Genomic DNA, 215,111 nt, shown 5'->3' on the forward strand with positions numbered 1-215,111 from the left:
ACGCGGTAATGTCGCCGCGTGGGCGGGCGCGCCGGGTCAGGCGCGCTTGAAGCCGAGGAAGAAGCCGGCGGCGAAGCCCGCACCGATCCCGGCAGTCGAGACGAAGGTGTTCACGAGCGACTGCGCCTGGCCCGGGGCGTCGTTTGCCAGTCCCTCGAAGGCGCCGCCCAGCTTCCCCCAGTTGATGACGAGAAAGCCCTGGGTCTCGAGGAACTTGAAGAGGATGAGCTCCAGCCCGACGATGATCGCGATGATCTTCGCGACCTTCTTGGCGGCGTACCCGATGACGGCGCCGATGATGGCGCTCCCGCCCATCTGCACGCCGAGGGCCGTCGCGTTGAAGTTCTCCAGTACCATATCGGGTCTCTGACAGCCCCCGGTTAAGGCTCTTGTGCCCGACTCACGGCGTAAATTCTCCCTGGCTGAAACGATCGGCGGGGTCGTCCGACTCCGAGGGGAGGATCGGTGGCCCGGACCGGAATTTAAATATCCGGGCGACGTACCGGCTGGTAAGTGACGGAGCGAGACACGCGAACCGAGCGGGCCGTGATCGCAAAGCGAGTCGACAGCGGGGACGCGGACACCGCCGAGATCCGCGACCTCGCCGCCGCCGCGGGCTACCGTGTCGTCGACGAACTGACCCAGACCCGGACCGAGGACGCCGCCTACCACTTCGGGGAGGGGAAAGTCGAAGCGATTGCCAGGGCCGTCGTCGAGGGCGATGCGACGGTTCTCGTGGTGGACAACGAGCTCGGTCCCTACCAGACGTTCAACATCGGCAACAAACTCCCAGACGGAGTCAGAGTGGTCGACCGGTTCCGGCTGATCCTGGAGATCTTCGGCCAGCGGGCTCAGACCCGGAAGGCCCAGCTGCAGGTCGAACTCGCCGAGTTGCGGTACGAACTCCCGCGGGCGGAGGCCAAGGCGAGCCTGGCAAAGCGGGACGAGCGGCCCGGCTTCATGGGACTCGGCGAGTACGACGAGAGCCGCGAACGGGACATCAAGGCGCGCATCTCCCGGATCCGCGACGAACTCGAGAACATCGAGCAGACCGACCAGCACCGCCGCGAGCAGCGCCGCGAGTCCGGATTCGACCTGGTGGCGCTGGCCGGCTACACCAACGCCGGCAAGTCGACGCTGTTGCGCCGGCTCGCCGCAGACCTGGACGTCGACGAGAACGAACAACTCCACCCGGACCTGGACGCGACCGCCGAGTCCGAGAACCGGCTATTCACGACGCTGGGGACGACAACCCGCCGGGCCGACATGGACCGCCGGGACGTGCTCGTGACGGACACGGTCGGGTTCATCTCCGACCTGCCCCACTGGCTGGTCGAGTCGTTCAAGTCCACGCTCGATGCCGTCTACCGCGCGGACCTGGTCCTGCTGGTCGTGGACGTCACCGAGCCGGTCGAGGAGATGCGCGAGAAGCTCGTCACGAGCCACGACACCCTCTACGAGCGCAACGAGGCGCCGATCGTCACCGTGCTGAACAAGGTCGACCGGGTCGAGGAGGCGACCGTCGAGCGAAAGCGGGAGGCGCTGTCGGCGCTCGCCCCCAACCCCGTGACCGTGAGCGCCAGGACCGGCGAGAACCTCGACGCCCTCCGCGAACGGATCCACGAGGAGCTCCCGGCCCTCGAACGCGAGCGGCTCGTTCTCCCGATGAACGACGACACCATGAGCGTCGTCTCCTGGATCCACGACCACGCCAACGTCCGCGACGTGGACTACGGCGACCAGGTCGTCATCGAGTTCGAGGCCCGCCCGGCGGTCGTCGAGCAGTCCCGCGCGAAAGCCGGTGACCTCGTCGCCTCGGCCTGACTGTCGGCCCGGCGCGCCCTGGGTCGCCCCGGCAGTCGGTCACTCCTCCCGACGCATCGCCGCAGGGACGGCCTCGACCATGTCGCTCGCCAGCAGGCCGTTCCCCCGCTCCCCGACCACGATGTCCCCCGCGCGGCCGTTGGCGTAGGCCGCGATGGCTGCGGCGTGGACCGGCTCCTGCGTGGCCGCCAGCGCGCCCGTCACGCCCGCGAGCACGTCGCCGGTCCCGCCGACGGTCATCCCGGGATTCCCGGTCCGGTTGACACGCGTGCGCTCGCCGTCGGAGACCACGTCGTAGTGCCCCTTCACGAGCAGGGTGTGACCGAGGTCGGCGGCGAACTCGGCCACGAGGTCGCGGCGCTCGCGCCAGTCGTCGCTGCGGGGCCCGCCCATCCCCACGAGTTCGCCCTGGTGGGGCGTACAGACCAGGTCCGCCTCCGTGGTCAGGTCGGGCACCACCTGGAGGGCGTCGGCGTCGACGACCGCAGTCCCCGAGTACCCCTCGAGCAGCGCGCGGGCGGCCTCGAGGCTGTCGGGGTCGTTTCCGAGCCCGGGGCCGACGACGATTGCGTCCTGTTCCTCCGCGAACTCCAGCACCCGGCCGACGTGGCCGGGCTCGAACTGTCGGCCCTCGACCGGCCGGACGATCAGGTCCTCCCGGTAGCCCTGGACCTCGTGGGCGACGCTCGTCGGGCAGGCCACCCGCACGAGGTCGGCCCCGGCCCGGAGCGCGGCTTGCGCGGTCAGGGCGGGTGCTCCGGCGTAGGGCCCGCCGCCCACCACCAGGACCTCGCCGTGGTCGCCCTTGTGGCTCTGCGGGTCCCGGCTCAGCCGCAGCAGGTCCCCCGGTCCCGTGAACGCCTCCGCCGCGTCCGGGATGCCGATGTCGGCGACGGTTACGTCGGCGTCGAGGTCCGCCAGCCCGGGCTTGGTGGCGTGGAACGTGACGACGTGGTCTGCCTCGACGGCGTTCCCGGCCAGCTCGCCGGTGTCGCCGTCCAGCCCCGAGGGGACGTCCACCGAGAGGACGGGCGCGTCGCTGTCGTTCATCGCGGCGGCGGCCGTCGCCGCGGGTTCGCGGAGCTGGCCGCTGACCCCCGTGCCGAGCATCGCGTCGACGACCAGGTCCGGCTCCCCCAGCGCGACATCCGTGGAGTCCCGGACCTCGCGGGCCGGAATGTCGCTGTCCAGCAACGCCTCCCAGTTCTCCCGGGCGATGTCGGTGGTGACCGTCTCGGCCCGGCCGAGTAGCAGGACTTCGACGTCGTACTCGCTCAGAAAGCGGGCAGTCACGAAGGCGTCGCCGCCGTTGTTCCCGCGGCCACAGACGACCGTCACCGACGCCCCGGGGTCGACCAGCTCTCTCGCCCGGCGGGCGACGGCGTTCCCGCTCGACTCCATCAGTTGCTTCTGCGGGACGCCGAGTCCGGCCGCGTTCGCGTCGACGACTGCCATCTCGGAGCCAGTGATCATGGCCCCGGCTTCGGCGCGGTGGCTCAAAACGGTATCGCGGCGCAGGAGGGGACGACCGCCCTGGCGGCTACCACTGCACCCGGAACCGCCCCTCTCCCTCGGGCTCCCCGTAACTCACATCGACGTCCTCGACCCGGGCGGCCTCGCTGCCCTCCTGGCAGAACTCGACCATCGCCTCGACGTCCTCTTCTGGCCCCTCGAAGACCGCCTCGACGCGGCCGTCGTCGAGGTTGCGTACCCACCCGTCGACGCCGCGCTCGCGGGCCTCGTCGCGGGTCGTCGCCCGGAAGTAGACTCCCTGCACCGTTCCCGTGACGTAGACGTGTGCGCGCGTCCGTGACATGCGCGTAGTGGTCGGCCCGCGCGAGACAAAAATCCCGGCGGCCCGGCCGGCCGTGGCCCCCCGAAGGGACCGCTCAGGCCTCGGGGGCCTCGTCGGCGTGACGGAGGTAGTGGAAGATGTAGGTCTGGGTGTACCCCGCGAACTCCCCGCCGAGGCGCTCCCGGATCGCCCGGGAGGTGTCGGCGTAGGTACCGCGGTCGCAGTCGGGGTAGTACTCCTCGATGGTCGTCCGGATCCAGGTGTCGAGCGGCACCGCTTGGAGGTAGCCAAGCGAGAACAGCAGGACGCAGTCGGCGACCTTCTCGCCCACGCCGACGAACCGCGTGAGGTACTCGCGGGCGTTCTCGTAGTCCCGCCCGGCCGCTTCCCGGGGGTCGGCCTCGGCGTCGGCGACCATCTCCGCGGTCCGCTTGACGTATGGCGCCCGGTAGCCCAGCTTGAGCTCGCGGAGCCGGTCCTCGCTGGCCGCCGCGAGCTGTTCGGGCGTGGGAAAGGCGTGGTAGGTCCTGCCGTCGAACTCGACCGGCGTTCCGAAGGCCTCCCGGAGGGACTGTTGCATCCCGTGGATCCGCGAGACGCGCATCTGGGCCGAGCAGATGAAGGAGACCAGGGAGGGAAAGGCCGGGTCGCGGACGATCCGCATCCCCCAGTACTCGTCGTAGGCCCGCCGGACGAGCCGGTCGTCGGGGGAAGTCCCGCGGATGGTCGGGAGGTCGTCGTCGAGGCCGAGCCGGCGATACAGTAGCGGCCCGGCGTCGACGGTCGACTCCCACTCCAGGCGCCCGTCGCGCTGGCGGGCGCGGACGGCGACCGGCGTCCCGTCGACGCGGGCGGTGGTGAGATACCAGCCGTCGTCGCCGGCGGTGCCGGCCTCGAAGTCGGCACCGTCCTCGCGCCACCAGAGGTAGGACTGCCCGCTCTCGAGTGTGGCCTGGAGGTCCAGGCCGCCGGACAGCGACGCCACGTCGATGGTCCCGCGCTCCATACCCACGGGAGGGAGCGGCCGCCCTTCGGCGTTTCGAGTCGGACCTTCCGCTGGAAGTGAACCTTCGGGCTAACCTTCATATTGGTCCCCGAGCAAACACTGAATATGGACTGTCGAGTTGTCGTCGAGGCCGCCGTACCGGTGTACGACGTGGAGACAACGGACGAGGCGGTCCGGATCGCGATCTCGAAGACCGGCGAGATGCTGAATCCGGACCTCAACTACGTCGAGATCAACATGGGCGAGCGGGCCTGTCCCAACTGCGGGGAGACCCACGACCCCGCCTTCATCGCCGCCGACGAGAGCCTCGTCGCGCTGGAGCTCGAGATGACGGTCTTTAATGTCGAGCGGGACGAACACGCCGCCCGGATCGCCCGCAAGGAGATCGGCCAGCGTCTGGAGAACATCCCGCTCGAGGTCATCGAGATCGAAGAGCTCGAAGAGGAAGGTGGGGACGGGGACGACGAAGACGTGTCGGACGAAGTGGACAGTACCGCCGAGGACGACCACGCTGGCAGCCCCGACGACCCGGACGACACCGGGTCACCGGGCTCCGGCGACCGCCCGGAGTCCGGGGACGACGAGGTTCTCCCGGAGTTCGAGGAACTCATCGACGAGTAGCCACTCGCGGGGAGCGGAAGTAGCAGAACGGCGGTCGTTCGTCAGTCCGCGGCTGCGGAGACGGGCTCGGCCTCTTCGACCTCCATCTCGGAGGTGATCCCTCGCGCCAGCGCGAACACGGCCGCTTTGTGGTCGGTTTTGGACCGGTGGATCGATGTCGGCTGGACGCCGAGTGTCACGTACTCGTCGTGGTCGACAGTGTCGCCGGTCTCCTGCTCGTAGTGATTCTGTACCTGTGCAAGAAGACCGTGCAGATGAATGAGCTCTTGCTTCTTCATGGACACCTGCCCCTATTAACTGGAGGGTTATAGTAGTATCCTGAGTACCGTTAACATACATCGGCGTAATTCGGGAATAGCAACCGTGAGAGAGGGGTCTGGGAATGACACGCATATTCATGCAGACCGGACCGTCGGCTGTCGGACCCGACCCGTGTGTCAGTAGTGTCGTACCTCGTCTGGCACGGGCCGGAGAAGGCATCTTGAAGGGGGTCCGACCATACGGGTCGGGTATGTCCGCCATCGATACCGTCGTGTACGCCGCCCACCTGTTGTTCGCCGGGCTGTGGTCGGGGAGTGTGCTGTTCGTCGCCTACGCAGTGTTGCCGGCGGCGCGGGACGGCGAGGTGAGCGCCGACCTCCTCGGAAGCCTCAGCGGGAAGCTGACGACCGTTTCGCGGACGAGCGCGCTGCTTCTCCTGTTGACCGGCGGGCACATGGCCGGGACACAGTACACCGCCGAGAGCCTGTTCGGCACGTTTCCGGGGTACAACGTCCTCGCCATGGTCGTCCTCTGGTTCCTGCTCGCGGGGTTCGTCGAGGTCGGGACCAGCAGGCTCTCGGACGGTACCGGCCGTGACAAGGTCCGCGAGCCCGCCGCTGCCGCCCGGCCGTTCGTGCTGGCTGCCAGCGCGACGGCCGTGCTGTTGCTGGTCAACGCCGGGATCCTGTTCGCGTACTGGCGGGGCGTCGTCCCGGTCTAGAGGTCCGCTTTCAGGTGGTCGGCGGCCTTCAGCGCCAGCGCCGCGATGGTCAGCGTCGGGTTCATCGAGCCCGCAGTCGGGAAGACGCTGCTCGAAGCGACAGTCAGGTTCGGGAGGTCGTGAGTCCGTAGCCGCGGGTTCACCACGCTCTCGGCGGGGTCGACACCCATCCGCGTCGTCCCCATGTGGTGGTAGGCGGGACCGGTGTCCGCCGGTCCGACCGTCCACGCGAGGTCGGCCCCGAGTTCCGAGAGGACCGCACGCTGGATTGCGTTTGCCCGCCGGAGCGTGCGCTCGAGCCGCGGGCCCCACGACCACCGGATGTCGGGGACCGGGTTGCCGTGGTCGTCGGTCGTCGAGGTGTCGAGCGTCACGCGGTTCTCCTTTCGGGGGGGCTGGCCGACCAGCCCGCCCATGGCGATGCTGTGGCCGTACCCCTCGCGCAGGTCCGCCAGAAGGTCGTCCCCCCAGGTCTCGCTCCCGAGCGCCATCTCGACGGGTGAGGGGCCGGCGTAGTTCAGGAACTCGAGTTTGATCGGCTGGAGGGCCCCGCTGTCGACACCCGGAACCACGGGTTCCCCGTCGCGCTCGACTGCCTGTCCGGGGTGGTCGTAGAACTGGTGGCTCCCGCTCGTGAGAAAGCCGACGTGGTTCTGGCGGGTCCGGCGGTCGAGGGTTCCGCCCGCGCCCGCGAACAGGTGGTCCATGAAGTAGTGACCCACCAGCCCGCTGGAGTTGGCGAGCCCGTCGGGGTGGTCGCGGGACCGCGAGAGCAACAGGAGCCGAGGGGTCTCGATCCCGCCGGCGGCGAGCACGAACTGGCGGGCGCGCTGCTCGTACGCTCCCTCCGGCGTCGCGTAGCGGGCGGCCGTCACGCGCTCACCGTCGGTCTCCAGGTGCTGGACGGGCGCCCTGTCGACCACGCGGGCACCTGCCTCCTCGGCCTTCCGGACGTGGTGGTCCGCGCTGTACTTCGCCCCGGAGGGACAGACCGGCTGGCAGGTCCCGTAGCCGACGCAGGCGCTGCGACCGTCGTATCCCTCGGAGTTGCGGGCGTTGGGCACCGAGTGGGTCGTGACCCCCAGCCGCTCGCAGGCCTCGGCGAACAGCGAGTCGCTGTAGCTCGGCCGGAAGGCGGGCATCGGGAACGGCTCCTCGCGCGGGGGGGCGAAGGGATTGTCGTCGGCCCCGGCCACTCCCAGCTTCCGTTCGGCCTCGGCGTAGTAGGGCCGCAGGTCCTCGTAGTCGATGGGCCAGGCCGGCCCGGGCCCGTTCTCGCCGGCGAAATCCGACTCGTGGAGGCGCATCACCATCCCCTGCCAGTGCAGCGTCGACCCGCCGACGCCCTTCACACGGGCGACGTTCAGCGGGTAGTAGCGGTCGCCGCCCGCCGCGAAGGCGTCGCGCTCGCCGCCCATCTCCCAGACGTCGCCGGTGTCGAACGCGGGACGGATCGCCCGCTCCATCCGCCCGTCGCGCTCCTCGAACCGGAACCGTGGACCGGCCTCCAGCACGACGACTTCGTGGCCCGCCTCGGCGAGTCCGTGGGCGAGAAGCGCCCCCGCCGGTCCCGCGCCGACCACACAGACGTCGGCGCGGCCCTCGGGTGCCCTGCTCATCGATGACGGATTAGGCCGGCCTAAACTTGTGCGTTCCGGCTCCCGGCGACGGTACTTTTTATGACGGTATGGTACGACGTACCGATCGGGATGAGCGAGACAGACGACACCGAACTCGAGGCGCGACTGGCCGAACAGGACGAGTTCGAACCGCCCGAGTCGTTCGTCGAGGGGGCCAACGTCACCGACCCCGGGGTCTACGACGAGTTCGAGGAGTCCTGGCCGGACTGCTGGGAGCAAGCCGCCGACCTGCTTGACTGGGACGAGGAGTACGACCAGGTGCTCGAGGACTCGAACCCCCCCTTCTACGAGTGGTTCACGGGCGGCTCGCTGAACGCCTCCCACCAGTGCATCGACCGCCACCTCCCCGAACGGGCCGACGAGGCGGCCATCGAGTGGGTCGGCGAGCCCACCGACGAGCCCGACCGGACGATCACCTACGGGGAGCTATACGAGGAGGTCAACGAGTTCGCCGCCGCGCTCCGTGACCTGGGGGTCGGCGAGGACGACGTCGTCACGATGTACATGCCGATGGTGCCCGAACTCGCGCTGGCGCTGCTGGCGTGTTCGCGGATCGGCGCCCCCCACTCGGTGGTCTTCGCGGGCTTCTCGGCGAGCGCGCTGGCCGAGCGGATGAACGACGCCGACTCCGAGTACCTGCTGACGGCCAACGGCTACTACCGCCGCGGGGACCCGCTCGACCACCTCGCGAAGACCAACGAGGGGCTCGCCGAAGTCGAGCACGACGTGGAGACGGTGGTCGTCGACCGGCTGGGCGAGGACGGCTTCGGGCACGACCTGACCGACGACCAGCACGACTACGACGACCTGCTGGCCGACCACCGCGGCGCGGAGGTCGAGCCGGTCGAGCGCGACGCCGAGGACATGCTCTTTCTGATGTACACCTCGGGGACAACGGGCAAACCCAAGGGGGTCAAACACACCACCGGCGGCTACCTCTCGTGGGTGACCTGGACCTCGCAGGCGGTGCTCGACATCAAGCCCGAGGACACCTACTTCTGTACCGCCGACATCGGCTGGATCACCGGCCACTCCTACATCGTCTACGGCCCCCTTTCGCTGGGAACGACGACCGTCATGTACGAGGGGACGCCCGACTACCCCGACAACGACCGGCTCTGGGAGATCGTCGAGGACCTGGAGGCGAACCAGTTCTACACCGCCCCCACGGCGATCCGCTCTTTCATGAAGTGGGGCGAGGAGTACCCGAACCGCCACGACCTCTCCTCGCTGCGCCTGCTCGGGACGGTCGGCGAGCCGATCAACCCGAAGGCCTGGAAGTGGTACTACAAGCACGTCGGCGACGAGGACTGCCCCATCGTGGACACCTGGTGGCAGACCGAGACCGGCGGGATGATGGTCACAACCCTGCCCGGGGTCAAGAACATGAAGCCGGGCTCCGCGGGCCCGCCGCTGCCCGGCGTCGACGTCCGGGTCGTCGACGCCGAGGGCGGGGAAGTACCCGCCGGCGGCGCGGGCTACCTCACCGTCCACAAGCCCTGGCCGGGCATGCTCCGGACGCTGTATCGAAACGACGAGCGGTTCATCGACGAGTACTGGGCGGTCTACTCCGACACCGACTCCGACGACCCGGAGGACTGGGTCTACTTCCCCGAGGACGGCGCGAAGGTCGACGACGACGGCTACATCACGGTCGTGGGCCGGGTCGACGACGTGGTCAACGTCTCCGGCCACCGGCTGGGGACCATGGAGATCGAGTCCGCCGTCGTCGCCGCGGAGGGCGTCGCCGAGGCCGCCGTGGTCGGTGCCGACCACGACGTCAAGGGCGAGGCGGTCCACGCCTACGTCATCCTCGAGGACGGCCACGAGGCCGGCGAGGAGATGCGCGCGCGCATCGAGGAATCCGTCGAGGACGCCATCGGGCCCATCGCCCGGCCCGAGCGAGTCGTCTTCACGCCCGAACTCCCCAAGACCCGCTCGGGGAAGATCATGCGTCGGCTGCTCGAGGAGATCTCCGACGGCGAGGAGCTGGGCGACACCTCCACGCTCCGGAACCCGGACGTCGTCGAGGACATCCGCCAGGACGTGCAGGGCGACTGAGGGGCCGTCGTAGCCCGCCAATCTCGCCGGCTGTCGCTACCTCAGCTGGCCGCGCTGTTTCCGCCGGTAGAGCACGAAGGAGTAGACGGTCGCCAACAGCGCCGCGGCGGCGACCGGGGCGATGACGATCACCTCGAAGTACCCGGGGAACGCAAGCGCGGCAAGCGACGCCAGTCCGGCGAGTTTGAACAGCACACCGGCCCGCTCGTGAGTCCTGTCCCAGACCTCCTCGTCCGAGAGCGTCCAGGGCGTCCGGATGCCGACGAACCAGTTCTGTTTGGCGTTCTCGATGACGTAGCCCGCAACGACGAACGTGGCCGCGAGCAGCGGGACGACGACCGCGGCCAGGTCGAACCGGTAGCCGATGTTGTACGCGAGCACGAGCCCGTGGACGTACGCAAGGATGCCGACGGTGAACACCACGAAGAAGTCGTAGTACCGCTGGAACCGCTCGACGTTCCTGCCCAGCGGGTCGATGGCCGGAACGGCCTTGAACAACAGGAGGACGGCGACAGCCACTCCGGGCAGCAGCGCTACTGCGAGCGGCCGGGCGAGGTAACCGTCGGGCTCGCCGGCCGCGCTGAAGTGGACTGCCATCCGCTCGGGGAGCCGCGGGTACAGCAGTGCCGCGGCGAGGACCATCAGGAGGACGATGCCACCGCCCGCAAGGTCGCGTCGGTCGAGGTTCATATCCGACCGTTCGCGGTCCTGTCGTTTAAACTGGGCCGCGGAGTTACAGGGGCGTCAGTTCGTCGATAAAAATAAGTGGGAAAACACCTCGACCCGGACTCAGGGCCGCGGCCTTCCCGTCACTCGGAGACGGTGTGGGTCAGCCGGCCGACGCCCTCGACCTCGATGGTGACCTCGTCGCCGTCGGCGAGCGGGCCGACGCCCTCCGGGGTTCCGGTCGCGATCACGTCGCCCGGCTCCAGCGTGAGGTAGGTCGTGATCTCCGCGATGAGCTCCGGAATAGAGAAGATCAGGTGGGTCCGGTCGGAGTCCTGCTTGACCTCGCCGTTGTGCAGCAGCCGGATGCCCGCGTCGTCGGGGACGTGCTCGGGGTCGGCGACGACCGGACCGACCGGGGCGGCGTTGTCGAAGGCCTTGCCCCGGACCCAGTTCTGTTCCTGGCGCTGGTCGTCCCGGTTCGAGACGTCGTCGACGCAGGTGTAGCCCGCGACGACGTCCATCGCCTCCTCCTCGGGGACGTTGCGACACTGCTCGCCGATGACGACCCCGAGTTCGGCCTCGTAGTCGACCCGTTCCTTGCCCGCCGGGAGGGGGACCTCACCGCCGTGACTGGCCAGGGCGTTCGGCCCCTTCAGAAAGAGCAGCGGCCGGTCGGGGAGGTCCGAATCCTGCTCGTCGGCGTGGTCGGCGTAGTTCAGGCCGATGCAGACGATCTTCGAGGGCTCGACCGGCGGGAGCACGTCGACATCTTCGGGGTCGTAGGTCCGCCCCGCAGCGCGGATCTCGCCGCCGGAGCCGCAGGTCGCGGTGTTTGCGGGAGCGCCGGTCTCGTCGACCCACTCGCCGGTGCGCACGGTGCCCGCGGCGTCGCGGAACCTGACGCGTTTCATACACCCTCTTTCCGGTGGGGGGGATTAGGCGTTTGCGGCTCCGAACCACCGGCTCCCCGTCTCATCCCACTGGTTCCGGCACAGAACAGTCAGATCTCCTGGAAGGCGGTCTCGTAGTCGTGCTCCAGAAGGTCGTCGAGACTCTCGTCGACCTCCTCGCGGAGCGTCCGGAGCTCCTCGGTCAGCTCCTGGTACTCCGTACTAGAATGGTGGTCGATATCCGGCGACGCCTCGAGCGCGGCTCGCTTGGAGGCCAGCGAGAACAGCTCCCGGCTGCGCTCGTCGTACTCGGCGCGCTGGAGGAGCACGTCGATGACGGACTCGAGTTCGGCCTGTGAGACCGGCTTCGTCAGGTAGTCGTCGAAGGGCAGGTCGACGATGTCCGCCGCCGGGTCGACGGCGGTGAGCATCGCCACCTGGGGGTCGTGGCCCCGGGCACGGAACTCCCGCAGCAGTTCGTCGCCGGCCATCCCCGGCATCCGCCGGTCGAGGAAGACGACGTCGACCGCCTCGTCTATCACTCCCAGCGCCTCCTCGCCGCCGCTCGCAGTCCGCACCTCGCAGGTGTCGGCCAGCCAGAGCTCGTACACCTCCAGCAGGTCCGGCTCGTCGTCCACGAGCAGCACGGTCGGGTCGTCAGCGTCGCTCATGTGACCCCATTTACCAACTGTTATTGGCGGCCACACTCAAAGCTATCGGGGCGAGTATCGACGGTGAAAATCGCGGGTGCGTGGCTTCCGGGAGCGCCCCCCGGATTCTTGACCCCTCGCCTGCGAGTCGTTTCCATGCCATTCGACCCGGAAGCCGTTTCGACGGTTACCTTCGACTCCTACAGCACGGTCGTCGATGTGGACGCGGCCGAGCGGGCTCTCGCGGACCGTGTGGACGGTGATCCCCGGCCGGTCTCGCGACTCTGGCGCTCCCGGTCGCTGATGTACACGATGATCGCGAACTTCGTCGACGCCTACCAGCCCTTCTACGAGATGAACCGCGACGCGCTGACCTACGCGCTGGCGGCCTACGGCGTCGACGCCACCGAGGAGGAGCGCGACGAGATCCTCGCAGTCTACCACGAACTCGATGTCTTCGAGGACGTGCGGGACGGGATGGAGCGGCTCCGCGACGCCGGCTACCCGCTGTATGTCGTTTCCAACGGCAACCCCGAGATGCTCGACTCGATGGTCGAACACGCCGGGGTCGGCGACCTGCTCGAGGACACTGTCAGTGCCGACGAGGTCGAGACGTTCAAGCCACACCCCGAGATCTACCGCCACGCCGCCGCCCGGACGGGGACGCCGGTCGACGGGATCGTCCACGTCAGCGCCGGCCAGTTCGACATCGCCGGCGCGGTCCACGCCGGGATGCAGGGTGCCTGGCTCAACCGCGGGGACCGCCCACAGGAGGTGTTCGGTCCCCAGCCCGACACCGTCGCTGGCTCCATCCACGACGTCGCCGACGCGCTGGAGTGATCAGAGCAACCGGAGCAGCCACCGCCCGGAGTGGGCCACCAGCAAGGCGGAGCCGACCAGTAGCAGCGCGCCGATGGCCGCCTGCTCGCGGACCGACCGGCGCAACCCGGTCGCCTCGGCGCCGAGGTCACCGTCCAACTCGGGGTCCAGGTCCCGGTTCGAGAGCCCCCCCGGGGCGCCCGCGGTCGGCTCCGCGCCCTGCCACCGGCGGTAGGCCTGGAGACACCAGAGCCCGCCGGTCCGGAGCCCGAGTAGCCCGGCGACGAAGGGCAGACCGAAAAAGAGGAACGTCGCCCAGAGGTCGGGTGAGGGAGTCGTCATCGGCAGAGGTTGGGGCGGGGGCCTCGAATGGCTTGCGACCCGCAGCCTGCGGGACGGTTTTGTCGCTGGAAGCCCAACCGCGGGTATGGGAGAGATCGACCCAGACACGCTGCTGCCCAGCCCGCGGATGCGCGACCAGGCCCGCGAGGGCGAGGTGACACAGGTCCACCGCGGCGACCGTTACGCCGAGGAAGGTGACACCTTCAACATCGACGGCGAGACCTTCGAGGTCGTGGACGTTCGCGAGCGGAAGCTGGGTGACATGACCGACGAGGACGCCCGCCGGGAGGGTGCCCGGGACCTGGAGCACTACCGGGAGATCCTCGACCGGGCCCACGAGAACTTCGAGTGGGACGACGACAGCGACGTCGTCCTGCACAGGTTCGAAGCGCAGTAGCCAGTGCAGGGAGCGAAGCGACCGAACCGGACCTGCCTTCGAATCCCGGGAGTCGCAGCGGTCCGGGGCAACCGACCGTCTCCCTCCGGTTCGAAGCGCAGTAGCCAGTGCAGGGAGCGAAGCGACTGAACCGAGTCCGCCTGGCTCGGGAACCGCCACGGCCGGCGGCGTGAAGCAGCCAGACGTGTGAGACACGGCGCGCGGACCGAATATGTCGGCTGCCCTACGAGGTGGCGCAGCCGTTCATCACCATAACCTCGTCGGGCTCGATCGTGACGTTGAGTTCCGGTGAGTCACAGGAGGCCGGAACGGAGTACGTCCGGGTGACGCTCCGGCCATCCTGTATCGAGACCCGGACCTCCGTCGGAGTCCCGACGAACGACTCCGACTCGTCGCCCTCGCCCGGAGCCAGCGCATACGACCCGCTGAACAACTCCGTCGACCCCCGGCTGGCGGTGACTGTGACCCGGACCGACTCGTCGAGGGCGTTGGTCACGAACACCTCCAGTTGCGGCTTGTGTTCCGTGGACCCGCTCCCCCCCAGGAGCGAGGATCAACCCGCGAGTACCCCTGCACCTCCCGAAGCCCCACCCAGGAGGAACTGTCGTCGGTTCATACGAGAGGGTCCCGCCAACTCGCGGAAAACCTACTGGAGGCTCAAACCGTGGTTTGTCCCTCGGCTCACCTTCGACACGTGCCGTGGTAAGTACCGGCGGCGACCCGGACCGCGCTCGGCGCTTCTCCCTCGGCGGCGGACAGGTCGACCGGTCGAACCGGCACGGACGTCCGGCCGACCGAACGGTTTTTTCCCGGCCGCGGGCAACCGGCGTGCGATGAACGGACTCGTGGTCGGGGCCGGCGAGATGGGACGGTGGCTCGTCGACGTGCTCGGGGATGCTGGTTTCGAGGTCGGCGTCGGCGACGCCGACCCCGACGTGGCGAGCGCGCTCGCGGACGCCGTGGCCGGCGTCCGGGCTGTCCCGCTCGAGGGTGCCGACCGCCCGACCGAGGGGGAGTTCGACCTCGTTTGCGTCGCGGTCCCGATCCCGGCTGCTGAAGGCGCCATCGCCGACGCCGCCCCGCTCGCCGACCTGGCCCTGCTGGACGTCACGGGGACGATGACCGACCCCGTGGCTGCGATGCGCGAGCACGCCCCCGGCCGCGAGCGCGTGAGCCTCCATCCCCTCTTCGCTGCCGACGCCGAACCCGGCAACGTGGCCGTGGTTGCTGACGCTGCCGGCCCCGTCACGGACGCCGTCCGGGAGACGCTCGCCGAGCGGGACAACCACCTCTTCGAGACGACCCCCGCCGAACACGACCGGGCGATGGAGACCGTCCAGGCGCGCGTCCACGCGGCCGTGCTCGCCTACGGGCTCGCCGCCGAGGAGGTGCCCGAGGAGTTTCACACCCCGGTCTCGGCCGGCCTCACGGAACTCGTCGAGCGGGTGACCGGCGGCGATGGCCGCGTCTACGCCGACATCCAGGCGGCCTTCGGCGGCGCGGATGACGTCGCCGACGCCGCGCGCCGGGTGGCCGAGGCCGACCGCGAGACCTTCCGGCAGCTCTACGAGGACCTATGAACGAGAGTCAGCGCCAGGGCGTCCTCGACAACGCCCGGTACCTCCGGCGGGTCCGTCCGCTCGACCCCGAGGAGATCGCCGAGTACGTCGAGGGTCGACCGCACCCCGCGGCCGTCAGGCAGGTGCTCCGGGAACACGCCGTCGAGTTGAGCCTGTTCGAGCGCGAGGACGGCACCTTCGTCCCCGTCGAAGGCGGGCCAGCCGGCGAGGCGGTGGACGCCGGCGGGGACGGCGAGGACTGGCGGGCCGACCTGGCCTTCGACGGCGTCGACGCGCTCCCGGAGCGGTACGCCCGCCGCCTCGAGGACCTGCTCGTCGCTGAGTTCGGTGCCGGCTGGCCCGACGGCGACTCCGGCGACCGCCTGCGCGAGCGAGTCCGGGCGTTCAAGGCCAGCTACCTCCGCGACGAGTCCGTCGAGTACGACCGGCTGACCGCGCTCGGTTACGCCGTCTACCACCTGCCCGCCTACTACGCGGCGGTCCAGTACGTCCTCGCCGAACTGGCCGCGGACGGTCTACTCTCCGCGGAGCTGCGCGTGCTCGACGTCGGGGCGGGCGTGGGCGGACCCGCCCTCGGGCTCCACGACCTCCTGCCCGAGTGGACACTGGTCGACTACCACGCGGTCGAGCCCAGCGCGGCCGCCGACGTGCTGACGGAACTCCTCGAGGAGACCGGGCGGAACTTCCACACGACCGTTCACCGCGAGCGCGCCGAGGCCTTCGACCCCGACCGCGAGGGACCGGTCGACGTCCTCCTCTTCGCGAACGTCCTCTCGGAACTCGAGGACGCCGCCGGAACCCTCGGCCGCTACCTCGACGCGCTGGCCGACGGGGGAACGGCGGTGGCGCTGGCCCCGGCGGACCGCGAGACGGCCATCGGGCTCCGGGAGGTCGAACGCGCGGTCGAGCGGGACGCCGGCGCGACCGTCTACGCGCCGACGCTGCGCCTGTGGCCCGGCGAGCACCCCGCCGGGGAGTGCTGGTCGTTCGACCGCAAGCCAGACATCGGGGTCCCGGCGATCCAGCGCCGCCTCGACGAGGGCGAGCGTGGCCGGAGGGCTGACGGTCCGGACGGGCGCTCGCCGGGTGACGGCGAGTTCGTCAACGTCGACGTCCAGTACGCCTACAGCCTCCTCCGGACGGACGGCCGCGAGCAGGTTTCCTTCACTCCTGACCCCGACCGCGTGGCGAAGATGGCCGACAGCGAGCGCCACGTCACCGACCGGGTCGACTGCGTCGGCGTGAAGCTCAGTCACGACCTCGGGTCCGGGAACCCGCTCTTTCTGGTGGGGGACGGCAGCGAGCGGGTGGACCACTTCGCCGTGCTGACCGAGTCGACGACGCTGAACCGCACCCTCGAGGAAGCCGACTACGGTGCAGTCCTGTGGTTCGAGAACGTCCTGGTGCTCTGGAACGACGACGAGGGGGCGTACAACCTGGTCGTCGACGGGGAGACGGTCGTCGACCCCGTCGCGCGGTAGGGTCGCCGCGGACCGGGGCCTGCTTGCGGCGACCCCGGAGAGGTACCCTTTTGCGGCTTCCGGCCACAGCGGGCCCATGGACGACCCCACGATCCTGCTGACCAACGACGACGGGATCGACGCCGCCGGGATCCGGGCGCTGTACGACGCGCTCGGCGAGGTCGGCGACGTGACGGCCGTCGCCCCCGCGGACGACCAGAGCGCGGTCGGCCGGGCGCTCTCCTACTCCGTGACGGTCCACGAGCACGAGACCGGCTACGCCATCGAGGGGACGCCGGGGGACTGCGTGGTCGCGGGGTTGGAGGCGCTGGTCCCCGACGCCGACCTTGTGGTCGCCGGCTGTAACGAAGGGGCGAATCTCGGCGCGCACACGCTGGGACGGTCGGGAACGGTCAGCGCGGCCGTCGAGGCCACCTTCTTCGACGTGCCCGCCATCGCCGTCTCGATGTACTACCCCGTCGAGAAGGATATCTCGCTCGCGGAGGTCGACCCCGACCCCCAACTGTTCGCGGAGGCCGAACGGGTCGCGACCTACCTCGCGGACCACGCGCCCGGTGCCGGCGTCTTCGAGCAGGCCGACTACCTGAACGTGAACGTCCCCATCCCCGAGCGCGCGACCGGGGAGATGCGCGTCACGCGCCCGTCCGAGGTGCACATGCTCGAAGCCAAGAAAGACGGCGAGGACATCGAACTGACAGACCCGATCTGGGAGCTGATGTCCGGAGGGGAGGTCCCCGACCCGCGTGGAACCGACCGTCGGGAAGTGCTGGAGGGCCACACCAGCGTCTCGCCGCTGACCGCTCCTCACACCACCGAACACCACGAGGCACTCGACGCGCTGGCCGAGACCTACAGCTGAGCGGCTGTCGCGTGGCGGCCGCTGTCGACTCCCTATTCCTGTCCGCTCACTCCTCGAACCCCTGGCCGTAGCTGTCGACCACTTCGGCGACGGTCACCTCGTAGGCCTCGTACCACTCCTCCCACCGCCGCTTTGCCTCCAGGTGGTCGTCGTGCCCTGCGAAGGCCGCGAGCGCGTCTGTCGACTCCCACCGGTAGGTGACGAGCACCTCCTCCCCGTCCGGAGACTCCCAGGTGCGCCGCCCGCGGTAGCCCGACGTCGACTCCGCGGCGGCCTCGACGGTCGCGTTGAGCTCCCGGAACTCCTCGTCGAACTCGTTGGGCCTGAGTCGGAAGGTGACCAGGTACACATCCCTTCTGTGGCGGGGTAACCCAAAACGGTTCGTGTCCTGCCCTCAGCGCGACTCCCGCTGTTCGACCTTGTTCAGGTCTCAAACTGACGTAACAAATTTCGTCTAAATGGCCGCTTTCTCCCCGGATCTTCCCAGATGACATCAGTGTGACTCGTCACCAGATTCGACGGAGTGCTCGAAAGCCCTTAGTGTAGTACGTGCGTACTACAAAGCATGGCTCAGCCCGATACCGCCGCCGACGGAAACGACGAAAAGGTCAATCTTCGACTTCCGAAGGACTTTCTCGCCGACTTGGACGAGCGGTGGCAGGAACAGGGATACAATTCGCGCTCGGAGTTCATGCGCGAGGCTCTGCGCGACGCGGTGTACGGAACTCGCCTTTCCAAGCGGGCGCTCGAAGACTTACTGGAGAGTGAACGGCAGTTCGACGAAGGTGAGACGGTGAGCGCCGAGGCGGCCCGCGAGCGGTTCGGTACGGATGAGTGACGACGAGTGGACGTGGGAACTCTCCGAACGAGCGGCTGACGGGCTCGAAGCACTCGACGCCGAGACACAACAGCGAATCCTCGATAAGCTTGACGACGTAGTGTCGGACGAGTTCCGTGACCCGCCGGACTTCGCCAAACCGTCGACTGGCGCGAAGCCGTGGCAGTCGTTACGAATCGGTGACTATCGGGCAATCGTGCGATTCGACCGAGGGGAGCAGGTGATGCAGGTCGGCGCCGTCGGTCATCGGTCGTCCATCTATGACGAGTTCCCCTAATAGTGCGTCAGGGTCACTCGGCTTTGGAACTGTAACATCGTTCATCGATCCAGGAGCAGCTATCGGAAGGTGATTCGGCAGCCACACCGATAATAAACGGTTTAATACGCCTGTTTGAAGCTACCTAGACTCACGTTGCTCAACTTTGTTCAGCTCGATGAGGAGCCGGAAGATCGCCTTGACGAGGTTGGCGTCGACGTCGAACCGCTCGGCGTTCTCGCCGGCGCGGTCCATCACCTGCTGTTCCTGCTGTTCGTCGGTGGTCGGCAGCCCCTGCTCGGCTTTCACCTGGGCGATGGTGTCGGCGACGTAGGTGCGCCGCGCGATGAGTTCGACGATCTCGCGGTCGATCCCGCGTATCTCGGTGCGCAGTTCATCCAGGGTCATCTCCTCGGGCTCTGGGTCGCTCATTGTCCTCGTGGTCTCGGATTCGGGTCGCTCATAGCACTCGCGCCCCCTCGGTCTGTGTGGTCGTCAGCCAGGTCGTGCCGTCGTACTCCGCCCACTGCCCGGCAAGCGTCTCGAGCGCCTCCCGCGTCCCGACCGCGGTGTAGCTCGGGCCGGTCCCGGACAGCGAGACGCCGGTCGCGCGGTCCATCGCGTCGACCATCGGATTCGCCGGAAAGTCCAGGGCGGCACAGAACGCCAGCCCGTTGACGGTCATCGCGGTCCCGAACCTCCCATCGAGCGCCAGCTCCGCGACCAGGTCCGCGACCGGCGTGACCTGCCGACAGCGGGTCACGTCCGCGTCGGAACTGTAGGCCCGCTCCGGGGGCGTGTAGACCAGCACGTCCCACTCGCGTTCCTCCCGCGCGAGCAGCTCGTCGGTCGTGTTGTCCGTGACCGTCACGCCACCCAGCATCGAGGCGCTGGCGTCGTCGAACGCGCCCGTCACCGTGACCCCCGCATCGCGGGCGGCCTCGACGCCGACCCGGGCGGCCTCCTCCCGCGTGACCTCGTCGGTGGCGTCCAGCGCGTCGAGCGTCGCCAGCACGGTCGCGTTCGCCGCGGCACTCGAGGATTTCAGCCCCGAGGCCATCGGAACGTCGCTCTCGGTCCGGACGGTCCCGCCCTGGCCGTCGCCGAAGCGCCCGGTCACCCGAGCGAGGCAGGTCTCGACCAGCTCGGTGTCGGCGTCGGGCTCGCCCGCGACCGTCCCCTCGACGTCCGCGCCGGCGGCGAGTTCGACCGTCGCAGTCGTGTACTCGTCGATGGCGAAGGCGGAGCCGCGGCCGTTCGCGAGCGCGTTCAGGACTGTGCCCGCCGCGGGCGCCGCCGCCTGGCCGTCCATCGTGGGTGTGACTCCCGCGGCACGGTATTTCACCGTTGCGGAACGGGTAGCCCGCGGGCCGTTGCCGGACGGGTAGCCGGCCGGTCGGGGGAGAACCGGCCCGCCCTCGGGGCGGTGCGGAACGCACATATCTTCGCCCGCCGAAGCCGGTGACGTGCCGGACGACGCGGGCGGAGATGGGAGCGCAGACGCCGCCTCCGGACCTAGTGGCGACACGGACACCAGCGACGGACCAGCCGGGGAGTCGGTGGAAACCGAAGCCTTGCGCCGTCAGCAGCTGTTCGTGGGAAGCGGTGTCGCCGCCCTGACCGGAATGGCCGTCGTCGTCGCCGGCCTCCAGCAGTTCCCCGGACTGACGCCGGTGGTCCCGTTCGGGGCGGGCATGGTCACGACCGCGGCGACCTTCGCGGTCGTCTACGCCAGCATCTTCGGCAGGTGAGGTCCGGGGCTTCCCCGCCGAACCCGACCGCGGGTGCCCGCGACATGGACGCCGTTTTAGGCGTCGACCGCGAACGTCGGCGTATGGAGGGACGCTCCGAGGTCGCGCCGGATACGCTACCCGTCGAACTCCAGGAGGACGGCGTGCTCGTCGAGTACACCGACGGCCGGGAAGTGTTCTACCGCGGCGTCCCCGAGAAGGTCGTGGGGACGCTCGCCACCCCGCCCGGCAAGGACGTCCACGTGCTCGTCACCGACGGCTCCGACACCCAGGGAGTGCTCGTCTACGTCAACGAGCGAAAGACCGAGGACGGGATCCTCGAGGATACCGGCGTCGGCCGGGTGCTGCTCGACCGGGAGGAACGGACCACGGTGTTTCCCGGCGTCGCCGTCGAGGACGTGGGCAACGGCCTGCGCGTCGAGGTCGAGGTCGAGGACCCCGGGGTCGTCGACGGCCGCGTCTTCGTCTTCGCCGAGGACGGGATGAGCGAACACTCCTACGAAGTCGTGCCGGCGGAAGACGAGGAGTGAGCGGGAGGGCCGCGCCGAGTGGGCTGTTACTGGATGTAGGAGGGGTCCTCGTCGTCGCAGTTCGCCTCGTGTTGCCTGGCGTCCTCCTCGTCGTCGAACATGAGGCCACACTGGTCGCACTCGTACCACGTCATGTCGTCACGCGTGGTGGTCGAGACCATATGTGAATGTCCGCTGGCGGCGAGTAAATAGATTTCTCCGGCGACTGCCCGGACGCTCCGGTTCGGTGTCCGGGCCGGACTTATGCCCGTCCCGCGCTTACGGGTGGCCATGAGCGAGGCTGGCACGAGCGGGGAGGTCCGCGCCCGCGTCGAGGGGGCGCGCAAGCGCGACGCCGGGCGGGGGATCGCCCGGCTGCCCGAGAGCCTCCAGTCCGAGCTGGGGCTTCTGAGCGGCGACCCCGTGGTGATCGAGGGCGACCGCGAGACCGTCGCGAAGGTCTGGCCCGGTAGCGACGATGGCGTGGTCCGGATCGACGCCGACACCCGGAAAAGCGCCGGCGCGACCGTCGGCGACACCGTCCGGCTTCGCGGGGCCTCCGTCGAGGAGGCCGCCGCGGTCACGCTCCAGCCGACTGACGAGGGAGGAGCCGGCGACGGCAGCGGTCCCGGCGCTGACGGCCGCCGCGACCTCCCCTCCGACGGCACGGCTGGACGGCGCCTCCGCGACCGGATCGTCGCGCCGGGCAAGCGTCTGCGCGTCGACGGCGAGTCGTTCGTCGTAGGCGAGACCGCACCCTCCGGGACCGTTCGGGTGACCGACGCGACCGCCGTCACCGTCGACCCCGAGCCGGCGACCGTCGACGGGACCGACGAGACCATCGACGAGGAGCCGACCGGCACGACCTACGAGGACATCGGCGGCCTCGACGAGGAACTGGACCTGGTGCGGGAGACGGTCGAACTCCCGCTCTCCGAGCCCGAGACATTCGCGGACCTCGGGGTCGACCCGCCGAAGGGCGTCCTGCTGTACGGGCCGCCAGGGACGGGCAAGACGCTGATCGCCCGCGCGGTCGCCAACGAGGTCGACGCCTACTTCGACACCATCTCCGGCCCGGAGGTCGTCTCCAAGTACAAGGGCGAGTCCGAACAGCGCCTCCGGCGGGCCTTCGAGGCGGCGGCCGAGAACGCCCCCGCGGTCCTGTTCATCGACGAGATCGACTCCATCGCCGGCGCCCGCGACGAGGACGCCGACATGGAGAACCGCGTGGTCGCGCAGCTGCTGACGCTGATGGACGGCCTCGACACCGACGAGGGGGTGGTTGTGGTCGGCGCGACCAACCGCGTCGACGACGTCGACCCCGCGCTCCGGCGGGGCGGCCGGTTCGACCGCGAGATCGAGGTCGGCGTCCCCGACGAGGCCGGCCGGCGGGAGATCCTCACGGTCCACACCCGCGAGATGCCACTCGCCGCGGACGTCGACCTCGACGAGGTCGCCGCCCGGACCCACGGCTTCGTCGGCGCGGACCTGGCCTCGCTGGCCCGCGAGGCCGCGATGAGCGCCCTCCGCCGGGGCGGGGACGGCGAGGGTGAGCGCGAGGGAGCGCCCGAGGTGACGGCGGCCGATTTCGAGCGCGCGCTCGCGGCCGTCGACCCCTCGGCGATGCGGGAGTACGTCGCCGAGTCCCCCGACGAGACCTTCGCCGACGTGGGCGGGCTCGGGGACACCAAAGACCGGCTCCGGGAGGCCGTCGAGTGGCCCCTCTCCTATGGCCCGCTGTTCGAGGCCGCCGGCGCCGACCCGCCCTCCGGCGTCCTGCTGTACGGGCCGCCCGGCACCGGCAAGACGCTGCTCGCACGGGCGGTCGCGGGTGAGAGCGGGGTCAACTTCCTGCGGGTTGCCGGCCCGGAGCTGCTGGACCGGTACGTCGGCGAGAGCGAGGAGGCCGTCCGGGAGGTCTTCGAGCGGGCCAGACAGACCGCCCCCGCGGTCGTCTTCCTCGACGAGGTCGACGCCGTCGCCGGCCGGCGCGGCGAGACCGGCGAGGTGACCGACCGGGTCGTCTCACAACTCCTGACCGAACTCGACCGGGCGGCCGACCACCCCTCGCTTCTGGTGCTCGCGGCCACCAACCGCAAGGACAGCCTCGACCCCGCCCTCCTCCGGCCCGGACGCCTGGAACGCCACATCGAGGTCCCCCTTCCCGACGAGGCCGCGCGCCGCGAGATCCTCGCAGTCCACGCCCGGGAGACGCCACTCGCCGCGGACGTCGACCTCGATGCCGTGGCCGCGGAGACGGCGGGATTCTCGGGGGCTCAGCTCGAGGCGCTGGTCCGGGACGCCTCCCTCCGGGCGGTCCGTGAGGTCGTCGAGACTGTCGAGCCAGAGGAAGCGGGCGAGCACACCGACCGCGTGACCGTCACCCGCGAGCACGTCGACGCCGCCCTGGCTGCCCTCCGGGCGTCAGCGAACCCCGAGTGACGCCGGTCCGTCTCCGCATCTGTCCCGTGGTATCGCCCACCACACGGCTTATTCGAACGCGGTGACAACACAGCGTCATGAGCGGGGAGTCAACCACACAGCGGGAATCCGAGGTACACGGCCACTACGTCGACGGCGAGTTCAGGGGCGGCGACGGCGACACGTTCGAGAGCCTCAACCCGGCGACCGGGGACACTATCGGAACGTTTCGGCGCGGGACCGAAAGCGACGTCCGCGCGGCGACGGAAGCCGCCGAGCGGGCCTTCGAGGAGTGGCGCGGCCTCTCCTACATCGACCGCGCGGAGTTCCTCTGGGAGGTGTTTCACGAGCTGCGCGACCGCCACGAGGAGCTCGGCGAGGTCGTCACCCGGGAGTGTGGCAAGGAGATCGGGGAAGGGAAAGCCGACGTCACCGAGGCCTGGCACATGGTCGAGTGGGCGGCGGGCAACGCCCGCCACCCTCACGGCGACGTCGTCCCCTCGGAGGTCGCGGGGAAGGACGCCTACATGCGCCGGAAGCCCCGCGGCGTGGTGGGCTGTATCACGCCCTGGAACTTCCCGGTCGCGATCCCCTTCTGGCACATGGCGACCTCGCTGGTGGAGGGCAACACCGTCGTCTGGAAGCCCGCCGAGCAGACCCCCTACTGCGGCCAGGTCATCGCCGAGATCTTCGACGACGCAGGCGTTCCACCCGGAGTCTTCAATCTCGTCCAGGGCCACGGCGACGCCGGTGCGGCCATCGTCGAGGACGACCGCGTCGACACCGTCCTCTTCACAGGGTCGGCGGAGGTCGGCCACGGCGTCGCCGAGCGGGTCGCCGCCCAGCCGGGGAAGAACGCCTCCTGTGAGATGGGCGGGAAGAACGCGCTCGTGGTCACCGCCGAGGCCGACATGGACATCGCGGTCCGCGCCGCCGTCATGTCCAGCTTCAAGACGACCGGCCAGCGCTGTGTCTCGACGGAGCGACTCATCGTCCACGAGGACGTCTACGAGGAGTTCAAGCGGGAGTTCGTCGACCTCGCCGAGCGGGTGGCGGTCGGCGACCCGCTCGACGAGGGCACCTTCATGGGGCCGCTGGTCGACGCCGAGCAGGTCGAGAAGTTCCACGAGTACAACGAGATCGCCCGCGAGGAGGGGGTCGACGTGCTGGTCGACCGTGCCGAGCTGGACCCGGATGGGGTTCCGGATGGGCACGGAGACGGGTTCTGGGCAGGGCCGTTCGTCTACGAAACCGAGTGGGACACCGACAAGCGGTGTCTCACCGAGGAGGTGTTTGGTCCCCACGTCGCGCTGGTCGAGTATTCGGGCGACGTCGACCGGGGTATCGAGATCCACAACGACGTGGCCTACGGACTGACGGGGGCGGTCATCAGCGAGGACTACCGGGAGGTAAACCGCTACCGGGACCGCGCGGAGGTCGGGCTCGCGTACGCCAATCTCCCCTGCATCGGCGCCGAGGTCCAGCTCCCCTTCGGCGGGGTCAAGCGGTCGGGCGTCGGCGCGCCCCACGCCCGGGAGGCCATCGAGGCCGTCACCGAACGGACGGCGTGGACCGTCAACAACGAGGAGGACATCGAGATGGCACAGGGACTCTCGGCGGACATCACCACGGAGTGAGCGCCTCGGCAGGGCGATACTGTATCGAAAGGCGAGGGGCGTCGAGGAGGCGACGGGAGTGGGCTGTCCGGACAGCCCGACGATGCCGGGTGGTCGGGAGCCCGCGAGGCCGAGCAGTGTGCCGGCGTCGACGTGAAAAGCGCCTCGCCGGCACCGGAACGGTCGGCCGCCGGAACTATAAATTCCCCGCAACCGTCCGCACGCTGGCCCGCCCGTCGGTCCGCACCGCTCCGATGGAGCGCCTCAGTACCGCAGGCCCAGGTCCTCGTGGAGCGCGCGCTCGAGGTTGTCGAACTCGGCTTCGAGGTTGCGCTTGAAGAAGCGTTCGACTCCGGGGAGTTTGCCGTCGACGACGAAGCGGTTGGTCAGCCGGGTGTCGCCGTCCCGTTCCTCGAGGGTGTGCTCGCCGACGACGCGCATCACCTTCGAGTTTCCGACGAACTCGACGTACCGCGGGGGGTCCCGCTCGCGGTCCTCGGTCTCGACACGGACCGTCCGGTTTATGACGGGGATGGGAAGCCTGACGTGCCAGACGGCCTTTCCGTCGCCGAGGTCCTCGTAGTCGGTCACGACGCTGATCGACCGGGCGCGCTTCTCGGGGTCGGCGATGAATCCCCACACGTCTGCCGGGGGTGCTGGCACGTCGACGACACGCTCGACCCGGACAGTCATGGACGAGGGTTGCTCCCCCGGGGTGAAAAACCCGTCAATCCCCCGGTCAGCTCCGCGTGACCCGCCAGGTGGTCGAGCGGGCCCGTCCCCACTTCTCTATGTCGACGTCGACCTCCTCCTCCTCTTCGGCGAGTTTGGGTAGGCGCGCACCAACCTGCTTCGACGAGAGCCCGAGCTGGCTGGCGATGTTTTTCGCCCGGACGTACGCCTCCCCGCCCGAGACTTTCTCGCGGAGAACCTCCAGGATCTTCCGGTCCTCCTCGCTGAGCTCTGCCATTGACGGATGTAGGGGCCGTACGCTCTTAACGGTTATTGGAGCGGGCGCGGACAACTGGCGTCTGCGCTCGCCCGTGGGCGTCGTCCAGGGTCACTCGTAGACGTGAAGGGCGGCGATGGCCAGCCCGCCGGCGAGCATCGCGACGGCCATCCCCAGTCCCGCGACCAGCTGCATGTCGCTGCCCCCGACGGCGTCCATGTAGGAGGAGACAGTCGTCACCAGGGCCGCGAGCACGGCGATCGTCCCGAAGACGAACGCGAGCCCGGTTCCCATATCCGACCGCCCCGCGAGTTCTGCCATACCTGGAGCCTTTCCCGACGGCCACTTAGTTCGCTCGGTTCACCCGGTCAGCCGGGAGAGCCGCCCGGCTGGTCGCGGTGTTCGCTCAGCTGATCGTGGTGTGGGCGTCCTCCTCGTTCTGTGCGAGGTTGGTCGCGATCTCTGCATTGCGGACCGCGTACTGGGCGGTCTGCTGGAGGCTCACGAGCACCTCGCGGGTCTCCAGCAGGTGGCGGTTGTCCATCTCCGGCAGGTCGGCGAGGATCTCCTCCTCGCGGTCCTCGATGTCGGCGAAGCGCTCGCGCACCTCGATGGTCGTGTCGAAGTTCCGGTCCACGGCGGCCTCGACCGCCAGCTCGGTGATCTCGTTGACCTCGTCCGTGAAATCCCGGATCCGGCGCATCGTGTCGTTGTCGACGTTGAGCGCGTTGTCCTCCGCGGCCAGCGCGATGTCCGCGATGTCCTCGGCGTTGTCCGCGGTGAGTTCGAGGTTCTTGGCGATCGAGCGGTAGCCGATCAGCGGAAACCCGTCCTCGAGCCCCACCGCCCGGGCCAGCGTTGGGTTCTGGTAGGCCGTGAAGATCAAGCGCAGGAGCAACACGAAGATCTTGTTGGCCTGGCGCTCCCGGTTGAGCGCGCGCTGGGCGAGGTCGGGGTTGTTGTGGGCCAGTGCCTTCACCGCCTCGTTGCGCATCGTCGACCCCGTCGACTCCAGCCGTTCCAGCAGGTTGTCGAGCGTGAAATCCTCCGGGTCAACCGAACACCGGATCGCGATGCTGTCCGGCGTCTCCTCGATCACGCCCAGCCCCATCAGCTGGGTCTCGGCGTTGTAGACGGCGTTGATGTGCGTACTCTCCAGCGTCTCCCCCTCGGGTGCCTCGACGTGGATGATCCGCCGCCCCAGCACGTACTGGGCGACGATGGCCCGCTCGACGGCGTCGGCGTCCAGCCCCTCGGCGCTGATCACCGCCTCCGTGTCCTCGGTCTGGACGGACTCGGGCATCACGGTGAGCGCCCCTTTCCCCCCGACCCGCAGCGACACCTCGTCGCCCTTCTCGACGTCGTGTGCGCCGGCCCACTCCGCGGGCAGCGTCATCGCGAGCGTCGACGGCCCCAGCCGCTGGACTTTGCGCGTCTCCATACCGACCCCTGGAGCCGGAGTGCCTTAACCTTATCATTACAGCCTAATATGCAGGGAAGACCGTGACCGATCTTGGGGTACCACTTAGGTCAGACGACCTCCACGAGCCGGGTCTCGAACCGGCCGACCCGGACCCGCCGCCAGCCCCGCAACTCCTCGTCCAGGTCGGGGTCGCCGGTGTCGACTCTGAGGACGCCGACCTCGGCCAGTTTCGCCCGGGAGGCCACGACCGAAAGTTCGGAACGCCGGAGCACAGCCGGCGATAGCTGCTGGTTTCCTCTCCCGAGCACGAACCCCTGGCCGCCGACCGGCGAGACGACCACGACGTTGTCCTCCCCCAGCGCCGCCAGGATATCCGACTCGGCGGCGTCGCGGGCGAGTACCTCGCCGTCCCGGTAGACGTCCACCCCCAGGGCGGTGCCGTCGATCCCCAGTCGCTCCTTGACCTCGCCGAGCGTGCCTCCCGGTCCCAGGACGTACGTCACCCCCGGATCCATGTCCTCGACGAAGCCCGCGGCGAGCCCCTCGACACTCCCGCCGGAGAGCTGTTTGCTCGCCTGGCGCTCCTCCGCGACCGGGACTCTCGCGACCGCCCGCAACTCCGTCCGGACCTCGCCGGCCCTGTAGTCGTCCTCGTCGATGTCGTTGACCTCGGCGCGTTCGGTCTCGTCGAACGTCGCCGCCACCCGGCCGGCGGCCTCCGGGGAGACGCCGAACACCGAGGAGTACACCTTCACGCCCGCCGGCACGCCGAAGATGGGCGTCTCGTCGTCCATCCCGGCGAGCGTCTCCGCGACGTCGGCTGCCGTCCCGTCCCCGCCGACGAACAGGATGATGTCGACCCCTTCCTCGACGAACTGCCGGACGGCGTCGTGGGTGTCTGTAGCCGTCGTCTCGCCGACCGTCGCGTCGGCTCCGGCCTCGGGTTCGCCCACGACGACCGGGTCCAGGCCGGCCTCCCGGGCCGCCTCCGCGCCCATGACGCCGGCGTAGGCCAGCACCCGGAGCGGCTCGCCGGTGGCTGCCATCGCCTCGAGGGCCTGACGGGCGCGGTCGGGTGCGCGCGGCTCGGCGCCCCGCTTGCGTGCCTCGTCGACCTTCCCGTCGGTGCCCTTCAGCCCGACCCGGCCACCCATCCCGGCGACCGGGTTGACGACGACCCCGACGGTGCGCATACCCGGGATTGGCCGACCGCGGGCAAAAGCGAACCGGAACGGTTTACACCCAGGGCTGGCAACCGCCGACCATGACGCTGCTGACCGCGGCCGGCGAGGTTACCGTGCAGACCGGCGTTATCGACGTCGTTGGCTGGGCGCTGACGCTGGGCGGGGTCTTAGTCACCGCGCTGTGGCTCCGCCACCTCTCCCGGTAGCCCCCCGGACTCCCGACAGTCCCGCCCGCCTACCCGGCGGGTTCGACCCGCTCGCGCAACCACGCCGCCGCGCTCGCGACAGCCCTCTCGTCGCTCCCTCTCACTTTCAGCCGCACCGTCTCCCCCGGGTAGCTCCCCACGTCGACGTCGAACTCCTCGCGGACCCGCGCCACCCGGTCGACGAGCCTGCTCTCGGGCTCGTCGGCCACGACGGTCTCGGTGTATATCGGTTCGCCCTCGAACCGGTCGGCGACGAGTTCGAACATCGCCTTCATCTCCGCCGGCACTCCCGGGAGGACGTAGACGGTCCCGATGACACAGCCGGGGGCGACCCCCTCGGGGTTCTCGAGCATCTCCGCGCCCCTGGGGATGTGTGCCGTCCCCTCGGAGAGGTCCTCGCGGGCGTAGCCGTCCTCGGCAAGCCACTCGTAGACCGCCTCGCTCTCGGCGGTCTCGGTCCCGAACGCGGCCGCCACCGCGTCCATCGTCAGGTCGTCGTGGGTGGGGCCCAGCCCGCCCGTGACCAGCACCGCGTCGTACTCCGCGCGGTACTCGTTGACGACCCTGGCGATGTCTCCCTCCCGGTCGGGGACGACGGTCACCCGCTCAACGTCGACGCCGCGGTCGGCCAGCTTCCGACCCAGCCACGCGGCGTTCGTGTTGACGGTGTCGCCGGCCAGCAGTTCGTCGCCGACGGTCACCAGCGCGACGCGCATACCCTCGGTAGGGCCGAGGCGGTGAAAGGTTCACCGGCTCCCGGCCGGGGCGGCCTGAAAAGGGGCGAGGCGGCAGACGCTACCGCATCCCGGGAGGCGGCCCGTCGTCGGTCGGGTCGTCCTCGTAGTCCACGTCCAGCCCCAGCTCCTCGCGCTTTTTCTCGAGCTGGCGGATCTGTCTGAGGTAGTAGACAAGCCCGCCGACCCCGAGGGTCACGGATATCACCGCGATCCCCCCGAAGATCCAGAGGTCGCGCTGGAGGTAGTAGCGGACGCTGATGGCCCCCTCCGAGAGGTCGTTCCACCGCAGCGTCATCCGGTCGTCGGCGACGCTGGTCTCGTAGCCCCCGGGGTCGGCGTGTGAGAGGATGGGGACGCCGACCCGGGTGCTCGGAGGCAGACGGACGCTGTAGGAGCCCTCGGCGAAGACGGGCAGAGTGAACTGGTTACCGACACGCTCGGCGGTGTAGCCGACCTTCCCGGCCTCCGCAGGGAGGTTGATCTGCGTGCGCTCGGCCTCCAGCGTCGCCGAGAGGTTCCCCTCGCTGGCGTTCACCACGGTGCCGTTGGGGTACCGGAACTGCAGCGCCGAGATCCGCACCGCGCCGTCGCCGCCGAGGGCGCTGCGCTGGTAGATCTCCAGCGTCGACGTGTTCGTGAGATTGACCACAGTCTGGTAGGAGGCGTCGCTCACGTCCACGGCCACCGTCGCGTTCGTCTCCCAGTCGTACTCGGCGTCCGCGCTCAGGTCCTCTTCCGGGACCTGCGTCGAGCCGGCACAGCCGCTCAACACGAGAAGCGCGAGCAGCCCTCCGAGCGCGAGCGTCCTCCGGTTCATGAGTTATGGCACGACGGCGAGCAGTTCCGAGCGGAGATACCCCCCGATACTCGCCAGCAGCCCCGGCGGGTCAGTCCCCTCGGCACAGACGATGCTCCCCTCGAGCAGGCCCAGCCGCTCGACGGTCAGGATGTCGTCGGCGTGGCCGGCGCGGTTGACCGTCGCCCGGATCTCGGCGCGGGTGGCGCTGTTGACGTTGACCCGTCCGGTCCCGCGGGTCCACTCGTAGAGGCGGTCGCGTTCCTCCTCTGCCAGCCGCGGCGGGTCGCCGTAGACGAAACGCAGCGGCAGGTGCTGGACGAGGCCGAAGCGCTGGCGGACCTGCGCGGGCGTCCCCTGGCCGAGCCCGAGTTCGTCGGCGGGGACCTGAACCTCCCGGCCGGCGTCGAGCACGAAGCCGTCGCCGTCCCAGGACTCGAGGGTCCCGACGTAGGTCTCGCCTTCCTCCAGATGGGGGGTGATCTCTCCCCACCGCTCCCGGAGGACGTTCCGGGCGGCGACGGCGTCCGGTCCCTCGACGGTCACCGCCGGGAAGCCGTCATCCCGGACGCCGACCTCGTACTCGACGTCCAGGTCCCCGACGTCGTCCGCGACCATCGAAGCCAGCCCGTCCAGCGCCCGCTCGCGGGCCTCGCCGTCGACGTAACACTTCGTTGCGAGTACGACCATCAGACCTCGGCGTCTGCGGGGTCGGTGTTGAGTTCGTCGCTGAGCGCTTCGATCCGGTCGTCCATCGCCTCCACGAGACGGGTGTTCTCCAGGGCCTCGAGGTCGCTGCCACACTGGGGACACTCGAAGCCGAAGTCCATCGCCTCGCCGAACTCGAATCGGAGGCCGTCGGTCTCACAGAGGTAGAACTCGTGGTCGAGCTCGTACTGCCGGCGCTCGTGAAGCCCGGCGAGCAGTCGCTCCATCTCCTCTTCGAGCTGTTCGGGGATGTCCTCGTACTGGAAGGTCCAGAGGTAGGTCAGCCACCCCGAGTCCTCGTCGCGCAGCCGCCGGTAGCTCGCCAGGTCGTTCTCGTAGAGGATGAACAGCGCCCGGCGGACGTCGTTGAGCTCCAGGCCCAGCTCCTCCGCGAGCTCCTCGTCGGTCACCTCGCCGTCCGGCGGGGCTGCCGCGACCGGCATCCCCTTGGGACCGACCAGCTCGTGGAGGTACTTCTGTATCACGGGGTCCTCGAGGAGTTCCTCAAAAGCCATTACCGAATCTGGAGGGTGTCACGCGGTTAAAACCATCGGGTCGTCGACTCCACCCACCGGAGCCGAGCGCCGCGGGCTCCCGCCGCTGCCCCGTCACTCGCGGTCACTCTCTCCCGCGCTCTTCGACCCGCTTGCCCTCCGCCTGCGGGACCACCTTGCGGTCGGCGTCCTCCCACTCCCGGTCGAGTTCGGCGCCCTCGAACAGCCGGTCCAGAAAGACCGCCAGCGAGGCGACTTCGGAGTGGGGCTGGTTCGTGACTGCGAGGTTCCAGTCGGCGGCCTCGTAGACGTCCCAGGGCACCTTTTCGGCCCCGACGACCACGAGCAGCGGCCCCGAGCGGTGGGCCTCGCGCACGTCGGCTATCTCCTCCTGGACTGGCAGCCCGTACATCGTGAGGTGGACGACTACGCCCTCCCACTCCTCGATGACCGCGACCGGGGAGTCCGTCGTATCGACGCCGAACGGGCCACCGAAGCGGTCGGTGATATCCTCCACGGTGTCGGCGCGGCTGGTGCCCTCGCCGGCGAGGATGACCCGGTCGGCACCCAGCGCCCGCGCGGTCAGGCCGACGTGGGTTGTCATCCGCTCGTCCCTGCCCGGGCGGTGGCCGAGCCGCAGGACCGCGACCTCGGGCGAGCCCCGCATCAGAGCCGCTCCTCGATGGCCGACCGGACCGTCTCGACCGTCGAGTCGCCGAAGCCGCTGGTGACCACCTCGCCGTTCACGACGAAGCCCGGCGTCCCCTCGACGCCCGCGTCGATCCCGCGCTGGCGGTCGCCCATCACGGTGTCAGTGTACGCCCGGTCCACGGCGTCCGTCCGGACCGGCTCGCCCTCGTAGTCGAGTTCGACGGCCACCTCGGCGTACAGCCCGGGGGTCTCCGAACCCAGCGCGTCCTGGTTCGCGAAGAGCGCGTCGGCGTACGTCCAGAACGCCTCCCGGCCGTGGCGAGTCTGGACTGCGCGGGCGGCGTTCGCGGCCTCGAAGGACTCGGGGTCGAGAACGGGGATCGGGAGGTCGCGGTGCTCGTAGCGGATCTGACCCGTGTCCACGAACGCCTCGGCGAGCGCGGGGTACCCGTTCTCGCTGTAGTCCCGGCAGTGCGGGCAGGCGAAGTCCTCGTAGACGGCCAGCGTCACGTCGGCCTCCGGGTCGCCCCTGACCGGTGGCGATAGCTGGCCGGCGGGGGTCTCCTCGCTACCGTTCCCGTCGCCGCCCCCGTCGCTGTTTCCGTCTCCGTTTCCGCCGCCTCCCTGGCCGTCGGTGGTCGGCGTCGACCCGCCACCGGTGCAGCCGGCGAGGCCGACGATTCCCGTGACTCCGGCCGCAGCGAGGACCTGCCGCCGGGTGGGCGTCTCGCGCATGGCGGGTCTCGGCGCCCGCCGAGGATATATCCTCCGACAGCGGGCGGTGGCGGTGTCCCCGAAATAGCCGGTCCCGGGGGAGAGCTTTTTCCTGCTGGCGCCGCGAGAGTCCGGTGATGAACCTAGAGGAGCATGCCGAGGAGCTCGCCTCCGACCTCGGCGTCGACAAAGAGGAGGTCAAACGCGACCTGGAGAACCTGGTGGAGTACAGCGTCCCTGTCGACGAGGCGAAGGGGAACCTCCGCCGGAAGTACGGCGACGGCGGTGGCGGCGACGCCACCCCCGCGAGCAAGGACGTCGCCGACGTCGAGACGGGCGACTCGAACGTCTCGGTCACCGCGGTCGTGCTCACGGTCGGAAAGCGGTCGATCCGCTACCAGGGCGAAGACCAGGTGATCTACGAGGGACAGCTTGCCGACGGGACCGGCCGGATCGACTTCACCTCGTGGGTCGAGTTCGAGTACGAACCCGGCGACACGCTCCGGCTCGGCAACGCCGGCGTCCGCGAGTGGGAGGGCGACCCCGAACTCAATATCGGTCAGGAAACCAGCGTCGAGACTGTCGACGAGTCCCTCGACATCGGCGCGGACGAGGTCGGCGGCGACAGGGGTCTGGCGAAGCTGGCACCGGGGGACCGCGGCGTCAACGTCGAAGTCACGCCCATAGAGGTCGAGTCGAAGGTCATCGACGGCCGTGACGGCGAGACGGAGATCCTCAGCGGCGTCCTCGCCGACGAGACCGCCCGGCTGCCCTTCACCGACTGGGACCCGCATCCCGAGGTCGAGGAAGGCGCGTCCGTGCGGGTCGAGAACGCCTACGTCCGGGAGTTCCGTGGCGCTCCATCGGTCAACATCTCCGAGTTCTCGACAGTCCGCGCGCTCGAGCGGACCGTTGAGGCGACGGAGTCCGCCCCCAGCCTCGACATCGGCGAGGCCGTCGACTCCGGCGGCCTCTTCGACGTGGAGGTGACCGGCAACGTCGTCGGCGTCCGCGACGGCTCCGGGCTGGTCGAGCGCTGCCCGGAGTGTGGCCGGGTCACGCAGGGAGGCCAGTGCCGCCAGCACGGCGCGGTCGACGTCGAGGACGACCTCCGGACGAAGCTCATCTTCGACGACGGGACCGGGACGCTGACAGTCGTCCTCGACGACGAACTGACCGCCGAGGTCTACGGCGGGGGCCTCGACGAGGCCCGCGAACACGCCCGCGACGCGATGGACCGCGAGGTCGTGGCCGACGCGATCCGCGAGACGCTCGTCGGTCGTGAGTTCCGGACACGGGGCTCGCTCAGCGTCGACGACTTCGGGGCGACACTCGACGCCTCGGAGTTCGCCGAAACCGACGGCGACCCCGCGGCCCGCGCCGAGGCGCTACTCGCGGAGGTGGGCGAATGAGCGACTCCGACGGGCCCGGTCGTCGGGAGGTGGCCCACCGGCTGTTCGCCGCCGAGTTCGAGGACGCCGACCTCTCCTACTCGGAGAGCGACGAGGAGCGCGCGCCAAACTACGTCGTCACGCCCTCCGGTGCCCGCGTGAACCGGCTGTTCGCCGTCGGCGTGCTGACCGAGGTCGAACAGGTCTCCGAGGACGTGCTCCGGGGTCGGGTGGTCGACCCGACAGGTGCGTTCGTGCTCTACGCCGGCCAGTACCAGCCCGACGAGCAGGCCTTCCTGGACCGCGCCGAGCCCCCGATGTTCGTCGCCGTGACGGGAAAAGCGCGCACGTTCCAGCCCGACGACGCCGACACGGTCTACACCTCGGTCCGCCCCGAGACGATAAGCGAGGTCGACGCCGATACACGGGACCGCTGGACGGTCGACGCCGCCGAGCGGACCCTCGACCGGGTCGCCACGTTCGCCGCCGCAGCCCGGATGGACGAACGCGGGGACGCCCTCGCGAGCGCGCTGGGCGAGCAGGGTATCGACGAGAGCCTCGCCGAGGGAATCGCCCTCGCGCTGGAGCACTACGGGACGACCGGCACCTACCTCGCCGCCCTCCGCGAGCTGGCGCTCGACGCCGCCAGGGTCGTCGCCGGGCAACGCGAGGAGGTCGAACCGCTCACCGTCGACCCCGGGGCGGGCGACGACGGGGCGCTCGCCGACCTCGCGGCGGACCTGGAGGGAGGCGAGGACCCGACGGAGCCGGCCGCGACGCCGGAAGCGGGGACTGACGTCGAGGACGAGACCGCCGCCACACCGACGGGGGAGGACGGTGTCGAAACCGCGGAGACGACGGCGTCAGCAGGGACAGACTCGGACGAGTCGACAGAGGCTGCGGAACCGTCGGCGGCGACGACGTCGGGAACCGCCGCGGCGACCGACGCGAGCGAGGCGGCCGAAGCGACCGGAGCCACCGAGGTAGCCGAGACCACGGAAACAGCCGGAGCGACAGCCGAGTCGACCGCGGGGTCGGACGCGACGGCGGAGGACGCGGGCGAAGCGACGGGGACCGAAGCCGTCGGCGACGCCGACAGCTCCGGGGACATCGGCGACTTCGAGGGCGGTGCCCTCGGGAGCGGCGAAGCCGAGGAGGCCGTCGACGACTTCGAGCCAGAGGAGTTCGAGCTCGACGAGGAGGAACGCGAGGAGATCGAGGAGGAGTACGGCACGGACTTCCAGAGCGGGGCCGAGGTCGACGAGCCCGGCGAGGCCGGCATCGAGACGCCGGACACCGAGTCGGAGATGACAGGAACCCAGAGTGAGGAGCCGGCTGCCAGCGGGGAGCCGGAGCCGGAGCCCGAGCCGGAGGCGGTACCCGAACCCGACACCACACCTGAGTCGGGTGCGGGGGCCGACACCGAAACCGGGACCGACGCCGGAGGTGGAGCCGACGACGGCGGCGGCGAGGACACGGCAGACACCGAGGCGCTCGAGGGTGAGGAGCTCGAGGACGCCGTCGTCGACCTGATGGGCGACCTGGACGAGGGCGACGGCGTGGCCCGCGAGGAACTCGTCGGGGCCGCAACCGAGCAGTACGGCGCCGACGCCGGCGCCGTCGAGGACGCCATCCAGGACGCGCTGATGGGCGGCCGGTGTTACGAGCCGGACGACGGCACGCTCAAGCCGATCTGATGGCGGCCGTCGAGCCGGTCCCCGGCGCGCCCGCAGCGGTCGTCACGACCGCGGGCGAGCGCCTGCTCGTCGTCGCGGACTACCACGCCGGCATCGAGGCGGTGTTGCGAAGCGAGGGTGTCGAACTCGACAGCGGCGCGCCCCGGCGCCGCGAGCGCCTGCTCGGGCTCGTCGCCGAGACCGGCGCCGACCGGCTGGTCGTGCTCGGCGACCTGACCCACGCCGTCGGCGACCCGTGGGGCGCCGAGCGGGAGGAACTCGCGGCGCTCTTCGACGCTCTGGGGGCCCCCACGCTGCTCGTCAAAGGCAACCACGACGGCGAGATAGAGCCGGTCATCGAAGACCTCGCGGTGGACGTGACCGTCGCGCCGGCGGCCGGCACGCGCGTGGGAGCTGTCGGCTTCGCTCACGGTCACACCTGGCCCAGCCCCGAGGTGCTGGCCGCCGAGACGGTCTGTACGGCCCACGAGCATCCGGTGGTGCGCCTGGAGGACGAGGTCGGCGGCGGCCGCAGGGAGCGGGTCTGGCTGCGGGGCCGACTCGCCCCCGCGCCGTTCCGCGAGCACCACGGCGAGGGAACCGAGGTGGGCGAGGAACTCGTGGTCTTCCCGGCGTTCAACGACACCTCCGGCGGCACGTGGGTCAACGTCGCCGGCCAGGACTTCCTGTCGCCGTTTCTTCCCGAGGGGCTGGCTGACGGGCAGGCCTACCTCCTCGACGGGACGCGGCTGGGTCGGTACGACCGGGTGTAAACCCGGGTAAACTCGAAACCTGACCGCTGCTATCAAAGGGAAGACAGCCAGAGCGGTTCTGTCTCCGCGGGGTCGAACTCCATCGCCTCGATGCGCGCGACGGCGGTCCGAACCGCTCCACCGGTCATCCCCTGCGGAGCGACGAAAACCGGAGCCGTCGCGTCCACCTCGGCGAAGTCTTTCACGTCGGTCGAGAGGATGGCAAAATCCTCTGTCTCCGCGAATTCGACGAGAGTGTCGTCGGGTGCCTCGGGTCCGATCGCAGCCACATCGCGGCTGTATCTGACCTCGTGTCCGTCGCCACGGAGCGCGGCGACGTATTCAGCAGGAACGTTCGCGTCTGCCAGGATCCGCATCCTCAATCGGCCCGCTCGCTCCGTTCGACTTCCCTGCGCTCGCTATCGAGAAGCTCTTTCGTCGCCTGTTCGCCCTCCCGGCGGGCGGCCGCAGCCTCTCGCTCCCGGGATTCGAACTCGTCGCGGTGGTCGTAGTAGTAGGCAAGGGCGCGGAACAGGTCGGCCATCGCGACATCGTACTCGCCCGCGACGACGTGAGGGTCCTCGCCGCCGTCGATGACGCGGCGCTTGACGTCGAGCACTGCGACCCGGGTCCCCTCGATCCGGGGCTCGCCGGAGCGAACGTCGTCGTCACGTACGATACTGGCCATATCGACCTCTAGCTCGTGGCCGGGTTTAATAGCTCGGACGGGGTAGCGTCGGATTCCTGCCCACCGAGGTGCGACGGGCTTTTTCGCTCGAGACACCTACGAACTGACGATGAGCGACGGGGAGATGCGCGAGAGCCGCGGGGAGGACGGCGCTTTCGGCAGGCTCGGTGCGGAGGTGCGTTCGGCCCTCTCCGAGCGGGGCTTCGAGACGCCAACGGAGCCCCAGCGCCGCGCCATCCCCCCGCTGGTCGAGGGCCGGGACACCCTGGTGGTTGCGCCCACCGGAACCGGGAAGACCGAGACCGCGATGCTCCCCGTCTTCGATTCGCTCGCTTGCGAAGAGCGGTTCGGTATCGGCGCGCTGTACATCACGCCGCTGCGCGCACTCAACCGCGACATGCGCGACCGGCTGGAGTGGTGGGGCGAGACCCTGGGTCTGGAGGTCGACGTCCGCCACGGCGACACCACCGACTACCGGCGCCAGCAGCAGGCGAACGACCCGCCCGACGTGCTGGTCACGACCCCCGAGACCCTCCAGGCGATGCTCACCGGCGAGAAGCTCCGGGTCGCCCTGGAGGACGTCGAGCACGTCGTCGTCGACGAGGTGCACGAACTGGCGGTCTCCAAGCGCGGCGCCCAGCTGACGGTCGGGCTGGAGCGGCTGCGGGAACTCGCGGGCCCCTTCCAGCGCGTCGGCCTGTCGGCGACCGTCGGCGACCCCGCAGAGGTCGGCCGCTTCCTGACCGGCGACCGCGGCTGTGAAATCGCCGAGGTCGACGTCGGCAGCCGCCTGGAGGTCGACGTCCTGGCGCCGGAGGTGACGGAGACTGACGAGGCACTGGCGAGTGAGTTGATGACCGACGCCGAGGTGGCGAGTCACGTCCGGGCGATCGACGACCTGGTGACCGACCACGAAGCAACCCTGATATTCGTCAACACTCGACAGACCGCGGAGGCACTGGGCTCCCGGCTCAAGGAGTACGGCACGGACGTGGGTATCCACCACGGCTCGCTGGCCCGCGAGACCCGCGTCGACGTGGAGTCGCGGTTCAAGGACGGCGAACTGTCGGCGCTGTTGTGTACCTCCTCGATGGAGCTGGGGATCGACGTGGGCCACGTCGACCACGTGGTCCAGTACAACAGCCCCCGGCAGGTGACCCGTCTGCTCCAGCGTGTCGGGCGGGCGGGCCACCGCCGGGATCTCGTCTCCTCGGGGACGGTCGTGACCAGCCACCCCGACGACGTGCTCGAGTCGGTGGCCATCGCCCGCCAGGCTCGCAGCGGTGAGGTCGAGCCCGCGGCCATCCACGACGGCTCGCTGGATACCGTCGCCAACCAGGTCGTGGGCCTGGTGATGGACTTCGGCGAGGTGTCGGCGATGCGGGCCTACGAGGTGATCACCCGCGCGTACCCGTTCCGTGACCTCGACACTGCGGAGTTCCGGGAGGTCGTCCGCGAGCTCGCGGGCAACCGCGTCGTCTGGCTCGAAGAGGAGGAAGACAGCATCCAGAAGCGGAGCGGTACCTGGCAGTACTTCTATCAGAACCTCTCGATGATCCCCGACGAGACCACCTACGACGTCGAGGACGTGGCCAGCGGCTCGCGGGTCGGGACGCTGGACGAGCGCTTCGTCGTCAACTTCGCGGCCCCGGGCGAGGTGTTCATCCAGCGCGGGGAGATGTGGCGGATCACCGAGATCGACGAGGAGGAGGAGACGGTGACGGTCTCGCCCATCGAGGACCCCGCCGGCGAGGTCCCCTCCTGGACCGGCCAGGAGATCCCAGTCCCACAGTCGGTGGCCCGGGAGGTCGGGGAGATCCGTCGCGTGGCGGGCGCGCAGCTGGAGGGTGCAGGGGTCGGAGCCGGCGTGGATGCTGTCGCACGTGACCTCACGCGCCGCTACGCGGTCGACGAGGACACCGTCGCGACCGGCCTCTCACAGCTCGCCGAGCACGCACCCGCTCACCCGGTCCCGACGGACAGCCGGGTCGTCGTCGAGCACACCGGGCGGGCAATCGTGGTCAACGCCTGTTTCGGTCACACGGTCAACGAGACGCTGGGTCGGGTGCTCTCGGCGCTGCTGGGCCAGCGGACCGGCACCAGCGTCGCCATGGAGGTCGACCCCTACCGCGTGGAACTGGAGGTGCCAAGCGGCGTCTCGGCGACTGACGTGGTCGAGTTGCTGGAGACGACCGACCCCGACCACGTCCACGGGGTCGTCGACCTGGCGCTGAAACACGCCGACTCGCTGAAGTTCAAGCTCGCCCAGGTGGCCGCGAAGTTCGGCGCCCTGAAGCGGTGGCGCTCCTACGGGCGCCCCTTCGGCAAGGACCGTCTGCTGGAGGCCCTGGAGGACACGCCGGTCTACGACGAGGCCGTCCGCGAGATCCGCCACGAGGAACTGGACGTCGCGGGCGCGGCCGACGTCCTCCGGCGGGTCCAGTCGGGCGCGCTGGCCGTCGAGGTGGTCGGCGAGCACACCCCCATCGGCACCGGCGGGCGCTCCTCCGGCCGCGAACTGCTGACTCCCGAGAACGCCGATGCGAGCGTTATCGACACGGTCAGGGAGCGCATCCAGAACGACCGCGTGATCCTCTTCTGTCTGCACTGCCAGGGGTGGGAGCACACCCGGAAGGTCGGCCGGGTCCGCGACCAGCCGGAGTGCCCGGAGTGTGGCTCGACGCAGGTCGCCGCGCTCAACCCCTGGGACGAGGAGACCGTCGCGGCAGTCAGGGCCGACGACAAGGACGACGAGCAGGAGAAAGCCACCGAGCGCGCCTACCGGGCGGCGAGTCTTGTCCAGAGCCACGGCAAGCAAGCCGTGGTCGCGCTGGCAGCACGGGGCGTCGGTCCGCACAACGCCGCCCGGATCATCAATCGCCTCCGCGAGGACGAGGAGCAGTTCTACCGCGACATCCTCGAGCGCGAACGGGAGTACGCCCGCACGCGGTCGTTCTGGTAATCACCGCGGGGGAGACCGGACCCCGCGCGGCCCGGTCGCGACCCGCACCCGGTACAGCACCGCCAGGGTGGCCGACGGGTTTATCCGTACATCTGTGGTGTTTCGTCCACGATGGCAACCGGAACACAGCCGACGGGCGGACGCAACGACCTGCCGCTGTGGCGGGGCGCGGCCGGCGGCGCGCTGGCCTTCCTTCTCGGGTATCTGGCGACCTTCCTGGTCCAGTCCAGCGACCTCCCCGAGGGCCTCGGGTCGCTCGCCGACGCGCTGGCCACGGTCGGCGTCTCCCCGCCCGCGGGCTGGCAGGTCGTCGGCTGGTACTTCCTCGGGGCCCACAACGTCGGCATCGACGTCTCGACGTCGGTAGCCGGCCAGTCCGGCTCCGGAACCGTCCTGGGCGACCTGGGGGTCCTCCAGATGGTGGTCCCGGTCCTCTTGCTCGTACTCGCGGGTTTTCTCGTCGCCCGGACCGCCGCTCCCCGGGACGCGACCGAGGGCGCCAAGGCCGGGCTGACCGTGGTGCCGGGTTACCTGGTTCTCGCAGTCGTCCTCGCGCTGGCCTCGTCGTGGTCGTTCAGCGAGAGCGCCGCAGGGGTGTCGGCGAGCGCGAGCATCGCGCCGGAGCTCCTGCCGGCCGTCCTGCTCGCGGGGGTGCTCTACCCGGCCGTCTTCGGTGCGCTCGGCGGGGCCGCCGCCGGCGGGACCGGCGGCTGACCCGCTGCGGCCGAGGTCCGAGCCGTCGCTGCTGTCTCGCCCCGCTCCCGAGAGGGGATATACCTAAGACGGTCGCGCCGGTGGCACGAGGCAATGCGACTGGAGGATTACTGGGGCGTCGGGCCCAAGACCCGCGAGTTGCTCGCGGAGAGTCTGGGGGTGGAGGCGGCCATCGACGCCATCGAGCGCGGCGACGTACGGGCGCTGACCGACGCCGGACTCCCGCGCGGGCGGGCGACGCGGGTCCTCCGGCACGCCCACGGCGGTGCGGCGATGGACCTGCTCGCCACGCCGGACGCCCGGGACGTCTACAAGTCGATCCTCGACATCGCGGGCGGGTACGCCGTCACCGCCGACGCCCGCGACCGGATCCGGGTTCTCACCCCGCTGTCCGACCGCGAGGCCATGGAGGCCCGGCTGGACGACGTCCTCACCGCCCGGGATACCTGGGCCGACCTGCCGGAGGTCGACCGCGAGGCGGTGCTCGCGGCCTTCGAGGACTACGACAGCGGCGGCGGCCGGCGCGCGGCCGTCGAGGCGGCACTCGCGCTCAAGGAGACGGGCGTCGACTCCGGCGTGTTCGCCCCGCTGGCCGACCTGGACGCGGGAACGCTCGAGGACGCGGCCGCGGCCCTCGCCGGGCTCGGCGAGTCGGGCGTCGGCGAGGGGGCCGACGACCGCCTCGACGGACTCCGCAAACAGTTGGGAGCCGTCGAGGACATGGCAGCCACGCCCGGGCAGGTGGTCGAGCGCGTCGGCGAGGGGGTCCGGGGGACCGAGGAACTCCGGGACGCCTTCGCCCGCGAGGTGACCGACGAGACCGGCGTCGACGCCGCCCGGGTCCGCGAGGCGATGGCGACCGACGCCGCCGACGCCCGCGCGTTCGTCGGCGAGACGCTCCGGAGCCTCTCCGACGACCTCCGGACCGCCGTCGACGAGCGCGAGCGCGAGGTGCGCGAGGAACTGGAGGGGACACTCGAAGAGGCCGAGGAGTCCGTCGAGCAGGCCGTCTCGGCGGTCGACGGGGTCGCCTTCGACGTCTCGCTGGCCCGCTTCGCGCTGGCCTTCGAGCTGACCCGGCCGACGCTGGTCGACCGCGACGTTACGGCCGTCGCCGACGCCCGGAACCTCTTTCTGGTCGACGCCGGCGAGAAGACACAGCCGGTCACCTACGCCGTCGGCGACCACGACCTGGCGGTCCCGCGGGCGACCGTCCCGCCGCGCCACCGCGTGGCCGTGCTCACCGGCGCGAACAGCGGGGGGAAGACGACGCTGCTGGAGACGCTGTGTCAGGTCCAGCTGCTCGCACAGATGGGACTTCCCGTCCCCGCCAGCGCGGCGGAGGTCGGCCCCGTCGACGCCGTCGTCTTCCACCGCCGGCATGCGAGCTTCAACGCCGGGGTGCTGGAGTCGACGCTGCGGTCGGTGGTGCCACCGCTCAGCGAGGGCGGGCGGACGCTGATGCTCGTCGACGAGTTCGAGGCGATCACCGAGCCGGGCAGCGCCGCGGACCTGTTGCACGGGCTGGTGACGCTGACCGTCGACAGCGACGCTCTGGGGGTGTTCGTCACCCACCTCGCGGACGATCTCGAGCCCCTGCCCGAGGAAGCGCGGGTCGACGGCATCTTCGCCGAGGGGCTGACTCCGGCGCTGGAACTCGACGTCGACTACCAGCCCCGCTTCGGGACGGTCGGCCGGTCGACCCCGGAGTTCATCGTCTCCCGGCTGGTGGCGGACGCGACCGACCGTGCCGAGCGGGCCTCCTACGAGACGCTGGCGGAGGCGGTCGGCGAGAGCGCGGTCCAGCGGACGCTGGCCGACGCCCGCTGGCAGTCCTGAGCGGCCGGCGGCCGCCGGGGCGTTGCGGACGCCGCGCGGCGTTTTCAGCCGCCGGGAGCTCCCGGTGGATTCAGGTGGGCGGGGGCCGAACGGTCAGTCATGCTTCCCGCACCACTCCGCAAGGCCGGCTACGCGTTCGTCGCCGCCTACGGGCTGTTCGCCGCGCTCGCACCGCGCCTCGCGAGTTCGCTCGGCGTCCGGATGGGGCTGCTCGGGTTCGATAACACCGCCGAACTCGAGGCCGAGGACTGGTACGTCCGGGCGGTCCGGGCGGCCGGCGTCGGTATGCTCGCCGCCGGAGGTGTCGGCCTCCTGCTCGAGGACCGCGCCGGCGGTGGCGACGACGAGCCGGAGTTCGACGCGGCCACCGACGACGAGGAGACGGCAGAGCCGGACGACGACAGCGCGGTCGACGTCGACATCGACGTCTGACGGCTCACTCCTTACGACTCGACGAGTTCACCGAGCAGCTTGCCCTGGGCCGCCGTCAGGTGCTCGGTGAACGTCGAGGGCCGAATGTCGAGCGCCGCCGCCACCTCGGTCGCGTTCGACTCGCGCGGGTACTCGAAGTAGCCCATCTCGTAGGCCGTCTCGACGACCTCGCGCTGTCGGTCGGTGAGCCGTCGGACGTCCACTGGGACGACCTCCGCCTCCTCCTCGTCCTCCCGTCCCTGGACGAGATATTCGATGTGGACCGCGCCGAACCGCTCGCGGAACTCCTCGAGCCGCTCGCGGAGGTCACTCAGGTCCTGGAGGTGAAGCGTGAGGTGCAGTGACCCGTCCTCGACGTGGACGTCCGACACCGGCCCGACCTCCTCCTGAACGACCTCGCAGATACAGCCGTCGGACTCGCGCTCGAACTCGTAGACCCGGCGGCTCCCGTAATCGAAGACCGGGTCGAACGCCCCCGCCTCGTCGATGTCGTCGCTGGCAGTCACCTGTTCGGTGACGGTGCCGCTCTCGTCTCTGTCCCAGGTGATGTCCGTGACCGGTCCGGGGACCGCGTCCGTCGCCTCGGCCACCGGGCACCCCTCGGCGTCGTCGAAGACCAGCTCGGTTCGGATACCAGGCATGGGTGCAAGTAAGGCGATATTCCCTCAATAGTTCGGGCCCTGTTCTCAGGCGCTGGGAACGCTTTCGGCCACTTTAACCGTCTCGCTCCCCTACCGATCGGTGTCGATGAATGACCAGACCTCAGGTCGCTCGGTAGAGAGACGGACAGTGCTCGGTGGGCTCGGAAGTCTCGCAGCCGCGGGCCTTCTCGCCGGCTGTACCACCGAGACAGACGGCGGTGACGAGTCGCCCGAGGACGCCGGTGGCGACGGCGGCAGCGGCGACGGTGGCGGCAGCCAGGATACGCCGACAGCGGACGGGAGTTCGGAGCCGGAGTTCGACCAGGCGACCGTCGACGAGTACCTCTCGGACGTCGGAAACTACGACGGGACGGTCGTCGACGAGCGAGGCTCCTCGTCGGTGACGGTCGCAGTCGGCACGGAGGGCAACGGCGGGAACTACGCCTTCTCCCCGCCGGCGGTCGTCGTCGATGCCGGCACGACCGTCCAGTTCGAGTGGACCGGGCAGGGCCAGCAACACAACGTCGTCCACGAGGGCGGCGACTACGAGAGCGAACTCTACGCCGAAGCCGGCACCCACTTCGAGCGGACCTTCGACTCGACGGGAGTCTCGCGCTACTTCTGCCGGCCGCACAAGGGCCTCGGTATGAAAGGCGTCGTCGTGGTCGTCTAGCGACCGCCGTCGACCGCTCCGTCGGCGTCGGACGCTGACTCGCCGTCGGTCTCGCTGTCGCGTTCGGTCACTCGCACTCCCTTCTCCGAGAGGTGACGCATCCGCTGGCGGGCGAACTCCTCCTCGCGAGTGCCCCGCGTGGCGAGCACGTACATGCGCGCGCTCCCAGTCGGGCGCATCGTCCGGCCCGCCCGCTGTGCGCCCTGCCGCCGGGAGCCGCCCAGCCCCGAGGCCACGACCGCCACCTGTGCGCTCGGGAGGTCGATCCCCTCGTCGCCGACCCGGGAGACCACGAGCGTCGGCTCCGACCCCTCCCGGAACTGCTCGAACAGCTTCCCCCGGCGGTGGTGTGGCGTCTCGCCGCTGACGAACGGGGCGTCCAGCGCGGCCGCGAGCGCCCGGCCCTGCTCCAGGTACTCGACGAACACCAGCGCCTTCGCCTCGGGATGTCTGCCCAGCAGGTGCTCGACCTCCGCTGTTTTCGCGGGGTTCGTGGCGGCGACCTGCCGTCGTTCGTGGCCCTCCGCGGCGGCGTAGGCGTCGCCGGCCTCGTCGGCGAAGGGGACGTAGCGGATCTCGACCTCTGGCTCGGCGACGAACCCCTCCTCGAACAGCGCGTCCCAGTCGGTCCCGATCGGCGGGCCGACGAGCGTGTAGATCTCCTCCTCGCGGTCGTCCTCCCGGACCGGCGTCGACGAGAGTCCCAGACGGGCTCGGGACTGGAGGTCCGCGCTCCGCCGGTGGACCGGGCTCGGGATGTGATGAACCTCGTCGTAGACCACCAGCCCCCACTCCCGGCTGTCGAACAGGTGGCGGTGCTGGTCCATCCCCGCGCTCCGGTAGGTGGCGACGGTCACCGGGCGGATATCCTTCGAGCCGCCGTGGTACTCCCCTATCTGTTCGGGCTCCAGAGTGGTGTGGGCCAGGAGTTCGTCGCGCCACTGCCCCGCGAGCTCGCGCCCGGGAACAAGGATCAGCGTCTCGCCCTCCAGTTCGGCGAGGATACCCATCGCCGCCACGGTCTTGCCGCTGCCCGGCGGCCCGACCAGCACGCCCGACTTCGTCTCGAGGAACTGCGAGACCCACTCCCGCTGGTAGGCCCGGAGGTCCAGGTGCAGGTCGACGGGGAGGGGTTCGCCGGTCTCGAGGTCGCGCTGGTCGCGGACGGGATACCCCGCCTCGTAGAGGAGCCGCTTGACCTCCGCCACCCGATCCTCGGCGACCCAGCTCGTCTCCTCGTCGATGGGCGCCCGGAGCTGGCCGCCGTCGAGTTCCTCGCGGGCGACGTTGCCCATCAGCTCGGGCGTCTCGGCCTCCAGGACGGTGTAGCCGTCCTCGTGGGTCCGGAGGAGGAACTGGTTCGCCCGTTTCCACTGGTCGGCGATGAACTCCGCTAGCGCGGGCTCGCGCTCGGGCAGCACGTCCCTGACTGTCTCCATGAGTTCCTCCAGCGAGTCGTACGGCGCCTGCCAGACGTCCTCGCGCCGTATCTCGTAGAGGTAGGAGCCCGAGCCGGTGGTGTCGACGAGGTGGGCGAACTGGGAGAGCTGTGCGCGGGTGAACTGCGTGGGCTGGTCGACGACCAGCTGGCGCCGTTCGGGGAAGACGATCACCCGCTCGCGGCTCGCCAGGTCACGCCACTCGCTCGGGTACCAGACTACCGGGTCGCTGGAGACGTCCAGGCGCTCGACGTCCCCCTCGGCCGCCAGGGCTGCGAGCCGCTCGCTCGCTTCCTCCTGGCTGGTCTCGCGCTGCTGGGCGTAGCGCGTCGCGGTGACGAGCGGACGGCCGACGGCCTCCAGCGCGTCGAAGAAGGCGTCGCGCTCGTCCCGGCCCTCCCTGCTCCGGCGCTCGCTGTCGGATCCGGTCACTACGCCCGGTAGGGCAGCGGCGGTCAAACGGCTTGCGTTCGTCGCTCCGAGGAAGTAGCTTTTTCCCGGGAACCGGCATAGAGGCCGACGATGGACGAGTACGACGATGTCTGCGTGCTGGTGCCGACCTACGAGGAGGCGAGCACCATCGGCGACGTCGTCAGGCGGTTCCGCGAGCAGGGGTTCGAGCGAGTGCTGGTGGTCGACGGCGGGTCGACCGACGGGACGCGGGAGCTCGCCCGGGAGGCCGGCGCCCGGGTCATCGAACAGTCGGGAAGCGGCAAGGGCCAGGCGGTCCGGGAGGCGCTGGGCTACGTCGAGGCGCCCTACGTCCTGATGGTCGACGGCGACGCCACCTACCGCCCCGAGGACGCCGACCGGATGGTCGCGCCGCTGCTCGCCGGCGAGGCCGAGCACGTCATCGGGAACCGCTTTGCGGACATGCAGCCCGGGGCGATGAGCCGGTTCAACAAGGTCGGCAACGGGGTCATCAACCGCGCGTTCCGGTGGATCCACGGCGAGGACTTCCGGGACATCCTCAGCGGCTACCGTGCCTTTACCCGCCGCTCCGTGGAGGGCTTCCTGCTGACTGCCGAGGGGTTCGGTATCGAGACCGAACTCGCCGTCGAGTGTGTCAAACACGGCGTCGAGACGACAGTCGTCCCGGTCACCTACGAACCCCGGCCGGACGACTCGGAAACCAACCTCAGCCCCGTCCGCGACGGGGCGACGATCATCCTCACACTGTACCAGATGGCAAAGACGAACAACCCCCTGTTCTACTTCGGGAGTGTCGGCGTGGCGAGTACCCTGGTCGGGCTCGTGCTCGCGGCCTACGTGGGCGTCGAGTGGGTCACCCGCGGTATCTCTCACGAGGTGATCGCGGTCGTGGCCGGCGTGGCCGTGCTCTTCGGGGTCCAGGTGGCCCTGTTCGGCGTGCTCGCGGACCTCATCGTGGACGTCAACCGCGAGCAGACCCGTCAGTTCGAGCGGGTCGCCAGACAGGTGACCCGCGAGCGGGGCGGTGGGGAAGGCGACCCGGTCGCCGACGGGAGTGTCGCGGACCCGCCAGCGGGCGACGAGGAGGAGTGAGCTAGAAGGGGACGAGCGCGCGCAGTTGTGCGATGATGCTCCGCGAGGTGGACTCGCGTTTCTCCTCGAAGACGGGGTGGAGTGCGTTCAGCAGGTCCTGTTCGGAGGAGAACTGGTGGCGGCCGGAGGTCCGGACCGCCTCGGCGACGCTGATTTCGGTCCCGGCGGCGTCGACCGGGACCGCGATGTCGCCGTACCGGTCGACGAGCGTCTCGGCCTCGACCGGGTACTCGATCTCGAGGTCTTCGACCCGGGCCGCGAGGGCGGCAATGCCGAACTCCACGACGTCGGGGTCCTCCTCGACATCGTTCGAGGGTGGCTGGACTCCCATTGCCCGGGCGTACGCCCCCGGGCCCGAAAGCTCTGTGGATCAAGAGAAAACTACATACGCCAGCGCCGGCCAAAATCAGAGAAGATGGAGGAGCCAGACGGGCCGGGAGCGACGGAGGAGTCAGCCGCGCCCCGGGCAGCGAAGGCAGACGGTGGGAGCGCACCGGAGGCCGACGTCGCCGGGAGCAGCGACGCGCCGCTCGTCCCATCGCGGTTCGTCGGGACCGCGCTCTTCGTGCTGTTCCTGCAGTTCGTCCTCATCGTCTACCTGCTGAGCCCGCTGCCGGTCCCCTCGGTGCAGGTCCTCGCGTTCTCGGCGCTGGGCCTCTCGTTCGTCGCGGCGCTTCTGGTCGGCGCCGACGCGTACCGGACGGACCGGGACGACACGGTCGACTGGTCGCCGAACCCCTTCCTGTGGGCTATCCCGATGTTCTTCCCGCTTTTGGGGTTCGGGCTGGGCGTCGGACAGGCACTCGGGATCCCGCTCGGGGTGGGGATCGCGTACGCTGTCCGGCGCTTCCAGACACAGCGCCGCGGTCTCGAGAACATCTGGCAGTGGCCGGCTGTGGGTGCTGGGGTGTTCTCGGGAGCGGGTTTCGGTATCGTCTCGGTGGCCGTGTCGGAGTCGGGGGGCTTGACGCCGAGTCTCGTGGGCGTGTTACTCGTCGCGAGTGTCCTCTTCGGGTTCACCACGCCGGCGACGTACTACGACACCCGACACGTCAGGAGACGGCTGGCGGCCAACGGCGACGACTGGCTGTTCCAGGGGTACCACTGGGTCGTCGCGATGTCGCTGCCCCTGCCCCTTCGCTCGCTCGTCGCGCTCGCCTACGCCCTGCGGCGGTGGATGCTCCTGAACCCCGGCGGCTTCTTCTGGAGCAGGGCGGACCCGACCGAGGGCGACGACGACAAATCATAATTCCCCGCCGTCACACTGTCCGGTATGGCGTTCGACGGACCGCTGGTCGGGTGGGGCAGCCTCGTCGCGCTGCTCGTCGGGGTCGGGGTCTCGCTGGTCGCACTGGTCCGCCTGAGTGACTGGCAGCCCCTCGCGACCGCACGTCGTCGGCTCCTGCTCGGGGTCCCGGTCGGGACGGTCGTGACCTTCCTGTTTCTCAACCTCGTCTTCTGGGTCGTCCAGGGTGCAGCCGACGGGCAGCCGGTGGTCGTCGGCTTCCGCTCGTGGTCACTGTTCTACCCGGTCGGGATGGTCGCCGCCCCCTTCGCCCACAACGGGCTGGGCCACCTCACCGGGAACGTCCTCGCGACGCTCGTCTTCGCACCCGTCGCGGAGTACGCCTGGAGTCACTACCCCACCGAACGCGGGAGCGTCTCCTTCAGCTCGCTCGGGACGAACCCCTTCGCCAGGGTCGGGGCCTTCCTCCTCGCCGTCTTCGCAGTCGGGCTCGCGACCAGCCTGTTCACCCCCGGCGCGCTGATCGGCTTCTCGGGCGTGGTCTTCGCCTTCGCGGGCTTCGCGCTGGTGACCCGGCCGCTGCTCGCTGTCGCGGCCATCGTCGGCCAGCAGGCGGTCGGTCTCGTCTACTTCGGGCTCCAGAACCCCGTCCTGACGGCCACCACACAGACCCGGGTGGTCGCCCCCTCCTGGGCCAACGTCGCGATCCAGGGCCACGCGCTCGGGCTGGTGCTGGGGGTCGTGCTCGGCCTGCTGGTCGTCCGCCGCCGCGACCGGACACCCGACGTTCGCCACGTCTGGTTCGCGGCGCTGGTGTTCGCGGTCTCGCAGGCGCTGTACGCCTTCTACGTGCCGCTGAGTACGGAGCGGTTCGTCCTCTTCCGCGGGCTGGGGACCGCGGCGGTGTTCCTGCTCGCGGCGGTCGTCGCCACCGCGGTCGCGGAGACGGACCGGACCGTCCTCGCCCGGATCGACCTCTCCCGGCGGGAGGTTGCCACGGGGCTCCTGCTGGCGGTGCTGTTCGCGCTCGCGCTCGCGGCGGTCCCCTACAATCTCGCCGACGTCTCCGGAGACGTGAATCCCGAGGACCCCAACACCGCCGGGAGCGTGGAGGTTCGGGACTACACCGTCGCCTACGTCGAGGGCGTCCCCAACCAGTACGTCGAGGCGGTCCGGATCCCCTTCATCGACCGCGGGCTGTCAGTCAACGAGAGCGGCGTCGTCGTCACCAGCGACCGCCGCAACGCCTGGGAGGTGGTCGTCTCCCGGAGTCGGCTCGCCTTCCGCGGGCGGGCGTCGGTCGCCGTCGGCGGGCTCGGCTGGCGCGAGCGGGTCGTCGTCAACCGGACGCAGTGGTCGGCCACCGGCGGCGGCACCGCCTACAAAGTGTACCTCAGGCGGCCCGGCCAGCCCCGCCGGCTCGCTTACGGCTCCGACCCCGCGACCGCCGAGCCGGTCGTCAACGGGACGACCATCCGGGTCGCGCCGGTCCCTCAGCCCGGCGGTTACCGGGTGGAACTCCTCGAGAACGACACCATCGCCGCCACCACGCCGGTCCCCCTCGAAGGGGCCAACCGGACGCTACGCGGGCTGACGTTCAACCGGACCGGCTCGAAGCTCCGGGTCGTCGAGGGGGACACCGTCCTGACGATCGCGACCTACCGGAGCGGTCGCCGGTAGGGCCACCCTCGCATCAGTCCCCGTCCTCACCCCAGTCGACCCGGAACACCTCGACGTCGAGCTCGCGGCGGTCGTCCTCGTGAAAGTCGAAGGTCCGCGGGAGTTCGAACTCCGCGGCGAAGGCGTGGGTCACCTCGCCCCCGTTATCGGCGGCGAAGGCCTCCACGAAGTCGGCGCTGTCGGCGTTGTGGACCGAGTAGGAGACGTCGGCAATGCCCGCGGCCGTCGCCAGGAAGTCCCGGTCGGCGTGTCTGTTGGCGTCCTGGGCCCCGAAGGGCGGGTTCATCACGACCGTCGTCGGCCCGTCCGGGCACAGCGGGACCCGCGTTGCGTCGGCGTGAACCCACGAGACGCCGCTGGTCGACCCCACCCGCCGGGCGTTGGCGCGGGCGGTCTCCAGCGGGTCCCTGTCGATGTCGACCCCGACCACTTGCCGGGGGCCACGGAGGGTGGCCGCGAGCGCGAGCATCCCCGTCCCACAGCCCAGGTCGACGACCGTCTTCCCCTCGATATCGCCCTCGAGGTCCGCCCGGTGGACCAGGTGGGCCGCCAGGTCCGGCGGCGTGCGGTACTGCTCGAGGTCGACACGCGGGTCGTCGAAGCCCGCGACCACCCCCAGCTGCTGGGTGAGCTGGCTCTTCGTGCTCACGGGGACCACCCGACTGTCATACGCCTGGATACACGGGACGCATACAAAAATCTGTCCTGATGCACGGCGCTAATTCACCCGGCGGACGATGCCGGTCCGCGGCTACCAGGTGCCGTGGAACGTGTCGAAGGAGAGCGAGTCGAGTGGCTTCTCGCCGACGGCGATCCGGTACTCCCCCGGGGTGAGCATCGGGCTGTGGAACTGCGGCCCGTCGTCGGTGGTGATCCGCGGACAGCCGGTGTTGACGTAGGCGTCCAGGCCGAAATTCCGCAGCCGGTCGGGGGTGACCTCGTCCATCGTGATCAGGTAGGCGTCGTCGTTGTCGTCGACGATCTCCTGGGCCTGGTCCCACCGCCCTTGTCCGATCTTGGTACAGAAGATGACGCCCCACTCCTCGGCGTCCATGGCCTTGTGGACGGTGGCGTACCGCTGCTTGAGGAACTGGTCGGGGTCGGCGACCGAGAGGCTGTTGTTGACGGGGTCGGCGATGACGACGTGTTTCTCGGGGTGTTCCATCGCCAGCCCGAGCGGGTGGAACTTCCCGCCGCCGACGTAGAGCACCTGGTCGGCGTCGACGTCCGCGGAGGCGTAGTTACAGCCCAGCACCTGCCCCTCGTGGGTCAGCCGCTCGTCGCCCCGGCGGGTGTGGACCGTGTAGCCCTCGCGCTCGAGGTGAGCGCGCATCTCCTCGAACTTGTTCATGTGCTGGGCGGTCGTCACCAGCCCCACGTCCGGGTCCGCCTCGGGGGCGGCGAGTTCCTCGTCGATGGCCCGCTCGACGATCGGCTCGACCTCGACGTTCGAGAACAGCGGGACGTAGATGATGTTCTCGGACTCCTTCATGGGGGAGTGGCCGAAGTGGACGAAGACGTCGGTCCGGCGCATGAGGTAGGTGTCGAGGTCACAGGCGCCGTAGCAGGGCTGGCCCGACAGCATCACCGAGACATCCTCGGGCAGCAGTTGTCGGAGGTCGTCCGCGACGGCGGGGCCGCGGCGCTTGAGCCCCTCGGGGAACTGCAGACCGACGGTGTCGGCCTCGCGCTCGGCGACGGCCTCGGTGATCCGGTCGAGTTCGTAGTCCCACTCCCGGTCGTGGCGCAGCGACATCCCGGTGTTCCGGAGGTCACCCTCCGTCCGGTCCGCCGAGTTCTGACTCATTGACCCCGTTACTCCCCGAACGCCCATAACGCCGACGCTTCCGGGAAGCAGTGCGACCGCCCGTCCCTCCGGGCCACGCGTCGCCGGCTTCCCAGCGTCCCCGACGCTCGGTCGGCACATTCAAGCGTCTCTTGTCCGTAGGGCCGCTGATGAGTCTCGAACCCGAAGCGGAGCCGGTCGAGTCCGAGCGCGACGGCGACGACGTCGAAACCCTCGCCAGGGAACTCGGCGAGGCGATCGCCGAGACGCCGGCTTACCAGGAGTTCCGCGAGAAGAAGGAGGCCGTCGAGGCCGACGAACAGGCCCAGGAGCAGATCCAGGAGTTCGAGCAGATCCGCGAGGAGTACATGATGGCCAGAGAGACCGGGCAGGCCACCAAGGAGGACCTGCGAACGCTCCAGAACGCCCAGGAGGAGCTGCACTCGATCCCCGTCATGCGGGAGTTCCTCCAGGCCCAGAACGACCTCGAACTCCGGTTGCAGGCGCTCAACGAGCACATCAGCGAGCCCCTGGCCGTCGACTTCGGCGAGAAGGCAGGCGGCTGCTGTCAGGACTGACGACCACCGGCCGTCGCGTTCTGTCTTCTCACCCCGTCTTGCTGACCCGAAACCCTTAGCCGCGCCCGCGCGCAGGGCGGCGTATGGTTCACTCCGACTGGGGCGACTGGCTCCCGCGGGCGGTCGAGGCGGCCGACCCCGACGGGCTGGCGCTGTGGTATCTCGGCTGCAACGGCTTCGTCCTGAAGAGTTCCAGCGGGACCACCCTCTTCATCGACCCCTACCTGGGAACCGGCGACCCGCCCCGGACCGTCCGGATGATCCCGATCCCCTTCGACCCCGCCGACGTGGCGGAGGCCGACGCCGTGCTCGCGACCCACGAGCACTCCGACCACGTCCACGGCCCCAGCCAGGCCCCGATCCTCGCGGGGACGGGCGCGGACTTCTACGCGCCCGCGGCGAGCATCGAGACCGCCCGCGAGAGCGGCTGGCTCGAGGAGTACGACCTCTCGCCCGGCCAGTTCGAGCGGGTCGACGAGGGCGACGCGGTCCGGATCGGCGACCTCACGATACGGGTCACCCCAGCCGACGACCCGGACGCCGAGGAGCCGGTCTCCTATCTGGTCCGACACCAGTCGGGCACCTTCTTCCACGCCGGCGACGCGAGGCCCGGCGGCTTCGGCGGCGTCGGCCGCCACTACGACATCGACCTCGGTGCGGTCGCCTTCGGCTCTGTCGGCATGATCCCGGACAAGGAGACCCGCGAGCCCGAGCGGACGCGGTGGTACAACGACGAGAACGGCGTCGTCGAGGTGGCGAACGAACTCCGGCTGGACCGGCTGGTCCCGACCCACTGGGACATGTGGAAGGGGATGAGCGGGGACCCGACGGCGCTGCACCACCACGCCCGGAGCTTCGAGTATCCCGACCGGCTGGACGTGGTCGAGGTCGGGGACCGGCTGGACCTGTGAGGGAGCGCCGGGCCCGGCCGCTCCCGCTGCTACCGGAGGCCGAGCGCCGCTCCCACCACAGCCGAAGAACGTCGAGACGGCGCCCGCAAAGCAGTAATTAAGTTTAAGAGTATCGGTGTCCCGACTGTGGGACATGGGTAACTCTCAGCCGTCCGAGGGGGTGACGGTGTCCGCCGACGGGATCACCGTCATCAAGCGGTTCGAGGAAGACGAGTTCCCGGTGCCGGCGATCGCCTTCGAGTTCCGCTCGGAGCGAGCGGAGCCGGTGACGGTTCGGCTGCACGACGCGGTACCGGAGGGTGTGGCCGTCGAGGACCTGGGGTTCCATCCCGAGTACGGCAGCGAGTACTGGACCGTCGAGGATGGCGGGATCTCCTTCGAGCGCGAGTTCGACCCCGACACCGAGTACACGACCGTCTACGGGATCCGCGCGACCGGGACCGAGGATATCGAGCAGTTCCTCACGGAGCCGACCATCGCCGAGGTCGACCCGCCCCTGTCCGACGGCGCCGGCGCCGCGAACGAGGACGACGTCGCGGAGGTCGACGTCGTGCCGGGGGACGACGAGGCTCTCAAGGACGCCATCGCGGGAGACGGAACGGTTCCGGGACTCGGAGACGAGGACGCGGAGGAGGAAGCGGCCGACACCCTCGACCTCGACGACCCGACAGGTAACGAAGGAGTCGACGCCACCGAGGGGACCGACCCGTCCGAGACCGCCGAGGCCGACGGGGCGGAAGAGCCGGAAGAGACCGAGGCGGAGGAGGCGGAGGGCACCGAGTCGGAAGAGCCGGAAGACACCGGAGCAGACGAGCCGGATGAAACGGAGACGGCAGCCGACGCCGACGAACCGCCCGTGGACGCGGAGACGGTCGTCGAGACCGAAGCGGAGACCGAGGAGTCGGCAGCCGACGACCGGCTCGAGGACGGCGCGGAGCCTGACGAGGACGAGCAGCAGGCCGACGGGACGGTATCCGCCGCCTCCGCCGTCGACGGGAGCCTGCTCGCGGCGCTCGCCCGGGAGGTCCGCGAGAACGACCTCCCGGAGGAGGACGTGGCGGCCCTCCGGCAGGCACTCGGAGTTTCCGACGAACCGGACGGGAGCGTCGAGGCGCGGGTCCAGCGCATCCAGCGCGACGTCGCCGACCTCCGGGCGTACACCGACGCGCTCGAGGAGTTCCTCGACGAGAACGGAACCGGACGGCAGATACTCGAGGAGGCCCGCGAGGGGATCGACCAGTTCGAGGACCGGCTCGACGAGTTCGAACGGACGGTCGAGCGCGTCGAGGCGAACGTCGACGAGACCGACGCGGCCACCCGGGAGCTCCGGAGCGACGTCGGGGAGGTCCGCGACGAGGTCGAGGAGACTGCCGCGTCGGTGGAGGACCTCGAAGCGGAGGTAGCCACCGTCGGAGAGGACCTCGACGAGGTGAGAGAGCAGGTACCCGACGGGGACCTGACGGAGCGCGTCGAGGAGATGGAGTCCGACCTCCAGGAGCTGCGGGAGTGGCAGACCCAGATCAAGGAGACCTTCGGCGGCTGAGCGGTCGGGCCCTCCCGCCCGGGCCCGTACAACGCTGGCAGTGGTCGGGACCACAGACAGGCGGGAGTCGATGAGAACGCTTTTGCGGACCGGTATCCTCGCCTCCCACGATGACGCCGATACGGGTGGCCGTCCCGCGCAAGGGGCGCCCGCTCGAAGCCGTACTGGAGCGGCTCGCGGACGAGAGCTGGCAGCCGACCGCCGACCGGATCATCTCGACGCTGCGCTACGAGAAGGCGGTCACCAAGGGCGACCAGGAGCCCGACAGCGACATCTACGACCGGCTGGCCGAGTACAGCGACCTCGACGACCCGACGGAGCCGGAGTACACCCTGCTGCGCGACGAGCGCGGCGGGATGCCCCGGCGGGTAGTCTTCGACAGCGTCACCGTCCCCGGTGATGTCGACATCCAGCTCGTGGGCCGGGAGGAACCGTTTAGAGCGCTCCGGAAACACGAGTTCGCGCTGGGGTTCGATAGCGCCGACCTCGTCCTCGAAGAGGTCGTCGAACTCCGGGAGGAGCCGCTGACCGGGCTCGCGGAGGTCAACGACCGGATCGACCCGCTCGACACCGACGTCCGGTTGCGGGCCGGGCTGGAGGACACCGTTCACCACACGCTGCTCGCCACGCCCGATGTCGCGGAGGGCGACCTCGACCGCGGGTTCGTCCGGACCTACGAGGGTAAACTCTGCATCTCGCCGCGCTACGAGCGGCTCGTCGAGGCAGTCCTGGGCTCGGCTGCCCTCGAAGGGGTCGACTTCGTCTACCCCGAGCCGGGTATCGAGGAGGAGGCCTCTATCGCTGAGACGGGGCTGGGCGTCTACCTGACGGTCACCGGCTCGACGGCCCGCGAGCACGGGCTCGTCCTCGGCGAGCAGCTGTTCCCCAGCGAGACCGTGCTGCTGGAGAATCGGGCCGAGATGAGCGAGCGTGCCGAGCGGGCAGCCGGGCTGTTCGAGGCGCGCGCGACTGCGGCGCCGACAGCGCCCGAGTAACCTCCCGCTGTCTGTGGAGTGCGGCTGGACGGCGGCGTGTACTTAAGTCGTGTGCGCGAGCAGGGCCGCGCATGGCGGCGCCGCGCTGGTCGTCACGGGCCGGCTTCCTGCTCGCGACTGTCGGGGCGGCCGTCGGCCTCGGCAACATCTGGCGGTTCTCTGCCGTGGTCGGCCAGAACGGTGGCGGCGCGTACCTGGTTCCCTACCTGGTCGCGGCCGCGGTCTGTGCGGTGCCGATGCTCGTTCTGGAACTCGCGGTCGGCCGTCGACTCCGGACGGACGTGGTCTCGGCGTTCCGGGCTGTCAGCCCCGCGTACACGGCGCTCGGCTGGCTCGTTCTCGGCGGCGTGTTGCTGATCCTGAGCTACTACCTCGTGCTCACCGGGTGGGTGCTCGGGTTCTTCCTGTCGTGGCTCGCCGGCTCGGGACCGACCTTCGCGGCGTTCACTGCCGGCTGGCAGCCAGTGGGGTACTTCGTGGCCGCGACGGCCGTGACCGCGGGGGTTGTCTCGCTGGGCGTGCGCGGCGGCATCGAGCGGATGGCGAAAGTGGTGATGCCGACCGTGTTCGTCCTGCTGGTCGCGCTGGCACTGTACGCGACAACTCTATCCGGCTGGGACCGGGCCGCAGCGTTCCTGTTCACGCCCGAGTTCAGTGTGCTCGGGGACCCCGGTGTCTGGAGTGCCGCCTTCGGACAGGTCTTCTTCTCGATGAGCGTCGGCCAGGGGATCATGCTTACCTACGGCAGCTACGTCGACGAGGGGGCGGACCTGGTCGGCTCGGCACTGCTCGTTACGGTCGCAGACATCGGGGCTGCGGTCGTCGCCGGGCTCGTGATCTTTCCTGTCGTGTTCAGCTTCGGCCTCCAGCCTACGCTCGGGACGGAGCTGGCCTTTACCACCCTGCCGGCGGCCTTCAGGGCGATGCCGCTCGGCGGCGTCGTCGCCGTCGCGTTCTTCGGGTTGCTCTTTTTCGCCGCGCTCTCCTCCTCCGTGGCGCTGCTGGAGGTCGGCGTCGCCGCCGCGGAACACACGACCCGCCTCTCCCGGCCCCGGGGGACCCTGCTCCTGGCTGCGGGGGTGTTCGCCGCCGGCGTCCCCTCCGCGCTGAGTTACAGCCCGGTCGGGCTCGCGGTCGCGGGCCGGCCGGTGCTCGACCTGGTCGACGAGTCCGTCGGGACGTTCGCCCTGCCCGTCTCGGCGCTGCTCCTGGTCTGGGTGTTCGTCTGGCGGGCCGACCTGGGGCGCCCGGACCTCCGCGGGCTGTACCCGCTCGTCCGGTATCTCGTCCCGGCCGTGCTCACTGTCGTCACGGCCGCGCGGGTCGCCGGGGTCGCCCGGCCCGCCTGGCGGCTCGTCGTCGACCACGCACGCGGCGGGCTCCTGGGGCCGACAGTCGCCGCCGTCGCGCTGCTCGCCGCCGCGGCCCTCGGCTGGCGGTTCCGCGACCGGCTGCCCGCTTCCCGCCGCCGGTAGTGCCCGTCCCTCCTCCCTTCGTGGTGCCGCTCACGGACTCGATTCGATATAGCGACATAGGGTTTACGCGCGAACTTCAGAACGTCGTTTCCAGGCAGAAAAGACAGATAACTCACAACAGCGAGTAGATGTTCGCCTCGTAGACGGTGCGAACCCGGTCGCCCCAGTCGTGGGTGTAGGTGTCGATGACGTCCTGTGCGACGTCACCCCGGAGATACTTGACGACGCCGCGGTCACCGGTCCGGTCGCGGAGATGTGTCGTGAAGAAGTGCCGGAAGTAGTGGGGGGTGACGTTCTCCTCGGGGCCGCCACCCTCCCGGTACCAGCCGGCCTCGCGGGCGTACTCCGCGACGGTGTGGTGGACCATGTCCGGCGTGAGTCGCCGTCCCCACTCGCTGGTGCTGACGAACAGCGGGCCGGCCTCGCTCACGGGGTCCGGCCTGACCGCCAGCCAGCGCCGGAGCACCCGGGCGAGCTCGTCGTCGACGGGGATCGTCGTCGCTCGCTTGCGCTTGTTGGCGGCGTCGCGGCGCTCGCCGTTGTAGACGGCTCCCCGGGCGGGCGCGCTGTCGACGTACAGCGACCGGGGTCGTCCTTGTAGTCGGGCTCGCGGCGTCGTCTCGACCGGTGACTCCGGCAGGTGCAGGTCCCGGGTGTCCAGATTGCACAGCTCCCCGGCCCGCATCCCCGTCTTGAGAAGCGTGAGGATCACCGCGCACGCGAGCGGGTGCGCGACCCCGTCGACGAATCCGCGCATCTCCGGGACCGAGATGTCCCTGCGTGCGGGGTCGGTGTTGATCGACTCGTCGATCTCCTCGAGCACCAGCGCCATGGGGTTGTCCTCGAACCGGCCGGCCCGGGTCATGTAGTCGTAGAAGCGGTGCAGGTAGGAGGCGTAGGTGGCGACGGTGCTCTCGGCGACGTTCCCCCGGAGGTCGTGGACGTAGGCCATGCAGTCCCGGTGGTTCGCGGCTGCGGGGTCGAGCCCGCGGCCCTCGAGGTACTCCTCGAAGTCCCTGAGGACGCGCTCGTAGGCGTCCCTGGTCCGGTCGGTCTTGCCCTGGTAGGTGATGTCCTCCAGGAAATAGGCGACCGGGTCCCCGTCGCCGTCGGTGTCGGCCGCGCTGTCGCTGCTCATTCGAGCACGTACCCCCCGTCACGGCCGCTGTAGCGGACCTCTCCAGCCTCCTGGAGGCTCTGAAGGGTCTCGTCCAGGTCATCCTCTATCTCCGCAGTCAGCTCTGCGAGCAACTCCTCCCAGTCCCGGGGCCCCTCCGAGAGCATCTCGAGCACCTCCGCCTCGAGGTTTTCACTGGTGCCCGAGTCCGATCCGTCCTCCCGGTCCGGGTCGGATTCCGTCTCCGTCTCGGTCGCTGTCTCTTCGGCCCCGAAGCCGCGCCGGCCGGCCTGGACCATCGTCTTGACGAACTCGCTGCGGCTCATGTCGAGTTCGTCGGCGTGGTCGTCCCACTCCTGGCGCTGATAGGCCGGGACGTAGGTCTTCACCACTGTCCGCTCGGTGTCGGCCTCGCTCATACTCCCCCGTCTCACCCCGTCCACATCAATTTATCCCCATATTGGCGGCTAAAGACCCTTATTTGTGTAGATGGCACTCTATTTCGGAACCAATCGAGGCCGGTACGGGGCCATGATTGTTTATAGCACCAGTATTACACATAATAAAATCGCTCGCTCACCCACTGTCCCGGAAATCCGTCTCGACCTGCCGGCCCCGTCGAGTCCCGGTTCTGGTGTGCGACCCCCTGATCCAGTGTTCGCAAACCGGCCTCGACGGTGGTTTTATAAGTGGCTCCGAGCGCCGGGGTGCCCGGCATTCCGGCAGTCGCTCTCGCCGCACAGGTGGGGGTGGCGCCGGGAGTGGACAGTTCACCACCTCGCAAACCAGAGTTCGGGTTCACACGCCGCTCGGACTGCCGGACCCCCTCCCGCCCGTCTGACGCGCAGCTGGCGTGTCGCGAGCCCCGGAGTTACCTCGACCGCCAGCGACACCCGTTTTGACTCTGGGCGGCCGTCGGCGCGGGGCACAGTCACCCGGCGTACCCGTTTCGCACGAACCGTCCACCCGGTTCGTCCCGAGACGCCACCGTAGCGGCCGCGACCGGTTGGCTCCACTCCCGGACAGACAAAGTTCTATCTCGCTGATATGATGGGCTCGCGACTGGAACTCCCCTCTCCGCCGTCGACTGGCCGCATGGCCCGACAGCTTGTCATCCCGTGACCCGGAGCGTGGGGTCGCCGGTGCGAAGGCCACCTCCCGGTGACCCGCACAGATGCCGAGGTGCCCGGGCGAAATTCCGACGGGCTTTGAGCTGTCGGCCGGAGGCCGCGGCGGACAGACGGAACTGCTGACTCCGGCACTGCGGCGGCCACTCGTCGCCCTCAATATAAAAAATTAATATATTCAATCTGTCTGTTTGGGGCAGGCGCTCCGCTAATAAATCATATGCTGCTATATCGATCCGGCAAGCTGGCGGTCGCATTCCGCACGGAGTCAGTCGGCCCGTTCGAGCAGACGCCGGACCTGTGGGAGCGTCGCAGCCGGCGGGTCGGCGGGTCGGACCCAGCGGACGTCGAGTAGACCTTCGTGTCGGTTCGCCGTTATTCCGTCAAGGAGCCGGCAGCCGTAGACGACGTACCGCGACAGCGCGACGTCCGGCCGGGTGTGGGCGTACCAGAACTCATCGACGGGTTCGTCGACGGCGACGCGACAGCGAAGCTCCTCAACGATCTCCCGCCTGAGTCCGGCGGCCGGTGACTCCCCCGGCTCGAGGCCCCCGCCGGGCAAGGTCCAGAACGGGCGCCCATCCGCGTGCCGTTCTTTCACAAGCAAGCACCGCCCGTTGACAGAGACCAGTGCCTTCGCGCCGTCGCGGACCCCCGGGGCGCGGTCACCACTTCCCGCGCGCATGAGGTCTCCAGCCATGGCGACTCCAGCCCGCGGACGGTCATTAGTAAACGCCAGGTACGGGCAATCTGTCGGCTACTACTGCGGTGGGTGGCCGATCGGGTGGACGACAGCTTCACAGGACGGGCACGCGGCGAACATCCGGGATCTTCCTTCGGTGGTCTCGTAGGAGATAAGCAGTCGCTGCCCCGGGATCGGCGTCTCGCACTCGGGGCAGGAGCCAAGCGACCGACCGGGCTCGCCGGGGTCGGCACCGGACATGGCCGACGATTGTTCCGACCCCGTCTTGGTTATGAACCCTCTACCGGGCTCTCGGGGACTCTTCAGGCGTCTGTCGCCACCGCGGAGCCAGGAACTTGTCGCTCCCAAAACCCCACGAAGGGTAAGCGGAGAGTACAACGACATGGCCCGGACCCAGTCCCCGCGATCCGGTGGCGCACGGTTCCCGGCACGACCGACTTACCGAGCGTCCCCGTGCTGAACGGTCGGGCGCTATTTAGTATGGATCCGACCTGAACTAGGAGGATCCAGAATGGCTGAGAAGTCCGACGGACGCGGTGAGCGGGGTAGTGAGGGGACGGACGTGGGGATGACGGGCCCGGTCGACAGTCCCTCCGTCGACGTCTACCTGCGGTCTCTCTCGCCGCCGGCTGGCACGCACGACCGGCAGGCCGAGATCATCGACCGCCTCTCGGAACTCTCCTCCAGCGACCGCCTCGATAGCCTCAGCGTTTCGGTCTGGGGCGAACGGGTCTGCCTCTGTGAGGTGTGTGCCGGCACCGGGAGCGGCCGGGCTGCACTCGACCGGCTGGGGGAGTTCCGGAACTGGGTCGAGACAGTCGAGGGGGGCGAGCTCCCGTTCGAGCGCAGGACCATCCGGTCGGAGTACACCCACACGGAACAGGGGGTCATCGTACCGCCGTGCGTGACGATGGCCGTCTACAGCGGGGACACGCTCGTCGGGGTGTTCCCACACTCCGTATCCGACGAGACCCGGACCGTCACCGACGCGCTCGAAGCACTCGAAGCGGCACTCGAGTCGGGCCGCTCGTTACCCGCGAACCGCTGAGCGTGTCCGGCCAGCCGTGTTGGTCGGGCGAGGAGTACCGGAGTATGCGGGGCATAATTAGGGTCGCCGGCGGCGTGGTGGAACCCGAATGCTCGACCGCCTCATGCAGGGGTTTGACCGTGCGGTCAACTACTACCGCACGGAGGACCCGGCGACTGCGACGCGACGCCTGTCCTACGATGTCCACGCCGAGACAGTCAGGCTCCTCTTCGAGCGGTTCGGAGAGGACTTCGGAACGCCGGTCTACGAACGGGACTGGGAGGTGCTGGTCATCCTCGACGCCTGTCGGGCCGACCTGATGAACGAGGTGGCGGAGGAGTACCCCTTTCTGGAGCCGTACCGGATCCACAACTCGGCCGGTAGCAACTCCGGGCAGTGGATGGACCGGAACTTCACCGAGGAGTACGCCGAGGAGATGGCGAAGACGGCCGTCGTCACCGGGAACCCCCACTCGAAGACCTATCTCGACGAGGACGATTTCCTGCTGCTCGACGAGGTCTGGCGCTACGCCTGGGAGGACGAGGACGACCTGTTCCGGCCGAACTTCATCACCGACCGTGCGGTCTCCGTGAAGCGGTCCCGGGACCCGGAACGGATGATCGTCCACTACATGCAACCACACCACCCGTTCATCCCACATTTCGACGGGTTCGAAACCGACCTCCACGAGAAGTGGCTCAACCAGTGGCGGGACGTGCGGGTCGGACACATCTCGAAGGAAGAGAAGTGGTCCCAGTACCGCGACAACCTCCACTACGTACTCGAGTACGTCGAGTTACTGCTGCGAAGCATCGACGCCGACCCTGTCGTGATCAGCTCCGACCACGGTGAGGCGGTCGGGGAGTGGGGCATCTACGGTCACTACGGCATCCCGCTCCCGGTGTTGCGAGAGGTCCCCTGGATCGAGACGGTCGCTCGCGACACCGGGGAGTACGACCCGGAGTTCGTCCCCGAGGGCCACGACGCGTCCGGGTCTAGGCGGGACGTACAAGACCAGCTACAGAAGCTCGGATACGTGTAGCTCCCCTGTCGGTGCCGGGACTACCTCTCCGAGGGGGTGACCTCTACCCAGAGGTGTGTCGCCCGGTACGCGCTCTCAAGGGTCGGGTTCTGTGGGGCTTCGCCCCGGTAGAGAAGGACCGCCAGCCGCACGTCCTCGCCCGTCATCGTCGGGGTGACCCCGTAGGTCGTGGTCCAGGTTCCTCCGTCCTCGACCGTCGGGACGAACCGCCTGAGCTCCCGCTCCTCGACGACCGTCGCCGAGTCCCCGGCAGTCTGCATCCGCTGGAGTTTGACGACCACCGTGTACGGGACCGACTCCCCCTCGTGGTTGTCGACCCCGAGAGTGAGCGGCTCTGTCCGGCCCTGTTCGAGCACCCCGGGGTACGACCCCGCCTCGAGCTCGCCCGACTCGTTTTGCGTGAGGAGATAGAGCTCCGTGTCGCCTTCTGCGGACCCGAAGGCCACCACGTACCCCGCGCTCGCGGCGGCGACGACGAGGCTGACGGCGACGAAGACGTTGAGTACCGTATCCAGCGCCGCGTCGTCGGTGAAACCCGCGCCCGGGAGCAGGGAAGCAACGTCGACACTGTACCGTCGATTCGCCGGGAGTTTAGCCCGCCGGACAGCGGCTGCCCCGACCGCCAGAAGCGACACGACGCTCACGGCTACGACCACGGGCGCCAGCGTGGGACCGACCCCCACGATGTCCAGTCCGATGGCGGTGAGCGGGACGATGGCGATGCTCAGGCCGACAGAGAGCACCGCCCGCTCGACGCCGTCGATGCCAGCCGTCCGCGTCGAACCGAGCGCAGAGCTTCCGCCGCTGCCCACAGCTGAATGCCGCGTACCGCGGCCGTCGGGTCCTCCTCGCTCGGGAAAGAGCGCCGCCGTACAGGCGTACCCCGGAACGAATACGACGAACAGCACGCCGACCACCCACAGTACGGAGGTCTGGACCAGCGACGTCACGACGAGTACGTCGGTCAGTACGACGACTCCGACGACGGCCCAGAGGTCGGGCGGGAGGCTCGGGAAGGAACTCGAGGATGACCGTCTGGAGCCTGTCACGTCATCGATATCGAGGCACGCAGTTGGTTGTTATGCAGTTCCTACGCTCGTCGAGCGACGGGCCAGCGGTACCGCGTTCCCGGACGCGCCGGGCTCAGCCCGTCGGCTCGGTCCGGTTGTACCAGACGTCGACGTGGGAGCCAGCGTACCCCTTCCCGACGATGTCGGGGAGCCCGTCTCCGGTCAGGTCGACCGCTTTCGCCTCGTGTGTCGGCGTTCCGCGGTCGACCACGACGTCCTCGAAACTCAGCGACCCGTCCCCGGGATTGTGGAAGATCCGGTGTGTCGGGTCGTCGTAGCCGTCAAGTCCCATCTCGGCGACGTAGATGTCCACGTGCCCGTCGCCGTCGAAATCCGCAAGCTGGAGGGTGTGCGGGTTGTAGAGGTCGTCGCGGAGGACCTTCACCTCCCAGTCCGGCGGGTCGAACACCGCCAGTCGGGCAGGCCGGTCGGCCTTGTACGGGATGTCCCCCTCGGTCACGACCAGCTCCTGCAGCCCGTCGCCGTCGAGGTCTGCGGCGGCGATCCTGGTCCACCCCCACCCCTCGGCGAGAGTCTCCCGTTCCCAGCCGCCACCCTCCGACCGGCGAAACAGTTCCGTGCCGGCGACCAGTTCGTTTCTCCCGTCACCGTCGAGGTCGGTCACGAGGAGCCCTTCGACGGAGATGTTCTCGGCGACGAGCTGTCGCAGGTCTCGGGGCCAGGGTTCCTGGCGCGGGTTCTCGGGGATCTCGTAATACCCGAGAACGGCACTCTCCTGGGAGAGAAAGACGACCTCGCGGTCCCCGTCGCTGTCAACGTCCGCCACAGCCACGTCGTGGTACTTTTCGAAGTCCTCGGTGATGAGTCGGCGGCTCCAGGTATCCCGGGGGTCCTCGGGCTGTTCGTACCAGTAGAGGCCGGGGACCAGGTTCTGTCCGGCGACGAGGTCGGCACGCCCGTCCCCCGTCAGATCGCCGAGGGCACCGCCGACCGCCAGATGCGGTGTCACTGCTATCTCGTGTCTCTCCCAGCCCGGGTTCTCGTACCAGAAGACGTTGGTTTCGAGAGCAGCGAGCGCCGACTGGATGCCGGGGACCTGCCGCAGGTCGACGGATGCCTGTACGACCGGAACCTCTATCCACCGGTTCGCCCCGTTCGCACCGATGAGAACGTCCGGACGCCCGTTTCCGGTGAGGTCTTCGACGAGACAGAAGCTCATCCGCTCTGCGGGCGGATCCGCGTCGATCCGCTCGTGGTCGAACTCCATAAGTGGCGAGCCCCCTGTCCGGAGAAAAGTATGGAGTTCATAATCCCGCTCGGGGAGACCACGAGACGCTGATGTCGCGGTCGAGGCCAGTGACTCCCCGACTGCTGGGCCAGTTCGGGCCCACCAGTTCCGGGTGGCAACCGCGCGGGAAAACGGTTACGGGAAGTAGACGGTGTCCTGTTACGGGAAGTAGACGGTGTCCTGCCAAGCGATGCCACCCGGTCGGGTCCGGTGCAGGGGCGCCCTCCTGTCCGTCACTCTACCGGCTTTAGGAGGGTCCTGTGGCGGTATGTGCTGGCTGTTCCGCGTGACAGGACGGCCGAAGCGTCTCGGTACTGTTGACGCCGGGACGGGTAACTGACGTCCTTCAGAGCCGGTAATACGTTCATACTATTGTCCGATACGTCCCCTCGAAAACCTGATGACCGACTTGCAGAAAGATACCGTGCTAGTGACGGGTGGTGGGGGGTTCATCGGCTCCCACCTGACCGAGCATCTGGTCGACCGGGGCGCCGACGTGGTCGTGGCCGACGACTTCTCGCGCGGCCGCCTGGCCAACCTCGACCACCTGCTGGAAGAGGTCGCGCTTGAACCGGTCGACCTGACCACGAGGGAGGGCTGTGTCCGGGCAGTGGAAGGCGTCGACCACGTGTTCCACCTGGCGGCGAGCGTCGGCGGGATCCACTACATCACCTCGGAGAACGTGGGCGGGCTCACCCCGAGCGTGCTGATGAACCACCACCTCCTGGAGGCGGCGCGTCGAGAGGGGGTCGACACGTTCCTGTTCGCCTCGAGCGCCTGCATCTACCGACAGCAACACGACGGGCTCAACGAGTTCTCGGAGGACCAGGCGGTTCCGGCCGACCCTCACTCGACGTACGGGTGGGCGAAGATACTGGGCGAGGTTGCCTGCGAGGCCTACCACACCGACTGCGATATCGAGACCGGCAGCGTCCGCATCTTCAACGCGTACGGGCCACGGGAGAGCCTCGACCCGGAGAGCAGCCACGTCATCCCGTCGCTGTGCCGGAAGGCGGTTGAGACGCCCGACGGCGGTTCCATCGAGCTGTTCGGGGACGGGACGCAGGAACGTGGTTTCATCTACGTCACCGACCTCGTCGAAGGACTGGTCCAGGCGACGGAGGTGGGGCTCGGCGGCGAGGCCATCAACCTCGGCAATGCCCAGGAAGTGGTGACGATCAACGAGCTGGCCTCGCGGATCATCGACCTCAGCGGGAAAAACATCGCGATAGAGCACGACCGGTCGAAACCCACGGGGACGGACAGGTACTGCGCGGACACCGAGCGGATGCGGGACAGGCTCAACTGGAAGCCGCGGGTCCCGCTTGAGGAGGGGCTGCGTCGCACCTACCAGTGGGTCGAACGGGAGCTCACGGCAGCGGGTGAGGTCGCGGCCGGCCGCGAGGAGTGGGTGACCCATGACTGAGTGGGGCGGCGAGCGCGTGCTCGTGACTGGGGGGGCGTCGTTCATCGGGTCACACCTGGTCGAGGACCTGGTCTCGGCGGGAGCGCGGGTCCGCGTCGCGGACGACCTCTCGAGCGGCGAGCGGGAGAACCTCGCCACCGTCGAGGACGATATCGAACTCCGGGTGGGGAACCTCAAGCGGATGGGGTTTGCCGAAGACGCCACCGCTGGCGTCGACACCGTGTTCCACCTCGCGGCCGACCACGGCGGCCGGGGATACATCGCGAACTACCCGGCGAACTGTGCCACGAACATGGCGCTGGACAACGTCGTCTACGAGGCCGCCGTGGCCAACGACGTCGACCGGATCTGCTTCGCCTCCAGCGCCTGTACCTACCCCACTGACATCCAGCAGGAGCGCCAGCGGTTGCGCGAGGAGATGGTCAGTTTCGACGAGCGCGGGGGCGCGTACGCCGACGAGGTGTACGGGTGGGCGAAGCTCATGGGCGAACGCTCCCTGCAGGCCTACGAGGAGCAGTACGACATCGACGCCTCGATCGTCCGGATATTCACGGCCTACGGCCCCCGGGAGAACGAGACCCACGCCATCATCGCTCTGATCGCCAAGGCCTACGCCGGTCAGGACCCCTACCGGGTCTGGGGGGACGGCGAACAGACCCGCAACTTCACTTACGTCGAGGACATCACGAGAGCGCTGCGCCTCGCCGCCGAGAACGTCACCGACGCTACTCCCGTCAACGCCGGGATCAGCGACTACATCAGTATCAACCAGGTCGCGGGGGCGGTCTTCGACCGGCTCGGCTGGGAACCCGACGAGGTGGAGTACCTGACGGACAAGCCGGTCGGGGTCCGACACCGGGCGGCCGACACGACCCGCGCCGAAGAGCTGCTCGGCTGGGAACCACGGCACACGCTCCAGGACGGGATCGACCGGACTGTCGACTGGTATCTGGAGCACCGCGACGAGGACCACGTCAGGGACAACCTCGAGACGCTGTTGCACGAGCGGTGAGCCAGACCCATGAGCGACGCCCCAAAGGAGTACGTGCTCGTAACGGAGTACTTCCACCCCGACACCGCCTCGACGGGACAGCTGATGACCGACCTCGCGGTCGGCCTCGTCGAGCGCGGGCTCGACCTGTCGGTGTACACCGGGCAACCGAACTACCACGCGAGCGATACGGGTCGCCAGCCACACCAGGAGACTCACGAAGGTGTTCCGGTCACGCGGATCCGTGCCCCGCAGGTCAGCCAGTCCTCGCTCCCGAGACGGCTGTTCAACTGGGGCGTGTTCACCGTCTGGATGGTGCTCGTGCTCGCCCGCGACCGGACGGCGGACCGCGAGCTCGTCTTCGTCTCGAACCCGCCGGTTCTCCCGCCGGCCATGTGGCTGCTGTGCAAGCTCAAGGGCTGGGAGTACACCTACATCGTCTACGACCTGTACCCGGACGTCGTGGCCGCCTCGGGGCACATCCGTGAGGGGGGCGTCGTCTACCGGGCCTGGGCAGCCGTCAACGAACACGTCTTCGCGGACGCCAGCAACGTCGTCGCCCTGGGGCCGGTGATGCGCGACCACATCGTCGAGGCTGCGGGCGAGGACTTCGACCCGGAGACCGTCGAGGTCATCCACAACTGGGCGGACGGGGAGTCGATCCGGCCGATGGAGAAATCGGAGAACTGGTTCAGCGAGGAACACGACCTCGTCGAGCCGTTCACGCTGGTTTACTCCGGCAACATCGGCGCGAACCACGACCTGGAGACGGTCGTCGAGGCCGCCCGCTCCTTCCAGGACGACCCGGTCCGGGTGCTGGTCATCGGCGAGGGTGACAGGAAAGACGAGGTCGTCGCGCTGGCCGAGCGGTATGGCCTCCGGGGAGACACCGTGCGCTTCCTCCCGTACCAGGACCTCGGGGTCCTCCCGTACACACTGACCAGCGGGGACGTCTCGGTCGTCTCCGTCGACGCCGGGATGAAGGGGCTGTGTGTCTCGTGTAAGCTCTACACCTCACTGGCCGCCGGCCAGCCGGTCCTGGCCATCTCACACCCCGACGACGACGAGGCGCGGCTGGTGGAACGCCACGACGCGGGACAGGTCGTGAGACAGCACGACGTCGAGGGGGTCGTCGAGGCGGTCCAGCGGTGGCGGGGAGACCCCGACCTCGTCGAGCGGCAGGGGCGAAACGCCCGCGAGGCGTTCGAGTCGAACTACACGAAAGAACAGTCGGTCGACGAGTACTACCGGCTGCTCTCGGACGCACCCCGGGTCCGGGTGGAGCCGCCACAGGGAGGAAGCCGGTAGATGGAGGTGATCCTCGTCGGGCTGGACGGATTAGAGCCGACCCTGGTCGAGGAGTGGGAGCAGGACCTCCCCACGCTCCGGTCGCTGCGCGAGCGCGGCTCTTCTGGGGGGGTCCGGTCCTCCGACCCGCCGCTGTCGGCGCCTGCGTGGCCGTGGATCTTCACCGGGAAACAGGGTGGCAAGCACGGCTGCTTCGGGTTCACGAAGCGCGAGTCGGGCGGGTACGGCCGGACGCCCGTCAACTACGGCGACATCCACGCCGAGTCGCTGTGGGAGGCGCTCGACGCCGCCGGAGTGTCCTGTGGGGTCGCCAACGTCCCGCTGAGCTACCCGCCGAGCGACCTCGACCACGGGTACGTCGTCGCGGGCTGGCCGGTCCCGAACCGGGTCACGGTGAGCGAGCCGCCGGGAGTCGTCGAGACCGTGGAACGACACCTCGACGAGCGGTACCGGGTCCACCCGTTCAGCATGGGGCCGGAGCTCCAGCGGGCGAGCGACGAGGAGGTGCTCGCGGACCTCACCGACGGGCTCTGGCACCACCAGCGGGCCTTCGAGACACTCGTCCGCGAGACGGACGTGGACGTGTTCTTCTGTGTGTTCATGGCTTCCGACGTCGGCGGCCACTACCTCGGACGCAACCGCGAGCTGCTCCACGACCTCTACGTGGAGGTCGACAGTGCACTCGGGGAGCTGCTCGAGGCGTGTCCGTCGGGCGTTGACGTGGTCGTGATGAGCGACCACGGCCACGCGGCACTCAGCGACTGGAACTTCTACATCAACGAGTGGCTCCGGCAGGAGGGGTACCTCGCCGTCGACGACGCGACGGGGACGGATTTCCGGTCGCTGTTGCGCCGGGCCGGGCTGACCCGGGACCGGCTGGTCGGTGTGAAATCCGCGCTCGGACTGGATGACGTCCGGAGCCGTCTCCCGCAGCCGGTGTTCGATGCGCTCCGGCGCGTGGTCCCGCCGGCCGACCCCGGTAGCGAGGGGTTCGATCCCGACCGCGTCGAGTGGGAGCGGACGGAAGCGTACAGCCCCGACCAGAACGTGGTGTACCTCAACGCGGAGGAGACACACCCACAGGGGACAGTCGCGGCCGCGGACGCGGAGCGGACGGCCGACGAGATCGAGGCAAAGCTCCGGGAGCTTGACCACCCGGAACCCGGACGCGACGACCGACTGGTCACCAGCGTCGGCCGCAAGGAAGCGGTCTTCCGGGGCCCCTTTACCCCGGACGCGCCCGCCCTCGTCCCGATAGCCGACGACATGCGGGTGACGGTCCAGACGGGGTTCAACGACGGCGAGGTCTTCGCCCGCGACGAGTGGAGCGAGCACCGCCAGGTCGGAACGCTCGTCACCGCGGGACCGTCGTTCGGCCAGACGGCGGACGTCGACGAACGGAGCATCCTCGACGTCTACCCGCTCGTGCTGGAGCTGGTCGACACGGCCGTTCCCGAGAACGCCGACGGCGAGGTCCCGGGAGACCGGCTCAGTTACGACCCGGACCCGGCGACCCGCGAGAGCAACGACGGCCACTCCGAGGCCCGCGAGTACACGGACGACGAGCGCGAGGAGGTCAGAGACCAGCTGAACAGCCTCGGGTACCTCGAGTGACCATGAACGGGGATTCCACACAGCGTCGACGGACGGGTACCGGGCCGGACACCACGGGCGACTCCGCCACGCGGCCCGACGTGGTGCTGGTCACCATCGACGCGTGGCGGGCGGACGCCGTCGAACGGATGCCCGCCCTCCGACGGCTCGCTGCGGAGAACGGGTACGACAGGTCCCGGGCGGTCAGCGGCTCGGCGGCCACTCACGGGGCCTTCCCCCCGATCCTGGCGAGCGACCACATCGTGCGGACCTACGACACGGAGGGGGGGCTCAGACCCGGCACCAGCCCGTTGCCCGAGGTCCTCGCCGACCACGGGTACCGGACGGGCGCGGTCGTCGGCTCGAACCCCTTCCTCGCGCGGTGGAGCCGGTGTTTCGACTACTTCTGGAACGACGGCATGCGGGACGACGTCGAGTTCGGCGGGCCGAACTACTCGACGGTCGACAGAGTACAGCGGTTCCTCCGGTTGCAAAAGCGCGTGACGGCCACCGAGGTCGCCGAACGGGCGAGCGAGTGGTACCGGGAGCAGGACCCACCGCGGTTCCTCTGGATGCACCTGATGGACGCTCATGGGCCGTATTTCCCCGGGTTGCGCGGCGCACGGCGGACCGGAGTCTACAGGACCTACCGGACGCTGTTCGACTACCACGTTCGCGACCGACAGTCACCGGAGACGCTGGCCCGCCTCCGGGAGCTGTACCACAGGTGTCTCGAACGCCTCGACGACCGGCTTGCAGCCGTTCTCGATTTCGTCGACTCGGACGCTGTGGTGGTCCTGACCGGCGACCACGGCGAGGAGTTCGACCACGGCTTCCACGGCCACGCACAGCTGTACGACGAGTGTGTCACGACGCCGCTCCTGACCGCGAACCTGTCGCACCCGACGGCGGAGTGTGACGTCCGCCACCTCGACGTCGGGCCGACGATTCTGGACGAGGTCGGACTCCCGTCCCCCGCGACCTGGGCCGGTACGCCGGTCGACGGGACGACCCGGCACGCGCTGCTGTTCAACCACTCCCCCGACCACGAGCGGACCTACGTCGGCGTCAGGACCGGCCGGTACAAGTTCATCAAGAGCTTCGACCACGAGCGGTGGACCGTCGAGGGACGGACCCTCTACGACCTAGCGGCCGACCCCGAGGAGCGGACGCCCGTCGAAAACCCCGACGTGGCCCGGGAGCTCGAGCGGACGGTCGATTCGTTCCTGGCGCGGGAGGACGTCGAACTGGAGACGATCAGACAGACGACGACCGGCATCGACGCCGATGTCGAACGGCGCCTCGAGGAGTTGGGATACGTATGACGGGAGCGGCCGCGTGGCTTCTCGCGACGGCTGGCGGCTCCGGCGTCCCGGGTCCGAACGCCGCGGCGGCAGCCCTGTTGGCCGTCCCCGGTTTCGTCGGGGAGGTCCCGCTCGTGCCCGGAGCCTCGCTGCTCGGTGGCTCACTCGTGGGGTATCTCGTCTACCGAGTGGTGTCGGGCTCGGGCGACGGGGCCGGTGGAGACTCGGCCCCGCTGACGGGGGTGCGCTCGAGTTCGACCAGGCAGGCAGCCGGACGGGCGGGCGCGACCGGGTCCGGGTCCCGGGCCGGCCGGCTGCTACTGCTCGGCGTGCTCGTCGCGTTGCACGCCGCGGTCCTCGTCGGCCTGGTGCTGGCCGTCGACAGCGGCCGCTCGCGGTTCTTCGGGATGACGGTCATCGGTCTCGCCTCGGCGCTCCTGCTCGATTTCCTGCTGTTTGCCCCCTACGACCGGGTCGCGACGGCGGTCTTCGAGCGGACCCGGCCGGTCTGGGTTGTCTACCAGGACCCGCGGTTCGCCACCGGGACGCTCGCGCTCGCGGCGAGCGCGCTTCTCGTCGTCGGCCGCGGGGTCGTCTTCTTTCTGATGGTCGCCCTGCTGTTCGGTTCGCTGGTGCTCCGTGCCGTGCTGGCAGACGACGAGTCCGTCGCCACCCCGGGCACACTCGCGCTGCTCGGGGGTGGGGCAGGGCTGTTGCTCGCCGCACAGGCGCTGACCGTCCCCTACTACGTCCGGACCCTCGATACCGTCTACCACGCGACGCTGGCCGAACGGATCACCTCCGCGGGGAGCCTCGCGGCGGTCGCGGGGACGAGGTACGCCGACCTCCCGCTGTTTCACACGCTGTCGAGCGTGCTGGCCCAGATGACCGGGATGGACGCCAGGACGCTGATGGGCGTGTTGTTCGTCGTGCTGTTCCCGGTCGTCGTGGTCGCCGGGTTCGCGCTCGTCCGGAACCTCACCGGGTCCCGCAGGCTCGGTGTCCTGGCGGGGGCGCTGGCGGCGTTCAGCCCGGAGTTCGTCGCGTGGGGGACCCAGGCACACGTCCAGTCACTGAGCTTCGTGTTCCTCGCGGTGTTCGGCCTCCTGTTCACCAAGTGGCGGACGGACCACCGGTTCACCGCGGCCGCGGCCGTCGTGACCCTCGCCTGGATACTGACCCACCACCTCAGCGTCTTCATGGCTGTCGTCCTCCTCGGCGTCTGGGCGGTCTGGCTGCTCTGGGCGGCAGTCGGCCGTTCGGATATCGGCCCGGTCCGGCGACCGCTTTACCAGTACGTCGTCCTGACTATCTCCGTCGCCGTCTACTGGGTGGTCTCGGGCGTCGTCTGGGTGCCGATCAACTGGGTCACCGAGTTCAGCCCCGCGGCCAGCTCGGGCGCGCCGACGACGCAGTTCCTGATCGAGTTCTACTCCGGGCCGCTCGAGCTGTTCGGCGCAGCCGCGCCCTTCCTGTTCACCCAGCTCCACTACGTTCCGTTCCTCGCTCTCGCCGGCTACGGGCTCTGGACCGTCCTCCGGTCGGGTGGGGAGGTGCCGAGCCGCGTCTACCCCATGGTACTCCTGGGGTTTTTCGCGGCCATCCTGGTCTTCGTTCCGAACCCGGCCTGGCTCGTCGCCCGGGGGATCGGCGCGCTGAACCGGTGGGGCATCATGGCGCTTCTGTTCGTCGTCCCCGTCGCCGCACTGGGGCTCGAGCGCCTCACCGCCGATTCGAGCCGCGGCGGCGCCGTCCCCATCGTCGCGCTGTTGGTCGTGACGATGGCCGTCCTCTCGGTCGGTGCGGGGTTCACCGACCCGTCGATAGCAGACGAGGCGGGATACGACAAGGGCGCCCGGAAGCACCTCTCGACGGGGGACATCGACGCGGCCGCGCACGTCCTCCAGTACTCCGACGACGGTCCCGTCGGAAGCTCGCACGTGATGAGCGGCTACATGGCACACGCTGTCTGGGCCGACCTGGCCCCGGAGCGCCCGTCGCGGTTCACCACCCTGTCCGTCAGGGAAGGACAGCTCCTCACGGAGCCGGGGCTGACGCTCATCGAGGAACAGTCCCTCCGCACGGACGGCGTGAAGATGACGCTCCAGCCCCCCGAGTCCGAGGTGTACGACGGGAGCGTGAGCGTTCTCGCGCCGGTGTCGCTGGACGCCGAGGCGCTGGCACTCGACCGGCGGAGCGTCGTCTACGACAACAGCGACACGGTAGTCACCTTCCAGACCGACGACGCAGACGGGGGCTGACCGGGTCGGTGTCGTCGGCCGGTCAGGCACGGCCCTGACCGGACGCGATCCAACCGGGCGCGACGCGACCGGACACGACCCGACCGAATGCGGCCGGTCTCCACCGGATGCTAGTCGTGCCGCCGGAGAGCGGCGTTGGAGCCGGCCTACCGGGTGCTATGCCGTCGTTTACTAAGTGTGCTGCGGGGCCTTCGAACAGGTCGTGAGGGACATCATTCAGGTGACGGCAGACAGCCTCCGCGCGGACCACTGTGGCTGGCAGTCCGGGGCCGCCACGACGCCGAACTTGGACCGGCTGGCCCGGGACTCTCTGGTGTTCGAGACGGCGGTCGCACCGGGGCCGCGGACGCTCTCGTCCGTCCCGGTTTCCCAGACCGGAACCCCGTTCGCGCCCAACAGGCACGGAACCGACAGCTACGAGGACCGGGCCTCGCGCATCCGGAGCCACCTCGAGCGGTTCCGGACCGTCAGTCAGCGGCTTCGCGAGGAGGGATACACCACGGTCGCGTTCACCGCCAACCCCTGGACGTCGACCAACACCGACTTCGACGCCGGGTTCGACCGGTTCCACGAGGTGGGGCGGACCGGCGGCCGGCTGATCTCGCTGTTCGACGGCACGCCGGTCGAGAAACCGGCCATCCTGGCCGACCGCTGGCTGTCCAACGACACCTGGTTCTCGCAGTGGCGGACCTTCTACGACGACATCCGGGCGACACTCGAGGAGGTCGACGGGCCGGTGTACGTCTGGGTCTTCCTCATGGACACGCACAACCCCTACATCGTCCCGAGGCAGGACCGCCAGGAGTCCTCGGCGTTCGGAATGTGGGCGGCCTCGCTGAGAGCGAACCGGGTCCTCGGCACGAAGGGCGACCGGACCGCCTACGGGTCGAACATCGACGACACCACCCTCCGGCGGCTCGGGCAGGCCTACCGCGACGGAGTCCGCTCGGTCGACGCGTTCGTCGACCGGCTGATGGGCGACCTCGCGGAGGACGCCGTTCTCCTCTTTCACTCGGACCACGGCGAGGGGTTCGGGGAACACGGGACGTACGGCCACACCCCGGTGCTCTACGAGGAGAACCTCCACGTCCCGCTTCTGGTCCACGGCACCGACACCGACGGGACCGTGGAGGCGCCGGTCTCGACGGCTCGCATCCCGGAGATACTGCTCTCGTGTGCACGCGAGGAGCCACTCGAGGCCGGGGACCTGACCTCCGGGCACGCCGTCGCGCGAACCGAATCCGACGACGCCATCGCCCTCCGGGGCGAGCGCTGGAAGTACGTCCGCCGCGAGGACGAGGAACGGCTGTACGACCTGCAGGCTGACTCGGGCGAGACGTCCGACGTCGGCGGCGAGAACCCCGCGGTCCGCTCGGAGATGCGCGGAGCCTGCGACGAGTATCTCGACGCGCTGCCCGAGCCCTCGGTGTCGGCGACGGTCGAGGAGGACGAGGACGTCAAGCGTCACCTCCGTTCGCTCGGGTACCTCTGAGGGTGCCGGTCCCCGGCGTGTCGTGTCCCGAACCGCTCACTCCGGGCAGACTCTGCGGTAGATGTCGACGTAGGACTCAGCAGTATTTCGTATGCTGAAGTGCTCGCGCACCCGCTGGTGACCGTTCCGACCCATCCGTTCCCGACGGTCCGCCGGGGCCACCCGCACCATCGCATCCGCCAGCGCCTCCGGCGAGTCCGGCGGAACCACGACCCCGGTGGACCCGTCGTCGACGGCCTCGGCGGTCCCCGGGACGTCGGTCCCGACGACTGGGAGGCCGGCCGCCATCGCCTCGAGGAGGACGACGCTCAACCCCTCGGTCAGGGAGGGCAGCACGAACACGTCGGCCAGCGAGTAGTACTCCTGGACCGACTCCACCCGCCCCGTGACGGTCACGCTCTCCTCGATGCCGTGACGGACGGTCGCCTCCCTGAGGTCGGCCTCGAGGGGTCCCCACCCGACGAGAAACAGATGTGACGAGGGGAGCGCCTCGACGACGTCGGCCATCGCCGCCACGAGGCTCAGCTGGTTTTTCTCCTCGACGTACCGTCCCACACTGAGGAAGACAACTCCCTCGCCGTCATCCGGGCGCTCATGGCGGTTCTCGGGGGTCGCGCTGTCGACCTGACTGGCGAACTCGTCGACGTCGATCCCGTTGTGGATCGTGTAGGTCTCCCGACCGAAACTACCGCCGGCGCCGGGGTTGTACAAGTCGGCCGACCCGGCGTAGGAGCGCTCGACGTCCTTCGAGACGGCGATGTCCACGGCGCTGAGTGGCCGGGTCGCGCGCTCGAGTACCCGCGTCCCCGGGTGGTAGGTCTCCCTGGTGTTGTGGTAGGTCCCGACCACCGGCGTCCCCGACAGCCGTCCACAGACCCGGCCGACCACCGGGACGTACAGCGAGACGTGGGTGTGGAGCACGTCGAACGACCCCTCTCGGAGAAACTGCCACAGGCGCAGCAGGCTCCGGGGGTCGAACTGGTCCGCCGCCGTCGGCCCGGTCGTCTCGAGCCGCCGCACGTCGGCCCCCGCCCGCTCCATCTCCTCGAGCAGACTGTCGTCGTCCCCGAAGTAGCAGACGGTGTGGGAGACCGGATACCCCTCCATCGCCTCCACGAGCCGGAGAAGCTGGTTCTCGACCCCGCCCAGCGCCAGGTGGTGGAGCAGGTGACACACCCGTATCCCGCTCGGTGCGCCCGCGTCTCCGCTCCGGCGGTCGGGTCCGGACATCGCTCAGAGATACCCGAGGTCCTCGAGCCTCGACTCGACGTCGCCCTCGACTGCCTCGTTCCATTCCCCGGCGTCGAGGTCGAGCCGGTCGAACCGGTCGGCGACCGCTCGCCTGACCGGGCTGCTCTCCGTCGCGTGGTCGGTGACGGCGACCCGCTGTTCGCCCCCGCCGCGCAGGTCGTACAGGCGCGCCTCGTCTCTGATCTCGTCGCGCTCGTACAGCCAGTCATCCGACCGGGCGCCGACGACAACCTCGCCCTCGACCTCGTGTTCCGCGAGCACGTGCTCCCGCGGGTCGTCGATCCCGGGCCGTCGGCCCCGATAGGTCGCCGGGACGTCGAGCCCTGCGGCCTCGTGGACGAGCGGCGGGACGTCGAGGAGGCTGACGAGGTCCCCGGTCGCGTCGTCCAGGTGCCCCGGGCCGTTGAGGACGACGAGGGGGACCCTGATGAGCTCGTCGTACATCCGCTCGGGCTTCCCGTAGCTCCCCCGCTCCCCGAACAGTTCGCCGTGGTCGGAAGTCAACACAACCAGCGTGTCCTCGAGCCGCCCGCTCTCCGCGAGGTGACGGAGCACCCGACCGACCTGGTCCTCGGTGTACCGTATCGACGCCCTGTAGAGCCGGTAGAGCGCGTCCGCCTGCTCTTCGGTGAGCGCGTCCGGGTCGCCCAGCGACATCGAGTACCACTCGCCCACTTCCGACTGCGTGACCTCCGCCACGCCGAACTCCGAGCGGTACTCCGCCGGGGGAAAGCAGGGGTGGTGGACGTCCATGAAGTGCGTCCAGCAAAAAAACGGGTCGCCCGCCGTCTCCAGCCAGTCGACCGTGTCGTCGACGATCACATCCGCACTCACGTACGGGCGTGGCTTGCCCCGCAGCAACTGGTAGGCCTTCCGTACGGCGTCGGTCAGGTGGAGATACCGGTCGATCCGCCGGAGCCTGGGGTTGTTGATCTCGATCCCGCGGGGGAAGACCCGCGTCGCCAGCCCCATCAGCGGGTTCTGGTAGTCTTCGAACGTGTTGAACCCGACGTGGTACTCGAAGTGCTCGGAGAGAAACGGGTTACACTGGAAGCCGGCGGTGTCGTACCCCTCCTCGCGCAGGTGCGTCGCGACCCGCGGTCTGTCGGGGGACAGCGGGCCGAGGCCGCCGTAGGACAGCGGCATCGTCCCGGTGAGCAGGGCCGGAAACGAGGGGGAGGTCCCCGGCCCGGTCGCAAAGGCCCTCTCGAACCGGGTCTGTCGGACGTGCTCGCCGGCGGTCGACCGGAAAAAATCCGGACCGAACCCGTCGCGCGGGACGGCGTCCCAGCGGAGCGAGTCGACGGTCAGCAGCAGGACGTTCGGCCGGTCGGACGTCTCACGGGTCCTCTCTCGACGGTCCGCCGTAGGTGGCGTGTCAGGCACGGGTCTGCCCTCCGATGGCCGCATCGTAGCTCGCGAGCGTGGCTCCCCAGCTGAACTCAGAGACGGCGAGGTCGCGGCCGTTCTCGCTCAGCCGTTCCCGCAGGTCCGCTTCCCGCAGGGTCCGGACGGTCTCCGCCGCGGCATCGCCCGGCGGCGAAACCAGCGCCGTCTCCCCGTCGACGAGCGGCAGTCCCTCCGCGCCGACCGGGGTCGTCACGACCGGCACCCCGCTGGCGAGGTACTCCAGGATCTTGAGGTTCGTGCCCGACCCCGAGAGCATCGGGGCGACGGCGACGTCCGCGGCGGCGACGTGACCCGGCAGGTCGTCGATGATCCCCGTGCAGACCACGCCGGGCGGCGTCGAGTCGGGCGCTCCCGCCCCGACGAGCATGAGCGTCGCGGACTCGAACTCGCGTCTGACCGCCGGGAAGACCTCCTCGACCAGAAGCTCCACCACCTCCGCGTTCTGCGCGCTCCCGAGGTTACCGTGGAAGACGAGCACCGGCTCGGTGAGGTCGTGCCGGTCCCGGACCGCGTCGGCCCGGGAGGCGTTCGACGGCGCGAACCGGTCGACGTCGACACCGTTCGGCGCGACCGCGAGGCTGACGTCGTCGTCGAGGTGTGGGGCCAGCGTGTCCCGGTCGGTCTCCGAAACCGTGAGAACGGCGTCTGCGCGGTTACAGGCGGCGAACTCGTAGCGCCGGAGCAGGCGCCAGAGCGGAATGTCGAGACGCTGAGCGAACTTGTACTCGATGTTGTGCTCGCTGAGAACGAGCCGGCAGTCCAGCCCGCGGGAGGCCGCAACTGCCAGCGGGACGAGATACGGGAGTTCGACGACGACCACGTCCGGGTCGTACTCCCGGAAGTGCGACCGGAGCTGTGGGTAGAGCCAGGGGTGCAGGTGGTACACCCCTTTCAGCGGCGAGTAGCTCGGCACCAGCCGTTCGAGGGTATCGACGACGCGGGACTGGAGTCCCACCCTGTCGAACGGCTGCGCGTCGGGCACTCGACCGGACTCGGCCTTCTGTTGCTGTCGTTTCTCGTGTGGGTAGTAGACCGTTACGCGGTGACGCTCGCCGAGATACCGACAGGTCTGGTACGTCCGCTCGAGGAGGCCAGTGTAGACCGGGACCGGGCTACGGAGCGAGACCACTGCGATACGCATCGGTCGACGTTGCCGTGTTGCCGGCATTAGTGTACGGTGCATACCGGCCCGGTAGGCTCTGACTTCGGTCGCTCGGTAGCCACTCTTTTCGGCAGTCGTCGCCGGCGGCTCTGCGGGGCCGAACGACGGCACACGTTCGGGGGTCCGCCGTCGTGGCACGTGCCCGGAAACCGGACGCGGGCCGGTTTCGGGCGGCTTACCCGCGCCCGGCCGTTCCGTGACGGCGCCTCGAGCGAGCGACCGACCGCGTAGGGAGCGTAAACTCAAGACGGTCTCCCCCCAATGGGAGGCCGTGTCAGAGCCCAACGAGTCCTCCAACACCCGGCGGAGCCGCCGGGCTCTGCTGAAATCCGCCGGAGTCGCGGCGGTCCTCCTCGCGGGATGTGGTGAGCGTTCTCCTCCGGACCCTGAACAGCCGACACCACAGCCCACGACGGACCCCGCCGACCGGCCCACCGGGAGCCCGGACGACGGCACTCGGACCACCACGGAGCCGGGGACGGAGCGGACGACGGACGACGACGGGGCGGGAGCGATGGGTGCCGAGTACGTCTACGCCGGGTCCGACCAGCTCGAGTCGGTCTCCCGGAGGGTCAGGGACGGGGAAGACCCGTGGGATTCGGCGTACTCCCGGCTGATGACGGACGCGGAACGGGCGCTGAACATGGCGCCGCGGAGCGTGGTCGACGACGGCGCCCCGGGGTGGGAGAACCCCAACCGGTTCGGGGCCGACGAGGACAGACACGACTTCCAGGTCGCCATGGACATGACGACCGTCGTCAGGGACGCGGCACTCGCCTACCGGTTCACGGGCGAGGACAGGTACGCGGAGGCGGCCATCGACCACCTCGACCACTGGTGTCTCGACCCGGAGACGCGGATGGTCCCGAACGCGAACATCGCAGACAACGGCACGTCCATCGAGCTGCTGGTCACGGTCCCGAAGCTGTGGTACGGGGCGTCACTCGTGGGGGGACACCCCTACTGGACCGATGGGGGCGACCGGGACCGCGAAGCGGCCTTCCGCGAGTGGGTCCGGACGTTCGTCGCTTCGCTGCCCGACCCGGGGTACTACCAGTCGAACAACCAGTGGGCGTGGCGGATCGCGACCATCGCCAGCGCCGGGAGCTACCTCGGGGACGGAGCGATGCTCGACCGCGCGTTCTGTATGTGGCGCGGGGAGTGTGAAACGGCGGCACACGGGAAGGACAAGCCGCGCCCGTGGGTCCAGTACCGCAAGCGTGGGGAGGGACGTGGCTGTCTGAAGCAGGAGCTGAAACGCGAGGACGGCCTCTCCTATCACACGTACGGCGTCAAAGCGCTGACGATGACAGCAGAGATCGCCCGCCATCACGGTGTCGACCTCTACGGGTACAACGCCCCGACAGACCCGGGAGACGGGTCGACCCTCAAGAAGCTGTTCGACTTCATGGCCCCGTACCTGCAGTCGCCGTCGGAGTGGGAGTGGGGAACCGGCTCGAACGGGATAGACAGCACCCAGAAGGAGAACTACGCCTCCCTCTTCGAGCTGGCCTACTCCCGCTGGGAGGAAGAGGCCTACCGGGAGGTGGTCGGGACGGTCGGCCGCCCCGCCTACGACCTCTGGATTCTGGGGTGGACGACACTCACGCACGGCAACCTCTTCGAGCTGTGAGAGCGGGCTCGTGGACCTCCCGGCCGTCCCCTCGCGGCCGGGTCACCGCCCTGTCGACGGGAGCTGTCGGTTCACCCAGTTGGCCGCTTTCCATCCGGGCTTTCCGAAACAGGCCGCGAGCACCTTGCTGGACGACCGAAGCTTCCCGTCGGGAGTGTGGTAGAGGTGTCGCAGCAGGGCCCGGATCGCGGCGACCGACCACCCCTCTTTCCGCAGGAGGAGCGCACCCTCGGTCTCGTAGGTGTGGGCGAGTGCCGATGCCCGGACCCGGTCCGGGTGGGCGTCGTAGAGGTGGTCGTACTCCGCGATGATCTCCTTCCGACACGCCACGGCCGCCGAGGAGGAACCGAGCCCGTCGGTGTCGATACGCTTGTAGAGCAGCGGCGCGTCGACGAACTCGAAGGCCGTCTCGCGGGCGAGCTGTATCATGACCTCGAGGTCGTTCGCCGCCGCCCGGTCGGGGAGCGGGAGGATGGTCTCGAGCACGTCCCGCCGGAGGAGCATCGTCGACGTCATACACGGCCACATCTCGAACGCCAGCGCGGTCTCGAGGACTTCTCCTCGGACCTCCGGGGAGGGACAGTCCACGCGGTCCCCTTTCTTCTCCAGACCGGTGTAGACGACACCGACCCCCTCGGTACGCTCCATCACCTCGACCTGGCGTTCGACCTTCGGTTCGTACATCAGGTCGTCGTCGTCGAGGAAGTGGACGAACTCGCCGCGCGCGGCCTCCGCGCCGACGGTCCTGGCCCGGTTCGCCCCGCGGTTGGCGTCGAGTTCGATGTACCGGACGTCCTCGAAGGAATCGACGACGGGCGCGGCGTGTCCCTCGCCCGAGTCGTCGACGACGACCGTCTCGACGGGGTCGTACGACTGTCCGCGCACGCTCTCGAGGGTATCGGCCAGCAGGTCGTTGCGGTAGTAGGTCGGGACGACCACCGAGACCATGGGGGAGCCGGTCGTCGCGGTCATCGGGTCACACTCCCCGTCGGCGCGTCGCTGGTCGGTGTACGGGCCGGTCCGGCGCCCGGCGCTCGGTGTCGGTCATGGCGAGGGGGACTCGGCTGGCTCTGGGTGCAAGTCGCCGGACTCGACCATTGCCTCGAGCGGATTGTCGTCGACCTCGAGGGGGAACTCGACGCGGCCGCGCCGGCGTGCGGACTCCCAGGTCGCGAAGATGAGTTCGGCGGCGTCCAGCGCCTTCTCCGCGGCCAGTTCCGGCGTGGTCCCCTCGCGGAGTGACGTGACGACGTCCTCGACCGCGCGTTCAGTGTACGCCGGCGTGTGGAGGCGGTCGGCGAGCCGGTCGGATACCTTCCTCGTCAGCGCCTCGGTCACCCGCTTCGGGGTGCTCGGGTCCGGGAAATACCGTCCGTCCGGACCGGTCTCGACTTTCTCCCACCCCCGGCCGTCCCTCCGATAACGGAGTGTCCCGTCGTCCCCGACCTCGAGTGTCCCGTCCGTTCCCTCCACTCGCAGGTAGGCGTCGACGAAGGATTCGCCGCGGCCGGTCGACGCGATCCCGTAGACGCCGTTCTCGTAGCGCCACTGGGCGAGACCCTGGTTCTCGTTGTGCGTCCCGAACAGGACGTTCTCCGTGGAGTAGTCGATCTGCCCCAGCGCCCACTCGACCGGCGTCTGGTCCACGTAGAAGTTCGCGAGGTCGAAGGCGTGTGTCCCGGAGTCGTAGAGGTTCTGCTCGTGGAACTCGATCCGGACCGGGTCGCCGACTGCACCCGAATCGAGCAGCCGCTTCGTCTCCCTGTACGGCCTCCCGAACCGGAGCTGGTGGTTGACCGTCAGCTGGACCCCCGCTCTCTCACAGACCTCGGCCATCCGTCTGGCTCCCGCCCAGGTCAGCGCCATCGGCTTCTCGCAGTGGACCGCATCCGTGACCCCGCTCCGGGCGATGTCGACGACAACGTCGGCGTGGACCGGAGGCGGAACGGCGACACTCACGATGTCGGGTTCGGCAGACTTCACCATCGTCTCGTGGTCCCCGTAGACGTGGGTCTCCGGGATCCCGTGCTCCGCCGCGAATCGCCGTGCGTTGTCGGCGTCGAGGTCGGCGCAGGCGACGACCTCGCACCCGTCGAGTCGCTGGTAGCCCGCCGCGTGCCGGTACGCCATGGCGAACCCGTCCCCGTCGGGGTTCCCCGTACCGACGAACCCGATTCTGTACGTCACTGTCGAAGCTGACCGGTCGGGGCTATTCAGTATGGGTCGCCTACCTCCCGACCGGTGACGGACGCCGCCGCTCTCCGACGGCGGTGTCGTCCGTCGGTCGGCCCGGCGGCTCCGGAAGCGGGCATCCCGGTTCCGTCGGGGCACTGCGTCCAGCCGGCCGGGTCACTCGGTCGCCCTGTTGCCAAGCGGCAGGCGCATGAACACACCCCGTTTCAGCATTATCAGTCGACAGCCGAGCCGGCTCAGGCCCCGGAAGGCCATGGCCAGAAGCCTGTCCCGGTAGCTCTCGACGGCCAGGTCCGCCTCCGGGTCGTCGTACGACCGTGCGAACTCCGCGAGCCCGGGACGACGGTCGAGGAGCCGCTGTCTGTGGTACCGTCTCGTCGTCCGCTTTTTCAGGTACGACACCGGGTCCGAGTCCATGTCGTGGTAGACGACCGGGTCCGGGTGGTACATGAACTGGTCGCGGTCGTAGCCGCCGGAGTCGACGAGCCGGTAGGTGAGGTCGGTCCCCTCGTGGCCCGCCCGGCTCGCGAGTCCCTCGTCGAAGCCGCCGACCGAGAGAAAGGCCTCGCGGTCGTACGACGAGTTCCCCTCTGTGTTGAGGTGGTACGGTTTGGGTTCGTCCCCGAGGTCGTACCACCACTGGTACCGGTTGTAGAAGGTGTCCTCGGTCGTCGCCACTCGCCCCCGAACGCCGACGATGTCCCCGTCCTGGAGCCTGAGGTGTGCGTCGACGAAATCGCGGCCGGGTACCGCGTCGTCGTCCAGAAACACCACGACGTCGGACGCAGCTATCCGGGCGCCGATGTTGCGCGCTACCGTGACGCCGCAATTCCGGCGCAGCTTGACGTACGCCGAGAGGCTGTCGAGGTCACGAACGAGCCGGTCGACGGGCCAGCCGTTCCCGTTGTCGACGACGATCGTCTCGAACTCGTCGGTGGACTGTCCCGCGAGCCCGTCGACGAGGGCCTCGAGTTCCTCCCGGGCGGTCCGGTAGGTGACTATCACTACCGAGGCCGCGACCGGGCGGGCCGGGGGGTCGTCGAAGGACGAGTCGACCTCGCGACGGTGGCGGTCTGACAGCCCGGAGACTCTCCTGTCCCATCCACTGTCTTCGGTCACTAGTGGCGGATTGCCGGCTATCCGATATCGTTATACTGTCCATAGAGCCCCGACACCCGTCCGGTAGGAGCGTCAATCGGTCCCGGCGAGACCACCCACGGCGACGGCCGCTCCGATGAGACTGCCCCCTGCGAGAACGAGAGCCGTGGCGACCACTCCGGGGATCAGCCCGGTCACGGGGGTGTTCAGCCCCAGGATGCCGCCGAGCGCCACCCCGACGAGCAGACAGAGCGTTCCCGTGACGCCGAGGGACCGCCCCGGCCGGTCGAGGACGATCCGCGAGACGGCGTTCCGGACGAGAACGGCGCCGTGGAGGATCGGGTTGTGGGTGTTTGCCTCCTCCACGTCGTATGTCACCTCGACTGGCACCTCGGCAAACTCGAAGGATTCATCGGCAGCCTGAAACAGGATGTCGATGCTGGCGTCCATGCCGTCGCTCAGCTCCCGTTCGGCGAGTGTCCGGACCGCCGTCGCGTCGTAGGCCCGGAACCCGCTCTGTGTGTCCCGGATCCGCGAGACGGAGTAGCCGAACTTGAGCCCGGCACCCACGATGGAGTTGATGACCACGAGGCCGAACCGGCGGTACAGCGGGGCGTCCGTCTCCGAATCGCCGAGAAAGCGGCTGCCGATGACGACCTCCGCGCCCGACGCCCGCTGTGTTTCGACCAGGTCCGGGATGTCCGCGGGGTCGTGCTGCCCGTCGGCGTCGACCACGACGAGGTGGTCCGCGTCGAGTTCCGCGGCAGTGCGGAACAGCGTCCCCAGTGCCGCGCCGTATCCCCTGTTCTCCTCGTGTCTGACGACCTCGGCGCCGGCTGCTGCCGCCCGCGACACCGTCCGGTCGCTGCTCCCGTCGTCAGCCACCACGACTATCGAGGCGTGCTCCCGCGCTTGCCGGACGACGTCTCCGACCGCTCCCTCCTCGTTGTATGCAGGGATACCGACCACGACGGTCGCGTCTGTCGAGTCGGCCATCCGAACCGGCTCCGGGTCTGTACGGTGGAAACTCATGGCGGGTCCGCGGCCGCCGTCCGGGACCGCGTACGCCTGACTCTCGATGAAACGAGGATAGTTATTCGCGTACTAGGCGTGTGGCAGCCACTACCTGGAGACGAAACCCGCAAGAAGTCGCGGTTTCGGGGGTCCATCGCGCTCCCCGGCCATCGGTCGCGGATGACGGCGACCCGCCCTCCAGCCACCCGGGGCTGGTGTTCTGACGACCCCCCGTTCGCCACGTCGGCTGCGACACGTGAGCGGTCCGCGGCCGCCGGATGTCGCCGGTGCTGGCCCCGGCAGCGGTTAAGTGGTTGTTTACAATGCGGGCCGTCACTCTACCGGCGAGCGGACCTGTGGAAGAGACGTTCAGCGGGGTGGCCACCGGACGCCGGACCAGCGCGTCGTGCGCACGCGGTCGTGGTACGCGCCGGGAGTGGCGTGACTCGGCGGAAAGACGCCGGGGTACGGACGTGTCCCTGCCGACAGACGGCACGGCCCTCGGCCCGTGGCTGTGCGTGGCGAAGCGGCCGAGAGGCGCCTCCGGAGACTGGCTGACATGAGAGAAAAGATCAAAGCGCTGTTGAGCCGGGTGATACCGACCGGGAGCGTCATCCAGCAGTCCGTCAAGAGCGGGGCGTGGCTGGGAGCGACCAACGTCCTCTCGCGCGGGCTGCAGATCGCCATGATCGTGGTCCTCGCGAACCTGCTCGACCCTGCAGATTTCGGGTTGATGGGGATCGGCCTCCTCGTCCTGAGTGGGCTGCAGAAATTCTCGGAGCTCGGCCTGGATGCGGCAGTGATCCAGAGAAAGGAGCAAAACGCCGACGAGTACCTGAACACAATGTGGTCGCTGCAGCTGGCACGCGGAGCTGTCCTGGCCGGCATTATCCTGCTGCTCGCGCCGGTGGTGGGGTCGGTCTTCGGCGAGCCCAGAGCCACCGACGTCGTTCGGGTGTTCGCGCTATCGCCGGTGCTGATCGCCCTCCGGAACCCGGCGATCGTCTACTTCGAAAAGAACCTGGACTTTCACCTGGAGTTTCTCTACCAGGTGAGCGGGGCGGTCACGCGCTTTGTCGTCTCAGTCGGGTGGGCACTCGTCTCCCCGACGGTGTGGGCACTGGTCGTCGGCTTGGTCGCGTCGGAGTTCGTGATGTTCGTCTTCTCCTACGTCGCCTCCGACTACCGCCCGTGGCCGGAGTTCGAGTGGGAGCGTGCCCGGGAACTGGTCAACTACGGGAAGTGGATCACGGCCAACTCGGTGCTGTACTTCCTGTACGGCGAGGGTGACGACATCGTCGTCGGCTGGCTCCTCTCCTCGACGGCGCTCGGCTTCTACCAGACGGCGTACCGCCTCTCCAACGCACCGGCGACCGAGGTCTCGCAGGTGGTCTCGAGAGTCATGTTTCCGACGTTCTCGACGATCCAGGACGATACCAGTGCGCTCCGGAAGGCGTACTACCGGGTCCTCCAGGTCACCATGTTCGTCGCCTGTCCGCTCGCGTTCGGCATCGCCGCCGTCGCGGACGTCTTCGTCGCAACGTTCATGGGCAGCGAGTGGCTGCCGATGGTGACGGTCATGCAGGTACTCGCCGTCTACGGGCTGCTCCGGGCGTTCGGGAAGACGTACGGCCCCCTCTGGAAGGCGACCGGGCGTCCCGACTTCATCACGAAATTCTCCGCCCTGCGGGTCGGGCTCATCGCCGTGCTGATCGTTCCCGGAACGCTCGCGTTCGGCATCGAAGGGGCCGCACTGGTGATCGTGGGCGTCGGGGTCGTCATACTGCCACTCAGCATTTACGTACTTGTCGGCTCCATCGACGGGTCCTACCGGCGGATGCTCGAGGAGATCGGCTACCCGGTGCTCGCGAGTAGCCTCATGTACGCGGCAGTCGTCCTCCTCCAGCAGCAGTTGGCAATCGAATCCGGGATGCTCGGCTTCCTGTTCCTGGCCGCTGTGGGCGCCGCCGTCTACGCCGCGCTGATCGGCGTCTTCGCGTTCGGGCTCGGGTGGGGTATCGACAAGAACCTGCGCTCGCTGCTGAACGCTGCGACGTGACGGACCGGTCGTGCCGAGACCCGCCCCTACCGTCAGAGGTTCCGGACTGTCAGGGTCAGCCGGGGCGTGCCGCCCCGAGCGACCTCAGTCCAGGTCCCTGGCGGCAGCTCAGTCCTGGCCGTGGGTCAGGGTGACGTGCCCGAGCAGCTGCGAATCGTAATGGGGCCGGCTCCCGGTCTTGTCCGGGTTGTTGATCGCGCCGGCGAAGTCGCCCCAGTGGGCGTAGGCGTGCTCGAACGTAGACGTCGCCTCCTCGACGGACCTGGCATTGAGGTTCCCGCTGTTCCACTTCCACGCCGAGGTGTCCTGGACGTAGTCCTCGAACCAGTTGTAGGCCTTCCACAGGCTCGAGCCGTCTTTGTTGTCCGTCGGCGCGTTGAACCCGTACAGCGAGGTGCTGTCGTACCGCTCGAAGACGAGCAGCGGCATCGTCAGCGCCTTCAGGTTGAACGCGGTGTAGATGAAGGCGGTCGAGCGGCTCAACTCCTGTTTGAACAGCGCGTTCTCGTTCGGGTCGGACGACCCGCTGTACGAGCGGCTGTTCTTGTAGTTGTTGACGAAGTCAGACCACGGGCGGGGCTTCCCGTCGTCACAGGTCAGACACTCCGCGCGCCACATACACTTCGCGCGTTCCATCTTTTCGTCGTCCTGCAGGTACGCCGCCGAGGCGGCCCTGTCCGTGATCCGCCAGGCCCACTTGTTGTTGAACTCGCAGTAACTGGGCTGGGAGGGGACGAACGTGTCGTGACGGTCCCGGACCCACTGCGCGAAGGCAGCCTCGGCGTCGCCGGCGTCGGCCCCCTTCCAGGGGCAGGTCCCGTCGTAGTCGTCCCAGGCGGAGTGTCCGCGGACCAGCGCCGCGGCGTAGATGAACCCGGGGATAGTGATGTGTTGCTCGATCGTGACCGCGTTCTTCTCGATGTCGACGGTCGGTGTCATGTAGGTGCCGTCGTTCAGACACCAGTGGTGGATGACTTCGACGGCGCGCTCGGCGAACCGCTCCTCGCCCGTGAACCGGTAGGCGAGCGCACAGTCCCGCGCACGCTCGGACATCTCGATGGCCGCTCTGTAGTCGTGGCGGCCGTTCTCCGAGGCGAGACTGTGGTCCCCGTCGTCGTCGGTGACGGAACTCAGTGAGCCACCGAGTGCACTCTCCGCGTCGGAGATGAGGTTGTCGTAGGCGCTCGCCCAGGGTTCCCTGCCGGCCTCGGCGCGCTCTTTCTGTGTCTCAAGTTCGCTGTCGGTGACGAACACGTAGTTCGTCGATGTCACCGGCTCGCTGTCGTCGTCCTCGGGGGGAGACACCGACTGTCCCCCGAACGTTGCCCTGTACTCGGTCGTCGCCGCCGCGAAGTCGAACTCGTTGTCCCCGAACAGCTCGTGGTTCACACCCGAGGTGTCGTGTTCGAAGTAGGCGTGGAACGGGACGTCGTGCTCGGTCATCCACTCGTACATGTTCCTGACGAACGTCGGGTTCACGTCCCCTCCCCACTCGTAGCCGTCGTGAGACAGGCCCCACTCCGGAACGACGACCGGGCGGTCAACCTCGGCGGCGAGACTGGCGACGTCCGACAGGCCGACGCCGTCGGCTCCCCACTTGTTGCCCTTGAGATGGGTTTCCTCCCAGACGTACTCCTGGACGGTCGCGCGGTCCGCCGGGCCGGCGGAGTCGTAGTCGATCCCGTCGGGAGCCTGGCCGACCCTCCCGTAGGCCGGTGCGCTGTCGTAAATATCAGCGCCCACCATCGCGTAGTCCGCCCCGGGGTAGTGTGCCAGCGCCTGCTCCGTGGACAGCTGTGTGGAGTGGATCAGCGGAGCCCAGACGGTACGGAGGTCCTCTCCGAGCACGTCACGACAGGTATCGACTATCTGTCGGTACCCCTCGGCCCAGGTCTCCGGTGTGACGCCCGTCCCGACCGGCGAGTACGGCTGTGCCTTGATGTTGAACTCGTTGCCGATGCGGAGCACGAGTGTTTCGGGCGTGAAGCCGTCCGATTTGAACCCCTCGGCCATCGACCGGAACTTGTCGTTGTACTCGCCGGCAGCGAGGTTGCGGAGAGCGGTCGCCCGTCCGACGGCGTCGTTTTCCTCCCGGGGGAGCATCGGGATGTGTGGCAGGAACAGGCGGCCGTCGCCGCCGTCGATCCACTCCGGGAAGTCCCGGGTGTCGAAGGTGACGAAGTTCGCCCACCTGTTTTTGCCGTGGCCGGTCGCGGCGACCGTGACTTCGTCCCCGAACTCGGATTCGTAGCCGTCTATTCTGTCGGCGTACCACTGCCAGGCGCCGTTGGACAGCGTGTCGGTCCCGGTCTCCTCGTCAGTCCCATCGTCGGCCTCCTCGTCGGTCCCGTCGCCGGTCTCGTCACCGGCCCCGCCGCCGGCGCCACACTCCGGCCCCTGCGGGTCGACCGTATCACTGGCCGTCCCGGAGGGTGGGGACTGAGCCAGCCAGCCCACGAAGTACCAGTTCCCGTCGGCGCCGCCGGCGTAGAAGCCCCGGCCGTGTTCGTGTGAGGCGTCCTCGATGAAGGCGAGGTGGTAGTCGGTCGGGTCGTGTTTCCGGAGGCGGTTCGGCGTCCGCACTTGGATCATGCGGTTGCCCGGCTCCGAGGCAGTTTGTTTCGTCTCGACCTTTCCGCCGGCGGCCGACGACGGTTCGCTCTGGGCCAGCCAGCCCACGAAGTACCACTTGCCTTTGGCGCTGCCGGTGTAGAAGCCCCGACTGTGTTCGTGTGAGGCGTCCTCGATGAACGCGAACTGCTGGTCGGTCGGCTTGTACGATTTCAGTTCTGCCGGGCGCCTGACCTGCAGAAGCCGTCGCGACGGTTCGGACGCGTCCGAATCCGGCGTCACTGACCCGCGCGCGACGGTCGTCGGTTCCGTCTGCTGGAGCCATCCGGTGAACGCCCACGTCGAGCCACTCGTCCCGGTGTAGAAGCCACGGCCACGGAGGGCGGACAGGTCCTCGATCAGTGCGAGGTGGTGGTCGCCCGGACGAGTGCCACAGAGGTCCTCCGGTCGCGGGACCTGCAGGTGCTGTGGGCCCGCGCTCGCCGAGGCGACCTGCGTTCCGACGGCAGCAGCACCGACCGAGGCCCCGAGCAACCGGAGTACGCTCCGCCGGGACGTGGACAGACCGTCCGGTGACTGCTCCCCTCCGGTCCCCGGACTACCATCGCTGCCCCCGTCGCTGAAAAGCCGTGTTATTCTACGCTTACCGTCGCCGACGGCATCGGTAATAGACTCCTTACTGCTGTTTCCCATGCGCCTCGAAACATCAGAAGCTCCTTAACTAGCGTTTCGACCACATTGCAATCGGGTAGTAGAAGCTTACTGCTGATTGCTCCCTGCTTTATTTTATTCCGACAAACGCGACACAATATTAAGTACAGATTTCGGAAAATAATATAACCCTAACTAATCACCGGCTGTTCGGGCCCGGGGCGTTTTCCGCCCGAGATGCCTATCCGAGGGTACCCCTCCGAATGTGGGGTACGCGTTCGAACAGGTCCGGTCTCGTGGCGGTAAGGGGTTCTTTATGGCCTCGAAAGGGCGTCCGCTCGGGCCGCTATCACGGGAGTCGGTCGGAGGGCGGCCAGAAGGCACTGGAGAGCAGGTGTCGAACGAAGTCGATCCGTGGTACTCGGCCGGCAGACGGGCCGGCCGCCGCCCTTACAGCCGGTCAGCGTCCCAGGCGTGGAGGGTACCGTCTTCGTCTTTGAACAGGAGTGCGACAGTCCCGTCCCCTCCTCTCCCGGTGTCGACGGCGAGTTCGCCAGCCGAAACCTCCGCCGCGGAAGCGTTACTGTACTGCGGGACCGAAGCGGCGGACATCCTCCGGTCGGTCCCGCCCTGCCCGGTCAGCTGGCCCGAACCGCCGAACGCCTGCAAATCGGCAGAAACGTTCGAGGCGGAGACGACGTCCGACGGCGGGCCGAAGTAGTATGAGGGGCGGGAGGAGTCCCGGCGGACCTCGATTTTCCCCACCTGGAGGGTTCCGTTGTCGCGGAGGGGACCGATGATCTTGTTGCCGTTGTCGGAGTTCAGCTGTACCATCGAGCGGGCCTCGGTGTTCGTGTTCTGGACGTAATCGATCCTCGCAGGCGCGCGCCCCTGGAGGGAGACGATGGGTCTGTCGGTCGTGATAACCGGCTCGAAGTTGATCCCGCCGATGTGGACGTAGCCGTTCTTCGAGGACTTGATCCGCGCCGCCTGCCCGGCCGTTCCCCCGATGTTGATGAACCCGACGTCGAGTTTCGCCCCCGCGAAATTCGTGTACAACACCGGGTCCCGGGTGGCGTTCCCGGCGCCGATGTACCCGATCTGCGTCCCGAGGAGGGACTGTTCGCGCTCGAGGACGATCTCGCGGCCGTCGTTGGCGTCGTAGCCGAAGTCGAGGTGGTGCCACGTGGAGTCGAACGGGGACCCTTTCTCGCAGTGGACGACCGGGTCGATCCAGTCGCGGAAGGCGAGGTCGCCGATATTGAACTGCTTCGGTGACCGGCCGCTGTCGTTGACGAAGTGGATCGCCGAGCCGTCGGTCCGCTCTTCGCTGTTAGCCCCGCTAATCGTGAAGCCGTCGAGGGCGACGAACTTCCCTTCCTCGGGACGGGTTACCCTGAACCCGTCCCGTTCGAGGTCCGTGAACTCGATACCGCTCGTGTTCACGCCGTAGCCGATGAACTGGACGTAGTGGCTGGGGACGACCGGCTCGGCCTCGGTGATCGTCGTCGGGGGGAGGATAACGGCACCGAACCCCTCGTTTTCGCCGCTCTCGTCGATCCGTGCCACCGCGTCCCCGACGGGCGTCGACGTCTCCGCCGGGTCGATCGTCGCGACCGAGTCCATCCCCGTGGCGACCGGGACGACTGCCCCGTCGAGTAACGGTCCGAGAACCGCGGTCGGATCCGGGAGCGACCCGTCCGGTCGCTGTCCGGGCGGGTCGCCCCCGTTCTGTTCCGTGCCGGGTTCGCCGTCAGTACCGGTCTGCCCTCGCTCGCCACATCCGGCTAACCCGGCCAGCAGCCCGGTCATCCCGCCGATGAACGACCGGCGACCGACTCGTGGAGGCCTCATTATCTCCCCTCGGGATGACGCGCATAAAATTATGTGACGGCTACTGCCGACCGGATGGCCCGGGTCTCGTTCCGGGTTGAGAAGCACGTAACCCGGGGGAGGACGGTCGGTCACAGTCGCTCCCTGAGGTCGCAAACTGCGTCCTCCTCCGCGATGATGAAGGCGTCCTCCGCCAGGGCCTCCTGCTCTTCGGGGAGGAGAATGAGGTTGTCGGAGTGGTCCGGACTGGTGATGACGTCCCAGTCTACGAGCTCGTACCCGAGTGACCGGCTGAGGTCGGGGTCACACGGGAGTGACTCCCAGGCCTCGCGCGAACTCCAGTCCTCCTCCGGGTCCACCGGCGGACTCCGCGTTTCTGTGTCGGAATCGTTGTTGTCTCCCATGTGTGCCCTTTAGGTCGACCCTTCCACGGTCGATACGGGAGTAGTAATACCTTACTCGGAAAACGCTTTTTGCCGCGTCTTCGCTGGGTTGTGGCAAGATGATAATGTTTACTGACCGGTTGAAAGCGGGATGAATGCGTCTCTGATACAGCCCAGTCTATCACCCGCTCCGACACGGCCGGCACAGAAAAGTCACGGTCACGTGACGTCTCGGGCCGATAAGCAACTCTTACTACCGGGCGAGGGCGGCCCCGGGGACGGTCCTCCGCCTCCTGTGGCGACGGATACGGCTGTCGTTCCGGAGAGGGTAGTACACAGGTCGTTCGCGGGCGAGCGGGGGGCGTAATCACACTCGTAACAATGTGTGGAGACTTTCCCGTATCGGTATGGTCAGTAACCGAACCGTATTCGCGGTCGCGGTCGCGGCTGCCGCGGTCGTCGGGGTCCTGCTCGCGGGTGGGCTCGCTCCGATAGCGGGCGGACCGGGGGCCGGAGACGAGGCAGGGAACCAGACGGCGGGGAGCACCGGGAACGCGAGCCAGGACCCGCTCAGGGAGACGACAGTCGTCGAGGCCGAGGGGCCGGACGCAGTTCCGGAGGACGAATCGCTGCGGCTGTCGGTCGAGCTCGGGGCACGAGCGACCGAGCCGGTCACGCGTCAGGTCGAACTCGTCGTCGACACGGACGACAACGGGGAGCTAGATACGGTCGTCGCGGAAACCGAACGGTGGTTCTCCGACGACGGGACCACTCGCGTGTCGTTCACCGTCCCGGGCGGGACTCTCGCGCCCGGCGAGCGTCGCTACGGCATCACGGTTGGCGGGGAGACGGTGATGACCGGGTCGACGACCGTCAGGCAGACACCGACCTTCCTCCCCCGGGTGCGGTCGGCGAGTGGGGTGGCCGGCTCCACGGCGACGGTGAATCTAACGGTGACAAACGAGGGTGACCTCGCCGGCGAGCGGGCCGTCACTGTGACGCTGGACCGGACCGGGAACGGCTCCTTCGAGCGCGCCGCGAACGCGTCCCTCTCGCTCGAGGGTGGGGAGTCCCGGGCGCTCTCGCTTGGCTTCCCCGCCGGCGCGCTCGACGCGGGTAACTACACGTACCGCGTTCGAACCGAGTCGGGGACCGAGACGGGGACGCTGAGAGTCCTCGAACCGCCCCGGTTCACTGTCGCTGGTGTCGGCGGGCAGACGAACGTCTCCACCGGGACGCCAGCGAACGTGTCGGTGGCTGTGAACAATACCGGCGACGTCGCGGGCTCCGGGTCGGTCGTGCTCTCTGCCCCGGATAACCGGACCTACAACCGAACGGTGGGGCTCGACAGCGGGGCCAACACCACCGTCTCGTTCGGGGTCCCGACGACCAACCTCTCGCGGGGTTCGTACACCTACACCGCTTCGACGGCTGACGACAGGCGCGAGGTGTCGGTGCGCGTCCGCGACGGCGTGTTCGCCGTGGACGACCTCGGCGGGAACGAGACCGTGCGGGTCGGCGACCCGATGGTCTTCGACGCCGAGGTGACCAACGTCGGGGACGCGACCGACCGGGCGACCGTCGAGTTCAGGATCGACCTCGACGACGACGACCGGCCCGAATCCTACGGGGTCACGGAGAACGTCACGCTGTCGCCGGGGGAGAGCGAGCGGGTCCGCATCCGGGTTCCGTACATGGAGGACCCGGACCCGCTCCACCCCGTCGAACACCTGCCCCACGGGCCGTACATCTACGGCATCTACACGGCCAGCGACAACGAGACGGCCGTCTTCGACGCCCGCGGACAGCCGACGTCGACGGTGAGTCTCGGCGGCGGCAGTGGTTCGGACGACGATAGCGACTCGAACGACGACCCCGTCTCCCGGGCGTCCCTCGACGAGATCAGCCAGGAGAAGTACGGGTACTACTTCGAGGAGCTGAGCGGGGAGACCAAAACCCAGGTCGAGGAACTCCGCGAGCGCCAGCCCTTCGCTGACGGTCGGGGGATCACCGACGTGTTGACCCGCGAAGAGATCGCACGCCAGAAGTACGGGCTCGACGTCCGGCGGGGAGACAGGTTCGAGTTCCAGCGCATCGACGTCGAACTCCAGCAACAGATCGAGGCGGACTTCGACGAGCAGTTCACAAGCCAGGTCGGGGACAGAATAGAGTCCTGGGAAGAGCTGGCTCAGCAGCGGTACGACACGTCGTTCGAGGAACTCTCCGACGACCGCAAGCAGGAGATCAGAGCGGCTTACCGGACTCAGTTCGAGTGACGGGACTCCCGACTCCCGCCCTCCGGTGACCCCGCCTATCCGTCGGTGACTGGCTCGGGGGCAGCCTGTCGGGTGACGAGTCGCTCCAGTCCGGAGCGCAGCTGCACCCTCGGCTCGTACCCGAGCTGCTCCCGGGCGCGGGAGATGTCCGCACAGCTGTGTTCGATGTCGCCGTCCCGGGCTCCAGTGTGGACGACCTCGACGTCCCCGACGACGGCCCTGACGGTACCGGCCAGGTCGTTGATGCTGTGGGCGGTTCCGGTGCCGACGTTGAAGGCCGTTCCGGCCCTGTCCGTCACCCCCGCCCGGAGGTTGGCGCGAACGACGTCGCTCACGTGGACGAAGTCCCGCGTCTGTGTACCGTCCCCGTGGACGGTCAGCGGCCCGCCCGCACGGGCCTGCCGGAGAAACGAGTCGACGACCCCGGCGGTGTCGCCCCCGCGAGTGGGGCCGTACACGTTGAAGTACCGGAGCACGACCGTCGGGAGCCCGTAGAGGTCGTTGTACGTCCGGGCGTGGTGGTCCGCCGAGAGCTTCGAGACGCCGTAGGGGGAACGGGGACGTTTCGGTGCCGACTCCGGGACGGGGACCTCCCCGGGCCGACCGTAGATGGCCGCACTCGAAGCCAGTACGACACGGGCGTCCTCGCGCCGCGCGCCCTCGAGTACCTGCAGCGTGCCCGTGGCGTTCGCGGTGTGAGCCTCGCGGGGGTTCTCGACGGACTCGGACACGCTGACCAGCCCCGCCTGGTGGAAGACGACGTCGACGCCGTCGACCGCGTCGAGTATCGCCTCCTCGTCGCGGACGTCGCCCCGGCAGAGCCGTGCGTCCGACGGAACGGCACCCGCCGTTCCCGTCGAGAGGTCGTCGAGGACCCGAACGGAGCACTCGTCGACCAGGCGCTCGGCGAGGTGGCTGCCGATGAACCCCGCACCGCCCGTCACGAGCACCGTCTTCCCGGCCAGACCGTCCGGGATGTCGGTCGCCGGCGTGTCCCCCTCACCTGAGGCCCCGTGCTTCGGGGAGTCCGTGCTTGAGGTCATCTTTCGGTCGCCTCCAAGGTGCCGGGCTGGCCCGCGGCGTCCTGCGGTCTGACCCTCGGTCGGCTTCCGCCGGCCGGTCCGGAGACGGACGCGAATCGCTTCCGGGCCTCTCCAGTCTCGGTCGTCACATGTCTGGCCATCTTGATCCCTCGGCTCCCAGGCTCGGTCCGGCGGAGTTTGTTATCGTTCCCCTGCCGGAGTGTAACGGCAGGCTACGAGCGGCCCGGCCGCTGTTGGTGAAATAACGTCCTGGCGGGCGAAGCAGCTCACTTCGCGGGGAGTTCCTTGACGGCGAGCCGGAGATACAGTTCGGCGACACCAGTCCGTTCGGACGGGCGGACGGTGTAGGTCCGCTCGTCGTAGGTGAGAAAACCAAGTGACTCTAGATGCGCGAGCGAGCGAGTGACTTCCGACCGGACTGCTCCCCGCAGCTCCCCTTCTGTCTCCCCCTCATCGGGCTCGACGACGGTGACCACGTACTCGACAAGCTCGTCGAGAGACACCTCCCGGTCGCGCTGGATCAGGTAGTGGAGCACGTACCGGTTACACGACCGCGCGAGGGCCTCGAAGAGTTCGTCGGCGGTCGGCTTCTCCGGGGAGTCCGGAGTTTCCGAGCCACTTCGCGTGTCGGCGCCGGCAGTCCGACCCGTGTTTTTCTCGGCGTCTTCCGGTGTGGCATCCGCCGGACGGTTCTCGTCCATGGGGGAGCCCGGTCACTGCGGCCTATAAGTATAGTCCGGATACCGAGGCTGTGTTGGTCCGGCCCTGGCAAAGGCCGGCCAGCAGGGAGATTCAGAAACCACCAGACAATGGGCGGATCGTCGCGATATGGCCAGCTCACGCGGCGAAACAGCATGAACAGACACAACCCGTTCCCCGGTGGCAGGTCACAACGACGTTCGTTCGGCGTGTTCGCCTCCGTCGCATTCCGGTCCATCCCCGTCGCCTCGCGCTGACTCTCACCGTTCGGTACGTGTTCGCCCCGGCCGCCGAGTCAGCTCTCGAATCGGTTCGCGTTCGGTGACGCGGGTCACGGTCCCTGCAGGTCCGTGTGCGCGTCCGAGCGGTAGGCGAGCCCCCTGTTCTGCTGGATGTCGAGTGCGACACCGAGCAGGAGCAAAAGCGGCGCAGCGACCAGGACGATGAGTGTCGGGAGCGATGCCACGAGCGCCACACCGCCAGTCAAAAACCCGGAGACTCCGTTGAGGACACCCACTCCGAACGCGACGATGCCGGCGGCGTAGCAGACGACGGTCGCGTGGACACCCTCCGAGACGTACTGCCGGTTCATGCGGCGGAGGAAGTTCGCCAGCAACAGCCCGGAGAGTCGGGGGACGAAGCTTGTGTACTCGATGCCGCTCTCCTCCTCGTCGTAGACCGCCGGGTGCGGGACCTCCGCGATCCGGAAGCCGTGCATGTTCAGCGCCGCGAGAATGTCGTTCAGGAATCCGTATCCGTCGTAGAGCTCCTCGACGGGGATGGTTCCGAGCGCCCCCCGGGAGATCACTGTGTACCCGTTCTGGGAATCGGCCATCCCCCAGTAACCACTCGAGAGGTTGGTGAGAAAGGACAGCAACAGGTTCCCGAACAGCCGCCACCGGGACATCCCGGCGGCGTGGGCGCGGTGTTGTAGCCGGGTTCCCTTCGCGTAGTCGGCCTTCCCGCTGACGACGGGGTCGAGGATGCTGTCGAGGATGCCCGGGTCCATCTGTCCGTCACCGTCCATGACGACGACGACATCGAACCCGGCCTCGTAGGCCATCTGGTACCCGTCCTTGACACACCGCCCGCGGCCGGCGTTGGTTTGGTGGCGGACTGGGACGGCGAACCGACCGGCGGCGCCGTTCCCTGGAGTGCCGTCCTGTGGCCGCTCGTCCCGGCGGCCACGGCTGGCCCGCCGGCCGGGCTGTTGACGGAGACTGCCTACTACCTCTCGGAGTACCTGGGGTATCTCTCGGACCCGCGCGCAGTCCCTTACCTGCTCTTCGAGGCAGCGTTGCTCTCGACCGCCGCGGGGCTGTGGGTCGCGGACGGCTATCCCGGGCTACGTGCCCCGTAGGTGTGATACCTGCAGGGCAGGATACGTCCCTCGAACCCCGTCCCGGACTCGGTCTGGGGGAGTACCGGAGAACCCTCCAGGCGAGGAGCTCTGATTCGTGGCCGAGCGCGAGCGCCGGCCCGGGTAATAGCTTGCTACCGGGAGCGAGGAAACCGGAGGGGCGGAAGACCGCGAGTCAGGTTCCGGGGCGAACGCGTACGGTACGCTTACCGGCGTGAACTCTCCTGAACCGACGAAACCCGTTTACCCGGCCCGGAAGTCAAGAGTAGGATAGGAGCAAACGGAGCAATCCATGACGAGAACGGAACACACGGCACCACAACTGGAAACAAGCCGGCAAACACGGGGTAGGCGGACCGACCGGTCGGGGGAACGATGAGCCCCGACTGGGACGACGTCAGCTTCGTCATCAGCTCGCGGTACCGGACGGCGGTGCTCAAGCGGCTCGCGGTCGGTCCGGCGACGCCCTCGCAGATCGCGACCGACGCCGACGTGGGGATCTCCCACGTCTCGCGGGCGCTCCAGCGCCTGCGCGACCGCGAACTGGTCGAGCTGCTCGTCTCCGACGACCGAAAGAAAGGGCGCGTCTACGGGCTGACGGAGTACGGCAACAGCGTCTGGGAGAAGATCGAGGCCGAGAACATGGTCTGACCGGCGACGGACCGCCCTCGGGGGCGCGGCTGCGAACCGCGCGCTCCCAACTGCTGGCACGACAGTCCGGTCCGAGAGCTGTCGCGGGCTGAGTCGCCCCGACACGACGCGGCGAGACCGCGACGGTCTTGTACGCGACACCTACCACCGCGGCTCACGCAGTATGTGAGTAATAACAATGCCTGCCCAGTTCTCCTGGTGGGTTGATGCCGGAGTTCATTTCCGAGCAAGAGAGGGAGCGGATGGCAGAGTTCGCACGGACGCCGGGGTACAAACGCGACCCCGAACAACTGATCCCGGAGGAGGAGCGCGAGGAGTAAGTCCGGGATATCGGGGTACGGTCACGTTATCACCGGATCTCGGGCGGGGAGTCGCTGTACCTCGTCTCGGTAACGTACTGGATCCCGGCCAGAGCGAGAAAGGCCAGGATGGTGGCGCCAGCGACCAGCACGTCCGGGAGAGCGGCGAAGGCGGCGACGTCCAGCACAGTCAGCAGGAGGAGTCCGCCCGCGACCAGGCTCACCCCGAGATAGTATCTGTGCCAGGGATAGGTCTCCTCGGGTTCGGTGAGGAACTCGTCGACCGCGTCGACCCCGTCGGCGAGTGCGACGGTTCCCTCGTCGGCGTCGTAGGCGACGATGCCGACCTCCTCCATCTTTGGGACGTGGGTCTGGTACAGCGAGACGTAGACCCGCTTGCGCTGCTGTTTGGTGAGGTCGTCGACGGAGGTCTCCATCTCGAGTGCAGCGATCTCCTCGGCCAGCTCCGTCAGCTGCATCGGTTCGTCGCGGCGGTTGAGGATGGAGATAGCGTAGCGTCTCCGCGCGCTGCTGAGGATATCGAAGACGACATCTTGGTCGAGTTGTGTGTCCGAGGCGAGCATCCGAGGTCTCCAGTGTGGTCGGTGGTAGTCCGGCTCTCTGAATTATATCACATTCTACACTTTGTTACGACACGGTTACCTGCCGGCGGGCGACACAGCGGCGTGACAGGGAGTTCCTGCGGGGACAAACCGCGCTGGACGGGCGAGCGGCAGTCCCGAAGCGAACTGGACCGCCAGTGTCTGAGAGGCCTGAAGGAGGGCCTTAGCGGCCACAAGAAGCGAGTAACTCCCGGACGTCCACCAGGGACGGTTGACAGGTCCCGACACCCGGACTCTCGGTACCACCCACGACGCCCGGCCGCACCCGCTGACACCCGGCGGGACGGCAGGTACCCCACTTCCGGGCGGCGTACGACGGCAACTACTACCCCCAGTCGCGCAGGTAGCAGGTCCCCCCTCGAATCGCGAAGATTGCGAACAACGCAATCGTTTAGTCCGAAGGACCATCCTAAGAGCTCCTTACCTGATGTAGCACTGTCCTACCCGGCGTTCATGTCAGTAAATATTGACAATAATTAAGTAATAGTCTGACAGTACAATTCAGGGCGGCGATCCGTTCCAGCCGTGCCCGACGAGGGACGAAGGAAGGGGGGAAATACCGTGATACAAGCAACGATAACCCGACGCGGGACTGTCTGTAAGCAGTCTCCAACGGCGAACCGAGTGGTGAACGAGGCGCGTCCGGAAGGGGCGAGTCAGACACGCGACAGACCCGGTGGTCCGGCATGAAGGTCGACGACAGGGTGTCTACGGGAGGGCCGTCGGCGACCCCGGCCGGAGCGACCGGCGAGGTGTCGGACACTGACGGGGAGGCAAGCGAACAGCCGGGGGAAGCTTCGGACCGTGAGGAAGAGGAACCGCCGGCGCTCCCGCTGGACCAGGTGTTCGAGATCGCGAAGAACGAACGTCGCCGTCACGCCCTCCAGTTCCTCCGGGACCGCGAGGGTCCCGTCGAGCTGGGGACGCTGGCCGAACACATCGCGGCCGTCGAGAACGACACGACGGTCGAGGCGATCTCCTCACAGGAGCGCAAGCGGGTCTACGTCGGCCTCTACCAGTGTCACCTCCCGAAGATGGACGACATGAACATCGTCGAGTTCAACCAGAACAGGGGCCTGATCGAACTCGGCCCGAACGCCGACCAGATCTACCCCTACATCGAAGCCGAGGACCAGCCGGCGGTCGAGTGGCCACACGTCTACCTCGGACTGTCTACCGCCGGGGCCGTTCTCCTGCTGGTCAGCCTCACGGTCGGGGCGGGCGTGGGTCTGAGTCCCGGCCTCGTGTCGGCGCTCTGCATCGCGGCGGTCGGGACGGTGTCCGTGTTACACGCGCGGTCCTGACCCCGGAGACCAGCGGCGGTCCACGCCGCGACGGCCCGGTTTTCGGCCCGGAGGGGCCCCGGGTCAGCATCGTATCCCGCCCGGAGCTCGGGGTCGACGACCCGGTCCAGAGGTTCTAAATACCACCCCACCAACACCCAGGGTGTGAGGGAGAGCACTCGAAACCAGTCGGTCACGTTCGAGTGGGACGAGGTGGATTCGGTGACCCGCGAGGTGGTCGAGGCTGTCGCGATGGTCACCGAGACGGACCCGACGGAGTTCGACCCCGTCGCGACGGCGATCGACCCCGACGCGCTCGACGCCCTGTTCGCGCCCCGCGACGGCGGGGAGCGACGCGACAGGGGCTACGTCCAGTTCCCGGTTGCCGGACACGACGTCACCGTCTACGCTCACGGCGAGGTCGTCGTTCACCAGTGACGGCAAGGCCGGTCGAGCTCTCCCGGCCCCGGAGCGGCGTCTCCAGGACGCTGGCGCCGCCAGCTCCGCTCTGTCGGCGACGTCCTCCCGCCCCTCCGGTAGCTCCTTTCCGGCCTCACTGGCGGGCACGCTGGACGAACAGCCCGACCACGAGGTACGCGTAGACGGCCGAGCCCGCGACGCCGAGCCCGCGCCCTCCGAGAACTGCAGCCGGGCTCGCGGCGAGTACTCCAGTGACTTCCACGAGTAGCCCCACGAGGAGGGCACCGAGCGCGGCGGCCCCGAGCCGGTCCCCGGCCAGCGGGAACCGGGCCACTGAGGGCGGGTAGAACTGGTAGGTGACCCCGACGATACTCAGCCCCAGGAAGCCGAGCAGACCCAGTCGGTAGTGTGCGACCACCAGGTCCGGCTGCAGCCCGGCGAACGCGAAGTACAGCCCCGCGGCGACGGCGAACACACCGCACCCGACGCCGGCGAGGACGCCGTAGAAGCCGAGCCGGTCGCGGTCGGAGCGGACGAACAGCAGCCCGTAGGCCACGGCGAAGCCGAGGACGGCCAGCGCTTCGAGCGCGGCCCCGGCCTGCAAGAGCCGGCCGGAGGGGAGCCCGACCGCGAGCAGGGCCGGGCCGGCGGCCCCGGCGACCAGGACTGAGGCCGCGAGCCGGCCGGGGACCGCGGAGACGAGAAACCGGGGGAGCAACCGGAAGCCGACGGCAAACAGCAGCAGAACCGCTGCCCCGAGCGCCAGCAGGTGGGAGACCCGCGGCGGGTAGCCGTCGAGCGGGGTCGGCAGCCCGGCCACTCCCGCGACGGTGAGGTACGCCCCGGCAGCGAGATAGGCGAAGACCACCGGGACGGCGGCGTTGGCCATCCGGTCGAGCGGCAGGCGGTGGGCGTTGTGCTCGCCCGTCCCGGTCTCCCGGCCGGCGAGGTTCCCGCGGAGCGTCAGGAGCATCGCCCCGAGGAAGACGGCCACCCCCGCGGCCCAGGCGACGGCGCCGGCCTGTCGGACGGCCCGGGAGGCGCCCGGAACCCACCCCGCGGCCAGTCCCGCAGTCCCGAACACCGACAGCGGGAGCTGGACAGTGGGGGCGCGGGCGGGCCGGAGGTCGCGGTCGAAGTAGGAGGGCACGAGCGAGTAGGCCTTGCCGAAGACGACGTGGAAGACGAAGCCGTACAGCGCGAGAGGAACCGCGACCCGCCGGGGGGCTCCGAGGAGGACCGCGACCTGCCAGCAGACTAGCCAGCCGACGCCTGCGGCCACGAACCCGCGCGCCCACCGGGAGACTGTCGCGTTTGCCGTCGACACGGGTTCTCACTCGCGGCCCGGCTCGAAGTGGTCGTCCCCGAATACGTTCGCCCGCCCGGGACGGACGGCCGGCCGTCCGGCTGTCGCTTGTTTCATGCCCTGTGACAGCACACTCCTCGGGCAGAAGTACGCGTCGGTCGTCGGGGTCCGGTGTGACCCCGGGAGCCATCTATTTACCGGGGGCGGTCGAAGCGGGCCGCCATGCCATACTTGCGGCCCGAAACGGTGCTGGAGGAGTTCTCCGGATTCACCCTCTCGACGGTCCGGCCGGCCATCGCCGAGGACGAGGAGTTCGTCCGCGGACAGACCGGGTCGATGGCGAGCACGCTCCGGTTTCTCGCCGACGAACTCGAGGCCCGGGAGGCGATGGTCGACGAGCAGGAGCGGGCGCTGCGCGAGGCGCTCGACGTCGTGACGGAGCGGACAGCCGACACGCCCGCCGCGGAGGCTGTCGAGGCGGCGGTCGCCGACGTCGACGACGCACCGGGCGGCGTTCGCGAGCGCGAGGAGGTGCTGCTCGAGGCGGCCGACGACGTCCTCGCGGCGGTCGACACCCACCTCGAAGGGGATGCCGCCCGGCGGGCACGGCGGCCGGTGTACGACTTCCTCGACACCCGGACCGAGGGCCAGCTCCGGATGCTCGGCCGCGAGCCGGAGAGTGAGGAGGGGGAGTGAACAGTGAGCGACGTCACCGGCGACGCGCTGTCGTCCTTTCTCGGCGAGCAACTCGGCGCGGACGTGACTGTGGCCGACCTCGAGGAACACGTCGAGGGGTGGTCCCGCGACACCGTCTCCTTCACCGCTCGCTGGCAGGGCGACGAGGGGGAGCACGAGCAGCGTTTCGTCGTCCGTGCGGAGAGCGACGCCCAGGTCGAGAGCGGACGGCGCAGCGAGGGCAACGACATCGAGACGGAGTACCGGACGATGGACGCCGCACAGGACGCCCCCGTTCCGGTCCCGACGACGCGGTGGTTCGAGGGCGACCGGTCGGTGATGGGCGGGAAGTTCTTCGTCGTCGACCACCGCCCCGGCGACGCGCCGGTGGTCTGGGACCGCGACCAGCGGGCACACCTCCAGGAGGCCTGGGACGGCGACAGCGACCTCCCCGACCAGTTCGTCGACGCCGCCGTCGGCGTCCACGAGGTCGCTCCCGAAGACGTGCCGGCCCTGGAGAACGTCCCGGCCGAGGCGGTCGTCGACCGGGAGATAGACCGGTGGGTGGAGGTGTACCGGGAATCGACGGTCAGGCCGGAGCCGGCCGTCGAGGAGTGCATCCGGTGGTTCCGGGCCAACAAGCCCGAGGTGCCGGAGACGACGCTGGTCCACGGCGACTTCCGGATCGGCAACATGCTCGTCGACGGCGACGACCTGACTGCGGTACTCGACTGGGAGCTGGCCCGGGTCGGTGACCCGCTGTACGACCTGGGCTACGCGAGCCTGCAGTACTTCGCCGGCAAGCTCATCGAGCCCACCGAACGCCCAGAACTCGCCTGCTCGCTGCTCGAGCGGGAGTACCTCTACGACGAGTACGAGCGCCGGTCCGGCCGGACCGTCAACCGCGAGCGGGTCCGCTACTGGCGCGCTTTCTCCGCGTTCGTGATGATGACCATCGGGCTCTCGGGCGTCCACCAGTTCCGGCAGGGGGACACCGACGACGTCCGCAGCGCGTGGTTCCAGTACATCGTCCCCGGGCTGGTCGAGGATATGCTCGCCATCGTCCGCGAGGACCGGACCTGAGCCGTGCGCGGGAAGCAGGGGCGACCGGGCCGGGAGAAGCCGGGTGACCGGCGGTGACCGGCAGACTCGTCGGCGGGGTCGACCTCGGGGCGACGAACCTCCGGGCGGTCGTCGCCGACGGCGGGGGTGAGGTCCGCGGCCGCGCGCGGACGGAGACACCCGCCGGCGACGGCGACGTGGTCGGGCGCGCCGTCGTCCGCACGCTCGAAGACGCCTGCGGCGCCGCGGGCGTCGCGCCCGACGACCTCGCGGCGGTCGGCGTCGGCTCCATCGGCCCACTAGACCGGGCGGCCGGCGCGGCCGACGACCCACCGAACGTCGCGGCCGAACGGATCCCGCTCGTCGCGCCCCTGGAGGACCGCTGTGGCTGCGAGGTCCTGCTCGTCAACGACTGCGTGGCGGGAGCGGTCGGCGAGCGCTACTTGGCCGACGGCGGGCCGGATCTCACCTACGTCACCCTCTCGACGGGCGTGGGCGCCGGCGCCATCGTCGACGGCCGGCCGCTCCGGGGCCACCGGGGCAACGCTGCCGAGATGGGCCACGTCGTCGTCGAGCCCGGCGGCCGCGAGTGTGGCTGTGGCGGTCCCGGCCACTGGGAGGCCTACGCGGGCGGGCAGTCTGTCCCGGGCTTCGCGCGCGAGGTCGCACGGGCCGAGGGCGTCGAGACGGGTCTCGACCTGGCGGACCTGGACGCCAGAACGGTCTTCGAGGCCGACGACCCGCTGGCCGCGCGCGTTCGCGACCGGCTCGGAGCCTACAACGCGCTCGGCGTCGCGGCCACGGTCCACGCCTTCGACCCGGCGGTGGTCGTGTTCGGCGGCGCCATCGCAGTCAACAACCCCGACGCGGTGCTGGGCCCGGTCCGCGAGCGGTTGCCCGACCTGCTGGCTGTCGACGCGCCGACGGTCCGGCTTGCCAGCCTGGGCGAGGACGCGGTCCTGAAGGGGGCGGTCGCCGCCGCGCTGACCGGCGGGACCGGCGACCCCGACGGCGGACCGTAACCCTCCGACGCGTCACGTACCCGGCGGCCGTCACGCGATCCCGATGGCCTTCGTACTGCCGTCGGCGAACTCGAGAACGACGATGACGTCAGCCTCGGGGTCGGTCGGGTCGACGAACTCGCTCACGCCGAGGTCGGCGCTCGCGTCGATGTCGCGGAGCGCGACGACCGTCTCACCCTCGACGGTCACCGGCAGTCCGCCGCCGTCGAAGGTCGTCCCGCGGTCCTTGAAGGGCCGCCCCTCCAAGTCGTCCCGCGTCGTCACCGAGAAGCCGGTGACCGTCACCGGCTCCGCGGCCGTGATACTGAACGAGGCCTCCCGGCCCCGGTTCCGACCGCCGATGTTCCGGCTGTCGACCGAACCCGCGACGCCGGTCACGGCCGAGGCGCTGGTGCGCTCGCCGTCAGTTCCACCGCCCCCGTCGGACCCATTCCCTCCGTCCCCTGTCCCGCTCCCAGCGAGGTCGACGACCCGGAGGTCGAAGCTCACGGCCCGCTGCTGTCCATCGCTGAACCGCGCGGTGACGGTGACCTCACCGGAGCTGTCGACGTCGGCGGGCGCCTCGTAGACGAACGCGGCCCGGCCGTCGGTGCCGGTAGCCGCTCCGGCCGGCCGCACGCTGCCCGGCCCGTTTTCGACAACAGCGGAGACCGACACGCCGCTGACGGGGTTGTCGAACCGGTCCCGGGCCTCGACGACGAGCCGCTGTCGGCCGCCCTCGGCGACGGACCCGCCGGTACCCCCGACGTCGGTGAGGTAGGCTGGCCCCTCGCGGCTGGCGTCGGGGCCGACGGCGACCTCCCCGAGCGCGAGTTCGTAGCTCCCGGGCTCGAAGGTCAGCGTGAGTTCGCCACAGGGTGCAGGTGGTGCCTGCTGGCAGTCGACAGCCCGCACGTAGGCATCGGGGTCCGTGCCCGCGGGGTCGAACTCGTCGTCCAGCAGGTCGACCCACTCGTCCCGGCGGAGCTCGGTCGGCACCGTCACCCGCATCGGACCGGTGTCGTTGCGGACGGTCACCGTTTTTACGGGCGCGCTGTTCGGGGCCAGTTCCACGCTCTCGGTGCCCGTCCCCGAGGCCGAGAGGTCGCCGTTGAGCGCGACCAGCGAGACCCGGCGGCCGTCGACGAGGTCCGTCGGCGTCAGCGCCAGCGTCTGCCCGCGGTCCCGGTTGTAGACCGCCCAGGGCTCGTAGACGGTCACCGGGGCGTCCTCGTACTCGTTGTAGGACGGGGTATAGACGAGCGTCGTGGTTTCGAACGTCCGGTTTCCGCCGGTCCAGTAGTCGCCGGTCTCGCCGGACGTGGTGGCGTTTGTGACCGTCACCTCCCCGGGGTCTGTCGTCCGGAGGGTCCCGGTGACCGGCGGCGGATTGATGAACAGCAGGCGTGGCGGGTAGCGGTAGCCGACAGCCACTGTCCCCGTCTCGCCCGTCCCGACGGCGGCGACCCGGTCGACAGTCGATTCGAGTTCGACGAGGTCGGTCTGTGCCTCCTGGTTGTGCCGGAACTCCTCCTGTGCGTTCAGGGCAGGGATGGCCGTGGACTGGAGGACCGCGAGCAGGACGAGCGCGAGCGCGAGCATCAGCACCGCCCCGATGACGGGCGAGACGGCACGGGTCCCCGGGCGCCGACGCCGGAGGGGAGTGTTCTCGCTCATCTCAGACCACCGTGAACGCGATGACGGCCACCACGACCAGCCCGATGCCGTACTTGATCCCGCTGTAGATGCTGTTCTCCGCGAGCTTTCCGGCGAGCAGGCCGCTGCCAAAGCCCTGGATCAGCGCCGAGTGAAAGAGGACCACCCGGAGTTTCTCGACTGGGATGGCCGCGAGGCTGACCGGCCCGCTCGCGGCGGCGCCGGCAGTCGCCACGCTGGCGCTGGCCGCCTCGACGGGTTCGAGGAAGTTCGCAGCCAGCAGGAGAACGACGAGCAGGTAGACCAGGAAGCCGACCACCACGATCACGAGATACGTCTGGAGGGTCCGCCGGCGCTCGCGGCGCAGCCGGACCCGCTCGGCGATGTCGGTGGCTGCCACGTCCAACACCAGATAGAGGTCGCTGGTCGCGCGGCTGCCCTCCGCGAGCAGCTTGACCGTCCGCGTCAGGGTCGGCGAGACGAGCCGGTCGCCGAAGGCCTCGAAGGCCCCCGGCAGGTCGGCGTTCCACTTGATGTCGTTGCGGAGCCGCTGGAGTTCCGTCGCCAGCCGACCGGAGGCGGAGTCGGCGACGATGTCAAGCCCACGGGCCAGCGAGAGGCCACGGCGGTTGCCCGTCGCCAGCATCTCGAGCAGCGCCGGAAACCGCTCCTGAAGCGCCCGCTCCTGGCGGCGGCGGTACTCGTGCACTACTGCGACCGGAGTGACGGCGACCAGGACCGGGACCACCGCGAGCGCGGTCGTGACACCCACCGGGTCGGCGACCAGCGCCGGCAGCGTCGGCGCGGCCACGCCGGCCAGGACGGCAACGACTGGGAGCAGCGCCGCCACGGGCACCGAGAACAGGAACACCCGCCAGGGTTCGTCGCCGACTCCGGCGACCGTCTCGCGGACCCGATCGCGGAAGCTGGTGTGTTCCCGGGCGCGCTCGTAGGCCGCCCGCCACTCCGGGTCGTCCTCGCCCGCCGGCGGCGGTGAGCCGGACTGCCGTCCCGGCGTGAACGAGACGGCGCGCTCCTTGAACGGCCCGCTCACGGCGTCGACGAGGACGTAGAACCCGACGAGCCCGAGCGGGACGACGACGTAAACGACCGCGGCCATCGCGGTCAGTGTTCCGGCACCGAGGAAGGCGACCACCAGCAGGACGACCAGCACGAACAGCGGGGCGGCGACGAAGCCGACGACGAACACCTCGCTCAGCAGCTCCAGCTGTTCGATGAACGACTCCTGCTCGGCGACCGCGTTCTCCAGCTGGTCGTCGATCTCGTCGTGAAGATACTCCGCGAGGTCGCCGCCGGTCTCCAGGACCACGGTGATGTCGTCCGCGACACGGCGCAGTTCGTCGCTGGGGGTGACCGTCCGGAGGTTCTCCAGCCCGGTATAGATGTCGTTGCCGAACATCTCGACATCACGGACCACGCGGTCGAACTCCTCGGCGGCAGCCCCGTAGGTCTCCGTCGAGTCCGCCAGCCGGGTCACCACCCGGTCGAAACCCACGCCTGCCCGTGACAGCGCGAACATGAACGTGACCGCGTACGGGAGGTTGTAGGCGATGTCCCGCCGTCGCCCCGCGACCCTGAGCCGGAGCTTGAGCACCCGGTGCCAGACCCAGTAGAGTCCGGCGCCGAGCAGACCGGCACCGACACACAGCGCCAGCGTGACGCCGGCGAGCGCCGGTCCGGACAGCGCCTGCGTTGCGAGCGGGCCCGGGAGCGAGCCGGGCCCGAGCACCAGGACGGACAGCCCCGCGATGACGCCGACCACCGCGCTGGCCGCGACGATGTACGCCATCCGCCTGACGAGCCTGGCGAGATACTGGTCGAAGGTCTCGCCCACCCGGGCCTGCTGGAGGCGGCGTTGAAAGCCGGTGTAAACCCCTTCGCGTTGCTTGAACAGCGTCCGGAACGGGCCGTAGTGCTCCCGCAGGTCCGCGCGGCTGAGGTCCCGCAGACCCGCGGCAGGCTCCTGGCCCTGGAGGGCTCGCTCCGTCTGCTGGTTCCCGCCGTACCCGGCCTGGAACTCCGCCGCCGGCTCCGCTTCCTGCTCGGGATGCTCGCCGTATCTCGCCCAGTACTCGTCCTCGTCGCGGGCAGGGTCGGTCCCGTCGGTGCCCTCCGCGTCCGCTCCGTGCCCGCCGGCGGAAGCTGTGCCCTCGCCCGCGTCGGGGGGTTGGTCGTCGTCACCCATCGCTCAGCCGTCCCGGGGGGTGAGTTCCGCGGGTTCGAGTGTGCCGTCCCGGAGCTGTTCGACCACCGACTCCGGGCTGCGCTGGAAGGTGTGGATCACCCGGCCCACGTCATCGTGGTGGCTGATCCCCTCCCGGCGCATATACCGCAACACCTCCTGGCGCAGGGACAGTTCCCGTCGGAGCCGGTCGTCGTCCCAGCCCCGCTCGTACTGCACCTCCTCGAGCAGGGTCGAGGGCGCGAGCTGCTCGAAGCTGTCCGTCGCCGGGTCCCGGCCGAACACCTCGCGGGTCCGGACGCCGGAGCCGTCTTGCTTCGGTGTGACCTCGACCAGGCGGTGGTTGCGCCGGAGCCGGCCGTCCTCGGTCTGGACCTGCCGCTGGACCGAGATGACGTCGAGGCTGCCGACCATCTGCGCGGGGATGTTCAGCGGCTCGTTCTCGAGCCGGCGCATCACGCTCTCCGCGGAGTCAGCGTGGAACGTCGTGTAGGCGGTGTGTCCCGTCGAGATCGCCTGGAAGAAGGTGAACGCGACCTGTGGGTTCGCCCGGATCTCCCCGACCAGCAGGAACTCGGGGCGCTGGCGCAGCGCCGATTCGAGGAGGTCGAACATCGTGACCGCTCCCTGGCCCTCGGCGACCGAGGAGGGACGTGTCACGTTCCGGACCCAGTTCTGGTGGGGGAGCCGGACCTCCGGGGTGTCCTCGATGGAGACGATCTTGTTTCCCGGCGGGATGAAATAGGAGATGGCGTTCAGCGAAGTGGTCTTGCCCGAGCCGGTGCCGCCGGCGAACATCACCGACTTCCCGTTCTCGACGAGCAGCCACAGATACGCCATCTGGTCGAGCCCGAAGGTTCCGAAGTCGACCAGGTCGGTCGGGGTGAGCGGGTCCTCGGAGAACCGCCTGATGGTGAACGTCGACCCCCGGAGGCTGACGTCGTTCCCGAGCGTGAACTGCGCCCGCGAGCCGTCCGGGAGACTGACGTCCAGCAGCGGGTCAGCGGCCGTTAGCGACTTGCCCGCCCGCTGGGCCAGCCGGGTCACGAACGCGTCCAGGCGCTCCTGCGGGAACGAGAGGTTGGTCTCGAGGTCCCGGTAGATGCCGTGGTAGACGAACAGCGGCACGTCCGCGCCGTCACAGGAGATATCCTCGATCTCGGGGTCGTGCATCAGCGGGTCGACCCGCCCGTAGCGCACGAAGTCCCGCTGGAGATAGTAGACCACCCGAAGCAACGTCGATGGGGGGACGGCGGCGGCGTGTTCGTCGAGGATGCGGCCGATCTCCGCGCCGAACACGTCACCCCGTTTCTCGTCGGGCCCGATGTCGTGGTGCATCAGGTCCTGCCGGAGCGACCGGGTCAGGTCCTCCCGGACGTACTGTTCGAACTCGGTCAACGAGGGGGTAGCCACGTGGTAGCGGTGCTCGTTTGCCGCCGGGTCGTAGAGGATCGCCGTGTAGGAGTAAGGGCGCACCGACCAGCGCCAGGAGACGACCTCGAACTCTTCGAGATACTCGAAGTCGAACCACTGCCCGCGCACCGCCCCAGGGTCCGGGGCGGCCACGCCCAGTTCGGCCGGGTCGTACTCCGTCTCGAAGTGCGAGAGGACGTCATCGAGAACCGCCTCCTCGACCTCCTCGCCGGGCACCGTCCGGACCTCCCGGCGGCCCTCGAGCACCCCGTCCATCGCCCGGTCGGCCACCCCGGCGTCGATCTCATCGAGAACGAACCCGCCCCCGCCGTCGCGGTGGTCAGGCGGCTGACTCTCCTCACTCATGCTCTGCCGATGGCTCCACTACTGTGCTGGGGTGATATAAAAACCCGACCCGCCGCGCCGTCCGGCCACACCCGGGCCGTCGCTGCGGAGGGAAAGGGGCTAAGTGTGCCGCCCACTCCCTTTCGGGCGAATGGGCTACACGCCACACGTCGCCGTGGTCGGCGGGGGCACGACCGGCGTCGGGGTCGCGCGCGACCTCGCCATGCGGGGCCTGGAGGTAACGCTCGTCGAGCGGGGGGCGCTGACCAGCGGGGCGACCGGCGGGATGCACGGCCTGCTACACAGCGGGGCTCGCTACGCTCTCTCTGACCCCGACAGCGCCGCCGACTGTCTCGCCGAGAACCGCGTCCTCCGGGAGGTGGCGGGCCACTTCATCGAGGACACCGGCGGGCTGTTCGTCGAGCGCCCGGAGGACCCCGACGGCCACTTCGAGGCCCGGCTGGACGCCTGCGACGAGGTGGGGATCCCGGCCGAGGAGCTGACCGGCCCGGAGGCCCGCGACCGCGAGCCGGGGCTCTCCGGGGAAATCGAGCGCGCCTTCGCCGTCCCCGATGCGGGGGTCGACCCGTTCCGGCTGACGGAGGCGCTGGCGAGCGACGCCGGGAGCTACGGCGCGACCGTCCTGACCCACGCGGAAGTGGTCGACGTGGACGTCGAGGACGGCGCCGTTCGTGGGGTCCGGGTCCGCGAGCACGACCCGACCACGCCCGGCGAGCCGATGCCCGGTGACGTCGTCGACATCGACGCCGACTACGTCGTCAACGCGACCGGCGCCTGGGCCGGGAAGGTGGCGGCGATGGCCGGCGTGGAGGTGCCGGTCCGGGCCTCGAAGGGCGCGATGGTCGTCGCCGCCGACCGCCACGTCGACACGGTCGTCAACCGCTGCCGGCCCCGCGGGCAGGGCGACATCCTCGTCCCTCACGGCGACGTCTCGATCCTCGGGACGACCGACGTGGCGGTCGAAGACCCCGACGGCTACGCCCGCGAGAACCGGGAGGTCGACCTGCTGTTCGATGAACTCTCGCCCGTGGTTCCGGCCCTCGCGGACGCCCGCTCGTTGCGGGCGTACTGGGGCGTCCGGCCGCTGTACGACCCGGCCGGCGGCGAGGGTGCGGGTCAGAGCGAGGAGGGAGTGGACGACGGCGGTCCCGGCGACCTGACGCGGGACTTCGTCCTGCTGGACCACGAGGACCGGGACGGGCTCTGGGGGATGAGTACCGTCGTCGGGGGGAAGCTGACGACCCACCGGCTGATGGCCGAGCGGGTCGCGGACCACGTCTGCGGGAAGTTCGGTATCGACCGCCCCTGCCGAACCGACGAGATCCCGCTTCCCGGGGGGGAGGAGGCCGACCCGGAGCAGCTGGCGACCTTCGACGTCGACGCGGCGACCCTGGAGCGGGTCCACGACCGCTGGGGCGAGCGCGCGCCGGAGGTGCTCGAGCCGCTCGGTCCCAACCCCGCCGTCTGCCCCTGCAAGCGGGTGACTCGCGGCGAGGTCGAGGCCGCGATGGACGCCGAGGCCGTCTTCGAGACCGACCTCGACGCGGTCCGGCGACGCACCGGCGTCGGGACCGGCGACTGCCAGGGGGCCCGGTGTGCCCACCGCGTCGCCGGGCTGTTGCGGCCCGAACACGACCTCGACCAGGTCGACCGGTCGCTGTCGGCGTTCTACGGGGAGCGGTGGGCGGGCCAGCGACACGTTCTCTGGGGCGAGCAGCTCTCGCGGGCGATGGGGAGCTACGCGCTGCACGCGACGACGATGAACCGCGACCATCCGGTCGAGACGCCGAACCTGGACGCCTTCGACCCGGGACCCGGGAGCCGCGGGGAGGGGGAGGCGGAGGCCGACGAACGTGGAGGGTCGGAGGCGTGACGGTAACTGTCGTCGGCGGGGGGCTCGCCGGCGCCGTCGCCGCCCTCGCGGCCGCCCGTCACCGCGACGTCACCGTCCGCCTGCTGACCGCCGGAGAGACCAGCCTCCGGGCCGCGAGCGGGCTCGTGGACGTGCTCGGCTACACGCCGGGCGGCGAGGGACCGGTCGCCGACCCCTTCGTCGCTATTCCACGACTCCCCGACGAGCACCCCTATCGAACTGTGGGCGTCGACGCGGTCCGCGAGGCGCTGGCGCTGTTCGACGACGTGGCCGACGGGGCCTACGCGGGCGCCGGCACCGACCGCAACGCGCTGGTCCCCACACACCTGGGAAACCTCAAACCGACGGCCCGCTACCCCGCGACGGTCGCGCCGGGGGTCGCCAGCCGTGAGCAGCGGACCACCCTCGTGGGCTTCGAGGAGCTCACCGACTTCGACGCGGCGCTCGCGGCCGACCGGCTCCACGGGACGCTTCCCTACGAGGTGTGGGGGACCTCGGTCGGCCTCCCGGTCGACCTCGAGGGGATCCCGGAGACGACCGACCTCGCAGCCGCCCTCGACGACGTCCACGAGCGCGACGGCGCGCGGGAGGCCTTCGAGCGGTTCCACGACGAGCTCTCCCGGGACATCCTGATGCACGACGACACCGACCGCCGGGTGGGCGTCCCGGCAGTGCTCGGGCTCGACGCCACCGAGGCACTCCGGGCCGAACTCGCGGCCACCGTCGAGAGCCCCGTCTTCGAGGTCCCGACCGGCCCGCCGAGCGTCCCCGGCCGGCGCCTCGAGGGGCTGCTCCGCGGGGCGCTCGAGGACGCAGGCGTGACGGTCTCCACCGGGCACCGCGTCACGGGTGCGGAGCCGGCCGACGGCGACATCGAGGCGCTGACCGTCGAGACGCCCGACGGTGCAACGCGAGTGGAGACGGCGGCGACCGTCCTGGCGACGGGCGGGCTCGTCGGCGGCGGGGTCGAGGGCGGGCGCGAGGCGGTCCGGGAGCCGGTCTTCGGCTGTCACGTCCCCGCTCCCGACGACCGCTCGGCGTGGGCCGCGGAGGCGGCGCTGGGCGAGCACGCGTTCGCCCGGTTCGGTGTCGAGACCGACACCGGGCTCCGGCCGCTGGACGCGCGGGAGGAGCCGGAGTTCGGGAACCTCCGGGCGGCGGGGAGCGTTCTCGGGGGCTACGATTTCGCGGCCGAGAAATCCGGCAGCGGCGTCTCGATTTCGACCGGCTACGTCGCCGGCCGGCTGGCCGCCGAGGACGCGGCCTGAACGTTCAAGTTCGCGGCCGCCGCGGTAGAGGTATGGAGTACGCCGACAGCGACGGCGTCCGGGTCGCCTACGAGCGCGCCGGTACGCCCGAGGGCGAGACGGTCGTGCTTGTCGAGGGACTGGGGTACGGGCGCTGGATGTGGAACTGGCAACGGGAGGGGCTCGGGGAGTACGACCTCCTGTTGCCCGACAACCGCGGGACCGGCGACTCGGACGTGCCCGAGGGACCCTACACGGTCTCGGAGATGGCTGCCGATATCGAGGCGGTGCTCGCGGACGCCGGCGTCGTCCGGGCCCACCTCGTCGGCGCGAGCATGGGCGGGATGATAGCCCAGCAGTACGCCCTGGAGTACGACCGTGCGGCGTCGCTTTCCCTGCTCTGTACCTCACCGGGCGGCCCCGAGGAGGTGCCGATCCCCGAGGCGACTCTGGAACGGATGTTCGGCGTCCCGGAGGAGTACGACGAGCGCGAGGCGGTCCGGTACAAGATGGAGCCCGCGATGACCGAGGAGTTCTGGGCGGCCGAGGAGGAACTCATCGACGAGGTCGTCGACTGGCGGCTGGCGTCGGACGCCCCCGACCGCGCCAGGGAGTGGCAGGCTGCGGGGGTGGAGGCCTTCGACGCCAGCGACCGGCTCGAACAGGTCGGAGTGCCGGCGCTGGTCCTCCACGGGGAGCGGGACCGCGTCGTCCCCGTCGAGAACGGGCGGCTGCTCGCCGACGGGCTGCCCGATGTGACCCTGGAGACCTTCGACGAGGGGGGCTCGCACCTGTTTTTCGTCGAGCGGGCCGACGACGTCAACGCGCGGCTCCGGGCGTTTCTGCCCTGACCCGTCAGCGAGGGGCCGTCCTAGCAATATCCCCCGGGTTTTTTGTGAGCGTCACTGGTATGAACGGTGACTATGGACCCAGAGACAGCCACGCGCAGGCGCGTGCTCGAGACGCTCGGTGCAGCAGGGGTCGTCGGCCTCGCCGGATGTAGCGGCGGCGGCGACGGGACTGATACCGAGACCGAGGGCGACGGTGGCGACGGCGGTGGCGGCGGAGGGGGAGGCGGTGGCGGAGACGGTGACGGGGGCGGAGGCGGCGGTGGGTCGACAGAGCAGAGCGTCTCGGGGACGGTCACCATCGGGATGCTCCAGCCAACCACGGGTGCGCTCCAGCCCTACGGCAACCAGGCGCTGGCTGGCTTCTACAGCGCGCTGGGCTACAAGGGCGACCCCGCGAACATCCCGGGGACCGACGGCCTCGCGGACGACCCGACCATCGAGGTCGGCGGCGTGACCTACGACATCCTGGTCCGGGACTCCCAGAACGACCCCGGGGAGGCGCAGTCGCTCGCCGGGGACCTGGTGCGCAACGAGGGCGTCGACATGCTCGCTGGCGTGACCAACTCCGCGGGTGCACAGACCGTCGCCGGCGATATCGCGGGCCCCTCACAGACGCCGTACATGGCGGGGCCGGCTGCGACGGTCAACCTGACCGCCGACAGCCAGTTCTGCAACCCACAGACGTTCCGCGCGAGCGAGAACGTCGCCATGGACGCCTTCAGCGGCGGCCAGTACATCGCCAACGAGACCGACATCAGTTCGGTGTACATCTACTACGCCAACTACAGCTTCGGGCAGTCGGTCAACCAGTACTACACGTCCGTGCTCGAGGACAACGGCGTCTCGGTTGAGGGGCGGACCGCCCTGCCGCCGGGCTACGCCGAGGACTGGCCCGGCCAGTTCCAGAAGGCCGTCGACGCGGGTGTCGACGCCATCATCGGCGGGTTCACCGTCTCGACGCTGCCGGACATGGTCGGGACCTTCGTCCGGAACAACGACCAGTACGACTTCGCCTTCGCTGGCGGCTACACGACCCGTGTCGGGGCTGCCCTGGTCGGCGCGACCATCGCTCAAACTCTCGATGGACAACTGACCCAGGAGGCACTCGACGGCCTGAACTTCGGGCCCTTCACGACCCGGTACCACTGGAACCAGTACGACAACGAGGTCAACGACGGGCTCATCGACATTCACACCGACAAGTACGGCTACTACCCCGACCTCTTTACCAGCGGGATGTTCACCGGCGCCTCGGCCATCCACGAGGCGGCACAGGCCGCGGGCTCGACGAACCCCCAGGACATCCGTGACGAACTCAGCGGGCTGACGGTCACGGACACCCCGAAAGGCGAGGGCGCCTACACCTTCCAGGGGTACAACAACCAGGCCCGCTCGCCGATGACCGTCTCGGACCCGATGCCGACCACCGAGGAGGCCGGCGAGTTCTGGCAGTTCCAGGGCAACCCCGTGCCGTTCATGCCCTCGGCGCCAACCCAGACCTTCGGGAAGGACCAGACCACGCTCAAGGCCGACGCCGAGACGATGAACTGCTCGCTGTAGCATGCTCTCGACCGAGGGGCTCACGAAGCGCTTCGGCGGCATCACGGCCGTCGACGGAGTGGACTTCGAACTCCGTGAGGGGGAACTCTGCTCGCTGATCGGCCCGAACGGGGCCGGCAAGACCACCTTCTTCAACCTCCTCACCGGGGCACTCGAACCCACGGCCGGGCGGATCCGGTTTCGGGACCGCGACATCACCGACACCTCGCCCGAGCGGACCGCCTCGATGGGGATCCACCGGTCGTTCCAGATCACGAACATCTTCCCCACGACCACAGTACTCGAGAACGTCCGGATCGCCGCACAGGCCCACAGCAACGCCTCCGTCGCCCTGTGGCGCAACTACAAGGCCTACGAGGAGTTCCTCGAGGAGGCCCACGACGTGCTGGAGCGGGTCGGGCTGGCCGACCGGGCCGAGGAGCGCGCTCAGAATCTCAGCCACGGGGAAAAGCGGAAACTCGAGGTCGGGATCGCGCTGGCCGGCGACCCGGACGTCCTCCTGCTCGACGAGCCAAACGCCGGGGTCTCCTCCGAGAGCGTCGGCGAGATCATCGACCTCATCAGGGAAGTCAGCGAGGACCACGCGGTCCTGCTGGTCGAACACAACATGGACATCGTGATGACGGTCAGCGACCGGATCGTCGTCCTCAACCAGGGGGCGGTCATCGCGGACGGCGCCCCCGAGGAGGTCCGCGGCGACCCCCGGGTCCAGGAGGCGTACCTCGGCGGCTACGAGGCCGGCGACGCCGCTGCGGGCGACGACAGAGCGGACGCCGTCGACGGGGAGGGGGTCGCGTGAGCCTCCTCGAAGTCAGGGACGTCCACACCTACTACGGGGAGAGCCACATCCTCGAGGGGGTCTCGCTCGACGTGAACGACGACGAGGTAGTCGCCCTGCTCGGACGCAACGGCGTCGGCAAGACTACGACCATGCGCACGATCCTGCAGTTGACACCGCCGCGGGAAGGGAGCGTCCGGTTCGACGGCGAGGAGATGGTGGGCAAGCGCACGAGCGACGTCGCCAAGCGCGGGATGGGCTGGATCCCCGAGGACCGCCGGATGTTCGGTGCGCTCACCGTCGAGGAGAACATCCGGGCGGCGGTGCCGCCGGGCGCGGACATGGCGGCGGCCTTCGAGACGGCCTTCGAGACGTTCCCGATCCTCGAGGAGCGGCGCCAGCAGGACGCGGGGACGCTCTCGGGTGGCCAACAGCAGATGCTGGCCATCGCCCGCGGGCTCGTCGGCGACAACGAGCTGCTGCTGGTCGACGAACCGAGCGAGGGGCTGGCCCCGCAGATCGTCGCCGACGTCGGCGAGGCGCTCGCCCGCGTCGGTGAGGAGGTCGCGGTGTTGCTCGTCGAACAGAACCTCCGGCTCGCGCTCGACCTGGCCGACCGCTTTTACGTGCTGGACCACGGCCAGGTCGTCGACGAGGGTGACGCCGCCGAGGTCGACCCCGAATCGGAGCGGCTCACCAGGCATCTCTCAGCATGACCGGGCTCGTGCTCCAGTTCGGCCCGGCCGCCCTGCTCGAGACGTTCATCGAGGGGCTCGGTCAGGCCGGCCTCTACGTCATCCTCGCCAGCGGGCTGACGCTCATCTTCGGGCTGATGGGCGTGCTCAACTTCGCCCACGGCGCGTTCATCACCATCGGTACCTACCTGGGGGCGATGGGGCTGTTTCTCCTCTCTACTCCGGAGGCCTCGGGAGTTTCGGCCTTTCTCCCGCTTCTGGGCGCGTTCGTGCTCGTGTTCGTCGGGCTGATGGCGCTCGGCTCGCTCGTGGAGTTCGGGCTGGTTCGCCGGCTCTACGACCGGCCCCCGATCGACCAGATACTGCTCACCTTCGGGGTGGCGACGGTCCTCCAGCAGCTCACCGAGGTCTTCGTCAACCTCTTCACCGCGGGGACGAGCAACCAGGCCCAGACTCCCTGGCCCGAGCCCGCGACCTACGGCCCGGAGATCTTCGGAGGCACCGTCGACGTCGCCGGCCTCGGCATCGACGGGGTCGTCCTGATGGAGATCCTCGTCGGGGCGGTCGTCGTCGCCGGGGTCTACCTCTTTCTCACCCGGACCCGGTACGGCCTGTACATCCGCGCGGGCAGCGAGGACGACGAGATGGCAGAGGCGCTGGGGATCGACATCCGGCGGGTGTTCACGGTCGTGTTCGGCATCGGGTCGGGGCTGGCCGGCGTCGCCGGGACCTTCCTCATCTGGCAGAGCACCTACAACGTGACCGTCGCCATCGGCGCCCAGGCGCTACTCCCGGCGTTCATCGTCGTGGTCGTCGGCGGCCTCGGCACCTTCACCGGAACCGTCGTGGCCGCGGCCGTCGCCGGCTTCTTCTTCGAGTTCGGCGTGCTCCTCTCGACGAACGTCTTCGACTTCGTCTCGCTGCCCCAGATGCTCCTGTTCATTCTGCTGGTCGTGACGCTGGTCGTCCGTCCGACCGGGATCCTCGGCGAGGAGGAGGTGGGGGGCCATTAGCTCCGAGGACCCGGGCGACCCGGGCGACCCGGAGTCGGACGACCGCGAGGGAGGCGGAACTGACGGGCCGCCGGCCGGCGACGCGGGACCGGACGAAGCGGTGCCGGCCGAGGGAGGACGGCTGTCCGGAGCCACGGACCGGCTGGGCTATCTCGCCGCCGGGACGGCGGCCGTCCTCAGGAGCCCGACGGAGGGCGCGGTGTCGCGGCGGGGGTTCTCCTGGCTCCGTGACCCCTCCTGGGTCGGCCCGATGCTCCGGAACCACCTGCTGCACATCCTCGTGATCCTCCTCGTGTTCATCTATCCCGGGGTCTACAGCATCGTCCAGCCCAGCGGCGGGGAGGGAACCGTGGGCGTATTGCGGCTGCTGCTCCCCCAGGAGTCGCTGATGTTCGAGGTGCTCATCCTCGCGCTGTTTGCGATCTCCTTCGATTTCATCAGCGGGTACACGGGGTATCTCTCCTTCGGGCACTCGCTGTTTTTCGGCACCGGGGTGATGATGGTGCTGGGCGCCCGCGCCGACGCGTTCGCGAGTGCAAACATCCCGGTACTCTCGTTTTTCGGCCCGCAAACGCCGCTGATGCAGGTGATGCTCGGCGCGATGGTGCTGGCGATGCTTCTGGCGGTGCTCATCGGCGGGGTCTCCTTCCGGCTGACCGGCGTCTACTTCGCGATGATCACCCTCGGCGTCGCCGAACTCGCCCGCTTCATCGTCGTCGGCTACATCGGCGAGACGGGGCTGCAGGTTACCGGGGGCGACCTCGACTGGATCATCGGCCTGCCCTTCGTCGGCGGGGTGAACCTCATCCCCTTCCGGGGGTCGCAGGTGATACTGAACGACGTGCCGATACTGGGGACGCTCATCGGCGTCGTCAGCAGCCTGCCCGTCGTCGGTCCCTACGTCCCGGCGGAGATCCAGCTCATCCCGCTGACCTCCTCGTACCTCGCGGTCGGGGTCGTGGTCGTCGTCTCCTACTTCATCATGCAGCGGATCCTCAACTCCCCGTTCGGGCGGGTGATGCTCGCGATCAGGGAAAACGAGGAACGGGCGAGCGCCATCGGCATCAACACCTACTACTACAAGAACGCCGCCTTCGCGATCAGCGCGGCGTTCGGTGCACTCGCGGGCGTGTTGCAGGCCGGCTGGGCCCACCAGGCAAACGCCGCGACCGCCTTCGGCGTGCTCGAGCGCGCCGGGCCGGCGCTGATCGCGACCATCATCGGCGGGATCGGGACCCTGGCCGGCCCGTTCTACGGGACGCTGTTCGACGAGAACCTCGTCGAGGTCTTCGACCGCGACATCAAACCGTTCCTCGGCGACCTCCTGGGGGCGGAGACGCTCCAGTCCACGGAGGTGTTCGGGACGAACCTGAACGGCGTCATCGACATCTGGCTGACCGGCCAGGCCCAGATGTACACGGGCACGGTCTTCATCCTCTTCATCCTCTTCGTCCCCGGCGGGCTGCTCGGGACGCTCCGGATCTACGCCGGGGGGAAACTGAGCCACCGCTTCGGCGACCTGCTGGCCGGAGCCGTCGGCCGCGGACGCCGGCGCCTCGGCCGCTGAAGCCGCTCGTCCGGCCTGTTTTTGGTGAACCTAAAAACTCAAGAGGGTCGGGGTGTGACCGGGAGGTAATGGAGTACGGATTCGAGGACCTCAGCGTCGTGATGGGGACCTACAACGAGGAGGAGGCCATCGAGACGGTGCTGACTGATATCGCGGAGGTGACCGACGGGAAGGCGGAGGTGGTCTGCGTCGACAGCTCCGAGGACCGCACGCCGGAGATCGCCCGCGAGCACGGCGCCCGGGTCATCGAGCAGGAGCCACAGGGATACGGCGTCGCGGTCCGCGCCGCGCTGCTGGCGGCCGAGCGCCCGGTCGTCGTCACGACCGACTGCGACGACACCTACCCGATGGAGCGGCTGCCCGACCTGCTGGAGGGGATCAACGACGGCGCAGACGTCGTCAGCGGCGACCGACTCTACTACGGGGCGGAGACGATGCCGGACCTGAACCGGCTCGGGAATCGAGCGTTCGCACTCCTCGCGAGCGTGTTGATGGGCCGGCGCGTCCACGACACGACGACCGGCATGCGAGCCTACCGGCGCGAGCTCGTACGGAAGGTCGAGTGGACCGAGAACACCGGCCTGTCGGCGGAGCTGCTGATCCGGCCGCTGATGCGCGGGTACGACGTTCGCGAGCTCCCGATCGAGTACCGCGAGCGGAAGGGGGAGACGAAGCTCGACCCGCTGCAGGGCGGGGCGGCGATCGCGAAATCGATCCTGAAGGTCTGTCTGGAAGAACGGTTCCGGTAAGCGCGACCGGGCTCACTCCATGGGGTACCAGGCGAGGGAGTGGTCGGCGACGATATCGACCGAGACGGGGAGGCCGTCCTCGAGGGATTCGACGTGGTTGTGGAGACACCGGAGGGTCGCGCCGTCGTCGATCTCGACTGCGTAGATGAAGTTCGGACCGAGGTACTGGCGCCCGACGATCCGGCCGTCGGCGGTCGACTCGTTGGCGGGGACGGCCCGGAGGTCGTCGGGCCGAACGAGCACCTCGATGGACGCACCGTCGTAGGCGTCGGCGGGGCCGTTCAGACGGTCGGTCCCGACCGAGCCCAGCGGGGTCTCGACGGCGTCGTCCTCGACCCGGCCGGGGAGGAAGGAGGCCCGGCCCAGGAAGTTCGCCACGAACCGCGACCGGGGGTCCTCGAAGACGGACCTGGGCTCGCCCACCTGTTCGACCTGGCCGTCGGTCATCACCGCCACCCGGTCCGAGATCGACAGCGCTTCCTCCTGGTCGTGCGTGACCGACACGGCGGTGACGCCCGCCTCCTTGAGAATCCGCCGGACCTCCTGGCGCATCTCCTCGCGCAGGCTGATGTCGAGGTTCGAGAACGGTTCGTCCAGCAGGAGGACGGCGGGCTCGGGGGCGAGCGAGCGCGCGAGGGCGATCCGCTGCTGTTGCCCGCCCGAGAGCTGGCCCGGCCGGTGGTCGCGGTACTGGTCGAGCCCCACGAGGTCGAGTAGCTCCGCGACGCGGGTCTCGCGCTCGCTCTCGTCTTCGTCTGTGAGCCCGAACGCGACGTTCTCGGCCGCGGTCAGGTGGGGAAAGAGCGCGTAGTCCTGAAAGACGAGTCCGACGTCGCGCTGTTCCGGGTCGACGAAGGTCCCCGGGCCGGCGACGCGCTCGCCGGTCAGCGTGACCGTTCCCGACGTAGGCGTCTCGAGGCCCGCCAGGATGCGCAGTGTCGTCGTCTTCCCGCATCCCGACGGGCCGAGCAGAGTCAGGAGTTCACCCTCGTAGACCGACAGTGAGAGGTCCGCAACGGCCGTCTCGGTGCCGAACTCCTTGGTGACTCCGTCGAGTTCGAGGATCGGTTGGCCCGTCGGCGTCTCCCGCGTCGTCTGGCCTCCGCGGTCAGCTTTTGACCGTCGTGCGATCTGCTCGTTGCTCATGTCGGTGGCCCTCGCTGGTAGCTGTCGGTCCCGCCCGGGTATCCCTGCGGATTCTCGATACCGACCAGCTCTCCGCCCGTCGGGGACGCGTACAGCGCGTAGAGGAGTTCGTTCAGAAGGTAGTACCGGATCCGCTCGGCCGGCGATCCGTCCGGGTCCGGCTCGGCGGTATCTGCCCCGGTCTCGCGCAGCAACTGCTCTCGCCTCTCGCCGTCGAGGTCGACGAACCGTGCGCCGTGCCACGCCTCGCCCATTCGGTCGAGGCGTTCGATGGCCTCCGTCGCACCCGCCGCGTACCCGGAACGGGACGCCCGGCCGTCGAGGTACGTGGTCACGAACTCGTCGATACCGCTCACTGCCGACGGGTAGACGACGCGGGCGACCCCGAGTAGTGTCTCACGTTCGTGATCTCCGAGCTCCGGTCTCCTGTCGGGTGTGGCCCCCTCGCCGTCGTCGGCCGGCGTGTCCTCCGCCGTCGGCGGGTCCATCCCGCCACCTCCGTTCCCCAGCGTCGCCACGCTGACAGCTGCTCCCCCGGCCGCGAGCACCGCCAGCGCATCCCGACGGGTGAGCTCCATGTCGCTTTCTTTAGGCCACCCTAAGTTTATGCGTTTCCATCGCGGAGTGTGGTGTTCGTCCCGATCCCCGAGGGCCGCGTATCGGGTCTGTCGGGGATGTAGGTCCCCTCGAGGCCACACTCGGTGACGAGCGTACAGACCGACGATTCGGGCGGCCACACCGCCTCGACGCCGTCCGCGGTCGGGCGGACGAGGACCTCCTCGCGGTACGTGAGCGTCCCGCCGCTCGGTTCGGTGAGCGTGACCGTCAGCGCCACCACTTTCGGGTGCCCGACCGGGACCGCCTCGCCGGCCCCGGTAGCGACCGAGAGGTTTCGTCCGTCCACGGTGACGTTCTCGGGGGCGAGCGTCCAGTCGATGGTCAGTTCCCGGGGCGGGTCGCCCTCGTAGCGGTAGCGTCTGACGGTGTCGCCGTCCGTGACCGCGACGGAGACACTCGTAATCCGGTCGGGAATCGTCACCCTCGTCCGTCCCGTCAGGGTCGGCCCCTCGTGGAGGCGCACCCGTTCGAGGACCGGAACGACGTGGATCTCGGGTACCGGCGTCCACTCGCCCTGGTAACGGTAGCGGTAGTAGTTCCTGTCGGGGTACGCGTCGAGGACGGCGAAGTCGTCGGCAGGGTTGCGCGCCAGCGCGTAGACGGCCGGCCCCCCGAAGTCCGGGTCGTTGCGGAGGTACTGGAAGGGATGGTTGCGCCACTCGCCGTACTCCGGCGGGAGAAAGACCAGCGCGTTCTCGAAGTCGGCCTCCTCGACTGGTGCGTATGCGTCCTCGAACTTCTCCGTGTAGGCTGCGTGTTTCTCCGCCGGCGGGCCGAGGGCGGCGGCCTGGGCCGCGCCCACGACCGGCAGGGTGACTGCCAGGCACAGCACCGCGCCGGCCATCAGCGTCCGGGAGGAGACGCGCTCCCGCGCCAACCCCCGGAGCCACCTTGCGACCGACACGACGCCGTAGGCTGCAAAGGCTGACACCGGGAGCAACAGGTCGAAGTGGTAGATCGGCCCGAACAGCGAGATGATGCCGTCGGTTGGGTCCTCGATGGCCCCGAGGATGTTGAAGTTCCCCCAGAAGTAGACGTTGCCGACGGCCACCGCGGGGACGACCGCGAGCAACACCAGCCGGAGACGGCGGTCGCCCAGCGGGGCCTCCGGGTCGAGCCCCTCGTGGCGAATGCCGACAGCGAGGGCGCCGACGCCCGCGAGGGCCGCCGCGGTGCCGAGCGGGCCGGCGGCTACCCAGTCCGTCGCCAGTGTCAGGAGGACGGTGGCGTTGGCCCGGAGCGCCAGTTCCGGGGTGTACTGGATCTCATGGCCGAGGATCTGGCGGTGGCCGAACCCCGGTCCGTCGAGTGGAGCGAACGCCTCGAACGGAAAGAGCAGCGGCGACCCCGTCGTCGCGGCGTTGTACGCGAGGGCCACGCCGACGAACGCCAGGCCGACGCCCGCCACGGTCAGTTGCCGGCCCGCGGCACCGCGGTCCGCCGGCACTGCCCGCCAGAGGTGCCAGAGGGCGTGTGCTACGAAGGGCGCAGCGAAGAGGACCGCCGTGTACGGGCGCGCGAAAAACGCCAGCCCGATGGCCGCGCCCGCCAGGACGGCGTAGCGGACGTCGGCTCGCCGGACCGACCGCACGTACGCGAGCGCGAACAGTAGGTTGAGTGCCGTCGTGGGAGCGTACGGCAGGAAGGCCGCCGAGGTCAACAAAAAAAGCGGCGTGGCGGCTATCGTCGCCGCAGCGAGAACACCCGTGGGGCGGTCGAACGCCTCGGTGACGACGGCATAACAGAGCCCGACGTTCGCGGCCGCGACCGCTCCGAGCGCCAGGCGATACCCCCCCGCGAGCTTCCCGAGCGCGAAGACCGCCGCCGGTACGGGTGAGTACTTCGGGTACAGTCCGCGCTCACTCTCGACGAAAAACCACGGATGAAACGCCTCCCGGAGGGGTTCGGACCCGGGCGTCAGGAAGAGCTTTCCGTCCAGCAGCATGGCGGCCTGCTGGAGGTAGACCCCCTCGTCGTGGTTCGAGGAGTGGTAGGGGAGCAGCTCGTTGCCGAGAGTGAACACCGCCAGGCCCGCGGCGAGTGCGACTGCGCCCGCCAGGAGCCGGTAGCGGTTCTCCCGAAGGATGGTGCGGAGACGGCCTCCGTCGACGGCCAGCCTGGTCGGGAACACGGTCAGGGTCCGGACTCCCCGGACTGTGGCGGGGTGTCGGCGGTGTCTCCGGTCTGCTGGCTGTCACTCCGGGCCCCCGTTTCGCCCGCGCCCGGCGAGACGGCATCGCCCCCCTCCTGGGAGAGGAGGACGACCATCGAGAGCGCCGAGACGAGGACGAGGATGAGCGCCGGCACCGCCGCGGCGCCGACATAGCCCGCGCTCTCGGCGCGCCAGACACGGATGACCAGCGTCTCGAAGCCCGTCGGGCGCAACATCAGCGTCGCCGGCAGTTCCTTCATCGTCGTCAGGAAGACGAGGGCGGCGCCGGCGAGGATACCGGGCGCAACGAGCGGTAGCGTCACCGAACGGAACGCACCCGTGGCCGACCGGCCGAGCACGCGGGCAGCGGCCTGGAGGTCGGGGTCGACCCCGAGCAGCGAGGCCCGCGTCGACCCGACCGCGATCGGCAGAAACCGGACGACGTACGCGAACACGAGCAGTGGCAGCGTCTGGTAGACCGCCGGCGTGTAGCGGGCGCCGAAAAAGACCAGCGCCAGCCCGATGACCACGCCCGGGACGGCGTAGCCGACGTAGGTCGCGCGCTCGAAGACGGCGGCGACCCGTCCCCGGTGGCGGACCGCGAGGTAGGCGACCGGGATCGAGGCGAGCGCGGCGACGAGGGCAGCCGCCGCCGACACGCCGACCGAGTTGAGGACGTACACGATGGAGAACCTGCCGCTGTCCCCGGTCGGCCCGGCCCGGACGAGCCACAGCCCCAGAATCCCGATGGGTACCACGAGCGCGAGCGTGACCAGGGCCCCGCAGGCCGCGGTCGCGAGCCACTTCACCCACCCCAGCGAGTGGCGGACTTCGCGGCGTCCACCGCCCCCGGACTGGACTTCTCGTCCGCGCACGCGGGACTCGATGGCCAGGATGAAAAGCGTCGCCGCGACCAGCTGCAACGAGAGGAGCGCGGCGAAGTCCAACTCGAAGCGGTTGACGAAGATGACGCGCGTGAACACGTCGTAGCGCATGATCGCGGGCGTCCCGAAATCGGAGAGGGCATACAGCGCGACGAGCAGCGACCCGGCGGTCACGGCCGGGGTGACCTGTGGAAGCACGACCCGCCGGAAGGCCTCCCGCGGGGAGTGATTGAGGGTGCGGGCGGCGTCGATCAGCCGCTCGTCCATCGTCTTCAGCGACGCCCGCGCCGAGAGGTACACGTACGGATAGGTGTACAGCGTGATGACGAGGACGGTCCCCTCGAGCCCGTAGACAGAGGGGAGCGACTCGACGCCGACCGGCGCGAGCAGCGACTGGAGTTCGCCGTTCGGGCCGAACGCGGAGACGAACGCGAACGCGCCGATGTAGCTCGGGATCACGAGCGGCATCGACACCGCGACGGTCCAAAAGCGCGGGAAGGGCAGGTCGGTCCGGGTGGTGAGATAGGCGAGCGGGACGGCGATGACAACGGAGATGACGGTGACCAGCGTCACCATCACGACGCTGTTGACCACGATCTGGAGGGTCCGTGGACGGAGGAGTGTCGCGAGCGCCGATTCGGGGTCGATCCCCGCGGCCGTCACCACGAGCCACGCCAGCGGCAGGACTACGAGAGCGGCGACTGCGCCCGCGAGCAGCGTCAGCCCCAGCGGAAGCTTCTCGTCCCCGGAGCCGTCGCCAGCGTCGGGTTCCGCGTGCGTGCCTGCCTCGATTGCCATCTACAGTACGCCTTCTTCTTCCATCAGGGTGATAGTCTCGTTGATATCAGCGCGGGCGAATTCGGCGAAGTCTAGGTCCGGCGGGTTCAGCTCGTCGAAGCCCGGCAGGCGGTCGATGGGATCGACCTCGGGGATCATCGGGTACTCGAAGGTCGCCGACCGCGCGAAGTAGTCCTGTGCCTCCGCCGACAGCAGGTGGCGAATGAAGTTGGCTGCCATGTCGGGTGAGTCAGACGAGTCGACCACGCCCGCGCCGGCGACGTTGAAAAACGACCCCGCGTCGTTCTCGGTGAACGTCATGTCGAGGGGAGCGTCGGGCCGGCCGTCCAGGACGCGGACGACGTAGTAGTGGTTGGTGAGTCCGGCGAGGATCTCGCCGTCCGCGACGGCCTGTGCGACGCGGAACTCGTCGGAGTACTCCTGGACACCCAGGTCGAGCATCCCCCGCAGCCACTCCCGGGTCGCTTCTTCACCCTCGATGAGGCGCATCACGGTCACGAACCCCTGGTTGGAACCGTAGGTGGGAGCCCAGCCGATGTTGTTCTGGAGTGCGTCCTGCTCGGGGAGGGCCATGATGTCGTCCGGGAGGTCCCCCTCCGAGAGTTCGTCGGTGTTGTACGGGATCGTCCGTACCCGGCCGGACGTGCCGATCCAGGTCCCGTCGGGGTCCTGGTAGCCCTCGCGGCCGAGCCCGAGCACGTCGTCGGGCATCGACTGGAGGCGGTCGTCGTTCGCCAGCAACCCGAGGATGCCGGCGTTCACGGTGAAGAAGACGTCAGCCGGGCTGGCCTGGCCCTCGGTGCGGATCTGGTTGGCGAGGTCTGCCGCCCCACCGTAGCGGATCTGGAGGTCGAAGTCGGGGTACTCCTCGCGGAAGAAGTCCATCAGCGTGCCGATGAGAAACTCGCCGCGCCCCGAGTAGACCGTCAGTTGTCCGGAGAGTTCCGGCATCTCCGACACCGGCGTCCCGCCGGGGAGTCCGCGTCCCTCGCGGGCGTACCCGACGACATCCGGATCGGCCTCGTCGTCGTCGCCGTCGTCTCCCTCTTGATTGTCGTCCCCGCCGCCGAAAAGGCCTCCGCAGCCGGCGAGGGCAGTCGCACCGGCGAGCCCGGTAGTCGCGAGTACTCTCCGCCGCGAGAGGCGGCTCGTTGTGGTGTCGGTACGCCGGTCCGTCGGTGGTGTGGTGTCCTCGGTCATGTATCAGTCGTCCCCCACAGGCTGCGCGACAGCGGTCGGCTGCGTGTCGGTCAGTGCCTCGAGACAGTCGAGCCAGTCCAGCGTGTACTCCCCGCAGTGGTTCAAGAAGGCGCCGTTCTCGTAGTCGGAGAAGTCGCCGTCGGCCAGCTGGCGGGCGATGTCGCGGGCGACGCCGGCGTAGCTGTCGGCGTCGGCCCCGGCCTCGTCGACCACCTCCCAGATGTGCTCGTTGAGCTCCAGCCCGTGGACCTCGTTCGTGAGGTCCGAGAACGTCGACCGCGGGGCCTTGTTGTGCTCACAGAGCGGGCGGCCACTGTACACCTGCTTGCCCAGGACGTCGCAGGCCCGCTTGAGAAAGAGGCCGCTCCAGATGTCGTCGAACCGGCCCACGTCCCACTCGTTGTCGTCCATCGGCATCTGGTAAAAGGCGGGGACGACTTCCCGCCGGAAGGCCAGATTCATCGAGCACACGGTCAGATAGTTCCCCGGCGCGACCACGAAGTCCTCACCGAAGTCCCCGGCACTGGTTCGGGTCTGTGCCTGACCCTGGAGGTCACCGTCCATCAGGATCCGGACGGCGTCCAGGTCGGGGACGTTCGTCCACAGCCCCTGGGAGGCGACGACGTCGTCGACCGTCGCCGTCGTGCGCTCGACCGTCTCGCCCATCGCGCTGTAGGGGTATCCCCGGGGGTAGAGGTCGTGCTCGTCGACGTTCTGGTAGAGCACGTTTACCCACTGCTCGTCGGAGGCCACCTGCTCGATCTCGCCCTCGAATCCGAGGTTGCGCAGGTGGGTCCCGAAGAAGTCCTGGTCGTCGTGAGGGAGGGTGTCGTCGTCGATGAAGACGCCGTAGGGGAAGTCGTGTGCCCAGAGGTACAGCAGGCCGAAGGAGGTCTGTGCGTGGCTGGCCGCGGGGATCAGGTGTGAAAAGTCCCCCACGCCGTTCCGGTCGAGCCACTGCTCGCGCCGGGTGCCGTCGAAGACGGCGCCCGACACCTCCAGGTCCTCGAGCATCGCTGCCATCTCGGCGGTGTCACAGAAGTCCTCGGTGACGAGGACGACGTGGAGCCGGTCGGTGTCGAACCCGTGTCGGCGGGCGTTGGCGACGTAGGCCCGCACGCACTCGGGCTCGCGCACCGTCGGGACGACGACGCAGACGTCGCCGGAGCCCGTCGTTTTAGGCTGACCTAACATCTCTACACGCATCTCTTTAGGGGAACCTAAAATACCTGTCGCTCCGTCCCGACAGCAAGGGCAAAGACCGGGGGGGTCGATGGTGGGTGTATGGACGTCGCAATCATCGGCGCGTCGATGACACAGTTCGGCCAGCGCGACGCCTGGGTCCGCGAGCTGCTCGCGGAGGCAGGGGAAGCGTGTCTCGCCGACGCCGGGGTGCCCCGCGAGGACGTCGAGCACCTCTACGTCGCCAACATGGCGAGCGGCGAGTTCGAGGGACAGACCGGTCTGATGAACGCCCTGGCACACGACATGGGGATGCTTGGCGCGTACGCCGAGCGGGTCGACAACACCTCCGCGACCGGCGGCGCGGGGGTTTACGAGGCCTGGCAGTCCGTCGCCTCGGGCGCCAGCGACTGCAGCCTCCTGGTGGGCGCGGAGAAGATGACCCACAAGACGACCGCGGAGTCGACGGACGTCATCGCCTCGCTGACCCACCCCGTGGAGTACAAACACGGCGTCACCCTCCCCTCGTTCGCGGGGTTGACCGCCCGCCACTACCTCGAGCGCTTCGACGCGCCCCGGGAGAGCCTGGCGGAGGTCGCGGTCAAGAACCACGCCAACGGGGCACTCAACCCCAACGCGCAGTTCCAGACGGAGATCGACGTCGAGACCGCTCTCGACAGTCCCATCATCGCGGACCCGCTGCGGCTGTACGACTTCTGCCCGGTGACCGACGGCAGCGCCGCGCTGTTGTTCTGTCCGGCCGACCGCGCCGAGGAGTACACCGACGAGTTCGTCCGGGTGGCCGGCGTCGCGGGCGCGACCGACACCCACGTCGTCCACGAGCGCGAGGACCCCACAGTCATGAACGGCGTCGTCGAGAGCGGCGAGCAGGCGTTCGGGATGGCCGGCTGGGACCGCGACGACGTCGACGTCGCCGAGCTACACGACATGTTCACGATTCTCGAGTTCCTCCAGCTGGAGGGGCTCGGTTTCGCCGACCAGGGAACCGCCTGGAAGATGGCCCGGGAGGGGACGACGGCCCGGGACGGCGACCTGCCGGTGAACACCTCCGGCGGGCTCAAGTCGAAGGGTCACCCGCTGGGGGCGAGCGGCGTGGCCCAGGTGGTCGAACTGTACGAGCAGATCCAGGGCGAGGCGGGCGACCGGCAGGTCGAGGCCGACCGCGGGCTGGCCTGTAACGTCGGCGGGTTCGGGAACTGCGTCGTGACGACGCTGGTCGAGGGGGTGAGCGCATGAGCCTCGACGCCCACCGGTGTCCGAACGGCCACCTCACCTATCCGGGCCACGGAGTCTGTCCGGAGTGCGGGCAACAGCAGACCGAAACTGTGGACCTCGCCGACCGGACGGCCGAGGTGGTCACCTGGACGACCAGCACCGCTACGCCGCCCGGAGTGCGGGAACCGAACACGCTCGCCATCGTCGAGTTCGACGTCGAGGGGACCTCGGTGCGGGTGCTGGCCGGAACGACGACCGACGAGGTCGAGACGGGCGACCCGGTCCGGCCGGTCCACGTTGACGAACTCCGGGAACCTGGAGCCGGGATCCGGGAGCCCGCGAGCCAGGCGTGGGACGGCTACCGGTTCGAGCCGGTGGAGTAGCCCGCGAGCTATCCCCGTCCGGCGCCGTCCCCTCCGCTCTCCTCCCCGCCGTCGCCTTCGTCGCCGCCTCCACCCTCGTCGCCGGCTGCGCCTTCGTCGCCGAGTTCGTCCTTGATCGACCGGAGTTCGGCGTCGACGTCGATGTCGACGCCCGCCGGTTCGTCGACCCCGGAAGGTGACCGGGAACTCGACGAAGGGCCGGGGAGACCCGACCGGCGGGACAGTTCGGACTCGACCTCGGCCTGGAGGTCCCGGGCCTCCGCCAGCAGGTCGCGGGCGCGTCCGTCCCGCGGGGTTCCCGACAGCGCGTCGCCGAGGTCCTCGAGCGCGCTGTCGAGTTCGGACAGCGCCGACCGGCCGGCCGCCTCCGCCCGGTCTCTGAGCTGACTCTCGCGTCCGCTTCCCTCCGGGTCGCCGAAGGCCAGCGCCCGCTGGAGCAGCTTCAGCGCCTCGATGTTCGTCCGGAGCACGAGGATCACGCCCGGGATCGTCACCTCCCGGGTGAACCGGACGAGGTCCCGCAGCCGCGGGCGGCGGCGCCCCTCGCGGAGTTCACCCTCCAGGTCCGCGAGCGTCTCAGCGAGCTCCGTCACCTGTTCGCGGAGCTCGTCGTCGCCGACCCGCTCGGCCGACCCACGTTCGCCCCGCTGGTCGTCGCGGTGTCTCTCGTCGCCACCGCGCCGCTGACCGTCGCTCATACCCGCCAGTGAGGGCTCGGCGCACAAGCCACTCACGGACTAGGCCGACCAAAACCCTTTTAGATTTAGGGTAGCCTAATTCCCGTCAATGACCGCGCCCCGCAGGGAACGGCTGGTCGATGACCACGAGCAGGCGGTGACTGCACACAACAGCTCTCCGGACCGCACCGTCTTCGTCGAACAGGGCAACAAGGACGGCTGGATCGCGACCGACCTCACCGTCTCGCTGGACCCGTAGCTGTACAGCGGGCCGTGCTCCGGTCGGTACTGGACTCCGACGCCCTCCGGTCGGACGACAGGTCTGTCTGTCACGACGGCGTGTGGTGCTGTTACTGCTGGGTTTTTCACCAGAGAAAGAGAGAGGCTGCAGACAGCCGTCGGGCGGCGTCAGTTGACGCTCTCTTCGAGCACCAGCGAGTCGTCCTCGAGGTAGTGCTCGATGTGGTGGGCGTCCTCCTCGACCTCCACCAGGATCTCACGGATGATGTGGGCTGTCGCGTGGTCGCCGAGGTTCTGCGCGAGCTCGACGTGGTCGCGCATGGTCTCGATCATGTCGCCGTAGATCTCCATGTCGGCTTCCAGGGAGTCGCGGATCCCGTAGACGTCCTCGTCCTCGGGCTCGACGGTGGCGTGTTCCTGCATGGCCTCCATGCCCGCGACGGGAGTCCCGCCCAGCGCCTGCGCGCGCTCGGCGAGTTCGTCGGCGGCCTCCTCGGCGTTCTCGGCAGCGTCACCCAGGAACAGGTGGAGGTCGCGGAACTCCGCGCCCTCGACGTTCCAGTGGTGTTTCTTGAGCTGGTGGTACAGCGTGTAGGTGTCCGCGAGTTCCGTGTTCAGCGCGTCGACGATCTGTTCTGCCTTCTCCTCGTCGAGGCGAAGAGCCTCGCTCTCCTCGACGGTTCCGAACTCCTGCTGGACGCGTTTCTGGGTACTCATTGCGTCTCTAAGTGTGGCCGCCAGCCACATAAAGACTGCTATCACGAATTATTCTTTTTGGATAGACAACGATATTTTGGCAAGCCGAAAAACGACGAACTCAATGGCGGGGCGGTAAGCCGGGGGTATCGTGGGCTGGCGGGCGTCGAGCCCACGTGTTCGTCCCGGGCGTTGCTCCGTCCGACGAGGTGGTAGCTACCCCTCCAGCCCCGGGCGACACCCTCACGGCCGGGTCAGGACCATCGCGCCGTCCGCACCGGGCGCCTCGGTCGCGGGCGGCGGTTCGGGCGCACCGTCGGCCGCTGCGAGGAGCCGCCGAGTCCGCCGGCGGTGGAGCTCTCGGAGCGCGAGAGCCTCGCTCTCGGCGAGTTCCATCTCCCCAAGGAACTCCGTCCAGACGCGCCCGGGCAGGGCGAGGACGTAGAGCGCCGCCGAGCGGTACAACAGCGGTTCTCCCGGGAGAGTTCGCCGCCACTCGTAGACGATCTCGTCGACGCCGGGAAGCGCGCGGACGCCGGCCTGGTGTTCGCGGGCGAGCGTCGCCAGCCCCTCGGAGTCGGTCCCGCCGACCTCCGCCAGCAGGTCCTCGTCGAAGGCGGCCAGCTCGTCACGGGGCATGGGTGGCGTATGCGGCAGGCCGCCTTAGGTGCGCCGGCCGGGGAAGCCGACAGCTTTGTGCCCGGCGGCGCGAAGGTGCCTTCGTGGACGCGTTCGCACGCGGCGCGTGGCGGTACGGGCTCCCCGTCGCGGCGGCCGGGGTGGTCGCCGCGGTCGTCTGGCTACCGCTGGGTGTGGCGCTCTGGGCGGCGACCGGCGCGGTGTTCTGGTTTCACCGCGACCCCGAGCGGGCCGTCCCCCCCGATGGGGTCGTCGCACCGGCCGACGGGACCGTCTCCGTGCTGCGCGAGGAGGACGACCGGCTCCGGCTGGGCATCTTCATGAACCTCCACCACGTCCACGTGAACCGGGCGCCGTACGGCGGAACCGTCGAGGCCGTCGAGCACTCCCCGGGCGGGCACTGGCCGGCCTTCACGAAGTCCTCGGACCGCAACGAGAAGCTCCGGGTCGACTTCGGCGACCACGAGGTCGTCCTGATAGCCGGCGCGGTCGCCCGGCGGATCCACCCCTACGTCACCGAGGGGGTCACCGTCGACCGCGGCGAGCGGATCGGACACATCTCCTTCAGCAGCCGCGTCGACCTCCTGTTGCCGCCGGAGGTCGACCGGTCGGACCTCGCCGTCTCGAAGGGCGACCGGGTCAGAGCCGGCGAGACCCGTCTCACGCTCCGCTGAAGGGCGCGAGCGTCCGGTCCGCGCACGCCACGAACAGGCTTTTGTCGCCGCGGGCACTACCGTCTCGTGGAGCCGTTTGGCTCCGTAGTGTCACACGCGGGGGGGCTCCCCGGCCCTCTCGTTCCCCTTTGTGCTCCGATGCCCAGCCGCGGGTCAGGCCGCTCGCCGCGTCCGCCAGCCGCGGTTTCATACGGATTGCTGTGACTGTTTCCCCCGACGACCGCCCGATATCGGGGGGCCGATACGGGGCTGACCGACAGCAGCCCGTATCAGTCGTCGGTCGCGTTGCTCGTCGCCGTCCCCGCCGCGGTGTCGGGGCCCTCGTCGGCCGCCGTCCGGGCCTTCACCGCCTCGGGGTCGAACTCGTTTGCCTCCCGGTTCGGCTCCATCCCGGCCCGCTCGATGATCTGGATGTCGTCGCCCGGCGACTGGCCCGACGTGGTGAGATAGTCCCCGGTCAGGATACCGTCGGCGCCGGCCTCGAAGGGGAGGTGCTGCTCGTCGACCGCGAGATTGGCCTCCCGCCCCCCGGTCAGCCGGACCCGCGCCTCCGGGTGCAGCAGCCGGTAGACCGCGATGGTCTGCAGGACCTCCTCGGTCGTGATATCCGCCGAGTCACCGAACTCCTCGCCGAGCGGCGTCCCCGCCACGGGGTTGAGGATGTTCACCGGCAGCGAGGAGACGCCCACGTCCTGGAGAGCAACCGCGGCGTCGACCCGGTCGGTCGGGGACTCGCCCATCCCGAGGATCACGCCCGCACACAGGTCCATCCCGGCCTCCTTCGCGACCTCCAGGGTGTGGACGCGGTCCTCAAAGGAGTGTGTTTCGACGATCTCGGGGAAAAAGCGCGGTGAGGTCTCGATGTTGTGATTGTAGTGGTTGATCCCCTCCTCGGCGAGAACGCGAGCCTCCTCCCGGGTCAGGATGCCCAGCGAGGCGTCCACCTCGACGTCGGTCTCGTCGCGCACCAGCCGGATGGCCCGCAGAACCTCCTCCCACTCATCGGGCCGTTCCCGCTTCGAGACGCCCTTCTCGGCGACCACGACGCCGAAGCGCTGCGCGCCGTCGCGTTCGGCGCGCTTCGCGGCCTCGAGGACCCGCTCGGGGTCGAGGAAGTCGTAGGTGTCGATACCGGTGTCGAAGTGGACCGACTGCGCACAGAACCCGCAGTCCTCCGCGCAGTTGCCCGCCTTCGCGTTCACGATCGAGCAGGCGTCGACGGTGTCGTCGCCCAGTTCGGCCCGGACGTAGTCGGCGGCGGGCGCCAGGTCCTCGACCGGCTGTGCGACCAGCGCCAGGCCGTCCCGGCGGTCCAGTCGCTCGCCCGCGAGCACCCGCTCGACGGCGTCGTCGACGGTCCGGTTTCCCGTCTCGTAAACCATGAGAGCATAGTCAGTTGACGCCATGATAAAAGTGTGGGACGTGCTCGCGTAGCCGGGGCTGGAACGGGAGTGGGACCGCGGCTGGCAGACCTACGCCGGCAGGGCCGCGCAGACGAAGTAGGCCGAGCTCCCGAGCGGGTCGTCGACGTGGCGGTCCCAGGCGAGTTCGAAGCCTGCCTCGCGCAGCTGCGCGAGCGTGCGCTCGCGGCCCGGCGTCGAGAAGAACATCCGGCCGCCCATCCAGCCCGACCGGACCTGTTCGTAGGCCGAGGTCCCGACCGTCATCAGGACGCGCCCGCCGGGCCGGAGGACGCGGGCGAATTCCCGGTAGACGTCGGTGTGGCGGTCCCGGTCGACGTGGAAGACGGCGTGGTAGGCCGTTATGCCGTCGACGGTCCCGTCCGCGAGCGGGAGGTCGACCATGTCGCCCTGGACGAGCGCCGCCCCGGGGACGTTTCTGCGGGCGAGTTCGAGCCCGCGCCGCGAGAAGTCGAGCCCGACCGCACGGGCGTCCCCGAGGCGGGCGAGCGTTCGCTTTCCGTCGCCACAGCCGGCGTCCAGGACAGTCGGCTCCGGCGGCAGGTCCTCGAGCAGCTCTGCCACGAGCGCGGCGTCCTCGCCGTCGGGGTCACGGTTGCGCGAGTAGGTGTCGGCGACGTCGTCCCAGGCCTGCCGGACGCGCTTGCGGTCCATACACCGGAGAGGGGCTCGAGATACCTGAATCAGGGGGTAAAGGAGAACGGGATGGGGGTGAAACAGAGCAGCCCGAGCACGAGCGTCAGGGCCGCCACGGCCTGCCGGGAGCGGCCGACGGATGACTCGTCGAGCGGTCTCGCGTTTCCGGCCCGGCTGAAGATGAGCGTCAGGAAGCCCCAGAGCACCCAGATCGATGCGCTCCGCCCCCCCTCGAAGGCGACGAGGTAGCCCGCGAGCCCGAACAGGAGAAGCGGGACGACCTGCTGGACGCGACCCATCCGGTCGCCGACGAGCGCCCGGACGACGTGAGCGCCGTCGAGCTGGCCGACCGGAATGAGGTTCAGGAACGTGACGAAGGCGCCGACCCAGGCGCCGACGACGACGGGGTTGACCATCTGCCCCGGCCCGTAGGAGAGCGGTTCGCCCAGAAGCGCCGCGATCCCCTGGATGAGCAGCGGGTAGCCGAGTTCGATCTGTGCCACCAGCGACCCCTCCGGGGCCTGGATCGGCGGGAGCGCGACGCCGACAGCCGCGACGACGACCGTGGCGGCGATCCCTGCAAGCGGCCCGGCGACGCCGATATCGAACAGCGACCGCCGGCTGGGGATGTTGTCCTTCATGCGGATCACGGCCCCGAGCGTGCCGATGGCGTTGAACGGCAGCGGGATGAAGTAGGGCAGGGTCGCCTGCACGTCGTGATACCGGCTGAAGACGTAGTGGCCGAACTCGTGGACGGCGAGCACGCCCATCACCGAGAGCGCAAACGGCCACGCGCCCAGCGCGGCGGCGGGGTCCGAGGCGACGTCGATCCCGTACCACCGGCTGCCCGCCAGCAGGGTCGCGGTCACCGTCGCCAGAAACAGGATGACGTTGGTCCACGGCACCCCGTCGATCGACGTGGAGCGTTCGGTCGCCTCCAGGACGTACTCGCCGGTCTCGTAGCTGAGCTGTACGCGGTAGCCGCGTTCCCGGAACAGCGGGCCGAGCTGCTGGACCACGCTGTCCTTCTCTGCCATGGGCTCGCCGTAGTACCGGACCCCGTCGTCGGTCTCCTCGACGTCGTAGACGTAGAAGGCGTCGGCGAGGGACTCGGGGCTGGGGACGTCCGCCGACGCGGGGACGGAGGCCTGTTCCATCATGCGAATAAAGGGTGTGGACACCCTTAGGCCTGTTTCTCCTCGCCGGTTCGGCCACACGACCGCGGGGCCGTCGCGGGAAATGCCGGCACATAAGACGCTCCCACCCCTCCACAGCGTATGTCACTGAGTGTTTTCCGGATGAAGGCTTACGGCTTTGGGGCGCTGGCGGGCGCCTTCGGCGCGCTGACTGTCGTGGCAGCCCGGCGCGGACGCTACGGCAGAGCACTTCTCGCCTTCCTGGTCGCACTGGTTTGCGGGACGCTGTCGGTCGCAAACGAGGCGGCCGCGGGGAAGCTGGACGCCTCCGGAGAGTGACCGGTCTGTCCGGGCACGCCCGAGCGCGGCCGGCTCGATGCTCACTCGGCCCAGTAAAACCGCGGGGCGAGCAGGAGATACGCCGTCGCAGCGAGCAGTAACGCCCGGGGGAAGGCCCGGGAGATGACCGCCGGGAACAGGACCGCCCCCATCTGGACGACCCCCATCGCCAGGGCGTCGCGGTCGAGCAGCTTGGGGTAGGGAAGCGGCGCCAGCATCAGCACGGCCAGCACGGCCCCGGCAGCCAGCGCGGCTGTCGCCGTGGTGCCGGGGTCGAGCATCGCCCCGACGGCGAGGTAGCCGACGGCGAGCATCGAGGCGGCGAGCGTGTTCTGGACGCCCGGTCTGGTGGTCTCCTCGCCGTAGTAGACGGTGTACAGTGCGGCCCGCAGGAGAGCGAGCACGGCAAACAGCGTCGGCACGATCACGGCCGCGGCGTACAGCGCCGGCGCGGACGAAAGCGGCTCCCACGCCCGGTGGGCGATGGCGAACAGCAGCACGGCCGGCGCGGTCCCGAAGGAGACGATATCGGCCATCGAATCCAGGGTCAGGCCGACCTCGCTCGAGCCCAGATGTCGGGCGACCAGCCCGTCGAGGCCGTCCGCGACGGCCGCAAGCAGGATGAGCCGGGCGGCCAGCGCCGGCCCTTCGGTGACCGCGGCTACCATCGCCACCACGCCGAGCCCGGCGTTCAACAGCGTGACGACGTCGGCGACGGCCAGCCGGTCCCGGACCCGGAACGCCATACCCGGCCGTTGACGGGTAGGTATTTCAAGGGCCCGAAATCCGTGCCGGGCGGCGCCGGGACCGCCTGCCGTGTTGTGTCTGTCCCGCACCACCGGGTCATTCGAGGTCGCCGCCCAGCCGGGATCTCGCGAGGACTGTCACGGCACCGGCGAGGACGACCAGCAGCTGCCATCCCGAGCGGACGACCGGGAACACCCGCTCGACGGGGCCGGATTCGATGCCGGGGTCGGGGTCGGGGTCGACGCCCGTTGTGTAGGTGACGTTCTCGGTCGTGCCGACGCTCTCCGGGGCCGGCACCCCGTTCCCGGCCACAGCGCCGGTCTCGGCAGGGACCTCGACGAACGTCTGGACCAGTCCCTCGGTCGTCGAGAGCTCGAGTTTGCCATCGAGGACGTAGAACTGGTCGACCACCGGGTACAGCGCGTTGACGCCGTTGGTGACGAAGTCGAGTCCGATGCCCGCAACTGCGAACGCGAGAACCGCCACCCACGCCACCCGGACACCCCGGGGCCCGAACCGGTCGCGCAGGCCCGACTGCTCTCGCAGGCGCGTGTCCACAATCACTACGCCGGCGGCGACGAGGGGGATCAGGAAGGTGTGCAGCAGCGCCCGGTGAGCGCCAGAGAACAGGAAGACACCGAACGCGTCGAGGTCCGGCAGGGCTGTTACCGCGAGGACGACGACGAGCGCCCGCAGGTCGTAGGCCGCTCCCAGGAGTGCCGCGGCCAGCAGGCCCGCGAGGGCCACGTGGACCAGCGTCGACGGCATACGCTACCGAGCGACGCGGCCGCGATGAGTCTTGCGGTGAGCTACGGTGCGGGAGCGGCCGGCCGTCGTCTCCCCCGCCAACCCGTCTGACACACCATTTAAGGGGCCACCGCGCGAGTGTGGCCACATGGACCGCGACTCCGCGCCACAGGAGATCACGAGCCTCGTCGGCCGCGAGGTCTACTCGAACAACGGCGTCTTCCTCGGCGAGGTGGAAGACATCAGACTGGACCTGGATACCGAGGAGGTGACGGGCCTGGCGCTCCACGAACTCAACCGGGAACTGTTCGACAGCGAGGCCCTGACCGCCCGCGGCGTCATCATCCCCTACCGGTGGGTCCAGTCGGTGGGTGACATCATCATCGTCAACGACCTCGTCGAGCGGATCCAGGACGCCAAAAGCGGCAGCGACGAAGAGGCCCCGGCCTGAAGCCAGCACACTGGACCGCGCTCCCCCGCCGGCCTGTCGGCCCGGGCCGGCCGCTCCGACCTCACCCGCCGTTGTTGCTCTCCCCGCCCTCCACGCCCATCGCCTGGAAGAGTTTCTTGGTGACGGCCTCCTCCGTCAACTCGAGTAGCGTCTCGCGGTTGTCCTCGCTGACCTCGATCCCGGTGAAGATGCCGAGCGGGATCTCCGCGGTCGCGTCCGTCGAGTGACCCGCCGGCTCGCCGATGTCGCCGAAGGCGTCCTCGAGGATCTTCCCGATGTCCATCCGGATGTCCTTCGAGCGGGCCGCGAGATAGATCGTGTCGTCGGCGATGGCGAAGACCGCCGTGGTGGTGATCCCCTCGAGGTTCAGGAGATGCTGAGCGGCCTGTGAGAGGGCGTCGCGGTCGCGGATGAACCCGGCGTTCGAGACGAGATGGGAGCCCTGGACCTGCCGCTTGCGGATCGCCTCGGCCAGGACGTCGAGTGTCTCCGGCGACATCGAAGGCGACTCGACCTGTTCGAGAGTGTCGTGGTCCGCGAAGGGGTAGAGGTAGGCCGCCGCCGTCAGGTCTGCGGGGGTGGTGTCCCGTTTGAAGTCCAGTGTCTCGGCGCGGATCCCGTACAGCAGGGCGGTCGCGACGTTCTCCTCCAGCGTCTGGTCGAGTTCCTGAATGTACTTGGTGAGGATGGTCGAGGTGGCGGAGACGTTCGGCCGGATGTCGGCGAAGGCCACGTCGTGCTCGTGTTCGTGCTCGTAGTGGTCGATGATGATGTCGGCGTCGACCTCCGATTCGGCCTCGCCGGATTTGGCGTGGTCGACGAGCGCGACCGTCCCGTACTCCGCGGGGTCGACCTCCCCGCCCGCGACGAGTTCTATCCCCAGCAGGTTCACGAACGCGCGGTTCTCCTGGTGGCCGATCTCGCCGTCGTAGATGATCGTCGCCTCGACGTCGAGGCTCTCGGCGATCGTCTGGAGGGCGGCGGCGCTGGCGATCGAGTCGGGGTCCGGGCTGCGGTGGATCCGGATGGCGAGTTTCCCGTCGGTCTCGGCGATCACGTCGGTCAGCTGTCGGGCCTTGTACTCGAGTTCGCCCGACTCCAGCGCCCGGAGCGCGGAGTCGGCGATGACGGCCGAGGGGTTGATCACCACGTCGGCGCCCAGTTCGGTGAGGTCGTCCGCCGAGACGGGGTCGGAGGCCCGGGCGACGATATACTGGTCGTCCCCGCGCCCGCGGATGTTCTCGACGGCGGCGGCGTTCGCCTCCACGTCCGAGGAGAGGATGAGGATGACGTCCCGGTCGGCGACCGCCTCGGCGACGGCTTCGTCGCGGATGTCGGCCTGTCTGGCGTCCAAGTCCTGGTCGCGCAGCGCTTCGACCCGGCCCTCGTCGGCGTCGATGATGTGAACGTCCTTCCCCTCCGCGACGAGTTCCTCCGCGACCGCGTGCCCCACACTCCCACACCCCAGGATCGCGTAGGTGGACATCGAGGCCATCGTGATGCCCGTCCCGGCCGTACTCATGATACCAGACGGTTGGTGCGGGAAGCCTTATAACGGACAGGTTCTCCCAGCCGGGCTGGCTGACGGGCGGTTCCGGGGCCGCCCCCACGTACGTCCCAGTATAGTACCACTACTTGTCTAGACCGCAGTTTTTAGTGACTGCTACGTACAGTGATAGACGATGTCTGGTGACCAGAGCGACTCCGAGGAGGACAGTGCGGACGGGCAGCCGCCGGAGGGAGAGGCCGGCGAGCCGCCACAGCAGGAGGGGGGGGCCGGTCAGAGCCAGCCCCAGGGACAGCCCCCTGGAGCCGGCGGACAGCCACAGGGCGGAGCCGGCGGACAGCCACAGGGCCAGCCCGCCGCCCAGCAGCCACAGGGAGGATACCAGCAGGGAGGGGCCCGTCAGCCGGTCCAGACCGGGCCGAGCGTCGGCGACATCTTCAGCCGGCTCGACACCAAAAACGAGATGAAAGTCGGCATCGCGGCGTTCACCCTCATCGGCGTCGGTGCTGGACTGGTCACCATCCTGTCGGGGCTGACCTCGCAGGGCGGGCTCGGGTTCGGCTTCGGCGTGTTGATCGCGGTCGGCTCGCTGGCCGTGACGCCAGCGCTCGGTGGGCTGTTCGGACTGCGTCAGAGCGACAACCTCGACGACACGCCGGACACCCTCGCCTACGCCACGGCGGCCGTCACGGGTGCCGCCGGGACAGTCCTGCTCGGAATCATCGTCGTCATCGCGTCCGCCATCGCGGCCGGCGGTGGCGGTGGCGGCGGTGGCGCCGGACAGCTGTTTCTCGCGCTGATCTTCGCGGCCATCGGGTCCGCCGTCGCCGGTGCCGGCACGGCGTGGGGTGCACGGAATCTGCCCTCGGATGGCCAGGGTATGACCCAGCCGCCACAGGGCGCCGGTGCACCGCCTCAGGGACCGCCACAGGGCGGCGCTGGTGGGCAGTCACAGACCAACCGGGGCGGCCAGGGTAGCCACGACCGGTAAAGGAAACGTATTTCACTCCGCTGGCGCAACTGAGGATCGCTGGGCCGATAGCTCAGTCAGGGAGAGCGACGGCCTCTTAAGCCGTCGGTCGAGGGTTCAAATCCCTCTCGGCCCGTACTACTTTTTTCCGCCTCGGGTGCGCTCCCTCCGGTCGCGCACCGCGTGGCGGCTTCGCCGCCACGGCATGCAGTTGCGGGCCGCCGGCCCGCAACTCGCTCGGCGCAAAAAACATAGTGAAAAAAGCCGGAGCCTCGCGGTGCTCGGCTCCGGTGAACCGCCTCGCTTCGCTCGGCGGATGCTCGCCGCGATAGGTCCACGGCCAGACCGCCACAAACCTCCCCAGCCGAGTCGCTCGCGGTGCTCGCTCCTCCCTCGCACGGTACCGTCGGCCGACGGAGCGGCCGACAGCGCGCGCGACCGCCCTTGCGAGGCCTGGGCCGCGTCACAGCTCCTTGACCATCTCGACGTGAGGGATGTCGGCCTCGTAGAAGACGTCGCTGACAGTCTCGTAGCTCAAGTCCGCGTAGAACCCCTCGACGTCGGTCTGGGCGTGGAGGACGACCCGGTCGTGGCCGTCCCGGCGGGCGCGGGCCTCGACGACGGCCATCAGCTTCCGGCCGAGTCCCTCCCCACGATATGACTCCCGGACGGCGACTCGTTCGACCTTCGCGTGGCCGTCGGCCTCCCGGAGCCGGGTCGTCCCGACGGGGTGACCGTCCTCGCGGTCGTAGACGACGACGTGGAAAGCCTCGGCGTCGCGCCCGTCCATCTCCTCGGCCTCGGAGACGCCCTGTCCCTCGATGAAGACTGCGCGCCGGACGGCGTGGGCGTCGGCGATGGTCCCCTCGCCCGGGACCGTGCGGACGTCGTAGGTGGTCATCGACGGGTGGTGGGTCCGGGGCGGACAAAAGCAGCCCGGACCCGAGGGGATAGAGAGCGAGAAGCGGCCGGGGAGTAATCCATTTGGGACCGGCGGCGCAACCGTCGTCCGTATGCCGAGCTTCGAGACCTTCGAGTGTGCGAACTGTAGCGAGACGTTCGCCGCACACCCGAGTGCAAACGCCGCACAGAACAGCTACTGTAGCCCGGCCTGCGAGACGGCCGGCAAGGGACTGGCCCGCTGACCGGTCGAAAGAGCGGGAGCCCCGGTCAGCCGCCGTCGGGCTGGTAGTTGGGCGCTTCGTCGGTGATGACGACGTCGTGGGGGTGGGACTCCTGCTGGCCGGCAGAGGAGACGCGGACGAACTCCGCGCGCTGCTTGAACTCGGGGATAGTCTCGGCGCCGACGTAGCCCATCCCGGACTGCATCCCGCCGACGAGCTGGTGGAGTTCCTCCTCGACGGGCCCCTGGTAGGGGGTGGCGGCCTCGACCCCCTCGGGGACGAAGTCGTCCTCGTCGTCGTCCTTGAGGTAGCGGTCGCCGCCGCCGGACTGCATCGCGCCGACAGAGCCCATGCCGCGGTACTGCTTGTACTTCTTGCCGTTCATCGTGATGACGCGGCCGGGGGCCTCGTCGGTGCCGGCGAAGTACGAGCCGAGCATGACCGCGTCGGCGCCCGCTGCGATGGCCTTGATCGCGTCCCCGGAGTAGCGGATGCCGCCGTCAGCGATGACCGGCACGTCGTGTTCGCTGGCGACGTCAGCCACCTGCGCAACCGCGGAGATCTGTGGCATCCCCGCGCCAGTCACCACGCGGGTCGTGCAGATCGAGCCCGGACCGATGCCGACCTTGACGCCGTCGGCGAAGCCGACGACCTCCCTGGCGGCCTCCCGGGTGCCGATGTTGCCGACGACGACGTCGGCCTCGACCTCCGCGGCGATGTCCCGGGCGCTCTCGACGACGTCGCGGTTGTGCGCGTGCGCGCAGTCGATGAAGATAACGTCCACGCCGGCCTCGTCGACGGCGCCCGCGCGGTCGTCCTCGAAGGGGCCGACCGCGGCGCCAACGCGGAGGTGGCCGTCTGCGTCCCGGGCGGCCTGGTCGTACTCCCGGCGCTGGAGGATGCCCGCCATCGTCACCAGCCCGACCAGGCGGTTGCCGCCGTCGACGACCGGGACGCGCTCGATCTTGTGTTCGTACATCAGCTCCAGCGCCTCCCGAGGGGTGACTGACTCGGGAACGGTGACCACCTCGTCGGTCATCGCCTCGCGGACGGCGTCGGACTCGCCGACCTCAAGGTACGGGCGGATGTCGGTCCCGGAGATGATCCCCAGGACCTCGTCGTCCTCGCTGACTACGGGGGCGCCGGAGACGCCCTGCCGTTCCATCATCTCGTCGACCTCGCGGACGGTCTGGTCGGGCTCGGCCGTGACGACGTCGCGGATGATCAGCTCGTCGACCCGCTTGACGCGCTCGACCTCGGCGACCATCTGGTCGACGGTCATGTTGCGGTGGAGCACGCCCAGCCCGCCCTGGCGGGCCATCGCGACCGCCATATCGCCCTCGGTGACGGTGTCCATCGCCGCCGAGAGCACGGGGACGGTGAGCTTGACGTTCTTGGAGACGCGAGTCGTGGTGTCTGCCTCGTCGGGCTCGACGTGGCTCTCCTTGGGTCGCAGGAGGACGTCGTCGAATGTCAGCGCCTCGGGCACGCGGAGTTTCTCGGAGAAAGGTCCGGAATCGTTCGCCATGTAATCCGTGGGCCGGCCGGTCTCAAAAGCGTTGCGAGACGACCGGGAACGGCCCCGGCTACAGCCCCTGACTCCCCGGTCCTGGCGTCGTGACCTGGACGCTGGTCGAGTTTCACGTGGGATACCGTGACAAACGGCCGGGGACTGTGGGTGTGGTGACCGATGTCGCACAATGTTTTTACCAGTATAAGGAATATTGACCTGTATGTATTCCGCCACCCCCATCGGCGGCAGCACCGCTTCCGAGCGCGCGGGCAGCACGCGGACCACCAATACAGCGATGGGGACCAAATTCAACGCGGAGTACACCTTCTGCTTCCGGACGGAGATGCGGACGGGGACGCGGCCCGGCCGCAGGTACCGGAGGCACCACTACCCACCGGCCACGGGGTACGGCCGTCCGTAGTGCATGAGCAGTTCCCGACATCCGGTCGCCCTCTCCATCGAGCAGCGGGTGGGCGGCGCGACCCGGCTGCTCGCGGTCGTGATGCTCCTCCCGCTCGTGGACGGCATCTTCCCCGCGCTCGTGCTCGCGGGGGCACTGGACAGCGTCGCCGGCATCCTCGAGGTCGGCCTGCTGGTCTTCGGCGGGAGCGCGACGATCGCGGTCGTGCTCGCGGAGATGGAGGGGTCGCCGGTCGAGCGCGCCCGGTCGGTCCTGCTCGTCGGGGCCGCCCTCGTCGCGCTCGCGGTCGTCGAGGCCGCCCTGGCGCCGACGCTCGCGAGCGTGCTGGACCTCGTGGTGTTCGAGCGGTTCGCGGCCGTGGTGATCCTCGCGGTGGCGGCGGCGACCGCCAGCGCCCGCGTCGGGGAGTACCTGCCCCGACCGGCGGTGGTCGTCGCGCTGGGCGCGCTTGGGAGTCTCGACCTCGCCGGCGCGACGCTCGCCCTGCAGGTCGACCCCGGACTGCTCGTGCGCGCCGGCGCCGCCGCGGGCGTCGGGGTCGCTGTCGCCGCCGGGACGGCACTCGCCAGCCCGGTCCTCCAGGAATTGGTCGACATCGACCGCTTCCGCTTCGGGAGCGCGGTCGCGCTGGGCGTGCTCGGCCTGTCGGTGGCCGGCCTCGTCCCGAGCGAGGCCCCTATCGCGCTGGCCGTGCTCGCGGTGACCGCGCTGCTCGCGCTGGACCCCGGCGAGGAGACGATCGACCGGTATCGGCCCGACGACGTCGACCTCACGGCCGCCCTGTCCGGGAGCTCGGACGACGATGACGACGACAGCGACGCCGAACCTGCTCCCGGGACCGTCGCGGTCGACGGCGGCGGGGCCGACGGCGAGTCCGACCCGGCGTCGACCTCGGAGTCCGACGTCTACGGGACCACCACGGCGGCGAAACTCCGGCGCGAGGGGAACGCTTAGGGGCGGGAAGGCCCACCTGCGGGTATGGCCGAGAACCGCGTGGTTCAGGGTCGAATGGTGACCCCGCAGTCGCTGGCGGAACTGATCGAGGGCGAGAGCGTCATGGATGCCGAGCCGATCCGGGACGCCGACCGCCCGTGTCCGGACTGTGGCGGGGACGTGCTGGAGGTGGGTTACATGCCCTCGGCGATGGATTTCGTCACCGGCTGGAAGTGCCAGGACTGTGACTGGAGCGACACCGACCGGGAGTGATCGAAATCCCTTTACTCCGGATGGCACAACCGGAGAGTGCGGGCTCGTGGCCTAGTCCGGGAAGGCGGCTGACTCCAGAGGCTACGGCGCCCGGGACGACACTCCAGCTGATATACTGAGCTCGCGGCTGATCACCGCGTGCCTTGATGACCCTCTGGAGTACCGAGGCGCTACCGGAGATATCAGCCGATCGGGGGTTCAAATCCCTCCGAGCCCATACCGTTCTTCAATCTTTGGCAGGGCTTTATGTAGGATGAGCGGCCGCTCTGCGGGGGTGGTCGCATGAGCAGTCTCACCCGTGAGCCGCGGGATCCCGACCACTGCCGCTACTGCGGGAAGCGCATCGAGCACGAGGGTCAGCCCTGCCCCGCGCTGTTGAAAGGAGTGTGCGAGCCATGAGCCGGGCGCAACGCCCGACCTGGGAGCAGTCGGAGGCACTGGACGACCGCCTGGGCGAGCCCGACACGCTCCGGTTCCCCGAGGACTGGACGCTCTCGGAGAGCTGGCAGCGGGCCCAGACCGAGCGCGACCGCGGCGGCCCGATCAACGAGGCCGAACGCATGGTCTACCTGGAGGAGAGCGACGGCCCGCACCGAGTGACCTTCGCGCTCACCGGGCAGACGCTCCGCGCGGAGTGTGGCTGTGCCAGCGGCGTGTATCGCGGCTGGTGTGCCCACCTGGCGAGTTGCTGGTGGCGCTGGGTCCGCGGTCGCCTGGAGGTTCATCACCTCGACACGGGCCGCATCTACCGGACGCCGCCGGCCTGGCTCCGGCTCGACGACACCGACGCGCCCGAGGTCGACGGCCTCACCGCGGCCGAGCTCGATGCCTACCTGACCTGCGACCTGGGCGGCGTCGGCGTCCGCGAGTACGCGAGTGAAAGCGGTCGCTCACCCGGCACGGTGGGCAACCTCCTTCGGCGAGCCCGCGAGAAACAGGGTGGTCGCCAGTGAGGGGTCGCGCCCGCGCACACCCGCCCGCCGGCGCGATACTCTCTGAGCCCCCCGAGGGGGGTGGTACCCCAGGTTGGTCTTCGGGGCACAACCGCCACACGGCAGCCACCCGACCCATGGTACCACTCGGGCCCTCAGTGGTACCACCGGAGGGCCGGCGATGAGTAAACAGATTCACGACGAAGGCCGGCGCGAGCAGAGCCGGCGGACGCAGGTCAAGTTCCGGGCCGATAAGGAACTGGTCGACGCCTTCGACGACTACGTGGACAGCAGCGAGCACGACAGCCGCGCTCAAGCCCTGCGGAGCGCGATGAGGCAGGCGATGGGGGCGGCCGAACCAGACCGCGCCCCACTCCAGCCCCCGGCAGACGAGCGCCTGCGGACCACCTACCTCGCACTGGTCGATATCGCCAACGCCGACGGGGAGATCACCCACGAGCTCGCCGTCGAGGAACTGAAACAACAGCTCGGCGCGCAGGACCGGATGGTGAACCGGCGGCTGAAAGCCCTAAGTCAGGACGGCTACCTTCTCCGGCTGACCAGCGTCTACGGTGGGGACGCCTGGCGACTCGCCGGCCAGGAGGATTCATGAACTGCCGCGTCTGTGGGAGCGCGCTCGAACAGACCGGCAGCCGCGAGGGCCGGACCGGCGCGGTTCACGACCGCTACTACTGTCCCGACTGTCGGGCACACGGTCTTCTCTCGGCGAACCTGACCGGTTGTCGGACGGTCTATCGGCGCGGGCAGGCACTCCGCCAGCGAGAGCGGGGGGCGACTAGGGACCACAACCTTTAGAAACAGAGCCAGCGTTTTCGCAGACGGCAACGGGAAATTCTCTCCCCCAACCCACTTCCGTTGCCATTTTCGTGTGCTGGTCACTGGTGAGTTGCGCGGACGCGAAGCGGCAGCGGGTGGGGTTAGTAGGCGGGGCGCGCCCACTGCCGCCGTGTCCATGAATCTCTCCCCCTCTGGCGGGTGCACCCTGCTGGCGCAGCCGCCGGGATCTCCCCCTTCCGCTCCTCATCCGTCGGGGATGAGTTCCAAGACCCTCGGGATGAGGTACTACAGCATGCGCTGGCAGGCCGTGTGAAACCCCAGGCTTGTATACCAGGGTGTATCGAGTAATCGCCGCTTACCAGGCGTCTATCGACAGTTACGTTGACGGGAGCGTCGGGTACACCCACCGATTCCGAACCAAACGGTCCTAGTCGTCCCGAAAGCTTGCATCCAGCGCGTGCAGAGCAAAGGCTGCGTGCATCACCCACCCGAGTACGAACCCCGCGCAGGCACCACCGACCAGGTAGTGCCACTCGCGGAAGGTCGAGGCGAACTGGTCCACGAGCTGGCCGGCGCTGATCACGCTGATCCCTCCCTATTGTCGCCAGGGCTGTCCTGTGCCTCTTCAGTGGCCGCTTGGAGGGCTTCCTCCGGCTCCCGCCCCGGCGGGGGCTCGTAGGGCAGCCGGCCCAGCAGCGCCCGAGAGAAGCCTGCTAGCCGCTCCATGCCGTACCGGAGGGGAACGGTCATCCCGGCCAGCAGTCCCGCCAGGAACGCCAGCACGACGCCGGCAGAGACATCCGGCGGGAGTGTCTGTAAGAGCGTCATGGCTTGTTGATGAACCGGCCGCCGCTGAACCCGCTACCTCCGCTCGGCACCTCCAGCCGGAACGCCTCGTTTGGCCGACTCTCGCCGTCTTGGAACGTGAGGGTGCGGGTATGAGACTTCAGCAGCGGGTGGCTGGCCGTAATCTCGTACTCGCCGCCCTCCCCAACGGGCAGCTCGAACTCACCCGTGTTCGGGTCAGGCGTGTCCTCGAATGTCCGACCGTCCCGCTCCGTCTGGATCGAGGTCCCGCTCACCGTGTAGGTGGCCCCAGTTTCGGGGTTCTCAAGTAGGACCGTTCCGCTGGCCCGGGTCCCTAGGTAGTTGTACCCGACCTCGACGCCGCTCTGTTCCTTCCCCGTTGCCACCTTATCGGTGCTTCCGAAGGACTTGTTCGTTTCGTAAACGACTCCCGGGATTGGATAGCTTGATTTGTTCGTGTAGGTCCCGGTGAGTAGGTTGTTCACCACCGCCGTTTCGTCCCCCCAGGAAGACAGGTCGGCTCCACCGGAACCCGCCCCTGCCTCAAGTGGTGGTTGTTGGGTTGATACCGTATCTTCGCTTCCGAAGTTGGTCGGTGTACTGATGGTCATGTTAATGATACCCGATGAAGGTGAGGCCGTAGCCGTCGGCCCCGTCGAAGATGTGGGCGTCCATCACGTACTCCGTCCCGCTATTCGGGATAAGACCCTCAGACAGCAGATCGATGGCTCCGGTCGTTCCGTTGTCGCTCACCAGCGTGCCCTCAAACGTCAGGTCGCCACCGCTGTCTACGCCACCGATACAGTAGGCGAAATCGAGGTTTGTGTCGGCTGTGTACGAGATGCCCCCGGTGTAGTGAGTTCCGCCGTCCTGATTCTGCTGACGGTGGCTGCCGAGAAAAAGCGTCTCAGTGTCGGGATGAACGTAGGTGTAGAGGCCAACATCGGAGTAGTTGAAGGTCATACTCCCGTAGTTGCTGAGGTTTGAGGCCAGCCGCTCGACGGTTTCTTCAAGCATGGTGGGGGTGAGTGTGAAATTGTGATTGTATGCAGCGTCTCTCACTTCCCACTGGGTTCCGCCGATGAAATCGAACCACCCGGTAGCCCCATTGTTCCCCAGCGTGACCGAGGGGTCGATGTACGCGACAATCCACCCGTCGTTTTTGACTCTCACCCGCAGGTTCCGGAAGTTGTTGTTTGAGCCGGGGTCGTTGAAATTATTTCCGGCTGTCTGCCCGTAGTCGGCAGTGAACCCGTTATCGTATAGGGTATAGCTTGTGATGTTACCGTCTGTGAGCGCCTCCTCGGCGTCGATGCTCCCGACACCGCCGTCGTCAATCGCGTTCCAGTACGCGATGACGCCCACCTGCGAGGTGTCGAGGTCCGGCAGGTCAGACATAGAGGCCTACCTCCCGGAGCTTCCGGCGAGTGACGGGGTCGAGCTGCATGTTCGGATTCTGTACCTCTCGGTCGTTGCTGCCGGAGATGGCGCCCTCCGGCGGCTTTTCAAGCTTCTTGAGCATGATGTTAGTCACCCTCCTGAAGTCCGGTAATCGGGTCGGCGTCGACGTCGACAGAGTCATCCTGAATGACGGCCCGCAGGGCGCGGCGGTTCGTCTGACTCCGCTGTTCGTTTTCCTGCACCCGCCCGGCGATATCGCGGGCTTTCTTGGCCGTGTAGACCGCGGCGCCGCTGGTGATCGTCGCCGCGACCGTCACGAAATAGGTCTCCAAGGCCGGCACGGTCATCCCTCCGTGCTGTCCAGGGCGCCGCTCTCGACCAGGAGGTACAGCCCGAACAGGATGAGCAGAATGCGAAGCGGGCCGGCAAGAAGGTCGCTGATGGCTCCGGCTACTGCCTCACCCGCGTTGTTGAGATTCCGCTCGGCATTCCGGACGGCCTGTCCCTCCCAGTCGGACAGGTCTTCACCCACCTGTTCGGGGAGCGAGTCGTTGGCATCTTCAGCGCCAGCCTGCCAGAACTCGTCGGAGAGCCCGAGGTCCTCCTGCGTCTGCTCGATGGCATCTGCCTGGTCGTCCAGCCCCCACGAGCGGTAAAACTCGTCCCAGTCCAGCGTGTCCTCGTCGACCATCGGGACCGGGTTATTTTCGGACCCGTCCGTGTCGGTCGATCCCGACCCGGTGGAGTCGTCGGACGGGATCAGCCCAGCAAGTGCCCCGCCGACGCTGTCGGAGCTGTCGGACCCGCCACCGCCTTCGATAAGTGCGGTCGTCATCGGGTCACCTCCCGACCGCCAGGTATGCCCCACCGAGCGCGAGTGCGACCAGCAGGGCGGTCGTCCTGTTCACCCCACTGAGGAGGCCCTCACCCGAGCCATTCCCGACGACGGTCGTGTTGGGCATGACGTCCTCGATGGACGGCATGCTGGTTTCCGACGCCTGGTCAGACGGCTCGGCCGAGTCGGAGCTCCCGCCGCTTCCGGAGCCGTCCGACTCCGAGCTGCCCGGGGAGTCGACCAGTGCCACGTCGCCGCTTTCGGTGACCCCGGTCGTGGACTCGGTGGTGACGATGTCCGAGTCCTCCTCGGCGCTGTCGACGGTGACCGTATTGACCACCTCGCCGGAGTCGGTGGTCTCAGTCGCCACCGTGTTGTCTACTTCGACCCCCTCCTCTTGGGCGGGGTCGTCCAGTCCCTCCTCGACCAGCGCCTCCCGCTGCTGGTCGGTCACGCCTTCGTCGCGCCAGTACCGCTCCATCGCGGTGAGGTCGTCGTCTCCGTTGTCGCTTGCCATGTTCAGTTGCCTCCGTTGTGCCACGCTTCGACCGTGGCCGTCGCGCCGCCGGTCCCCGGCTGAGCCCCCAACCAGATAGTCGAGGTCTGGACCGGGACCCCCACGACCGGGCTTTCGCCGCCCGCGTACCGCACGACGGACTCCTTCTGCTGGGGTTCCTCGAACGCCACGGCGATGGCATCGCCGAACCGCAGATCCACTTCGGAGGTGACGAAATCCAGGTCCACCTCCTGCCAGTCGTCGCCGGTTTGGAGCTCGGGCAGGGTGTCGCGCTGGTCGCCGGCGTCGTCGAACCGGACGCTCGCGTAGGTACCAGTCTGGTCCGGGGCGCCCGTTTCGGTCGTGTCCCGGATGTTCGCCAGCGCTGTCTCGATGTCCTGAGCGCCCTGCTGGTTGAACCGTGAGACGCGCATCTCCAGCAGCAGGGCATACAGCAGTTGGTCGGTCTCGTCGGTCAGCACTTCCTCAGCCAGCGAATCGTCACCGGGGACGTACTCGGCCAGTAGCGTATCGATGTACGTGTTGCCGAGCGTGCCGACGCCCACCTCACCCACCTCCCGAGAGGTTGATGGCGGCGAGTGTGGCGGTCACGGCCTGCAACAGCACGAGCACCAGCAGGATGTCCTGATACCCGAGCGTGAGGCTGCCGACCCGCACCGCTGGCTGCCCGGCCGCGCCGCCGAAGGTGAACTCGACGGGCTGGGTGTCGGCCCCGACTTGCCCGCCGGCGGTCGGCTGGGCTTGCCCGGTGGCGGCCGTCATCGCCGCCATGTCGTCGGTCTCGATAAGCGGGGTCGGCTCCTGCATCGCCCGTTACCCCTCGATGAGCCGGCGCTTGACCGCCTGTGCCAGTCCGTCGACGTTCCGCTGGGCCTTCCTGACCGGGATGGACAGCAGCGCGTTCGTGGCGTCGACGCCCTGCGGGTTGTCCGTGGCACTGTCGTCGTAGGCCACCTCCAGCCCGGCGGCATCGCCCTTCGCGTAGACCTCCAGCCTCCACTTCTGGGGCACCACGAGGTCCAGGGGGTGGACGTCGCCGTCCTCGGCGAAGGTGACCGGCTCCTGGTTCTGGTTGCGCTCGTGCAGGAGGCTGGTCACGTCGTCGAGTGGGACATCGGAGAGAGCGCCCTGCGACCGGGGGCCCTGCCGCTCGATCTCGATCTGCACGGGGTCACGGAACACGTAGAAGGCCGTCAGGTACTCCTGCGAGCCCGGGCCGGTGTAGGTGAACGAGTCGCCCGCGTAGTCCACGGCGTCGGGCTGAACCCGGCTGCCGCCCTCGTAGAGCAGCAGATTCTCCGTATTCGGCGTCTCCAGCACGTCGTGGCTCAGGTCGTAGCTGGTCTCCGACCCGTCGCCAGGCGTCTGGAACTGCTCGACGGTCGTGAAGACCAGCCGCAGGGGCTTGGTCGGCCGGAGCAGCAGGGGCGTCTCCGCCCGGTACTCCGCGATCTTGCTCCGCTGCTGGGGCGTGCCGTTGCTCAGGTCGAAGTCCGACCGCCGGAGCTGCGTGGCGGCGGCCGGCACCTGCCCGAGCGCCTTGAGGATCTGTTCCTGGTTCATGGTCAGCCCTGGTAGCTCTCGCGGATGACACCCTTCCGGGCGAAATAGAGTTCACTCTGCGACCAGTCGATGACGTCCGGGCCGTCGAGGTCGACCCGAAGCACGTCCTTGTCCCGGATGTTCACCCGGTCGCCCTTCAGCTCGACTTTGACCGCGTCGATGTTCTCCTCGTTGCGCTGGTCGCCGATGTCCAGCCGGTTCCACGGGGCGATGTTGGTCTCGGCCACCGAGACCGCCGTCGGCTCGTCCATCCCCGGCCGGATGGCCCGGAGGATGAGCGTGGTCGACGTGCTCAGGGGGTTGCCGTTGCTGTCCCGAAAGTCCGCGAAGATCGGGAGGCCGTCGGCCGCGCCGGTCGGCACGTTGTTGAGCAGCCGCAGGAGTTCGCCCTGTTCCGGCACGACGGTGAGCGCGGGGGTGAGCACGTCCGCGACGTTCTCCTCCTGAGTCGCCTCCTCGGAGAGGTAGGAGAGGGTGCGGCTCGACATCTCAGGCACCCCCGCCGATGTTGGTCACCTGGTCCTTGACGCCGACCCGCTGGGCGAGCGCGTCGACGGTGTAGAGCCCCGCGCCCATCGCCATCTGGTCGGCGTAGGGGATCGAGTCGCCGAACATGAGGAAGCCGGCTGCCCCGACGGCGCCGTATGCCTCGTTCGGGAGGTCGAAGGGGACCGTTCCCTCGACCGTGCTCTGTGCGAGGGAGGTGCCGAGATAGCCGCCGCCGATGGCGGCCACCTCGACCCACATCTCCTCGTCCATCAGTCCGTCCACCGCATCGTTGAGTTGTGCCATGACTCCGCGAGAGGCGAGGTGGTGGGTGGTAAAAACGAGACGAGCGAGACGACCAGCCAGAATCTGGCTGGATTCTCGGTCGCAATTCTCGACGGAGAAGCCAGCTACCAGCCATTTCTGGCTGGTCTGGCTGGTCGCTCAGTCCGGCTTGGTTGAATTTTTCAGTACTTGATAGGAGTTGCACGCTGAATAGAGAAATAGGTGCAGCATGCTCGGTTTGTCCGCAGAGGCCTGCACACCTGAATGGGCCGCGACCAGGGGCCGGATCGTGGTCACTCGTCCGTGGTCATCAGGGTGTTCGAGACCAGTGTGACGATGGCTCGCCGGAGGCGCTCAGTGACCGCCTGGTCGGAAATGCCCAGTTCCTCCCCGAGCTCGATGGTCGTGACCTCGCGTGGGATGGCGTAGTAGCCACGGGCGATCGCGAGTTCCAGCGCCTCGCGTTGGACGTCTGTCAGCCCGTAGGATTGGTTGTCATCGGGGCTGGTCGGGTTGTAGAGACGCTGGACCGAGAAGGCGATGCCGTTCGCCTCCGCGTCGCTCTCGAACGCCGAAAGCGCATCGTGACTGGGGAACCGGACTTCGAGGTCCCAGACGTCGTCGGTCCGGGCGGCGGCCAGGAGTTGGGCGTCCTGCGCGGTGAGACTCGCCAGCAGGCAGTTCTCGCCGGCGTTCCAGTCCAGCGCATACAGCGTCCGGTTGGGGAACTCGTCGATCGGGATGAGCTGCTCCACCGCGTTATGGGCCTCGACCCTGGCCTCGAACGCCGCGGTGGCCTCGCTTTCCAGCCAGAAGACCGGCACCGGCTCCTCGCTGGTCGGCACCGTCGTCTCGAACTCGATGCGGGGGGCCTCTTCGGAGCGGAGGAGGCGTCCCAGGGTGAACTCCTCACCCGGCACCTGCAGTTCGATAATGACACTCATGGACGCGAAATTTTTGAAGGAACTTCAAAATGGCCCGGGGTGGTATACCAAGCTCTGGGAGGCTGAGATGGTTGACCAAGCTAGTATACTATCCCCGTGGCGCCCAACTCTTCAGTATCGGATCCATCAGCCACGTGTACGTGGCCCAACACTCCCCGTGAGCAGTAATCCTCCTCGTGATTGTTCGGTCATTTTACTCACTGGGTCCGATCCCGAGGAAACTATGACCCAGGACATCACCACCGAAGCCGAGTTCGCTGCATCGCTGACCGAGTTACTCAGAGCTGCCGATGAGGGCGGCGTCAACCCCCGCGGCGGGTGGACGTGCCGCACTGGCGACGAGCATCCCGACTTGGAAGCCGTCATCACGGAACTGGCTCCAGCCCCTATGTGATGTCGTCAACGCGGTGAAGAGGCGCCCTGTATCTGGCACGCCCACTGAGATCTATCGCCGATTGGTGACATGAACAAGACCGTCAGCCCGGGACCGACAGGCTCGGGGCTTCCCCACCGAAGTGAGGCACATCCATCTCCCATTCGCGGGTATCCACCCGGCGCTTCTCCCCGTCGGTCGTGCTGTAGATCCACTCCGAGCCTTTCAGCCCGCCCTCCGGGTCCTTGAACCGCTGGAGTGAATCAGACTGCCCGCCAGGTTCGTGGATCCCCACGTCGTAGGGGATGTACCCGGCGATCTTACTCCGGTCGCGGTCGCTCTCGAAGCCCCCGAGAAGACGGGAATCTGCCTGCGAAAGTGGCGTTTCGTCCAGCTTCTGGAGACGCTGGGTGATCCACATCGAGGCCACGCCATTCCCCCGGCCGGTCGTCGCGAGCTCCGTCACCGCTTCCGGGTAGCCAGTCTCCTGCGGGGCGACGAAATGCGCCTCGTCAATGACGACCAGCGCGTCCCCGGGGAGTCCTTGCGCGACCCGGGAGATGGTAGCGACCCACCGCCGCCAGTCCGCCAGCCCGACCGCCCGGGCGACCACCAGCCGCGGGTTGTCCTTGATGAGTCGCTGCCAGCCGTCGGCGCTGATGCTCCGTTCCTCACTGCCGAGCCCCATCCACTTCGCAAGCCCCGCTTTCGCCAGCCCCCGGTATTCGTCCTTGTAGTCCGCGATGATGGTGAACTCGAACTCCTCGAGCTGGTCGACGGTGAGATACTGGGCTGCGTAGGACTTTCCCCAGCCCGACTGGGCCGCGACGATCTGCCGCGTCATGCGTCGAGCGCGTCCGCGACGGCCCAGATGGTTGCCGTGTTGGACTGGATGGGACCGGCCAGCAGTCCCCGCAGCGCCCGCTGTGCGTCCCAGTTGACGACATCCTCCACCCACGTCCGGGCGGTCACGTCGTGGACAGCCGCAAGGTGCTGCTGAACGATCCGAGCCCGTTGGCCCGCGTCCATCTCCTCGGGCGGTGTGTCGACCGCGCCGCGGTCGTAGTAGCGCCGGCACCAGTCGGTGATGAGGTCGTGGTACTCTTGGCGTCCGATCCCCGCCGACTGGGCGGCGATCTCCGGGTTGTCCATCTGCTCGGGGGCGACCGTTTTCCACCACCACACAGGGAACTGCTGGCTGCTGGTCGCCTCGGCCGCGTCGAGGAGGCGCTGCTGGCGTTCGTCGGGGTCCGGGACGGGAACCTCACCCTCGAAGCCGGCGGCGTCGGCGAGCGCCGCGACCGCCCGGGCCTGCTGGTGCTCGTACAGCGCCATCTCGTTGGTGAGTCGCTGGGCCAGCCCCGACTCCCGGACGTCCATCTGTGCGGCCGCTCGCTGCATCATCTTCGCCTTCGCGCCGCTAAGCATCCGCACGCACCTCCTCGACGGCCGTGGCAGCCATCTCCGGGTCGTCGACCATCACCATCCCGCCGAACATCAGCGTCCCGATGACCACCGCCTGCCCCGGGCCGAGTTCGTCGAGCGCGCCGCGCTGCTGGAGGTACTGGTCCAGGTAGGCGTCGAGTTCGATCTGGCGGGCCATGTCCGCGTACTCGTCGGCGAGTTCCTCCCGCTGGTCGTCGTCGGCGCTGCCGTACCGGGAGCGCCCCAGCGCGGCCATCAGCCCCAGGCCGTTGCAGTAGATGTCGCCGATGGACAGCTCCGGCTGGCTGGTCTCGGTCGGATCTGGCTGGTCGCCGTCGCCCGTGTCGGCTGGCTGCCTTCCCTCGCTTTCGCTGCTCTCCTCGCTGGTTGCCTCGGCCGTCTCCTCGGCCACTTCCTCGGCGACCGCCGACAGGTCGGCCATCTCGTCGGTATCCATGGGTGGCTGGCTGCCATCCTCGCTGGTCGTCTCGCTCGTGTCGGCCGGCTGCCCTCCTTCGGTCTCGCTGCTCGTCTCGTTGGTAGGTTCGCCCGTGTCGTCACTCATCGGCGAACACTCCCTCAAACTCGCCCTCCTCGACCAGCGGAGCCGGGTCGTCCTGGCTGGTCGTCTGGCTCTGGTCTTGGGTCGTGTCGCTCGTGAATTCCGCTGGCTCGGCGCTGCTACCGCGGGCGTAGGAGGCGATAACCACCAACATCAGCAGCAGGGCCACGCCAGCGACCAGCGTGGTCGTGGAGAACGGGATGGGAATACCCAGCCCGCGGCTATTCTTGCTGCTTGTCTGGCTGGTAGATTCGCCTCGGTCGTCGCCCTGTCCCCCCTCGCTTTCGCTGGTCGTTTCGCTCGTTGCACCCACCCGTTCGCGTTGCTGTTCGAGTTCGTCGTCGGTTGGCATGTCGTCCTGGCTGGTCGTTTCGCCCTGGTCGTCGCCGTCCTGTCCCTCGCTTTCGCTGGTCGTCTCGCCCGGCTCGTGCTCGGCCAGTGCCGGGTGGTCCGATTCCTCGACGATCTCCTCCCAGTCGTGGTCGTACTTCGCGTTCGCGTGCGACCGGAGGCCGGTGAGTGGCCCCGCGTAGTCGCACCCCTCTACCGTGCAGTCGATGAGTTCGGTGTCGTCGTCGCTCATGAGTTGCTCGTCTCCGCGGCGGCCTCGGTCTCCTCGGACGTGCCGACCGGTGTTTGGCTCGCCCCGTCGGTGACGACTACGCGGATGTCCTCGAGGTCGCCGCTGTCGGTGTCGTGGTCGTGGTCACCGTGTGAGGCGTGGCACTCGGAACAGTCCGCGGCCATCTTTCGCAGCAGGTCCATCAGGTCGGCCTGCGCCGCTTCCAGGTTCTCGAAGTGCAGCGGCGGCTGGCCGTGATCGCCGCGGATCTCGTTGATCGCGTTGCCCGCCTGCTGGGCGTTCTCCCACTCCTCGCGCAGCTCGGCGAGCGCGTCATCCACTGCGGCCATCGCGCCGTGGTAACCCTGCCAGGCGCGTTTCATCGCGCCCGCGGCCTGCCCGGTGATCTCCTCGCCGCCGTCGACGGCAGCGGGCTTCTCGGGGATCTCCGGTGGCTCCGGCTCCCGGCGGGCGAGTACCCGGTCCGGGTCCATGCCGCACTGCTCGCGGATGAACTCGCAGGCGTCCGGGTCACCGTTCGCACAGTGGCCGGCGGCGTGGTCGCACTCCTCGCTCTCGGCGGCCGCGGCGGCGCGGCCGGCCTTCTCGGTGGCCGACTCCTCGGCGTCCAGGCGGCGGCCGCCGCCTTCCTTCGCGGCCGTCGCGTACACCTCGCGGTGCTCGTCGACGGAGAGGGTCGGGTCGTAGTAGGCCAGCCAGTCGTCGACGCCCTGGCCCCTGGCGATCCCCTTCGCACTCCGGGCGTGCATGATGTTGGTCTCCGAAAAGTCGAGGTCGTCCTTTTCGGCGTCTGAGAGCCCGATCTGTCCTGGCCCCTCGGTACGTTCGGCACGGGCCTGCTCGGCCTGACGGCGGGCCTTCTCGACGACTGCCTCCGGCGTGTCAGAGGTGAGTGCCACAGTCTTCCGGCGACGGTCGTCATCGACGGGGCACAGGTGTTCCTCGTGCTCGTCGCGGAAGCTGTTGGCCGCGTCCCGCGTGCCGAACTCTACTTTGGTACTCACAGGTGGGAACCCTCCAGAAGCATACAGGCCCGGCCAGGCACCCGGTTCGGTAAACGCTCGCGTTGGTATATACCGCGGAACCGACCGCGATAGGTTCTCATTCGGAGGTTTTTGTGGGTTACTGTCTACAGGACTGGTATGAGCCAGTCAGAGGCCGAGCGAGCTGTCCTCCAGGCGATGCACGGTGACGGGGCGCTCACACCCTACGGATCCGCCAAAGTGCAAATCAACGGCCGCGGAACTGCCTATCTCGCTGTCCCTGTCGAGCTGGCCGAACACTACGGGATGACTCAGGGAGTAGAGGTACAGCGAGGATTTCACGCGGAGACGGGTTGTCTCGTTGCTTGCCTCCACAACGACGTGGATCTGTTCGAGCGATGAATCATACTGTCCCGTGACATCGAAGGATTAGGAACAACCGAGCTGGACGCCCAAACTCACTGACACGGAAGACAAAGAGCGGCGGCTGGTGCTGGCGTTTCTGAAGAAGTTGTCACTGAACGCTTTGTTACCGCTAAAAAACCAGGGTTTGGTTAGCCCTATTCGCCGTTGAAGGTGGTCAGTGTCTGCGTCGTACCACCATCATCCGATGACCAGACGACGTTGACTTCGTACGGCGTGGTGTCGACACCGACCGTCACCTCGTCACCGGCTGAAATGGCAGTCTCACCCTCTGAAGAACCGGTGGCGTTATTTGCTGGCCACTGTGTGCCGCTGATGGCAGAGCCGCCAGACCCGTACACGTTTGCCACATCGCCACTAAACGATAATTGGTCAACTGGCACAGAATCTCCACCCGTCACACTCACAGTGAGTCCACCAGAATCGGGGCCACCGCTGTCGAATTCACTATCGAAGTTCACGGTCGGTGCAGCTCCGCCCGGGCCGAGCCCGAGCACGAAGGATGCGATCACGGCCGCCAAGATCACTGTTATGGCGACCATGAGGATGACGCCGATGACCGGCGACACCGCGTTTTCGTCGTCCGCCAGGAGTGCTTTCAGGCGCATTGCAGGTGGTTGGTAAGGTGAAGATACCATAAATGCAAGGGTTTGTTACCGGTTTCACAGGTTGTTTCAGAATGTGAAAAAACCTATCAAAGGCTCTGAAAACGCCATTTCTTGTTATCAATGGTGATATGTAGAGCGTCAGGCGTTTGTCTGACGTGTGGCTGACGTACGGCTGACGGGCCACCGGTACGCTCAGGGGCGTGGAGCAAGTCAGAACTACCAATGACGAGCGGGAGGGTATGTACTGAGCCAATGGACCGCAAGGCCCTCTCAAAAGCGCTGGCTCATACCTACGGCGGCGAATACGATAGCTGGGAGCGAGTTGAGGAGTACAACGACTATCTGGAGTATTCTAGCCGGCACCCAAACAAGGGGAGTACGGCGCTCGCGGGTGCGCTCGAGCTACCACGGTCGCGGATCCGGCCGTGGATGAACGGGTCGATTCCAGATCCAGTGCGGGGCATCCAGACCGCCGCCAGCCATGGCTGGCTCGATCTTGAGTGGGAGGGCAATATGCTGCGCGGGCTAACTATCGCGCTCAGTTGGATGTTCAGTGGAGGCAGTATCAATCAAAGCTGGGTTCCGGCGTTCGCGGTTGAGCGCCGGACACGGTGGCTCGCTGAAGACGTGCTGGATCAGTTAGGTGTCGGGTACACGGTCAGGCACGCTGACACTGAAGAACGGGCAACCGAACTGATCCCAGCTGCAGACGCGAGCGTTCTGGGGCGGGTACTGGTCGCACTTGGCGCACCACAGGGGCCGAAGGCCGACGACCAGTTATCGTTGCCGTTGTGGCTCCTAGACGCACCCGAACCAGTCCGACTGACCTTCGCGCAAACATACATTACCAATCGGGGGACAACCCGCGACGACCGCCCGCAGCAGCCTGTAGCGTTTCGAGAGGAGCGGACGGCGGGCTATCGGCGAGCACTCCGAAGGCTGTTTGAGTCGCTCGTCGAAGAGCAGGCTGTCAGCGGTGACAGTGAGACGCTGTATCTAACGCCGGTCGGCGCAGCGCGGCTGAATCACTATCCTCCGCTTAAGCAGTAAAAAGTCGCGAAGTCAGGTGATTTAGCCGTCGACAGTGTAGTCGCTCAGCGTGGCCGTCGTGCCGCCGTCATCAGACTCCCAGATGAGGCGAACGTTGTCACCATCTGCCAGGCCGTTTGCAACCGCGAATAGTTCCCCTGACTGTACTTCTGATTCTGCGCCGACTTTGGGATTAATGTTCGTCGCATCAGAGGCTGAGATATTGATGTTACCGCCATTGACAGTTGCCCCACCGTCGTGGGTCGCTCCGACAGAGTATGTCGAGGGCGTATTTCCAAGATTGTCAGTACTCTGGTTCCAGTCGACGTTAATTTGTGGCGATGTCTGGCTTACCTGCTCGCCCAGCCCCAGGACGAAGGTCGCGATGACCGCTGCCAGAATGACTGTTATGGCGACCATGAGGATCACGCCGATGACCGGCGAAACCCCCCGGTCGTCGTCGCCCGATACCGTCGCGCGGAGTGTCTGTATGAGTTCCATGGTTGGTGTCTTCGCACCGGCGACGAGGAAACGGGCGAAACGGTTATGCCGGTATACCCGGAATGCCCAATTGCACCGCCAGGGTGCGCTGTGGGCGCTTTCCGCCGCCCGCCTTTTCCCGCCGCGTCGCGTGCGTAGGAAGTCCTTACCCGAGTATCCACTTAAGCACACGGTAGTGATTACAGCGATTGAAAATCAGGTGTCGTCGCTGCCGACCTTCGACACTCGTGGCGGGCTGCGATCAATCACGAAGGGTGGACGGGAACGGTCGTTCTCGTACAGTCTGTACGTAAATTCCGAGCTTTATACCACACATCCCCCTGTACGCAGGCATGGGTGTCACAGCCTGCTACTGCCGGGTGAGTACCGACGACCAGAACCTCGACCGGCAGATCGAGCGTACGGCCGAGTACGCCACCGATCGACTGGGAGCGGACCTGGCCGACATCCGACGCTACCAGGACAAGAGCACCGGGACCGACGTGGACCGCTCGGGGTACCAGGAGATGATGGCCGACGCCGAGGCCAGCGAGCTGCGCGCTGTAGTCGTGCTGAGCGTGTCGCGCATCTGCCGGTCCATCGCCGACCTGCAACGGACCGCCGAGCGCCTGGAGGGCGCTGGCGTCGAGCTGCACATCATCAGCGAGGGCCTGACGCTGCGGCCCGAGGAAGACGACCCGTACCAGACCGCGCTGTTCCAACTGCTTGGCGTGTTCGCGGAACTGGAGGCGAACATGGCCCAGCAGCGGACGAAAGAAGGGCTGGCGGCGCGGATGGACCAGGCAGAGTACCACCACGGCCCCGCGCCGCTGGGATTCGAGAAAGACGACGGGCGACTCGTCGAGGCCGACGACTACCACAACGTTGTGGCGACCATAGAGATGGTGCAAAAAGGAGAACTCTCGAAGCGAAAGGCGGCTCAGCGGTTGGGATCTTCACGAGCGACGATCAACCGGGCCGTCGATAGAACCGATCTATACGGACTATGAGTCTAGAATCGGAAACATCCGGACAATCAAATCATGCAGCCAACCACACAACCTCACAAATCGATATCGGTATTTACCAAACAATTTATAATGTGTTTTTAGTATTTTCTCAGCATCATCTCTTGCTGACTTTAGCCCAGGCACTGTCTCGTTGAGGAAGGGTTCCAGTTCAGATGTGGTTTCGGACCCGGAAATGTCGGATATCTGTGAATTTGCCACCGCTACGATACTATAATAATCTACAATTTCTTCAACTTCATGCACGGAGAGTAAACCTACGTCTTCGATGTGCGCATCATACACTTTTGTAGGTATTGTTGTATGATCAAAACCTTCTGTATTCTCAGGGTCCATTTCTTCTAGATCATTGATTGCACTTCTAGGGGATCGAACCTCCATCAATATTGCTGCGCGAAGCTTTTTGGTACGAGTTCGCTTTTCGTACATATACTTTCCAACACGCGAAAAGACTCCTCCAGCGAAACCTAACAGGCCCACAAGAAGCGGAACAATGACATCATTAAGATAGCTCGTTGCTTGCAAAGGTATCATAACTCGAAGTTAGAACAGTGCGTGAACACCTTTTCTTTGATATCTTCTATCTCATTCTCGGCTGCGGTGAGCTCAGTCGCGTCTGTAAGTTGCTCAATCAGGTCTCCATATAATCCATGATCTGCAATGGTCTCATTTGTATCCTCATAAAGCAAAATTGTGTTCTCGGAGCGGGTAGAGTATGCCAGGGCCCAAAACTGGAGTGCTTCTATCACAGGCTCATTGAGAACCTGCGGGTCAGAAAAATCATCGCAGTGGGACTGGTGCAAGAATAAAAATGCTACGCCATCCACATCTTCGATGACATCTGAAGGTTCAGCAGAATTATCCAACTTACCCGGCTCTTCTGTATCGATACCATGGGATTGCAGGTACTTATTTACACCAGTAACAATCGCCCCGCACTGGCCATAGATGGGGCCGATAACTTGGATGCAAATAGCCCGCTTAGAAGCGAACGGGGGGAATCTTTCGCCGGCACCCATTTACTTCTTATCCGATTAGTCTGAGCCCACATTAATCTGTACATTGTCTCTATCGACACAATTTAGTCAATCGGCTCAAAACAAGTTGATCCGATGAGCGATCAGCGTGCCCATTACGCGAAGAAATTCCCAAAGAAGGCCAGGTTGGCTGTCGATGGGCTAGGCGGGAGAGAGCAGTCAGGATACGCTGTTATGATGCTCTTGGTTGAGGAAGGAAGCCTCCGGTTCAACGAAATCTGCGATCATTTAGACATGCACTCACAGAGTGTAAACAACACTCTTGATGACCTACAAAGAGGTGGTCTGATAAAGAAAGAGGTAGGTGACAAAATAGGGGACCAGTCTACTGGACAGTATACAATTACAAACTTCGGGGATCGAGTACTTGATAGTCTCTACCAAGCGGCGGACCCTGAGGCGGATATAGGTACCCACAAGACACTCAAAGAAGCCATCGCTGACTCCCCGCAAGAAAGCCTGCAACGTGTTGCAGCAGAGCTTGACGATCCTGGCATTGAACTCTATTCGACAATCTTGGAAGCCGATAGTGCCGGTGGGAGTCTACTCAATCAGGTAGCCCGGCGGTCCGGACAATATGAAGAGGAGGATGGGAATGACCCATTGCAAATGAGAGATCACTCAACCCGTGACTTGATAGATGTTAACCAAGACGGGCAAACTAGTATAGAAGAAGACAAACCACCAGCCCATCAAGCACCAGTTGAACAGACTGCGACTGTGCAGGGGAAGCCAATCAGCGGTGAAACGCCGATCACCCGAACGCGTCAAGAGGAGAGTGCTTGATTAATGCCAGACAAAGCTGAGTATAACGCTGCTCTCTCTCAAATAAAATCGTACGCCGACGACTTTGACGTGGATCTACATGACGAAATCAAGCAGGAACATGAGGATTATGGAGAAGTCACACACATCGTGTTAGAAGAAGACGAGCAGAGATTCTATATAAGTGGGTTGAAAGAAAAGGAGTACTTTGGGGTTCGTTATCCTTTCGGCGTGATCGGATTTATTTCCAATGGGCTGTCAGAGGAAGACGCTGAGCAAATTCTGAAACACCACGAAGTGAGCAAAGAACTCCAAGAATCGGAGGATGAGACCAGAGCAGCTGCATGGGCTTTAATAAAGGATGCCGATAGAGAGAAACTTGGAAGGCTGGCAGATGAACTAACAATGATGACGTCTGCAGGCTTAACGAGGGTCGAGATCCAGAGGGAAAACGAGGTTCCATTCACTGGTTTTGAATTAACAACATTCATGTTCCCATATGAGTCAGATTTCAACCTCAGAAGATTCGGAAATGCTATCCAACGAATTACCTCGGTCGGACTTAGAGCCTCGAAAGTTGTCCAAACTTCTATTTTGTTAGTGGATCCGGATGAGACAGATGCTGAAACGGATGAATTCAAGTTAGATATCGATTCCAGCGTATAAACCCCAGCACGCTAATCGATATCCCAGAGGTTAACGGGCAGGTCTCATATCATCCTCGCAGCACCCGATCCACCGTCGGCCGCGGCTGGTGGGCCGCGTCGAGGTCGCCGTCCAGGTACCGCAGGCCCGCCTCGGTCAGCTCGTAGCTGTGTAGCCCGCTCGTGTCGACCAGTCCCGCGTGCCGCAGGTAGGCCAGGCGCTCGCCGACGTGCGCCGCACTTACCTTCTCGAAGGTCTCGTTGGCGATGAGTGCCGGCCGGGCGCGGCCGTTCTCGCAAAGGTATTCGAGGATCCGCTCATCTTCTCGCTTCATCCAGCAGGCGCTTTGCCTGTCCATGTTCAGATGCTACCCGGGGACTGCACCCCGTTCTCGTCGTCGGCCATCTCATCGTCGGGGATCTCGTCAGGTTCGTTTTCGTAGGTCGATATCTCCTCGTCGAGGTACCCCTCACCGCGCTCCGTGATTACGTACACGCCGTTGCCCAGCGGCCGTAAGAGGAGGTGCTCCGCGAGTTTCTGGCAGCGGCGAGAAACATGCGGCCGGGAAATCCGGATACCCTCCTGCTCGGCGATTTCTCCGACCGAGGCGCCTTCATTTGCCCGGACATACTCCAAGATCCGGTCGTCCCATAGCGTCATCCACGAGCCCGAACGTCTCATTGATTACGTGAATGACCCCATCTTACCTATATATCGTCTTTATTACTCCTAAAAACAATCTGTGCTTAGGCAAACTACCGTTACATTTACGTACACAGCTTACGTCGTACAGGACAGGAACCGCTCAGGCTGGGCAAAGGCAGTGCTGCTCGGTTACTGATGCCGGGCCTGCGTTGCAGCGCAGGCCCGAAAAGGCGGTTCCGGTGATAGGATGACAGCCGAAACCCGCACGGGGCGCTTGCCCCGTACCGACAGAGACGCATCGCCCGTCAATAAATCCCGGTATCAACCGCGGTTCCCACCGCGGTGCCCACCAGCAGCGGGGACTATCCCGCGGCGGTCCCACGGAGGGCGGTGCGCATGACCTACAGCGCCTACGCCCTGAGCGGCCATCTCGTCATCGGCGAAGGTAACAGCCTCGGCGAACTCGACGAGCGCGGCGCGTGGGTCGCCAGCAGCCACGTCGTGGAGGTGCGGGCATGAGCGCCGTCCCAGCGGACAGCCGTATCCCGGCCGGCTACGTTCACGACCCGCACGACCCGGACTACTACATCGAGCGGTGTCCGGACTGTGGCAGCCGCGAGAAGCGCCACAAGCACCCCGGACGGACCGAGTGCGGGACCTGCAACCGTCTCTGCGGCGTTACGCCGGTCAGCCGGGCCAGCGACCCCGAGAAGTCGGACAAGCAGACGGTGATGACCGACGGGGGACGAGACACCAGGGACGACGAGCGTCCCGAGGTCACCGACGACGAGTTTCTCCAGGCCGTCGAAACGCTCGGCCGCGTCAAGGAACAGGTCGCCGAGCTGACCGCGGCGTTCGAGTCCATCGATACCGGGCTCACGCAAACCGACACGGTGGCCCTGCTGTACGGCCGCCGCAACGGACTCAACAAGACGACAGCCGAGGAGGCGTTTCAGACCCTTTCGGACATCGGCTCGAAGAGTGATCGCGAACTCGTTGTGCGGCTGCTCAGCCAGTACAGCGACCTGAACCTCTCCGAGTCCGAGGAGTTCCTGAGCGAGGTAGAGACCCTGCGGAACCGCTACGGTGACAAGGGGGGTGGTACGGATGCGTGAACCCGACCCGGAAGACCTCTACAGCCACCACAACCCCGCGCTGGTCGACGTCAAGGGCCAGGGCGCCGTGTTCGTCGCCAAAGCCTCGACCTGCGACGACGGCTGGCTCCGCGTGCGGGAGTGGACCGGGGTGAGCGTGAAGCTTCCACCCCGCCGGGTGAACCAGGTGCGATACCTGGAGACGGAGCGGTACGGCGAGCCCCGCGACGACGGGATGAAGCCCGTGCGGTTGGCGGACGAGGAGTACCGCGAACTCGCCCGGCAGTGGGTCGACGAGGAAGAGGACGAGCAGCCACAGGTGGTCGCATGAGCGCCGAGCAGGCCCGACTCACGGCCTTCGAGCGCGACGACGGCGACGACAACCCGGACCCGGACCTGTCGGTACTCACGGAGGCCGAGCTCGAGGTCTACCACCACGTCATCACCGGCCGGGCGGGAGCCCGGCAGTACGCCCGCGAGACCAACCGCTCGCCGGGGACGATCAGCAACCTGCTCCGGCGGGCCCGGGACAAGCTCGACGACCAGGAGGGCGTGGATGTCTGAGTCCTGCCCGTACTGCCCGAAGGAACTCGCGGACACGGCCGAGCTCGGCCGGCACGCGATGCAGGCTCACCGCGAGGCTGTCCGCGCCCACCTCGTGCGGGAGGGACACGTCTCGCCGTTCGTCTCTGGACAGCAGACACTCGGGGAGGTGGTGGCGTGACCGACGGTGACCCCTACAGCTACACGGTCAAACTCAAGCGCGGCGACGGCCACGACGTCCAGAAGTGCAAGGTCACCGCGCCGGACATCGAGACCTTGGAGCAGCGCGTCGACGCGATCCGGGACCGACTGGAGGGATGGGCTGCGGAGTACCGCGAGATACAGCCCACCGACCACCGGCCGCTGGCCGATGACCAGGGCACACTGGGGGAGGTCGGTGAGTCGTGAGCCCGAGCGCCACCCAGCCGGACCCGCCGGAGATGTCGGTCGCGGAGGCCGTCGACAGGTACCTCGCCAAGCGACAGACGGACTCGACGGCTCGGACGCTGCGGTCCTACCGGAGCCGGCTGGAGCTCTTCGCACAGTGGGCCGAGAAGAACGGGATCGAGCGAGTCGGGGATCTGACACCCTGGCACATCGACACCTACGATTTGACCCAGCGCGAGAGTGGCGCCGCGCCGACGACGATCAAGTCCCGGCTGTCGACGGTGAAGATGCTGCTCGAATACTGTGCGAGCATCGGCGCCGTCGACGACGATCTCGCGGAGAGCATCGATGTCCCGAACTTGGACCGGGCGGAAGAGCAGAGCGAGGAACGGCTGGCACCGGAGGATGCTGTGGCGGCACTCTCGTTCTTCCGGGATTCCCGCGCCTACTATGGGCGGCCGATGCACGCCTTCCTCGAGCTCGCCTGGCACACGGGCGCTCGGGTCGGAAGCATCCGGGGGATGGACCTGCCGGACTACCACCCCGACGAGCAGTATGTCGAAGTGGTCCACCGACCGAGTACGGGCACACCGCTCAAGAACAAGGGACAGGGTGAGCGGCGGATCGGGCTCTCCGACGCCGTCTGTGACGTTCTGGACACCTACATCGATCGTGAGCGGTGGGATCAGCGGGACGAGCATGGCCGGGAGCCGCTGTTTTGCGCTCGGCAGGGTCGCCCGTCGTTCACGACGCTACGGGCCTGGAGTTACAGAGCGACCCAGCCCTGTCTGTGGACAGAGTGCCCCCATGGGCGACACCCGGATACCTGCGAGTGGACCGAGCGGACCCACGTGAGCAAGTGCCCGTCGAGTCGGTCCCCCCACCGGATCCGAACGGGGAGCATCACCTGGCAACTCAACCGTGGTCTGGACATCGAGCTCGTCGGCGAGCGCGTCAACGCTTCGCCGTCAGTCATCCGGAAGCACTACGACCAGGCCACCGACGCCGAGGAGTTCGAGGAGCGCAGACGGGCCGCGGAGACGGCTCTGGACGTCGACGATTCGGACGACGAAGACGACCAGGAAGATGACCACAGCGAGGACGATTCAGCATGATTTCCGAGAAGACCAAAAATGCCGAAAACAGTACAGAGAAGCGCCAACACGCAGATATTATGGCCCCTCCGAGCCCATTCCCTGCTTAACGGCTCAAGAGAGTACGGCAGTAACAAGAAGGTTCCGCCCCATCTCGGTACACCGACCCTTTCGGAAATACCAATAAGAGTATATTTATTCTCCAAAACCATTATACGCTTTCATTTAAGTAGTACCGCATGGCGTCAGACCAGGGCTCGAAATTGGGTCACTTGAAGATCGGTCTGGATGCGATCCCTCCAATTGAACGATCAGTCGAAAACGGTGTGCTCCGCGAGACACGGGCCTTTCGCGGTGTCACCCTCGAGCAGGCCGTGAACTACCTCGAGAACCTCGGTGGCGAACGCACTGGAGAGGCCGAGATCCAGGGAGACAGATGGAAGGCCCATCTCTCGGCGGAGAAGGTTCCGGTCGGCCCCTCCTATCGGCTCACCGAGGTTACTGTCACGTGGGTTGGTGACGAGGACGTTCTCGAACCAGTCATCTTCCGGTTTCGACTCAAGACGTTCCGAGCACCGGGATGACCGGGCTGTCGGAGGGTCGGACCGGTCTGCAGACCGGCGCACTTGTTGGATGAACAGTTCGGTCCGGGAGCGGCACACTTCGGTGGTATTCGCGGCCGTCCTCACACGAGGAAGACGTACAGGAGGCCGACGCCGGAGACGACGCCGAGGACGGCCGTCACGACGAGCGCGAGTTTCCGGGTGCCGAGGGCCCACGTGAGCCCGGCCTTGACGAGCGTGTTCGCGACGGCGCCGACGACGATGCCGGTCGTCGCCACCTCCCGGGAGACGGCCCCGTCCCCTGACAGCCTGCTCAGGGTGATCGTTATCGCGTCCACGTCGGCCAGCCCGGAGAGAAACGCCGTCGCGTAGATACCTGACGCGCCGAACCACGCGTGGGCCTGCTCCGAGACCAGGAGCACGGCGGCGAACACGACGCCGAAAAACAGCGCCGGCCGCAGCCGAAACGGGTTCTCGACGTCGACTCCGGCGGTTTCCGCCGCCCCCGCCCGCCAGTACACGGCCGCCGCGACGACGACGCCGACGCCGGTCATCAGACCGAGCGGGGCGGCGACCTGCGGGGCCAGCGACCGGTTGACCACCGCGACTTCCACGAGCGCCCGCGGGAACATCACGATAGACGCGACGACCGTCGCGAACGCACAGACGCGATAGAGGACAGGGGAGTCCGTCGCGCGCTCGGCCATCGAGACCGTCGTCGCGGTCGAGGAGACGAACCCGCCGAAGATGCCGGTGACCGCGATCCCGCGCCTGGCACCCAGGACCCGACTCAGGACGTAGGCCGCGAAGCTCAGTCCGGTGACGAAGACCACCATCAGCCAGACGAACTGGGGGTTGAGGCCGAACAGGGCCGGAATCGCCCTGTCGGGCAGCACCGGATACACGACGAACGCGACGAGGACGAACGTGACCGACGCCCGTCGCTCCTGCTCGTCGATCCGGTCGACGAACCGATGGATGGCACCCTTTTCGGCGAGGATCACCGTGACGACGCCGGCGACGACGACGGCGACGAGCGCGCCGCGTTCGGAGTGGGTCACCAGCGCACCGAGCACGACAGTGAGCAGGGCCGCGGTCAGCGTCGTGAGCCCGATGTCGCCCTCCATGGCGACCTTCGCCCCGTACGCGACGGTCAGGGGGAGCGCCACGGCGAGGAGGAGAACGGGAAACGCCGCCGGGTAGAACGCCCCGGCGAGTGCCCCCAGGAGCGCGAAAAGCGGGAAGGTGCGGCTCCCGGCGAACGTCCCGCCGGACTCGCTCTGTTCCCGCTCGAGACCGATGAGTGCGCCGACCCCGAACGCGAGTGCAATGCGGACGAGGACCAGCTGGAACGGGTCCGTGAGGGGGTCGACCATCGTGAGGGACGTCGACGGCTGGTTCCGTCAACGTTCGGGTGTGGTTGCACCCGGTCGAACACCGGGCTACGCGGCGTCCGTCTGCGCGTCCGACGGGCGTCGTCCCGTCTGTATCCGGACGGACGCCGATGCCGTCCACCCGGACGGGGCGTCGAAGCCGAAAGCGTAACGCTTGGGTGGCCGTCGAGCCAGGGGGGAACTGGACGATGCCGTACGACCGTCTCGCGCGGAAGCTGGCCGGCCGGGAGACGGCGGCGCTGACGACGCTGCCGGACGGGAGCGTCGACTACTTCTGTACCGTCGCGGAGAACGGCGACCGGCGCATCGAGTCGCGCGACGCGTTCGCCCGGGCGGTGCTGGACGAGCGGGATTCGCTTCGGTTTCGCGTCGACACGGTCGAGCCCGGCGGCCAGGCGGTCAACGCGGCGATGCAACTACACGCGCTCGGCGACCCGGTCACCTGCTACGGCCACCTCGACGCGCCCGCGTTCGAGTCGCTCCCCTTCGAGACGGTTTCGATGGGCGAGCCGTCCGAAGTCTACGTGCTTACCTTCGACGACAGGGACCTCATGCTCGCCAGGAACACCGACCTCGCGGAGTGGACGCTCGCGGATCTCGACGGAGAGGCCGACCTCTCGACGGTGTTCGCCGCCGACGGTATCTGCTGTAGCAACTGGGTCTCGTCCCCGGGGCTCGAACGCGCCTTCCACCGGCTGGGTCGGCTGGACGTTCCGCGGGTCCCGTTCGTTTTCGACCCGGGCGACGTCGTCGGCCACGACGCCGAGGCGGTCGAGGCACTGCACGAGGCGATGAGTGCTCTCCAGGACACGTTCGACGTCGTCTACAACGCGAACAGGGCAGAGGTCGAAGCGACGGCCGCGCCGCTTTCGGGAACGTACGACGACGACCTCGACCGGCTCGCCGCGGTCCGGGAAGAGACGGGTATCGCGGCCGCCGTCATGCACGCCAGAGACGAGGCGGCCGCGGCAACGCCCGACGGGCGAGTGCGGGTCGCCAACTACCGGGTCGACGCGCCGGAGCGACACACCGGCGGCGGCGACCGGTTCACCGGCGGTCTGGCCCACGCACTGGCGTGTGGCTGGGACTGGGACGTAGCGCTGGCGATGGGAAACGCCTGCGCGGTCACGTACGTGGAGTCGGGGACTACCGGTGACGTCGACGACCTCGTCGAGTTCGTCCACACCCACGCGAGCGAAACCTGAGTGTCCGGAACGGGCGAGCGGTCGGGGACGAGCGCACCACGCGAAGCCCCGACAGTACGAATATATACGAGAGGCTGCTCGCACTGTAACATGGGACACGCTAACGAGTACGATGCCATCGTCCTCGGCGTCGGTGCAGCCGGGAGCGCCGCCACCTACCACCTCGCGAGACGCGGCACGTCGGTGCTCGGGATCGACCAGTTCGGCGTCCCGAACAACCGGGGGTCATCGCGCGGCTTCACGCGCGTGATCAACCCGGCAGTCCGGGAGAAACCCCAGTACGTACAGATCATCCAGCGGTCGCTCGAGCTGTGGAACGAACTCCAGGAGCGCCACCCGAACCAGCTCATCTGCAAGACGGGTGCGCTCCGGGGCTGGACCGGCCCGGACTACGAGGGCCACCGGGACTCCCTCGAGGAGGCAGTCGAGCTGTGCGAGAGCCAGGGACTGCCCTACGAGGTGCTCGCCGGCGAGGAAGTCGAGCGGCGGTTTCCCGGCTACGACCTCTCCGGCGACTTCAGGTTCCTCTACCAGCCCGACGGCGGCGTGCTCGACGTGCCGGAGTGTACCATCGCGCACATGAACGCCGCCCACGACCACGGCGCGGAGATCCGGGCTCACGAGCGCGTCGAGAGCTGGGAACCGACCGACGCCGGGGTCCGAGTCAGGACGACCAGAGGGGAGTACGAGGCGGGCAAGCTCCTCGTAACCGCCGGTCCCTGGCTCTCCGAGGTCGTCAGCGACCTCGGTGACGTGACCCCGCGGCGGGCGGTCATGGGCTGGTTCCGCCCGGAGGAGCCCGAGCGGTTCAGGCAGGACACGTTCCCCTCCTTCGGCTGGGACACCGAGAACGGCTACTTCTACGGGACGCCCGCCTACCGGATCGACGGCGTGAAGGTCGGCGGGGCGACCGACTTCGAGAGCGAGACGACCGTCGACCCCGACGGGATGGACCGCGAGGTCACGAGAGAGGAGGAGGGGATGCTCAGACAGTTCATGGAGGAGCACATGCCCACCGCCGCGGGACCGACGCTCCGGCTGACCGCGTGTATGACGACGCGAGCGCCGGACAAACAGTACGTGTTCGACACGTACGGCGAGGGCTCCGACGTCTACGTCGCGGGCGGGTTCTCCGGCAGCGGGTTCATGACCGCGAGCGCCGTCGGCGAGGTCGGGTCGAAGCTGGTACTCGGCGAGGCCACGGACGTCGACCTGGAGCCGTTCCGGGCCTCGAGGCTGTCGTCGGCCGGGCCCGGCGTGTCGTGACCGGGTGAGACACACTGCCGACAGGCCCCACCGTGGATCCTGGGCAGTCCCCGCATTGCCACCTACAGCAGGCCGAAGGAGAGTTACCCCGCGTCCCCGTCGGTGGGCTCGTCGGCCCGAACCACCAGAACCGGTCCGACCGACGCCGACGCGACGCGGTCGGCCTCCTCCCCGAACACGAGCGAGCGCAGCGAGGGGGCCGACTCACCCATGACGACCGCGTCGTGGTCCGGGACGGCGTTCATCAGTGCGTCGAACGTGGAGCCCTCCCGTTCGAGTCTCGTCTCCACGGAGAGGCCGGCCTCGCGGAGCCGTTCGGCGGCCGCGTCGAGCCGGTCCGCCGCCCCGTCCGCTGTGCCCGCCAGCAGCAGCGTCACGCCGACCTCGCGGTCCCCGATGACCTCCACGACGAAGGCCAGGACCCGGTCCACCGCGACGTCGCCGGACAGCGAGACGAGCAGCCGGTCGACGTCGCCGGTCACTCCGGAGATGGCGTACGCCCGGGCGTCGACCTCGTCGGCGACCCTGTTCACGGTCTGTTCCCGGTCGTGAGTGAACACGAGCCGGTGGTCGGCGGCCCCGCCGGCCGACCGGAACTCCTCGACCAGGTCCTCCAGCGCCGAGGTAGCGCGCTCCTCGTACTGGAGGCGGGCCTGGTCCGGCGGCGTCTGTTCGGGGAGGACGTGATAGCCGAGGACGGTCACGTCGACCGTCCCGAGCAGGGTCATCAACCCGGATGAGACGGTCGCTCCCTCGAGGACCGCGACGGGAACGAGTACTCGTGTCATCACAGAGCCCCTCTGAGTTTCACGTCGCGAGCGTAATAGAAGTACCAGCCTGCCGTGACGACGACGACGGCGACCCCGATGGCGATCGATGTCGGGTCCATGAACGCGATGAGCCCGAAGCTCGCGAGCGCACCCGCGACCGGGACGACCGGCCCGCCGGGCACCCGGAACTCCGGGTCGTACCAGTCGGGCCTGTCCCGGCGGATGGCCACCAGCGCGACGCACATCAGCCCGTACATGACCAGATGCAGGAAGGAGGCGACCTCGGCGAGCAACTGGACCTGCCGGGTCGCCGCGAGGACGATAACGGGGCCGCCGGCCAGCCCGAGTGCGACGTGTGGGGTGCCGTACCTGAGGTTGATGCGGCTGGCCCACCGCGGCAGGAGTGCGTCCTTCGAGACGCCGTAGATCGCCCGGGAGGTGCTGAGGATCGACGCGTTCGCGGAGGACATCGTCGCCAGGAGGCCGCCGACGACGATCACGAGCGCGCCGGGTAACCCGAGCAGCTCCCGGCCGACCGCGACCATCGCCGTCTCGCCGGCGGTCGCCAGCCCGTCCTGGGTGAAGACGCTCGTCGCAACGAAGATCGTCAGCACGTACAGCACCGTGACGACCAGTACCGAGCCGACCATCGCCAGCGGGAGGTTCCGCCCGGGGTTTCTCATCTCCCCGGCGACGGTCGCGACCTGGGCGAAGCCGAGATAGGAGGTGAACACCAGCGCCGCGACGGACATGACCGGGACCACGGACCAGACGTTCCGGGCCTCTCCGGGGGGCGTTCCGGCGTCGACGATCCCGAGCGAGTCGAGCATCCCGAACGCGAGGAAGACGACCAGCATGGACAGGAGCAGGGCGACGATGCCGTTCTGGAGCTTGGCCGCGTTCTCGGTGCCGGTGACGTTCAGGGCCGTGAACCCGGCGCCCGCGAGGACGGCGATGACCGACACGACGAGGCCCGGATTCGCGCCGACGGTGACCCCGACCTCCGCGAGGGCGTCGAGCGCGTAGAAGCCCAGACCGACCAGATAGAAGGCCGTCGCGAACACGAGCCCGAGCCACAGCGAGAGTCCGATGACCGTCCCCGCGAGGGTTCCGAGCCCGCGCGAGACGAAGTAGTACCCGCCGCCGCTTTTCGGCATGGCCGTCGCAAGCTCGGAGGTGGGGAGTGCCACCAGCAACGCGATGAGGCCGCCGACCGCGAAGGAGACCGTCGCGGCCGTGCCGACTTCCGCCCCGGCCAGCCCGGGAAACACGAAGATGCCGGCGCCGATCATCGTGCCGATGCCGATCGCGAGCCCGCCGGTCAGCCCGAGCGTCCGCTCCAGTTCCGCGTCCTCGGTGATCGTCGCCTCGTCGGTTTCGACGACCGGCCCCGCGTCCGGGGCCTCGCCCTCGATGTTGGTCCCGCTCGGCTCGGAACTCATTCAGGCGTACGGTCCCGACGCCAGCCGGTAATAACTACGGGGAAACGCGGCCACGCGGTTCATACAGCGACGGCAGCCGTGGCGCGCGCGGCCGGCTCGCTTCGCCCGCACTGTCTGTACGACCGGTGTGCTTATTCGTGGAGCCGGTGTACCAGGTGTATGTCACGTCTCAAGCGTGCGCTGACCCGGGCGAAGTACGCGGCCATCTTCGCCGCTGTCGGCGCAGGGATCGGCGGTCTGTTCGGCCGGAACACTGCGAGCAGCGGTGCCGCCCTCGGTGCACTTCTCGGCGCGACGCTCGGCGAAAAGCGGTCCGGGCTGGGTGCTGTCTCGGAGAGGCTCCCGACCGGCGCGGAGTGAGCCGGCAGTCCCGCCGACTGCCCTCGGTGCACCCTCTTTCGCTGGGACGGCGGGGTGCGGAGTTAGGTATCGTCTACGGCCCGTCCGACCGCCGGTCCCTGGTGACGTAGAGCAGCGGGAGCGTGAGGAGCGCGGACACCATGGAGGCGAGGAAGAAGCCGACCATGACGTAGTACGCCGAGTGGTCGAGGAAGGTGCCAAAGCCCATCACCATCCCGACGACCGCGAAGCCGTAGGTCGCCCCGAACAGGATCGTTATCCAGCGGTTGGCCTCCCGCTCGAGCGGCGTGGGCTGGCTGTCGAACCCGTCCGTTCCCTGCATGATTCGTGGTGGTCCGGGGCGGCCCGGACGCTGTCTGCACCCAGTAGTGCGACCAGTATGAGTCTGTCGTCGGTCCCGGGCCTCGGTGTCGTCGAACGCCCGGCCGGTCCCTCGTACCGGAAAGACGGGGTTACATAGTGAATAATTAACTGTTTGGCTCACCGTATAGAGGATATGGGTGACTACGGGATGGGGGAAGCGGAGACCGCACGCGCGCTGGAACTCGCAGAGGGGTACCTGGAGGACGCGGAGAATATCCTCTGGGAGGCTTCGGCCCGGGCCGACTCCCCGGAGGCGGCTGCCGACCTGGAGGAGCTGACCCGGGAGGTCTGGCGGGTCGAACACGCCATCGAGGACCTCAAAAGCGAGCTCCGTGCGGAGCGAGGGGGCGACGACGAGGGAGTCCCGTTCAACGCGGAGGGGTGACGCGCCGCCGACCTGGTGAATTGATTACCACCCCGCGGGTAGAGCGGCGCATGTCCGGAGCTGCCGACACCGACCCGCGGGCCCAGGAGTTCGTCGACCGCGTGGAGGCGGAACTCGGCTACAAGCCCGACCTCGCCGCGGAACTGGGCGGGGAGCTGGGGTGGGTCTCGCTGGACCTGCTGTTCGAGATCAGGGGCGAGGAGTTCGTCGCCGCGACGGACTTCGAACTCGCCGAGTCCGGGATCGAGGTGCTGTACGCCGAGATCGTGGTCGACGAGGCGGCGGTCCGGCGGCGGGAGATACTCCACGACGTCGGCGAGCGGCTGGTCAACGTCGGCGGCGAGGAGTCGTTCCGCTACGAACCCGCCGAGGAGGACCTGGCGCCGCTGCTCGCCGACCTCCGGGAGATCCACGCCGACGTGTTCGGTGACTGACCGGGGACCGGACCCGGGACGGACGCACCCTCCAGCGGGCGGCGTGCGGACCGACTGGGAATCTTTTTGCGCTGCCCTTCCCCAGGGCGGGTATGGTCTCTGAGCTGTTCGACCCCGAGGCGTGGGAGCCCGTCGAGGCGCTGGACCTGCGCGACATCACCTACCACCACGGCGCCGACGTGCCCGCGGCCCGGGTCGCGTTCGACCGGCCGGCGGTGCGCAACGCCTTCCGGCCGGAGACGGTCGACGAACTCTACACCGCGCTGGACCACGCCCGCCGGCAGCCCGACATCGGCTGTGTCCTCCTGACGGGGAACGGCCCCTCGGAGAAGGACGGCGGCTGGGCCTTCTGCTCGGGCGGGGACCAGTCCATCCGCGGCGAGTCCGGCTACGAGTACGAGGACGAGGACAGCGAGGCCGCCCAGGCGGGGGTCGGCCGCCTGCACATCCTCGAGGTCCAGCGGCTCATCCGCTTCATGCCCAAACCCGTCGTGTGTGTCGCGCCCGGCTGGGCCGCGGGCGGCGGCCACTCGCTACACGTCGTCTGTGACCTGACACTGGCGAGCGAGAACGCGAAGTTCAAACAGACCGACGCCGACGTCGCCTCCTACGACGCCGGCTTCGGGTCGGCCTATCTCGCCCGCCAGGTCGGCCAGAAGGCCGCCCGGGAGATCTTCTTCCTCGGGCGGACCTACGACGCCGCCGAGGCGGCGGAGATGGGGATGGTCAACGAGGTCGTCCCCCACGAGGAGCTGGAGGACGTCGCGCTCGAGTGGGCCGACGAGATCACCCGCAAGTCGCCGATGGCGATCCGAATGCTGAAGTACGCCTTCAACATGGCAGACGACGGGATGGTCGGCCAGCAGGTCTTCGCCGGCGAGGCCACCCGGCTGGGCTACATGACCGAGGAGGGCCAGGAGGGACGCAACGCCTTCAACGAGGGACGGGAGCCGAACTTCCGGCAGTTTCCCTGGCACTTCTGACCGCGGGGAATTACAGGAGGGTGACAATTCCCCCAACGCTCATACGTTATCCCACAAGCAGAGGAACCGTATGTCGGGTCGTGCCCGGACGGGCCGGAGACGGCGGAGGCGACGATGAGTAGTCACGGAGAGCGCTCGCCCGAGGCGGAACTCGGGTTGCTCGACGCGACGATGATCGGCATGGGGGCGATGATCGGCGCCGGGATCTTCGTGCTGACGGGGCTGGCCGCGGAGATCGCCGGCCCGGCCGCCATCCTGGTCTTTGCGCTGAACGGTGTCGTCACGGCCTTCACCGGCCTCTCGTATGCCGAGCTCGCGTCGGCAGTCCCGAAAAGCGGCGGCGGGTACGCCTTCGTCCGGGAGGTGTTCGACGACCTCGCCTCGTTCCTGATGGGGTGGATGCTCTGGTTCGCGTACATGATCGCCGGCGCGCTGTACGCGCTGGGCTTCGCGCCGAACTTCCTCGAGTTGCTCCACGTCTACGACGTCGTCCCGGCACCCGACCAGGTCGGGGCGCTGGTCGTCCCCGGGCTTGGGGTGGGCGTCCCGCCGACGGTCGTGCTCGCCTCCGTCGTGATCCTCCTGCTCGTGGGGCTGAACGCCGTCTCGACCGCGGCAAGCGGCAGCGTCGAGACCATCTTCACGATCACGAAGGTGGCCATCCTCGTGGTCTTCGTCGTCTTCGGGACGCTGTCGCCGATGTTCTCGAGCGCGGAGTTCCAGCCGCTTTTCCCCGGCGACAGGACGGCCTTCAGTCTCCTCCCGGCGATGGGGCTCACCTTCATCGCCTTCGAGGGGTACGACCTGATCACCACGGTGACCGAAGAGGTGGAGAACCCACGCGAGAACATCCCCAAGGCGATCTTCATCAGCCTGGCCGCGACAGTCGTCGTCTACCTCGCGGTCGTGACCGTCGCCGTCGGAACCCTCGGTGCCGCGGGGCTGGCGGAGGCCGGCGAGGCGGGGATCGCACAGGCCGCAACCGAGTTCATGCCGACGGGGCTCCCGGTCATCCAGAACGGCGGCGCGCTCATCGTCTTCGGCGCGGTGTTCTCGACGGTCACCGCACTCAACGCGGTCGTCATCGCCTCCTCGCGCGTCGCGTTCTCGATGGGGCGGGAGGGGCAGCTGCTCCCGTCGGTCGGCCAGATCCACCACCGCTTCGGGACGCCGTTCGTCGCGGTGGTGCTGAGCGCCGTCGTGATGCTGGGGTCGGTCGTGCTCCCGACCGCCAGCGCGGGCAACATGTCCAGCCTCTTCTTTCTGCTCTCTTTCGTCGTCGTCAACGGGGCGGTGATCCGGCTCCGGCGCGAGCGCCCGGATATGAACCGCCCCTACGAGGTGCCGTACTACCCGTTCACCCCGCTGGCCGGGATCGCGTTGAACCTGCTTCTGACCGGCGTGCTGGTCGTCTACCTCCTGCAGACCGACCTGGTCGCGTTGCTTTTGAGCGCGGGGTGGCTCCTCGCCGGTGTGGGGATGTACGTACTGCTCAACGCGTTCCGCGGACGGCGACAGGCCGGCGAACCCGACGAGGGCTCGCCGGCGGCCGTGCCGGAGGACGACTGATATGACACGCACACTCGACGTCGTCATCGTGGGCGGGGGGCGGGTCGGCCACCAGACGGCCGAGCTGCTCGTCGCTCGCAACGACACAGTCACGGTAGTCGAACAGGACAGCGAAGTGGTCGACCGGCTCGCCGACGCGTGGATCGCGACGGTGATCCGGGGCGACGGCACCGACCCGGGGATCCTCGAGCAGGCAGGCGTCGAGGGCGCTGACGTCATCGCGGCGCTGACGGGCGTCTCCGGCGTGAACCTCGCGGCCTGTCTGGTCGCCGAGCGCCTCTCGCCGGGTATCCGGACGGTCGCCCGCATCGAGCGCGAGGGCGCGGACGCCTACGGCGAACTCGTCGACGAGGTGGTGTTCCCCGAGCGGGCGGGTGCGCGCGTCGCCGCAAACCGGATCGCCGGCGACGACATCCAGACCATCGCCGACGTCACCGGCGACATCGAGGTCATGGAGGTCCGGGTCGCGGAGGGGGCACCCGCCGCCGGGCGGAGCCTGCGCGATATCAGATTCCCCTCGGGAACGCTCGTCGTCTCCGACGACGACGGCAACCAGATCGCCCGACCCGAGACCACGATCGACGCGGGGACACAGTATCTCGTCGCCGCAGAGCCCGACGTGGTCGACGAGGTGCTGGCGCTGTTGCGTGGGTGACGACCGCAGTCGCTTTGGGGCTCGCGTCCCAACGGCTGAGGGATGACAGCGACCGCCGACATCTCCCGGACGAGGGCGTGGCTGATGGCCGCGCGCCCGCAGACGCTGCCCGCGGGAGCCTCGCCGGTGGTCCTCGGGATCGGGCTCGCGGTCGCTGACGGTCGCTTCGCTGCGGTGCCGGCACTGGCCGCTCTGGTCGGGGCGCTTCTGATCCAGGTCGGCACCAACTTCGCCAACGACTACTTCGACGCCGTCAAGGGCGCCGACACCCCCAGCCGGGAGGGCTTTACCCGCGTGACTGCCGGCGGACTCATCGAGCCCCGCCGGGTCAAGCTCGCCATGGCCGGCACCTACGCGCTCGCCGTCCTCGTCGGCCTCTACCTGGTCGCGGTCGGCGGCGTTCCCATCCTCGTGGTCGGTCTCTCGAGCATCCTCGCCGGCCTGCTGTACACGGGCGGCCCCTACCCCTACGGCTACTACGGGCTCGGTGACCTGTTCGTGTTCGTCTACTTCGGGGTCGTCGCGGTCGCCGGGACCTACTACGTCCAGGCCGTCACGACGCTCGCAAGCGGGTTCCCCGTCGGGCTGCCCGCCGGGACGGTCACGCCCGAGGCGCTGCTCGTGGGCGCTGCCGCCGGCGCGCTCTCGACGGCCATCCTCGTCGTCAACAACGTCCGCGATATGGAGACCGACGCGGCCGCCGGCAAGCGCACGCTCGCGGTGATGCTTGGCTACCGCTACTCCCGGGTGGAGTTTCTCGTCCTGCTCGCCGCCGGCTACGCCGTCCCGCCCGCGCTGTGGCTGGGCTACGGCTACCCCGCTGCCGTCATGCTCTCGTGGCTGACGCTCCCGCTGGCCGGGCTAGTTGCCCGGACCGTCCTCACCCGGACCGACGGCGAGGCGCTCAACCCCGCGCTCGAGCGGACCGGACAGTTACTCGCGCTCTACGCCGTCCTGCTCGCGGCGGGACTCGCCGCGGGGCAGATGGGGGTGGTGTAGATGGAGGTCGAGCCGTTCTCGGTCGAGCTCGCGACCCCGCTCGAGACGGCCGCGGGCGCAGTTCGGGAGCGCGAGGGTTTTCTGGTTCGCCTCGAGTACGCCGGCACCGAAGGCGTGGGGGAGGCCAGCCCGCTGCTGGGCTGGACGGAGACCTACGAGGAGTGCCGGGGCGCGCTGGCCCGCGCGGCGGAGGTCGCCGAGCACACCGACTGGGGGGTCGCGCTGACGAAGACCGAAGCGCCGGCGGCCAGACACGCACTCGCGCTCGCGCTCCAAGAGGCGCTGGCCCGCGCGGCGTCCGAACCGCTCTACCGGAGCCTCGGCGGCGAGGGGACGGTCCGGGCCGTCCCGGTCAACGCGACGCTGAGCGACGCGGCGCCGGCGGAGACGGCGGCCGCAGCGGCCGACGCTGTCGCGGAGGGCTTCGACTGCCTGAAGCTCAAGACCGGTGCCCGGGACGTCGAGACGGACCTCCAGCGGGTCCGGGCGGTCCGGGAGCGTGTCGACGCGCCCCTCCGCCTGGACGCCAACGGCGCCTGGACCCGCGGCCAGGCCGAACGCGTCGTGGAGGCCGTCGCCGACCTCGGGGTCGACTACGTCGAACAGCCCCTCCCGGCGGAGGACCTCGGCGGACACGCAGCCCTGCGGGGTCGTGGCGTCGACGTCGCGGTCGACGAGTCCCTGGCTGCCTACGACATCGAGCAGATACTCGACGCCGACGCCGCGGATGTCGTGGTGCTGAAGCCGATGGTGCTGGGCGGACCGGACCTGGCACGCGAGGCCGCCACGACCGCCCGCGAGGCCGGCGTCGAACCCGTCGTCTCGACGACTATCGACACCGTCGTGGCGCGGACCGGCGCCGTCCACCTCGCGGCCTCGGTCCCCGACATCGGAGCCTGCGGGCTGGCCACGGGGTCGATGCTCCGCTCGGACCTGGCGCCCGACCCCGCCAGCGTCGAGGACGGCCACGTCACCGTTCCCCAGGAGCCGGGGCTGGGGCTCCCGGCCCGCCCATGACCGGCAGCCGGGACGGGGCGGACGGCAAACCCTCGGCCGACGACCCCGGACGCTGGCCGACCCGCGACCCGCTCGCCCACCGCGTGGCGGCGACCCCCGAACGGACCGCCCTGGTCGACACCGCCGACGGGACGGCCTGGACGTACCGCGAACTCGACCGGGCCGTCGACGGGGTGGCGGCCGCCCTGGGGCCGGGTGGTCCGGTCGGCACCCTCCTGGATACCCGGGTCGCGTTCGTGACGCTCGTCCACGCAGCGATACGGACCGGACGGACGCTGGTCCCGCTCAACGTCCAGTTGCCGGCGGAGGGGCTGGCCGACCAGGCCGAGCGGGCCGGGGTCGACCTGCTTGTCTGCGAGCGGGACACCGAACGAGTCGCCCGCGAGGTCGCACCCGGCCCGGTCGTCTCCGTCGACCCGCCCGAGAGCGAGGGTGTCGACCGGCTCGCGCCCGGGGCGGAGCGCGGAGCCGGCTCCGGGGCGGAGAGGACCCCGCTCTCGCCGTCGGACACCGCGGTCGTCATGTTCACCTCCGGGACGACCGGGGCGCCGAAGGGCGTCCGGCTGACCGTCGGCAACCTGGTCTGGAGCGCGGTCGCCTCGGCCTTCCGGCTGGGGGTCGCCCCCGGCGACCGGTGGCTGTGCTGTCTCCCGATGTACCACATGGGCGGGCTCGCGCCGACGCTCCGGTGTGCGCTGTACGGGACGAGCCTCGCCATCCAGCCCGGTTTCGATGCCGAACGAACGGCCGGCGTCGTCGAGGAGTACGGCGTGACGGGCGTCTCGCTCGTCCCGACGCAGTTGCGCCGGCTGCTGGAGGCCGGCTGGGAGCCGCCAGCCGTCTTCGAGGCTGTCCTGCTCGGCGGGGCGCCCGCCGGGGGGGAGTTACTCGACCGGGCCCGCGACCGGGGCGTGCCGGTCTACCCCACCTACGGGACGACCGAGACCGCCTCGCAGGTCGCCACTGCCACGCCCGCGCAGGCCGCCGAGCACCCGGGGACGGTCGGCCAGCCCCTCGCCGTGACCGACGTGACCGTCCTCGCGGACGGCGACCCTGCGGGGCCGGGAGAGGTGGGCGAACTCGTCGTCAGCGGCCCGACCGTAACCCCGGGATATCTCGACGACGACCGGACCGCCGAGGCCGTCGGCCGGTACGGCTTCCACACCGGGGACCTGGGGTACCGCGACGGGGCCGGCAGGCTGTGGGTCGAAGGCCGGGTCGACGACGCCATCACGACCGGGGGAGAGACGGTCTACCCCGCGACGGTCGTCGACGCGCTCCGCGAGCACCCCGACCTCGCCGACGCCGCCGTCGTCGGCCTCCCCGACGAGGAGTGGGGCGAGCGCGTCGCCGCGCTCGTGGTCCCGGACGGCGACGTTGACCCGGATGGGATTCGTGGGTTCTGCCGGGGCCGCGTCGCCGACTACGCGGTCCCGAAGACGGTCGAATTCGCCGAGACTATTCCCCGGACGGCGTCGGGAACTGTCGACCGGGAGGCGGTCCGCGAGCGACTTGCCGGCCGGTGAGCGGCGGGCCTGTGGGCGGTAACCATTTGTCAGACAGTCGCCTACCCGGACGCGTGTGCACCTTCACCCTCGCCTGGCAGGTCTTCGAGGACGCGCCGGTCGTCGTGGCGGCCAACCGCGACGAGCAGCTGGGACGGGAGTCGGAGCCGCCGGCCCGGCGTGACTGGGAGCGCCCCGTCGTCGCCCCACAGGACGCGGAAGCCGGCGGGACCTGGCTCGGCTACAACGACGCTGGCGTGCTCGTCTCGGTGACCAACCGCTGGGCCGACACCGACCTCGCCGCGGAGCGGTCCCGGGGGCTGCTCGTCCGGGACGCCCTCCGGCAGGACACCGCCGAGGACGCGGTCCGGTACGTCGAGCGCGACCTCGACGGCCGGGAGTACGACGGCTTCAACCTCGTGGCCGTCGACGCCGACGCGGCGCTGCTCGTGGAGTGGGACGGGAACCGGCGGGTCCACCAGTTCGACCCGGGCGTCCACGTCGTCGTCAACGTCGGCGCCGACGGCCGGTACACCATCCCGAGCCGGCGCGAGGAGATCGCCGAACGCCAGGCTGCGAACGCCGACCGGCTGCGCGAGCACCTCCGGCCCGAGCCCGGCGAGCACAGTCGAGAATGGCTCGACCGGGCAGCCGCCGCCATCTCCGACCACGAGTTCGGCGTCTGCATCCACGGCGACGGCTTCGGCACCCGCTCGTCCTCGCTGGTCCGGCTGGGGGCCGACGGCGACAGCTACGAGTACGCCGACGGGCCGCCCTGCGAGACGCCCTTCGAGCCGGTCGACGCCTGAGGGTGCAGGCCGCGGGCGGCGAGCGCTCGAGGGCGCGAGGGCGCCGGGGTCCCGAAAGTCACTTGTCCGCGGCGAGCGCCAGTAGTCGGTATGAGCGCGACCGCCGCCGAGACCGGGCTTTCCGAGACCGAACGCGAGGGGCTCGAGCTCGTCCGGGAGACGGGAGGGATCCACCAAAGCGAGTTCTGGAAGGCACTCGACATCTCCTCGCGAAAGGGGAGCCGGGTCGTCGACTCGCTGGTCGACCAGGACCTCATCCAGCGCGAGGAGACCGTCTACGAGGGCCACAACACCTACTACCTCACGCCGATGCCGAGCGACCTGGACTTCTCGCTGCTGATGGCGGGGGACATGCTCTCGCCGTTTGTCGGCGACGAGGAGGTCGACCCACAGAGCGACGCCTTCACGCAGTGGGTCATGAACCTCGCCTACGAGGAGTAACCGGCCGAGTTCGACGGCCAGTCCGGCCGTCCGTCTGTTTCTCGGGGTTCCGTTGTCGGGAGTGGCCTGCCGTCAGGAACAGCCGTCGTCAGCCACCCGCCGCAACGCCGTCAGTCCTCGAGCGCGTCGGCGATCCGCTCGAGCGTCCGCCGGATGTCGTGGACCTCGTCGCGGAGCTTGCGGACCTCGCGGGTCAGCTCCTCGTTGTCGGCTCCCTGGGCCTGGCCCTGGCCCTGTCCACCGGGGCCGCCCGGGCCGGCGCCCATTCCCGGACCGCCACCCATGCCGGGGCCGCCACCGCCGCCCATCATGCCGCCCATCATCTGTGCGAAGGGATTGCCGCCCATGCCGCCACCGCCCATCATCTCCTCGGGCGGGCCGCGCTCGCCACCCTCGCCCTCCTCGCCCTCGCCTTCGGCGCGCTCCTGGCGGATCTCCTCGACGCGCTCGCGGAAGGACTTGCTCTCCTCGTCGCCCTCTGCCTGACTCTCCTGGCTCTCGTCTGTCTCCGAATCGTCTGCCATACCCCCGTTTCCGGCGGCCCAAGGAAAAGGGTTGTCGTCTATTCGAACGCGCCGAGACTCGACTGGAGGCGCCGGTCGCTCTCTCCCTCGCGCACCTCGTAGCCCACGAGGTCCCGCATGTCGACTGCGTAGGTACTCCCGCCACGCGCGAGCACCAGCACCCGCCCCTTCGTGCCGCGGACCTCCCCGGTCGCCATCGTCTCCCGGACCGGTCGGTCCGTCAGGTCCAGGCCGTACGCGAACTCGAACGTGTCGAGCACCTCGAAACCGGCGAGCAGGTCCGCCCACGCGCCGGTGTCGACGGAGCGGTGCAGCCCTTCGACCTTGGTCGGAACGCGGACGCTGTCGCCCACGTCAGCCGCGATCTCCGCCTCGACCTGCCGGGCGACCCGCCCGTCCGCGACCGTCCGGAGGTGGGCAGCGCGGTCCGCGCCCTGCTCGCGCAGCCGCTCCCGGAGGCGCCAGGAGCGGGTGACGCCGACCTTGAACGTGGCCGGTGCGAAGGCTGCGAGGTAGACGGCGTGTTCCTCGCGGCAGCTCTCCAGGGGCAGGTCACAGTCCCCGGTACAGCGCGCACAGGGCCAGCGGCCGGTGTGGGACGGGCAATAGGGCGCCTCGCTCGCGTCGCAGGGACGGTGCCCCTCCCCGGTGAGCGTCCCCGCACAGCGGCGGTCTCCAAGCGAGTACGCCAGGTCCGTCCCCCGAGTGAGCGGGACCGCCTCGACGTCGCCGTCGGTCGCGACCAGCAGGCTCGCGTAGTCGGCGTCGCCAGCGGCCGTCACGTAGCCGACGATCTGCACACGCGACCGTTGGGGTGGCCGGTCATTAGCCCTGTTGTTCTACGGGCCGACCGGCCCGGGACGGCTCACAGGGCGACCCCGGCGCCGACGACGGCGAGACCGACGACCAGCAACAGCGCCCCGCTGACGAGCCCGCCGTAGTGGATGAACCCCCTGACCGCCTCGTCGCCGTGTCGCAGCCGACGCATCCCGACCCAGGGTCCCGTCCCGCGGAGGAACCACCCCTCGACCTCGACGTCCTCGCCGATGAGTTCGGGCACCCGCCGCAGCGCGAACAGGAAGTTGCCCAGCAGGGGCAGCCAGCTCTCGTATTTGAGGTACATCAGTCCCGTCCGGTCCTGGAACATCAGGTCCTCCGAGAACCGGTAGCCGGCCTGCCCGCGGCCGATGAGTTCGCCGTCGAGTTCGACCGGCCGGCCCCGGACCGGCGAGGCGTAGGGGTCCGCGAGCGCCTCGATCACGGTGGTCGGCTCGCTCGCGCTCCGAGGGTACTTGTAGAGCGCGAGCGCGACCTGCCCGACACCGAAGGCCGCGAGCCAGCCGCCGGCGAGCCAGAACCACGAGAACGCGACCGCCTCCGCGAGCACCGCCCCCAGATAGAACAGGGGGTAGCCGGCCGCGAGCAGCCCCGGCAGGGCGAGCATCCCCACGTCCCTGAAGAAGCCGCGGTACATACGCCCGCGGTCGATGGCAAACCGCGAGAGGATGTCGTCGAAATCGAAGCGCCGGGCGCCGTCCATCCCCGAGAGCGCGCGGACCCGCTTGCCCGTCAGCGGGTGGGTAGAGTTGAGTTCCAGCACCCGCGCCCAGGGGTTCTTGAGGTCGTAGAGAAACGACCGAAGCAGGAGGTCCTCGTCGCCGACGGCCTGGCGGACGTTGTGGTAGACCAGCCCGTCGTCGCGGCTGTTGGCGACGTCCATGATCCCGATGTTGCGGGTGGCCTTGGCGAGCTCCGGGCTGTCCTCGCTGGTGACGATCCCGTAGGCGATCTTCACCAGCGCCGAGGAGAGGGCGTCGGGGTGGGTCTTCTCGCCCGCAAAGCTGTCCGCGGCGTACTCCCGGACGCGGCTGAGGTAGAGGACGATGTACTCCCCGAAGAACCACAGCACGTAGGAGAGGACGGCGACGCCGAAGAGGATGGGCGCGGCGCGGTTGCGACTGTCCCCGGACCCGGTCGCCGAGCCGAAGCGCCAGGCATAGATCGCCACCAGATACAGCACCTGGACCAGCGTGTTGGCGAGCGTCATGATGATGAAGTCGCGGCTGGTGACGTGGCCGAGTTCGTGAGCCACGACGCTTGAGACCTCCTCGTCGTCGAGATACTCGAAACAGCCCTCGGTCAGGACGACCCGGGCGTTGAACCGCGCGGAGCCGTACGTGAAGGCGTTGGGGTTGCGGTCCTGGATCAGCCCGAGCTTGGGCGTGTCGTAGCCGTACTCGGCGGTGACGTCCTCGATGACCCGCGCCGAGGCGGGGCTGCGCTCGCGGAACGCTTCCAAGTCGACCCACTCCATGTCGTAGAGGTACCGGTAGACGAAGTCGTTGATCCGCGGCGAGACGAGCAACATCCCGAAATTGAACAGGACGACAAGCGCGATGGCGATGGGGAGGCTGACGGTCCCGAACGCGAGCATCAGCCCGACGACGACCGCGAAGACAAACGAGGAGAGCAAGCCGAGCGTGAGGACCGTCGCGAGGGCGCGGCGCATACCCCGACTGGCGACGGGACGGACTATAAATATCGCCCCGTTACCGGAGGGTGGACTCCGTGCCGGGCGCGGTTTACAGTTCCGCGAGCAGCTCCCGCGTGGCCCGCCGGACAGCGTCGTCGCTCGACTGGGTTGGCTCCCAGCCCAGTCCGGCCAGTTTCTCGATAGAGAGGCGCATCCGCGGGACGTCGCCGGTCCAGCCGCGGTCGCCGCCCGTGTGCTCGTAGTCGGGGTCGAGGCCCATCTCCTCCGCGACGATGTCGGCGATCCGGTCGACGCTGGTGGTGGTGCGGGTCCCGAGGTTGTAGACGTTCAGGTCGCGGTCGGCGCGGTCGATGACGTGACACATCGCGTCGACGCACTCCTCGATGTGCATGTACGACTTCTCCTGGCGGCCGTCACCGAGGATCGTCAGCTCCTCGGGGTCCTCGCGCAATTTCTCGATGAAATCAGGAATGACGGCCCCGCGCAGCCGCGGGCCCACGATGTTGGCAAACCGGAAGACGTGAGCCCGGATCCCGTGGCTGTGAGCGTACGTCGAGACCAGTGACTCCTCGGCGACCTTCCCGGCGGCGTAGGGGCTGATCGGCTCCAGGGGCGCGTAGTCCTCGGGCGTGGGTCGGGGGGCCTCGCCGTAGACCGTCGAGGAGGAGGTGAAGGCGAGTTCGTCGACGCCGACCTCGTCCATCCGCTCGAGGACGTTGTAGGTCATGGCGGTGTTGTCCTCGAACTGCGCCCGGGGCCGGTCGGTGTCGACGGCCTTCGAGGCCGCGAAGTGGAAGACGGCGTCCACGTCGGAGGTGAGCACGTCCGCCACCACGTCGGGGTCGGTGCAGTCGCCCTCGACGAATTCCGCGGCGTCGGGAGCCCAGTCGGCGTCGCCGTTCGAGCAGTCGTCGACGACCACGACGTCGTTGTCCGCGACGAGTCGGTCGGCGAGGTGGCTGCCGACGAAGCCCGCCCCGCCGGTGACGAGCACGCGCGAGCCCGTGAGGTCCATATCTCGGAGTCCACAGGCAGGTCAATGTGTGTTGCGGTTGGGTGGCCGAGCGGGCGTGACGGGCGGACTCAGGTGATGTCGGCCCGCCGGAAGAGCGCGACGGCGAGCGCGACGCCGCCGACCGCGGCGCCCAGCAGTATCACCGCGCCGGCGGGGTCGTACGCCCCGCGCAGGAGGACCCCCGTTGGGTCGAAGTACCGGGTCGGGCTGACGGCCCCGAGCCAGCCGACGTCGCCGACCGAGGCGAGCGACTCGACGAGAAAGAGCCCGAAGACGAGGCCGAGCGCCCCGCGGCTGGCCGTGCTCTCCCGCGAGACGAGCACGGACAGGAGGAGGCCGAGCGCCGCCGTCGTGAGGAAGTAGGGCACCGAGAGGAGGTGGACCGCGAGGACCCGTTCGACCGGCACGGGCTCGCCGACGACGGCGATGGCTGGCAACACCACGAGCGGGGTGACGACGTTGACGGCGACCATCGTCGGGACCAGCGAGAGGTACCGTTCGATGACGAGCCGGGCTCGCGAGAGCGGCGTCGCCAGCCAGAGGTCGATCCCCCGGTCCTCGACGTCGCCGGCGACCAGCGAGCCCGCGCGGTAACCGAAGTAGACCCCGAGCAGGATGACCCACCCGAACTGGTAGAGCTCCGTCGCGAGAAACCCCTCGATGGTGCCGAAGGAGTCGATGCCGAAGGCCTCCCGGAAGGCCGGCGGGAGGTTCGCGATGTACTCCTCCAGGGCTGCACTCGACGTTCGCACCGAGGGGAAGAAGGCGACCATGAGCAGTCCGAGCAACGCCACGAGCACGGAGAGGACGACCGTCCCCCGCACCCGCCGGCTGGCCTCGTAGCGAGTGACCTCAAACATCGTCGCCCCCCTTCGTGTCGGTCTCCCGAGGGTCGGTCTCTGCGGTGTCGATCCCCTGAGCGCCGGTTCCCGTGGTGTCGGCTCCCGGGTCGGCGGAACCCCGCGGCCCGCTTCCGGTCTCGTCGGACTCCGCCCCCTCGCTCTCGTCGTAGAACCGCATGAACACCTCCTCCAGGGGCGCCTCCTCGATCTCCAGGTCGAGCACGGAGAACTCCGAGAGGCGGTCGACCAGCCTGTCGTACTGTCCGGTGAACACGAAGCGGACGCCGTCGTCGACGGTCAGGTCGTGGACGCCCGGGAGGTCGAAATCGCCGCGGTCGACCGCTCCCTCGACCCGGACGGAGACGAGCCGCCCGCTCCGGTCGAGCAGGTCCTCGACGTCGGCGAGCTCGACCAGCCGCCCGTCGCGGATGATCCCCACCCGGTCACAGACCCGCCGGACCTCGCTGAGGACGTGCGAGGAGAAAAAGACCGTCGTCCCGCGGTCGGTCTCCCGCTCGATGAAGTCGTTGAAGCTGGCCTGCCTGAGCGGGTCCAGCCCGGAGGTGGGCTCGTCCATGACCGCCAGGTCGGGGTCGTGCATGAACGCCTGGACGATGCCGAGCATCTGCCGGTTCCCGCGGGAGTACTCCCCGATGGGGCGGTCCAGCGGCGGGTCGAACATATCCAGTAGCTCCCCGCGCCGGCTGTCGCCTTTGAGTTCGGCCTGGAGGTCGAGAAACCGCCGGCCGGTGACGTCGCCGTCGAAGGCGGGGTCGCCGGGCAAATACCCGATCCGTTCCTTGGCAGCGAGCAGTTCGGACTCCTCGCGGATGTCGTGGCCGAGCACCTCTGCCGTGCCGGCCGTCGGCGACATGAACCCCAGAAGCGTCCGGATCAGCGTCGTCTTGCCGGCGCCGTTCGGGCCGAGAAACCCGAAGACCTCTCCGGCGTCGACGCTGAAGGAGACGTCCTCGACCCCGCGGACGTCGCCGTAGTAACGCGTCAGGTCGGAGACCGTTATCGCGACCATCGCCGAATCCTCGCGGCGGGCCGGGATAAAACCGGGTGGCAAGACGGTCGGTCCGGCAGCGACCGAAAACCGTTTGCCGCGTGTCACGAATGGGACGCATGCGCGTCGTCGTCAACGCGGCCGCGAGCGTCGACGGGAAGCTCTCCACCCGCGAGCGCGAGCAGATCGAGATCAGCGGCCCCGCCGATTTCCACCGGGTCGACCGCCTGCGCGCCGAGAGCGACGCCGTCATGGTGGGCGTCGGGACCGTCGTCGCCGACGACCCCTCGCTGACCGTCAAGGACGCCGACCTGCGGGCGGAGCGCCACGAGCGGGGCGAGCCGCCGAACCCCGCTCGCGTCGTCGCGGACTCGCAGGTCCGGACGCCGATGGACGCCGCCGTGCTGGACGACGAAGCCGAGACCTACCTCCTCGTGAGCGAGGCCGCACCCGCCGACTTCGTCGACGCCATGGAGAGCGCCGGCGCGACCGTCCTCGTCGCCGGCCAGGACCGGGTTGACCTGTCGGTGGCCGTCGCCCGGCTGGCTGCGGAGGGGTTCGACCAGCTCATGGTCGAGGGCGGGGGCGAACTCATCTTCTCGCTGTTCGAGGCGGGGCTGGTCGACGAGCTCTCCGTGTTCGTCGGCTCGACCGTGATCGGGGGTCGGGAGGCGCCGACCCTCGCCGACGGCGAGGGGTTCGTCGGCGACTTCCCGGACCTGGAGCTCCAGTCGGTCGAGCGGCTGGACGAAGGGGTCGTCCTCTCCTACGACGTGCGCGGGACTCCCTGACCGGACAGGGCGTCGCTCACCGCGTCAGTGGTCGTGGCCGGTCATCTCCGCGTAGGACTGGCCAAAGCGCTCCTCGAAGAGGTCCATCGTCGTCTGCTCGGCCTCCTCCAGTTGCGGGTCCACGTCGCCACGGCTGTGGTGGACGATACCGTGGGCCTGCTGGGCAAGCGCGAGCATCGCCATGTCCCCGACTACCTCCGTCGTTCCCTCGCCGTCCTCGGCCAGCAGCCGGACCAGCGCCGTCGGTACAGTCAGTTCGTCGCTCTCGCCGTCTGCCTCCAGTCGGACCGTCGTCGTGTCGGCCATGCCTTCCGTTGTGGGGCCGCGGGTAAACCCTCTTGGGAGTCTGGCGGAAGCCGCCGCCCGGGGCCAACGAATAAGAGTCCTCCCGTCCACGCTTCGGTCGATGAGCACCGACATCCACGACGTGGACGCCGAGACGTACCGGGAGGTCGCGGGCGACGGCCTCACACTGCTGTGGTTCTGGGCGGAGTGGAGCGAGCCGTGCGAGGCGATGGAGCCCGCGGTCGCGGACGCCGCCGCCGAGCACCCCGAACTGTTCGTCGCCCGCGTGGACGCCGAGGACCACGGCGACCTGCTGGCGGAGTTCGGCACCGACTCCGTCCCCACGACGGTCCTGCTGGAGGACGGCGAACCGGTCCGGGTCTTCGAGGGTGGGCTCCCCTCGCTCGAACTGGAGCGGGAACTGCTGGAGCGGACGCCCGCCTGACCGGTTCCCGTCCACCCAGTCGTCGTCCGCCCCACTCAGTCGTCACTCACTCAGTCGTCCGCTCCGCTCAGTCGTCACTCGCTCAGTCGTCGCCCTCGGCGGCCGCCTGGCCGGCCGCGGCCTCGGTCGCGGCGCGGTCCTCGAGGTAGTCGTCGGCGTCGATCGCGGCCTTGCAGCCCATGCCGCCCGCAGTAATGGCCTGCTGGTAGTGGTGGTCCACGACGTCGCCCGCCCCGAAGATGCCCTCGACGGCCGTCTTCGTCTGGCCGCCGCCCTCGCCGCCGCGGGTCTCGACGTACCCCGCCTCGTCCATCTCGACGCCGGTCCCCTCCAGATAGTCGGTGTTCGGGGTGTGGCCGATGGCGTAGAAGACGGCGCCGACGTCCATCTCGAAGGTCTCCGTCCCGGGGGCCTCCAGATTGTCCTTGGGGTAGCCGGTCTCGTTTCGTGCGAGGGTGACGGAGTCGACTCCCTCCTCCTGGCTGCCGTGGATCTCGAGCAGTTCGGTGTTGCGCATGACCTCGATGTCGCCGGCCTCGACGTGCTCCATCACACGGTCGACCCAGTAGTCCTCCGCCCGGAAGTTCTCGCGGCGGTGGGCGATGTAGACGGTGTCGGCGAACTTCGTGAGGAAGGAGGCCTCCTCCATGGCTGCGTCGCCGCCGCCGACGACGAGCATGTCTTCCCCGCGGAAGAAGGCCCCGTCACAGGTCGCACACGTCGAGAGGCCAAAGCCCATCAGGGCGTCCTCGCCGGGGACCCCGAGCGTGCGGGCGCTGGCCCCCGACGCGGCGATGAGCGCGTCGGCGGTGTAGACGTCGCCGTTTTTCAGTTCGACCCGGAACGGCCGGCTGGAGTCGTCGACGTCGGCGACGATGCCGTTTTCCAGCTCCGCACCGAACCGCTCGGCCTGCTGTTCCATCCGCTGGACGAGCTCGGGGCCGCCGACCCCCTCGGGGAAGCCGGGGTAGTTCGCGACGTCGGTCGTGAGCGTCAGTTGCCCGCCGGGCTCGTCGCCTTTCAGCACGAGCGGGTCGTTGTTCGACCGGGCGGCGTAGATGGCGGCAGTCAGTCCAGCGATGCCGGAGCCGGCGATGACCAGCCGGCGGTGCTCGACGGGCTCGTCTGTCATACTGTCCCGTTGGCCCCGGCGTCGTTTGTAGATTGCGCCCTCGTCCGCGGGCGGCACCGAAACTGCTTCCGGGCACCCCGCCGAACGGCCGGCATGGCCGACATCGTCGAGAAAACGGAGCGCTACGAGGACCTGCTCGCGGAGGCGCTTGCGGCCGCGGAGACGGCCGTCCCCGCCGACACGCCGCTCGGGGAGGCCGCTCGGGAGTGCGAGGAGATGGCCCGGTCGTACTTGGAGGACGGCCGCCACTTCCGCGAGGACGAGGACCTGGTCAACGCCCTCGCCGCGTTCTCCTACGGACACGCGTGGCTGGACGCGGGCGCCCGCATCGGGCTGTTCGACGTTCCCGAGGACGGACACCTCTTTACCGTCTGACCGGACCGCCGGCTCAACGGAAAACGGATGGCAAGTTCTCGGGACGAATTTGGGTCTCAGTCGGGAAAGTGGTTATAATCCAACACGACGACCGCTTGGATGGTGTTTCACCGATGAACCGCAGTTCACGACGCGACGTACTCAAGGGGATCGGCGTAGGAACGGCTGCACTCGTCGGCGGCGCAGGCATCGCCAGCGCGAGGCCTCCGAGCGAGGGCGATACTATCGTCGACGTTGCCGTCGCAGCCGACGGGTTCGATGTCTTGGTGGCAGCCGTCCAGGAGGCAGGCCTGGTCAGCGCGCTTTCCGGAAACCGTCAATTGACAGTCTTCGCGCCGACGGACGAAGCCTTCGGAGCGCTGGATGTCACCGCCGATGATATCGGTGACGTCGACTTCGAAGAGGCGGTCGGGTCGTCACTGGTTGAGATCCTCACTTACCACGTTACCCCCGGCCGCCGGAAGGCTGCCTCGGTCGTCAACGCCAACCAGGTGCCGACGCTGAACGGCGCGAAGATCGAGGCGAACGGGACCGACCTCAACGGCGACCAGGCTGATATCGTCGCTACCGACATTGAGGCCTCAAACGGGATCGTCCACGTCATCGACGGTGTCCTCCTCCCTTAGACAGACGAGGCCAACGACGAAGATAAAGAGGACGACGACTGATTGACTGGTCCGGCTGGTAGGTGCAGGTGGCCAACTTCCGCGACCGGTTCTTCCCGTTTCATTGCCGGCGAAAGCCGGTGCGCTTACATTCGTTGCTTGAGACGTAGGGTGTGATGGAGGGCGTCCTCTGGTACGTGCTGTCCGGGACACGCGGGGGCCCCAACCGCGTGCGGATCCTGCGGGCCCTCTCGGACAGACCCAGAAACGCCAACCAGCTCGCCGAAGACCTCGACCTCGATTACAAGACGGTGCGTCACCACCTAGACGTCCTCGTCGACAACGGGCTGGTGACGAGTACTGGCGACGACTACGGGGCAGTCTACCTGCCCAGCGACCAGGTGGAACACCACTGGGAGACCGTCGAGGAGATCGCCGAGGAGGTAACATAGTATGGTCGAAATTGGGAAAGCCGTTATACGGCAATACGGGAAAGGGAGAGACAGATGGCGTTCTGGATGAACGTCGCCGGGGGCGCCGCGGCGGTCAACGTCGTCGTGCTGCTGGTGCTCGTCGGCGTGTGGGTGCGCAACTACCGGGCGCTCCGGTCGAAGCACGCGCTGGGCCTGGCGGTCTTCGGCGTGCTCTTGCTCGCGGAGAACGGCCTGGCGCTGTACTACTACGTCCTCGACCCGGCGGTCGCCGAACTGCTTCGCAGCGCCGCTCCCGTCGCCGGGCGCGCGATGTCCGCAGTCCAGATTCTGGAGCTTCTGGGCCTGCTCTTTCTGGCCTGGGTCACCTGGGACTGACCGGCTGACAGGGCCGGGTCCGGGCTTCCGGCTCCCGCACACGGGTCGTCGTCCGGGTGGGTACCCGAGCCCAAGTCCGAACAGAATTGGGTGAGAGTCGGGTAACTTTTCGGGAATCTTTCATAATCCGATAGACTCCCGATCCAGTCGATGTCAGACCTCAACCGGAGACAGATGTTGGCAGCACTGGGTGGCGCGGCGGCCGTCAGCCTGGCCGGCTGTGCCGGCGGCGACGACGGTGGCGACGGGACCGACACCGAAACGGAAAGTGGCGGCATGGGGACGATGACAGAGTCGGGCGGCGGGATGGAGACGGAAGACGACGCGGGGACCGAGACGCCGTCCGGCACAGCGCGGGTCCGCGCCGCACACATGTCCCCGGACGCGCCGAACGTCGATATTTACGTCGACGGAAACGCCGCTCTGGAGGACGTCCCGTTCCGGGCGGTCAGCGACTACCTGGAGGTGCCCGCCGGCCCCCACCAGTTCACGATAACCGAGGCCGGCAACCAGGACAACGCCGTCTTCGACCAGGAGGTGCCTCTCGAGGCAGAGGACTACACGCTCGTCGCGGCGGGCGAGCTGACGAGCGAGGACACCGACTTCCAGGTGCTCCCGCTGGTCGACGACAACTCCGACCCCGGCGGGAACCAGGCCCGTCTGCGGGCCGTCCACGTCTCCCCCGACGCCGGCGCCGTCGACGTGACGGTCAGCGCCGGTGCGGTCCTGTTCGACGGTGTCGGGTTCACCGACGCCGGCTACGTCTCCGTGGAGGCCAACGACTACACCGCCCAGATCCGCCCGGACACGATGGAAAACGACGGGGAGGTCGTCTACGACGCGGACGTCTCGCTGAACGGCGGGACCGTCTACACCGCCTTCGCCTCTGGCTACCTCTCGCCCGACGACGAGCCGGCAGACGAGGGCTTCGAACTCACCGTCGTTCAGGACGCGAGCACCTGACCCCGCGACTCCCTTCTCCCCGGAGGGAACGGGGATGGTTACCACGCGACACCAAAAGATTTATAAGGTTTTCGGACTAACTAACAGTCAACGAGCCTGGGAGGCGGTATTTATTCCTTGCTTCCCCAGCGCGTCGGAGAGTCAATCATGAGCGAATCACCACCCAGCATACGGACGTCCGAGCGAACAGAGAGCGAGCGAACAGACGAGCGGGAGGAGTCGGAGGAGCTGGTCTGCCCGGAGTGTGGCGGCTCGCTCATCAGCGACGCGGAGCACGGGGAGACGGTCTGTGAGGAGTGTGGCCTGGTCGTCGAGGAAGACGAGATCGACCCCGGCCCGGAGTGGCGCGCCTTCGACTCCAGCGAGCGCGACCAGAAGTCCCGCGTCGGTGCGCCGACCACCCAGATGATGCACGACAAGGGGCTGTCCACGAACATCGGCTGGCAGGACAAGGACGCCTACGGGAATGCCCTCTCCAGCCGCCAGCGCGAAAAGATGCAGCGGCTCCGCACCTGGAACGAGCGGTTCCGCACGCGGGACTCGAAAGAACGGAACCTCAAGCAGGCACTCGGCGAGATCGACCGGATGGCCTCCGCGCTCGGCCTCCCCGAGAACGTCCGCGAGACCGCCTCGGTCATCTACCGTCGGGCCCTGGACGAAAACCTCCTGCCCGGCCGCTCCATCGAGGGCGTCTCCACGGCGGCGCTGTACGCGGCCGCCCGCCAGGCCGGCACCCCCCGCTCGCTCGACGAGATCGCCACTGTCTCCCGCGTCGAGAAGATGGAGCTGACCCGGACCTACCGCTACATCATCCGGGAGCTGAACCTGGAGATCCAGCCCGCGGACCCGAAGAGCTACGTCCCCCGCTTCGCCTCGGACCTGGACCTTTCGGAGGAGTCCGAGCGCCGCGCCCGCCAGCTACTCGACGCCGCCAAGGAGCAGGGCGTGATCAGCGGCAAGTCACCAGTCGGGCTCGCGGCCGCCGCGGTGTATGCCGCCTCGCTTCTCACCAACGAGAAGGTCACCCAGAGCGAGGTCTCGGAGGTCGCCGATATCTCCGAGGTCACCATCCGCAACCGGTACAAGGAGCTGCTGGACGCCGAGAGCGGCGTCCCGGCCTGAGGGGCGGACGCTGTAACGGGTCCGGGGCCGAGCCGTGATACTCCGGCACAACCTTTTTCCACCGTTCGCGCGTGTGAGTGTCACGCATGGAGGAAGCCTACGTTCGGTTGCTCTGTCCGGCGTGTCGCAAGGAGTGGGAGTCGGACCCGTCGGCGCTCCCGCCGGCCGAAGACGGCTTCGACTGCCCGGACTGTTCCGAGCACCGTCCGCTCTCGGAGTTTCTGCGGACGGAACACGACCTGCGGACGCTCCAGGAGCTGCGGTAGCCGGGGCTCGCCGACGTCCGACGGCTAGCCGCTGGTCGCCGACCGGGCCCCGCAGGCCTCACACCGGAGAACGACCGCCCCCTGCTCGCGGTCGAGCTGCGTGTCCGGCAGTCCACACTCCGGGCAGAGAACGTACTCCTCGGCGTAGGCCTCGATGGCCTCCCGGATCCGGCGCTGGTCGAACTCGCCGGTGAGCCGGGCGCGCTCGCTCTCGTCGATGTGGCCGCTCGTCCCGAGTTCGTCCTGGAGGAACTTGAAGACGTGTTCGGGCTCGCGCCCGAAGTCCCCACAGACCGTCCGGAAGTTCTCGAAGACGGTGACGTTCCCCTCCTGTCGCACCTCCGGGTCCGGCACCTCGAACCGGTCGCCGCTGCCCTCGATCTCCGGCGTCTCCTCGATCCCGCGCTCGAGCATCTCGTCGTAGTCCATATCGGGTCAAAACGGAGGGCAAAAAATAAGCCTGACTACGTCGGCTCGCGGCCGGTCAGGCGGTTTGCCGGTCGCCGTCGTCCTCGTGGCTCACCACCTCGGCAGGGACGCCGGCGACGGTCGCGCCCGGCGGGACGTCCTCCGTGACGAGGGAGTTCGCCGCCACACGCGCCCCCTCGCCGACGCGCACGCCCGGGAGGACGATGGCGCCCGCGCCGACCATCGCGCCCTCGCCGACGACCACCGTCCCCGTCCGGTACTCGTCGACCAGGAACTCGTGACAGAGCAGCGTCGCGTCGTAGCCGATGACGGCGTCGTCCTCGACGGTGATGAGGTCCGGCCAGAAGACGTCCGGCGTCGACTCCAGCCCCCAGGCGACCCGCTCCCCGACGGTGACGCCGAGCCGGCGCAGCAGCCACCGCTTGAGCCGGAGGCTCGGCGAGACCCGACAGACGAGGATGACCGCGTAGTTGACCATCACCCGGAGTGGGTTCCGGTGGCGGTACCAGCCCCGAAGGGAGTTGCCCGCTCCGGGGGTAGCGTGTGCCGTCACCCGCTCGTGGCGGTCGGATTCACCGGCACCAGTCTCCGGACCGGAACGGGCGCCATCGCGGTCGTGCTGGCCGCCGTCGTCCGGCTCGCTGTCGGCCCCGGGCCCGCCCTCGTCCCCGCGCGTGGCGTCGCTCACGGGCGCCCGTTGTGTCCCCGAGCTAAAGAAACCGCCCAGTCTCCGGCGACAGGCCGCGACCCTCCGTCAGTGACTGCGGGAGGCGAAACCGCTTTGCGTCGGCCGCCGTTGCGGTGAATCATATGCCGCGGGTCTGTCTGCTCGGTGCGACCGACGTCACCCTCCGGTACGAGCTGCTGTCCCGCGAGACAGCCCGCGAGGCGCTGGCGACCTACGACCTCTCGGAGCCCTACGCCAACACGGTCGCCGTCGAGACGGTCAGTCTGGGTGCCGCGGTGGCGCTGTGTAACGACCTGAACTGGTATCTCGTCCGGTTCGCCCGCGACGCGCTGGTCGAGGACCGCTCGGTCAGCGAGACGGAGTGGCTCTCCCGGGAACTGGCGACGGCCATCCGCGACGACGAGGTCGACGCCGAAGGGACGGGGCGGTATCTCCGGGTCTACGGCGTCCGGGAGCGAGAGGAGGGGGCGCCGGAGCTTCTGGACCCGATGTACGTCGCACGGACCGGCGAGACCGTCCCGGAGTACGACCTCCACGAGGTCGAGGACACGCTGCGGGTCCGTGTGACCGAAGCCGAGTTCGAGGCCTGAAGCGGCCGGGACGGCCCTCAGTCGTCGAACAGCCCCGTCGAGAGGTACCGCTCGCCGGAGTCCCAGTAGACGGTCACCACGAGCGGGCCGTCCTCGCCGCCGACCCCCGCCTCGCGCAGACGCTTTGCGACCCGTTTGGCGGCGAGATTCGACGCTCCGGAGGACTGCCCGACCAGCACCCCTTCCTCGCGGGCGAGCCGGCGACACTCCTCCTCGGCTGCCGCCAGGTTGACGGTCTCCACGTCGTCGAGCAGGTCCACGTCGAGGTTCTCGCTGACAAAGCCCGGCCCCATCCCCTGGAAGTCGTCCGCACCGGGCTCGTCGCCCGAGAGGACCGCGTTCTCCTCGGGCTCGACGGCCACGACCTCGATGTCCGGGTACTCCTCGCGGAGCCGGCGGCCGATGCCGGTGACCGTTCCCCCGGTGCCGACGCCGGCGACCAGGGCGTCGACGGTCCGGTCGCCCACCTGCTCGAGTATCTCCGGGCCCGTCGTCTCGTAGTGGGAGTCGGGGTTGGCGGGGTTCTCGAACTGGCGCATCTGGACGTACCCCTCCTGGGCGTCGAGTTCGTCCGCGCGCTCCCGGCAGTCGCTGATGTCGCCGTCGACGAGTTCGAGGTCGGCACCGTAGGCGTCCATGATCTGGCGGCGCTCGGGGGACTTCGAGGAGGGCATGATGATCGTCACGTCGTAGCCCTTCGCGGCGCCCACCATCGCCAGGCCGATGCCGGTGTTGCCGCTGGTCGGTTCGACGATCGTGTCGCCGGGAGTCAGGTCGCCGGCCTCCTCGGCCGCGGCCACCATTGCGCGGGCAGGCCGGTCCTTCGCGGACCCGCCGGGGTTGAACGACTCCACCTTCGCCGCGACGGTCGTTCCCGGGGGGCCGTCGACCCGGACCAGCGGCGAGCCGATGGCGTCGATGATGCTGTCGTGCATTACCCGGGCCTTGGCGGGCCCCCCGTTAAACCCTCCCGCCGACGGCACGGCCTGCCGGCGGCGGTAGCGGCGGGCTGGGGGAATCTTCAGCCGCGGTACGCCCGCGAACAGTATCGTCCGCCAGTCTGTGTCGGGACTCCCTCTCGATAAGACCTAATAGCTTCTAATACAAACGAATACTCAAGATGCCCATCTCGAAAGACGAGTTTCTGTCTATCGACGAGGACGGGCCGTCGCTCCCCGACCTCGCGCCGGACACCACCCAGGGTGCGGTGTATCGCTTCCTCCTCGAGCACGCCGACCAGGCATTTCGGCAGCGGGAGGTCGTCGACGCCGTCGACGTGCCCGAGGGAAGCCTCGGCCCGACGCTGAAACGTCTCGAGGAACACGGCCTCGTCGAGCACCGCGACCGGTTCTGGACGATCGCCGACGCCGAGCACGCGGTCGCGTCGGCAGGGATGCACGCCGCCGCTGCGGCTGACGACATCGACGGTGGGTTCTCCGACGACGATGTCGAGGCCTGGATGGAGACCGCCGTCGACCCCATCGAGTCACCGACCGAGCAGGACGACGAGGAGTCGTGATCCCGGATGGCTGACCGTGGTACTGTCGTCTGGGCTCCCGATCCGTTCAAAACGGACGGCGGGAACCCCCGCCCGTGGCTGGTCGTTTCCGGCGAGCGGATGCCCTATCCCGACGAGGAATCGATCGCCGTCGCGTTCACGACGCAGCCCCACCACGCGGGCAGCCTCGCCGTGCCGAGCGAGGCGTGGGTCCGTGGCGAACCAGGTCAGCAGAGCTACGTATTGCCCTGGACGGTCGCCACGCTGAAAGACAACCTCCACGTCGTCGGCCGACAAGGCTCGGTCACCGACGAGTTCACCGAACAGGTTACGACGGCCACGATCTCGTACTTGGACAGAGAGGCTGCTGACCCCGCATGATCGACGATGCAACCGGCCAGGAATCCTCAGAACGGCTGCTGCGAATCTCCCTCGAACGCTATCTCCAGAACAAGGGCAAGGATCGCGGCGGCGAACGCGGCAACGACGACTGGACCGGGATCGTCCCCGAGAACGCCGCTCGCAGCACGGGGGCAAGAGTTATTCCCGGACGCGGCCTCGCACCACACGAACCGGATGCCGGACGGACCTGTTTCCACCAGTAGACGGCGAGTGCTCACAGTCGGTGCGGGACTTGCGGCAGTTCTCGCCGGGTGTGGCAGGGCTGGAGACACGGACACGCCCGCGGCGGCGACAGCGCCGCCGGCCGAGTCGTCCCCCGTCTACATGCTGACCGACTACGACTCCGTCGGCTGGGACGCCCTGTGGACCACGGATCTGGGGCCCACCTTCGAAGAGCAAACCGAGGTGGAGGTCGACGTCAGACCGACCACGTCCACCCGGTGCTCGGCAACGAGCTGACCAGCGACTCGCCGCCCGACGTCTACACCGCAACTGCCGACGGGGCTGCCCGGCTCTCGGCCGGCGGGTTCGCCCGGCCGACGACCGCCACAGTCGAGCGAGCGGTGGCCACAAACGGCGGGCTCGTCGTCGACCCGTACAGCAGTGGCGGCGCTCCTGTCGAGGTCCCTCACGGCTACCGGGCCGACACGTTCACCTACCGCGCCGATATCTACGAGCGCCTCGGCCTGTCCGCGCCCGCGTCGTTTCAGGAGGTACTCGACAACGCCCGGGTCATCGATGACGCCGACACACCGGCGCGGGGGTACGGACTCCCGGTCGGCGGGGACGAGAGCCGGAGGGAATTTCAGGCGTATCTGGCGCGGATGGGGGTGTCGCCGGTCGGCCTCCGCTGGCAGGACCCGGACACGCGCGACGGGCTGGAGGTCCACTTCCCCGAGGATGAGGTGACGGCACTGCTGGAGTTTTTCGTCGACCTCTCTAAGTGTGCCGTCGACCCGACGACCCTCGATACGGACTCACCCCGGCCGCCGTGGTTCGAGAGTCGGCTCGCCCAGCGGCGGGGGTACAACAACGCGGTCGCCGGGGCCGAAGCGGCGGACCTGGTCGAGACGGGCGATCCCCAGCGCGAGCGGGTGGTCCAGAACACTGCCACCGCTCCGCTCCCGTACTGGGAGGCCGGGGGCGTCGACAGACGGGACTCCTGGGCAGGAACGCTGCGGCTCGACGGGCAGGTCCTCGTCCGGGACGGCCGGAACACCGACGGAGCGCGGGAGTGGCTCGGGTGGCTGTACGCCGACCGCCCGGACCGAACCGCCCAGCTGTACACGGTCGACCCGACGCGGCGACTGCCCGCCTACGAGGGCGTCTACGACGCCGAGCGGTACCGGAGTCACCAGGTCTTCCGGGTGTTTCCACACCTCTACGAGCAGGTGGGGGAGATCCGCGAGACGGTCGTCGGGGACCACTACGGCAACGTCCCGAAGGCGCGGCTCGACGACCCGATAGCACGGGCCGTCGGCGAACACGACTTCTACGGGGAGATGCTCCGGCGTGCCGTGACCGGCGAGGCCACCGTCGAAGCGGCCTACGAGTGGGGTCGAGACCGGCTGGAGCGGGCCCTCGACGACGTCCGCGAGACGTTCCGGTGAGTACATTCCGGACCCGACACGAGGGGGGAGGATTATACGGGATGCCCGCTTACTGACCGGTATGGCTCTGGAGACGATGGAACCGAACCCGGTGTGGGCCTCCGACGCCTACGCCGACACGGTCGACACCCTCGCCGAGCACCGCGGACTGGTCTACAAGGTCTGGGGCGGCGACTGGTGCAAGGACTGCCGGGCGCAGCTGCCGGATTTCGGGGCAGCCCTGAAGGAGGCAGGCATCCCGGAGGAGAACATCAGCCACCACGAGCTCGACGAGGACAAGCAGGGGCCGGGCGTCGAGGAGTACGGTATCGAGTACATCCCGACGGTCGTCGTCGAACACCGCGGCGAGGAGATCGCCCGCTTCGTCGAGGAGGAACCGGTCCCCATCGCGGTCTACCTGGCCCAGCGCATCGAGGACTACTTCGGGTGAATCCGGCGTAGAGAGTTCTCCGAATCCAGCCCCCTCCGAGTCCGGTCCCCGCCAAATCCAGTCCTCTTCAACTCCAGTCTTCCCCGAGTCTCCCCCTCCATCGGGTTCGCGCATGCCTGGGGATGCCTGGACAGACCCCCCCTCCCGCGGAGCACCTGGTTTCGCCCCAAGGTATTTGTAGTTACTCGCATTGTGAGTAACTATGAGCGAGACGCGCTCGGAGCCCGACGACCACCTCGAAGACATCGACGACGGCTGTGGCTGTGTCGAGACCTGGGAGCGGCTGAGCGAACTCCGCGACGAGTGACGCGAGGCGGCAGCCGGACGCGGCTGTGGGGTCAGTCGTCAGTCTCGCCGGCGGCCCAGGCGAGCGCGTCCGCGACGGTCTCTTTCGGCGGCGAGCAGGCGAAGGAGCGACACGCGTAGACGGCAGGCTGGCCGTCCCGTGGCCCGCGGCCGGCCCAGATTGGCGGTGCCTCGGCCAGCTCCAGCGCGTCGAGCCACCCCTGCATCCGCTCGTCGCTGCCCGGCCGCCAGGCCAGCAGGCGAGCCGGGAGATACCGGTCGGCGACAGTTTCGTGCCACTCCGCGGGCGGGTCGTCGGCCGCGAGCGTGAGTTCGAGGTGCCCCTCCGCGAGTGTGTCCGCCGCCAGCGAGAGGCTGGCGTGCTGGAGCGGGTTCGCGTCGATCCGGTCGCCGTGGGTGTTCACGACCGTCCCGGCGACAGTTGCGAAGTCGGCCTCCGCGAAGTGGTCGAGCGCCAACAGTAGTCGCGCGGCGACGCCCGCGCTGGAGGGAGTCGACTGGTCGGAGACCTCCTGCGGGCGGGCGATGAGTTCCTCGCCGCCGGCCTGCGTGAAGTAGAGCGTCCCTGCCTCCTCGTCCCAGAACCGCTCTTCGATGGCCCGCGCCAGTTCGAGCGCGAACGCGAGGTGGTCGACGTCGCCGGTCGCCTGGTACAGGTCGAGCGCCCCCTTCCCGAGGAAGGCGTAGTCCTCGAGGTACCCCTCGACGCGGACCTCGCCGTCCTTGTAACGGCGGTGGAGGTGACGCTCCCGGGAGTCCCAGCAGTGCTCGCGGACGAACCCGAGCGCGTCGGCTGCGGTGTCGGCGTAGTCCCCGTCGAGAACGAGCCCGCCCTCGGCGAGCGCGGAGACGGCGAGCCCGTTCCAGCCCGCGAGCACCTTCTCGTCGCGGGGCGGGCGGGGCCGCGTCTCGCGCGCTTCGCGGACCTGCTCGCGGGCGCGGTTCAGCCGCTCGCGGACCTCTCGCTCGTCGAGGCCGTGCTCGGCGGCCAGTTCTGCGACCGGCGTCGAGACGGTGAGCACCGTGCTGCCCTCGAAGTTGCCGGGCTCGCTCACCCCGTAGCGGTCACAGAACAGGTCGGCGTCGGCCGTGTCGGCGACGGCCTCCCGGACCTGCTCGGGCGTCCAGACGTAGAACTCCCCCTCGACGCGCTCGCCGCTCTCGTCGGCGCTCCGCGCGTCCAGCGTGCTGTAGAAGCCGCCGTCGGGGTGCTGGAGTTCGTCCTCGAGGAACGCGAAGGTCTCCTCGGCGACGGTCGCGTAGCGCTCCTCGCCGGTAGCCTGGTAGCCAGCCAGGAAGGCCCGCGGGAGTTCGGCGTTGTCGTAGAGCATCTTCTCGAAGTGGGGGACGACCCACTCCCGGTCGGTCGTGTAGCGGTGAAACCCGCCGCCGGCGTGGTCGTAGAGGCCGCCGTTGGCCATCGCGTCGAGCGTCTCCGTGGCGACGTCGAGATACTCGTCCTCGCCGGTGCGGTCGTACGCGCGCAGGAGGATGTGGAGCCGACCGGGCTGGGGGAACTTCTGGCCCCGGCCCCAGCCGCCGTGGGTCCGGTCGGCGCCGTTGACGGCGGCCTTCGCCGCCCGGTCGAGGACGCCGTCCTCGGGCGGGCTGGGCTGGTCGGGCACCTCCTCCAGCTCCCCCTCGATGGCGCGGGTCCACTTTGCGGCGCGCTCCTCGATCTCCTCGCGCTCCTCGGGGTCGGCCCAGGCGTCGCGGATGTCCCGCAGCAGCTGCTTGAAGCCGGGCTGGCCGCGCTTTGCCTCCGGCGGGAAGTAGGTCCCCACGTAGAAGGGGTCGCCCTCGGGCGTGAGCCAGACCGACAGCGGCCACCCGCCCTGGCCGGTGACCCGCTGGCAGATCGTCATGTAGATGCTGTCGACGTCGGGGCGCTCCTCGCGGTCGACCTTCACGGGGACGAAACTCTCGTTGAGCAGGTCGGCGGCCTCCTCGTCCTCGAAGCTCTCCTCGGCCATGACGTGACACCAGTGACAGGCGGCGTAGCCGATGGAGAGGAAGATCGGCACGTCCCGTTCTCTGGCGGCCTGTCTTGCCTGTTTGTCCCAGGGCTGCCAGTTGACGGGGTTGTCGGCGTGGGCCTGGAGGTACGGGCTGGCCTCCTCGTCCAGCCGGTTCCGGCTCGTCGGTGTGCTCATAGGTCGAGTAGCGGCGCCCGCCACCTAACCTCTTGGGCGAAGCCGAACGCTTTAGTCGGCGCCTGCCGCCCACTCAGGTATGACTGAGACAGTGCTGCTCGTGGGCGGGGGCGGCCGCGAACACGCCATCGCGCGGGCGGTCGCGGGAACCGAGGACGCGACGCTGTACGCCTGCGCCGGCAACCGCAATCCAGGAATCGCGGAACTCGCCGCCGGATTCGAGACGCTGGAGACGACGAACCCGACGGCCGTCACCGCCTACGCCGGGGAGGTCGGCGCGGACCTCGCCGCCGTCGGCCCGGAGGCGGCCCTTGAGGCGGGCGTCGCCGACGCGCTCGACGACGCGGGCGTCTACACGTTCGGCCCGCGGGAAGAGCAGGCCCGCATCGAGACGGACAAGGGGTTCCAGCGGCGGTTCATGCAGGAACACGATGTCCCCGGCTGCCCCGACTTCGAGGAGTTCCGAGACATGGAGGCCGCCTGCGAGTACATCGACAGCTACGACGGGGACCTCGCCGTCAAGCCAGCGGGCCTCACGGGTGGCAAGGGCGTCCGGGTCATCGGGGACCAGGTCACCGCCGAGGAGGCCAAGGAGTATCTGCGCGAGTCCGACTACGACCGGGTGGTGCTGGAGGAGCGGCTGGTCGGCGAGGAGTTCACCGTCCAGGCCTTCGTCGCCAACGGGGAGGTGCGGGTGACGCCGGCCGTCCAGGACCACAAGCGCGCCTACGAGGGCGACGAGGGCCCCAACACCGGCGGAATGGGTTCCTACAGCGACGCCGCCCTCGAACTCCCCTTCATGGACGAGGACGACTACCTCGAGGCGGTCGACGTCATCCAGGCGACGGTCGACGCCCTGGAGGGGTACAAGGGCGTGCTGTACGGCCAGTTCATGCTCACAGCCGAGGGCGTGAAGGTCGTGGAGTTCAACGCCCGCTTCGGTGACCCGGAGGCGATGAACACGCTGCCCGTACTCGAAACTGACTTCCTCGACGTGCTCGTCGCCGCCCGCGAGGGTGGCTCGCTGCCCCAGCTCTCCTTCGCCCGGCAGGCGACGGTCTGCAAGTACGCCGTCCCGGACGGCTACCCGACCGACCCGCAGGCCGGGGCAAGGGTTGCTATCGACGAGAACAGCGCCGGGGACGCGCTGCTGTTCTACGCCAGCGTCGACGAGCGCGAGGACGGCATCTACACGACCACCTCCCGCTCGTTCGCAGTGGTCGGCGTGGCCGACACCATCACCGAGGCCGAAGAGCAGGCGGAGGCGGCACTCGCCGCCGCCGGCGAGGAGGGGCTGCGGATGCGCCACGACATCGGCAAGCCCGACCTCGTCCAGCGGCGGATCGACCACATGCGGGAACTGCGCGGCGACTGACCGCGAACCTGCGTGGAGTCCGAACACGCGACCGGATCCGCGGATCCAAACGCGGATGTACCCGCTGACATAACCCGACACCGATGAGTCTCTCGGAGGAGGCCCTGGAGCGGCTGGCCGACATCGTCGAGCGCCAGCCCACCAAGAACGCCGAACTCCAGGCGGCCTGGGGGATGGACAGCGGCAGCGAGGTCCACAGCTACCTCGAGGCGGAGCTGAGCGAGTACTACTACCGCAACGACGACTCGCTGATCTGCGCGACGCCCGAGGCGGAGGCGCTGGTCACCGGCGAGGAGCTGGAAGGGCCCCGGACCGTCGACACCGACGCGTTCGGGGCGGCGGTGCTCGACGTCCTCCCCGGCCCCGAGGAGGAACCACAGAGCGTCGTCGCGACGCTGCAGGACCTCCGCGAGACGGGGCGGGACCCGCCGGTCGAGGAGGTGCGGTCCGCGCTGCACACGCTCGCCGACCGGGGGGCGGTCGAGCGCGTGCGGACGACCGTTCCGACCTTCCGGCTGGCGCTCCCGCGCGAGGACCTCGACGTCCGGGAGTGAGCGCCGGCGCGCTCGGCGTCGCCTTCGTTCCGAACGCGGCCAGCCGGACCGGCGGTCACTCCGTGCCCGGCCGCCGGCGCGAGCGCTGGCGTGCCAGGAGCCGCTTGACCCCCGCCCCGGGCCCTCCCTCCACGGGCCAGCCCCCCTGGCGCCAGGCGGGCGGTTCGGGCTCGAACTCCGGGCAGGAGCCCGCACACTCGCCGGCGGTCTGGTGGCACCCTTTCGCCGTGCAGTAGGGCCGGGCCACGTCGGGCGCGGGCCGGAGTTCGAAGTGCCGGCAGTCCGGGCGCATCGAGTCGGCGTAGCTGCGCCACCCCCGCTCGTAGGCCCGCTCGGCGATCTCGAGGCGCTTGCGGGCCTTCCAGTCCGGGTCCGCGTACTCGAAGCGGGCGGCGGAGGCGTCGTGGCTGCCGCCCCCACCGCCGGTCGGGTTCTCGAGGATGCGCGTCCCGGGCTCGCCGGCCGGGAGGCTTCGTGGCCGCCAGACGACGCGTGCGGCGTCGGCGCCGCGCTGACCCGGCGAGACGGTCAGGATCCCCGCCTCGACGGGGATGTCCTCGAGCAGCGCGGGCTCGACGCGCTCGCCGGCCTCGGCGGTCGCGACCCAGACCTCGTCGGCCAGTGCGAGCGCGACGTCGTGGCGGAGCTGGGGCCGCAACGCGCGGGCCGCGGCCGCGTCGAGGTCGGGCTTGTTCTCGACGGCGACGACCCGCTCGACCCAGTCGGGGTAGGACCGGACCCGCCGGACCTCGACCCGGCCGCTGCGTTTGCGGCGTTCCAGTATCCCGCGGCCGGCCGCCCGGTTGACTGCCTCCCGGACGTACCGCCAGGGGTAGCCCGGGTCGGGCAGCGCCTCGCGGTACCAGGCCCACTCGACAGGCGCGTGCCGGACGACGTGCAGCAGGTCGGAGTCGAGACGCCGCCGGCCGAAGGCACGGCGGGCGGCAAGTCCCTCGGGGTCACAGACGAGGACGATAGTGTCCCACCGGCGGCGGCCGGTCCCCAGCTGGCGGGCGACGAGGACCGGCCGGCTGTCGCTCCCTTCGGGGGGCCAGTGGCGCTCGGCCCACGCACAGACCTGCAGTTCGAAGCCGAACTCGCTGTCCACACGGCCCGGTCGGCGGGCCGCCGGCATGAGCGTGTCGCCGCAGGTCGCCGCGACCGGTCCTGTCGCGTGTCGCTTCCTTTTTATTCGCGAGACGGCTCTTTCCCGGTATGACCGAGCAGGACGCGGCCGACGGCGACTCCCCTGGCGACCCCGGTGCCAGCGGGGCCGACGGGAGGGAGGCTGCCGACGGGACGGAGGTCGGGGCCGACGACGCCGGACCGGACGCCGACGTCAGCGGGGAAGCAGGGGATCTCGAGGAGATCGTCGACGGGACCGGCGGGAGCTGGGAAACGCTCGAAGATGTCGCCGGAAGCGTCGAGCCCGACGCCGAACTGGTCGAGCGAGTCGAGGAGCGCGACCCCGAGGACCTGGCCGCCGAGGTCGCCGGGCTCCGGGACGCCGTCTCGGAGCTGGAGGCCCAGCTCGAGGAGCGCGAGGCGCAACTCGAGGACCTCGAGTCCCGGCTCGCGCGGAAGCAGGCGGACTTCCAGAACTACAAGAAACGCCAGGAACAGAAGATGGAGGACGTCCGGGCCCGCGCGACCGAGGACCTCGTGACGCGGCTGCTGGACGTGCGGGACAACCTCGCCCGGGCACTGGAGCAGGACGAGGACGCCGACATCCGCGGCGGGGTCGAGTCCACGCTCCAGCAGTTCGACGAGGAACTCGACCGGGAGGACGTCGCGGTCATCGAGCCCGAACCCGGCGAGGAGACGGACCCGACCCGCCACGAGGTATTGATGCGCGTCGACTCCGACCAGCCCGAGGGGACCATCGAGGACCTCCACCGCCCCGGTTACGAGATGGGCGGGAAGGTACTCCGGCCTGCCCAGGTCACCGTCAGCGACGGATAACCGGAGCCCATGGAGCCCCGATGGCCGGCGGTAACCGCCGCCGGTGAGCGGTCGATTTGCGGTCGATTTATACGGTCGGGTCGACGGAACCGAGCCCGGATCGAAAAATCGGGGACGGCGCCCGGAGTCGGACGAACCGCTGACGGGCCGTTCTAGCAACTTTTAACCGCCACAACCGGGTACATGTGAGCAAGATGGCGAGCAACAAGATTCTCGGGATCGACCTCGGGACCACGAACAGCGCGTTCGCGGTCATGGAGGGCGGTGACCCGGAGATCATCGTCAACAGCGAGGGCGAGCGCACGACCCCCTCGGTGGTGGCCTTCGACGACGGCGAACAGCTCGTAGGCAAGCCCGCGAAGAACCAGGCCGTCCAGAACCCCGACAACACCGTCGAGTCCATCAAGCGACACATGGGCGAGGACGGCTACACCGTCGAGATCGAGGGCGAGGAGTACACCCCCGAGCAGGTCTCGGCGATGATCCTCCAGAAGATCAAACGCGACGCCGAGGAGTATCTCGGCGACGACGTCGAGAAGGCCGTCATCACGGTCCCCGCGTACTTCTCGGACCGCCAGCGCCAGGCGACCAAGGACGCCGGCGAGATCGCCGGCTTCGAGGTCGAGCGGATCATCAACGAGCCCACTGCGGCCGCGATGGCCTACGGGCTCGACGACGAGTCCGACCAGACCGTCCTCGTCTACGACCTCGGCGGGGGGACCTTCGACGTCTCCATTCTCGACCTCGGCGGCGGCGTCTACGAGGTCGTCGCCACCAACGGCGACAACGGCCTCGGCGGCGACGACTGGGACCACGCCATCATCGACTACCTCGCGGAGGACTTCTACGACGAGCACGGCATCGACCTCCGGGAGGACCGTCAGGCCCTCCAGCGGCTGACCGAGGCCGCCGAGGAGGCGAAAATCGAGCTCTCGAACCGCAAGGAGACCACCATCACCCTCCCGTTCATCGCCGCCGACGACGACGGCCCGAAGGACCTGGAGGTCTCGCTGACCCGCGCGAAGTTCGAGTCGCTGACCGGGGACCTCGTCGAGCGGACGGTCGGCCCGACCGAGCAGGCGCTTTCCGACGCCGGCTACGACAAGGGCGACATCGACGAGGTCATCCTCGTCGGCGGGTCGACCCGGATGCCGATGATCCAAGAGCGCGTCGAGGACCTGACCGGCCAGGAGCCGAAGAAGAACGTCAACCCCGACGAGGCGGTCGCGCTCGGCGCGGCCATCCAGGGTGGCGTCCTCTCCGGCGACGTCGACGACATCGTCCTCGTGGACGTCACGCCGCTGTCGCTGGGCGTGGAGGTCAAGGGTGGGCTCTTCGAGCGGCTGATCGAGAAGAACACGACCATTCCCACGGAGGAGTCGAAGATCTTCACCACCGCCCAGGACAACCAGACCCAGGTCCAGATCCGCGTCTTCCAGGGCGAACGCGAGATCGCAGAGGAGAACGAACTCCTCGGGGAGTTCGCGCTGACCGGCATCCCGCCGGCGCCCGCGGGCACCCCCCAGATCGAGGTCAGCTTCTCGCTGGACGAGAACGGCATCGTCAACGTCACCGCCGAGGACAAGGGGTCGGGCAACGAGGAGAACATCACTATCGAGGGCGGCGCCGGCCTCTCGGACGAGCAGATCGAGCAGATGCAGGAGGAGGCCGAGCAACACGCCGAGGAGGACGAGCGCCGCCGCGAGCGCATCGAGGCCCGCAACGAGGCCGAGTCGACCATCCAGCGCGCCGAGACCCTGCTCGAGGAGAACGAGGAGGCCGTCGACGACGACCTCGAGGCCGACATCCGCGACGCCATCGAGGAGGTCGAGGAGGTCCTCGAGGACGAGGACGCCGACAAGGAGCGCATCGAGTCCGCCACCGAGTATCTCGCCGAGGAACTCCAGGAGATCGGCAAGCAAATGTACCAGGAGCAGGCCGCCGGGGCCGCGGGCGGTGCGGGTGCCGGCGGGGCGGGTGCCGCCGGCGCCGGACCTGGTGCGGGTGCCGGTCCCGGTGCTGGAACCGGGCCGGGCGCAGGTGCAGCCGGCGCGGGCGCCGGGCCGGCGGGTGACGGCGAGGAGTACGTCGACGCCGACTTCGAGGACATCGACGACGAGGACGAAGACGAAGAGGAGTCGTCCGCCTGAGCCCGTCGGGCATCGTCCGAGGGCGTCGGCGAGGACGACGAAACGAGGAGGTGTCGGACCCCAGTGGCCAGTGATCGAGGTGGCGCCATCGTCACCCCCCGGCCAGGCTGGCGGTCCGGGCCGTCTTTCGCCAGCCTAGCCCCGTTTTTCACCGGCCCGGACCCCGTGTTCCCCAGTTCCTGCGCAGGAATCGGGTGCTCTGGCCCCGTCTCTCACCCGGGCGCGTGTGACTCATCGACCTCGCTGGGGAGAATCGGCTCGACCAAACGGTTAACGCGTGTGAGCGGTTATGTAAGGCATGGCAACAGGATCTGAGACGGCGGACGACGCGGCAGGCGAGGGACACGCCATCGTCACGCGGAATCCGGCGACGCTCGAGGTCAACGACGAGATCCCGGAAGCGGACGCAGAGACGGTCGAGGCGGCCGTCGCCGACGCCGCCGCGGCACAGTCTGCGTGGGAACGGAGAGACATCGAAGAGCGACTCGCCGTCCTGGAGCAGTTCCGCGACCTCCTGCTGGAGCGCAAGACGGAGGTGGCGGAGACGGCCACTGCCGAGGTCGGCAAACCGGCCGGGGAGGCAGTCGGAACCGAGGTCGCGCCAGCGCTCAACGCCGTGCAGTTCCTCTCGGAGCAGGGAGCCGGCCTTCTCGAAGAGGAGGTCCAGCTGGGGGCGCTGGAGTCGGTCGGCGACAGCACGGTCTACCGGGAGCCCGTGGGAGTGGTCGGGATGATCACGCCCTGGAACTACCCCTTCGGGATCCCCGCCTCGGAGGTCGTACCGACGCTGTTTGCCGGTAATGCTGTCGTGCTCAAGCCTGCCGAGGAGACGACGCTGACGGCGTTCCTGCTCCGAGACCTGCTCGAGGAGGCAGGGTTGCCGGCGGACCTCCTGCAGGTGGTTCCGGGCCGCGGCGAGGTGACGGGTCAGGCTCTCGCCGAGTCCGGCGTGGACCACCTCTCATTCACCGGGAGCACCGAGGTCGGCAATCACCTCCGGGAGGTCACCGCGGGGACCGACACGACAGTCTGCCTGGAGTGTGGCGGCAGCGACCCGGCCATCGTCATGCCCGACGCGGACCTCGACCTGGCGGCGGACGGCATCCTCTGGGCCCGCTTCGCGAACGCGGGGCAGTCCTGTGCGGCCGTCAAGCGCGTGTACGCCCACGGGGCCATCGAGCCCCGCCTCAGGCGGATGCTCGTCGAGCGCGTCGAGAGCCTCCGCGTCGGCGCAAGCGGGGATGAGGGCGTCGTCGAGGTGGGGCCGCTGATCAGCGCCGAGGCCGTCGAGAAGCTCCACTCCCAGGTCGAGCGCTCCGTCGAGATGGGCGCGGAGGTGCTGACCGGCGGCGAACCGCTGGACCGGGAGGGCCACTTCTACGCGCCGACGGTGCTGACGGGCGTGACCGACGACATGCCGGTCGTGCGCGAGGAGACGTTCGGGCCGGTCCTCCCGGTCATGTCCTACATGGACATCGACGACGCCGTCGAGCGGGCCAACGACACCGCCTACGGCCTGACCGGCAGCGTCTGGACCACCGACGTCGAGCGTGGCGAGGCGGTCGCCCGCCGGATCGAAGCGGGGACCGTGACGGTCAACGACCACCTCTACACGTTCGGCCTGCACGCGACGCCCTGGGGCGGTTACAAGGACACCGGCGGTGACTTCTCCCATGGCCGCTGGGGGATCGAGTCCGTCACCCGGGCGAAACACGTCCACGTCGCCGAAGGTGAGACGGGCCTGCGGACGGGTCGGTTCCGGGACCTCTGGTGGTTCCCCTACGACGAGAACACCCCCGAAGTGCTCGGGAAGGCGATGGAGGTCATGTACGGGTCGGGCGTGGCGGGCAGGCTCCGTAACGCGCCGTCCGTGCTGAAGGCCATGCTGGGGGAGCGGTAGGGCCGAGCCGCCGGGGTCCAGCTCCGACGGCACCGCAGGCAGCCAACCCGGACGGTTTTAGTGTTGGAGCCGGCTACACCGGAGTAACTGATGACGGAGGACTTCTACGACATCCTCGGCGTCTCGCGGGACGCCTCCGAGGAGGAGATCAACGAGGCCTACCGCGAGAAGGTCCGGGAGTACCACCCGGACGTCAGCGACGACCCGGACGCCGAGGAGAAGTTCAAGAAGGCAAAGACCGCCAAGGAAGTCCTCACCGACGAGGAGCAACGCCAGATGTACGACCGGATGGGTCACGAACAGTTCATCGAGGCCCAGAAGCGGGGCGCGACGGACACCGACGGCCGCGGAGCCCGCGGCGGGATGGGCGGCGACCCCTTCGGCGGTGGCGGCCCCTTCGGCGACATGGAGGACATCTTCGAGCAGTTCTTCGGCGGGGGTGGCGGCCGGGGCCGCGACCGGCCGCGCCAGGGCCAGGACCTCCGTACGGGGCTGGAGGTCGACCTCGAAGAGGCCTACGAGGGCGTCGAGAAGGAACTCACCGTGCGCCGGCCCGAGCGGTGTCCGGAGTGTGAGGGGACCGGCCACCCGCCGGGGACCGACTCCCACACCTGTCCGGAGTGTAACGGCCGGGGCCAGACCACGCAGGTCCAGCAGACCCCGCTGGGGCGGATGCAACAGACCACGACCTGCCGGCGCTGCGAGGGCGAGGGGACCATCTACGAGGAGACCTGTTCGACCTGCGGCGGGGACGGTATCGTCCGCGAGGAGGCGACGCTGACCGTCGAGATCCCGGCGGGGATCTCCTCGGGGCAGACCCTCCGGATGAGCGGCGAGGGCGCTCCCGGCGAGCAGGGGGCGCGCAACGGCGACCTGCTGGTGGAGGTGGAGGTCGCGGACCACCCCGACTTCGACCGCGAGGGCGACGACCTCTACACCCGCGAGCCGGTCTCGTTCCCGCAGGCGGTCTTCGGCGACACCATCCAGGTGGAGACGCTCGACGGGGCCGTCGAGCTGGAGGTGCCCGCCGGGACCCAGAGCGGCGAGCGATTCAGGCTCCGCAACAAGGGGATGCCCCGCCTCCAGCGCCGCGGGCAGGGGGACCTGTTCGTCGACGTCCAGGTGGTCACGCCGGAGTCGCTCAACGAGGAACAGCGGGAAGCCCTGGAGCGGTTCGCGGAGGCCGGCGGCGAAGAGATCGAGGTCGAGCAGGGCTTCTTCGAGAAGATACGGGACACCTTCTGAGCCGACTCTCCGTGGCCCCGCCGACTCTACACGGGCCGCCGGCGCAGGTAGCCGACGACCAGCGCCGGGCCGACGTAGCTGACCACGAACGCGACGACCGCCGCCGGGAACTGCCCCGCGACCGAAAGGGTGGCGACGTAGACGCCGACGAACAGTACGCCGACGACCGCACAGGCGCCCAGGGTCAGCGCGACTGCCCCGGCCAGGTCGTCTGGGCCGACGCCGTCCAGGGCCGTCGGGACGCCGACCCCGAGCGCGAGCAACAGGAGGAAGTCCGCCTGCTCGGCCCGGAAGGCCGTGTGAAACAGGTAGGCGGCGGGGAGCGCGACGACGACGGCCGCAAGGATCCCAGCGTTGCGCGGCGTGAGCCAGCGCTCGCGGAGCGACGAGAGGCGTGTGGAGGGCATACTCGCAACTGAGCGCGCCCCGACAAAAATACCCCGCGGTGGCCACGCGACGGGCTTTTCGCCGCGGGGCCGAAGGGGTCGGTATGGAGACAGTCGCCGACCTAGTCGC

The 215,111-nt window shown here is 68.7% G+C and carries 241 protein-coding genes and 2 tRNA genes (2 of these 243 only partly in view); 126 read left to right on the top strand and 117 right to left on the bottom strand.

Annotation, left to right across the window (positions count from 1 at the left end):
• A protein-coding gene (locus tag GN153_RS05105) for a ribosome assembly factor SBDS (protein WP_159900492.1) crosses the window boundary here: on the top strand, positions 1-9 show its 3' end. Its footprint begins 717 nt before the window's first position; 9 of the gene's 726 nt are visible here — the last part of the coding sequence; the start codon falls outside the window, past its left edge; the stop codon is at positions 7-9.
• Positions 10-36: 27 nt separating this feature from the next.
• On the opposite strand, the gene GN153_RS05110 is transcribed toward GN153_RS05105, so the two are convergent.
• Positions 37-357, bottom strand: a complete 321-nt coding sequence (locus GN153_RS05110; protein ID WP_159900494.1) for an FUN14 domain-containing protein — start codon at positions 355-357, stop codon at positions 37-39.
• 156 nt (positions 358-513) lie between these two features.
• Between GN153_RS05110 and hflX the strand changes: the two genes are divergently transcribed.
• Complete coding sequence (gene hflX / locus GN153_RS05115; RefSeq protein WP_159900496.1) at positions 514-1,824, top strand: GTPase HflX; 1,311 nt, start codon at positions 514-516, stop codon at positions 1,822-1,824.
• A 39-nt stretch (positions 1,825-1,863) separates the two neighbouring features.
• Here the strand turns inward: hflX and GN153_RS05120 are convergent, their stop codons facing one another.
• The 3 genes from GN153_RS05120 to GN153_RS05130 all read right to left on the bottom strand — a co-directional run bounded on the left by GN153_RS05120 (position 1,864) and on the right by GN153_RS05130 (position 4,625).
• Positions 1,864-3,297, bottom strand: a complete 1,434-nt coding sequence (locus GN153_RS05120) for an NAD(P)H-hydrate dehydratase (protein ID WP_159900498.1) — start codon at positions 3,295-3,297, stop codon at positions 1,864-1,866.
• A gap of 67 nt (positions 3,298-3,364) precedes the next feature.
• Positions 3,365-3,640: an acylphosphatase gene (locus GN153_RS05125; RefSeq protein WP_159900500.1), complete on the bottom strand. Its 276-nt coding sequence runs from the start codon at positions 3,638-3,640 to the stop codon at positions 3,365-3,367.
• 73 nt (positions 3,641-3,713) lie between these two features.
• Positions 3,714-4,625: a DNA-3-methyladenine glycosylase family protein gene (locus GN153_RS05130; protein ID WP_159900502.1), complete on the bottom strand. Its 912-nt coding sequence runs from the start codon at positions 4,623-4,625 to the stop codon at positions 3,714-3,716.
• A gap of 105 nt (positions 4,626-4,730) precedes the next feature.
• Between GN153_RS05130 and GN153_RS05135 the strand changes: the two genes are divergently transcribed.
• A complete protein-coding gene (locus tag GN153_RS05135; protein ID WP_159900504.1) occupies positions 4,731-5,246 on the top strand; it encodes a DUF555 domain-containing protein in 516 nt (171 codons plus the stop codon).
• A 41-nt stretch (positions 5,247-5,287) separates the two neighbouring features.
• Here GN153_RS05135 and GN153_RS05140 read toward each other — a convergent pair whose 3' ends face one another.
• Complete coding sequence (locus tag GN153_RS05140) at positions 5,288-5,524, bottom strand: UPF0058 family protein (protein WP_159900506.1); 237 nt, start codon at positions 5,522-5,524, stop codon at positions 5,288-5,290.
• Positions 5,525-5,757: 233 nt separating this feature from the next.
• On the opposite strand from GN153_RS05140, the gene GN153_RS05145 reads away from it, so the two are divergent.
• Entirely contained in the window at positions 5,758-6,228 is a 471-nt protein-coding gene (locus GN153_RS05145; RefSeq protein WP_159900508.1) for a transporter, read from the top strand.
• Here GN153_RS05145 and GN153_RS05150 read toward each other — a convergent pair.
• Complete coding sequence (locus GN153_RS05150; RefSeq protein ID WP_159900510.1) at positions 6,225-7,847, bottom strand: GMC family oxidoreductase; 1,623 nt, start codon at positions 7,845-7,847, stop codon at positions 6,225-6,227. The two genes, GN153_RS05145 and GN153_RS05150, sit on opposite strands and share 4 nt — an antisense overlap.
• A gap of 90 nt (positions 7,848-7,937) precedes the next feature.
• Here GN153_RS05150 and acs point away from each other — a divergent pair, with 90 nt between their 5' ends.
• Entirely contained in the window at positions 7,938-9,929 is a 1,992-nt protein-coding gene (gene acs, locus GN153_RS05155; protein ID WP_159900512.1) for an acetate--CoA ligase, read from the top strand.
• Between the two features lie 36 nt (positions 9,930-9,965).
• Here the strand turns inward: acs and GN153_RS05160 are convergent, their stop codons facing one another.
• The 3 genes from GN153_RS05160 to GN153_RS05170 form a co-directional block, all read right to left on the bottom strand.
• Complete coding sequence (locus GN153_RS05160) at positions 9,966-10,619, bottom strand: SdpI family protein (protein ID WP_159900514.1); 654 nt, start codon at positions 10,617-10,619, stop codon at positions 9,966-9,968.
• Between the two features lie 119 nt (positions 10,620-10,738).
• Positions 10,739-11,509 carry a fumarylacetoacetate hydrolase family protein gene (locus GN153_RS05165; RefSeq protein WP_159900516.1) on the bottom strand — a complete coding sequence of 257 codons (771 nt, stop codon included), beginning with the start codon at positions 11,507-11,509 and terminating at the stop codon, positions 10,739-10,741.
• A gap of 89 nt (positions 11,510-11,598) precedes the next feature.
• Entirely contained in the window at positions 11,599-12,159 is a 561-nt protein-coding gene (locus tag GN153_RS05170) for a response regulator transcription factor (RefSeq protein ID WP_159900518.1), read from the bottom strand.
• 135 nt (positions 12,160-12,294) lie between these two features.
• On the opposite strand from GN153_RS05170, the gene GN153_RS05175 reads away from it, so the two are divergent.
• Positions 12,295-12,978, top strand: a complete 684-nt coding sequence (locus tag GN153_RS05175; protein WP_159900520.1) for a haloacid dehalogenase type II — start codon at positions 12,295-12,297, stop codon at positions 12,976-12,978.
• On the opposite strand, the gene GN153_RS05180 is transcribed toward GN153_RS05175, so the two are convergent.
• Positions 12,979-13,299: a hypothetical protein gene (locus GN153_RS05180; protein ID WP_159900522.1), complete on the bottom strand. Its 321-nt coding sequence runs from the start codon at positions 13,297-13,299 to the stop codon at positions 12,979-12,981. It abuts the gene before it with no gap.
• Between the two features lie 85 nt (positions 13,300-13,384).
• On the opposite strand from GN153_RS05180, the gene GN153_RS05185 reads away from it, so the two are divergent.
• On the top strand, positions 13,385-13,696 hold the full coding sequence (locus tag GN153_RS05185; RefSeq protein WP_159900524.1) for an ASCH domain-containing protein: 312 nt from the start codon (positions 13,385-13,387) through the stop codon (positions 13,694-13,696).
• 223 nt (positions 13,697-13,919) lie between these two features.
• Here GN153_RS05185 and GN153_RS05190 read toward each other — a convergent pair whose 3' ends face one another.
• Together GN153_RS05190 and GN153_RS17860 are read right to left on the bottom strand one after the other, a co-directional pair.
• Positions 13,920-14,192, bottom strand: a complete 273-nt coding sequence (locus GN153_RS05190) for a hypothetical protein (protein ID WP_159900526.1) — start codon at positions 14,190-14,192, stop codon at positions 13,920-13,922.
• Positions 14,193-14,249: 57 nt separating this feature from the next.
• The gene (locus tag GN153_RS17860; RefSeq protein WP_159902192.1) at positions 14,250-14,312 is read right to left on the bottom strand and encodes a twin-arginine translocation signal domain-containing protein; all 63 of its coding nucleotides are present in this window, start codon (positions 14,310-14,312) and stop codon (positions 14,250-14,252) included.
• 217 nt (positions 14,313-14,529) lie between these two features.
• Here GN153_RS17860 and GN153_RS05200 point away from each other — a divergent pair, with 217 nt between their 5' ends.
• The 3 genes from GN153_RS05200 (at position 14,530) to surE (ending at position 17,616) form a co-directional block, all read left to right on the top strand.
• The gene (locus GN153_RS05200; RefSeq protein ID WP_159900528.1) at positions 14,530-15,276 is read left to right on the top strand and encodes an NAD(P)-binding domain-containing protein; all 747 of its coding nucleotides are present in this window, start codon (positions 14,530-14,532) and stop codon (positions 15,274-15,276) included.
• Positions 15,273-16,757 (top strand): small ribosomal subunit Rsm22 family protein, encoded by a 1,485-nt coding sequence (locus GN153_RS05205; RefSeq protein WP_159900530.1) that lies wholly within the window; start codon positions 15,273-15,275, stop codon positions 16,755-16,757. The genes GN153_RS05200 and GN153_RS05205 overlap by 4 nt, the downstream gene beginning before the upstream one ends.
• Before the next feature lie 76 nt (positions 16,758-16,833).
• Positions 16,834-17,616, top strand: coding sequence for a 5'/3'-nucleotidase SurE (surE, locus tag GN153_RS05210; RefSeq protein WP_159900532.1), 783 nt, complete (start codon positions 16,834-16,836; stop codon positions 17,614-17,616).
• 46 nt (positions 17,617-17,662) lie between these two features.
• Here the strand turns inward: surE and GN153_RS05215 are convergent, their stop codons facing one another.
• Positions 17,663-17,965 (bottom strand): antibiotic biosynthesis monooxygenase family protein, encoded by a 303-nt coding sequence (locus tag GN153_RS05215; protein WP_159900534.1) that lies wholly within the window; start codon positions 17,963-17,965, stop codon positions 17,663-17,665.
• A gap of 216 nt (positions 17,966-18,181) precedes the next feature.
• Between GN153_RS05215 and GN153_RS05220 the strand changes: the two genes are divergently transcribed.
• Both GN153_RS05220 and GN153_RS05225 read left to right on the top strand, forming a co-directional pair.
• Positions 18,182-18,454 carry a ribbon-helix-helix domain-containing protein gene (locus tag GN153_RS05220; protein ID WP_159900536.1) on the top strand — a complete coding sequence of 91 codons (273 nt, stop codon included), beginning with the start codon at positions 18,182-18,184 and terminating at the stop codon, positions 18,452-18,454.
• Positions 18,447-18,731: a type II toxin-antitoxin system RelE family toxin gene (locus GN153_RS05225; RefSeq protein WP_159900539.1), complete on the top strand. Its 285-nt coding sequence runs from the start codon at positions 18,447-18,449 to the stop codon at positions 18,729-18,731. Before GN153_RS05220 ends, GN153_RS05225 begins: the two co-directional genes overlap by 8 nt.
• A 120-nt stretch (positions 18,732-18,851) precedes the next feature.
• Here the strand turns inward: GN153_RS05225 and GN153_RS05230 are convergent, their stop codons facing one another.
• Together GN153_RS05230 and GN153_RS05235 are read right to left on the bottom strand one after the other, a co-directional pair.
• On the bottom strand, positions 18,852-19,142 hold the full coding sequence (locus GN153_RS05230; protein WP_159900541.1) for a chorismate mutase: 291 nt from the start codon (positions 19,140-19,142) through the stop codon (positions 18,852-18,854).
• Positions 19,143-19,170: 28 nt separating this feature from the next.
• The gene (locus GN153_RS05235) at positions 19,171-20,022 is read right to left on the bottom strand and encodes a shikimate kinase (protein WP_159900543.1); all 852 of its coding nucleotides are present in this window, start codon (positions 20,020-20,022) and stop codon (positions 19,171-19,173) included.
• 154 nt (positions 20,023-20,176) lie between these two features.
• Between GN153_RS05235 and GN153_RS05240 the strand changes: the two genes are divergently transcribed.
• Positions 20,177-20,461: a hypothetical protein gene (locus GN153_RS05240; RefSeq protein ID WP_159900545.1), complete on the top strand. Its 285-nt coding sequence runs from the start codon at positions 20,177-20,179 to the stop codon at positions 20,459-20,461.
• An 83-nt stretch (positions 20,462-20,544) separates the two neighbouring features.
• A complete protein-coding gene (locus tag GN153_RS05245) occupies positions 20,545-20,991 on the top strand; it encodes a DUF5796 family protein (protein ID WP_159900547.1) in 447 nt (148 codons plus the stop codon).
• A 26-nt stretch (positions 20,992-21,017) separates the two neighbouring features.
• Here GN153_RS05245 and GN153_RS17755 read toward each other — a convergent pair whose 3' ends face one another.
• On the bottom strand, positions 21,018-21,152 hold the full coding sequence (locus tag GN153_RS17755; protein ID WP_268893114.1) for a DUF7128 family protein: 135 nt from the start codon (positions 21,150-21,152) through the stop codon (positions 21,018-21,020).
• A 109-nt stretch (positions 21,153-21,261) separates the two neighbouring features.
• Here GN153_RS17755 and GN153_RS05250 point away from each other — a divergent pair, with 109 nt between their 5' ends.
• Together GN153_RS05250 and GN153_RS05255 are read left to right on the top strand one after the other, a co-directional pair.
• Positions 21,262-23,412 (top strand): AAA family ATPase, encoded by a 2,151-nt coding sequence (locus GN153_RS05250; protein ID WP_159900549.1) that lies wholly within the window; start codon positions 21,262-21,264, stop codon positions 23,410-23,412.
• A gap of 77 nt (positions 23,413-23,489) precedes the next feature.
• Positions 23,490-25,028: an aldehyde dehydrogenase family protein gene (locus tag GN153_RS05255; RefSeq protein ID WP_159900551.1), complete on the top strand. Its 1,539-nt coding sequence runs from the start codon at positions 23,490-23,492 to the stop codon at positions 25,026-25,028.
• Between the two features lie 243 nt (positions 25,029-25,271).
• Here the strand turns inward: GN153_RS05255 and GN153_RS05260 are convergent, their stop codons facing one another.
• From GN153_RS05260 to GN153_RS05280, 5 genes are all read right to left on the bottom strand, one after another.
• On the bottom strand, positions 25,272-25,700 hold the full coding sequence (locus tag GN153_RS05260; RefSeq protein ID WP_159900553.1) for a CoxG family protein: 429 nt from the start codon (positions 25,698-25,700) through the stop codon (positions 25,272-25,274).
• Positions 25,701-25,746: 46 nt separating this feature from the next.
• The gene (locus GN153_RS05265) at positions 25,747-25,977 is read right to left on the bottom strand and encodes a DUF7123 family protein (RefSeq protein ID WP_159900555.1); all 231 of its coding nucleotides are present in this window, start codon (positions 25,975-25,977) and stop codon (positions 25,747-25,749) included.
• Positions 25,978-26,067: 90 nt separating this feature from the next.
• Complete coding sequence (locus tag GN153_RS05270) at positions 26,068-26,277, bottom strand: DUF7525 family protein (RefSeq protein ID WP_159900557.1); 210 nt, start codon at positions 26,275-26,277, stop codon at positions 26,068-26,070.
• A gap of 85 nt (positions 26,278-26,362) precedes the next feature.
• Complete coding sequence (locus GN153_RS05275) at positions 26,363-27,397, bottom strand: phosphate signaling complex PhoU family protein (RefSeq protein WP_159900559.1); 1,035 nt, start codon at positions 27,395-27,397, stop codon at positions 26,363-26,365.
• An 89-nt stretch (positions 27,398-27,486) separates the two neighbouring features.
• Positions 27,487-28,572 carry an ATP-NAD kinase family protein gene (locus GN153_RS05280; protein ID WP_159900561.1) on the bottom strand — a complete coding sequence of 362 codons (1,086 nt, stop codon included), beginning with the start codon at positions 28,570-28,572 and terminating at the stop codon, positions 27,487-27,489.
• 71 nt (positions 28,573-28,643) lie between these two features.
• Here GN153_RS05280 and GN153_RS17760 point away from each other — a divergent pair, with 71 nt between their 5' ends.
• Positions 28,644-28,769: a hypothetical protein gene (locus GN153_RS17760; RefSeq protein ID WP_268893115.1), complete on the top strand. Its 126-nt coding sequence runs from the start codon at positions 28,644-28,646 to the stop codon at positions 28,767-28,769.
• 29 nt (positions 28,770-28,798) lie between these two features.
• Here GN153_RS17760 and GN153_RS05285 read toward each other — a convergent pair whose 3' ends face one another.
• The 6 genes from GN153_RS05285 to GN153_RS05310 all read right to left on the bottom strand — a co-directional run bounded on the left by GN153_RS05285 (position 28,799) and on the right by GN153_RS05310 (position 32,890).
• On the bottom strand, positions 28,799-29,485 hold the full coding sequence (locus tag GN153_RS05285; protein ID WP_159900563.1) for a competence/damage-inducible protein A: 687 nt from the start codon (positions 29,483-29,485) through the stop codon (positions 28,799-28,801).
• A gap of 79 nt (positions 29,486-29,564) precedes the next feature.
• On the bottom strand, positions 29,565-30,323 hold the full coding sequence (locus tag GN153_RS05290) for a DUF5803 family protein (RefSeq protein WP_159900565.1): 759 nt from the start codon (positions 30,321-30,323) through the stop codon (positions 29,565-29,567).
• 3 nt (positions 30,324-30,326) lie between these two features.
• Positions 30,327-30,992 (bottom strand): DUF2110 family protein, encoded by a 666-nt coding sequence (locus GN153_RS05295; RefSeq protein WP_159900567.1) that lies wholly within the window; start codon positions 30,990-30,992, stop codon positions 30,327-30,329.
• Positions 30,992-31,525: a transcription factor gene (locus GN153_RS05300; RefSeq protein WP_159900569.1), complete on the bottom strand. Its 534-nt coding sequence runs from the start codon at positions 31,523-31,525 to the stop codon at positions 30,992-30,994. Before GN153_RS05300 ends, GN153_RS05295 begins: the two co-directional genes overlap by 1 nt.
• 103 nt (positions 31,526-31,628) lie before the next feature.
• The gene (locus GN153_RS05305; RefSeq protein ID WP_159900571.1) at positions 31,629-32,171 is read right to left on the bottom strand and encodes a tRNA (cytidine(56)-2'-O)-methyltransferase; all 543 of its coding nucleotides are present in this window, start codon (positions 32,169-32,171) and stop codon (positions 31,629-31,631) included.
• Positions 32,171-32,890, bottom strand: coding sequence for a DsbA family protein (locus GN153_RS05310; RefSeq protein WP_159900573.1), 720 nt, complete (start codon positions 32,888-32,890; stop codon positions 32,171-32,173). Before GN153_RS05310 ends, GN153_RS05305 begins: the two co-directional genes overlap by 1 nt.
• A gap of 116 nt (positions 32,891-33,006) precedes the next feature.
• Between GN153_RS05310 and GN153_RS05315 the strand changes: the two genes are divergently transcribed.
• Genes GN153_RS05315 through GN153_RS05325 form a run of 3 tightly spaced genes read left to right on the top strand, consistent with a single transcriptional unit; the run spans position 33,007 to position 36,709 of the window.
• Complete coding sequence (locus GN153_RS05315; protein WP_159900575.1) at positions 33,007-34,281, top strand: Single-stranded DNA binding protein; 1,275 nt, start codon at positions 33,007-33,009, stop codon at positions 34,279-34,281.
• On the top strand, positions 34,278-35,957 hold the full coding sequence (locus tag GN153_RS05320; RefSeq protein ID WP_159900577.1) for a hypothetical protein: 1,680 nt from the start codon (positions 34,278-34,280) through the stop codon (positions 35,955-35,957). Before GN153_RS05315 ends, GN153_RS05320 begins: the two co-directional genes overlap by 4 nt.
• On the top strand, positions 35,957-36,709 hold the full coding sequence (locus tag GN153_RS05325; RefSeq protein ID WP_159900579.1) for a metallophosphoesterase: 753 nt from the start codon (positions 35,957-35,959) through the stop codon (positions 36,707-36,709). The genes GN153_RS05320 and GN153_RS05325 overlap by 1 nt, the downstream gene beginning before the upstream one ends.
• Positions 36,710-36,741: 32 nt before the next feature.
• Here GN153_RS05325 and GN153_RS05330 read toward each other — a convergent pair whose 3' ends face one another.
• The gene (locus tag GN153_RS05330; protein ID WP_159900581.1) at positions 36,742-37,065 is read right to left on the bottom strand and encodes a DUF5615 family PIN-like protein; all 324 of its coding nucleotides are present in this window, start codon (positions 37,063-37,065) and stop codon (positions 36,742-36,744) included.
• 2 nt (positions 37,066-37,067) lie between these two features.
• Complete coding sequence (locus tag GN153_RS05335) at positions 37,068-37,376, bottom strand: DUF433 domain-containing protein (RefSeq protein WP_159900583.1); 309 nt, start codon at positions 37,374-37,376, stop codon at positions 37,068-37,070.
• Positions 37,377-37,485: 109 nt separating this feature from the next.
• Here GN153_RS05335 and GN153_RS05340 point away from each other — a divergent pair, with 109 nt between their 5' ends.
• The 4 genes from GN153_RS05340 to GN153_RS05355 all read left to right on the top strand — a co-directional run bounded on the left by GN153_RS05340 (position 37,486) and on the right by GN153_RS05355 (position 43,323).
• Entirely contained in the window at positions 37,486-40,338 is a 2,853-nt protein-coding gene (locus GN153_RS05340; RefSeq protein ID WP_159900585.1) for a DEAD/DEAH box helicase, read from the top strand.
• A 111-nt stretch (positions 40,339-40,449) separates the two neighbouring features.
• A complete protein-coding gene (locus tag GN153_RS05345) occupies positions 40,450-41,052 on the top strand; it encodes a transporter (protein WP_159900587.1) in 603 nt (200 codons plus the stop codon).
• 93 nt (positions 41,053-41,145) lie between these two features.
• Positions 41,146-42,891 (top strand): MutS-related protein, encoded by a 1,746-nt coding sequence (locus tag GN153_RS05350; protein ID WP_159900589.1) that lies wholly within the window; start codon positions 41,146-41,148, stop codon positions 42,889-42,891.
• A gap of 99 nt (positions 42,892-42,990) precedes the next feature.
• A complete protein-coding gene (locus GN153_RS05355) occupies positions 42,991-43,323 on the top strand; it encodes a hypothetical protein (RefSeq protein WP_159900591.1) in 333 nt (110 codons plus the stop codon).
• A gap of 11 nt (positions 43,324-43,334) precedes the next feature.
• On the opposite strand, the gene GN153_RS05360 is transcribed toward GN153_RS05355, so the two are convergent.
• Positions 43,335-43,964, bottom strand: a complete 630-nt coding sequence (locus GN153_RS05360) for a helix-turn-helix domain-containing protein (protein ID WP_159900593.1) — start codon at positions 43,962-43,964, stop codon at positions 43,335-43,337.
• A gap of 106 nt (positions 43,965-44,070) precedes the next feature.
• Between GN153_RS05360 and GN153_RS05365 the strand changes: the two genes are divergently transcribed.
• Positions 44,071-44,637, top strand: a complete 567-nt coding sequence (locus tag GN153_RS05365) for a halocyanin domain-containing protein (RefSeq protein ID WP_159900595.1) — start codon at positions 44,071-44,073, stop codon at positions 44,635-44,637.
• Here the strand turns inward: GN153_RS05365 and GN153_RS05370 are convergent.
• Positions 44,634-46,508: a DEAD/DEAH box helicase gene (locus tag GN153_RS05370; RefSeq protein ID WP_159900597.1), complete on the bottom strand. Its 1,875-nt coding sequence runs from the start codon at positions 46,506-46,508 to the stop codon at positions 44,634-44,636. The two genes, GN153_RS05365 and GN153_RS05370, sit on opposite strands and share 4 nt — an antisense overlap.
• A gap of 90 nt (positions 46,509-46,598) precedes the next feature.
• On the opposite strand from GN153_RS05370, the gene aglJ reads away from it, so the two are divergent.
• A complete protein-coding gene (aglJ, locus tag GN153_RS05375) occupies positions 46,599-47,600 on the top strand; it encodes an S-layer glycoprotein N-glycosyltransferase AglJ (RefSeq protein ID WP_159900599.1) in 1,002 nt (333 codons plus the stop codon).
• Between the two features lies 1 nt (position 47,601).
• Here aglJ and GN153_RS05380 read toward each other — a convergent pair whose 3' ends face one another.
• On the bottom strand, positions 47,602-47,931 hold the full coding sequence (locus tag GN153_RS05380) for a hypothetical protein (RefSeq protein ID WP_159900601.1): 330 nt from the start codon (positions 47,929-47,931) through the stop codon (positions 47,602-47,604).
• 84 nt (positions 47,932-48,015) lie between these two features.
• Here GN153_RS05380 and GN153_RS05385 point away from each other — a divergent pair, with 84 nt between their 5' ends.
• Together GN153_RS05385 and GN153_RS05390 are read left to right on the top strand one after the other, a co-directional pair.
• Positions 48,016-48,849, top strand: coding sequence for a hypothetical protein (locus GN153_RS05385; protein WP_159900603.1), 834 nt, complete (start codon positions 48,016-48,018; stop codon positions 48,847-48,849).
• Positions 48,850-48,873: 24 nt separating this feature from the next.
• Positions 48,874-50,526, top strand: a complete 1,653-nt coding sequence (locus tag GN153_RS05390) for a rhomboid family intramembrane serine protease (protein ID WP_159900605.1) — start codon at positions 48,874-48,876, stop codon at positions 50,524-50,526.
• Positions 50,527-50,539: 13 nt separating this feature from the next.
• Here the strand turns inward: GN153_RS05390 and GN153_RS05395 are convergent, their stop codons facing one another.
• On the bottom strand, positions 50,540-51,175 hold the full coding sequence (locus GN153_RS05395) for an METTL5 family protein (RefSeq protein WP_159900607.1): 636 nt from the start codon (positions 51,173-51,175) through the stop codon (positions 50,540-50,542).
• A gap of 102 nt (positions 51,176-51,277) precedes the next feature.
• Positions 51,278-52,333: a diphthamide biosynthesis enzyme Dph2 gene (gene dph2, locus GN153_RS05400; protein ID WP_159900609.1), complete on the bottom strand. Its 1,056-nt coding sequence runs from the start codon at positions 52,331-52,333 to the stop codon at positions 51,278-51,280.
• A gap of 149 nt (positions 52,334-52,482) precedes the next feature.
• Between dph2 and GN153_RS05405 the strand changes: the two genes are divergently transcribed.
• The 5 genes from GN153_RS05405 (at position 52,483) to GN153_RS05425 (ending at position 57,814) form a co-directional block, all read left to right on the top strand.
• Positions 52,483-52,890, top strand: coding sequence for a YlbF family regulator (locus GN153_RS05405; RefSeq protein ID WP_159900611.1), 408 nt, complete (start codon positions 52,483-52,485; stop codon positions 52,888-52,890).
• An 83-nt stretch (positions 52,891-52,973) separates the two neighbouring features.
• Positions 52,974-53,801, top strand: a complete 828-nt coding sequence (locus GN153_RS05410; protein ID WP_159900613.1) for an MBL fold metallo-hydrolase — start codon at positions 52,974-52,976, stop codon at positions 53,799-53,801.
• Positions 53,802-53,934: 133 nt separating this feature from the next.
• Complete coding sequence (locus GN153_RS05415; protein WP_159900615.1) at positions 53,935-55,344, top strand: hypothetical protein; 1,410 nt, start codon at positions 53,935-53,937, stop codon at positions 55,342-55,344.
• Positions 55,345-55,454: 110 nt separating this feature from the next.
• A complete protein-coding gene (locus GN153_RS05420; RefSeq protein WP_159900617.1) occupies positions 55,455-56,339 on the top strand; it encodes a hypothetical protein in 885 nt (294 codons plus the stop codon).
• A gap of 71 nt (positions 56,340-56,410) precedes the next feature.
• Positions 56,411-57,814 carry a sodium-dependent transporter gene (locus GN153_RS05425; protein WP_159900619.1) on the top strand — a complete coding sequence of 468 codons (1,404 nt, stop codon included), beginning with the start codon at positions 56,411-56,413 and terminating at the stop codon, positions 57,812-57,814.
• A gap of 112 nt (positions 57,815-57,926) precedes the next feature.
• Here the strand turns inward: GN153_RS05425 and GN153_RS05430 are convergent, their stop codons facing one another.
• From GN153_RS05430 to GN153_RS17910, 4 genes are all read right to left on the bottom strand, one after another.
• Complete coding sequence (locus GN153_RS05430) at positions 57,927-58,952, bottom strand: tyrosine-type recombinase/integrase (protein ID WP_159900620.1); 1,026 nt, start codon at positions 58,950-58,952, stop codon at positions 57,927-57,929.
• Positions 58,949-59,350, bottom strand: coding sequence for a DUF5805 domain-containing protein (locus GN153_RS05435; RefSeq protein ID WP_159900621.1), 402 nt, complete (start codon positions 59,348-59,350; stop codon positions 58,949-58,951). The genes GN153_RS05430 and GN153_RS05435 overlap by 4 nt, the downstream gene beginning before the upstream one ends.
• A 976-nt stretch (positions 59,351-60,326) precedes the next feature.
• On the bottom strand, positions 60,327-60,758 hold the full coding sequence (locus GN153_RS05440) for an NUDIX hydrolase (RefSeq protein ID WP_159900622.1): 432 nt from the start codon (positions 60,756-60,758) through the stop codon (positions 60,327-60,329).
• A 60-nt stretch (positions 60,759-60,818) separates the two neighbouring features.
• Entirely contained in the window at positions 60,819-61,145 is a 327-nt protein-coding gene (locus GN153_RS17910; protein ID WP_449329030.1) for a DUF7837 family putative zinc-binding protein, read from the bottom strand.
• Positions 61,146-61,272: 127 nt separating this feature from the next.
• On the opposite strand from GN153_RS17910, the gene GN153_RS05445 reads away from it, so the two are divergent.
• Entirely contained in the window at positions 61,273-61,809 is a 537-nt protein-coding gene (locus GN153_RS05445) for an HTH domain-containing protein (RefSeq protein WP_159900623.1), read from the top strand.
• An 88-nt stretch (positions 61,810-61,897) separates the two neighbouring features.
• A complete protein-coding gene (locus GN153_RS05450; RefSeq protein ID WP_159900624.1) occupies positions 61,898-62,830 on the top strand; it encodes a hypothetical protein in 933 nt (310 codons plus the stop codon).
• Positions 62,831-62,850: 20 nt separating this feature from the next.
• On the opposite strand, the gene GN153_RS05455 is transcribed toward GN153_RS05450, so the two are convergent.
• On the bottom strand, positions 62,851-63,879 hold the full coding sequence (locus GN153_RS05455) for a DUF1616 domain-containing protein (protein ID WP_159900625.1): 1,029 nt from the start codon (positions 63,877-63,879) through the stop codon (positions 62,851-62,853).
• Positions 63,880-63,973: 94 nt separating this feature from the next.
• Positions 63,974-65,128: an FG-GAP repeat domain-containing protein gene (locus GN153_RS05460; protein WP_159900626.1), complete on the bottom strand. Its 1,155-nt coding sequence runs from the start codon at positions 65,126-65,128 to the stop codon at positions 63,974-63,976.
• 421 nt (positions 65,129-65,549) lie between these two features.
• Between GN153_RS05460 and GN153_RS05465 the strand changes: the two genes are divergently transcribed.
• The 7 genes from GN153_RS05465 (at position 65,550) to GN153_RS05495 (ending at position 75,524) form a co-directional block, all read left to right on the top strand.
• Positions 65,550-66,575, top strand: a complete 1,026-nt coding sequence (locus GN153_RS05465) for an NAD-dependent epimerase/dehydratase family protein (protein ID WP_159900627.1) — start codon at positions 65,550-65,552, stop codon at positions 66,573-66,575.
• Entirely contained in the window at positions 66,568-67,587 is a 1,020-nt protein-coding gene (locus GN153_RS05470; RefSeq protein WP_159900628.1) for an NAD-dependent epimerase/dehydratase family protein, read from the top strand. Before GN153_RS05465 ends, GN153_RS05470 begins: the two co-directional genes overlap by 8 nt.
• Before the next feature lie 9 nt (positions 67,588-67,596).
• Positions 67,597-68,874 (top strand): glycosyltransferase family 4 protein, encoded by a 1,278-nt coding sequence (locus GN153_RS05475; RefSeq protein WP_159900629.1) that lies wholly within the window; start codon positions 67,597-67,599, stop codon positions 68,872-68,874.
• A complete protein-coding gene (locus tag GN153_RS05480) occupies positions 68,875-70,488 on the top strand; it encodes an alkaline phosphatase family protein (RefSeq protein ID WP_159900630.1) in 1,614 nt (537 codons plus the stop codon).
• A gap of 2 nt (positions 70,489-70,490) precedes the next feature.
• Positions 70,491-71,792 (top strand): sulfatase-like hydrolase/transferase, encoded by a 1,302-nt coding sequence (locus GN153_RS05485; protein ID WP_159900631.1) that lies wholly within the window; start codon positions 70,491-70,493, stop codon positions 71,790-71,792.
• The gene (locus GN153_RS05490; protein WP_159900632.1) at positions 71,789-74,032 is read left to right on the top strand and encodes a hypothetical protein; all 2,244 of its coding nucleotides are present in this window, start codon (positions 71,789-71,791) and stop codon (positions 74,030-74,032) included. Before GN153_RS05485 ends, GN153_RS05490 begins: the two co-directional genes overlap by 4 nt.
• A 202-nt stretch (positions 74,033-74,234) precedes the next feature.
• Entirely contained in the window at positions 74,235-75,524 is a 1,290-nt protein-coding gene (locus GN153_RS05495) for a sulfatase-like hydrolase/transferase (protein WP_159900633.1), read from the top strand.
• 36 nt (positions 75,525-75,560) lie between these two features.
• On the opposite strand, the gene GN153_RS05500 is transcribed toward GN153_RS05495, so the two are convergent.
• The 3 genes from GN153_RS05500 to GN153_RS05510 are packed head-to-tail and all read right to left on the bottom strand — an operon-like array spanning position 75,561 to position 79,326.
• Positions 75,561-76,754 (bottom strand): glycosyltransferase, encoded by a 1,194-nt coding sequence (locus GN153_RS05500; protein ID WP_159900634.1) that lies wholly within the window; start codon positions 76,752-76,754, stop codon positions 75,561-75,563.
• A gap of 3 nt (positions 76,755-76,757) precedes the next feature.
• Complete coding sequence (locus tag GN153_RS05505) at positions 76,758-78,161, bottom strand: sulfatase (RefSeq protein WP_201287811.1); 1,404 nt, start codon at positions 78,159-78,161, stop codon at positions 76,758-76,760.
• Positions 78,154-79,326 carry a glycosyltransferase family 4 protein gene (locus GN153_RS05510; RefSeq protein WP_159900636.1) on the bottom strand — a complete coding sequence of 391 codons (1,173 nt, stop codon included), beginning with the start codon at positions 79,324-79,326 and terminating at the stop codon, positions 78,154-78,156. The genes GN153_RS05505 and GN153_RS05510 overlap by 8 nt, the downstream gene beginning before the upstream one ends.
• Before the next feature lie 292 nt (positions 79,327-79,618).
• On the opposite strand from GN153_RS05510, the gene GN153_RS05515 reads away from it, so the two are divergent.
• Positions 79,619-80,980 carry an alginate lyase family protein gene (locus tag GN153_RS05515; RefSeq protein WP_159900638.1) on the top strand — a complete coding sequence of 454 codons (1,362 nt, stop codon included), beginning with the start codon at positions 79,619-79,621 and terminating at the stop codon, positions 80,978-80,980.
• Positions 80,981-81,022: 42 nt separating this feature from the next.
• Here the strand turns inward: GN153_RS05515 and GN153_RS05520 are convergent, their stop codons facing one another.
• The 4 genes from GN153_RS05520 to GN153_RS05535 all read right to left on the bottom strand — a co-directional run bounded on the left by GN153_RS05520 (position 81,023) and on the right by GN153_RS05535 (position 85,267).
• The gene (locus GN153_RS05520) at positions 81,023-81,952 is read right to left on the bottom strand and encodes a glycosyltransferase family 2 protein (protein WP_159900640.1); all 930 of its coding nucleotides are present in this window, start codon (positions 81,950-81,952) and stop codon (positions 81,023-81,025) included.
• A 72-nt stretch (positions 81,953-82,024) separates the two neighbouring features.
• Positions 82,025-83,167: a Gfo/Idh/MocA family protein gene (locus tag GN153_RS05525; RefSeq protein WP_159900642.1), complete on the bottom strand. Its 1,143-nt coding sequence runs from the start codon at positions 83,165-83,167 to the stop codon at positions 82,025-82,027.
• 162 nt (positions 83,168-83,329) lie between these two features.
• Positions 83,330-84,292, bottom strand: coding sequence for a glycosyltransferase family 2 protein (locus GN153_RS05530; RefSeq protein ID WP_159900644.1), 963 nt, complete (start codon positions 84,290-84,292; stop codon positions 83,330-83,332).
• Positions 84,293-84,364: 72 nt separating this feature from the next.
• Positions 84,365-85,267 (bottom strand): glycosyltransferase family 2 protein, encoded by a 903-nt coding sequence (locus GN153_RS05535; protein WP_159900646.1) that lies wholly within the window; start codon positions 85,265-85,267, stop codon positions 84,365-84,367.
• Between the two features lie 577 nt (positions 85,268-85,844).
• Here GN153_RS05535 and GN153_RS05540 point away from each other — a divergent pair.
• A complete protein-coding gene (locus tag GN153_RS05540; RefSeq protein WP_159900648.1) occupies positions 85,845-87,344 on the top strand; it encodes a lipopolysaccharide biosynthesis protein in 1,500 nt (499 codons plus the stop codon).
• A 108-nt stretch (positions 87,345-87,452) separates the two neighbouring features.
• On the opposite strand, the gene GN153_RS05545 is transcribed toward GN153_RS05540, so the two are convergent.
• The 3 genes from GN153_RS05545 to GN153_RS05555 all read right to left on the bottom strand — a co-directional run bounded on the left by GN153_RS05545 (position 87,453) and on the right by GN153_RS05555 (position 92,758).
• Positions 87,453-90,449, bottom strand: a complete 2,997-nt coding sequence (locus GN153_RS05545; protein WP_159900650.1) for an alginate lyase family protein — start codon at positions 90,447-90,449, stop codon at positions 87,453-87,455.
• A gap of 567 nt (positions 90,450-91,016) precedes the next feature.
• The gene (locus tag GN153_RS05550; protein ID WP_159900652.1) at positions 91,017-92,420 is read right to left on the bottom strand and encodes a hypothetical protein; all 1,404 of its coding nucleotides are present in this window, start codon (positions 92,418-92,420) and stop codon (positions 91,017-91,019) included.
• 110 nt (positions 92,421-92,530) lie between these two features.
• Positions 92,531-92,758, bottom strand: coding sequence for a hypothetical protein (locus tag GN153_RS05555; protein ID WP_159900654.1), 228 nt, complete (start codon positions 92,756-92,758; stop codon positions 92,531-92,533).
• A gap of 431 nt (positions 92,759-93,189) precedes the next feature.
• Between GN153_RS05555 and GN153_RS05560 the strand changes: the two genes are divergently transcribed.
• Positions 93,190-95,058 (top strand): hypothetical protein, encoded by a 1,869-nt coding sequence (locus GN153_RS05560; RefSeq protein WP_159900656.1) that lies wholly within the window; start codon positions 93,190-93,192, stop codon positions 95,056-95,058.
• 35 nt (positions 95,059-95,093) lie between these two features.
• Here the strand turns inward: GN153_RS05560 and GN153_RS05565 are convergent, their stop codons facing one another.
• From GN153_RS05565 to GN153_RS05575, 3 genes are all read right to left on the bottom strand, one after another.
• Positions 95,094-96,101 (bottom strand): NAD-dependent epimerase/dehydratase family protein, encoded by a 1,008-nt coding sequence (locus GN153_RS05565; RefSeq protein ID WP_159900658.1) that lies wholly within the window; start codon positions 96,099-96,101, stop codon positions 95,094-95,096.
• Positions 96,102-96,367: 266 nt separating this feature from the next.
• On the bottom strand, positions 96,368-96,802 hold the full coding sequence (locus GN153_RS05570; protein WP_159900660.1) for a DUF7344 domain-containing protein: 435 nt from the start codon (positions 96,800-96,802) through the stop codon (positions 96,368-96,370).
• Between the two features lie 329 nt (positions 96,803-97,131).
• A complete protein-coding gene (locus tag GN153_RS05575) occupies positions 97,132-97,863 on the bottom strand; it encodes a glycosyltransferase family 2 protein (RefSeq protein WP_159900662.1) in 732 nt (243 codons plus the stop codon).
• 45 nt (positions 97,864-97,908) lie between these two features.
• Here GN153_RS05575 and GN153_RS05580 point away from each other — a divergent pair, with 45 nt between their 5' ends.
• Positions 97,909-98,160 (top strand): hypothetical protein, encoded by a 252-nt coding sequence (locus tag GN153_RS05580; RefSeq protein WP_159900664.1) that lies wholly within the window; start codon positions 97,909-97,911, stop codon positions 98,158-98,160.
• Between the two features lie 375 nt (positions 98,161-98,535).
• Complete coding sequence (locus GN153_RS05585; RefSeq protein ID WP_159900665.1) at positions 98,536-98,811, top strand: winged helix-turn-helix domain-containing protein; 276 nt, start codon at positions 98,536-98,538, stop codon at positions 98,809-98,811.
• A 349-nt stretch (positions 98,812-99,160) separates the two neighbouring features.
• On the opposite strand, the gene GN153_RS05590 is transcribed toward GN153_RS05585, so the two are convergent.
• Positions 99,161-99,694: a DUF7344 domain-containing protein gene (locus tag GN153_RS05590; RefSeq protein ID WP_159900666.1), complete on the bottom strand. Its 534-nt coding sequence runs from the start codon at positions 99,692-99,694 to the stop codon at positions 99,161-99,163.
• A 725-nt stretch (positions 99,695-100,419) separates the two neighbouring features.
• Here GN153_RS05590 and GN153_RS05595 point away from each other — a divergent pair.
• Together GN153_RS05595 and GN153_RS05600 are read left to right on the top strand one after the other, a co-directional pair.
• Positions 100,420-101,037: a DUF7344 domain-containing protein gene (locus tag GN153_RS05595; protein ID WP_159900667.1), complete on the top strand. Its 618-nt coding sequence runs from the start codon at positions 100,420-100,422 to the stop codon at positions 101,035-101,037.
• Positions 101,038-101,181: 144 nt separating this feature from the next.
• Entirely contained in the window at positions 101,182-101,454 is a 273-nt protein-coding gene (locus GN153_RS05600) for a HalOD1 output domain-containing protein (protein WP_236544757.1), read from the top strand.
• Between the two features lie 115 nt (positions 101,455-101,569).
• Here GN153_RS05600 and GN153_RS05605 read toward each other — a convergent pair whose 3' ends face one another.
• Entirely contained in the window at positions 101,570-102,763 is a 1,194-nt protein-coding gene (locus GN153_RS05605) for a hypothetical protein (RefSeq protein ID WP_159900668.1), read from the bottom strand.
• Between the two features lie 201 nt (positions 102,764-102,964).
• On the opposite strand from GN153_RS05605, the gene GN153_RS05610 reads away from it, so the two are divergent.
• From GN153_RS05610 to GN153_RS05620, 3 genes are read left to right on the top strand one after another with little or no spacing between them, the layout of a single operon-like run.
• Positions 102,965-103,438, top strand: coding sequence for a hypothetical protein (locus tag GN153_RS05610; RefSeq protein ID WP_159900669.1), 474 nt, complete (start codon positions 102,965-102,967; stop codon positions 103,436-103,438).
• Positions 103,439-103,441: 3 nt separating this feature from the next.
• Positions 103,442-104,500: a phosphotransferase family protein gene (locus tag GN153_RS05615; RefSeq protein ID WP_159900670.1), complete on the top strand. Its 1,059-nt coding sequence runs from the start codon at positions 103,442-103,444 to the stop codon at positions 104,498-104,500.
• A 53-nt stretch (positions 104,501-104,553) separates the two neighbouring features.
• Complete coding sequence (locus GN153_RS05620; protein WP_159900671.1) at positions 104,554-105,501, top strand: ROK family protein; 948 nt, start codon at positions 104,554-104,556, stop codon at positions 105,499-105,501.
• Between the two features lie 30 nt (positions 105,502-105,531).
• Here the strand turns inward: GN153_RS05620 and GN153_RS05625 are convergent, their stop codons facing one another.
• From GN153_RS05625 to GN153_RS17765, 3 genes are read right to left on the bottom strand one after another with little or no spacing between them, the layout of a single operon-like run.
• Positions 105,532-107,157: a type IV pilin gene (locus GN153_RS05625; RefSeq protein WP_159900672.1), complete on the bottom strand. Its 1,626-nt coding sequence runs from the start codon at positions 107,155-107,157 to the stop codon at positions 105,532-105,534.
• 1 nt (position 107,158) lies between these two features.
• The gene (locus GN153_RS05630; protein ID WP_159900673.1) at positions 107,159-109,342 is read right to left on the bottom strand and encodes a type II secretion system F family protein; all 2,184 of its coding nucleotides are present in this window, start codon (positions 109,340-109,342) and stop codon (positions 107,159-107,161) included.
• A 3-nt stretch (positions 109,343-109,345) separates the two neighbouring features.
• Positions 109,346-111,118 carry a type II/IV secretion system ATPase subunit gene (locus GN153_RS17765; RefSeq protein ID WP_159900675.1) on the bottom strand — a complete coding sequence of 591 codons (1,773 nt, stop codon included), beginning with the start codon at positions 111,116-111,118 and terminating at the stop codon, positions 109,346-109,348.
• Positions 111,119-111,248: 130 nt separating this feature from the next.
• Between GN153_RS17765 and glpA the strand changes: the two genes are divergently transcribed.
• The 9 genes from glpA to GN153_RS05680 all read left to right on the top strand — a co-directional run bounded on the left by glpA (position 111,249) and on the right by GN153_RS05680 (position 121,451).
• Positions 111,249-112,991, top strand: coding sequence for an anaerobic glycerol-3-phosphate dehydrogenase subunit GlpA (gene glpA, locus GN153_RS05640; protein ID WP_159900677.1), 1,743 nt, complete (start codon positions 111,249-111,251; stop codon positions 112,989-112,991).
• A complete protein-coding gene (gene glpB, locus GN153_RS05645) occupies positions 112,988-114,259 on the top strand; it encodes a glycerol-3-phosphate dehydrogenase subunit GlpB (protein WP_159900679.1) in 1,272 nt (423 codons plus the stop codon). The genes glpA and glpB overlap by 4 nt, the downstream gene beginning before the upstream one ends.
• Positions 114,260-114,291: 32 nt before the next feature.
• The gene (locus GN153_RS05650) at positions 114,292-115,089 is read left to right on the top strand and encodes an alpha/beta fold hydrolase (RefSeq protein ID WP_159900681.1); all 798 of its coding nucleotides are present in this window, start codon (positions 114,292-114,294) and stop codon (positions 115,087-115,089) included.
• Positions 115,090-115,161: 72 nt separating this feature from the next.
• Positions 115,162-116,649: an ABC transporter substrate-binding protein gene (locus tag GN153_RS05655; RefSeq protein WP_159900683.1), complete on the top strand. Its 1,488-nt coding sequence runs from the start codon at positions 115,162-115,164 to the stop codon at positions 116,647-116,649.
• 1 nt (position 116,650) lies between these two features.
• Positions 116,651-117,448, top strand: coding sequence for an ABC transporter ATP-binding protein (locus GN153_RS05660; protein ID WP_159900685.1), 798 nt, complete (start codon positions 116,651-116,653; stop codon positions 117,446-117,448).
• Complete coding sequence (locus GN153_RS05665; protein WP_159900687.1) at positions 117,445-118,143, top strand: ABC transporter ATP-binding protein; 699 nt, start codon at positions 117,445-117,447, stop codon at positions 118,141-118,143. Before GN153_RS05660 ends, GN153_RS05665 begins: the two co-directional genes overlap by 4 nt.
• On the top strand, positions 118,140-119,135 hold the full coding sequence (locus GN153_RS05670; protein ID WP_159900689.1) for a branched-chain amino acid ABC transporter permease: 996 nt from the start codon (positions 118,140-118,142) through the stop codon (positions 119,133-119,135). The genes GN153_RS05665 and GN153_RS05670 overlap by 4 nt, the downstream gene beginning before the upstream one ends.
• A gap of 100 nt (positions 119,136-119,235) precedes the next feature.
• Entirely contained in the window at positions 119,236-120,702 is a 1,467-nt protein-coding gene (locus tag GN153_RS05675) for a branched-chain amino acid ABC transporter permease (RefSeq protein WP_159900690.1), read from the top strand.
• 68 nt (positions 120,703-120,770) lie between these two features.
• Complete coding sequence (locus GN153_RS05680; protein ID WP_159900691.1) at positions 120,771-121,451, top strand: dolichyl-phosphate hexose transferase; 681 nt, start codon at positions 120,771-120,773, stop codon at positions 121,449-121,451.
• 12 nt (positions 121,452-121,463) lie between these two features.
• Here the strand turns inward: GN153_RS05680 and GN153_RS05685 are convergent, their stop codons facing one another.
• Genes GN153_RS05685 through GN153_RS05710 form a run of 6 tightly spaced genes read right to left on the bottom strand, consistent with a single transcriptional unit; the run spans position 121,464 to position 129,443 of the window.
• A complete protein-coding gene (locus GN153_RS05685; protein WP_159900692.1) occupies positions 121,464-122,597 on the bottom strand; it encodes an ABC transporter ATP-binding protein in 1,134 nt (377 codons plus the stop codon).
• Positions 122,594-123,175 carry a gluconate 2-dehydrogenase subunit 3 family protein gene (locus tag GN153_RS05690; protein WP_159900693.1) on the bottom strand — a complete coding sequence of 194 codons (582 nt, stop codon included), beginning with the start codon at positions 123,173-123,175 and terminating at the stop codon, positions 122,594-122,596. The genes GN153_RS05685 and GN153_RS05690 overlap by 4 nt, the downstream gene beginning before the upstream one ends.
• A 26-nt stretch (positions 123,176-123,201) precedes the next feature.
• Positions 123,202-125,346 carry a DUF7846 domain-containing protein gene (locus GN153_RS05695; protein ID WP_236544758.1) on the bottom strand — a complete coding sequence of 715 codons (2,145 nt, stop codon included), beginning with the start codon at positions 125,344-125,346 and terminating at the stop codon, positions 123,202-123,204.
• Between the two features lie 2 nt (positions 125,347-125,348).
• Complete coding sequence (locus GN153_RS05700) at positions 125,349-127,049, bottom strand: ABC transporter permease (RefSeq protein WP_159900694.1); 1,701 nt, start codon at positions 127,047-127,049, stop codon at positions 125,349-125,351.
• Positions 127,050-128,249 carry an extracellular solute-binding protein gene (locus tag GN153_RS05705; RefSeq protein WP_159900695.1) on the bottom strand — a complete coding sequence of 400 codons (1,200 nt, stop codon included), beginning with the start codon at positions 128,247-128,249 and terminating at the stop codon, positions 127,050-127,052.
• Positions 128,250-128,252: 3 nt separating this feature from the next.
• Positions 128,253-129,443, bottom strand: coding sequence for an alpha-1 4-glucan-protein synthase (locus GN153_RS05710; RefSeq protein WP_159900696.1), 1,191 nt, complete (start codon positions 129,441-129,443; stop codon positions 128,253-128,255).
• A 90-nt stretch (positions 129,444-129,533) separates the two neighbouring features.
• Here GN153_RS05710 and GN153_RS05715 point away from each other — a divergent pair, with 90 nt between their 5' ends.
• Together GN153_RS05715 and GN153_RS05720 are read left to right on the top strand one after the other, a co-directional pair.
• Positions 129,534-130,688 (top strand): thiolase family protein, encoded by a 1,155-nt coding sequence (locus GN153_RS05715; RefSeq protein WP_159900697.1) that lies wholly within the window; start codon positions 129,534-129,536, stop codon positions 130,686-130,688.
• Entirely contained in the window at positions 130,685-131,050 is a 366-nt protein-coding gene (locus tag GN153_RS05720) for a Zn-ribbon domain-containing OB-fold protein (protein WP_159900699.1), read from the top strand. The genes GN153_RS05715 and GN153_RS05720 overlap by 4 nt, the downstream gene beginning before the upstream one ends.
• A gap of 8 nt (positions 131,051-131,058) precedes the next feature.
• On the opposite strand, the gene GN153_RS05725 is transcribed toward GN153_RS05720, so the two are convergent.
• A complete protein-coding gene (locus GN153_RS05725) occupies positions 131,059-131,748 on the bottom strand; it encodes a DUF7547 family protein (RefSeq protein WP_236544759.1) in 690 nt (229 codons plus the stop codon).
• 88 nt (positions 131,749-131,836) lie between these two features.
• Between GN153_RS05725 and GN153_RS17450 the strand changes: the two genes are divergently transcribed.
• A complete protein-coding gene (locus GN153_RS17450) occupies positions 131,837-131,986 on the top strand; it encodes a hypothetical protein (RefSeq protein WP_201287812.1) in 150 nt (49 codons plus the stop codon).
• A 149-nt stretch (positions 131,987-132,135) separates the two neighbouring features.
• On the opposite strand, the gene dpsA is transcribed toward GN153_RS17450, so the two are convergent.
• On the bottom strand, positions 132,136-132,684 hold the full coding sequence (gene dpsA, locus GN153_RS05730; RefSeq protein WP_159900701.1) for a DNA starvation/stationary phase protection protein DpsA: 549 nt from the start codon (positions 132,682-132,684) through the stop codon (positions 132,136-132,138).
• 222 nt (positions 132,685-132,906) lie between these two features.
• On the bottom strand, positions 132,907-133,302 hold the full coding sequence (locus GN153_RS05735; protein WP_159900703.1) for a hypothetical protein: 396 nt from the start codon (positions 133,300-133,302) through the stop codon (positions 132,907-132,909).
• An 83-nt stretch (positions 133,303-133,385) separates the two neighbouring features.
• On the opposite strand from GN153_RS05735, the gene GN153_RS05740 reads away from it, so the two are divergent.
• Complete coding sequence (locus GN153_RS05740; RefSeq protein ID WP_159900705.1) at positions 133,386-133,976, top strand: protein sorting system archaetidylserine decarboxylase; 591 nt, start codon at positions 133,386-133,388, stop codon at positions 133,974-133,976.
• A gap of 269 nt (positions 133,977-134,245) precedes the next feature.
• Here the strand turns inward: GN153_RS05740 and bioB are convergent, their stop codons facing one another.
• The 3 genes from bioB to GN153_RS05755 all read right to left on the bottom strand — a co-directional run bounded on the left by bioB (position 134,246) and on the right by GN153_RS05755 (position 137,193).
• Entirely contained in the window at positions 134,246-135,358 is a 1,113-nt protein-coding gene (bioB, locus tag GN153_RS05745) for a biotin synthase BioB (protein ID WP_159900707.1), read from the bottom strand.
• A gap of 90 nt (positions 135,359-135,448) precedes the next feature.
• On the bottom strand, positions 135,449-136,051 hold the full coding sequence (locus tag GN153_RS05750; RefSeq protein WP_159900709.1) for a class I SAM-dependent methyltransferase: 603 nt from the start codon (positions 136,049-136,051) through the stop codon (positions 135,449-135,451).
• A gap of 29 nt (positions 136,052-136,080) precedes the next feature.
• Complete coding sequence (locus GN153_RS05755; protein WP_159900711.1) at positions 136,081-137,193, bottom strand: site-2 protease family protein; 1,113 nt, start codon at positions 137,191-137,193, stop codon at positions 136,081-136,083.
• A gap of 117 nt (positions 137,194-137,310) precedes the next feature.
• Between GN153_RS05755 and GN153_RS05760 the strand changes: the two genes are divergently transcribed.
• Complete coding sequence (locus GN153_RS05760; protein WP_159900712.1) at positions 137,311-137,508, top strand: hypothetical protein; 198 nt, start codon at positions 137,311-137,313, stop codon at positions 137,506-137,508.
• A gap of 41 nt (positions 137,509-137,549) precedes the next feature.
• On the opposite strand, the gene GN153_RS05765 is transcribed toward GN153_RS05760, so the two are convergent.
• Together GN153_RS05765 and GN153_RS05770 are read right to left on the bottom strand one after the other, a co-directional pair.
• A complete protein-coding gene (locus tag GN153_RS05765; RefSeq protein WP_159900713.1) occupies positions 137,550-138,254 on the bottom strand; it encodes a protein sorting system archaetidylserine synthase in 705 nt (234 codons plus the stop codon).
• A 97-nt stretch (positions 138,255-138,351) separates the two neighbouring features.
• Entirely contained in the window at positions 138,352-139,023 is a 672-nt protein-coding gene (locus tag GN153_RS05770) for a metal-dependent hydrolase (protein ID WP_159900714.1), read from the bottom strand.
• Positions 139,024-139,150: 127 nt separating this feature from the next.
• Between GN153_RS05770 and GN153_RS05775 the strand changes: the two genes are divergently transcribed.
• Positions 139,151-139,453, top strand: coding sequence for a PRC-barrel domain-containing protein (locus GN153_RS05775; protein WP_159900715.1), 303 nt, complete (start codon positions 139,151-139,153; stop codon positions 139,451-139,453).
• A gap of 61 nt (positions 139,454-139,514) precedes the next feature.
• Here GN153_RS05775 and GN153_RS05780 read toward each other — a convergent pair whose 3' ends face one another.
• Positions 139,515-140,975, bottom strand: a complete 1,461-nt coding sequence (locus GN153_RS05780) for a DHH family phosphoesterase (protein WP_159900716.1) — start codon at positions 140,973-140,975, stop codon at positions 139,515-139,517.
• Between the two features lie 160 nt (positions 140,976-141,135).
• Between GN153_RS05780 and GN153_RS05785 the strand changes: the two genes are divergently transcribed.
• Entirely contained in the window at positions 141,136-141,951 is an 816-nt protein-coding gene (locus GN153_RS05785; RefSeq protein WP_159900717.1) for a hypothetical protein, read from the top strand.
• Positions 141,952-141,992: 41 nt separating this feature from the next.
• Positions 141,993-142,066 (top strand) — tRNA-Lys (locus GN153_RS05790).
• A 327-nt stretch (positions 142,067-142,393) separates the two neighbouring features.
• On the opposite strand, the gene GN153_RS05795 is transcribed toward GN153_RS05790, so the two are convergent.
• A complete protein-coding gene (locus GN153_RS05795; RefSeq protein WP_159900718.1) occupies positions 142,394-142,831 on the bottom strand; it encodes a GNAT family N-acetyltransferase in 438 nt (145 codons plus the stop codon).
• Between the two features lie 112 nt (positions 142,832-142,943).
• Between GN153_RS05795 and GN153_RS17770 the strand changes: the two genes are divergently transcribed.
• Entirely contained in the window at positions 142,944-143,075 is a 132-nt protein-coding gene (locus GN153_RS17770) for a hypothetical protein (RefSeq protein ID WP_268893116.1), read from the top strand.
• Positions 143,076-143,100: 25 nt separating this feature from the next.
• Here the strand turns inward: GN153_RS17770 and guaB are convergent, their stop codons facing one another.
• Positions 143,101-144,582, bottom strand: a complete 1,482-nt coding sequence (gene guaB, locus GN153_RS05800) for an IMP dehydrogenase (protein ID WP_159900719.1) — start codon at positions 144,580-144,582, stop codon at positions 143,101-143,103.
• Between the two features lie 205 nt (positions 144,583-144,787).
• Here guaB and GN153_RS05805 point away from each other — a divergent pair, with 205 nt between their 5' ends.
• From GN153_RS05805 to GN153_RS05830, 6 genes are all read left to right on the top strand, one after another.
• Positions 144,788-144,988 (top strand): hypothetical protein, encoded by a 201-nt coding sequence (locus GN153_RS05805; RefSeq protein WP_159900720.1) that lies wholly within the window; start codon positions 144,788-144,790, stop codon positions 144,986-144,988.
• Positions 144,989-144,991: 3 nt separating this feature from the next.
• Entirely contained in the window at positions 144,992-145,942 is a 951-nt protein-coding gene (locus GN153_RS05810) for a DUF5794 domain-containing protein (RefSeq protein ID WP_236544760.1), read from the top strand.
• Between the two features lie 24 nt (positions 145,943-145,966).
• A complete protein-coding gene (locus GN153_RS05815; RefSeq protein ID WP_159900721.1) occupies positions 145,967-146,194 on the top strand; it encodes a DUF5795 family protein in 228 nt (75 codons plus the stop codon).
• A gap of 40 nt (positions 146,195-146,234) precedes the next feature.
• Positions 146,235-146,411: transfer RNA gene (locus tag GN153_RS05820), tRNA-Trp, on the top strand.
• Between the two features lie 178 nt (positions 146,412-146,589).
• Positions 146,590-147,147: a sigma-70 region 4 domain-containing protein gene (locus GN153_RS05825; protein ID WP_201287813.1), complete on the top strand. Its 558-nt coding sequence runs from the start codon at positions 146,590-146,592 to the stop codon at positions 147,145-147,147.
• A gap of 160 nt (positions 147,148-147,307) precedes the next feature.
• Entirely contained in the window at positions 147,308-147,739 is a 432-nt protein-coding gene (locus GN153_RS05830; protein ID WP_159900723.1) for a hypothetical protein, read from the top strand.
• Positions 147,740-148,503: 764 nt separating this feature from the next.
• Here GN153_RS05830 and GN153_RS05835 read toward each other — a convergent pair.
• The 13 genes from GN153_RS05835 to GN153_RS05890 all read right to left on the bottom strand — a co-directional run bounded on the left by GN153_RS05835 (position 148,504) and on the right by GN153_RS05890 (position 154,762).
• The gene (locus GN153_RS05835; protein ID WP_159900725.1) at positions 148,504-148,752 is read right to left on the bottom strand and encodes a hypothetical protein; all 249 of its coding nucleotides are present in this window, start codon (positions 148,750-148,752) and stop codon (positions 148,504-148,506) included.
• Positions 148,749-149,342, bottom strand: coding sequence for a hypothetical protein (locus GN153_RS05840; protein WP_159900727.1), 594 nt, complete (start codon positions 149,340-149,342; stop codon positions 148,749-148,751). Before GN153_RS05840 ends, GN153_RS05835 begins: the two co-directional genes overlap by 4 nt.
• 1 nt (position 149,343) lies before the next feature.
• A complete protein-coding gene (locus GN153_RS05845; RefSeq protein ID WP_159900729.1) occupies positions 149,344-150,129 on the bottom strand; it encodes a hypothetical protein in 786 nt (261 codons plus the stop codon).
• Complete coding sequence (locus GN153_RS17775) at positions 150,122-150,253, bottom strand: hypothetical protein (protein WP_268893117.1); 132 nt, start codon at positions 150,251-150,253, stop codon at positions 150,122-150,124. The genes GN153_RS05845 and GN153_RS17775 overlap by 8 nt, the downstream gene beginning before the upstream one ends.
• 4 nt (positions 150,254-150,257) lie before the next feature.
• Positions 150,258-150,479: a hypothetical protein gene (locus GN153_RS05850; protein WP_159900731.1), complete on the bottom strand. Its 222-nt coding sequence runs from the start codon at positions 150,477-150,479 to the stop codon at positions 150,258-150,260.
• The gene (locus tag GN153_RS05855) at positions 150,476-150,967 is read right to left on the bottom strand and encodes a hypothetical protein (protein WP_159900733.1); all 492 of its coding nucleotides are present in this window, start codon (positions 150,965-150,967) and stop codon (positions 150,476-150,478) included. Before GN153_RS05855 ends, GN153_RS05850 begins: the two co-directional genes overlap by 4 nt.
• Positions 150,968-150,971: 4 nt before the next feature.
• Positions 150,972-151,484 carry a hypothetical protein gene (locus tag GN153_RS05860; protein ID WP_159900735.1) on the bottom strand — a complete coding sequence of 171 codons (513 nt, stop codon included), beginning with the start codon at positions 151,482-151,484 and terminating at the stop codon, positions 150,972-150,974.
• A gap of 2 nt (positions 151,485-151,486) precedes the next feature.
• Positions 151,487-152,029 (bottom strand): hypothetical protein, encoded by a 543-nt coding sequence (locus tag GN153_RS05865; protein ID WP_159900737.1) that lies wholly within the window; start codon positions 152,027-152,029, stop codon positions 151,487-151,489.
• A gap of 1 nt (position 152,030) precedes the next feature.
• Positions 152,031-152,291, bottom strand: a complete 261-nt coding sequence (locus GN153_RS05870) for a hypothetical protein (RefSeq protein ID WP_159900739.1) — start codon at positions 152,289-152,291, stop codon at positions 152,031-152,033.
• A gap of 6 nt (positions 152,292-152,297) precedes the next feature.
• A complete protein-coding gene (locus tag GN153_RS05875) occupies positions 152,298-153,047 on the bottom strand; it encodes a hypothetical protein (RefSeq protein ID WP_159900741.1) in 750 nt (249 codons plus the stop codon).
• Positions 153,048-153,049: 2 nt separating this feature from the next.
• A complete protein-coding gene (locus tag GN153_RS05880; RefSeq protein WP_159900743.1) occupies positions 153,050-153,535 on the bottom strand; it encodes a hypothetical protein in 486 nt (161 codons plus the stop codon).
• Between the two features lies 1 nt (position 153,536).
• Positions 153,537-153,839, bottom strand: a complete 303-nt coding sequence (locus GN153_RS05885) for a hypothetical protein (protein ID WP_159900745.1) — start codon at positions 153,837-153,839, stop codon at positions 153,537-153,539.
• A gap of 272 nt (positions 153,840-154,111) precedes the next feature.
• The gene (locus GN153_RS05890; RefSeq protein ID WP_159900747.1) at positions 154,112-154,762 is read right to left on the bottom strand and encodes a helix-turn-helix domain-containing protein; all 651 of its coding nucleotides are present in this window, start codon (positions 154,760-154,762) and stop codon (positions 154,112-154,114) included.
• A 223-nt stretch (positions 154,763-154,985) separates the two neighbouring features.
• On the opposite strand from GN153_RS05890, the gene GN153_RS05895 reads away from it, so the two are divergent.
• The gene (locus GN153_RS05895) at positions 154,986-155,156 is read left to right on the top strand and encodes a hypothetical protein (protein ID WP_159900749.1); all 171 of its coding nucleotides are present in this window, start codon (positions 154,986-154,988) and stop codon (positions 155,154-155,156) included.
• Between the two features lie 82 nt (positions 155,157-155,238).
• On the opposite strand, the gene GN153_RS05900 is transcribed toward GN153_RS05895, so the two are convergent.
• Genes GN153_RS05900 through GN153_RS05920 form a run of 5 tightly spaced genes read right to left on the bottom strand, consistent with a single transcriptional unit; the run spans position 155,239 to position 158,709 of the window.
• A complete protein-coding gene (locus tag GN153_RS05900) occupies positions 155,239-155,979 on the bottom strand; it encodes a hypothetical protein (RefSeq protein WP_159900751.1) in 741 nt (246 codons plus the stop codon).
• The gene (locus tag GN153_RS05905; RefSeq protein WP_159900753.1) at positions 155,976-156,563 is read right to left on the bottom strand and encodes a hypothetical protein; all 588 of its coding nucleotides are present in this window, start codon (positions 156,561-156,563) and stop codon (positions 155,976-155,978) included. Before GN153_RS05905 ends, GN153_RS05900 begins: the two co-directional genes overlap by 4 nt.
• Positions 156,556-157,125: a hypothetical protein gene (locus GN153_RS05910; protein WP_159900755.1), complete on the bottom strand. Its 570-nt coding sequence runs from the start codon at positions 157,123-157,125 to the stop codon at positions 156,556-156,558. Before GN153_RS05910 ends, GN153_RS05905 begins: the two co-directional genes overlap by 8 nt.
• Positions 157,118-157,705: a hypothetical protein gene (locus GN153_RS05915; RefSeq protein WP_159900756.1), complete on the bottom strand. Its 588-nt coding sequence runs from the start codon at positions 157,703-157,705 to the stop codon at positions 157,118-157,120. Before GN153_RS05915 ends, GN153_RS05910 begins: the two co-directional genes overlap by 8 nt.
• Positions 157,702-158,709 (bottom strand): hypothetical protein, encoded by a 1,008-nt coding sequence (locus GN153_RS05920; protein ID WP_159900757.1) that lies wholly within the window; start codon positions 158,707-158,709, stop codon positions 157,702-157,704. Before GN153_RS05920 ends, GN153_RS05915 begins: the two co-directional genes overlap by 4 nt.
• 138 nt (positions 158,710-158,847) lie before the next feature.
• On the opposite strand from GN153_RS05920, the gene GN153_RS05925 reads away from it, so the two are divergent.
• Complete coding sequence (locus tag GN153_RS05925) at positions 158,848-159,090, top strand: hypothetical protein (protein ID WP_159900758.1); 243 nt, start codon at positions 158,848-158,850, stop codon at positions 159,088-159,090.
• 158 nt (positions 159,091-159,248) lie between these two features.
• On the opposite strand, the gene GN153_RS05930 is transcribed toward GN153_RS05925, so the two are convergent.
• Positions 159,249-159,719: a type IV pilin gene (locus GN153_RS05930; RefSeq protein ID WP_159900759.1), complete on the bottom strand. Its 471-nt coding sequence runs from the start codon at positions 159,717-159,719 to the stop codon at positions 159,249-159,251.
• A 252-nt stretch (positions 159,720-159,971) separates the two neighbouring features.
• Here GN153_RS05930 and GN153_RS05935 point away from each other — a divergent pair, with 252 nt between their 5' ends.
• Entirely contained in the window at positions 159,972-160,769 is a 798-nt protein-coding gene (locus GN153_RS05935) for a hypothetical protein (protein ID WP_159900760.1), read from the top strand.
• Between the two features lie 21 nt (positions 160,770-160,790).
• Here the strand turns inward: GN153_RS05935 and GN153_RS05940 are convergent, their stop codons facing one another.
• The gene (locus GN153_RS05940) at positions 160,791-161,249 is read right to left on the bottom strand and encodes a type IV pilin (RefSeq protein ID WP_159900761.1); all 459 of its coding nucleotides are present in this window, start codon (positions 161,247-161,249) and stop codon (positions 160,791-160,793) included.
• 332 nt (positions 161,250-161,581) lie between these two features.
• Between GN153_RS05940 and GN153_RS05945 the strand changes: the two genes are divergently transcribed.
• Positions 161,582-162,238, top strand: a complete 657-nt coding sequence (locus GN153_RS05945; protein ID WP_159900762.1) for a recombinase family protein — start codon at positions 161,582-161,584, stop codon at positions 162,236-162,238.
• Here the strand turns inward: GN153_RS05945 and GN153_RS05950 are convergent.
• Together GN153_RS05950 and GN153_RS05955 are read right to left on the bottom strand one after the other, a co-directional pair.
• Positions 162,233-162,790, bottom strand: a complete 558-nt coding sequence (locus GN153_RS05950) for a hypothetical protein (protein ID WP_159900763.1) — start codon at positions 162,788-162,790, stop codon at positions 162,233-162,235. The two genes, GN153_RS05945 and GN153_RS05950, sit on opposite strands and share 6 nt — an antisense overlap.
• Entirely contained in the window at positions 162,787-163,275 is a 489-nt protein-coding gene (locus GN153_RS05955; RefSeq protein WP_159900764.1) for a hypothetical protein, read from the bottom strand. The genes GN153_RS05950 and GN153_RS05955 overlap by 4 nt, the downstream gene beginning before the upstream one ends.
• 93 nt (positions 163,276-163,368) lie before the next feature.
• On the opposite strand from GN153_RS05955, the gene GN153_RS05960 reads away from it, so the two are divergent.
• The gene (locus GN153_RS05960) at positions 163,369-164,079 is read left to right on the top strand and encodes a MarR family transcriptional regulator (protein ID WP_159900766.1); all 711 of its coding nucleotides are present in this window, start codon (positions 163,369-163,371) and stop codon (positions 164,077-164,079) included.
• A 3-nt stretch (positions 164,080-164,082) separates the two neighbouring features.
• On the top strand, positions 164,083-164,724 hold the full coding sequence (locus tag GN153_RS05965) for a hypothetical protein (protein WP_159900768.1): 642 nt from the start codon (positions 164,083-164,085) through the stop codon (positions 164,722-164,724).
• A 49-nt stretch (positions 164,725-164,773) separates the two neighbouring features.
• Here the strand turns inward: GN153_RS05965 and GN153_RS05970 are convergent, their stop codons facing one another.
• Both GN153_RS05970 and GN153_RS05975 read right to left on the bottom strand, forming a co-directional pair.
• Positions 164,774-165,037 carry a hypothetical protein gene (locus tag GN153_RS05970; protein ID WP_159900770.1) on the bottom strand — a complete coding sequence of 88 codons (264 nt, stop codon included), beginning with the start codon at positions 165,035-165,037 and terminating at the stop codon, positions 164,774-164,776.
• 26 nt (positions 165,038-165,063) lie between these two features.
• Entirely contained in the window at positions 165,064-165,384 is a 321-nt protein-coding gene (locus GN153_RS05975) for a winged helix-turn-helix domain-containing protein (protein ID WP_159900772.1), read from the bottom strand.
• Between the two features lie 360 nt (positions 165,385-165,744).
• Between GN153_RS05975 and GN153_RS17780 the strand changes: the two genes are divergently transcribed.
• From GN153_RS17780 to GN153_RS06010, 8 genes are all read left to right on the top strand, one after another.
• Positions 165,745-165,867, top strand: coding sequence for a hypothetical protein (locus GN153_RS17780; protein WP_268893118.1), 123 nt, complete (start codon positions 165,745-165,747; stop codon positions 165,865-165,867).
• Positions 165,864-166,463, top strand: a complete 600-nt coding sequence (locus GN153_RS05980) for a hypothetical protein (protein ID WP_159900774.1) — start codon at positions 165,864-165,866, stop codon at positions 166,461-166,463. The genes GN153_RS17780 and GN153_RS05980 overlap by 4 nt, the downstream gene beginning before the upstream one ends.
• Positions 166,456-166,773: a hypothetical protein gene (locus GN153_RS05985; RefSeq protein WP_159900776.1), complete on the top strand. Its 318-nt coding sequence runs from the start codon at positions 166,456-166,458 to the stop codon at positions 166,771-166,773. Before GN153_RS05980 ends, GN153_RS05985 begins: the two co-directional genes overlap by 8 nt.
• Positions 166,770-167,006, top strand: a complete 237-nt coding sequence (locus GN153_RS05990) for an RNA polymerase subunit sigma-24 (RefSeq protein ID WP_159900778.1) — start codon at positions 166,770-166,772, stop codon at positions 167,004-167,006. The genes GN153_RS05985 and GN153_RS05990 overlap by 4 nt, the downstream gene beginning before the upstream one ends.
• Positions 166,999-167,166: a hypothetical protein gene (locus tag GN153_RS05995; RefSeq protein WP_159900780.1), complete on the top strand. Its 168-nt coding sequence runs from the start codon at positions 166,999-167,001 to the stop codon at positions 167,164-167,166. Before GN153_RS05990 ends, GN153_RS05995 begins: the two co-directional genes overlap by 8 nt.
• On the top strand, positions 167,163-167,393 hold the full coding sequence (locus GN153_RS06000; protein WP_159900782.1) for a hypothetical protein: 231 nt from the start codon (positions 167,163-167,165) through the stop codon (positions 167,391-167,393). The genes GN153_RS05995 and GN153_RS06000 overlap by 4 nt, the downstream gene beginning before the upstream one ends.
• Positions 167,390-168,487, top strand: a complete 1,098-nt coding sequence (locus GN153_RS06005; RefSeq protein ID WP_236544761.1) for a tyrosine-type recombinase/integrase — start codon at positions 167,390-167,392, stop codon at positions 168,485-168,487. The genes GN153_RS06000 and GN153_RS06005 overlap by 4 nt, the downstream gene beginning before the upstream one ends.
• A 218-nt stretch (positions 168,488-168,705) precedes the next feature.
• Positions 168,706-169,050 carry a hypothetical protein gene (locus GN153_RS06010; protein WP_236544762.1) on the top strand — a complete coding sequence of 115 codons (345 nt, stop codon included), beginning with the start codon at positions 168,706-168,708 and terminating at the stop codon, positions 169,048-169,050.
• A 101-nt stretch (positions 169,051-169,151) separates the two neighbouring features.
• Here the strand turns inward: GN153_RS06010 and GN153_RS06015 are convergent, their stop codons facing one another.
• Complete coding sequence (locus GN153_RS06015; protein WP_159900784.1) at positions 169,152-170,405, bottom strand: MgtC/SapB family protein; 1,254 nt, start codon at positions 170,403-170,405, stop codon at positions 169,152-169,154.
• Positions 170,406-170,611: 206 nt separating this feature from the next.
• On the opposite strand from GN153_RS06015, the gene GN153_RS06020 reads away from it, so the two are divergent.
• Positions 170,612-171,628, top strand: coding sequence for a carbohydrate kinase family protein (locus GN153_RS06020; protein ID WP_159900786.1), 1,017 nt, complete (start codon positions 170,612-170,614; stop codon positions 171,626-171,628).
• A 90-nt stretch (positions 171,629-171,718) separates the two neighbouring features.
• Positions 171,719-172,894, top strand: a complete 1,176-nt coding sequence (solA, locus tag GN153_RS06025; protein ID WP_159900788.1) for an N-methyl-L-tryptophan oxidase — start codon at positions 171,719-171,721, stop codon at positions 172,892-172,894.
• A gap of 83 nt (positions 172,895-172,977) precedes the next feature.
• Here the strand turns inward: solA and GN153_RS06030 are convergent, their stop codons facing one another.
• Positions 172,978-173,682 carry a universal stress protein gene (locus tag GN153_RS06030; RefSeq protein ID WP_159900790.1) on the bottom strand — a complete coding sequence of 235 codons (705 nt, stop codon included), beginning with the start codon at positions 173,680-173,682 and terminating at the stop codon, positions 172,978-172,980.
• On the bottom strand, positions 173,682-175,106 hold the full coding sequence (locus GN153_RS06035; RefSeq protein WP_159900792.1) for an APC family permease: 1,425 nt from the start codon (positions 175,104-175,106) through the stop codon (positions 173,682-173,684). The genes GN153_RS06030 and GN153_RS06035 overlap by 1 nt, the downstream gene beginning before the upstream one ends.
• A gap of 159 nt (positions 175,107-175,265) precedes the next feature.
• Between GN153_RS06035 and GN153_RS06040 the strand changes: the two genes are divergently transcribed.
• Positions 175,266-175,466 carry a hypothetical protein gene (locus GN153_RS06040; RefSeq protein ID WP_159900794.1) on the top strand — a complete coding sequence of 67 codons (201 nt, stop codon included), beginning with the start codon at positions 175,266-175,268 and terminating at the stop codon, positions 175,464-175,466.
• Between the two features lie 73 nt (positions 175,467-175,539).
• On the opposite strand, the gene GN153_RS06045 is transcribed toward GN153_RS06040, so the two are convergent.
• The gene (locus GN153_RS06045; RefSeq protein ID WP_159900796.1) at positions 175,540-175,788 is read right to left on the bottom strand and encodes a hypothetical protein; all 249 of its coding nucleotides are present in this window, start codon (positions 175,786-175,788) and stop codon (positions 175,540-175,542) included.
• Positions 175,789-175,962: 174 nt separating this feature from the next.
• On the opposite strand from GN153_RS06045, the gene GN153_RS06050 reads away from it, so the two are divergent.
• The 10 genes from GN153_RS06050 (at position 175,963) to GN153_RS06095 (ending at position 184,626) form a co-directional block, all read left to right on the top strand.
• Positions 175,963-176,214: a hypothetical protein gene (locus GN153_RS06050; RefSeq protein ID WP_159900798.1), complete on the top strand. Its 252-nt coding sequence runs from the start codon at positions 175,963-175,965 to the stop codon at positions 176,212-176,214.
• A 50-nt stretch (positions 176,215-176,264) separates the two neighbouring features.
• Positions 176,265-176,648 carry a hypothetical protein gene (locus GN153_RS06055; protein ID WP_159900800.1) on the top strand — a complete coding sequence of 128 codons (384 nt, stop codon included), beginning with the start codon at positions 176,265-176,267 and terminating at the stop codon, positions 176,646-176,648.
• Positions 176,649-176,740: 92 nt separating this feature from the next.
• A complete protein-coding gene (locus GN153_RS06060) occupies positions 176,741-177,631 on the top strand; it encodes a 1,4-dihydroxy-2-naphthoyl-CoA synthase (RefSeq protein WP_159900802.1) in 891 nt (296 codons plus the stop codon).
• Positions 177,632-177,745: 114 nt separating this feature from the next.
• On the top strand, positions 177,746-179,200 hold the full coding sequence (locus GN153_RS06065; RefSeq protein ID WP_159900804.1) for an APC family permease: 1,455 nt from the start codon (positions 177,746-177,748) through the stop codon (positions 179,198-179,200).
• A gap of 1 nt (position 179,201) precedes the next feature.
• Entirely contained in the window at positions 179,202-179,855 is a 654-nt protein-coding gene (locus GN153_RS06070; RefSeq protein WP_159900806.1) for a potassium channel family protein, read from the top strand.
• A gap of 42 nt (positions 179,856-179,897) precedes the next feature.
• Positions 179,898-180,854: a 1,4-dihydroxy-2-naphthoate polyprenyltransferase gene (locus GN153_RS06075; protein ID WP_159900808.1), complete on the top strand. Its 957-nt coding sequence runs from the start codon at positions 179,898-179,900 to the stop codon at positions 180,852-180,854.
• The gene (locus GN153_RS06080; RefSeq protein ID WP_159900810.1) at positions 180,855-181,871 is read left to right on the top strand and encodes a mandelate racemase/muconate lactonizing enzyme family protein; all 1,017 of its coding nucleotides are present in this window, start codon (positions 180,855-180,857) and stop codon (positions 181,869-181,871) included. It begins immediately after the preceding gene.
• Positions 181,868-183,397 carry a class I adenylate-forming enzyme family protein gene (locus GN153_RS06085; RefSeq protein ID WP_159900812.1) on the top strand — a complete coding sequence of 510 codons (1,530 nt, stop codon included), beginning with the start codon at positions 181,868-181,870 and terminating at the stop codon, positions 183,395-183,397. Before GN153_RS06080 ends, GN153_RS06085 begins: the two co-directional genes overlap by 4 nt.
• A gap of 53 nt (positions 183,398-183,450) precedes the next feature.
• Entirely contained in the window at positions 183,451-184,185 is a 735-nt protein-coding gene (locus GN153_RS06090) for an NRDE family protein (protein WP_159900814.1), read from the top strand.
• A 90-nt stretch (positions 184,186-184,275) separates the two neighbouring features.
• Positions 184,276-184,626, top strand: a complete 351-nt coding sequence (locus GN153_RS06095) for a helix-turn-helix transcriptional regulator (protein ID WP_159900816.1) — start codon at positions 184,276-184,278, stop codon at positions 184,624-184,626.
• A 110-nt stretch (positions 184,627-184,736) separates the two neighbouring features.
• Here the strand turns inward: GN153_RS06095 and GN153_RS06100 are convergent, their stop codons facing one another.
• The 6 genes from GN153_RS06100 to GN153_RS06125 all read right to left on the bottom strand — a co-directional run bounded on the left by GN153_RS06100 (position 184,737) and on the right by GN153_RS06125 (position 190,531).
• Positions 184,737-185,150, bottom strand: coding sequence for a hypothetical protein (locus tag GN153_RS06100; protein WP_159900818.1), 414 nt, complete (start codon positions 185,148-185,150; stop codon positions 184,737-184,739).
• A gap of 38 nt (positions 185,151-185,188) precedes the next feature.
• On the bottom strand, positions 185,189-185,950 hold the full coding sequence (locus GN153_RS06105; RefSeq protein ID WP_159900820.1) for a DUF2797 domain-containing protein: 762 nt from the start codon (positions 185,948-185,950) through the stop codon (positions 185,189-185,191).
• A 65-nt stretch (positions 185,951-186,015) separates the two neighbouring features.
• Entirely contained in the window at positions 186,016-187,659 is a 1,644-nt protein-coding gene (locus GN153_RS06110) for a M48 family metalloprotease (RefSeq protein WP_159900822.1), read from the bottom strand.
• A gap of 73 nt (positions 187,660-187,732) precedes the next feature.
• Positions 187,733-188,659, bottom strand: coding sequence for an NAD-dependent epimerase/dehydratase family protein (locus GN153_RS06115; protein ID WP_159900824.1), 927 nt, complete (start codon positions 188,657-188,659; stop codon positions 187,733-187,735).
• 68 nt (positions 188,660-188,727) lie between these two features.
• Complete coding sequence (locus tag GN153_RS06120; RefSeq protein ID WP_159900826.1) at positions 188,728-189,519, bottom strand: ABC transporter permease subunit; 792 nt, start codon at positions 189,517-189,519, stop codon at positions 188,728-188,730.
• On the bottom strand, positions 189,512-190,531 hold the full coding sequence (locus tag GN153_RS06125) for an ABC transporter ATP-binding protein (RefSeq protein ID WP_159900828.1): 1,020 nt from the start codon (positions 190,529-190,531) through the stop codon (positions 189,512-189,514). The genes GN153_RS06120 and GN153_RS06125 overlap by 8 nt, the downstream gene beginning before the upstream one ends.
• Positions 190,532-190,629: 98 nt before the next feature.
• Between GN153_RS06125 and GN153_RS06130 the strand changes: the two genes are divergently transcribed.
• Positions 190,630-191,301, top strand: coding sequence for a 2,5-diamino-6-(ribosylamino)-4(3H)-pyrimidinone 5'-phosphate reductase (locus GN153_RS06130; protein ID WP_159902204.1), 672 nt, complete (start codon positions 190,630-190,632; stop codon positions 191,299-191,301).
• 24 nt (positions 191,302-191,325) lie between these two features.
• Here GN153_RS06130 and GN153_RS06135 read toward each other — a convergent pair whose 3' ends face one another.
• A complete protein-coding gene (locus GN153_RS06135) occupies positions 191,326-191,607 on the bottom strand; it encodes a DUF7545 family protein (protein ID WP_159900830.1) in 282 nt (93 codons plus the stop codon).
• 100 nt (positions 191,608-191,707) lie between these two features.
• Here GN153_RS06135 and GN153_RS06140 point away from each other — a divergent pair, with 100 nt between their 5' ends.
• Positions 191,708-192,031, top strand: coding sequence for a thioredoxin family protein (locus GN153_RS06140; RefSeq protein ID WP_159900832.1), 324 nt, complete (start codon positions 191,708-191,710; stop codon positions 192,029-192,031).
• A gap of 82 nt (positions 192,032-192,113) precedes the next feature.
• Here GN153_RS06140 and GN153_RS06145 read toward each other — a convergent pair whose 3' ends face one another.
• Positions 192,114-193,163 (bottom strand): NAD(P)/FAD-dependent oxidoreductase, encoded by a 1,050-nt coding sequence (locus tag GN153_RS06145; protein WP_159900834.1) that lies wholly within the window; start codon positions 193,161-193,163, stop codon positions 192,114-192,116.
• Positions 193,164-193,256: 93 nt separating this feature from the next.
• Between GN153_RS06145 and GN153_RS06150 the strand changes: the two genes are divergently transcribed.
• The 7 genes from GN153_RS06150 to GN153_RS06180 all read left to right on the top strand — a co-directional run bounded on the left by GN153_RS06150 (position 193,257) and on the right by GN153_RS06180 (position 197,303).
• A complete protein-coding gene (locus GN153_RS06150) occupies positions 193,257-193,538 on the top strand; it encodes a DUF357 domain-containing protein (RefSeq protein WP_159900836.1) in 282 nt (93 codons plus the stop codon).
• A gap of 113 nt (positions 193,539-193,651) precedes the next feature.
• Entirely contained in the window at positions 193,652-194,164 is a 513-nt protein-coding gene (locus tag GN153_RS06155) for a fasciclin domain-containing protein (protein WP_159900838.1), read from the top strand.
• Between the two features lie 155 nt (positions 194,165-194,319).
• Positions 194,320-194,595, top strand: coding sequence for an ArsR/SmtB family transcription factor (locus GN153_RS06160; protein WP_159900840.1), 276 nt, complete (start codon positions 194,320-194,322; stop codon positions 194,593-194,595).
• A 54-nt stretch (positions 194,596-194,649) separates the two neighbouring features.
• A complete protein-coding gene (locus GN153_RS06165) occupies positions 194,650-194,952 on the top strand; it encodes a hypothetical protein (protein WP_159900842.1) in 303 nt (100 codons plus the stop codon).
• A gap of 150 nt (positions 194,953-195,102) precedes the next feature.
• Entirely contained in the window at positions 195,103-195,915 is an 813-nt protein-coding gene (locus GN153_RS06170; protein WP_159900844.1) for a DUF4397 domain-containing protein, read from the top strand.
• 147 nt (positions 195,916-196,062) lie between these two features.
• Entirely contained in the window at positions 196,063-197,037 is a 975-nt protein-coding gene (locus tag GN153_RS06175; RefSeq protein ID WP_159900846.1) for a transcription initiation factor IIB, read from the top strand.
• Between the two features lie 86 nt (positions 197,038-197,123).
• The gene (locus GN153_RS06180) at positions 197,124-197,303 is read left to right on the top strand and encodes a DUF7836 family putative zinc-binding protein (RefSeq protein WP_159900848.1); all 180 of its coding nucleotides are present in this window, start codon (positions 197,124-197,126) and stop codon (positions 197,301-197,303) included.
• 24 nt (positions 197,304-197,327) lie between these two features.
• Here the strand turns inward: GN153_RS06180 and GN153_RS06185 are convergent, their stop codons facing one another.
• Positions 197,328-197,732: a translation initiation factor IF-2 subunit beta gene (locus tag GN153_RS06185; protein WP_159900850.1), complete on the bottom strand. Its 405-nt coding sequence runs from the start codon at positions 197,730-197,732 to the stop codon at positions 197,328-197,330.
• Positions 197,733-197,787: 55 nt separating this feature from the next.
• Positions 197,788-198,285, bottom strand: a complete 498-nt coding sequence (locus tag GN153_RS06190) for an acyltransferase (RefSeq protein WP_236544785.1) — start codon at positions 198,283-198,285, stop codon at positions 197,788-197,790.
• Positions 198,286-198,542: 257 nt separating this feature from the next.
• Here GN153_RS06190 and GN153_RS06195 point away from each other — a divergent pair, with 257 nt between their 5' ends.
• Entirely contained in the window at positions 198,543-199,010 is a 468-nt protein-coding gene (locus GN153_RS06195; RefSeq protein WP_159900854.1) for a DUF5804 family protein, read from the top strand.
• A 17-nt stretch (positions 199,011-199,027) separates the two neighbouring features.
• Here the strand turns inward: GN153_RS06195 and GN153_RS06200 are convergent, their stop codons facing one another.
• Entirely contained in the window at positions 199,028-199,945 is a 918-nt protein-coding gene (locus GN153_RS06200) for a PLP-dependent cysteine synthase family protein (RefSeq protein ID WP_159900856.1), read from the bottom strand.
• A gap of 185 nt (positions 199,946-200,130) precedes the next feature.
• Between GN153_RS06200 and GN153_RS17455 the strand changes: the two genes are divergently transcribed.
• From GN153_RS17455 to GN153_RS06225, 6 genes are all read left to right on the top strand, one after another.
• A complete protein-coding gene (locus GN153_RS17455; protein ID WP_201287814.1) occupies positions 200,131-200,529 on the top strand; it encodes a MarR family transcriptional regulator in 399 nt (132 codons plus the stop codon).
• A gap of 6 nt (positions 200,530-200,535) precedes the next feature.
• Positions 200,536-200,889, top strand: a complete 354-nt coding sequence (locus tag GN153_RS06210; RefSeq protein WP_159900858.1) for a type II toxin-antitoxin system PemK/MazF family toxin — start codon at positions 200,536-200,538, stop codon at positions 200,887-200,889.
• The gene (locus GN153_RS06215; protein ID WP_159900860.1) at positions 200,886-201,113 is read left to right on the top strand and encodes a hypothetical protein; all 228 of its coding nucleotides are present in this window, start codon (positions 200,886-200,888) and stop codon (positions 201,111-201,113) included. Before GN153_RS06210 ends, GN153_RS06215 begins: the two co-directional genes overlap by 4 nt.
• 121 nt (positions 201,114-201,234) lie before the next feature.
• Positions 201,235-201,369 (top strand): hypothetical protein, encoded by a 135-nt coding sequence (locus tag GN153_RS17785; protein WP_268893119.1) that lies wholly within the window; start codon positions 201,235-201,237, stop codon positions 201,367-201,369.
• Positions 201,351-202,520 (top strand): ABC transporter substrate-binding protein, encoded by a 1,170-nt coding sequence (locus GN153_RS06220; protein ID WP_159900862.1) that lies wholly within the window; start codon positions 201,351-201,353, stop codon positions 202,518-202,520. Before GN153_RS17785 ends, GN153_RS06220 begins: the two co-directional genes overlap by 19 nt.
• A gap of 61 nt (positions 202,521-202,581) precedes the next feature.
• Entirely contained in the window at positions 202,582-202,950 is a 369-nt protein-coding gene (locus GN153_RS06225; protein ID WP_159900863.1) for a thioredoxin family protein, read from the top strand.
• A 338-nt stretch (positions 202,951-203,288) separates the two neighbouring features.
• Here the strand turns inward: GN153_RS06225 and GN153_RS06230 are convergent, their stop codons facing one another.
• Positions 203,289-205,409 (bottom strand): thioredoxin domain-containing protein, encoded by a 2,121-nt coding sequence (locus GN153_RS06230; protein ID WP_159900864.1) that lies wholly within the window; start codon positions 205,407-205,409, stop codon positions 203,289-203,291.
• A 79-nt stretch (positions 205,410-205,488) separates the two neighbouring features.
• On the opposite strand from GN153_RS06230, the gene purD reads away from it, so the two are divergent.
• A complete protein-coding gene (purD, locus tag GN153_RS06235; RefSeq protein WP_159900865.1) occupies positions 205,489-206,784 on the top strand; it encodes a phosphoribosylamine--glycine ligase in 1,296 nt (431 codons plus the stop codon).
• A gap of 83 nt (positions 206,785-206,867) precedes the next feature.
• Positions 206,868-207,338 carry a DUF5797 family protein gene (locus GN153_RS06240; RefSeq protein WP_159900866.1) on the top strand — a complete coding sequence of 157 codons (471 nt, stop codon included), beginning with the start codon at positions 206,868-206,870 and terminating at the stop codon, positions 207,336-207,338.
• A 55-nt stretch (positions 207,339-207,393) separates the two neighbouring features.
• On the opposite strand, the gene GN153_RS06245 is transcribed toward GN153_RS06240, so the two are convergent.
• Entirely contained in the window at positions 207,394-208,473 is a 1,080-nt protein-coding gene (locus tag GN153_RS06245; RefSeq protein ID WP_159900867.1) for a DUF5787 family protein, read from the bottom strand.
• A gap of 80 nt (positions 208,474-208,553) precedes the next feature.
• Here GN153_RS06245 and grpE point away from each other — a divergent pair, with 80 nt between their 5' ends.
• The 4 genes from grpE to dnaJ all read left to right on the top strand — a co-directional run bounded on the left by grpE (position 208,554) and on the right by dnaJ (position 214,595).
• Complete coding sequence (gene grpE / locus GN153_RS06250) at positions 208,554-209,300, top strand: nucleotide exchange factor GrpE (protein WP_159900868.1); 747 nt, start codon at positions 208,554-208,556, stop codon at positions 209,298-209,300.
• A gap of 194 nt (positions 209,301-209,494) precedes the next feature.
• Complete coding sequence (gene dnaK, locus GN153_RS06255) at positions 209,495-211,450, top strand: molecular chaperone DnaK (RefSeq protein ID WP_159900869.1); 1,956 nt, start codon at positions 209,495-209,497, stop codon at positions 211,448-211,450.
• Between the two features lie 298 nt (positions 211,451-211,748).
• Complete coding sequence (locus GN153_RS06260; RefSeq protein WP_159900871.1) at positions 211,749-213,350, top strand: aldehyde dehydrogenase family protein; 1,602 nt, start codon at positions 211,749-211,751, stop codon at positions 213,348-213,350.
• A 90-nt stretch (positions 213,351-213,440) separates the two neighbouring features.
• On the top strand, positions 213,441-214,595 hold the full coding sequence (gene dnaJ, locus GN153_RS06265) for a molecular chaperone DnaJ (protein ID WP_159900873.1): 1,155 nt from the start codon (positions 213,441-213,443) through the stop codon (positions 214,593-214,595).
• 26 nt (positions 214,596-214,621) lie between these two features.
• Here the strand turns inward: dnaJ and GN153_RS06270 are convergent, their stop codons facing one another.
• The gene (locus tag GN153_RS06270) at positions 214,622-215,002 is read right to left on the bottom strand and encodes a hypothetical protein (RefSeq protein ID WP_159900875.1); all 381 of its coding nucleotides are present in this window, start codon (positions 215,000-215,002) and stop codon (positions 214,622-214,624) included.
• An 83-nt stretch (positions 215,003-215,085) separates the two neighbouring features.
• Between GN153_RS06270 and GN153_RS06275 the strand changes: the two genes are divergently transcribed.
• A protein-coding gene (locus GN153_RS06275; protein ID WP_159900877.1) for a hypothetical protein crosses the window boundary here: on the top strand, positions 215,086-215,111 show its beginning. It continues 742 nt past the right edge of the window; only the first 26 of its 768 coding nucleotides appear in the window; it begins with the start codon at positions 215,086-215,088; the stop codon falls past the right edge of the window.

Origin of the sequence: Salinirussus salinus, from assembly GCF_009831455.1 — an archaeon.
Classification (GTDB): Archaea; Halobacteriota; Halobacteria; order Halobacteriales; family Haloarculaceae; genus Salinirussus; species Salinirussus salinus.

What these genes read in the sequence shown, in the direction of transcription:
- GN153_RS05110 (WP_159900494.1), bottom strand. Translation starts at nt 357, where the DNA reads ATGGTACTGGAGAACTTCAACGCGACGGCCCTCGGCGTGCAGATGGGC.
- GN153_RS05120 (WP_159900498.1), bottom strand. Translation starts at nt 3,297, where the DNA reads ATGATCACTGGCTCCGAGATGGCAGTCGTCGACGCGAACGCGGCCGGA.
- GN153_RS05125 (WP_159900500.1), bottom strand. Translation starts at nt 3,640, where the DNA reads ATGTCACGGACGCGCGCACACGTCTACGTCACGGGAACGGTGCAGGGA.
- GN153_RS05130 (WP_159900502.1), bottom strand. Translation starts at nt 4,625, where the DNA reads ATGGAGCGCGGGACCATCGACGTGGCGTCGCTGTCCGGCGGCCTGGAC.
- GN153_RS05135 (WP_159900504.1), top strand. Translation starts at nt 4,731, where the DNA reads ATGGACTGTCGAGTTGTCGTCGAGGCCGCCGTACCGGTGTACGACGTG.
- GN153_RS05140 (WP_159900506.1), bottom strand. Translation starts at nt 5,524, where the DNA reads ATGAAGAAGCAAGAGCTCATTCATCTGCACGGTCTTCTTGCACAGGTA.
- GN153_RS05145 (WP_159900508.1), top strand. Translation starts at nt 5,758, where the DNA reads ATGTCCGCCATCGATACCGTCGTGTACGCCGCCCACCTGTTGTTCGCC.
- GN153_RS05150 (WP_159900510.1), bottom strand. Translation starts at nt 7,847, where the DNA reads ATGAGCAGGGCACCCGAGGGCCGCGCCGACGTCTGTGTGGTCGGCGCG.
- acs (WP_159900512.1), top strand. Translation starts at nt 7,938, where the DNA reads ATGAGCGAGACAGACGACACCGAACTCGAGGCGCGACTGGCCGAACAG.
- GN153_RS05160 (WP_159900514.1), bottom strand. Translation starts at nt 10,619, where the DNA reads ATGAACCTCGACCGACGCGACCTTGCGGGCGGTGGCATCGTCCTCCTG.
- GN153_RS05165 (WP_159900516.1), bottom strand. Translation starts at nt 11,509, where the DNA reads ATGAAACGCGTCAGGTTCCGCGACGCCGCGGGCACCGTGCGCACCGGC.
- GN153_RS05170 (WP_159900518.1), bottom strand. Translation starts at nt 12,159, where the DNA reads ATGAGCGACGCTGACGACCCGACCGTGCTGCTCGTGGACGACGAGCCG.
- GN153_RS05175 (WP_159900520.1), top strand. Translation starts at nt 12,295, where the DNA reads ATGCCATTCGACCCGGAAGCCGTTTCGACGGTTACCTTCGACTCCTAC.
- GN153_RS05180 (WP_159900522.1), bottom strand. Translation starts at nt 13,299, where the DNA reads ATGACGACTCCCTCACCCGACCTCTGGGCGACGTTCCTCTTTTTCGGT.
- GN153_RS05185 (WP_159900524.1), top strand. Translation starts at nt 13,385, where the DNA reads ATGGGAGAGATCGACCCAGACACGCTGCTGCCCAGCCCGCGGATGCGC.
- GN153_RS05200 (WP_159900528.1), top strand. Translation starts at nt 14,530, where the DNA reads ATGAACGGACTCGTGGTCGGGGCCGGCGAGATGGGACGGTGGCTCGTC.
- GN153_RS05205 (WP_159900530.1), top strand. Translation starts at nt 15,273, where the DNA reads ATGAACGAGAGTCAGCGCCAGGGCGTCCTCGACAACGCCCGGTACCTC.
- surE (WP_159900532.1), top strand. Translation starts at nt 16,834, where the DNA reads ATGGACGACCCCACGATCCTGCTGACCAACGACGACGGGATCGACGCC.
- GN153_RS05220 (WP_159900536.1), top strand. Translation starts at nt 18,182, where the DNA reads ATGGCTCAGCCCGATACCGCCGCCGACGGAAACGACGAAAAGGTCAAT.
- GN153_RS05225 (WP_159900539.1), top strand. Translation starts at nt 18,447, where the DNA reads ATGAGTGACGACGAGTGGACGTGGGAACTCTCCGAACGAGCGGCTGAC.
- GN153_RS05230 (WP_159900541.1), bottom strand. Translation starts at nt 19,142, where the DNA reads ATGAGCGACCCAGAGCCCGAGGAGATGACCCTGGATGAACTGCGCACC.
- GN153_RS05235 (WP_159900543.1), bottom strand. Translation starts at nt 20,022, where the DNA reads ATGGACGGCCAGGCGGCGGCGCCCGCGGCGGGCACAGTCCTGAACGCG.
- GN153_RS05245 (WP_159900547.1), top strand. Translation starts at nt 20,545, where the DNA reads ATGGAGGGACGCTCCGAGGTCGCGCCGGATACGCTACCCGTCGAACTC.
- GN153_RS17755 (WP_268893114.1), bottom strand. Translation starts at nt 21,152, where the DNA reads ATGGTCTCGACCACCACGCGTGACGACATGACGTGGTACGAGTGCGAC.
- GN153_RS05250 (WP_159900549.1), top strand. Translation starts at nt 21,262, where the DNA reads ATGAGCGAGGCTGGCACGAGCGGGGAGGTCCGCGCCCGCGTCGAGGGG.
- GN153_RS05255 (WP_159900551.1), top strand. Translation starts at nt 23,490, where the DNA reads ATGAGCGGGGAGTCAACCACACAGCGGGAATCCGAGGTACACGGCCAC.
- GN153_RS05260 (WP_159900553.1), bottom strand. Translation starts at nt 25,700, where the DNA reads ATGACTGTCCGGGTCGAGCGTGTCGTCGACGTGCCAGCACCCCCGGCA.
- GN153_RS05265 (WP_159900555.1), bottom strand. Translation starts at nt 25,977, where the DNA reads ATGGCAGAGCTCAGCGAGGAGGACCGGAAGATCCTGGAGGTTCTCCGC.
- GN153_RS05270 (WP_159900557.1), bottom strand. Translation starts at nt 26,277, where the DNA reads ATGGCAGAACTCGCGGGGCGGTCGGATATGGGAACCGGGCTCGCGTTC.
- GN153_RS05275 (WP_159900559.1), bottom strand. Translation starts at nt 27,397, where the DNA reads ATGGAGACGCGCAAAGTCCAGCGGCTGGGGCCGTCGACGCTCGCGATG.
- GN153_RS05280 (WP_159900561.1), bottom strand. Translation starts at nt 28,572, where the DNA reads ATGCGCACCGTCGGGGTCGTCGTCAACCCGGTCGCCGGGATGGGTGGC.
- GN153_RS17760 (WP_268893115.1), top strand. Translation starts at nt 28,644, where the DNA reads ATGACGCTGCTGACCGCGGCCGGCGAGGTTACCGTGCAGACCGGCGTT.
- GN153_RS05285 (WP_159900563.1), bottom strand. Translation starts at nt 29,485, where the DNA reads ATGCGCGTCGCGCTGGTGACCGTCGGCGACGAACTGCTGGCCGGCGAC.
- GN153_RS05290 (WP_159900565.1), bottom strand. Translation starts at nt 30,323, where the DNA reads ATGAACCGGAGGACGCTCGCGCTCGGAGGGCTGCTCGCGCTTCTCGTG.
- GN153_RS05295 (WP_159900567.1), bottom strand. Translation starts at nt 30,992, where the DNA reads ATGGTCGTACTCGCAACGAAGTGTTACGTCGACGGCGAGGCCCGCGAG.
- GN153_RS05300 (WP_159900569.1), bottom strand. Translation starts at nt 31,525, where the DNA reads ATGGCTTTTGAGGAACTCCTCGAGGACCCCGTGATACAGAAGTACCTC.
- GN153_RS05305 (WP_159900571.1), bottom strand. Translation starts at nt 32,171, where the DNA reads ATGCGGGGCTCGCCCGAGGTCGCGGTCCTGCGGCTCGGCCACCGCCCG.
- GN153_RS05310 (WP_159900573.1), bottom strand. Translation starts at nt 32,890, where the DNA reads ATGCGCGAGACGCCCACCCGGCGGCAGGTCCTCGCTGCGGCCGGAGTC.
- GN153_RS05315 (WP_159900575.1), top strand. Translation starts at nt 33,007, where the DNA reads ATGAACCTAGAGGAGCATGCCGAGGAGCTCGCCTCCGACCTCGGCGTC.
- GN153_RS05320 (WP_159900577.1), top strand. Translation starts at nt 34,278, where the DNA reads ATGAGCGACTCCGACGGGCCCGGTCGTCGGGAGGTGGCCCACCGGCTG.
- GN153_RS05325 (WP_159900579.1), top strand. Translation starts at nt 35,957, where the DNA reads ATGGCGGCCGTCGAGCCGGTCCCCGGCGCGCCCGCAGCGGTCGTCACG.
- GN153_RS05330 (WP_159900581.1), bottom strand. Translation starts at nt 37,065, where the DNA reads ATGCGGATCCTGGCAGACGCGAACGTTCCTGCTGAATACGTCGCCGCG.
- GN153_RS05335 (WP_159900583.1), bottom strand. Translation starts at nt 37,376, where the DNA reads ATGGCCAGTATCGTACGTGACGACGACGTTCGCTCCGGCGAGCCCCGG.
- GN153_RS05340 (WP_159900585.1), top strand. Translation starts at nt 37,486, where the DNA reads ATGAGCGACGGGGAGATGCGCGAGAGCCGCGGGGAGGACGGCGCTTTC.
- GN153_RS05345 (WP_159900587.1), top strand. Translation starts at nt 40,450, where the DNA reads ATGGCAACCGGAACACAGCCGACGGGCGGACGCAACGACCTGCCGCTG.
- GN153_RS05350 (WP_159900589.1), top strand. Translation starts at nt 41,146, where the DNA reads ATGCGACTGGAGGATTACTGGGGCGTCGGGCCCAAGACCCGCGAGTTG.
- GN153_RS05355 (WP_159900591.1), top strand. Translation starts at nt 42,991, where the DNA reads ATGCTTCCCGCACCACTCCGCAAGGCCGGCTACGCGTTCGTCGCCGCC.
- GN153_RS05360 (WP_159900593.1), bottom strand. Translation starts at nt 43,964, where the DNA reads ATGCCTGGTATCCGAACCGAGCTGGTCTTCGACGACGCCGAGGGGTGC.
- GN153_RS05365 (WP_159900595.1), top strand. Translation starts at nt 44,071, where the DNA reads ATGAATGACCAGACCTCAGGTCGCTCGGTAGAGAGACGGACAGTGCTC.
- aglJ (WP_159900599.1), top strand. Translation starts at nt 46,599, where the DNA reads ATGGACGAGTACGACGATGTCTGCGTGCTGGTGCCGACCTACGAGGAG.
- GN153_RS05380 (WP_159900601.1), bottom strand. Translation starts at nt 47,931, where the DNA reads ATGGGAGTCCAGCCACCCTCGAACGATGTCGAGGAGGACCCCGACGTC.
- GN153_RS05385 (WP_159900603.1), top strand. Translation starts at nt 48,016, where the DNA reads ATGGAGGAGCCAGACGGGCCGGGAGCGACGGAGGAGTCAGCCGCGCCC.
- GN153_RS05390 (WP_159900605.1), top strand. Translation starts at nt 48,874, where the DNA reads ATGGCGTTCGACGGACCGCTGGTCGGGTGGGGCAGCCTCGTCGCGCTG.
- dph2 (WP_159900609.1), bottom strand. Translation starts at nt 52,333, where the DNA reads ATGAGTCAGAACTCGGCGGACCGGACGGAGGGTGACCTCCGGAACACC.
- GN153_RS05405 (WP_159900611.1), top strand. Translation starts at nt 52,483, where the DNA reads ATGAGTCTCGAACCCGAAGCGGAGCCGGTCGAGTCCGAGCGCGACGGC.
- GN153_RS05410 (WP_159900613.1), top strand. Translation starts at nt 52,974, where the DNA reads ATGGTTCACTCCGACTGGGGCGACTGGCTCCCGCGGGCGGTCGAGGCG.
- GN153_RS05415 (WP_159900615.1), top strand. Translation starts at nt 53,935, where the DNA reads ATGGGTAACTCTCAGCCGTCCGAGGGGGTGACGGTGTCCGCCGACGGG.
- GN153_RS05420 (WP_159900617.1), top strand. Translation starts at nt 55,455, where the DNA reads ATGACGCCGATACGGGTGGCCGTCCCGCGCAAGGGGCGCCCGCTCGAA.
- GN153_RS05425 (WP_159900619.1), top strand. Translation starts at nt 56,411, where the DNA reads ATGGCGGCGCCGCGCTGGTCGTCACGGGCCGGCTTCCTGCTCGCGACT.
- GN153_RS05430 (WP_159900620.1), bottom strand. Translation starts at nt 58,952, where the DNA reads ATGAGCAGCGACAGCGCGGCCGACACCGACGGCGACGGGGACCCGGTC.
- GN153_RS05435 (WP_159900621.1), bottom strand. Translation starts at nt 59,350, where the DNA reads ATGAGCGAGGCCGACACCGAGCGGACAGTGGTGAAGACCTACGTCCCG.
- GN153_RS05440 (WP_159900622.1), bottom strand. Translation starts at nt 60,758, where the DNA reads ATGGCTGGAGACCTCATGCGCGCGGGAAGTGGTGACCGCGCCCCGGGG.
- GN153_RS17910 (WP_449329030.1), bottom strand. Translation starts at nt 61,145, where the DNA reads ATGTCGTTGTACTCTCCGCTTACCCTTCGTGGGGTTTTGGGAGCGACA.
- GN153_RS05445 (WP_159900623.1), top strand. Translation starts at nt 61,273, where the DNA reads ATGGCTGAGAAGTCCGACGGACGCGGTGAGCGGGGTAGTGAGGGGACG.
- GN153_RS05450 (WP_159900624.1), top strand. Translation starts at nt 61,898, where the DNA reads ATGCTCGACCGCCTCATGCAGGGGTTTGACCGTGCGGTCAACTACTAC.
- GN153_RS05460 (WP_159900626.1), bottom strand. Translation starts at nt 65,128, where the DNA reads ATGGAGTTCGACCACGAGCGGATCGACGCGGATCCGCCCGCAGAGCGG.
- GN153_RS05465 (WP_159900627.1), top strand. Translation starts at nt 65,550, where the DNA reads ATGACCGACTTGCAGAAAGATACCGTGCTAGTGACGGGTGGTGGGGGG.
- GN153_RS05470 (WP_159900628.1), top strand. Translation starts at nt 66,568, where the DNA reads ATGACTGAGTGGGGCGGCGAGCGCGTGCTCGTGACTGGGGGGGCGTCG.
- GN153_RS05475 (WP_159900629.1), top strand. Translation starts at nt 67,597, where the DNA reads ATGAGCGACGCCCCAAAGGAGTACGTGCTCGTAACGGAGTACTTCCAC.
- GN153_RS05480 (WP_159900630.1), top strand. Translation starts at nt 68,875, where the DNA reads ATGGAGGTGATCCTCGTCGGGCTGGACGGATTAGAGCCGACCCTGGTC.
- GN153_RS05485 (WP_159900631.1), top strand. Translation starts at nt 70,491, where the DNA reads ATGAACGGGGATTCCACACAGCGTCGACGGACGGGTACCGGGCCGGAC.
- GN153_RS05490 (WP_159900632.1), top strand. Translation starts at nt 71,789, where the DNA reads ATGACGGGAGCGGCCGCGTGGCTTCTCGCGACGGCTGGCGGCTCCGGC.
- GN153_RS05500 (WP_159900634.1), bottom strand. Translation starts at nt 76,754, where the DNA reads ATGTCCGGACCCGACCGCCGGAGCGGAGACGCGGGCGCACCGAGCGGG.
- GN153_RS05510 (WP_159900636.1), bottom strand. Translation starts at nt 79,326, where the DNA reads ATGCGTATCGCAGTGGTCTCGCTCCGTAGCCCGGTCCCGGTCTACACT.
- GN153_RS05520 (WP_159900640.1), bottom strand. Translation starts at nt 81,952, where the DNA reads ATGACCGCGACGACCGGCTCCCCCATGGTCTCGGTGGTCGTCCCGACC.
- GN153_RS05535 (WP_159900646.1), bottom strand. Translation starts at nt 85,267, where the DNA reads ATGGCCGACTCGACAGACGCGACCGTCGTGGTCGGTATCCCTGCATAC.
- GN153_RS05540 (WP_159900648.1), top strand. Translation starts at nt 85,845, where the DNA reads ATGAGAGAAAAGATCAAAGCGCTGTTGAGCCGGGTGATACCGACCGGG.
- GN153_RS05550 (WP_159900652.1), bottom strand. Translation starts at nt 92,420, where the DNA reads ATGAGGCCTCCACGAGTCGGTCGCCGGTCGTTCATCGGCGGGATGACC.
- GN153_RS05560 (WP_159900656.1), top strand. Translation starts at nt 93,190, where the DNA reads ATGGTCAGTAACCGAACCGTATTCGCGGTCGCGGTCGCGGCTGCCGCG.
- GN153_RS05565 (WP_159900658.1), bottom strand. Translation starts at nt 96,101, where the DNA reads ATGACCTCAAGCACGGACTCCCCGAAGCACGGGGCCTCAGGTGAGGGG.
- GN153_RS05570 (WP_159900660.1), bottom strand. Translation starts at nt 96,802, where the DNA reads ATGGACGAGAACCGTCCGGCGGATGCCACACCGGAAGACGCCGAGAAA.
- GN153_RS05575 (WP_159900662.1), bottom strand. Translation starts at nt 97,863, where the DNA reads ATGGCCTACGAGGCCGGGTTCGATGTCGTCGTCGTCATGGACGGTGAC.
- GN153_RS05585 (WP_159900665.1), top strand. Translation starts at nt 98,536, where the DNA reads ATGAGCCCCGACTGGGACGACGTCAGCTTCGTCATCAGCTCGCGGTAC.
- GN153_RS05590 (WP_159900666.1), bottom strand. Translation starts at nt 99,694, where the DNA reads ATGCTCGCCTCGGACACACAACTCGACCAAGATGTCGTCTTCGATATC.
- GN153_RS05595 (WP_159900667.1), top strand. Translation starts at nt 100,420, where the DNA reads ATGAAGGTCGACGACAGGGTGTCTACGGGAGGGCCGTCGGCGACCCCG.
- GN153_RS05610 (WP_159900669.1), top strand. Translation starts at nt 102,965, where the DNA reads ATGCCATACTTGCGGCCCGAAACGGTGCTGGAGGAGTTCTCCGGATTC.
- GN153_RS05625 (WP_159900672.1), bottom strand. Translation starts at nt 107,157, where the DNA reads ATGAGCGAGAACACTCCCCTCCGGCGTCGGCGCCCGGGGACCCGTGCC.
- GN153_RS05630 (WP_159900673.1), bottom strand. Translation starts at nt 109,342, where the DNA reads ATGGGTGACGACGACCAACCCCCCGACGCGGGCGAGGGCACAGCTTCC.
- GN153_RS17765 (WP_159900675.1), bottom strand. Translation starts at nt 111,118, where the DNA reads ATGAGTGAGGAGAGTCAGCCGCCTGACCACCGCGACGGCGGGGGCGGG.
- glpA (WP_159900677.1), top strand. Translation starts at nt 111,249, where the DNA reads ATGGGCTACACGCCACACGTCGCCGTGGTCGGCGGGGGCACGACCGGC.
- GN153_RS05650 (WP_159900681.1), top strand. Translation starts at nt 114,292, where the DNA reads ATGGAGTACGCCGACAGCGACGGCGTCCGGGTCGCCTACGAGCGCGCC.
- GN153_RS05655 (WP_159900683.1), top strand. Translation starts at nt 115,162, where the DNA reads ATGGACCCAGAGACAGCCACGCGCAGGCGCGTGCTCGAGACGCTCGGT.
- GN153_RS05660 (WP_159900685.1), top strand. Translation starts at nt 116,651, where the DNA reads ATGCTCTCGACCGAGGGGCTCACGAAGCGCTTCGGCGGCATCACGGCC.
- GN153_RS05670 (WP_159900689.1), top strand. Translation starts at nt 118,140, where the DNA reads ATGACCGGGCTCGTGCTCCAGTTCGGCCCGGCCGCCCTGCTCGAGACG.
- GN153_RS05680 (WP_159900691.1), top strand. Translation starts at nt 120,771, where the DNA reads ATGGAGTACGGATTCGAGGACCTCAGCGTCGTGATGGGGACCTACAAC.
- GN153_RS05685 (WP_159900692.1), bottom strand. Translation starts at nt 122,597, where the DNA reads ATGAGCAACGAGCAGATCGCACGACGGTCAAAAGCTGACCGCGGAGGC.
- GN153_RS05690 (WP_159900693.1), bottom strand. Translation starts at nt 123,175, where the DNA reads ATGGAGCTCACCCGTCGGGATGCGCTGGCGGTGCTCGCGGCCGGGGGA.
- GN153_RS05700 (WP_159900694.1), bottom strand. Translation starts at nt 127,049, where the DNA reads ATGGCAATCGAGGCAGGCACGCACGCGGAACCCGACGCTGGCGACGGC.
- GN153_RS05705 (WP_159900695.1), bottom strand. Translation starts at nt 128,249, where the DNA reads ATGACCGAGGACACCACACCACCGACGGACCGGCGTACCGACACCACA.
- GN153_RS05710 (WP_159900696.1), bottom strand. Translation starts at nt 129,443, where the DNA reads ATGTTAGGTCAGCCTAAAACGACGGGCTCCGGCGACGTCTGCGTCGTC.
- GN153_RS05715 (WP_159900697.1), top strand. Translation starts at nt 129,534, where the DNA reads ATGGACGTCGCAATCATCGGCGCGTCGATGACACAGTTCGGCCAGCGC.
- GN153_RS05720 (WP_159900699.1), top strand. Translation starts at nt 130,685, where the DNA reads ATGAGCCTCGACGCCCACCGGTGTCCGAACGGCCACCTCACCTATCCG.
- GN153_RS05725 (WP_236544759.1), bottom strand. Translation starts at nt 131,748, where the DNA reads ATGAGCGACGGTCAGCGGCGCGGTGGCGACGAGAGACACCGCGACGAC.
- GN153_RS17450 (WP_201287812.1), top strand. Translation starts at nt 131,837, where the DNA reads ATGACCGCGCCCCGCAGGGAACGGCTGGTCGATGACCACGAGCAGGCG.
- dpsA (WP_159900701.1), bottom strand. Translation starts at nt 132,684, where the DNA reads ATGAGTACCCAGAAACGCGTCCAGCAGGAGTTCGGAACCGTCGAGGAG.
- GN153_RS05735 (WP_159900703.1), bottom strand. Translation starts at nt 133,302, where the DNA reads ATGCCCCGTGACGAGCTGGCCGCCTTCGACGAGGACCTGCTGGCGGAG.
- bioB (WP_159900707.1), bottom strand. Translation starts at nt 135,358, where the DNA reads ATGGTTTACGAGACGGGAAACCGGACCGTCGACGACGCCGTCGAGCGG.
- GN153_RS05750 (WP_159900709.1), bottom strand. Translation starts at nt 136,051, where the DNA reads ATGGACCGCAAGCGCGTCCGGCAGGCCTGGGACGACGTCGCCGACACC.
- GN153_RS05755 (WP_159900711.1), bottom strand. Translation starts at nt 137,193, where the DNA reads ATGATGGAACAGGCCTCCGTCCCCGCGTCGGCGGACGTCCCCAGCCCC.
- GN153_RS05760 (WP_159900712.1), top strand. Translation starts at nt 137,311, where the DNA reads ATGTCACTGAGTGTTTTCCGGATGAAGGCTTACGGCTTTGGGGCGCTG.
- GN153_RS05765 (WP_159900713.1), bottom strand. Translation starts at nt 138,254, where the DNA reads ATGGCGTTCCGGGTCCGGGACCGGCTGGCCGTCGCCGACGTCGTCACG.
- GN153_RS05770 (WP_159900714.1), bottom strand. Translation starts at nt 139,023, where the DNA reads ATGCCGTCGACGCTGGTCCACGTGGCCCTCGCGGGCCTGCTGGCCGCG.
- GN153_RS05775 (WP_159900715.1), top strand. Translation starts at nt 139,151, where the DNA reads ATGGACCGCGACTCCGCGCCACAGGAGATCACGAGCCTCGTCGGCCGC.
- GN153_RS05780 (WP_159900716.1), bottom strand. Translation starts at nt 140,975, where the DNA reads ATGAGTACGGCCGGGACGGGCATCACGATGGCCTCGATGTCCACCTAC.
- GN153_RS05785 (WP_159900717.1), top strand. Translation starts at nt 141,136, where the DNA reads ATGTCTGGTGACCAGAGCGACTCCGAGGAGGACAGTGCGGACGGGCAG.
- GN153_RS05795 (WP_159900718.1), bottom strand. Translation starts at nt 142,831, where the DNA reads ATGACCACCTACGACGTCCGCACGGTCCCGGGCGAGGGGACCATCGCC.
- GN153_RS17770 (WP_268893116.1), top strand. Translation starts at nt 142,944, where the DNA reads ATGCCGAGCTTCGAGACCTTCGAGTGTGCGAACTGTAGCGAGACGTTC.
- guaB (WP_159900719.1), bottom strand. Translation starts at nt 144,582, where the DNA reads ATGGCGAACGATTCCGGACCTTTCTCCGAGAAACTCCGCGTGCCCGAG.
- GN153_RS05805 (WP_159900720.1), top strand. Translation starts at nt 144,788, where the DNA reads ATGTATTCCGCCACCCCCATCGGCGGCAGCACCGCTTCCGAGCGCGCG.
- GN153_RS05810 (WP_236544760.1), top strand. Translation starts at nt 144,992, where the DNA reads ATGAGCAGTTCCCGACATCCGGTCGCCCTCTCCATCGAGCAGCGGGTG.
- GN153_RS05815 (WP_159900721.1), top strand. Translation starts at nt 145,967, where the DNA reads ATGGCCGAGAACCGCGTGGTTCAGGGTCGAATGGTGACCCCGCAGTCG.
- GN153_RS05825 (WP_201287813.1), top strand. Translation starts at nt 146,590, where the DNA reads ATGAGCCGGGCGCAACGCCCGACCTGGGAGCAGTCGGAGGCACTGGAC.
- GN153_RS05830 (WP_159900723.1), top strand. Translation starts at nt 147,308, where the DNA reads ATGAGTAAACAGATTCACGACGAAGGCCGGCGCGAGCAGAGCCGGCGG.
- GN153_RS05835 (WP_159900725.1), bottom strand. Translation starts at nt 148,752, where the DNA reads ATGACGCTCTTACAGACACTCCCGCCGGATGTCTCTGCCGGCGTCGTG.
- GN153_RS05840 (WP_159900727.1), bottom strand. Translation starts at nt 149,342, where the DNA reads ATGACCATCAGTACACCGACCAACTTCGGAAGCGAAGATACGGTATCA.
- GN153_RS05845 (WP_159900729.1), bottom strand. Translation starts at nt 150,129, where the DNA reads ATGTCTGACCTGCCGGACCTCGACACCTCGCAGGTGGGCGTCATCGCG.
- GN153_RS17775 (WP_268893117.1), bottom strand. Translation starts at nt 150,253, where the DNA reads ATGCTCAAGAAGCTTGAAAAGCCGCCGGAGGGCGCCATCTCCGGCAGC.
- GN153_RS05850 (WP_159900731.1), bottom strand. Translation starts at nt 150,479, where the DNA reads ATGACCGTGCCGGCCTTGGAGACCTATTTCGTGACGGTCGCGGCGACG.
- GN153_RS05855 (WP_159900733.1), bottom strand. Translation starts at nt 150,967, where the DNA reads ATGACGACCGCACTTATCGAAGGCGGTGGCGGGTCCGACAGCTCCGAC.
- GN153_RS05860 (WP_159900735.1), bottom strand. Translation starts at nt 151,484, where the DNA reads ATGGCAAGCGACAACGGAGACGACGACCTCACCGCGATGGAGCGGTAC.
- GN153_RS05870 (WP_159900739.1), bottom strand. Translation starts at nt 152,291, where the DNA reads ATGCAGGAGCCGACCCCGCTTATCGAGACCGACGACATGGCGGCGATG.
- GN153_RS05875 (WP_159900741.1), bottom strand. Translation starts at nt 153,047, where the DNA reads ATGAACCAGGAACAGATCCTCAAGGCGCTCGGGCAGGTGCCGGCCGCC.
- GN153_RS05880 (WP_159900743.1), bottom strand. Translation starts at nt 153,535, where the DNA reads ATGTCGAGCCGCACCCTCTCCTACCTCTCCGAGGAGGCGACTCAGGAG.
- GN153_RS05885 (WP_159900745.1), bottom strand. Translation starts at nt 153,839, where the DNA reads ATGGCACAACTCAACGATGCGGTGGACGGACTGATGGACGAGGAGATG.
- GN153_RS05890 (WP_159900747.1), bottom strand. Translation starts at nt 154,762, where the DNA reads ATGAGTGTCATTATCGAACTGCAGGTGCCGGGTGAGGAGTTCACCCTG.
- GN153_RS05895 (WP_159900749.1), top strand. Translation starts at nt 154,986, where the DNA reads ATGACCCAGGACATCACCACCGAAGCCGAGTTCGCTGCATCGCTGACC.
- GN153_RS05900 (WP_159900751.1), bottom strand. Translation starts at nt 155,979, where the DNA reads ATGACGCGGCAGATCGTCGCGGCCCAGTCGGGCTGGGGAAAGTCCTAC.
- GN153_RS05905 (WP_159900753.1), bottom strand. Translation starts at nt 156,563, where the DNA reads ATGCTTAGCGGCGCGAAGGCGAAGATGATGCAGCGAGCGGCCGCACAG.
- GN153_RS05910 (WP_159900755.1), bottom strand. Translation starts at nt 157,125, where the DNA reads ATGAGTGACGACACGGGCGAACCTACCAACGAGACGAGCAGCGAGACC.
- GN153_RS05915 (WP_159900756.1), bottom strand. Translation starts at nt 157,705, where the DNA reads ATGAGCGACGACGACACCGAACTCATCGACTGCACGGTAGAGGGGTGC.
- GN153_RS05925 (WP_159900758.1), top strand. Translation starts at nt 158,848, where the DNA reads ATGAGCCAGTCAGAGGCCGAGCGAGCTGTCCTCCAGGCGATGCACGGT.
- GN153_RS05930 (WP_159900759.1), bottom strand. Translation starts at nt 159,719, where the DNA reads ATGCGCCTGAAAGCACTCCTGGCGGACGACGAAAACGCGGTGTCGCCG.
- GN153_RS05935 (WP_159900760.1), top strand. Translation starts at nt 159,972, where the DNA reads ATGGACCGCAAGGCCCTCTCAAAAGCGCTGGCTCATACCTACGGCGGC.
- GN153_RS05940 (WP_159900761.1), bottom strand. Translation starts at nt 161,249, where the DNA reads ATGGAACTCATACAGACACTCCGCGCGACGGTATCGGGCGACGACGAC.
- GN153_RS05945 (WP_159900762.1), top strand. Translation starts at nt 161,582, where the DNA reads ATGGGTGTCACAGCCTGCTACTGCCGGGTGAGTACCGACGACCAGAAC.
- GN153_RS05950 (WP_159900763.1), bottom strand. Translation starts at nt 162,790, where the DNA reads ATGATACCTTTGCAAGCAACGAGCTATCTTAATGATGTCATTGTTCCG.
- GN153_RS05955 (WP_159900764.1), bottom strand. Translation starts at nt 163,275, where the DNA reads ATGGGTGCCGGCGAAAGATTCCCCCCGTTCGCTTCTAAGCGGGCTATT.
- GN153_RS05960 (WP_159900766.1), top strand. Translation starts at nt 163,369, where the DNA reads ATGAGCGATCAGCGTGCCCATTACGCGAAGAAATTCCCAAAGAAGGCC.
- GN153_RS05965 (WP_159900768.1), top strand. Translation starts at nt 164,083, where the DNA reads ATGCCAGACAAAGCTGAGTATAACGCTGCTCTCTCTCAAATAAAATCG.
- GN153_RS05970 (WP_159900770.1), bottom strand. Translation starts at nt 165,037, where the DNA reads ATGAAGCGAGAAGATGAGCGGATCCTCGAATACCTTTGCGAGAACGGC.
- GN153_RS05975 (WP_159900772.1), bottom strand. Translation starts at nt 165,384, where the DNA reads ATGAGACGTTCGGGCTCGTGGATGACGCTATGGGACGACCGGATCTTG.
- GN153_RS17780 (WP_268893118.1), top strand. Translation starts at nt 165,745, where the DNA reads ATGACCTACAGCGCCTACGCCCTGAGCGGCCATCTCGTCATCGGCGAA.
- GN153_RS05980 (WP_159900774.1), top strand. Translation starts at nt 165,864, where the DNA reads ATGAGCGCCGTCCCAGCGGACAGCCGTATCCCGGCCGGCTACGTTCAC.
- GN153_RS05985 (WP_159900776.1), top strand. Translation starts at nt 166,456, where the DNA reads ATGCGTGAACCCGACCCGGAAGACCTCTACAGCCACCACAACCCCGCG.
- GN153_RS05990 (WP_159900778.1), top strand. Translation starts at nt 166,770, where the DNA reads ATGAGCGCCGAGCAGGCCCGACTCACGGCCTTCGAGCGCGACGACGGC.
- GN153_RS05995 (WP_159900780.1), top strand. Translation starts at nt 166,999, where the DNA reads ATGTCTGAGTCCTGCCCGTACTGCCCGAAGGAACTCGCGGACACGGCC.
- GN153_RS06010 (WP_236544762.1), top strand. Translation starts at nt 168,706, where the DNA reads ATGGCGTCAGACCAGGGCTCGAAATTGGGTCACTTGAAGATCGGTCTG.
- GN153_RS06015 (WP_159900784.1), bottom strand. Translation starts at nt 170,405, where the DNA reads ATGGTCGACCCCCTCACGGACCCGTTCCAGCTGGTCCTCGTCCGCATT.
- GN153_RS06020 (WP_159900786.1), top strand. Translation starts at nt 170,612, where the DNA reads ATGCCGTACGACCGTCTCGCGCGGAAGCTGGCCGGCCGGGAGACGGCG.
- solA (WP_159900788.1), top strand. Translation starts at nt 171,719, where the DNA reads ATGGGACACGCTAACGAGTACGATGCCATCGTCCTCGGCGTCGGTGCA.
- GN153_RS06030 (WP_159900790.1), bottom strand. Translation starts at nt 173,682, where the DNA reads ATGACACGAGTACTCGTTCCCGTCGCGGTCCTCGAGGGAGCGACCGTC.
- GN153_RS06035 (WP_159900792.1), bottom strand. Translation starts at nt 175,106, where the DNA reads ATGAGTTCCGAGCCGAGCGGGACCAACATCGAGGGCGAGGCCCCGGAC.
- GN153_RS06040 (WP_159900794.1), top strand. Translation starts at nt 175,266, where the DNA reads ATGTCACGTCTCAAGCGTGCGCTGACCCGGGCGAAGTACGCGGCCATC.
- GN153_RS06045 (WP_159900796.1), bottom strand. Translation starts at nt 175,788, where the DNA reads ATGCAGGGAACGGACGGGTTCGACAGCCAGCCCACGCCGCTCGAGCGG.
- GN153_RS06050 (WP_159900798.1), top strand. Translation starts at nt 175,963, where the DNA reads ATGGGTGACTACGGGATGGGGGAAGCGGAGACCGCACGCGCGCTGGAA.
- GN153_RS06055 (WP_159900800.1), top strand. Translation starts at nt 176,265, where the DNA reads ATGTCCGGAGCTGCCGACACCGACCCGCGGGCCCAGGAGTTCGTCGAC.
- GN153_RS06060 (WP_159900802.1), top strand. Translation starts at nt 176,741, where the DNA reads ATGGTCTCTGAGCTGTTCGACCCCGAGGCGTGGGAGCCCGTCGAGGCG.
- GN153_RS06065 (WP_159900804.1), top strand. Translation starts at nt 177,746, where the DNA reads ATGAGTAGTCACGGAGAGCGCTCGCCCGAGGCGGAACTCGGGTTGCTC.
- GN153_RS06070 (WP_159900806.1), top strand. Translation starts at nt 179,202, where the DNA reads ATGACACGCACACTCGACGTCGTCATCGTGGGCGGGGGGCGGGTCGGC.
- GN153_RS06075 (WP_159900808.1), top strand. Translation starts at nt 179,898, where the DNA reads ATGACAGCGACCGCCGACATCTCCCGGACGAGGGCGTGGCTGATGGCC.
- GN153_RS06080 (WP_159900810.1), top strand. Translation starts at nt 180,855, where the DNA reads ATGGAGGTCGAGCCGTTCTCGGTCGAGCTCGCGACCCCGCTCGAGACG.
- GN153_RS06085 (WP_159900812.1), top strand. Translation starts at nt 181,868, where the DNA reads ATGACCGGCAGCCGGGACGGGGCGGACGGCAAACCCTCGGCCGACGAC.
- GN153_RS06095 (WP_159900816.1), top strand. Translation starts at nt 184,276, where the DNA reads ATGAGCGCGACCGCCGCCGAGACCGGGCTTTCCGAGACCGAACGCGAG.
- GN153_RS06100 (WP_159900818.1), bottom strand. Translation starts at nt 185,150, where the DNA reads ATGGCAGACGATTCGGAGACAGACGAGAGCCAGGAGAGTCAGGCAGAG.
- GN153_RS06110 (WP_159900822.1), bottom strand. Translation starts at nt 187,659, where the DNA reads ATGCGCCGCGCCCTCGCGACGGTCCTCACGCTCGGCTTGCTCTCCTCG.
- GN153_RS06115 (WP_159900824.1), bottom strand. Translation starts at nt 188,659, where the DNA reads ATGGACCTCACGGGCTCGCGCGTGCTCGTCACCGGCGGGGCGGGCTTC.
- GN153_RS06120 (WP_159900826.1), bottom strand. Translation starts at nt 189,519, where the DNA reads ATGTTTGAGGTCACTCGCTACGAGGCCAGCCGGCGGGTGCGGGGGACG.
- GN153_RS06125 (WP_159900828.1), bottom strand. Translation starts at nt 190,531, where the DNA reads ATGGTCGCGATAACGGTCTCCGACCTGACGCGTTACTACGGCGACGTC.
- GN153_RS06130 (WP_159902204.1), top strand. Translation starts at nt 190,630, where the DNA reads ATGCGCGTCGTCGTCAACGCGGCCGCGAGCGTCGACGGGAAGCTCTCC.
- GN153_RS06135 (WP_159900830.1), bottom strand. Translation starts at nt 191,607, where the DNA reads ATGGCCGACACGACGACGGTCCGACTGGAGGCAGACGGCGAGAGCGAC.
- GN153_RS06140 (WP_159900832.1), top strand. Translation starts at nt 191,708, where the DNA reads ATGAGCACCGACATCCACGACGTGGACGCCGAGACGTACCGGGAGGTC.
- GN153_RS06145 (WP_159900834.1), bottom strand. Translation starts at nt 193,163, where the DNA reads ATGACAGACGAGCCCGTCGAGCACCGCCGGCTGGTCATCGCCGGCTCC.
- GN153_RS06150 (WP_159900836.1), top strand. Translation starts at nt 193,257, where the DNA reads ATGGCCGACATCGTCGAGAAAACGGAGCGCTACGAGGACCTGCTCGCG.
- GN153_RS06155 (WP_159900838.1), top strand. Translation starts at nt 193,652, where the DNA reads ATGAACCGCAGTTCACGACGCGACGTACTCAAGGGGATCGGCGTAGGA.
- GN153_RS06160 (WP_159900840.1), top strand. Translation starts at nt 194,320, where the DNA reads ATGGAGGGCGTCCTCTGGTACGTGCTGTCCGGGACACGCGGGGGCCCC.
- GN153_RS06165 (WP_159900842.1), top strand. Translation starts at nt 194,650, where the DNA reads ATGGCGTTCTGGATGAACGTCGCCGGGGGCGCCGCGGCGGTCAACGTC.
- GN153_RS06170 (WP_159900844.1), top strand. Translation starts at nt 195,103, where the DNA reads ATGTCAGACCTCAACCGGAGACAGATGTTGGCAGCACTGGGTGGCGCG.
- GN153_RS06175 (WP_159900846.1), top strand. Translation starts at nt 196,063, where the DNA reads ATGAGCGAATCACCACCCAGCATACGGACGTCCGAGCGAACAGAGAGC.
- GN153_RS06180 (WP_159900848.1), top strand. Translation starts at nt 197,124, where the DNA reads ATGGAGGAAGCCTACGTTCGGTTGCTCTGTCCGGCGTGTCGCAAGGAG.
- GN153_RS06185 (WP_159900850.1), bottom strand. Translation starts at nt 197,732, where the DNA reads ATGGACTACGACGAGATGCTCGAGCGCGGGATCGAGGAGACGCCGGAG.
- GN153_RS06195 (WP_159900854.1), top strand. Translation starts at nt 198,543, where the DNA reads ATGCCGCGGGTCTGTCTGCTCGGTGCGACCGACGTCACCCTCCGGTAC.
- GN153_RS06200 (WP_159900856.1), bottom strand. Translation starts at nt 199,945, where the DNA reads ATGCACGACAGCATCATCGACGCCATCGGCTCGCCGCTGGTCCGGGTC.
- GN153_RS17455 (WP_201287814.1), top strand. Translation starts at nt 200,131, where the DNA reads ATGCCCATCTCGAAAGACGAGTTTCTGTCTATCGACGAGGACGGGCCG.
- GN153_RS06210 (WP_159900858.1), top strand. Translation starts at nt 200,536, where the DNA reads ATGGCTGACCGTGGTACTGTCGTCTGGGCTCCCGATCCGTTCAAAACG.
- GN153_RS06215 (WP_159900860.1), top strand. Translation starts at nt 200,886, where the DNA reads ATGATCGACGATGCAACCGGCCAGGAATCCTCAGAACGGCTGCTGCGA.
- GN153_RS17785 (WP_268893119.1), top strand. Translation starts at nt 201,235, where the DNA reads ATGCTGACCGACTACGACTCCGTCGGCTGGGACGCCCTGTGGACCACG.
- GN153_RS06225 (WP_159900863.1), top strand. Translation starts at nt 202,582, where the DNA reads ATGGCTCTGGAGACGATGGAACCGAACCCGGTGTGGGCCTCCGACGCC.
- GN153_RS06230 (WP_159900864.1), bottom strand. Translation starts at nt 205,409, where the DNA reads ATGAGCACACCGACGAGCCGGAACCGGCTGGACGAGGAGGCCAGCCCG.
- purD (WP_159900865.1), top strand. Translation starts at nt 205,489, where the DNA reads ATGACTGAGACAGTGCTGCTCGTGGGCGGGGGCGGCCGCGAACACGCC.
- GN153_RS06240 (WP_159900866.1), top strand. Translation starts at nt 206,868, where the DNA reads ATGAGTCTCTCGGAGGAGGCCCTGGAGCGGCTGGCCGACATCGTCGAG.
- GN153_RS06245 (WP_159900867.1), bottom strand. Translation starts at nt 208,473, where the DNA reads ATGCCGGCGGCCCGCCGACCGGGCCGTGTGGACAGCGAGTTCGGCTTC.
- grpE (WP_159900868.1), top strand. Translation starts at nt 208,554, where the DNA reads ATGACCGAGCAGGACGCGGCCGACGGCGACTCCCCTGGCGACCCCGGT.
- dnaK (WP_159900869.1), top strand. Translation starts at nt 209,495, where the DNA reads ATGGCGAGCAACAAGATTCTCGGGATCGACCTCGGGACCACGAACAGC.
- GN153_RS06260 (WP_159900871.1), top strand. Translation starts at nt 211,749, where the DNA reads ATGGCAACAGGATCTGAGACGGCGGACGACGCGGCAGGCGAGGGACAC.
- dnaJ (WP_159900873.1), top strand. Translation starts at nt 213,441, where the DNA reads ATGACGGAGGACTTCTACGACATCCTCGGCGTCTCGCGGGACGCCTCC.
- GN153_RS06270 (WP_159900875.1), bottom strand. Translation starts at nt 215,002, where the DNA reads ATGCCCTCCACACGCCTCTCGTCGCTCCGCGAGCGCTGGCTCACGCCG.